212 protein-coding genes, 2 tRNA genes, 2 rRNA genes and 1 CRISPR repeat array (2 of these 217 cut by a window edge) are annotated in these 223,668 nt (G+C 64.7%); of the genes, 98 read left to right on the top strand and 118 right to left on the bottom strand.

All coding sequences use genetic code 11. The features are described 5' to 3' along the window. The 5 genes from K0P03_RS03500 to K0P03_RS03480 form a co-directional block, all read right to left on the bottom strand. Nucleotides 1-672, bottom strand: partial view of an Mrp/NBP35 family ATP-binding protein gene (locus K0P03_RS03500; protein ID WP_130518659.1) — the 5' portion only. Its footprint begins 504 nt before the window's first position; only the first 672 of its 1,176 coding nucleotides appear in the window; the start codon lies at nucleotides 670-672; its stop codon lies off the left edge, out of view. Nucleotides 673-787: 115 nt separating this feature from the next. Beyond that, nucleotides 788-1,531, bottom strand: coding sequence for a helix-turn-helix transcriptional regulator (locus K0P03_RS03495; protein ID WP_023512466.1), 744 nt, complete (start codon nucleotides 1,529-1,531; stop codon nucleotides 788-790). A 260-nt stretch (nucleotides 1,532-1,791) separates the two neighbouring features. Continuing rightward, a complete protein-coding gene (locus K0P03_RS03490; protein ID WP_272788901.1) occupies nucleotides 1,792-2,814 on the bottom strand; it encodes an IS110 family transposase in 1,023 nt (340 codons plus the stop codon). Between the two features lie 152 nt (nucleotides 2,815-2,966). Then, nucleotides 2,967-3,704, bottom strand: coding sequence for a helix-turn-helix transcriptional regulator (locus tag K0P03_RS03485; protein ID WP_023512467.1), 738 nt, complete (start codon nucleotides 3,702-3,704; stop codon nucleotides 2,967-2,969). 263 nt (nucleotides 3,705-3,967) lie between these two features. Beyond that, on the bottom strand, nucleotides 3,968-4,756 hold the full coding sequence (locus tag K0P03_RS03480) for an IclR family transcriptional regulator (RefSeq protein ID WP_023513470.1): 789 nt from the start codon (nucleotides 4,754-4,756) through the stop codon (nucleotides 3,968-3,970). 102 nt (nucleotides 4,757-4,858) lie between these two features. Between K0P03_RS03480 and K0P03_RS03475 the strand changes: the two genes are divergently transcribed. From K0P03_RS03475 to K0P03_RS03455, 5 genes are all read left to right on the top strand, one after another. Further along, a complete protein-coding gene (locus K0P03_RS03475; RefSeq protein WP_272788900.1) occupies nucleotides 4,859-5,620 on the top strand; it encodes an SDR family NAD(P)-dependent oxidoreductase in 762 nt (253 codons plus the stop codon). Then, the gene (locus tag K0P03_RS03470; protein WP_272788899.1) at nucleotides 5,620-6,555 is read left to right on the top strand and encodes a 2-dehydro-3-deoxygalactonokinase; all 936 of its coding nucleotides are present in this window, start codon (nucleotides 5,620-5,622) and stop codon (nucleotides 6,553-6,555) included. The genes K0P03_RS03475 and K0P03_RS03470 overlap by 1 nt, the downstream gene beginning before the upstream one ends. Nucleotides 6,556-6,614: 59 nt before the next feature. Then, on the top strand, nucleotides 6,615-7,253 hold the full coding sequence (locus K0P03_RS03465) for a 2-dehydro-3-deoxy-6-phosphogalactonate aldolase (protein ID WP_272788898.1): 639 nt from the start codon (nucleotides 6,615-6,617) through the stop codon (nucleotides 7,251-7,253). Next, nucleotides 7,250-8,134 (top strand): SMP-30/gluconolactonase/LRE family protein, encoded by an 885-nt coding sequence (locus K0P03_RS03460; RefSeq protein WP_272788897.1) that lies wholly within the window; start codon nucleotides 7,250-7,252, stop codon nucleotides 8,132-8,134. Before K0P03_RS03465 ends, K0P03_RS03460 begins: the two co-directional genes overlap by 4 nt. A 198-nt stretch (nucleotides 8,135-8,332) precedes the next feature. Continuing rightward, the gene (locus K0P03_RS03455) at nucleotides 8,333-9,010 is read left to right on the top strand and encodes a PRC-barrel domain-containing protein (protein ID WP_023514078.1); all 678 of its coding nucleotides are present in this window, start codon (nucleotides 8,333-8,335) and stop codon (nucleotides 9,008-9,010) included. 78 nt (nucleotides 9,011-9,088) lie between these two features. On the opposite strand, the gene K0P03_RS03450 is transcribed toward K0P03_RS03455, so the two are convergent. Beyond that, nucleotides 9,089-10,636: a trimethylamine methyltransferase family protein gene (locus K0P03_RS03450; RefSeq protein WP_245290243.1), complete on the bottom strand. Its 1,548-nt coding sequence runs from the start codon at nucleotides 10,634-10,636 to the stop codon at nucleotides 9,089-9,091. Nucleotides 10,637-10,724: 88 nt separating this feature from the next. Here K0P03_RS03450 and K0P03_RS03445 point away from each other — a divergent pair, with 88 nt between their 5' ends. Next, nucleotides 10,725-11,651, top strand: coding sequence for a LysR substrate-binding domain-containing protein (locus tag K0P03_RS03445; RefSeq protein WP_023514080.1), 927 nt, complete (start codon nucleotides 10,725-10,727; stop codon nucleotides 11,649-11,651). Between the two features lie 3 nt (nucleotides 11,652-11,654). Here the strand turns inward: K0P03_RS03445 and K0P03_RS03440 are convergent, their stop codons facing one another. Next, nucleotides 11,655-11,990 (bottom strand): PilZ domain-containing protein, encoded by a 336-nt coding sequence (locus K0P03_RS03440; protein WP_272788896.1) that lies wholly within the window; start codon nucleotides 11,988-11,990, stop codon nucleotides 11,655-11,657. Nucleotides 11,991-12,105: 115 nt separating this feature from the next. Next, nucleotides 12,106-13,461: a putative bifunctional diguanylate cyclase/phosphodiesterase gene (locus tag K0P03_RS03435; RefSeq protein ID WP_023515451.1), complete on the bottom strand. Its 1,356-nt coding sequence runs from the start codon at nucleotides 13,459-13,461 to the stop codon at nucleotides 12,106-12,108. 290 nt (nucleotides 13,462-13,751) lie between these two features. Between K0P03_RS03435 and K0P03_RS03430 the strand changes: the two genes are divergently transcribed. Beyond that, a complete protein-coding gene (locus K0P03_RS03430; RefSeq protein WP_272788895.1) occupies nucleotides 13,752-14,759 on the top strand; it encodes a calcium-binding protein in 1,008 nt (335 codons plus the stop codon). Between the two features lie 21 nt (nucleotides 14,760-14,780). Here the strand turns inward: K0P03_RS03430 and K0P03_RS03425 are convergent, their stop codons facing one another. After that, nucleotides 14,781-16,520 carry a response regulator gene (locus K0P03_RS03425; RefSeq protein ID WP_082342365.1) on the bottom strand — a complete coding sequence of 580 codons (1,740 nt, stop codon included), beginning with the start codon at nucleotides 16,518-16,520 and terminating at the stop codon, nucleotides 14,781-14,783. Nucleotides 16,521-16,785: 265 nt separating this feature from the next. On the opposite strand from K0P03_RS03425, the gene mutL reads away from it, so the two are divergent. Together mutL and K0P03_RS03415 are read left to right on the top strand one after the other, a co-directional pair. Further along, nucleotides 16,786-18,594, top strand: a complete 1,809-nt coding sequence (gene mutL / locus K0P03_RS03420; protein WP_130518673.1) for a DNA mismatch repair endonuclease MutL — start codon at nucleotides 16,786-16,788, stop codon at nucleotides 18,592-18,594. A gap of 248 nt (nucleotides 18,595-18,842) precedes the next feature. Then, nucleotides 18,843-19,079: a DUF2093 domain-containing protein gene (locus K0P03_RS03415; RefSeq protein ID WP_023515455.1), complete on the top strand. Its 237-nt coding sequence runs from the start codon at nucleotides 18,843-18,845 to the stop codon at nucleotides 19,077-19,079. Nucleotides 19,080-19,143: 64 nt separating this feature from the next. On the opposite strand, the gene lpxK is transcribed toward K0P03_RS03415, so the two are convergent. The 6 genes from lpxK to K0P03_RS03385 form a co-directional block, all read right to left on the bottom strand. After that, a complete protein-coding gene (lpxK, locus tag K0P03_RS03410) occupies nucleotides 19,144-20,184 on the bottom strand; it encodes a tetraacyldisaccharide 4'-kinase (RefSeq protein ID WP_023515456.1) in 1,041 nt (346 codons plus the stop codon). 239 nt (nucleotides 20,185-20,423) lie between these two features. Then, nucleotides 20,424-21,158, bottom strand: coding sequence for an HAD family hydrolase (locus K0P03_RS03405; protein ID WP_023516989.1), 735 nt, complete (start codon nucleotides 21,156-21,158; stop codon nucleotides 20,424-20,426). 13 nt (nucleotides 21,159-21,171) lie between these two features. Continuing rightward, complete coding sequence (gene waaA / locus K0P03_RS03400; protein WP_023516990.1) at nucleotides 21,172-22,485, bottom strand: lipid IV(A) 3-deoxy-D-manno-octulosonic acid transferase; 1,314 nt, start codon at nucleotides 22,483-22,485, stop codon at nucleotides 21,172-21,174. Between the two features lie 108 nt (nucleotides 22,486-22,593). Next, nucleotides 22,594-22,830 (bottom strand): DUF4170 domain-containing protein, encoded by a 237-nt coding sequence (locus K0P03_RS03395; RefSeq protein WP_024271172.1) that lies wholly within the window; start codon nucleotides 22,828-22,830, stop codon nucleotides 22,594-22,596. A 61-nt stretch (nucleotides 22,831-22,891) separates the two neighbouring features. Further along, nucleotides 22,892-23,698: a 3'(2'),5'-bisphosphate nucleotidase CysQ gene (locus tag K0P03_RS03390; RefSeq protein WP_272788894.1), complete on the bottom strand. Its 807-nt coding sequence runs from the start codon at nucleotides 23,696-23,698 to the stop codon at nucleotides 22,892-22,894. Between the two features lie 4 nt (nucleotides 23,699-23,702). After that, the gene (locus tag K0P03_RS03385) at nucleotides 23,703-25,049 is read right to left on the bottom strand and encodes a TldD/PmbA family protein (RefSeq protein ID WP_023513624.1); all 1,347 of its coding nucleotides are present in this window, start codon (nucleotides 25,047-25,049) and stop codon (nucleotides 23,703-23,705) included. Nucleotides 25,050-25,159: 110 nt separating this feature from the next. Here K0P03_RS03385 and K0P03_RS03380 point away from each other — a divergent pair, with 110 nt between their 5' ends. Next, the gene (locus K0P03_RS03380) at nucleotides 25,160-26,953 is read left to right on the top strand and encodes a monovalent cation:proton antiporter-2 (CPA2) family protein (RefSeq protein WP_023513625.1); all 1,794 of its coding nucleotides are present in this window, start codon (nucleotides 25,160-25,162) and stop codon (nucleotides 26,951-26,953) included. Nucleotides 26,954-27,029: 76 nt separating this feature from the next. On the opposite strand, the gene K0P03_RS03375 is transcribed toward K0P03_RS03380, so the two are convergent. From K0P03_RS03375 to K0P03_RS03365, 3 genes are read right to left on the bottom strand one after another with little or no spacing between them, the layout of a single operon-like run. Beyond that, a complete protein-coding gene (locus K0P03_RS03375; protein ID WP_272788893.1) occupies nucleotides 27,030-27,896 on the bottom strand; it encodes a patatin-like phospholipase family protein in 867 nt (288 codons plus the stop codon). A 42-nt stretch (nucleotides 27,897-27,938) separates the two neighbouring features. Further along, the gene (gene rsmD / locus K0P03_RS03370; RefSeq protein ID WP_272788892.1) at nucleotides 27,939-28,499 is read right to left on the bottom strand and encodes a 16S rRNA (guanine(966)-N(2))-methyltransferase RsmD; all 561 of its coding nucleotides are present in this window, start codon (nucleotides 28,497-28,499) and stop codon (nucleotides 27,939-27,941) included. Nucleotides 28,500-28,505: 6 nt separating this feature from the next. Continuing rightward, a complete protein-coding gene (locus tag K0P03_RS03365; RefSeq protein WP_272788891.1) occupies nucleotides 28,506-30,467 on the bottom strand; it encodes a pseudouridine synthase in 1,962 nt (653 codons plus the stop codon). A gap of 70 nt (nucleotides 30,468-30,537) precedes the next feature. Between K0P03_RS03365 and K0P03_RS03360 the strand changes: the two genes are divergently transcribed. Continuing rightward, nucleotides 30,538-30,981: a nucleoside deaminase gene (locus tag K0P03_RS03360; protein WP_156032061.1), complete on the top strand. Its 444-nt coding sequence runs from the start codon at nucleotides 30,538-30,540 to the stop codon at nucleotides 30,979-30,981. On the opposite strand, the gene K0P03_RS03355 is transcribed toward K0P03_RS03360, so the two are convergent. From K0P03_RS03355 to K0P03_RS03330, 6 genes are all read right to left on the bottom strand, one after another. Further along, a complete protein-coding gene (locus tag K0P03_RS03355) occupies nucleotides 30,982-31,467 on the bottom strand; it encodes a GNAT family N-acetyltransferase (protein ID WP_272788890.1) in 486 nt (161 codons plus the stop codon). A gap of 3 nt (nucleotides 31,468-31,470) precedes the next feature. Next, the gene (locus K0P03_RS03350) at nucleotides 31,471-32,085 is read right to left on the bottom strand and encodes a hypothetical protein (RefSeq protein WP_023513631.1); all 615 of its coding nucleotides are present in this window, start codon (nucleotides 32,083-32,085) and stop codon (nucleotides 31,471-31,473) included. A gap of 169 nt (nucleotides 32,086-32,254) precedes the next feature. Further along, the gene (gene ileS, locus K0P03_RS03345; protein WP_272788889.1) at nucleotides 32,255-35,146 is read right to left on the bottom strand and encodes an isoleucine--tRNA ligase; all 2,892 of its coding nucleotides are present in this window, start codon (nucleotides 35,144-35,146) and stop codon (nucleotides 32,255-32,257) included. A 112-nt stretch (nucleotides 35,147-35,258) separates the two neighbouring features. After that, nucleotides 35,259-35,501: a hypothetical protein gene (locus K0P03_RS03340; RefSeq protein ID WP_272788888.1), complete on the bottom strand. Its 243-nt coding sequence runs from the start codon at nucleotides 35,499-35,501 to the stop codon at nucleotides 35,259-35,261. A gap of 54 nt (nucleotides 35,502-35,555) precedes the next feature. Next, entirely contained in the window at nucleotides 35,556-36,536 is a 981-nt protein-coding gene (locus tag K0P03_RS03335) for a bifunctional riboflavin kinase/FAD synthetase (RefSeq protein ID WP_272788887.1), read from the bottom strand. A gap of 14 nt (nucleotides 36,537-36,550) precedes the next feature. Next, the gene (locus tag K0P03_RS03330; RefSeq protein ID WP_023517185.1) at nucleotides 36,551-37,399 is read right to left on the bottom strand and encodes a TIGR01459 family HAD-type hydrolase; all 849 of its coding nucleotides are present in this window, start codon (nucleotides 37,397-37,399) and stop codon (nucleotides 36,551-36,553) included. Between the two features lie 319 nt (nucleotides 37,400-37,718). Here K0P03_RS03330 and groES point away from each other — a divergent pair, with 319 nt between their 5' ends. From groES to K0P03_RS03315, 3 genes are all read left to right on the top strand, one after another. Further along, on the top strand, nucleotides 37,719-38,015 hold the full coding sequence (gene groES / locus K0P03_RS03325) for a co-chaperone GroES (protein ID WP_024271046.1): 297 nt from the start codon (nucleotides 37,719-37,721) through the stop codon (nucleotides 38,013-38,015). Between the two features lie 53 nt (nucleotides 38,016-38,068). Then, complete coding sequence (groL, locus tag K0P03_RS03320; protein ID WP_023517468.1) at nucleotides 38,069-39,709, top strand: chaperonin GroEL; 1,641 nt, start codon at nucleotides 38,069-38,071, stop codon at nucleotides 39,707-39,709. A 592-nt stretch (nucleotides 39,710-40,301) separates the two neighbouring features. Next, on the top strand, nucleotides 40,302-40,748 hold the full coding sequence (locus K0P03_RS03315; protein WP_050743398.1) for a hypothetical protein: 447 nt from the start codon (nucleotides 40,302-40,304) through the stop codon (nucleotides 40,746-40,748). A 6-nt stretch (nucleotides 40,749-40,754) separates the two neighbouring features. Here the strand turns inward: K0P03_RS03315 and K0P03_RS03310 are convergent, their stop codons facing one another. From K0P03_RS03310 to K0P03_RS03280, 7 genes are all read right to left on the bottom strand, one after another. Next, entirely contained in the window at nucleotides 40,755-43,553 is a 2,799-nt protein-coding gene (locus K0P03_RS03310) for a bifunctional diguanylate cyclase/phosphodiesterase (RefSeq protein WP_272788886.1), read from the bottom strand. Nucleotides 43,554-43,737: 184 nt separating this feature from the next. Next, nucleotides 43,738-44,955: an NAD(P)/FAD-dependent oxidoreductase gene (locus tag K0P03_RS03305; RefSeq protein WP_272788885.1), complete on the bottom strand. Its 1,218-nt coding sequence runs from the start codon at nucleotides 44,953-44,955 to the stop codon at nucleotides 43,738-43,740. A 105-nt stretch (nucleotides 44,956-45,060) separates the two neighbouring features. Next, the gene (locus K0P03_RS03300) at nucleotides 45,061-45,768 is read right to left on the bottom strand and encodes a glutathione S-transferase C-terminal domain-containing protein (protein ID WP_023516045.1); all 708 of its coding nucleotides are present in this window, start codon (nucleotides 45,766-45,768) and stop codon (nucleotides 45,061-45,063) included. A 130-nt stretch (nucleotides 45,769-45,898) separates the two neighbouring features. After that, nucleotides 45,899-46,594: an ATP phosphoribosyltransferase gene (hisG, locus tag K0P03_RS03295; protein WP_023516046.1), complete on the bottom strand. Its 696-nt coding sequence runs from the start codon at nucleotides 46,592-46,594 to the stop codon at nucleotides 45,899-45,901. Continuing rightward, nucleotides 46,591-47,724 (bottom strand): ATP phosphoribosyltransferase regulatory subunit, encoded by a 1,134-nt coding sequence (locus K0P03_RS03290; RefSeq protein WP_023516047.1) that lies wholly within the window; start codon nucleotides 47,722-47,724, stop codon nucleotides 46,591-46,593. The genes hisG and K0P03_RS03290 overlap by 4 nt, the downstream gene beginning before the upstream one ends. A 1-nt stretch (nucleotide 47,725) precedes the next feature. Continuing rightward, nucleotides 47,726-49,249 (bottom strand): histidine--tRNA ligase, encoded by a 1,524-nt coding sequence (gene hisS / locus K0P03_RS03285; RefSeq protein WP_050743397.1) that lies wholly within the window; start codon nucleotides 49,247-49,249, stop codon nucleotides 47,726-47,728. Nucleotides 49,250-49,335: 86 nt separating this feature from the next. Beyond that, nucleotides 49,336-49,971: a helix-turn-helix domain-containing protein gene (locus K0P03_RS03280; RefSeq protein WP_037408328.1), complete on the bottom strand. Its 636-nt coding sequence runs from the start codon at nucleotides 49,969-49,971 to the stop codon at nucleotides 49,336-49,338. Nucleotides 49,972-50,219: 248 nt separating this feature from the next. Here K0P03_RS03280 and K0P03_RS03275 point away from each other — a divergent pair, with 248 nt between their 5' ends. Beyond that, nucleotides 50,220-50,651 (top strand): hypothetical protein, encoded by a 432-nt coding sequence (locus K0P03_RS03275; protein ID WP_023517095.1) that lies wholly within the window; start codon nucleotides 50,220-50,222, stop codon nucleotides 50,649-50,651. Nucleotides 50,652-50,808: 157 nt separating this feature from the next. Here the strand turns inward: K0P03_RS03275 and K0P03_RS03270 are convergent, their stop codons facing one another. Next, nucleotides 50,809-51,027: a hypothetical protein gene (locus tag K0P03_RS03270; RefSeq protein WP_023517094.1), complete on the bottom strand. Its 219-nt coding sequence runs from the start codon at nucleotides 51,025-51,027 to the stop codon at nucleotides 50,809-50,811. A gap of 159 nt (nucleotides 51,028-51,186) precedes the next feature. Next, on the bottom strand, nucleotides 51,187-51,813 hold the full coding sequence (locus K0P03_RS03265) for a DNA-3-methyladenine glycosylase I (protein WP_024271043.1): 627 nt from the start codon (nucleotides 51,811-51,813) through the stop codon (nucleotides 51,187-51,189). 218 nt (nucleotides 51,814-52,031) lie between these two features. Between K0P03_RS03265 and K0P03_RS03260 the strand changes: the two genes are divergently transcribed. Together K0P03_RS03260 and K0P03_RS03255 are read left to right on the top strand one after the other, a co-directional pair. Continuing rightward, entirely contained in the window at nucleotides 52,032-52,772 is a 741-nt protein-coding gene (locus K0P03_RS03260) for a L,D-transpeptidase (protein WP_023515777.1), read from the top strand. A 131-nt stretch (nucleotides 52,773-52,903) separates the two neighbouring features. Then, a complete protein-coding gene (locus tag K0P03_RS03255; protein ID WP_023515776.1) occupies nucleotides 52,904-53,611 on the top strand; it encodes a L,D-transpeptidase in 708 nt (235 codons plus the stop codon). A 54-nt stretch (nucleotides 53,612-53,665) separates the two neighbouring features. Here K0P03_RS03255 and K0P03_RS03250 read toward each other — a convergent pair whose 3' ends face one another. The 5 genes from K0P03_RS03250 to K0P03_RS03230 form a co-directional block, all read right to left on the bottom strand. Then, nucleotides 53,666-54,109, bottom strand: coding sequence for a hypothetical protein (locus K0P03_RS03250; protein ID WP_272788884.1), 444 nt, complete (start codon nucleotides 54,107-54,109; stop codon nucleotides 53,666-53,668). Between the two features lie 74 nt (nucleotides 54,110-54,183). Then, nucleotides 54,184-55,482 (bottom strand): glycolate oxidase subunit GlcF, encoded by a 1,299-nt coding sequence (glcF, locus tag K0P03_RS03245; RefSeq protein WP_272788883.1) that lies wholly within the window; start codon nucleotides 55,480-55,482, stop codon nucleotides 54,184-54,186. A gap of 11 nt (nucleotides 55,483-55,493) precedes the next feature. After that, the gene (locus K0P03_RS03240) at nucleotides 55,494-55,913 is read right to left on the bottom strand and encodes a hypothetical protein (RefSeq protein WP_023515773.1); all 420 of its coding nucleotides are present in this window, start codon (nucleotides 55,911-55,913) and stop codon (nucleotides 55,494-55,496) included. A 2-nt stretch (nucleotides 55,914-55,915) separates the two neighbouring features. Continuing rightward, nucleotides 55,916-57,130: an FAD-binding protein gene (locus tag K0P03_RS03235; RefSeq protein WP_050747061.1), complete on the bottom strand. Its 1,215-nt coding sequence runs from the start codon at nucleotides 57,128-57,130 to the stop codon at nucleotides 55,916-55,918. After that, nucleotides 57,127-58,563, bottom strand: a complete 1,437-nt coding sequence (locus tag K0P03_RS03230; protein WP_272788882.1) for an FAD-linked oxidase C-terminal domain-containing protein — start codon at nucleotides 58,561-58,563, stop codon at nucleotides 57,127-57,129. The genes K0P03_RS03235 and K0P03_RS03230 overlap by 4 nt, the downstream gene beginning before the upstream one ends. Nucleotides 58,564-58,877: 314 nt before the next feature. Here K0P03_RS03230 and K0P03_RS03225 point away from each other — a divergent pair, with 314 nt between their 5' ends. The 4 genes from K0P03_RS03225 to K0P03_RS03210 all read left to right on the top strand — a co-directional run bounded on the left by K0P03_RS03225 (nucleotide 58,878) and on the right by K0P03_RS03210 (nucleotide 62,265). Beyond that, nucleotides 58,878-59,774, top strand: a complete 897-nt coding sequence (locus tag K0P03_RS03225; RefSeq protein ID WP_023515770.1) for a LysR family transcriptional regulator — start codon at nucleotides 58,878-58,880, stop codon at nucleotides 59,772-59,774. Nucleotides 59,775-59,854: 80 nt separating this feature from the next. After that, nucleotides 59,855-60,367, top strand: a complete 513-nt coding sequence (locus K0P03_RS03220) for a hypothetical protein (RefSeq protein ID WP_272788881.1) — start codon at nucleotides 59,855-59,857, stop codon at nucleotides 60,365-60,367. A gap of 175 nt (nucleotides 60,368-60,542) precedes the next feature. Continuing rightward, the gene (locus tag K0P03_RS03215) at nucleotides 60,543-61,040 is read left to right on the top strand and encodes a hypothetical protein (RefSeq protein ID WP_272788880.1); all 498 of its coding nucleotides are present in this window, start codon (nucleotides 60,543-60,545) and stop codon (nucleotides 61,038-61,040) included. Beyond that, nucleotides 61,033-62,265, top strand: coding sequence for an HlyD family secretion protein (locus K0P03_RS03210; protein ID WP_272788879.1), 1,233 nt, complete (start codon nucleotides 61,033-61,035; stop codon nucleotides 62,263-62,265). The genes K0P03_RS03215 and K0P03_RS03210 overlap by 8 nt, the downstream gene beginning before the upstream one ends. Before the next feature lie 48 nt (nucleotides 62,266-62,313). On the opposite strand, the gene K0P03_RS03205 is transcribed toward K0P03_RS03210, so the two are convergent. Then, nucleotides 62,314-63,591: a DUF3422 family protein gene (locus tag K0P03_RS03205; protein WP_272788878.1), complete on the bottom strand. Its 1,278-nt coding sequence runs from the start codon at nucleotides 63,589-63,591 to the stop codon at nucleotides 62,314-62,316. 143 nt (nucleotides 63,592-63,734) lie between these two features. On the opposite strand from K0P03_RS03205, the gene K0P03_RS03200 reads away from it, so the two are divergent. The 6 genes from K0P03_RS03200 (at nucleotide 63,735) to K0P03_RS03175 (ending at nucleotide 70,087) form a co-directional block, all read left to right on the top strand. After that, the gene (locus K0P03_RS03200; RefSeq protein WP_023512637.1) at nucleotides 63,735-64,529 is read left to right on the top strand and encodes a FadR/GntR family transcriptional regulator; all 795 of its coding nucleotides are present in this window, start codon (nucleotides 63,735-63,737) and stop codon (nucleotides 64,527-64,529) included. An 81-nt stretch (nucleotides 64,530-64,610) separates the two neighbouring features. Next, the gene (locus tag K0P03_RS03195; protein ID WP_037408342.1) at nucleotides 64,611-65,114 is read left to right on the top strand and encodes an NUDIX hydrolase; all 504 of its coding nucleotides are present in this window, start codon (nucleotides 64,611-64,613) and stop codon (nucleotides 65,112-65,114) included. Between the two features lie 240 nt (nucleotides 65,115-65,354). Then, the gene (locus K0P03_RS03190) at nucleotides 65,355-66,860 is read left to right on the top strand and encodes an inorganic phosphate transporter (protein WP_272788877.1); all 1,506 of its coding nucleotides are present in this window, start codon (nucleotides 65,355-65,357) and stop codon (nucleotides 66,858-66,860) included. Nucleotides 66,861-66,870: 10 nt separating this feature from the next. Continuing rightward, nucleotides 66,871-67,608, top strand: a complete 738-nt coding sequence (locus K0P03_RS03185) for a 16S rRNA (uracil(1498)-N(3))-methyltransferase (protein WP_272788876.1) — start codon at nucleotides 66,871-66,873, stop codon at nucleotides 67,606-67,608. A 176-nt stretch (nucleotides 67,609-67,784) separates the two neighbouring features. Further along, complete coding sequence (locus K0P03_RS03180) at nucleotides 67,785-69,158, top strand: glutamate--cysteine ligase (protein WP_050745831.1); 1,374 nt, start codon at nucleotides 67,785-67,787, stop codon at nucleotides 69,156-69,158. A gap of 83 nt (nucleotides 69,159-69,241) precedes the next feature. Next, complete coding sequence (locus K0P03_RS03175) at nucleotides 69,242-70,087, top strand: DUF937 domain-containing protein (RefSeq protein ID WP_272788875.1); 846 nt, start codon at nucleotides 69,242-69,244, stop codon at nucleotides 70,085-70,087. Between the two features lie 54 nt (nucleotides 70,088-70,141). On the opposite strand, the gene K0P03_RS03170 is transcribed toward K0P03_RS03175, so the two are convergent. Continuing rightward, nucleotides 70,142-70,627 carry a GNAT family N-acetyltransferase gene (locus tag K0P03_RS03170; protein WP_272788874.1) on the bottom strand — a complete coding sequence of 162 codons (486 nt, stop codon included), beginning with the start codon at nucleotides 70,625-70,627 and terminating at the stop codon, nucleotides 70,142-70,144. 176 nt (nucleotides 70,628-70,803) lie between these two features. Beyond that, entirely contained in the window at nucleotides 70,804-71,100 is a 297-nt protein-coding gene (locus tag K0P03_RS03165; protein WP_023512630.1) for a DUF1127 domain-containing protein, read from the bottom strand. Between the two features lie 276 nt (nucleotides 71,101-71,376). On the opposite strand from K0P03_RS03165, the gene K0P03_RS03160 reads away from it, so the two are divergent. Both K0P03_RS03160 and K0P03_RS03155 read left to right on the top strand, forming a co-directional pair. After that, nucleotides 71,377-72,330 carry a LysR substrate-binding domain-containing protein gene (locus tag K0P03_RS03160; protein WP_023516870.1) on the top strand — a complete coding sequence of 318 codons (954 nt, stop codon included), beginning with the start codon at nucleotides 71,377-71,379 and terminating at the stop codon, nucleotides 72,328-72,330. After that, nucleotides 72,324-72,899, top strand: coding sequence for a GNAT family N-acetyltransferase (locus K0P03_RS03155; protein WP_023516871.1), 576 nt, complete (start codon nucleotides 72,324-72,326; stop codon nucleotides 72,897-72,899). The genes K0P03_RS03160 and K0P03_RS03155 overlap by 7 nt, the downstream gene beginning before the upstream one ends. Before the next feature lie 80 nt (nucleotides 72,900-72,979). On the opposite strand, the gene K0P03_RS03150 is transcribed toward K0P03_RS03155, so the two are convergent. The 5 genes from K0P03_RS03150 to guaB form a co-directional block, all read right to left on the bottom strand. Further along, the gene (locus K0P03_RS03150; RefSeq protein WP_023516872.1) at nucleotides 72,980-73,336 is read right to left on the bottom strand and encodes a hypothetical protein; all 357 of its coding nucleotides are present in this window, start codon (nucleotides 73,334-73,336) and stop codon (nucleotides 72,980-72,982) included. 189 nt (nucleotides 73,337-73,525) lie between these two features. Beyond that, nucleotides 73,526-74,401, bottom strand: coding sequence for a dienelactone hydrolase family protein (locus K0P03_RS03145; protein WP_272788873.1), 876 nt, complete (start codon nucleotides 74,399-74,401; stop codon nucleotides 73,526-73,528). Between the two features lie 113 nt (nucleotides 74,402-74,514). Beyond that, nucleotides 74,515-74,934 carry an MAPEG family protein gene (locus K0P03_RS03140; RefSeq protein WP_023517118.1) on the bottom strand — a complete coding sequence of 140 codons (420 nt, stop codon included), beginning with the start codon at nucleotides 74,932-74,934 and terminating at the stop codon, nucleotides 74,515-74,517. A 97-nt stretch (nucleotides 74,935-75,031) separates the two neighbouring features. After that, the gene (locus tag K0P03_RS03135; RefSeq protein WP_023517117.1) at nucleotides 75,032-75,391 is read right to left on the bottom strand and encodes a hypothetical protein; all 360 of its coding nucleotides are present in this window, start codon (nucleotides 75,389-75,391) and stop codon (nucleotides 75,032-75,034) included. Between the two features lie 146 nt (nucleotides 75,392-75,537). Beyond that, nucleotides 75,538-77,034: an IMP dehydrogenase gene (gene guaB / locus K0P03_RS03130; RefSeq protein ID WP_023517116.1), complete on the bottom strand. Its 1,497-nt coding sequence runs from the start codon at nucleotides 77,032-77,034 to the stop codon at nucleotides 75,538-75,540. A gap of 280 nt (nucleotides 77,035-77,314) precedes the next feature. On the opposite strand from guaB, the gene K0P03_RS03125 reads away from it, so the two are divergent. Further along, entirely contained in the window at nucleotides 77,315-77,623 is a 309-nt protein-coding gene (locus tag K0P03_RS03125; protein ID WP_272788872.1) for a DUF1476 domain-containing protein, read from the top strand. 70 nt (nucleotides 77,624-77,693) lie between these two features. Here the strand turns inward: K0P03_RS03125 and K0P03_RS03120 are convergent, their stop codons facing one another. Next, a complete protein-coding gene (locus tag K0P03_RS03120; RefSeq protein WP_272788871.1) occupies nucleotides 77,694-78,689 on the bottom strand; it encodes an MBL fold metallo-hydrolase in 996 nt (331 codons plus the stop codon). Between the two features lie 310 nt (nucleotides 78,690-78,999). On the opposite strand from K0P03_RS03120, the gene K0P03_RS03115 reads away from it, so the two are divergent. Beyond that, nucleotides 79,000-80,409 carry a DHA2 family efflux MFS transporter permease subunit gene (locus tag K0P03_RS03115; protein WP_272788870.1) on the top strand — a complete coding sequence of 470 codons (1,410 nt, stop codon included), beginning with the start codon at nucleotides 79,000-79,002 and terminating at the stop codon, nucleotides 80,407-80,409. A gap of 200 nt (nucleotides 80,410-80,609) precedes the next feature. Beyond that, nucleotides 80,610-81,172: direct repeats of the CRISPR family, unit length 32 nt; unit sequence GTCGCCTCCCTCGCGGAGGCGTGGATTGAAAC. Between the two features lie 117 nt (nucleotides 81,173-81,289). Here K0P03_RS03115 and K0P03_RS03110 read toward each other — a convergent pair. Genes K0P03_RS03110 through K0P03_RS03100 form a run of 3 tightly spaced genes read right to left on the bottom strand, consistent with a single transcriptional unit; the run spans nucleotide 81,290 to nucleotide 83,924 of the window. Continuing rightward, complete coding sequence (locus tag K0P03_RS03110; RefSeq protein ID WP_023515293.1) at nucleotides 81,290-81,673, bottom strand: VOC family protein; 384 nt, start codon at nucleotides 81,671-81,673, stop codon at nucleotides 81,290-81,292. Next, entirely contained in the window at nucleotides 81,673-82,389 is a 717-nt protein-coding gene (locus K0P03_RS03105) for an RlmE family RNA methyltransferase (protein WP_023515294.1), read from the bottom strand. The genes K0P03_RS03110 and K0P03_RS03105 overlap by 1 nt, the downstream gene beginning before the upstream one ends. Next, nucleotides 82,386-83,924 (bottom strand): Ppx/GppA phosphatase family protein, encoded by a 1,539-nt coding sequence (locus K0P03_RS03100; RefSeq protein WP_443020528.1) that lies wholly within the window; start codon nucleotides 83,922-83,924, stop codon nucleotides 82,386-82,388. Before K0P03_RS03100 ends, K0P03_RS03105 begins: the two co-directional genes overlap by 4 nt. Before the next feature lie 237 nt (nucleotides 83,925-84,161). On the opposite strand from K0P03_RS03100, the gene K0P03_RS03095 reads away from it, so the two are divergent. Continuing rightward, a tRNA-Gln gene (locus tag K0P03_RS03095) sits at nucleotides 84,162-84,235 on the top strand. Nucleotides 84,236-84,616: 381 nt separating this feature from the next. Here K0P03_RS03095 and K0P03_RS03090 read toward each other — a convergent pair. From K0P03_RS03090 to K0P03_RS03075, 4 genes are all read right to left on the bottom strand, one after another. Beyond that, nucleotides 84,617-86,281, bottom strand: coding sequence for a hypothetical protein (locus K0P03_RS03090; protein ID WP_272788869.1), 1,665 nt, complete (start codon nucleotides 86,279-86,281; stop codon nucleotides 84,617-84,619). A 702-nt stretch (nucleotides 86,282-86,983) separates the two neighbouring features. Next, entirely contained in the window at nucleotides 86,984-88,222 is a 1,239-nt protein-coding gene (locus K0P03_RS03085) for a type II toxin-antitoxin system HipA family toxin (protein WP_272788868.1), read from the bottom strand. Next, entirely contained in the window at nucleotides 88,219-88,491 is a 273-nt protein-coding gene (locus K0P03_RS03080; protein WP_024270282.1) for a helix-turn-helix domain-containing protein, read from the bottom strand. Before K0P03_RS03080 ends, K0P03_RS03085 begins: the two co-directional genes overlap by 4 nt. Before the next feature lie 683 nt (nucleotides 88,492-89,174). Beyond that, nucleotides 89,175-89,942, bottom strand: coding sequence for a 3'-5' exonuclease (locus K0P03_RS03075; protein WP_272788867.1), 768 nt, complete (start codon nucleotides 89,940-89,942; stop codon nucleotides 89,175-89,177). Nucleotides 89,943-90,138: 196 nt separating this feature from the next. Between K0P03_RS03075 and istA the strand changes: the two genes are divergently transcribed. Further along, a complete protein-coding gene (gene istA / locus K0P03_RS03070; RefSeq protein ID WP_081870543.1) occupies nucleotides 90,139-91,668 on the top strand; it encodes an IS21 family transposase in 1,530 nt (509 codons plus the stop codon). Nucleotides 91,669-91,680: 12 nt separating this feature from the next. Further along, a complete protein-coding gene (istB, locus tag K0P03_RS03065; RefSeq protein ID WP_023517565.1) occupies nucleotides 91,681-92,418 on the top strand; it encodes an IS21-like element helper ATPase IstB in 738 nt (245 codons plus the stop codon). On the opposite strand, the gene K0P03_RS03060 is transcribed toward istB, so the two are convergent. Further along, a complete protein-coding gene (locus tag K0P03_RS03060) occupies nucleotides 92,322-93,344 on the bottom strand; it encodes a DEAD/DEAH box helicase (protein ID WP_272788866.1) in 1,023 nt (340 codons plus the stop codon). The genes istB and K0P03_RS03060 overlap by 97 nt on opposite strands. A 698-nt stretch (nucleotides 93,345-94,042) precedes the next feature. Continuing rightward, entirely contained in the window at nucleotides 94,043-94,192 is a 150-nt protein-coding gene (locus K0P03_RS03055; RefSeq protein ID WP_156032001.1) for a hypothetical protein, read from the bottom strand. Nucleotides 94,193-94,662: 470 nt separating this feature from the next. Here K0P03_RS03055 and K0P03_RS03050 point away from each other — a divergent pair, with 470 nt between their 5' ends. Next, nucleotides 94,663-94,851 (top strand): YegP family protein, encoded by a 189-nt coding sequence (locus K0P03_RS03050; protein ID WP_024270606.1) that lies wholly within the window; start codon nucleotides 94,663-94,665, stop codon nucleotides 94,849-94,851. Nucleotides 94,852-95,520: 669 nt separating this feature from the next. On the opposite strand, the gene K0P03_RS03045 is transcribed toward K0P03_RS03050, so the two are convergent. Continuing rightward, nucleotides 95,521-95,667 (bottom strand): DUF1127 domain-containing protein, encoded by a 147-nt coding sequence (locus K0P03_RS03045; protein ID WP_024270607.1) that lies wholly within the window; start codon nucleotides 95,665-95,667, stop codon nucleotides 95,521-95,523. Nucleotides 95,668-96,066: 399 nt separating this feature from the next. Between K0P03_RS03045 and K0P03_RS03040 the strand changes: the two genes are divergently transcribed. After that, the gene (locus K0P03_RS03040; protein WP_272788865.1) at nucleotides 96,067-96,636 is read left to right on the top strand and encodes an XRE family transcriptional regulator; all 570 of its coding nucleotides are present in this window, start codon (nucleotides 96,067-96,069) and stop codon (nucleotides 96,634-96,636) included. Between the two features lie 3 nt (nucleotides 96,637-96,639). Here the strand turns inward: K0P03_RS03040 and chrA are convergent, their stop codons facing one another. Continuing rightward, nucleotides 96,640-98,040, bottom strand: a complete 1,401-nt coding sequence (gene chrA, locus K0P03_RS03035; RefSeq protein ID WP_272788864.1) for a chromate efflux transporter — start codon at nucleotides 98,038-98,040, stop codon at nucleotides 96,640-96,642. Between the two features lie 151 nt (nucleotides 98,041-98,191). Here chrA and K0P03_RS03030 point away from each other — a divergent pair, with 151 nt between their 5' ends. From K0P03_RS03030 to K0P03_RS03020, 3 genes are read left to right on the top strand one after another with little or no spacing between them, the layout of a single operon-like run. Further along, complete coding sequence (locus tag K0P03_RS03030) at nucleotides 98,192-98,515, top strand: ArsR/SmtB family transcription factor (RefSeq protein ID WP_272790440.1); 324 nt, start codon at nucleotides 98,192-98,194, stop codon at nucleotides 98,513-98,515. Between the two features lie 14 nt (nucleotides 98,516-98,529). Next, nucleotides 98,530-99,003: an SRPBCC family protein gene (locus K0P03_RS03025; protein WP_023513960.1), complete on the top strand. Its 474-nt coding sequence runs from the start codon at nucleotides 98,530-98,532 to the stop codon at nucleotides 99,001-99,003. Next, nucleotides 99,000-99,419: a GFA family protein gene (locus tag K0P03_RS03020; RefSeq protein WP_272788863.1), complete on the top strand. Its 420-nt coding sequence runs from the start codon at nucleotides 99,000-99,002 to the stop codon at nucleotides 99,417-99,419. The genes K0P03_RS03025 and K0P03_RS03020 overlap by 4 nt, the downstream gene beginning before the upstream one ends. 2 nt (nucleotides 99,420-99,421) lie before the next feature. On the opposite strand, the gene K0P03_RS03015 is transcribed toward K0P03_RS03020, so the two are convergent. Then, the gene (locus K0P03_RS03015; protein WP_272788862.1) at nucleotides 99,422-99,886 is read right to left on the bottom strand and encodes an SRPBCC domain-containing protein; all 465 of its coding nucleotides are present in this window, start codon (nucleotides 99,884-99,886) and stop codon (nucleotides 99,422-99,424) included. 106 nt (nucleotides 99,887-99,992) lie between these two features. Between K0P03_RS03015 and K0P03_RS03010 the strand changes: the two genes are divergently transcribed. The 3 genes from K0P03_RS03010 (at nucleotide 99,993) to K0P03_RS03000 (ending at nucleotide 104,444) form a co-directional block, all read left to right on the top strand. Further along, nucleotides 99,993-100,997, top strand: a complete 1,005-nt coding sequence (locus K0P03_RS03010) for a GlxA family transcriptional regulator (protein ID WP_272788861.1) — start codon at nucleotides 99,993-99,995, stop codon at nucleotides 100,995-100,997. Between the two features lie 96 nt (nucleotides 100,998-101,093). Further along, entirely contained in the window at nucleotides 101,094-101,696 is a 603-nt protein-coding gene (locus K0P03_RS03005) for a glutathione S-transferase N-terminal domain-containing protein (protein ID WP_272788860.1), read from the top strand. Between the two features lie 186 nt (nucleotides 101,697-101,882). Beyond that, nucleotides 101,883-104,444: a GcvT family protein gene (locus tag K0P03_RS03000; RefSeq protein ID WP_130518744.1), complete on the top strand. Its 2,562-nt coding sequence runs from the start codon at nucleotides 101,883-101,885 to the stop codon at nucleotides 104,442-104,444. Nucleotides 104,445-104,559: 115 nt separating this feature from the next. Here K0P03_RS03000 and K0P03_RS02995 read toward each other — a convergent pair whose 3' ends face one another. From K0P03_RS02995 to K0P03_RS02985, 3 genes are all read right to left on the bottom strand, one after another. Then, entirely contained in the window at nucleotides 104,560-105,759 is a 1,200-nt protein-coding gene (locus K0P03_RS02995; protein WP_272788859.1) for an amidohydrolase family protein, read from the bottom strand. Between the two features lie 91 nt (nucleotides 105,760-105,850). Further along, nucleotides 105,851-106,555: a L,D-transpeptidase family protein gene (locus tag K0P03_RS02990; RefSeq protein ID WP_023513967.1), complete on the bottom strand. Its 705-nt coding sequence runs from the start codon at nucleotides 106,553-106,555 to the stop codon at nucleotides 105,851-105,853. A gap of 14 nt (nucleotides 106,556-106,569) precedes the next feature. Next, nucleotides 106,570-107,613: a L,D-transpeptidase family protein gene (locus K0P03_RS02985; RefSeq protein WP_023513968.1), complete on the bottom strand. Its 1,044-nt coding sequence runs from the start codon at nucleotides 107,611-107,613 to the stop codon at nucleotides 106,570-106,572. A gap of 369 nt (nucleotides 107,614-107,982) precedes the next feature. Here K0P03_RS02985 and K0P03_RS02980 point away from each other — a divergent pair, with 369 nt between their 5' ends. Further along, entirely contained in the window at nucleotides 107,983-108,399 is a 417-nt protein-coding gene (locus tag K0P03_RS02980; protein ID WP_023513969.1) for a MerR family transcriptional regulator, read from the top strand. Nucleotides 108,400-108,405: 6 nt separating this feature from the next. On the opposite strand, the gene K0P03_RS02975 is transcribed toward K0P03_RS02980, so the two are convergent. After that, complete coding sequence (locus tag K0P03_RS02975) at nucleotides 108,406-108,975, bottom strand: SCO family protein (RefSeq protein WP_023513970.1); 570 nt, start codon at nucleotides 108,973-108,975, stop codon at nucleotides 108,406-108,408. Next, on the bottom strand, nucleotides 108,972-111,260 hold the full coding sequence (locus tag K0P03_RS02970) for a heavy metal translocating P-type ATPase (RefSeq protein WP_050745803.1): 2,289 nt from the start codon (nucleotides 111,258-111,260) through the stop codon (nucleotides 108,972-108,974). The genes K0P03_RS02975 and K0P03_RS02970 overlap by 4 nt, the downstream gene beginning before the upstream one ends. Nucleotides 111,261-111,427: 167 nt before the next feature. Between K0P03_RS02970 and K0P03_RS02965 the strand changes: the two genes are divergently transcribed. The 5 genes from K0P03_RS02965 to K0P03_RS02945 all read left to right on the top strand — a co-directional run bounded on the left by K0P03_RS02965 (nucleotide 111,428) and on the right by K0P03_RS02945 (nucleotide 117,186). Next, on the top strand, nucleotides 111,428-111,745 hold the full coding sequence (locus tag K0P03_RS02965) for a hypothetical protein (protein WP_053190861.1): 318 nt from the start codon (nucleotides 111,428-111,430) through the stop codon (nucleotides 111,743-111,745). Between the two features lie 473 nt (nucleotides 111,746-112,218). Next, nucleotides 112,219-113,319 (top strand): carboxynorspermidine decarboxylase, encoded by a 1,101-nt coding sequence (gene nspC / locus K0P03_RS02960; RefSeq protein ID WP_272788858.1) that lies wholly within the window; start codon nucleotides 112,219-112,221, stop codon nucleotides 113,317-113,319. A 35-nt stretch (nucleotides 113,320-113,354) separates the two neighbouring features. Next, entirely contained in the window at nucleotides 113,355-114,593 is a 1,239-nt protein-coding gene (locus tag K0P03_RS02955; protein WP_050745800.1) for a saccharopine dehydrogenase family protein, read from the top strand. A gap of 127 nt (nucleotides 114,594-114,720) precedes the next feature. Beyond that, nucleotides 114,721-115,578, top strand: coding sequence for a LysR family transcriptional regulator (locus K0P03_RS02950; RefSeq protein ID WP_272788857.1), 858 nt, complete (start codon nucleotides 114,721-114,723; stop codon nucleotides 115,576-115,578). A gap of 204 nt (nucleotides 115,579-115,782) precedes the next feature. Further along, nucleotides 115,783-117,186, top strand: coding sequence for an amidohydrolase family protein (locus K0P03_RS02945; protein WP_272788856.1), 1,404 nt, complete (start codon nucleotides 115,783-115,785; stop codon nucleotides 117,184-117,186). A gap of 57 nt (nucleotides 117,187-117,243) precedes the next feature. Here the strand turns inward: K0P03_RS02945 and K0P03_RS02940 are convergent, their stop codons facing one another. The 11 genes from K0P03_RS02940 to K0P03_RS02890 form a co-directional block, all read right to left on the bottom strand. Continuing rightward, a complete protein-coding gene (locus K0P03_RS02940) occupies nucleotides 117,244-118,296 on the bottom strand; it encodes a sulfate/molybdate ABC transporter ATP-binding protein (protein ID WP_272788855.1) in 1,053 nt (350 codons plus the stop codon). A gap of 18 nt (nucleotides 118,297-118,314) precedes the next feature. Beyond that, a complete protein-coding gene (gene cysW / locus K0P03_RS02935; RefSeq protein ID WP_023515838.1) occupies nucleotides 118,315-119,178 on the bottom strand; it encodes a sulfate ABC transporter permease subunit CysW in 864 nt (287 codons plus the stop codon). Beyond that, nucleotides 119,168-120,031 carry a sulfate ABC transporter permease subunit CysT gene (gene cysT / locus K0P03_RS02930; RefSeq protein WP_050745796.1) on the bottom strand — a complete coding sequence of 288 codons (864 nt, stop codon included), beginning with the start codon at nucleotides 120,029-120,031 and terminating at the stop codon, nucleotides 119,168-119,170. Before cysT ends, cysW begins: the two co-directional genes overlap by 11 nt. A gap of 5 nt (nucleotides 120,032-120,036) precedes the next feature. Then, nucleotides 120,037-121,062, bottom strand: coding sequence for a sulfate ABC transporter substrate-binding protein (locus tag K0P03_RS02925; protein WP_023515840.1), 1,026 nt, complete (start codon nucleotides 121,060-121,062; stop codon nucleotides 120,037-120,039). A gap of 244 nt (nucleotides 121,063-121,306) precedes the next feature. Next, nucleotides 121,307-122,620, bottom strand: coding sequence for an FAD/NAD(P)-binding protein (locus tag K0P03_RS02920; protein WP_272788854.1), 1,314 nt, complete (start codon nucleotides 122,618-122,620; stop codon nucleotides 121,307-121,309). Between the two features lie 69 nt (nucleotides 122,621-122,689). Further along, nucleotides 122,690-123,154: an RrF2 family transcriptional regulator gene (locus K0P03_RS02915; RefSeq protein WP_272788853.1), complete on the bottom strand. Its 465-nt coding sequence runs from the start codon at nucleotides 123,152-123,154 to the stop codon at nucleotides 122,690-122,692. Between the two features lie 63 nt (nucleotides 123,155-123,217). Next, the gene (locus K0P03_RS02910; RefSeq protein ID WP_272788852.1) at nucleotides 123,218-124,573 is read right to left on the bottom strand and encodes an FAD/NAD(P)-binding protein; all 1,356 of its coding nucleotides are present in this window, start codon (nucleotides 124,571-124,573) and stop codon (nucleotides 123,218-123,220) included. 153 nt (nucleotides 124,574-124,726) lie between these two features. Then, nucleotides 124,727-126,226 carry an amidohydrolase family protein gene (locus K0P03_RS02905; protein ID WP_272788851.1) on the bottom strand — a complete coding sequence of 500 codons (1,500 nt, stop codon included), beginning with the start codon at nucleotides 126,224-126,226 and terminating at the stop codon, nucleotides 124,727-124,729. Nucleotides 126,227-126,298: 72 nt separating this feature from the next. Further along, nucleotides 126,299-127,138, bottom strand: coding sequence for a transporter substrate-binding domain-containing protein (locus K0P03_RS02900; RefSeq protein WP_023516657.1), 840 nt, complete (start codon nucleotides 127,136-127,138; stop codon nucleotides 126,299-126,301). A 46-nt stretch (nucleotides 127,139-127,184) separates the two neighbouring features. Further along, nucleotides 127,185-128,381, bottom strand: a complete 1,197-nt coding sequence (locus K0P03_RS02895; protein WP_272788850.1) for an amidohydrolase family protein — start codon at nucleotides 128,379-128,381, stop codon at nucleotides 127,185-127,187. A 24-nt stretch (nucleotides 128,382-128,405) separates the two neighbouring features. Next, nucleotides 128,406-129,665 (bottom strand): NAD(P)/FAD-dependent oxidoreductase, encoded by a 1,260-nt coding sequence (locus K0P03_RS02890; RefSeq protein ID WP_023516655.1) that lies wholly within the window; start codon nucleotides 129,663-129,665, stop codon nucleotides 128,406-128,408. Nucleotides 129,666-129,842: 177 nt separating this feature from the next. Between K0P03_RS02890 and K0P03_RS02885 the strand changes: the two genes are divergently transcribed. Further along, a complete protein-coding gene (locus tag K0P03_RS02885; protein WP_272788849.1) occupies nucleotides 129,843-130,727 on the top strand; it encodes a MurR/RpiR family transcriptional regulator in 885 nt (294 codons plus the stop codon). 22 nt (nucleotides 130,728-130,749) lie between these two features. Here the strand turns inward: K0P03_RS02885 and K0P03_RS02880 are convergent, their stop codons facing one another. The 4 genes from K0P03_RS02880 to K0P03_RS02865 all read right to left on the bottom strand — a co-directional run bounded on the left by K0P03_RS02880 (nucleotide 130,750) and on the right by K0P03_RS02865 (nucleotide 133,899). Next, nucleotides 130,750-131,541 carry an ABC transporter ATP-binding protein gene (locus tag K0P03_RS02880; protein WP_023514860.1) on the bottom strand — a complete coding sequence of 264 codons (792 nt, stop codon included), beginning with the start codon at nucleotides 131,539-131,541 and terminating at the stop codon, nucleotides 130,750-130,752. Further along, a complete protein-coding gene (locus K0P03_RS02875) occupies nucleotides 131,534-132,259 on the bottom strand; it encodes an ABC transporter permease (RefSeq protein ID WP_272788848.1) in 726 nt (241 codons plus the stop codon). The genes K0P03_RS02880 and K0P03_RS02875 overlap by 8 nt, the downstream gene beginning before the upstream one ends. Then, complete coding sequence (locus tag K0P03_RS02870) at nucleotides 132,259-132,978, bottom strand: ABC transporter permease (protein WP_023514858.1); 720 nt, start codon at nucleotides 132,976-132,978, stop codon at nucleotides 132,259-132,261. Before K0P03_RS02870 ends, K0P03_RS02875 begins: the two co-directional genes overlap by 1 nt. Before the next feature lie 276 nt (nucleotides 132,979-133,254). Next, the gene (locus K0P03_RS02865; RefSeq protein ID WP_050745789.1) at nucleotides 133,255-133,899 is read right to left on the bottom strand and encodes a flavin reductase family protein; all 645 of its coding nucleotides are present in this window, start codon (nucleotides 133,897-133,899) and stop codon (nucleotides 133,255-133,257) included. A 284-nt stretch (nucleotides 133,900-134,183) separates the two neighbouring features. On the opposite strand from K0P03_RS02865, the gene K0P03_RS02860 reads away from it, so the two are divergent. The 9 genes from K0P03_RS02860 (at nucleotide 134,184) to K0P03_RS02820 (ending at nucleotide 145,614) form a co-directional block, all read left to right on the top strand. Then, on the top strand, nucleotides 134,184-134,888 hold the full coding sequence (locus tag K0P03_RS02860; RefSeq protein WP_272788847.1) for a GntR family transcriptional regulator: 705 nt from the start codon (nucleotides 134,184-134,186) through the stop codon (nucleotides 134,886-134,888). 182 nt (nucleotides 134,889-135,070) lie between these two features. Continuing rightward, complete coding sequence (locus K0P03_RS02855; protein ID WP_050745788.1) at nucleotides 135,071-136,207, top strand: transporter substrate-binding protein; 1,137 nt, start codon at nucleotides 135,071-135,073, stop codon at nucleotides 136,205-136,207. Further along, the gene (locus K0P03_RS02850; RefSeq protein ID WP_023514939.1) at nucleotides 136,204-136,788 is read left to right on the top strand and encodes an ANTAR domain-containing response regulator; all 585 of its coding nucleotides are present in this window, start codon (nucleotides 136,204-136,206) and stop codon (nucleotides 136,786-136,788) included. Before K0P03_RS02855 ends, K0P03_RS02850 begins: the two co-directional genes overlap by 4 nt. Further along, nucleotides 136,788-137,636 carry an ABC transporter permease gene (locus K0P03_RS02845; protein ID WP_023514940.1) on the top strand — a complete coding sequence of 283 codons (849 nt, stop codon included), beginning with the start codon at nucleotides 136,788-136,790 and terminating at the stop codon, nucleotides 137,634-137,636. The genes K0P03_RS02850 and K0P03_RS02845 overlap by 1 nt, the downstream gene beginning before the upstream one ends. Continuing rightward, nucleotides 137,636-138,556 (top strand): ABC transporter permease, encoded by a 921-nt coding sequence (locus K0P03_RS02840; protein WP_272788846.1) that lies wholly within the window; start codon nucleotides 137,636-137,638, stop codon nucleotides 138,554-138,556. Before K0P03_RS02845 ends, K0P03_RS02840 begins: the two co-directional genes overlap by 1 nt. A gap of 21 nt (nucleotides 138,557-138,577) precedes the next feature. After that, the gene (locus K0P03_RS02835) at nucleotides 138,578-140,194 is read left to right on the top strand and encodes an ABC transporter substrate-binding protein (protein ID WP_272788845.1); all 1,617 of its coding nucleotides are present in this window, start codon (nucleotides 138,578-138,580) and stop codon (nucleotides 140,192-140,194) included. A 72-nt stretch (nucleotides 140,195-140,266) separates the two neighbouring features. Continuing rightward, on the top strand, nucleotides 140,267-141,211 hold the full coding sequence (locus tag K0P03_RS02830; protein WP_050745784.1) for an acetamidase/formamidase family protein: 945 nt from the start codon (nucleotides 140,267-140,269) through the stop codon (nucleotides 141,209-141,211). After that, on the top strand, nucleotides 141,208-142,884 hold the full coding sequence (locus tag K0P03_RS02825; protein ID WP_272788844.1) for an ABC transporter ATP-binding protein: 1,677 nt from the start codon (nucleotides 141,208-141,210) through the stop codon (nucleotides 142,882-142,884). Before K0P03_RS02830 ends, K0P03_RS02825 begins: the two co-directional genes overlap by 4 nt. Before the next feature lie 705 nt (nucleotides 142,885-143,589). After that, nucleotides 143,590-145,614, top strand: a complete 2,025-nt coding sequence (locus tag K0P03_RS02820; RefSeq protein ID WP_245290225.1) for a methyl-accepting chemotaxis protein — start codon at nucleotides 143,590-143,592, stop codon at nucleotides 145,612-145,614. A 68-nt stretch (nucleotides 145,615-145,682) separates the two neighbouring features. Here K0P03_RS02820 and K0P03_RS02815 read toward each other — a convergent pair whose 3' ends face one another. Beyond that, nucleotides 145,683-146,060 (bottom strand): VOC family protein, encoded by a 378-nt coding sequence (locus K0P03_RS02815; RefSeq protein ID WP_272788843.1) that lies wholly within the window; start codon nucleotides 146,058-146,060, stop codon nucleotides 145,683-145,685. A 154-nt stretch (nucleotides 146,061-146,214) separates the two neighbouring features. Here K0P03_RS02815 and K0P03_RS02810 point away from each other — a divergent pair, with 154 nt between their 5' ends. After that, on the top strand, nucleotides 146,215-147,138 hold the full coding sequence (locus K0P03_RS02810; protein ID WP_272788842.1) for a hypothetical protein: 924 nt from the start codon (nucleotides 146,215-146,217) through the stop codon (nucleotides 147,136-147,138). Between the two features lie 435 nt (nucleotides 147,139-147,573). Here the strand turns inward: K0P03_RS02810 and K0P03_RS02805 are convergent, their stop codons facing one another. The 8 genes from K0P03_RS02805 to K0P03_RS02770 all read right to left on the bottom strand — a co-directional run bounded on the left by K0P03_RS02805 (nucleotide 147,574) and on the right by K0P03_RS02770 (nucleotide 156,387). After that, nucleotides 147,574-147,978 carry a hypothetical protein gene (locus tag K0P03_RS02805; protein WP_272788841.1) on the bottom strand — a complete coding sequence of 135 codons (405 nt, stop codon included), beginning with the start codon at nucleotides 147,976-147,978 and terminating at the stop codon, nucleotides 147,574-147,576. Between the two features lie 98 nt (nucleotides 147,979-148,076). Beyond that, nucleotides 148,077-149,168, bottom strand: a complete 1,092-nt coding sequence (locus K0P03_RS02800; RefSeq protein WP_272788840.1) for a C45 family autoproteolytic acyltransferase/hydolase — start codon at nucleotides 149,166-149,168, stop codon at nucleotides 148,077-148,079. Nucleotides 149,169-149,317: 149 nt separating this feature from the next. Then, complete coding sequence (locus K0P03_RS02795; protein ID WP_023511994.1) at nucleotides 149,318-150,862, bottom strand: ABC transporter substrate-binding protein; 1,545 nt, start codon at nucleotides 150,860-150,862, stop codon at nucleotides 149,318-149,320. A gap of 33 nt (nucleotides 150,863-150,895) precedes the next feature. Next, entirely contained in the window at nucleotides 150,896-151,747 is an 852-nt protein-coding gene (locus tag K0P03_RS02790; protein ID WP_023511993.1) for a hypothetical protein, read from the bottom strand. A 27-nt stretch (nucleotides 151,748-151,774) separates the two neighbouring features. Beyond that, on the bottom strand, nucleotides 151,775-153,445 hold the full coding sequence (locus tag K0P03_RS02785; RefSeq protein WP_272788839.1) for an ABC transporter ATP-binding protein: 1,671 nt from the start codon (nucleotides 153,443-153,445) through the stop codon (nucleotides 151,775-151,777). 4 nt (nucleotides 153,446-153,449) lie between these two features. Continuing rightward, the gene (locus K0P03_RS02780) at nucleotides 153,450-154,283 is read right to left on the bottom strand and encodes an ABC transporter permease (RefSeq protein ID WP_023516680.1); all 834 of its coding nucleotides are present in this window, start codon (nucleotides 154,281-154,283) and stop codon (nucleotides 153,450-153,452) included. Then, nucleotides 154,280-155,221, bottom strand: a complete 942-nt coding sequence (locus K0P03_RS02775) for an ABC transporter permease (RefSeq protein ID WP_130520609.1) — start codon at nucleotides 155,219-155,221, stop codon at nucleotides 154,280-154,282. Before K0P03_RS02775 ends, K0P03_RS02780 begins: the two co-directional genes overlap by 4 nt. Then, nucleotides 155,203-156,387, bottom strand: a complete 1,185-nt coding sequence (locus K0P03_RS02770; RefSeq protein ID WP_272788838.1) for a C45 family autoproteolytic acyltransferase/hydolase — start codon at nucleotides 156,385-156,387, stop codon at nucleotides 155,203-155,205. Before K0P03_RS02770 ends, K0P03_RS02775 begins: the two co-directional genes overlap by 19 nt. Before the next feature lie 133 nt (nucleotides 156,388-156,520). Between K0P03_RS02770 and K0P03_RS02765 the strand changes: the two genes are divergently transcribed. Beyond that, a complete protein-coding gene (locus K0P03_RS02765; RefSeq protein WP_023513555.1) occupies nucleotides 156,521-157,441 on the top strand; it encodes a GntR family transcriptional regulator in 921 nt (306 codons plus the stop codon). 24 nt (nucleotides 157,442-157,465) lie between these two features. On the opposite strand, the gene K0P03_RS02760 is transcribed toward K0P03_RS02765, so the two are convergent. Genes K0P03_RS02760 through K0P03_RS02750 form a run of 3 tightly spaced genes read right to left on the bottom strand, consistent with a single transcriptional unit; the run spans nucleotide 157,466 to nucleotide 160,598 of the window. After that, nucleotides 157,466-158,545 carry an ABC transporter substrate-binding protein gene (locus K0P03_RS02760; RefSeq protein ID WP_272788837.1) on the bottom strand — a complete coding sequence of 360 codons (1,080 nt, stop codon included), beginning with the start codon at nucleotides 158,543-158,545 and terminating at the stop codon, nucleotides 157,466-157,468. Then, nucleotides 158,542-159,930 carry a sensor histidine kinase gene (locus K0P03_RS02755; RefSeq protein WP_272788836.1) on the bottom strand — a complete coding sequence of 463 codons (1,389 nt, stop codon included), beginning with the start codon at nucleotides 159,928-159,930 and terminating at the stop codon, nucleotides 158,542-158,544. The genes K0P03_RS02760 and K0P03_RS02755 overlap by 4 nt, the downstream gene beginning before the upstream one ends. Then, nucleotides 159,927-160,598 (bottom strand): response regulator transcription factor, encoded by a 672-nt coding sequence (locus tag K0P03_RS02750; RefSeq protein WP_023513558.1) that lies wholly within the window; start codon nucleotides 160,596-160,598, stop codon nucleotides 159,927-159,929. Before K0P03_RS02750 ends, K0P03_RS02755 begins: the two co-directional genes overlap by 4 nt. A 227-nt stretch (nucleotides 160,599-160,825) precedes the next feature. On the opposite strand from K0P03_RS02750, the gene K0P03_RS02745 reads away from it, so the two are divergent. The 3 genes from K0P03_RS02745 (at nucleotide 160,826) to K0P03_RS02735 (ending at nucleotide 163,891) form a co-directional block, all read left to right on the top strand. Beyond that, entirely contained in the window at nucleotides 160,826-161,800 is a 975-nt protein-coding gene (locus K0P03_RS02745; protein ID WP_023513559.1) for a Bug family tripartite tricarboxylate transporter substrate binding protein, read from the top strand. Nucleotides 161,801-161,889: 89 nt separating this feature from the next. Continuing rightward, nucleotides 161,890-162,345, top strand: coding sequence for a tripartite tricarboxylate transporter TctB family protein (locus K0P03_RS02740; RefSeq protein ID WP_023513560.1), 456 nt, complete (start codon nucleotides 161,890-161,892; stop codon nucleotides 162,343-162,345). A gap of 31 nt (nucleotides 162,346-162,376) precedes the next feature. After that, nucleotides 162,377-163,891 (top strand): tripartite tricarboxylate transporter permease, encoded by a 1,515-nt coding sequence (locus tag K0P03_RS02735; protein ID WP_272788835.1) that lies wholly within the window; start codon nucleotides 162,377-162,379, stop codon nucleotides 163,889-163,891. Nucleotides 163,892-163,937: 46 nt separating this feature from the next. Here K0P03_RS02735 and K0P03_RS02730 read toward each other — a convergent pair whose 3' ends face one another. Beyond that, the gene (locus K0P03_RS02730) at nucleotides 163,938-164,429 is read right to left on the bottom strand and encodes an Lrp/AsnC family transcriptional regulator (RefSeq protein ID WP_050745770.1); all 492 of its coding nucleotides are present in this window, start codon (nucleotides 164,427-164,429) and stop codon (nucleotides 163,938-163,940) included. A gap of 130 nt (nucleotides 164,430-164,559) precedes the next feature. Here K0P03_RS02730 and K0P03_RS02725 point away from each other — a divergent pair, with 130 nt between their 5' ends. After that, nucleotides 164,560-164,976 carry a DUF2000 domain-containing protein gene (locus K0P03_RS02725; RefSeq protein ID WP_272788834.1) on the top strand — a complete coding sequence of 139 codons (417 nt, stop codon included), beginning with the start codon at nucleotides 164,560-164,562 and terminating at the stop codon, nucleotides 164,974-164,976. Here the strand turns inward: K0P03_RS02725 and K0P03_RS02720 are convergent. Beyond that, on the bottom strand, nucleotides 164,939-165,592 hold the full coding sequence (locus tag K0P03_RS02720) for a TetR/AcrR family transcriptional regulator (protein WP_272788833.1): 654 nt from the start codon (nucleotides 165,590-165,592) through the stop codon (nucleotides 164,939-164,941). The two genes, K0P03_RS02725 and K0P03_RS02720, sit on opposite strands and share 38 nt — an antisense overlap. A 99-nt stretch (nucleotides 165,593-165,691) precedes the next feature. On the opposite strand from K0P03_RS02720, the gene K0P03_RS02715 reads away from it, so the two are divergent. The 3 genes from K0P03_RS02715 to K0P03_RS02705 all read left to right on the top strand — a co-directional run bounded on the left by K0P03_RS02715 (nucleotide 165,692) and on the right by K0P03_RS02705 (nucleotide 169,697). Further along, nucleotides 165,692-166,432 carry an SDR family NAD(P)-dependent oxidoreductase gene (locus K0P03_RS02715; protein ID WP_272788832.1) on the top strand — a complete coding sequence of 247 codons (741 nt, stop codon included), beginning with the start codon at nucleotides 165,692-165,694 and terminating at the stop codon, nucleotides 166,430-166,432. A gap of 186 nt (nucleotides 166,433-166,618) precedes the next feature. After that, on the top strand, nucleotides 166,619-167,584 hold the full coding sequence (locus K0P03_RS02710; RefSeq protein WP_023513566.1) for a sugar-binding transcriptional regulator: 966 nt from the start codon (nucleotides 166,619-166,621) through the stop codon (nucleotides 167,582-167,584). A gap of 58 nt (nucleotides 167,585-167,642) precedes the next feature. Next, nucleotides 167,643-169,697, top strand: a complete 2,055-nt coding sequence (locus K0P03_RS02705) for a bifunctional aldolase/short-chain dehydrogenase (protein WP_272788831.1) — start codon at nucleotides 167,643-167,645, stop codon at nucleotides 169,695-169,697. Nucleotides 169,698-169,795: 98 nt separating this feature from the next. On the opposite strand, the gene K0P03_RS02700 is transcribed toward K0P03_RS02705, so the two are convergent. The 3 genes from K0P03_RS02700 to K0P03_RS02690 are packed head-to-tail and all read right to left on the bottom strand — an operon-like array spanning nucleotide 169,796 to nucleotide 173,449. Next, nucleotides 169,796-170,839, bottom strand: a complete 1,044-nt coding sequence (locus K0P03_RS02700; RefSeq protein ID WP_023513568.1) for a substrate-binding domain-containing protein — start codon at nucleotides 170,837-170,839, stop codon at nucleotides 169,796-169,798. Between the two features lie 46 nt (nucleotides 170,840-170,885). Continuing rightward, nucleotides 170,886-171,935 (bottom strand): ABC transporter permease, encoded by a 1,050-nt coding sequence (locus K0P03_RS02695; protein WP_272790439.1) that lies wholly within the window; start codon nucleotides 171,933-171,935, stop codon nucleotides 170,886-170,888. Beyond that, nucleotides 171,935-173,449: a sugar ABC transporter ATP-binding protein gene (locus K0P03_RS02690; RefSeq protein WP_272788830.1), complete on the bottom strand. Its 1,515-nt coding sequence runs from the start codon at nucleotides 173,447-173,449 to the stop codon at nucleotides 171,935-171,937. The genes K0P03_RS02695 and K0P03_RS02690 overlap by 1 nt, the downstream gene beginning before the upstream one ends. Before the next feature lie 146 nt (nucleotides 173,450-173,595). On the opposite strand from K0P03_RS02690, the gene mtnK reads away from it, so the two are divergent. Genes mtnK through K0P03_RS02665 form a run of 5 tightly spaced genes read left to right on the top strand, consistent with a single transcriptional unit; the run spans nucleotide 173,596 to nucleotide 179,020 of the window. Next, entirely contained in the window at nucleotides 173,596-174,867 is a 1,272-nt protein-coding gene (gene mtnK / locus K0P03_RS02685; protein WP_272788829.1) for an S-methyl-5-thioribose kinase, read from the top strand. Then, complete coding sequence (mtnA, locus tag K0P03_RS02680) at nucleotides 174,864-175,958, top strand: S-methyl-5-thioribose-1-phosphate isomerase (protein ID WP_130520581.1); 1,095 nt, start codon at nucleotides 174,864-174,866, stop codon at nucleotides 175,956-175,958. The genes mtnK and mtnA overlap by 4 nt, the downstream gene beginning before the upstream one ends. 4 nt (nucleotides 175,959-175,962) lie before the next feature. After that, complete coding sequence (locus K0P03_RS02675; protein ID WP_272788828.1) at nucleotides 175,963-176,898, top strand: transketolase; 936 nt, start codon at nucleotides 175,963-175,965, stop codon at nucleotides 176,896-176,898. Between the two features lie 2 nt (nucleotides 176,899-176,900). Next, the gene (locus K0P03_RS02670) at nucleotides 176,901-177,902 is read left to right on the top strand and encodes a transketolase family protein (protein WP_272788827.1); all 1,002 of its coding nucleotides are present in this window, start codon (nucleotides 176,901-176,903) and stop codon (nucleotides 177,900-177,902) included. Further along, nucleotides 177,902-179,020, top strand: a complete 1,119-nt coding sequence (locus K0P03_RS02665) for a RuBisCO large subunit C-terminal-like domain-containing protein (RefSeq protein WP_272788826.1) — start codon at nucleotides 177,902-177,904, stop codon at nucleotides 179,018-179,020. The genes K0P03_RS02670 and K0P03_RS02665 overlap by 1 nt, the downstream gene beginning before the upstream one ends. A 9-nt stretch (nucleotides 179,021-179,029) precedes the next feature. Here the strand turns inward: K0P03_RS02665 and K0P03_RS02660 are convergent, their stop codons facing one another. Continuing rightward, nucleotides 179,030-179,287, bottom strand: a complete 258-nt coding sequence (locus K0P03_RS02660; protein ID WP_156334128.1) for a hypothetical protein — start codon at nucleotides 179,285-179,287, stop codon at nucleotides 179,030-179,032. Between the two features lie 228 nt (nucleotides 179,288-179,515). Here K0P03_RS02660 and K0P03_RS02655 point away from each other — a divergent pair, with 228 nt between their 5' ends. The 15 genes from K0P03_RS02655 to K0P03_RS02585 all read left to right on the top strand — a co-directional run bounded on the left by K0P03_RS02655 (nucleotide 179,516) and on the right by K0P03_RS02585 (nucleotide 190,355). Next, complete coding sequence (locus tag K0P03_RS02655; protein WP_023514680.1) at nucleotides 179,516-180,112, top strand: DUF4360 domain-containing protein; 597 nt, start codon at nucleotides 179,516-179,518, stop codon at nucleotides 180,110-180,112. Between the two features lie 102 nt (nucleotides 180,113-180,214). Then, a complete protein-coding gene (locus K0P03_RS02650; protein WP_272788825.1) occupies nucleotides 180,215-181,609 on the top strand; it encodes a DUF4360 domain-containing protein in 1,395 nt (464 codons plus the stop codon). 148 nt (nucleotides 181,610-181,757) lie between these two features. After that, nucleotides 181,758-182,411, top strand: a complete 654-nt coding sequence (locus K0P03_RS02645; RefSeq protein ID WP_272788824.1) for a MarR family winged helix-turn-helix transcriptional regulator — start codon at nucleotides 181,758-181,760, stop codon at nucleotides 182,409-182,411. 35 nt (nucleotides 182,412-182,446) lie between these two features. Then, nucleotides 182,447-183,163: a hypothetical protein gene (locus tag K0P03_RS02640; protein ID WP_050745757.1), complete on the top strand. Its 717-nt coding sequence runs from the start codon at nucleotides 182,447-182,449 to the stop codon at nucleotides 183,161-183,163. A 155-nt stretch (nucleotides 183,164-183,318) separates the two neighbouring features. After that, entirely contained in the window at nucleotides 183,319-183,876 is a 558-nt protein-coding gene (locus K0P03_RS02635; protein WP_272788823.1) for a redoxin family protein, read from the top strand. Beyond that, on the top strand, nucleotides 183,873-184,562 hold the full coding sequence (locus K0P03_RS02630) for an MOSC domain-containing protein (protein ID WP_023514675.1): 690 nt from the start codon (nucleotides 183,873-183,875) through the stop codon (nucleotides 184,560-184,562). The genes K0P03_RS02635 and K0P03_RS02630 overlap by 4 nt, the downstream gene beginning before the upstream one ends. 112 nt (nucleotides 184,563-184,674) lie before the next feature. Then, nucleotides 184,675-185,118, top strand: coding sequence for an Rrf2 family transcriptional regulator (locus tag K0P03_RS02625; RefSeq protein WP_272788822.1), 444 nt, complete (start codon nucleotides 184,675-184,677; stop codon nucleotides 185,116-185,118). A gap of 20 nt (nucleotides 185,119-185,138) precedes the next feature. Continuing rightward, nucleotides 185,139-186,797 (top strand): cytochrome-c oxidase, cbb3-type subunit I, encoded by a 1,659-nt coding sequence (gene ccoN / locus K0P03_RS02620; protein ID WP_272788821.1) that lies wholly within the window; start codon nucleotides 185,139-185,141, stop codon nucleotides 186,795-186,797. 2 nt (nucleotides 186,798-186,799) lie between these two features. Then, a complete protein-coding gene (gene ccoO, locus K0P03_RS02615) occupies nucleotides 186,800-187,531 on the top strand; it encodes a cytochrome-c oxidase, cbb3-type subunit II (protein ID WP_023515680.1) in 732 nt (243 codons plus the stop codon). Nucleotides 187,532-187,535: 4 nt separating this feature from the next. Then, entirely contained in the window at nucleotides 187,536-187,706 is a 171-nt protein-coding gene (locus tag K0P03_RS02610; protein WP_272788820.1) for a cbb3-type cytochrome c oxidase subunit 3, read from the top strand. A gap of 3 nt (nucleotides 187,707-187,709) precedes the next feature. Then, complete coding sequence (gene ccoP, locus K0P03_RS02605; RefSeq protein WP_272788819.1) at nucleotides 187,710-188,588, top strand: cytochrome-c oxidase, cbb3-type subunit III; 879 nt, start codon at nucleotides 187,710-187,712, stop codon at nucleotides 188,586-188,588. Beyond that, the gene (locus tag K0P03_RS02600) at nucleotides 188,585-188,794 is read left to right on the top strand and encodes a hypothetical protein (RefSeq protein WP_023515683.1); all 210 of its coding nucleotides are present in this window, start codon (nucleotides 188,585-188,587) and stop codon (nucleotides 188,792-188,794) included. Before ccoP ends, K0P03_RS02600 begins: the two co-directional genes overlap by 4 nt. Before the next feature lie 15 nt (nucleotides 188,795-188,809). Continuing rightward, the gene (locus tag K0P03_RS02595) at nucleotides 188,810-189,595 is read left to right on the top strand and encodes a DUF2189 domain-containing protein (protein ID WP_023515684.1); all 786 of its coding nucleotides are present in this window, start codon (nucleotides 188,810-188,812) and stop codon (nucleotides 189,593-189,595) included. Next, on the top strand, nucleotides 189,592-190,059 hold the full coding sequence (locus tag K0P03_RS02590; RefSeq protein ID WP_272788818.1) for a group III truncated hemoglobin: 468 nt from the start codon (nucleotides 189,592-189,594) through the stop codon (nucleotides 190,057-190,059). The genes K0P03_RS02595 and K0P03_RS02590 overlap by 4 nt, the downstream gene beginning before the upstream one ends. Then, complete coding sequence (locus K0P03_RS02585; RefSeq protein ID WP_024270619.1) at nucleotides 190,056-190,355, top strand: DUF6522 family protein; 300 nt, start codon at nucleotides 190,056-190,058, stop codon at nucleotides 190,353-190,355. Before K0P03_RS02590 ends, K0P03_RS02585 begins: the two co-directional genes overlap by 4 nt. Nucleotides 190,356-190,372: 17 nt before the next feature. Here the strand turns inward: K0P03_RS02585 and K0P03_RS02580 are convergent, their stop codons facing one another. Then, nucleotides 190,373-191,236, bottom strand: coding sequence for a MurR/RpiR family transcriptional regulator (locus K0P03_RS02580; RefSeq protein WP_050745749.1), 864 nt, complete (start codon nucleotides 191,234-191,236; stop codon nucleotides 190,373-190,375). 394 nt (nucleotides 191,237-191,630) lie between these two features. On the opposite strand from K0P03_RS02580, the gene K0P03_RS02575 reads away from it, so the two are divergent. From K0P03_RS02575 to minE, 9 genes are all read left to right on the top strand, one after another. Continuing rightward, nucleotides 191,631-191,891, top strand: a complete 261-nt coding sequence (locus K0P03_RS02575; protein ID WP_130520556.1) for a hypothetical protein — start codon at nucleotides 191,631-191,633, stop codon at nucleotides 191,889-191,891. 127 nt (nucleotides 191,892-192,018) lie between these two features. Next, nucleotides 192,019-193,500, top strand: a complete 1,482-nt coding sequence (locus K0P03_RS02570) for a M81 family metallopeptidase (protein WP_272788817.1) — start codon at nucleotides 192,019-192,021, stop codon at nucleotides 193,498-193,500. 60 nt (nucleotides 193,501-193,560) lie between these two features. Next, nucleotides 193,561-195,078, top strand: a complete 1,518-nt coding sequence (locus tag K0P03_RS02565) for an ABC transporter substrate-binding protein (RefSeq protein ID WP_023516251.1) — start codon at nucleotides 193,561-193,563, stop codon at nucleotides 195,076-195,078. A gap of 19 nt (nucleotides 195,079-195,097) precedes the next feature. Beyond that, nucleotides 195,098-196,039, top strand: coding sequence for an ABC transporter permease (locus tag K0P03_RS02560; RefSeq protein ID WP_037404935.1), 942 nt, complete (start codon nucleotides 195,098-195,100; stop codon nucleotides 196,037-196,039). Beyond that, nucleotides 196,036-196,896, top strand: coding sequence for an ABC transporter permease (locus tag K0P03_RS02555; protein ID WP_023516253.1), 861 nt, complete (start codon nucleotides 196,036-196,038; stop codon nucleotides 196,894-196,896). The genes K0P03_RS02560 and K0P03_RS02555 overlap by 4 nt, the downstream gene beginning before the upstream one ends. A gap of 2 nt (nucleotides 196,897-196,898) precedes the next feature. Then, a complete protein-coding gene (locus K0P03_RS02550; RefSeq protein ID WP_272788816.1) occupies nucleotides 196,899-198,704 on the top strand; it encodes an ABC transporter ATP-binding protein in 1,806 nt (601 codons plus the stop codon). Nucleotides 198,705-198,929: 225 nt separating this feature from the next. Beyond that, nucleotides 198,930-199,700: a septum site-determining protein MinC gene (minC, locus tag K0P03_RS02545; RefSeq protein ID WP_023516255.1), complete on the top strand. Its 771-nt coding sequence runs from the start codon at nucleotides 198,930-198,932 to the stop codon at nucleotides 199,698-199,700. Nucleotides 199,701-199,731: 31 nt separating this feature from the next. Further along, nucleotides 199,732-200,547: a septum site-determining protein MinD gene (gene minD / locus K0P03_RS02540; RefSeq protein WP_023516256.1), complete on the top strand. Its 816-nt coding sequence runs from the start codon at nucleotides 199,732-199,734 to the stop codon at nucleotides 200,545-200,547. Next, complete coding sequence (gene minE, locus K0P03_RS02535) at nucleotides 200,544-200,807, top strand: cell division topological specificity factor MinE (RefSeq protein ID WP_023516257.1); 264 nt, start codon at nucleotides 200,544-200,546, stop codon at nucleotides 200,805-200,807. The genes minD and minE overlap by 4 nt, the downstream gene beginning before the upstream one ends. Nucleotides 200,808-200,866: 59 nt before the next feature. On the opposite strand, the gene K0P03_RS02530 is transcribed toward minE, so the two are convergent. Then, the gene (locus K0P03_RS02530; RefSeq protein WP_272788815.1) at nucleotides 200,867-201,358 is read right to left on the bottom strand and encodes a GAF domain-containing protein; all 492 of its coding nucleotides are present in this window, start codon (nucleotides 201,356-201,358) and stop codon (nucleotides 200,867-200,869) included. 104 nt (nucleotides 201,359-201,462) lie between these two features. Continuing rightward, nucleotides 201,463-201,867 (bottom strand): hypothetical protein, encoded by a 405-nt coding sequence (locus K0P03_RS02525; RefSeq protein WP_272788814.1) that lies wholly within the window; start codon nucleotides 201,865-201,867, stop codon nucleotides 201,463-201,465. Between the two features lie 56 nt (nucleotides 201,868-201,923). Between K0P03_RS02525 and K0P03_RS02520 the strand changes: the two genes are divergently transcribed. Next, nucleotides 201,924-202,343 (top strand): helix-turn-helix domain-containing protein, encoded by a 420-nt coding sequence (locus tag K0P03_RS02520; protein ID WP_272788813.1) that lies wholly within the window; start codon nucleotides 201,924-201,926, stop codon nucleotides 202,341-202,343. Between the two features lie 88 nt (nucleotides 202,344-202,431). On the opposite strand, the gene iolD is transcribed toward K0P03_RS02520, so the two are convergent. Continuing rightward, complete coding sequence (iolD, locus tag K0P03_RS02515) at nucleotides 202,432-204,273, bottom strand: 3D-(3,5/4)-trihydroxycyclohexane-1,2-dione acylhydrolase (decyclizing) (RefSeq protein ID WP_053190926.1); 1,842 nt, start codon at nucleotides 204,271-204,273, stop codon at nucleotides 202,432-202,434. 90 nt (nucleotides 204,274-204,363) lie between these two features. Next, entirely contained in the window at nucleotides 204,364-205,539 is a 1,176-nt protein-coding gene (locus tag K0P03_RS02510; RefSeq protein WP_272788812.1) for a Gfo/Idh/MocA family protein, read from the bottom strand. Between the two features lie 127 nt (nucleotides 205,540-205,666). Between K0P03_RS02510 and iolG the strand changes: the two genes are divergently transcribed. Then, nucleotides 205,667-206,668, top strand: coding sequence for an inositol 2-dehydrogenase (gene iolG / locus K0P03_RS02505; RefSeq protein ID WP_272788811.1), 1,002 nt, complete (start codon nucleotides 205,667-205,669; stop codon nucleotides 206,666-206,668). 60 nt (nucleotides 206,669-206,728) lie between these two features. Here the strand turns inward: iolG and K0P03_RS02500 are convergent, their stop codons facing one another. The 16 genes from K0P03_RS02500 to K0P03_RS02425 all read right to left on the bottom strand — a co-directional run. Next, nucleotides 206,729-207,640, bottom strand: a complete 912-nt coding sequence (locus K0P03_RS02500; RefSeq protein ID WP_023516486.1) for a MurR/RpiR family transcriptional regulator — start codon at nucleotides 207,638-207,640, stop codon at nucleotides 206,729-206,731. A 168-nt stretch (nucleotides 207,641-207,808) separates the two neighbouring features. Beyond that, nucleotides 207,809-208,756 carry a substrate-binding domain-containing protein gene (locus K0P03_RS02495; protein WP_272788810.1) on the bottom strand — a complete coding sequence of 316 codons (948 nt, stop codon included), beginning with the start codon at nucleotides 208,754-208,756 and terminating at the stop codon, nucleotides 207,809-207,811. 33 nt (nucleotides 208,757-208,789) lie between these two features. Then, nucleotides 208,790-209,797 (bottom strand): ABC transporter permease, encoded by a 1,008-nt coding sequence (locus tag K0P03_RS02490; protein WP_443020569.1) that lies wholly within the window; start codon nucleotides 209,795-209,797, stop codon nucleotides 208,790-208,792. 5 nt (nucleotides 209,798-209,802) lie between these two features. Next, the gene (locus tag K0P03_RS02485; RefSeq protein WP_272788808.1) at nucleotides 209,803-211,311 is read right to left on the bottom strand and encodes a sugar ABC transporter ATP-binding protein; all 1,509 of its coding nucleotides are present in this window, start codon (nucleotides 211,309-211,311) and stop codon (nucleotides 209,803-209,805) included. Between the two features lie 2 nt (nucleotides 211,312-211,313). Then, nucleotides 211,314-212,303: a hydroxyacid dehydrogenase gene (locus K0P03_RS02480; protein WP_272788807.1), complete on the bottom strand. Its 990-nt coding sequence runs from the start codon at nucleotides 212,301-212,303 to the stop codon at nucleotides 211,314-211,316. After that, nucleotides 212,304-213,119, bottom strand: a complete 816-nt coding sequence (locus K0P03_RS02475) for an HpcH/HpaI aldolase family protein (protein WP_272788806.1) — start codon at nucleotides 213,117-213,119, stop codon at nucleotides 212,304-212,306. It abuts the gene before it with no gap. Nucleotides 213,120-213,130: 11 nt separating this feature from the next. Continuing rightward, a complete protein-coding gene (locus tag K0P03_RS02470; protein ID WP_272788805.1) occupies nucleotides 213,131-214,567 on the bottom strand; it encodes an NAD-dependent succinate-semialdehyde dehydrogenase in 1,437 nt (478 codons plus the stop codon). Between the two features lie 139 nt (nucleotides 214,568-214,706). Continuing rightward, complete coding sequence (locus K0P03_RS02465) at nucleotides 214,707-215,696, bottom strand: Gfo/Idh/MocA family protein (protein ID WP_272788804.1); 990 nt, start codon at nucleotides 215,694-215,696, stop codon at nucleotides 214,707-214,709. A 19-nt stretch (nucleotides 215,697-215,715) separates the two neighbouring features. Further along, nucleotides 215,716-216,837, bottom strand: coding sequence for a Gfo/Idh/MocA family protein (locus K0P03_RS02460; protein WP_272788803.1), 1,122 nt, complete (start codon nucleotides 216,835-216,837; stop codon nucleotides 215,716-215,718). A 138-nt stretch (nucleotides 216,838-216,975) separates the two neighbouring features. Beyond that, nucleotides 216,976-217,752 (bottom strand): ATP-binding cassette domain-containing protein, encoded by a 777-nt coding sequence (locus K0P03_RS02455; protein WP_023515026.1) that lies wholly within the window; start codon nucleotides 217,750-217,752, stop codon nucleotides 216,976-216,978. Further along, nucleotides 217,752-218,873, bottom strand: a complete 1,122-nt coding sequence (locus K0P03_RS02450) for an ABC transporter permease (protein ID WP_023515027.1) — start codon at nucleotides 218,871-218,873, stop codon at nucleotides 217,752-217,754. Before K0P03_RS02450 ends, K0P03_RS02455 begins: the two co-directional genes overlap by 1 nt. An 85-nt stretch (nucleotides 218,874-218,958) precedes the next feature. Then, nucleotides 218,959-219,903, bottom strand: a complete 945-nt coding sequence (locus tag K0P03_RS02445) for a sugar ABC transporter substrate-binding protein (RefSeq protein ID WP_050745730.1) — start codon at nucleotides 219,901-219,903, stop codon at nucleotides 218,959-218,961. A gap of 70 nt (nucleotides 219,904-219,973) precedes the next feature. Then, nucleotides 219,974-221,083, bottom strand: a complete 1,110-nt coding sequence (locus K0P03_RS02440) for a phytanoyl-CoA dioxygenase family protein (RefSeq protein ID WP_272788802.1) — start codon at nucleotides 221,081-221,083, stop codon at nucleotides 219,974-219,976. 372 nt (nucleotides 221,084-221,455) lie between these two features. Beyond that, a tRNA-Met gene (locus K0P03_RS02435) sits at nucleotides 221,456-221,532 on the bottom strand. A gap of 269 nt (nucleotides 221,533-221,801) precedes the next feature. Then, nucleotides 221,802-221,916, bottom strand: a 5S ribosomal RNA gene (gene rrf / locus K0P03_RS02430). Nucleotides 221,917-222,154: 238 nt separating this feature from the next. Further along, nucleotides 222,155-223,668 (bottom strand): 23S ribosomal RNA (locus K0P03_RS02425) (it continues 1,285 nt past the right edge of the window).

Raw genomic sequence — 223,668 nt, 5'->3', positions numbered from 1 at the left:
CGCCGACTGGATCATCGGGCCGCGCCAGATCATCGCCACCTCCTCGTCGACGAGGAAGCCCATGGACATGACCTTGATGCCGTAATTCTCCATCGGCTTGATGGTGCGGCCTTCGAGCTGCTGCGGTCGGCCGGAGATCTTCAGGAGCCGCGGCATGGAGGGGCCGTAGATATCGGCATCGAGGATGCCGACGCGAAGGCCGTTCGCCTTCAGCGCCAAAGCGAGGTTGACGGAGGTGGTGGACTTGCCGACACCGCCCTTGCCCGAGGCGACCGCGATGATGGTGCCGACGCCGGGAATGCCCGATTTCGCGCGCTGCTGCGGCTGGCCGGATGCGGCATGGGCATGGCCGGCATGGCTGTGGGCATCGCCGCGGCCCGGCGGCGTGGGCGCGCGCGCGGCGGCGGGGCCGGAAGCGGCGCGCTTGTCCGCCGTCAGCGCCACCATGGCGGCCTTTATGCCGGGGATTTCTTTCACGACGCGCTCGGCGGCGGCACGCATCGGGTCGAGCTCGCGGGCGCGTTCGGCCGGCACGGTGATGGAGAAATAGGCCTTGCCATCGGAGATGAAAACATCGGAGACGAGGCCGAGGTCGACGATGTTGCCGTCCATGTCGGGGCCGCGCACCGTGCGCAGCCGTTCCAGCACCTGTTCCTTGCTTACGTCAGTCATGAAACCCTCGATCGACCCGTCGCGGCATCAGGCCGCGGCCCTCTTCCCCGTAGATAGTGCACGGGAAGGCGCGCGCCAAACGTTTTCGCCCGCGACCGAAAGCCTCGGCGCCCCTTCAGGCGATCAGCCCGCGGCGGATGGCCTTGACCACAGCCTGGGTGCGGTTGACCGCTTCCAGCTTGCGGGTGACCTGGTTGAGGTAATGGTTCACCGTGTGCTCGGAAAGGCCGAGGATTTCGGCAATCTCCAGGCTGGTCTTGCCCGCCGCCGTCCAGCTGAGGCACTGGATCTCGCGTTCGGTGAGGACGACCTGACCGGATTTCCAGGCTGCGCCGATCTCTGCCAGACGGTTGAAGAGGTGGATGGAGATCATCTGCAGCATCAGCCGCTCGTCGCGGCCGAGCGCCGGGTTCTCGCCGCCCCAGACGATGGCGCCGCGATTGCCGAGCGCATCGTGCACCGGGAAAAAATGGCCGACCAGCATGCCGTGGCCGGTCATGACGTCGAGCAGTTCGGTAAAGTCCAGCGACTCGGAGGCGTCGCCGATCCATTCCCGCATGTCATAGGAAAACGGCACCGTGGTGAGCCGCAGCTTGCGGATGCCGGCGCTGTGGCGAACCATGCGCAGGGCATCGTATTTCGCCAGGATTTCCTGCGGCCAGTTGCTGACGATGGAGTAAGCCGACAGCTTTTCCGCTTCGAAACCCGGCAGGTTGAAGACAATGAAAAATTTGAGCCCGTATTCTTCGCACTTGCGCCGCATATAGCGCACGATGTCGAACTGCGTTTCGAGAGCGGCGATCTCGCTGCCTTCGTCCCGTAGCTGGTTGTCGGTGCTGCTCGTTTCGTCAGCCGTCATGGTTCCCCGCATGTGTGGACGGCCCGTGGAATGCAAGACTTTTGTATCGATGGATCGGTCAGGTTCAGTCATGTGTCCGGCCTTCTATCGTGGCATTGTAGCCACTGGCCCTGATGAAGTCCGCGGATGGAGAGCCAATCAATTTGTCGAGCTCAAGGCTCTGGGGGAACCTAGGCTTTGCTCCATCCCCGGTCCAACCGGTTCGCCATCATTACTCAGTCCTTCATTCCTCCGGTCGACGATTGCCGAGCCGGATTCCTTCAAACGGCTGCGTGCCGGTAAGTCTCCTCTCTTCTCAGAAGAGCCCACGCGACGCGGGCGGTCTTGTTTGCGATCGCTACCGACACCATGCGTGCCGGTTTGCGCTGCAAGAGCTTCGCGATCCACGGGAATGATGGAGCATCAATGCGCGCTCGTCGTATGACGGCAGTGGCGCCGACTACCAGCAATCGTCGGATTGTCCGATCGCCCTGCTTGCTGATCCGCCCTAGCCTCTGCTTTCCGCCACTACTATTTTGTCGCGGCGTTAAGCCAAGCCAAGCCGCGAACTGTCGCGCTGATTTGAATTCCTCGGCATTTCCAACCGAAGCCGCGATTGCTGCCGCGGTGAGAAAGCCGACGCCTGGGATGGTCATCAGCCTCCGAGCGGCAGCTTGGTCCCGGCACCACTGCATTATGGTGCGATCAAGCTCGGCGATCTTATTGCTCAGCTCTTCTAGCTGCATCTGAATGTGCTTGAAGGGTTGCCACGACGGTTCAGGAAGATGGTCTTTCGCGACGTGTAAGGCTTCGAGGGCAGCTTTCAGCCCGAACTTTCCTTGGGGCGTGATAATGCCGAATTCGGCCAAATGGCCTCGGAGTGCGTTGATCAGAGCTGTTCTCTGCCGCACGAAAAGATCTCGAGTTTTGTGCTGCATAAGAAGAGCCTGACGCTCGCAATTTTTCACCGGTACGAAACGCATGGTTGGACGGGTGACTGCCTCGCAAATCGCTTCGGCATCTGCTGCATCGTTTTTCCCGCGCTTCACATACGGCTTTACATATACCGGAGGCATAAGCTTCACATCGAAGCCCAAGGCACCGAGTTCCCTCGCCCAGTAATGTGAAGTCGAACAAGCTTCCATGCCGACGAGGCAGGGTGGCAACTGCTCGAAGAAATGCAGGAGCTGATTTCGGCGGAGCTGCCGCCGGACAATAACATTGCCGACGTCATCGATAGCATGAACTTGAAACACGTTCTTGGCCAGATCCAGGCCGACGACAGTGATCTTCTCGAAAGTCATGACACGGTTCCTTCTCTGAGTTGCGCAGAATGATCTTAGCATCTCGCGCGACGGGTTCGGAGGGCCGTCCACATCATCAATTTTATTCTTAGCCTTGGGCATTTGGAGCGGAACCGCGCGCATTCCAGAAAGTCGCAAGGTTTTTTTATACATCAGTTCAAAAGCCCAGCGCGAATCGCCTTGGCGACCGCCTGGACACGGTTGACGGCATCAAGCTTGCGCGTCGCCCGGTTGAGATAATGATTGACCGTATATTCCGAAAGGCCGAGGATTTCAGACATTTCCACGCTCGTCTTGCCGGCGGAGGCCCAGGACAGGCACTCGATCTCGCGGCGTGAGAGCGAGACGTTCTGCCGGCGGCCGGCCCGCAGTTCGACAACCTCGGTGAAAATGAGGTTCGCGACGGCGTTGAGCTCCGCCATTTCCCGCGGATTGAGCGCTTCGCGCGTGCCGCCGAAGGCAAGCGCTCCGCGCAGACCGGCCGAATTGTGGGCCGGGAAGTAAGCCCCGCGCGACAGGCCGTGCCGTTCGAAAAGGCCGGCCGCGATCGCCGCCTTGCCGTCGGGCCGGCGATGGTTCGTGCGGTCGGCGTCGTAGGTGAAGGGATTGGTGCTCTGGCGCAGGCGCTCGATGACGGGGCTGCCGAAGATCAGACCGGCATGGTCGTATGTCTTGAGCATTTCGTCCGGCCAGGACGTCAGCAGCACATTCGAAGAGAAGTCGGTCGAGGTTTCCGACGGCACGTTGATCAGGAGATAGCCGCGAAGGCCGTAGTGCTTGGCAAGGCCATCCAGTGTTTCGGCCACGTCCGCCTGCGAGCCCAACGCCGCAGGCCCCGGGTCCCAGCGGTGCCGGAACTGTGCAGATGCCGTATGAAATCGATCGGCCATATCCATCTTCCTTCAGCACGCACGCGCCCGTGCGGCAAGAAACTGCCGTCACAATGCACTGCTTGCCTCAGGAACCCCCGTATCCCAATGCAAGTATGTTCGATGAACCGCGCCTCAAGTTCGCGGTGAGCGACGCAACTCGTGAGCTGGTCGTGACGGAAGCTAATGATGCCCCTACTCCGCGTCCAGCGCGATTTTCTAATTTACCGTAAAATGGTGCCAGAAGACAACCATGCCATCATCCGCGGACTTTCTTTCTCGACTTACCGTTGCGGACCGAGACGAGCGGTCAATTCCGCCATGATGGCGCCGGCCGCATGACGCACGCGCGGCGCCCAGTCGTCAAGCTGCGCCTCGCCGACGCGGTAGGCCGGCCCCGTTACGGAAACACCGGCGACGAGCGCACGGCCGGCATCGAAAACCGGGGCAGCGACGCAGCGAATGCCGGGCTCGTGCTCTTCCCGGTCGAAAGCGATTCCGCTTGAACGAATCGTTGCCAGTTCGTCGACAAGCGCCGTCCGGCTGGTAATCGTCTGCGGCGTGAAGCGACGGAATTCCAGCTGCGACAGGAGGGCGTCGAGCGCTTGGGCATCGAGTGCGGCGAGCGCCGCCTTGCCGACACCGGTACAATAGACCGGCGAGGCGTTGCCGATCTGCGAGTTCATGCGCACGGCCTGCCGGCTCTCGACCTTGTCGAGATAGATGATTTCCCGGCCGCGCAGGACGCCGAGATGCACGGTCTCGCCGGTCTCCCGGTGCAGCGCCTCGAGGAAGGGCGCGGCGACGGCGCGGAACTCGTTGCGTGCCCAGCTGGCGGATGCGAGCTTGAGGAGCCGCAGGCCCGGCACATAGGCATGATCGGGGCGCAACTCCAGCAACCCCTCCTGCACGAGATGGGTGAGCTGGCGATGCAGCGTGCCGCGCGGCTGACCGCTGACCGCGAGCACATCGGTGAAACGCATGGGGCGCTCGGCGAGCGCCACCGTCTCCAGCACCGCCATCGCCTTGCCGAGCGTGCCGGTGCTTCCCTCCTCGTCCCGTTCGTTCGTCATTGTCGCAGCCCCCGGCCATCCCTTGACAGGCCGGCATCGTAGCGGAATAATTCCGAATAATCAAACTCAGTTCCAAATAATGGAATTTATGGGAGAGTGCCGATGACAGGCCGCTATCCGGATCTTGCAGGACAGGGCGTTCTCGTCACCGGCGGCGGCTCGGGTATCGGCGCGGCGCTGGTGAAGGGCTTTGCCGCCGCTGGCGCCCGTGTCGCCTTTCTCGACATCGCCGAGGTGGAAAGCCGCAACCTCGTCTCGGAACTCGACGGAACGGTCGAGCATCTCCCCCTCTATATTAGCGCAGATCTGCGCGACATCGATGCACTGCGTGGAGCGGTCGAACGGGCCGCCACCGTGTTCGGCGGCCTTCGCGTGCTCGTCAACAATGCAGCGCGCGACGACCGGCACGACCTCGATACCGTCGAACCCGACTATTGGGACGAGAACCAGGCGGTGAACCTGCGCCATCATTTCTTCGCCGCCCAGGCCGTGGCGCCGCATATGCGCGCGGCCGGTGGCGGAGCGATCGTCAACTTCTCCTCGATCGCCTACCTGCTCAACATGGGCGAATTTCCCGGCTATGCCACCGCCAAGGCCGGCATTGTCGGCCTCACCAAGTCGCTTGCCGGCCGGCTCGGGCCGGACAATATCCGCGTCAACGCCATACTGCCCGGCATGGTGCTGACCGAGCGGCAGAAGCGCCTGTGGATCGACGAGAACGCGGTGGCCGGCGGCATCGCCCGCCAGTGCCTGAAGCGCTCGCTGATCGCCGACGACATGGTCGGCCCCTGCCTCTTCCTGGCGTCGGACGCCTCGGCCGCCATAACCGCACAAACGCTCATCGTCGACGGAGGCATGCTCTGATGACCACACCCGATACCGCCCCCGACGCCGCCTATGCCGCGGTCGACTGGGGAACTTCCAGCTTCCGCCTCTGGCTCGTCGGCAGGGACGGCGGCGTGATCGCCGAGCGCCGCAGCGGCGAAGGCATGACAACCGCCGCCCGCACCGGCTTTGCCGAGGTGCTGCAAGGCCATCTCGACGCCGTCTCGGCCCCCGCGGACCTGCCGGTCCTCATCTGCGGCATGGCCGGCGCCAAGCAGGGCTGGGTCGAGGCCGGTTATCTCGATACGCCCGCCGCGCTTGCCGACATTCCCGCCGCGGTCGTGCGCATTCCAGGCGTTACCGCCGACATCCGCATCCTGCCCGGCCTTGCCCAGCGCGATACGGCCGCACCCGATGTCATGCGCGGCGAGGAGACCCAGCTGCTCGGCGCGGCCGACGCACTCGGCGACGGCGACCACCTCGTCTGCATGCCCGGCACGCACAGCAAATGGGTGCGCCTTTCCGGCGGCAAGGTGGCGGGCTTCTCCACCTTCATGACCGGCGAACTCTTCGAGGCGATTGCCAAGAACACCATCCTCAGCCACGCCATCGCCGAGGCGGGACCGGTTGCCGGCGACAACGCGGCCTTCCGCGCCGCCGTCACGCGCATGGTCGCCAATCCGGCGCTGGCGACGAGCCAGATCTTCTCCGTGCGCGCCGGCTCGCTGATCGCGGGGCTTTCGCCCGTGGACGCCAAGGCGCGCCTTTCCGGCACGCTGATCGGCCTGGAGATCGCCGGCGCCCTCTCGCTCGTCGCCGAGGGTACGCCCGTCGCGCTGGTCGTGTCCGGCGGGCTCGGCGCACTCTACAAGGACGCCCTTGCCGCCGCCGGCATCTCCCCGTCCGTCATCGACGCCGACGCCGCCGTGCGCACCGGCCTTGCCGCGGGCGCAAGGGCGCTCTGGTCCCTCTGAACATGAACTGCAACGCGCATCCGCCCATCCCGGACGCGCTCTCCGAGAAAGCTGAACCGATGAACCGCATCCCCTTCCCCCCGATGAAGTACCCGCTGATCGCCATCCTGCGCGGCTTGAAGCCGAGCGAGACCGAAGCCGTCGTCGGCGCCCTGATCGAGACGGGCTTCACCGCGATCGAAATCCCGTTGAATTCGCCCGATCCCTTCACCTCGATCGAGACGGCCGTGAATATGGCGCCGGAGGGCTGCCTGATCGGCGCCGGCACCGTGCTCACCGTCGCCGATGTCAACCGGCTCGCCGACGTGGGCGGGCAGCTGATGGTGAGCCCGAATGTCGAGCCCGACGTCATCTCCACCGCCGCCGCCAAGGGCATGGTGACGATGCCCGGCGTCTTCACCCCGACGGAAGCGCTCACCGCCGCACGCGCCGGGGCAACGGGCCTCAAGTTCTTTCCCGCCAGCGTGCTCGGTCCGGCCGGCATCCAGGCGATCAGCGCCGTGCTGCCGGCCGAACTGGAGATCGCGGCCGTCGGCGGCGTCTCTGAAAAGAACTTTGCCGACTATGCCGCCATCGGCATCCGCAGCTTCGGCCTCGGCTCCAGCCTTTACAAGGTCGGCATGGGCGCCGACGAGGTGCGTAGCCGCGCCCGCGCGACGGTCGAAGCCTATGACGCCGTCTATGGAGGCAAGAAATGACCGAGATCCATTCCTTTACCGGCCGCACCCTCTGCGAGACGGCCTCGCAGCTCGGCGAAGGCCCGACCTACGATCCGGCGACGGGCAAGGCCTACTGGTTCGACATTACGGGCCAGATGCTGCATGAACTGCATCTTGCGACCATGACCAAGGCGACCCATGCGCTGCCCTTCCTCGGCAGCGTGCTGGCCGTCGTCGATCCGGAGCGCCAGCTCATCGTCTCCGACCGGGGGCTTTTCCTGCGCAAGGTCGCCGATGGAGCGCTCAGCCCCTATATCACGCTGGAAGACAAGCCGCAGAACCGCTCCAATGACGGGCGCGTCCACCCGTCCGGCGCGCTCTGGGCGAGCACGATGGGCCGCACCGCGGAAAAACATTCGGGTGCGATCTACCACATCGCCGGCACGACGGTGACGAAGCTGTTCTCCAACGTCACGATCCCGAACGGCATCTGCTTCTCGCCGGACGGCAGCACCGGCTACTTCACCGATTCGCATGTCAACCACCTCATGCGCGTCGCGCTCGACCCGAAAACCGGCTTGCCCACCGGCACGCCCGAAGTGCTCAGCGACGAGACCGGCACGCCGGGCGACATCGACGGCGCGGTCTGCGATGCGGACGGGCTCATCTGGAACGCCCGCTGGGGTGCGAACGCCGTCGACGTCTACACGCCCGACGGCACGAAGATCGCCCGCCATCTGGTGCCGGCATCGCAGGCCAGCTGCCCGGCCTTCATCGGCGACAAAGCCGATCGGCTCATGGTGACATCGGCCTGGCAGGGCCTGGATGCGGCCGGTCGCCTTGCCGATCCGCATGCCGGCCGGACCTTCGAACTGGGCTTTGCGGTGAAGGGGCGTTTCGAGCCGGCATTCACGCTCTAAGGGCTCATCAAGCCGGGAGCGGCCTGCGATCCCGCGGCCGCTTCCTGCATCAAAAATGCATGGCAGCCATCAAAAAGAAGGCAATTTTTATCGGAACCAAAGCCCGGGGTCGTCGTTCCTTGTCCATCAACCGGTGTGGACGGCCCCTTTTCAAGACCGCCCCGCCTTGATGCCAACGAGACGAAAGGCAGGTTCAAAATGACCAAGAAATTTCTCACTTCCGTTGCCGCTGGTGCCCTTTTCCTCGGCGCGGCCATTGCCCCGGCAGCCTATGCCCAGGACACCAACCAGCCCGCCGCCGGCCAGACCCAGACGATGGAGCAGCAGCCGGGCATGACCGGCGATGACGCAACGGGCACCACGCCCGGCGACACCGCTGCAAATCCGACCACGCCGGCAACCGAGGATACGGCCCAGACGCCGGCAACGACCCCGACCGAGGACACGGCCCAGGCTCCGGCTGCCGGCGGTGACTATCTGACGGCCCAGTCGCCGGAACAGATCAGCGCCAACACCTATCTCGGCCAGGCCGTCTACAACAGCGCCGACGAAAGCATCGGCAAGATCTCCGACCTGATCATGGAGAAGGACGGCGGCATTACCGCAGCCGTCGTCGGTGTCGGCGGCTTCCTGGGCATCGGTGAAAAATGGGTCGCGGTTCCGTTCGAGAAGATCTCGATCACGCAGGTCCCCGACACGGACGACGTCAAGCTGACGACGACCGAAACCGCCGAAAGCCTGCAGGCCGCGCCGGAATTCAAGACCACGGCGCAGCAGGTTGCCGAACGCCAGGCCACTACCCCGGTCGACACATCGACGACCTCGTCGACAACCGATACGGGCACGGCTCCGGCCACCACCCAGCCGGTCGAATAATCCGGCAGGCTCCGTCTGATCTCCAGCCCGGTGGCACATCCCTGCGCCACCGGGTTTTTCGTGCGCGGCCCAGAGGCCTCAATACCAGGCGTCGGCCATGGCGGCCTTCTTGCGGTCCATGTAGTCGCGGAGCGCCTCGTCGATCGCAGCATCCAGCGGCGGCGCTTCGTATTCGGCGAGCATCTTCTTCCATTGGCGGTTGGCACGGGTCGCCATGTCGGTCGAGCCGCCCTCCTCGCTCCATTTCTCGAAGGGCTCGTTGTCGGACAGCGCCGAATCCCAGAAGGCGGTCTGGTAGTTGCGCATCGTGTGGTCGCAGCCGAGGAAGTGGCTGCCGGGGCCGACCTGAAGGAAGGCGTCCATGGCGAGCGTGTTGTCGTCGACGGTGACGCCGGCGAGATAGGAATGCAGCGCGCCGCACAGATCCGCATCCATCACGAACTTCTCGTAGGACATGGAAAGCAGACCGTCGAGGAAGCCGGCGGAATGCAGGATGAAGTTCGCGCCGCAATGCACCGCCGACAGCATGGACATCAGCCCTTCCTGCATGGCCTGGCCGTCCGGCAGCTTGGAGTTGGAAAAATTGCCGGCACAGCGCAATGGCAGTTTCAGGCGCCGGGCGAGCTGGCCGACGACCATCGAGCCGATGGCGGGCTCCGGCGTGCCGAAGGTGGGCGAGCCTGACCGCAGCGACATGGAGGAGAGGAAGTTGCCGAAGATGACCGGCGAACCCTTGCGCTCCAGCTGGGTGAGCGCGCAGCCGGCAAGTGTTTCGGCAAAGGACTGGGCGATGGCGCCGGCATTGGTGACAGGCCCCATGGCACCGCCGAGAATGAAGGGCACGATGACGGCGGCCTGGTTGGCGCGGGCGTAGGCGCGCAGGGACTTCGTCATGGTGCCGTCCCAGACGAGCGGCGAATTGACGTTGACATTGCCGAGGATGACACAGTTCCGGTCGACGAAATCGGCACCGAACAGGATGCGCGCCATATCGATGGAATCCTCCGCGCGCTCCTCCGCGGTGATCGAGCCCATGAAGGCGCGGTCGGAATACTTGATATGGCTATAGACCATGTCGAGATGGCGCTTGTTGACGGGGATGTCGACCGGCTCGCAGATCGTGCCGCCGGAATGGTGCAGCCAGGGGCTCGACTGGGCGAGCTTGATGAAATTGCGGAAGTCCTCCAGTGTGCCGTAGCGCCGCCCCTTGTCGAGGTCCATGACGAAGGGCGAGCCATAGGCCGGCGAGAAGACCACCTTGTTGCCGCCGATCTGGACATTGTTGGCCGGGTTGCGGGCATGCTGGGTGAATTCGGCGGGCGCCGAGGAAACGATCTCACGCAGCATGCCGGGCTCGAAGCGCACGAGCAGACCCTCGACCTTCGCACCGGCCCGCTTCCAATGGTCGATAGCGGCAGGATCGTCGCGGAACTCGATGCCGACTTCGGCGAGGATGCGGTCCGCTGCCCGCTCGATCTTCTGCAGGTTCTCCTCGGACAGCACATCATAGGTCGGGATGCCCCGCACGATATAGGGCACGCCGAGCGCCTTGGCGGCGCCATCCCGCCGGGCAGGTCGCGCCCTCCCCCTGCGTGCCGGTGCTTCGATCGTCGCTGCGTCTGCCATTGTCGCCTCCATAATCCTGGACGAGGCTAGGCGTGAAACGACGCCTTGTGACGCTGGAAAAAACTTACGAAGACTATAAGCTTCATTTATGGAAACCTTGCGCCGCCTGCTTCCCTCCGCCTCCAGTCTCATCATCTTCGAGGCTGCCGGACGGCACCAGAACTTCACCCGCGCCGCCGCCGAACTCGGCATGACGCAGGCGGCCGTCTCCTATGCGGTGCGCAATCTCGAGGAGCAGCTGGGTGTCGCGCTCTTCCACCGCGTCCACCGCGCCGTGGAGCTGACCGATGCCGGCGAGCGCTTCCATGCGGACGTGACGCTCGGCCTGTCGCGCATCCAGAAATCGGCGGAGGACATCCGCGCCAAGGGGCGGGAGGCGAATGTGACGCTTGCCGCCTCCACCGCCTTCGCCTCGATGTGGATGCTGCCGCGGCTCGCCAAGCTGCGCGCCGATCTTCCCGACATCGACCTGCGCATCCAGACCAGCGTGCGCGATCTCGACCTCGACGAGGAGCCGATCCCGCTCGGCATTCGTGGCGGCGATCCGGCGAAGTGGCCACGCTATCATGCCGCGCTGCTGGCGCCGGAGGTGATCACGGCCGTCGCAAGCCCGGCCTTCGTGGAGAGCCGCGGGCACGCGACGACGCCGGAAGAACTCTTGAAGCTGCCGCTCATCCACCTGGAGGAGCCGGTGCGGGCGGCCTGCGACTGGCCGGAATGGTTCGCCAGCGCGGGTGTGCGCTATCCCGCGCAGGCGCGGCGGCTTGCCATCAACGACTATGTGCTGGTGATCCAGGCCGTGCTGGCGGGAGAAGGCGTCGCCCTCGGCTGGCGACACCTCATCGACGGGCAGGTGCGCTCGGGCGCGCTCGTCACCGTCGGCGGCCATGTGCTGAGGACGAACGATGCCTTCCACGTCGTCTGGCCGCGCTCGCGCGAACTCAACGGGCCAGCCCGGCGGGTGCGGGACTGGCTTCTCGAGGAAGGCCGGCTGGGCCGCAGCGGCGAAGCCTGAAGATCAGCGGCGCAGGACCGGCTGTACCTCTTCATGGAAGAAGCGGAAATAGGAGGTGATCTGCGCAAGCGCATTGGTCGACAGCTTGTACTCAATGCCGAGGCGGCCGTTGGTGTACCAGCGTACCGTGCCGCTGAGGCGACCCAGCTCCTCGCTCTCGACCGTTACCAGCTGGCCGGCCATTGCCTGGATGGGTTTTTCCACATCGAAGGCCATGCCCGTCGGGGAAAGGTCGATGACCCGCGCCCGCGTCGATTGATGCATCACCCGCACCGTCGCGAAAATACGGACCTTGGAACGGCTGTTCGCCCTGATGGGCATATCCTTGATGGTCGTCATCCGTGGCTCCACTCACGAACATTCACTCTGGAACCAACCATACCGCAGGTTGTTTGCCATCCGGCTAAACAAATGCCTGCAATTTTATCGAAGCGACCTGTTTCGGGACGACGCCTCAGGAGGCGGCACGGCCCTCGACGCTGACATAGCGATCGGAGAGGAAACGCATGGTTGCGACGGCATCCTGCGGCTTGCCGTAGAAATAGCCCTGCCCCATGCCGCAACCGAGCGCCTTCAGCTTCAGCGCCTCGGAAAAGTCCTCGATGCCCTCGGCGACGACGGCAAGATCGAGACCCTCGCACATGGCGACGATCGCCTTGATGATGTGTTCGGAGGCCTTGTCGTTGGAAATGCGCGAGACGAAGGCGCGGTCGATCTTCACCTTGTCGAAGGCGAAGTCACGCAGGCGCCCGAGGCTCGACTGACCCGTGCCGAAATCGTCGAGCGAGATGCGCACGCCCGCCGCACGCAGTTCCCCGACGATCTTCTGTGCGGTGTCGGCATCCGTCATCACCGCGGTCTCGGTGATCTCCAGCTCCAGCCGGCGCGGATCGAGCCCGGCACGGTTGAGGATCGCCAGCGTGTTGAAGGCCGTCTTCGGGTCCATCAGCTGGGCGGAGGAGAGGTTGAACGAGAGGAACAGCTCCTTCGGCCAGGACAGCGCCGTCTCGGCGGCCTTGCGCAGGAGCGTGTCGGACAGCGCATCGATGAAGCCGCGCTCTTCGGCGAGCGGCACGAAGGTGGCGGGAGAAACGTAGCCGAGGTCGGCATCGCACCAGCGCGCCAGGGCCTCGAAGCCGACGACCGTGTCGTCACGCAGGCTGACGATCGGCTGGAAATGCACGTCCACCTCATTGGCGATGATGGCATTGCGCAGCGCCTGCTCGAGCTGCGTGGCGCGCTTCATCTCCTGGGCGATTTCCTGCGAATAGACGGTGATCTGGCCGCGGCCGCGGCGCTTGGAACGGTAGAGGGCCGTGTCCGCGCTCTTCAGCAGCTCCGTGAAGTCCTCGCCGGCAAAGGGAAAGATCGCAAAGCCGAACGAGGCCGAAAGGCGCACGTTGCGGTCGCCGAGGTCGAAGGGGGCCGAAAGCACCTCGCGCAGCATCTGGCCGATCTTCTCCGCGCCCTTGCGCTCGAAGACCAGCGGCAGCACGAAGGCGAACTCGTCGCCGCCATGGCGCGTGACGGTGGCGCCGTCGGGAATGCAGGCTTTCAGGCGATGGGCGACCTGGCAGAGGATCTCGTCCCCCGCACGCGGGCCGAAAAGGTCGTTGATCGGCTTGAAACCATCGAGATTGGCGATGCCGATGGCAAACGGTGCCGGGTCCTCTTCACGCTCCTTGGCGATCTGGCGCACCTTGTCGCGCAGCCGGTAAAGGTTGCCGAGCCCGGTCAACGGGTCCGTATAGGCCATGGCGTGGAGGTCAGTCTGGGAAACATCCAGCGCTGCAGGATCAGCAGACTTCATCAATGATTTCCCGTACTTGCACGCGACCTCCGAGGATGGTTCCACGATGAGGCATGACCGTTAACAAAAACATAGCAAACAATCGTCACTCCTGCCCACCGGCCTCCCCAAATATGGGGAGTTGACGCGCCTGCGTTGTATTTTTGCGGGCGCAGGACACCCATATTGACAGGCAAGCAGAGGTAACGCAATTTCTGGTTTCAGACGGCACGGACTTGAAGTCGCGAAAAATTTGCGACCCGGGCCGTCGGCATCGTCCGGATGCGGCTGTTTTGCGAGGAGAACAGGCAATGTCGACCATCAGCACCTATTCCACCATCGGCAATTTCTCCACGAGCACGCTCGCGGAAACGGTCGCCCTGCTTGCCAAACGCATTTCTCCAAGCACGGTCAGCTTCAACACGGACGGCACCGCAAGCGTGTCCGTCACCGTCAACGGCCAGACGGTGAAGGCCATCTTCTCCAACCCCTCGGGCACGGTCGACGGATTGGATGCCGACTTCAGCCTCATCCAGTTCCGCAATGCCGGCAACGCATTGACGCTGGAGATCAGCCTCGCCGATCTGAGCCTCAACGACTTCAAGCAGCACACCACGACCGCGACGGCCCTCGACCTGCTTTTCCTCGAAGACGACTATATCAGCGGTGACGACGGCGACGACGTCATCCGCGGATATGACGGCGACGACAACATCTGGGGCTATGGCGGCGACGATTTCCTCGGCGGCGGCAACGACGCGGACATGCTCTCGGGCGGCGGGGGCAACGATTCGCTCGCCGGCGGCGCGGGTCTGGACACGCTGTACGGCGAGGATGGCAAGGATGTCCTCAACGGAGAAAGCGGCGATGACGAGCTTTACGGCGGCTCCGGCAACGACCTTCTCAAGGGCGGCACCGGCAACGACTGGATGAACGGCGACAGCGGACGGGATACGATCGAAGGGGGCAAGGGCGCCGACATGATGCGTGGCGGCTCCGGCCGGGATGTCTTCGTGTTCAAGTCCGTCACGGATTCCACCGTCAAGGAAGCCGGCCGTGACATGATCTCCGACTTCTCGGAGGGGTCGGGCGACAAGATCGACCTCTCGGCGATCGACGCCAGCACGAAATCCGGCGGCAACCAGACGTTCAAGTTCGTCGGCGACGGCGGTTTTCACAAGAAGGCCGGCGAACTGCGCTTCAAGCAGTATGAGAGCGAAACCTACGTCTACGGAGATACGAACGGCGACGGCAAGGCTGATTTCGCGATCGGCTTCTCCGGCCTCATCGACTTCACCAAGGCCGACTTCATTCTCTGAGCGCCCTCGCGGGCGGTCGCCTCACGCGACCGCCTTCTCCCTGCCGGAGGAGACATAGCGGCGGTAGATCGCCTCGATCATGTCGGGGCTGACCGGCTTGGTGATATAGTCGTCCATGCCGGCATCCATGCAGTTCTGCATGTCGACATTGAGCGCCTGGGCGGTCACGGCGACGATGGGCGTGTGGGTGCCCGTCAGCTTCTCCGCCTCGCGGATCTCCATCGCGGCATCTATGCCGTTCATCACGGGCATGGAAATGTCCATCAGCACGAGGCGAGGCTGGTGCTTGCGCCAGAGCATCACCGCCTCCTCGCCATTCTCGGCGATGCGGTGCGAAATGCCCATGCCCTCGAGGATCTGCGAGAAGACGAACTGGTTGATCTGGTTGTCCTCGGCGACGAGCACCTCGATGTCGCCGACGGCACCCGGCAGCATGACGGAAATGTCCGTTGCGATGTACCAGTCGTCCGATAGCGACACCGGTGTGAGGATGTCGCCGAGCGGCGATGCGTTCTCCGAGAGAAGTTCGTGCTCTTCGACGAGCGTGCGCATGAAATCCGGGCCGATGCCGTCCGGTACGATAACCCGCGTTGCGATGCCCCGGTCGTTGGAAAGGATGCGCTCGTGGTCCGGCAGGTTGTTGTCGATCACCACGAGATCGACCGACAGGCCCTCGCGGGCCGCAAGGGCGAGGAACGCATCGTGTTCGTAGACGCTGTGCACCGCGCAGCAATCCGCCCCGCGCGCCCGGAACTCGCCGACCAGGATCTCCTCGATGCGGGGATTGGGCGTGGCGACCAGGGCACGTTTGCCGGAAAGCGCCCGCAGTTCGTCGCCGTTCAACTGTTCGAGGAGCAAGCGCCGCTCGGCGTCGCGCACCGGATCGAAGCAGTTCTGCGCCTCGACGAAGCCGCCGGGCACGCTGAGCAGCACGTCGCCGTCATCCGACACGGCCCTGTTGCCGGCAGCGAGCGCCGTCACGTCTTCCATCACCGTGACGATGGCATGGTGCCCCGGGGCGCCGATGCGGTACTTCCGGGTGATGGCGTAGAGATCGGTACCGTCGGCGCGGATGACGTGCTCCGGCACGCTGTAGGGCTCGCCCGTTTCCAGCACCATGCGGTCGGAGCGCTCGATGCGCTCGGCATTCTCCGCATCCGCCAGATCCCAGACAGAGCGGCCGAGAATGCCGTCGGCATTGGCATTGTAGATCGCGCAGAAGGCTTTGTTGGCCGCGATATAGGTGAAATTGCGATCCTTGATGACGACCGGCGACGGCAGGGTCTCGAGGATCTCCTCGGTGAGCGCGATGCGCTCGAGATCCGAGCGCCACTGCTCCTCCTGCTTCTTCTGCTCGGAGACGTCGACCAGGGTGGTGACATTGTAGCCGCTCGGCAGGCGGCGCTTGCGGAAATGGATCCAGCGGTCGCGGCCGAGCCGTTCCACGGCGTCGTACTGCTCGCGCCAGTGGGCCGAGATGCGGTTGGAAATCCACTCCTCGCGGTTGACGGCCTTGTGGCGCTGCTCGGGCGGAATGCCGTAGCGCACGCCGCTGTCGAAAATGGCGCTCAGCACGTCGCGCAGCCGCGTGCCCGGCTTCAGCGTATCGGCGGGAATGGGGAAGTAGCGCAGGACCTGGCGGCTGGCGAAGACGAGGCAATCGTTCTTGTCGTAGACGATCACGGCGGCGGCGAGGATATCGCACGCGGCTTCAAACATACCCAGCCGGATGTTCGCGTCTGGCGACGCTACATCATTCATAGTGGCAGACCTCGCCTGTCTGGCATTCCCGGACGCATGCTGATCGGTGCATCCTGCACCTTCGGACAGAGGGGAATGACAGCGGCCAGCGACGCTGAAATTGTCCACCGGGAAACCGGCCGGCTTGTGTTCATACAAACCTGCGCGCACGTTGGCAGCTTTTTATTAAAGCCTGATTAAACGATTTCAGGTCGCCGGGCGCCGCAGGGCGGGATAAGCCAACTTGCCCCTTCCAAGGCCTCGCCGAATCCGCGAAAATGGCGGCATGACGATCAGGCAGCTTTCCGAAACTCTCATCAACCAGATTGCCGCAGGCGAGGTGATCGAACGGCCGGCAAGCGCCGCCAAGGAGCTGATCGAGAACGCGCTGGATGCGGGGGCGACGCGCATCGAGATCGCAACGGCCGGCGGCGGAAAGACGCTGCTGCGTGTCACCGACAATGGCGGCGGCATGGCGCCTGCGGATCTGGAACTGGCCATCCGCCGGCATTGTACCTCGAAACTCGACAAGGACCTTACCGACATCCGCACGCTCGGCTTCCGCGGCGAGGCGCTGCCCTCCATCGGCTCGGTGGCCAAGCTCTCGCTGCTCAGCCGCACGGCCGAGGCCGGCGAAGGCGCCGAGATCAGCGTGACCGGCGGCAAGGTGGCGCCCGTGCGGCCAGCCGCGGCCAATCGCGGCACGGTTGTCGAGGTGCGTGACCTCTTTTTCGCCACGCCCGCCCGGCTGAAATTCCTGAAGAGCGAGAAGGCGGAAGCCTCCGCCATTTCTGACGTCGTGCGGCGCATGGCGATCGCCTTTCCGCACGTGCGCTTCGTGTTGTCGGGCTCCGACCGCACGACGCTGGAATTTCCAGCGACGGGCACCGACAGGCTCGCCCGCATCGCGCAGGTGCTCGGCCGCGATTTCCGCGACAACGCCATCGAGATCGACGCGGCGCGCGAGGGTGTCCGATTGACCGGCTTTGCCGGCGTGCCGACCTTCAACCGTGGCAACAGCCTCAACCAGTTCGCCTTCGTCAACGGCCGGCCGGTGCAGGACAAGCTGATCTGGTCGGCGCTGCGCGCGGCCTATGCCGAGACCATTCCGCACGGGCGCTATCCGGTGGCGGTCCTGGCGATCGACATCGACCCGGCACTCGTCGACGTCAATGTGCATCCGGCGAAATCCGACGTGCGCTTCCGTGACCCGGGCCTGGTGCGCGGCCTCATCATCGGCGCGATCCGCGAGGCGCTCGCCCGCGAGGGCGACCGGGCCTCCACCACGGGCGCAAGCGGCCTCATGCGCGCCTTCCGGCCGGAGGCGCAGCGCCCGCAGACGCCCTGGAGCCCGGCCGCCTCGCCCTACCGCCCCTTCGAGGCGACAAGCGCTCCCGCGCCGCATTTCAGCGAGAGGCAGACCGGTTTTGCCGATTTCGCCGCGCCGTCGGCACGCAGCGAACCGGTCTTCGCCCCTTCCCCGGCAACGCCGCGGGAAGAGGAACCGCCGCAGCGCCACCCGCTCGGCGCAGCACGCGCGCAATTGCACGAGAACTACATCGTCGCCCAGACCGAGGATGGGCTCGTCATCGTCGACCAGCATGCCGCGCATGAGCGGCTGGTCTTCGAGGCGATGCGCAACGCCCTCCATGCCCGGGCGGTACCGGCGCAGGCCCTGCTCATCCCCGAGATCGTCGATCTTTCCGAGGACGACTGCGACCGGCTGGTGTCCCATGCGGAGGAATTCTCCCGCCTCGGCCTCGGCATCGAGCGCTTCGGACCGGGCGCCGTCGCCATCCGCGAGACGCCGGCCATGCTCGGCGAGATGGACGCCGTCGGGCTCGTGCGCCAGCTTGCCGACGAACTTGCCGAATGGGACACGGCGAGCGGGCTGAAGAACAAGCTGGAATACCTTGCCGCCACCATGGCCTGCCACGGCTCCGTGCGCTCGGGCCGGCGCATGCGGCCGGAGGAGATGAACGCGCTCCTGCGCCAGATGGAGGCGACGCCCGGCTCCGGCCAGTGCAACCATGGCCGGCCGACCTATATCGAGCTCAAGCTTTCCGATATCGAGCGCCTGTTCGGGCGGAGCTAGAGCATTTCCAGCCGAAGCGAAATCGCTTCGGCGTCGGATAACGCGGTAAAACAAGAATCCAGAGTATTTCCGGTGAACCGGAGTTCACCGGAAATACTCTGGGCGGAAGGCGTGGCCCGTTCTTCCAACGCCTGCCCCTTCACGGGTGCGACAGCGAAAAGGCTGGAAATTTCGCCGCGGCCGGGATATGGCACGGTATCGACCGCGCAGCCGGCGCGTGCCCCTTGATGAGACGGATATTGAAATCGATGATGAACCGTTTTGAAGGACGCGGCAGCCGCGAAGCGAAGATTCGCTATCTCGACGGCGATTTCCAGATCCTGATGCCCGGCTCGCACGTCATCTGCGCGATGACCGGTGAGATGGTGCCCGTCGACGAGCTGCGCTACTGGAGCGTTGCGCGGCAGGAACCCTATGCCACCGCCGAGGCCTCGCTCGAGGCCGAAAAGCGCGCCGGCGCCCTGCCCACGCAGAAGAAGCAATAGACCGTAGAGACTGTCTGAAGGGGCGGATCCCCTGTCGGTCTCTGCCTGTCCCTGCCCTCTTCCGCTACTTCGCGGCCAGCCGGTGCAGCTTGCGCCGCCTTGCGCCGACAATCGCCGCGTCGATGATCGCGTCCGGCCCCTTGGGGTCGTCGAAACGGATCTCCACCTCGATCACGCGGCTCTTCTCCTTCAGTTCCTCCGCACGGCCATGCTCGCCGGCGAGGCGAACGCTGTCCTTGGCGGTGGTGACGAGCTGGTATCCGACGCCCTCGGCATGGTCGAGAATCTCCGATACCTCGTCCTCGGAAAGATGATGGTGATCGGGGAAACTGCGCGTCACGTAGAGATGCGCGCCCGTCTCGGTTACAGTGCGAAAGAATTTCTCGTTGTCGGCGATGCCCGACCAGGCCATGACGACCTTTTCGGCGAGGTCTTCGGCACCGACGGTGACGAGGGTGGCGGAATGGATCGCCTTGCCGGCACGTGCCGCCTGACGGATCAGCGCATCGGCGGCGTTGCCGTTGCCGATCGCCAGAAGCGCATTCGCCTGGCGCATCTGCTCGTCGAGCGGCGCGCGCACCGGCCCGCCCGGCACCAGATGGCCGTTGCCGATGCCGCGGCGGCTGTCGATGACGAGCAGCGCATAGTCGAAGGTCAGCTGCGCGCTCTGGAAGCCATCGTCCATGATGATGAGGTCTGCGCCCTCCTCCACCAGCTTGCGCGCACCCTTGACGCGCCGGCGGGCAATCACGGTCAGCGCCTCGCGGGCGAGCAGCAGCGGCTCGTCGCCGACCGCACGCGCACGGTGGTGGTGAGGATCGACGACGGTGGTGACGTCGAGCGAGCCGCCATAACCGCGTGACAGGAAGCCGGGCTTGAGGCCGCGCGCCTTGGCGGCGCGGGCGAGCGCGATCGCCGTCGGCGTCTTGCCGGCCCCGCCCACGGTGAAATTGCCGACGCAGATGACGGGCACGGCCACTTCGGCGCGCCGGCCCTTGCGCATGCGGCGGCCGGCGATCAGGCCGTAGAGGCGGGAGACCGGCCAGAGCGCATAGGCCCGCCAGTCCGGCTTCGTCCACCAGAAAGGCGGCGCTTCACTTACCATTCCGTCCCCCGCGGGCGTCCCGGCCCGGTCTCTTGCAGCAAACGCGAGAAGTTGCGGAAAATCAACCGGGGGGATTTGCATCGGCGTTGCGGGAGCGTGGCCTGCCCCTCATCCGCCTGCCGGCACCTTCTCCCCGCAAGCGGGGAGAAGGACGGCTTTGCACGGCCTTGCCACAAGTCCCTTCTCCCCGCCTGCGGGGAGAAGGTCGCGGCAGCGGGATGAGGGGCTGCCCTCACCGCTCACGCCACCGGTCGCGCGACGGCCGCCTCCGGGAGGAGCGGGACGAGTTCGGTGATGTCGGCGAGGCAATAGTCGGAGGCATCCGCCAGCGATTCCCGCGAGCCGGTGCCCGTCAGCACCGCGACGTTGAGGCCCGCACCGGCATTGCGGCCCATATGCATGTCGTGATTGTTGTCGCCGACGACGGCGACCTGGTGCGGCGCAAGACCCGTCGCCGCACAGAAGCCGAGCACCATGCCCGGCTGCGGCTTGGTGCCGAAGCCGCTGTCGTAACCCGCGACATAGTGCAGGTAGTCCTCGAAGCCGAAGCGTTTTGCCGTCGCGCGGATCGAGGCCTCGTTGTCGCTGGAGGCAACCCCGAGCCAGTAGCCGCGGGCATGCATGGTGGCGAAGAACTGGGCAAGGTCGGTGACGGCGACGGCAAGCTGCGCCGAATTGGCGAAGAGGCTGTCGAAATGGGTGGCCAGCGCCTCCACCGTGAAGGGCGCACCGGCCGCGACCATGCCCTCGGCGATCTCCACCGTGTTGCCGGCGGCCAGCAGGCTGTCGGGCGTGACGTAGCCGGTGTCGGGATCCATGCCGCCCGCCACGAGCAGCTTGCGGGCTAGCGCCTCGTCGCCGGCGGCAGCGATGCGGGCGAGTTCGTAGTTCACCGGCACCCAACTCTTGGCATAGTCGAGCAGCGTCCCGTCCTTGTCGAAGAGGATGCCGGAAATGGTCTCGGTCTTGGACATGACACGCCTTTCGTCAGGACGTCTGGCGCGGATGCAACCGTGCCTTCACAGTGAGCGGGTTGATGTAGGGCTCCAGCCCCTTGATGGTGGCGCGCAGCGCACCGCGCATCTCCTGCACGGTTTCCTGCCCCGCCTCGATCATCTGCTTGCGCATCTCGTCGTTGACGAGCAGGTAGTGCACGCCCTTGGCCAGCATCTCCGTGTCGCGCACCATCTTGGCGCTGCCGTTGCGGGCGAGCTGCTGATAGGCCTCGCGGAAATTCTGCACATTGCCGCCCGACAGGATCGCGCAGCCGAGCATGGCCGGCTCCAGCGGGTTCTGCCCGCCTTCGGCAAACAGCGAGCGGCCGACGAAGGCGATCTCCGTCATGCGCAGATAGAGCCCCATCTCGCCGATCGTGTCGCCGAGGAAGATGTCGGTCTCCGGCGTCAGAACGTCGCCGCGCGTGCGCCGGGCAACCTTCAGGCCCCGCGCCTCCAGCATGTCGGCGATGGCGTCGCTGCGCTCGGGATGGCGCGGCACGATGATGGTGAGCAGGCCCGTGCGTTCCTTCAGCACGCGGTGCACGTCGCCGGCGGCCGCCTCCTCTCCCTCGAAGGTGGAGATCGCCGCCCAGGTGCGACGGCCCTGAATCTGGTCGAGATAGCCGCGCAGCACGGCGGAATCGACCGGCGGCGCATCCGTATCCACCTTGAGATTGCCGGAAACGAGCACCGGCAGGGCGCCGAGCGTGCTGAAACGGTCGGCGTCGAGATCCGACTGGGCGATGACGAGCGCGAAATTCTCGAAGATGGCGTCGGCGACGGCATGGCGCCGCTTCCAGCGCGGGAAGGAGCGATCCGAGATGCGGCCGTTGACCAGAACCTGCGGGATGTGACGCTTGCCGAGTTCCAGGATGGTCATCGGCCAGATCTCCGACTCCGCCATGATGGCGAGATCGGGATGCCAGTATTCCAGGAAGCGGCTGATCGCCGGCTTCAGGTCGAGCGGCACATATTGGTGGATAACGTCCGTGCCCAGGCGGTCGCGCACGACCTTCGCCGAGGTGATCGTGCCCGTCGTCAGGAGCACCGCGATGCCGCGACGGCGCACTTCCTTGATGAGCGGGATGACCGCATTGGTCTCACCGACGCTGGCCGCATGGAACCAGACAAGCGGCCCCGCCGGGCGCGGCACGCCGGCATAGCCGTAGCGCTCGCGGCGGCGGGAACGGTCTTCCTTGCCCTTGGCGGCGCGGAAGGTGAGATAGGGGCCAACGATCGGGTAGAGCGCGACGCCGCCCCAGCGATAAAGCGAAAGCGCGAAACGGGCGAGGCGCCGGCTCATGCGCGAGCGCCCTTGGTTGCGGCTTTCGTCTTGTTCGGGATCATGGAAGGTCCGGTCTCTGGTTCGGCGCGGCCTTCTGCCGCGCGGAACGGTGTCGGGAAACGCGCCTCAGTTCTGCTGCGGATCCAGAAGCCGGTGCATGTGCACGATGAAATAGCGCATATGCGCATTGTCCACGGTCTGCTGTGCCTTCGACTTCCAGGCGGCAAGTGCGGAGGCATAATCAGGGAAGATTCCGACGATATCGAGAGCGTTGAGATCACGGAACTGCATATCTGCCAGCGTCGTCAGTTCGCCGCCGAAGACCAGATGCAGGAGCTGTTTCGGTTCTTTGCTGTCGGTCATGTTTTCTCTCTTTTTATGATGCCGATTTCGGCAATGGGTTTGCGGTATTCCGCATCAAAGGTCAATGGCCGGCAAGATGCCTGGAGGCCTCGACAAGCCCGGAAAGCCGGGACAATCCGGCCGCAGCCAGCGTCTCGTGGCTGACGGCCGGCCGGTTGTAGGACAGCGCCGCGCCGTCGAGCGTGACAAGCGCTCCGCCGGCCTGTTCAAGGATGAGGTCGGCGGCCGCCAGATCCCAGTCGTGCGCATTGCGCTTCACCAATGTCGCATCGATGCGCCCGTCCGCCACCATGGCGAGGCGGTAGGCGAGCGAGGGCACATGCGAGATGCGCTGCACGCCGCCGATCATGTGGCGGTCGATGCCGTGCGCCATGTCCTCCGGCGCGGCGATGCGTGTCGGGCGGGCCGCATCCGGATCGGTCGCGTGGATCGGCGCGCCGTTCTTCAGCGCAGCGCCGCCGGCGGCCGCGGTAAAAAGCTCATCGAGCGCCGGCGCAAAGAGCACGCCGGCGACGGGGCGGCCCCGATGCACGACGGCGGCGCTGACACACCAGACGTCCTTGCCGGCAATGAAGGCGCGCGTGCCGTCGATCGGGTCGATGACGAAGACGGTCTCGCGGTTGAGCCTGCCGGCATCGTCATCGGTCTCCTCCGAGAGCCAGCCGTAGTTCGGCCGGGCGGAGAGCAATTCCGTCTTGAGGATATCGTTGGCCGCAAAGTCGGCCGCGCTGACCGGCGAACGGCCACCGTTCTTCCACCAGACCTCCGGTCCCTTGCGGAAAAAATCGAGCGCCCTGGCCCCTGCAAGCCGCGCGGCACCGACCAGGAGATCAAGGTCGGCGGTCCAGGCGGTGGCGGGGCTCAGCATGGTCTCACGTCCCGGCAAGCGTCATGCCTTCGATGGCAAGCGTCGGCGCGGCGACGCCGAAGGAGCGGTCGATGTCGCTTGCCGGCGTGATGCGCAGGAACATGTCGACGAGGTTGGAGGCGATCGTCACCTCCGACACCGCGAAGGTGAGTTCGCCATTCTCGATCCAGTAGCCGGAGGCCCCGCGCGAGTATTCGCCCGTCACCATGTTGACGCCCTGGCCGATCAGCTCGGTGACGTAAAAGCCGGTGCCGACGGAGCGGATCAGGTCCTCCGGCGAGATGTCGCCCGGTTCGAGCGCAAGGTTCGTCGAGGCGGGGTTGACCGCCGTGCCGCCGCGCACGCCGCGACCGTTGGTCTTAAGGCCGAGCTCGTTGGCGGTGGAGGTGGACAGGAACCAGTGCCGGAGCACGCCGTCCTCGATCATCGCGAGCCGCTCGCCACGCACGCCCTCGCCGTCGAAGGGGCGCGAGGACGAACCGCGCACGATCAGCGGATCATCGGTGACGGAAAGGCCCGCCTTCAGCACCTGCTGGCCCATGCGGTCGCGCAGGAAACTCGTCTTGCGGGCGACCGACGCGCCGTTGATCGCGCCGGCAATGTGGCCGGTTATGCCGCGCGACACGCGCGGATCGTAAACGACGGTGACGTTCTTGGCCGTCGGCACCTGACGCGGATTGAGCCGGCGCACCGCGCGGGCGGCCGCCTCGCGGCCGATCTCCCCGGCGTCGCGCAAGTCGGCGAAATAGAGGCTCGAATCGAAGTCGTAGTCACGCTCCATCTTCGTGCCCTCGCCCGCGATGACGCTGACGGAGCGGCCGAAGCGGCTGGCGCTGTAGGCGCCGGAAAAGCCGTGCGAGGTGGCGAGCACCAGGCCGCCCATGCCGGCGGAGGCCCCGCCGCCACCGGAATTGGTGATGCCGGGGACCGCGAGCGCGGCGGCCTCCGCGGCAAGCGCGGCCTCGGTCAGCTGCCCGGCAGAAACCTCGGTCGGATCGAAGAGCTCGAGATCCGGCCAGTCCTTCGCAAGATCGGCCTTGTCGGCGAGCGTCGCATAGGGGTCTTCCGGCGAGGCCTTGGCCATGGCGACGGCCCGCTCGGCGAGCACCTTCAGGTCGAAGCCGGGATTGGCCGAGACGCTGGCGACGCGCCGGCCGACGAAGACGCGCAGCGAGAAATCATCGCTCTCGGAGGCTTCGGTGCCCTCGACCTTGCCGAGCCGTACACTGACAGAGGAGGAGCGGCCCCGGACGACGACGGCATCGGCCGCATCCGCCCCCGCTTGAATGGCGCGGTCGATGAGTTCACCGGCACGCGCGAGAAGGCTTGCGGAATCGATCGTCTCTGACATGACTTGGCCTTTCTTTGCTGCCCCATTTATTGTGCAGTCGCACGGGCATCAAGGGAGGCCGCTCCTTTTTTGCCGCGTTGCCGGCGCTCCTTCAGAAGAAAGCCCTCCGCATGCCCTATACCCACAGCCCGTACAACGAGGTTCTGCTGATGCTCGGAGGGGCGCTGCTGGCCGCGCCGATCTTCAAGCGGCTCGGTCTCGGCACCATTCTCGGCTATCTCGCCGCCGGCGTGGTGATCGGCCCGATCCTGCACCAGATACGCGACGGCGGGGAATTGCTGGGGGTCGCCGAACTCGGCGTCGTCTTCCTGCTCTTTCTGATCGGGCTGGAACTGAAACCCTCGCGGCTCTGGGCGATGCGGCACGACATCTTCGGACTCGGCATGGCGCAGGTCGTCCTCACGGGCCTGGCGCTCGCCGGCCTGACCCTCGCCTTCGGCCTCGAGCGATGGGACGGGGCGCTGATCATCGGCTTCGGCCTCGCGCTCTCCTCCACCGCCTTTGCCATGCAGATCCTCGACGAGCGGGGCGACACCAACACGCGCTACGGCCAGCGGGCCTTTTCCATGCTGCTCCTGCAGGATCTCGCCATCGTGCCATTGCTGGCGCTGATCCCGCTGCTGGCCGAACAGGCGCCGGAAGACACGACGACGGCCTTCCAGGACTTCCTCATCGCCATCGGCGCCATCGCGGCGCTGTTTGCGGCCGGCCGCTATCTGCTCAACCCGCTGTTCCAGGTGATCGCCCGTACCGGCGCGCGCGAGGCGATGATCGCCGCCGCGCTCTTCGTCGTGCTGGCCGCCGCCATGCTCCTTCAGATGGCCGGGCTCTCCATGGCCATGGGCGCCTTCCTCGCTGGCGTTCTGCTTGCCGATTCCTCCTATCGCCATGAACTGCAGGCGGATGTGGAGCCGTTCCGCGGTATCCTGCTCGGCCTGTTCTTCATGGCGGTCGGCCTGTCGCTGCAACTGGACGTGATCTTTTCCAGCTGGCTGACGGTCCTTGTCGCCACGCCCATCGTGATGCTGGTGAAGAGCCTCGTCATCTACGGCCTCTGCCGCCTCACCGGCTCCCCGCACAATGACGCGGTGCGCATCGCGCTCGTGCTGCCGCAGGGCGGCGAATTCGGCTTCGTGCTGTTCACCGCGGCTGCCGCCGCCGGCATCTTTTCCGGCGGCCTCGCCTCGCTGCTCATCGCCATCGTCACCATCTCGATGGCGCTGACGCCGATCGCCGCGGCGCTTTCGCGCTTCCTGCTCGTCGAGGACATCGAGGAAGAGATGGAGGAGGATTTCGAGGGGGCGGGCGCAGACGTCTTGATGATCGGCTTTTCGCGTTTCGGCCAGATCGCCGCGCAGATCCTTCTTGCCGGCGGACGCGAGGTCACCGTCATCGACCATTCGACCGACCGCGTGCGCCAGGCGGCAAGCTTCGGCTTCCGCATCTATTTCGGCGACGGCACGCGCAAGGACGTGCTGCGCGCCGCCGGCATCGAGCGCGCCAAGATCGTCGCCATCTGCACCCAGGGCAAGGCGACGACGGACCGCATCGTCGATCTCGTGCAATCGGAATATCCCAACGCCACGCTCTTCGTGCGCTCCTACGACCGCGTGCACACGCTGTCGCTGCGCGGGCGCGGCGTGCAGCACGACGTGCGCGAAACCTTCGAATCCGCCCTCGTCTTCGGCCGGGAAACGCTGGAGGAGCTTGGCGTGGAGCCGGATGACGCCCAGGCGATCGGCGACGACATCCGCCGCCGCGACATCGCCCGGCTGGAACTGCAAGCCGCCGAAGGCCTCACCGCCGGCCGGCACATGCTGCACACGAAGCCGGTGAAGCCGGAGCCGCTGGTCAAGCCGAAGAAACTGGCACTGAGCGATGTGGACGAAGAGGAAAGCGCGTGAGGGCGGGCCATTCACCCGGAAACCCTCCCTCCGCCCGGCAGGACAACGAGAGGCATGCCCACCGCAGACGACGATCTCAAACCGCCGACAACTTCTCGTCCAACGCCCGCTTCAGCTCGTCACGGATGCCGGCGGAGACGGCCAGCACTTCCTCGGCCTTGACGAAATCGAGCACGCGGAAGCGGCCGACATCGGGGCAGAGAAAGATGTCCGGTGCGCCCTTTTCCAGTTTCAGCGTCACGATGGAGCGCATGGTGAGCTGGGTGGCGCCGTAGAGGCTGTCGATGCTGTTGGGCACGTCCGCCGTGCCGGCAGGCGGGTGGCCGATGACGTCGACGCCGATGGTGATGTCGGCCTTGCCGAGCAGGTGATCGAAGGGCACGGGGTTCCACAGGCCACCGTCGATCATCACCCGGCCGCTTATCACCACCGGGCGGAAGACAGCGGGCAGCGCGGCGGAGGCGGCGATGGCCGGAAAGAGCGGACCGCTGTCGCAGACGCATTCGCACTGGGCGTAATAATCCGCCGTGACGACCTTCAGCGGGATCGACAGGTCCTCGAAGGTCTCCGGCAGGGTCTCCGGCAGGAAGGCCTTGAGGATGCGCTCCAGATTGAACTGGCCGACGCGGAAGCCGCCGGCGACCACATCGGAAAACCGGGTTGGCCGGAGGCTCCAGAGGCGGTTCATGATGCGGCTCGGATGACCGATGGCGGCGAGCGTGTGCTCGCGGATCTCCCGGCCCGTCATGCCGGCCGCCATGGCCGCCCCCATGACGGCACCGATCGAGGCGCCCGATATCAGCACCGGTCGGATGCCGAGCTCGTCCAGCACCTCGATGACATGGATATGGGCGAGCCCGCGCGCGCCGCCCCCGCCCAGCGCGATGGCGACGGTCGGGCCGTGCGCTTGCGGCTGGCTTGCGGAAACGAGGGCATCGGTCATGGCTCAGGTCTCCGGTTCGTTGCGGCAGCGCCGGCGAAAGGATCAGCCGGGGCTATAGCGGTAGAAATGCATGCGCGTCTCGCCGAAGGTGCGGACCTCCAGGAGTTCGTAACCATCGACGACGGCAGGCTGAATATCGGCGCGCTCCTCGAGGATCGCAAGGGCGCCCTCCACCAGCCAGCCGCCACGGGCGGCCGCATCCAGCGCCCGCTCGCCAAGGCCTTTTGCATAGGGCGGATCGGCGAAGAGCAGGTGGAACGGTTCCATCGTGCCGACGCCGCCGAGCGACGTCGCATCGCGCCGGAAGATCTTCGCACGGCCGATCACGCCGAGCGCCTCGATGTTGGAATGCAGAAGCCCCCTGCCCTCGACGCCCTGCTCGACGAAAAGCGCCGCACGCGCACCGCGTGACAGCGCCTCGAGGCCGACAGCGCCGGTGCCTGCGAAGAGGTCGAGCACACGCGTGCCGTCGAGCGCCTCGGGATAGGCGTGCGAGAGGATATTGAACAGGCTTTCGCGCGTGCGGTCCGTCGTCGGGCGGATGTCGTCCGATTTCGGCGTCGCAAGCGAACGGCCGCGGAATTCACCGCCGACGATGCGCACGGTCGCTTACTTCCCCTTGCCGCGCGGACGGCTGCCGCCTGCCGGACGGCCACCACCGGGCTTGCCACCGGCGGGGCGCCCGCCCGGTTTACCGCCGAAGGACTTGCCGCCGGGCTTTCCGCCGAACGGCTTGCCGCCATCGCGGCGCGGCGGGCGATCCGAGAAGGACCGGTCACCCTCTGCACGGGGCTTGCGGTCGCCGAACGAACGTTCCCCCTCCGCACGGGGTTTGCGATCACCACGGGCCGGGCGATCCCCAAAAGAGCGCTCACCCTCAGCGCGGGGCTTGCGATCGCCGCGAGCCGGACGGTCCCCGAAGGAGCGTTCGCCTTCCGCGCGCGGACGACGATCGCCACGCGGCGGGCGGTCACCGAAATCGCGGCCAGGACGGGCATCGCCGGCACCGGAGCGCGGGCGGCCGAAACCACCACGGCCACCGTCACCACGATCGCCTGCTTCCGGCTCGCTGGCGCGGATCCATTCGCCGTCCTCGTCGCGCGTCTTCAGGATGCGCGGCTTTTCCGCCCGGTCGTCGCCGGGACGGCCACGGGCCGGCCCCTTGCGATCGGGATCGAACTTCTTTGCCGAGCGCGTCAGCGCACCCTCGGCGGTGCGGCCATAGCGCTTGGTCTTCGGCGCGCCTTCGGGACGTTCGCGCGGCTCGCGCTTCACGCTCTCGGCGGCTTCCGTCTTCTTTTCGGCAACGGGACGGGCACCGGGCGCCATCCAGACATTCGACTTGCGCGCACGAACCGCCGGTTCGCGCTTCGGCTTGCTGTCGAAACGGTCCTCGTCTCGGTCGCGGTCTCTGCCACGGCCACCGTCACGCGGCTTGTCGCCGAAACGGTCGTCACGGCGGGTATCGAGACGGGCACGGGCCTGCTCGCGACGGTCTTCCGGCTTCTCGCGCCGGCCGGTCGGCTTGTCGCCCCAGGCCGGAGCCTCGCTCCGGCTCTTCGGTGCCGGCTTCTCCTCGGCATCGACAGAGGCATGATCGAACAGCGGCGCGTCGAAATTCGCCTTGGATTCCTCGATAAGGCGCGGGCCGAGCTGGTCGCGCAGCGTGCGGCCACGGATTTCCTGGGCATGGCCTTCCGGCAGTTCGCCGAGCTGGAACGGGCCGTAGGAGATGCGGATCAGGCGGTTCACGTCGAGGCCGAGCGCACCGAGCACGTTCTTGACTTCGCGGTTCTTGCCCTCGCGAAGGCCCAGCGTCAGCCAGACATTGGTGCCCTGCGTCTTGTCCAGCGTCGCATCGATCGCGCCATAGAGCACGCCGTCGACGGCGATGCCTTCCTTCAGCTTGTCGAGATCGGCCTGCTCGATCTTGCCATGGGCGCGCACGCGGTAACGGCGCAGCCAGCCGGTGGTCGGCAGCTCCAGCATACGGGCGAGGCCGCCGTCATTGGTCAGCAGCAGAAGGCCTTCGGTGTTGATGTCGAGACGGCCGACGGACATGACACGCGGCAGGTCCTCGGGAAGGTTCTCGAAGACCGTGGGACGGCCCTCGGGATCGGCATTCGTCGTCACCAGGCCGGCGGGCTTATGGTAGAGCCAGAGGCGTGTGCGCTCGATGCCGCGGATCGGCACGCCGTCCACCTCGATATGGTCGGCAAGCGTGGCGTTGAGCACGGGCGTATCCAGCACCGTGCCGTTCACGCGGACACGGCCCTCCATGATCATGCGCTCGACATCGCGGCGCGAGGCGACGCCTGCACGCGCCAGCAGCTTGGAGATGCGCTCCGGCGCCAGCTCGGCACTGGCGGATGCGGCCGGCGCGGGTTTGGCGGCCCGGGCGGGCTTGCCATCGCGCGGTGCGGGCTTGCCCGCGAACGGCTTCTTGGCGCCCGACGGCTTTCCGGCGGAAAACGGTTTCTTGTCCGCAGCGGCCGATGCGGCGCCACGCGGCTTGTGATCGCGGCCCGCGGGCTTGGTGCCCGGCCGTTTTGACTTGTCTTTGGATGTCATTTGTGTTGCCTGCGTTTTGCCGTGTCCTATCAGGTCAGGCGTCCGGGGTTAAGAGGAATTCGTGCCGTCGATGACAAATCGCTTCATGGGGATCGCGCTCGAGGAAGCCCGGGCAGCCGGCGCGCGCGGTGAAGTGCCTGTCGGGGCGGTGCTGGTCATGGACGGCACGGTCATTGCCAGCGCCGGCAACCGCACCCGGGCGGAGAATGACGTGACCGCGCATGCCGAGGTCGCCGTCATCCGCGAGGCCGCCGGAAAACTCGGGCAGGAACGCCTCACCGGCGCCGATCTCTACGTGACGCTGGAGCCCTGCACGCTCTGCGCCGCCGCCATCTCGTTTGCCCGCATCCGCCGTCTCTACTACGGCGCGGAGGACCCGAAGGGCGGCGCGGTGGACAACGGCGTGCGTTTCTTCGCCCAGCCGACCTGCCACCACGCGCCGGATGTCTATTCCGGCATCGGCGGTGTGGAAGCGGCGGAGATCCTCAAGGAGTTTTTTGCCGAGCGGCGCTGATCAGCCCGCGGCGAACGTCTTCAGCTTGTCGCCGTCGAGGCGATAGCGGATCCATTCCGTTTGCGGCTCGGCGCCGAGCGCATCATAGACGTGGATGGCCGGCGTATTCCAGTCGAGCACGCTCCATTCGAAGCGCCCGCAGCCCTCTTCCACCGCGATGCGTGCGAGATGACGCAGCAGCATCTTGCCGACGCCCGTGCCGCGATGGGCGGGCGTGACATAGAGATCCTCGAGATAGAGGCCGTTCTTCGCCTGCCAGGTGGAATAGGTCTTGAAGAAGATGGCGGAACCGGCGGGCTCGCCCGCTGCCGTCTCGCAGATCACTGCGCGCGTGACGGACCCTTCGCCGAACAGCGATGACCTGATGGTCTCTTCCGTCGCCTCGACAGCGTCGAGGGCCTTTTCGTAATCGGCGAGTTCGCGGATGAACCGCAGGATGGTCGCGGCGTCGCTGGCCGACGCCGGACGAATGCCATAGCCCGTCATGGCTTAGAACGGCCACCAGGAAGAACCGCTCTGCTTGGCGGCCTTGGCTTCCTTCTTGCGGCGACGCTCCTTCGTCTTCTCCGGCTCGCCGAGATCGGCCTGAGCCTCTTCGGGAAGGCGGCGATAATCCAGCGGCGGATCGCTCAGGTAACGGCGCTTGTCGCCATAGGCGCCCATCTGCAGGCGACGCGCGTCGCGATAGGCCGCCGTCTGTTCCGATGCGGACAGCTTGCGGTTCGTCGCGTTCTGTCCGGCAAGCGGCGAGCGGAAGGTCGTGCTGTTGCTGTTTTCATCCGCCTCGGCGCGCAGGCGCGCGCGCATATCCTCAGGGCTTTCCAGCCACTCGGGATTGTCCTTGCTGGCAACGGACTGCTGCGGCGTCGTCAGCGCGACCTCATCCTTCGGCACGACGAGGCCACCACGCGGCTGGTAGCGGATTTTTTTCGCTTCCTCGTTGTTGGGACGAATCATGATGGCGTTGCCCACGTCGTCCACCAACTGCTCACCGGCAGTCTTGCCGGTGCCGTAGGTCGGTCCCATGCAGCCGGTCAGAACGAAGCTTGCGCCCAAGAGACCGATCAGGCCGGTACGCACCCGAATATTTCGCGTCATTCCCATGAATACCCTTCCAGCAGGGCCGGCGCCCCAAGGCCCGGGCACGGCCGCCGTCCCATGGCGGAAAAATCCGGCCAATTTCAGGCAGCTTTACCGGATGAAAACCGTAAGTGCAATTCATCCGGGGATATCGACGGCCGGAAAGCGCCGGCCGTCAACAGAGCTTCATTCTTTACGCAGCGCGGCGAAAGCCGATTTCACGCAGCGCGGCCGCATCGCGGGCCGAGACGTCCGGGTACTCGCCATCGGACCCGACATCCGTCGTGATGCGCCAGGAGCGGGCGCATTTCTGACCATCCGCGAGCTTCGGCTCGACCGCGACCTTGGCGACATCCGCCAGGCGGAACGCGTCGGCCGGGCCCTCGCCGGCAACCACGGTGATCGCCGAGGTGATGCAGATCTCCGCGAAATCCTGGCCTTCCAGCGCGGCAAGCAGCTCCGGATCGGCGATGGAGACGACCGGGGCGGCCTCCAGCGAGGCGCCGATGCGCTTTTCGCGACGTTCGATTTCCAGCGCGCCGGTGACGACCGAACGCACGGCGCGGATCTTCTCCCACTTGGCTTCGAGCGCGTCGTCGCGCCATTCGGCCGGAACGACCGGGAACTGTTCGAGATGCACCGAGACGGCATCGGGCTTGCGCGACAGCCAGGCCTCTTCCATCGTGAAGGGCAGCATGGGGGCGAGCCAGGTGACGAGGCATTCGAACAGCTTGCGGATGACGCAGAGGCTGGCCCGACGCTTCAGCGAGGACGGCGCGTCGCAGTAGAGCGCGTCCTTGCGCACGTCGAAGTAGAAGGCCGAGAGCTCGACATTCGAGAAATCGATGAGCGCGCGGGCGATCTTCTTGAAGTCGAAGGCATCGTAGCCTTCGCGCACCAGCGCATCGAGTTCCGACAGCCGGTGCAACATCAGCTTTTCCAGCTCCGGCATATCGGCATAGGCGATCTCCTCGCCCGTATCGTGCGCCAGCGTGCCGAGCATCCAGCGCACCGTGTTGCGCAGCTTGCGGTAGGCGTCGATGTTGGTCTGGATGATCGTCTTGCCGAGGCGCTGGTCTTCCCAATAGTCCGTCGTCATGACCCAGAGGCGCAGGATGTCGGCGCCCGATTCCTTCATCACGTCCTGCGGCGAGACGACGTTGCCCTTCGACTTCGACATCTTCTCGCCCTTCTCGTCCATGGTGAAGCCATGGGTGACGACGGCGTTGTAGGGCGCGCGGCCGCGCGTCGCGCAGCTTTCGAGCAGCGAGGAATGGAACCAGCCGCGATGCTGGTCGGAGCCTTCCAGATAGACGTCGGCCGGCCATTTCAGGTCCGGGCGGTCTTCAAGCGTGAAGGTATGCGTCGAGCCCGAGTCGAACCAGACATCAAGGATGTCCATGACCTGCGTCCACTTGGCCGGGTCGTGGTCGTTGCCGAGGAACCGCTCCTTGGCGCCTTCGGCAAACCAGGCGTCGGCGCCCTCCCCTTCGAAGGCGTCGAGGATGCGGGCATTGACGGCGTCATCGACCAGCACCTCGCCGTTCTCGTCGGCGAAGATGGCGATCGGCACGCCCCAGGCACGCTGGCGCGACAGAACCCAGTCCGGGCGGCCCTCGATCATGGCGCGCAGGCGGTTCTGGCCGCTGGCGGGCACGAAGCGGGTGTCGTCGATCGCCGAAAGCGAGCGCGAGCGCAGCGTGGTGCCGTCGCCGAGCTCCTTGTCCATGTAGACGAACCACTGCGGCGTGTTGCGGAAGATGACCGGCTTCTTGGAGCGCCAGGAATGCGGATAGGAGTGCTTGATACGGCCGCGGGCGAACAGGCAGTTCGCGGCGATCAGCGCCTTGATGACGCGCTCGTTGGCATCGCCCTTCTTGCCGTTGTCGTCCATGACGCGCGCGCCGTCGAAACCGGGAGCGTCGGCGGTGTAGAAGCCGGCGTCGTCGACCGGGAACGGGATTTTGGACGAGATACCGCGCGCTTCCAGCTGGCGGGCATTGGCCGTCCAGGCGTCAAAGTCCTCGCGGCCGTGGCTCGGCGCGGTGTGCACGAAGCCGGTGCCGGCGTCGTCGGTGACGTGGTCACCGTCGAGCAGCGGGACTTTGAAGTCGTAGCCGAGAGCAGCCAGCGGATGGGCGCAGACGACCGCCGCCAGTTCTTCCGGCGCGATATCGCGGAGGAACCTGAAGGTGAGCTTTGCCTTGGCGGCCGATTCATCGGCAAGACGGGTGGCGAAAACCAGCTTCTCGCCGGGCTGCGGGCCGAAATCGTTCTGCGCGCTCTCGACCTCGTAGAGGCCATAGGGATAGCGCGACGAGAAGGCGATGCCGCGGTTGCCGGGGATCGTCCAAGGCGTGGTCGTCCAGATGACGATGGAATTGCCAAGCAGATCGGCCGGACCTTCGGTCACCGGGAACTTCACCCAGATCGCATCGCTCTCGACATCGGCATATTCGACTTCGGCCTCGGCCAGCGCGGTGCGCTCGACCACCGACCACATGACGGGCTTTGAGCCGCGGTAGAGCTGGCCGGACTTGGCGATCTTCAGGAGTTCGCCAGCGATGCGCGATTCCGCGTGGAAGGCCATCGTCGTATAGGGATTGTCGAAGTCGCCCTCGATGCCGAGGCGCTTGAACTCGTCGGCCTGGATCTTGATCCAGCCGCTGGCGAAGTCGCGGCATTCGCGGCGGAATTCGTTGACCGGAACCTCGTCCTTGTTCTTGCCCTTCTCGCGGTACTTCTCCTCGATCTTCCACTCGATCGGAAGGCCGTGGCAGTCCCAGCCGGGCACGTAGTTGGCATCGTAGCCGCGCATCTGGAACGAGCGGTTGATGACGTCCTTGAGGATCTTGTTCAGCGCGTGGCCGATGTGGATGTTGCCGTTGGCATAGGGCGGGCCGTCGTGCAGCACGAATTTTTCGCGGCCGGCGGCCGAAGCGCGCAGCTTCTTGTAGAGGCCCATCGTCTGCCAGCGGGCCACCGTTTCCGGCTCCTTCTGCGGCAGGCCGGCGCGCATCGGAAAGTCCGTCTGCGGCAGGTAGAGGGTGGACGAATAATCGACTTTTTCGGGCGTATCGGTCATGGATATGGCTATCGTCTTTTTTCGCGCGCGTTTGCGCATGCGGGGATATTGTCAGGGTCTGACGGCGGGGGCGTTCAGGAAACGCCCGAAATCCCGGACCTTCCGGCCTCGCTCAGAGCGCGCGGAAGGCCGGGCCACTAATTCGCAGATCGATGGTCAGCCGGTTGAGCATCATGCGCGCGGTCTTACGGCGTTTTCGGTCGTTTGAAAAGACGGGGGGCTTATATTTGGGTCCCCCGCCGCCCCGCCGGAGGAACGCCCCCTCATCCGGCCTGCCGGCCACCTTCTCCCCGCAAGCGGGGCGAAGGAGATATGCCGTACCGTTTTCCCCAACCAATACCAGTTCGTTGGGCAAGTCCCCTCTCCCCGCTTGCGGGGAGAGGGTTAGGGTGAGGGGCAATGTTTGTGCTCAGAAACAGAGCCGCTGGTCGACGACCCCGAGCGGCGTGACGCCTGACAGCAGCGCCCGCGCCTCCTCCTCGTCGCGCTTCATCTGCACGACCAGCGCATCGAGGCCATCGAACTTCAGTTCGTCGCGCAGATGACCGAAAAAGGAGACGCCAGAGACTTCGCCGTATAGATCGCCGGAGAAATCGAAGAGGAAGGTTTCGAGCAGCGGAACGCCGTTCGAGGTGACCGTCGGGCGGCGACCGTAGCTGGCGACGCCGTCGTGGAGGCTGCCGTCGGGGCGGCGGAAGCGCACGGCGTAGATGCCGTTGCGCAGCTCCACTTCCGGCGGAAGCTGCATGTTGGCGGTCGGATAGCCGAGCGTGCGGCCGAGCTTCTTGCCGTCGATGACCTCGGCCTCCACCGTATAGCGATAGCCGAGCTGGCCGGCGGCCTCGGTGACGGCGCCTTCGCCAAGCAGGGCGCGGATGAAACTGGAGGAGATGACCGAGGCGTTTTCGTCGCGAAAAGCATCGACCAGTGTGACGCCGAACCCGTTGCCCTCGCCGGCGGTCATCAGGAAGGCCGGACCACCCTCCCTGCCCTTGCCGAAGTGGAAGTCGAAGCCGGTGACGACTTCGGAGGCGTGCAGCCAGTCCAGCAGCACGGCGTTGATGAAGTCGTTCGCCGACATTTCGGAGAAGCTGCGATCGAACGGATATTCGATGACGGCGGAAAAGCCCATGCCTTCAAGGATGCGGGCCTTCAACGGCGCCGGCGTCAGCCGGAAGACCGGGCGCTCCGGGCGGAAGACCGTGCGCGGATGCGGCTCGAAGGTCAGCACCAGCGCGGGGATGCCGCGGTCTTTCGCAATGTCGAGCGCGCGTTGCAGCACGGCCTGGTGGCCGCGGTGCACGCCGTCGAAATTGCCGATGGCGATGACGCCGCCGCGCAGGTGCTCCGGCAGCGGCTCCTTCGTCTCGTTCCTGTGAAAAACCGTCATGACGACCGTCTCCGTCACTGCAGCCGGGGCATCCACCATTTCGGGTGAGTGCCCTCCTCCTTCAGGAAGGCCGAAAGCTTCGCCTCGTCGGTGCGGCCGGCCTCGACATAATGCTGCGCGTGGATGCCGCCCGAAATATAGAGCACATCGAGCCCGAAGGCTTCCGCGCCGCGCACGTCCGTCGGCATGCCGTCGCCGATGGCGATCACCCGTGAGAGATCGAAATCGCCATGCACGTCGCGCGCCTCGGCAATCGATTTCTCGTAGATCGGCCGATGCGGCTTGCCGGCGATCTGGCTCGTGCCGCCCAGCTCCTCGAAGAGCTTGGCGATCGCACCGGCGCAGGGGATGAGCCGGTGGCCGCGCTCGACGACGAGATCGGGATTGGCGCAGATGAAGGGCAGCTTCCGCGCCGCAAGCGCCGTCAGCTCGGCGCGGTAATCCTCGACAGTTTCCGTCTCGTCGCTGCGCAAGCCTGCGCAAACCACGATGCCCGCTTCGTCCAGCCCGACCGGTTCGACATCGAGGCCGTCGAGCAGAGGCAGGTCCTTTTCGGCACCGATGAAATAGATCTTCTTCGGCCCTTCCGCGATCAGCGCACGGGTGACGTCGCCCGAGGTGACGATGCGGTCATAGGCGTCGTCGGTGACGCCGAGGCCGCGGATTTGCACCTTTACACCGGGATGCGGGCGCGGCGAATTGGTGATCAGCACGACGGCAAGGCCAGCGGCGCGGGCCGCAGCAAGGGCTTCCGATGCATAGGAAAAGGCTTCGACGCCATTGTGCAGGACACCCCAGACGTCGCAGAGGGCCACGTCGTAATGCTGCGTGATGTCGCTGAAGGATTGGATGCGTTGAGCCATCAGGGGATTCCCGTATCAAGGTCGAGCCCGGCTGACATCGCAAAGCGGGGGCAAGAAAACAAGCCTCTCCACACAATTTTGCCCCATCCACCGGCAAACTGCCGAAAATTCATCGCGGCGTCTTGATGGCGTGCGATGGCGCTCCCATCTGGCGGCTGCGTAACCATTCCGGGCGAAATATTTTGGAGGCGCCGTTCTTGACTCCAACCGCCCCGCCGCCTATCTCGGCATCGCTAGCACTCATGAAAGACGAGTGCTAACATCAATCCACCGGATCCATCTCGCGATCCGCAATGTCATTTGATCGAGGGATAAGACAATGGCAAGCACCACCTTCCGCCCGCTTCACGACCGCGTCGTCGTTCGTCGCGTCGAATCCGAAGCCAAGACCAAGGGCGGCATCATCATTCCGGACACCGCCAAGGAAAAGCCGCAGGAAGGCGAAGTCGTCGCCGTCGGCTCCGGCGCCCGTGATGACTCCGGCAAGGTCGTCGCACTCGACGTCAAGGCTGGCGACCGCGTTCTGTTCGGCAAGTGGTCGGGCACCGAAGTCAAGCTCGACGGCGAAGACCTTCTGATCATGAAGGAAGCCGACATCATGGGCATCATCGGCTGATCTGCCGGTAATCCCTTTCCAATTCAGCTGACACCTCTTCAGGAGTTCTCACAATGGCAGCCAAAGAAGTCAAATTCGGCCGCACCGCGCGCGAAAAGATGCTGCGTGGCGTCGACGTCCTCGCAGACGCAGTGAAGGTAACGCTCGGCCCGAAGGGTCGCAACGTCGTTATCGACAAGTCCTTCGGCGCACCGCGCATCACCAAGGACGGCGTTTCCGTCGCCAAGGAAATCGAACTGGAAGACAAGTTCGAGAACATGGGCGCCCAGCTCGTCCGTGAAGTTGCTTCCAAGACCAACGACATCGCCGGCGACGGCACGACGACGGCAACCGTTCTTGCCCAGGCTATCGTTCGCGAAGGCCACAAGGCCGTTGCCGCCGGCATGAACCCGATGGACCTGAAGCGCGGCATCGATCTCGCCGTCGCCGAAGTCGTCAAGGATCTCCAGGCCAAGGCCAAGAAGATCAACACCTCGGAAGAAGTCGCCCAGGTCGGCACGATCTCCGCAAACGGCGACAAGCAGGTCGGTCTCGACATTGCCGAAGCCATGCAGAAGGTCGGCAACGAAGGCGTCATCACGGTTGAAGAAGCCAAGACCGCCGAAACCGAACTCGAAGTCGTCGAAGGCATGCAGTTCGACCGCGGCTACCTGTCGCCCTACTTCGTGACCAACCCGGAAAAGATGGTCGCCGACCTCGAAGACGCTTTCATTCTCCTGCACGAGAAGAAGCTCTCGAACCTCCAGGCGATGCTCCCGGTTCTCGAAGCCGTCGTCCAGACCGGCAAGCCGCTGGTTATCATCGCTGAAGACGTCGAAGGCGAAGCCCTTGCTACGCTCGTCGTCAACAAGCTGCGTGGCGGCCTCAAGATCGCTGCCGTCAAGGCTCCGGGCTTCGGCGACCGCCGCAAGGCCATGCTGGAAGACATCGCCATCCTGACGGGCGGCACGGTCATCTCCGAAGACCTCGGCATCAAGCTCGAAAACGTAACGCTCGACATGCTCGGCCGTTCGAAGAAGGTTTCGATCTCCAAGGAAAACACGACGATCGTCGACGGTGCCGGCCAGAAGGCTGAAATCGAAGGCCGCGTCGCGCAGATCAAGGCCCAGATCGAAGAAACCACCTCCGACTACGACCGCGAGAAGCTGCAGGAACGTCTTGCCAAGCTCGCTGGCGGCGTTGCCGTCATCCGCGTCGGCGGCTCGACGGAAGTCGAAGTGAAGGAAAAGAAGGACCGCATCGACGACGCCCTCAACGCGACGCGCGCTGCCGTTCAGGAAGGCATCGTACCGGGCGGCGGCGTTGCCCTGCTCCGTTCTTCCACGAAGATCTCCGCCAAGGGCGAAAACGATGACCAGGAAGCTGGCATCAACATCGTTCGCAAGGCGCTCCAGGCCCTGGTTCGCCAGATCGCCGAGAACGCTGGTGACGAAGCTTCGATCGTCGTCGGCAAGATCCTCGACAAGAACGAAGACAACTACGGCTACAACGCCCAGACCGGCGAATACGGCGACCTGATCTCGCTCGGCATCGTCGATCCGGTCAAGGTTGTCCGCACGGCTCTGCAGAACGCCGCTTCGGTTGCCTCGCTGCTGATCACGACGGAAGCCATGATCGCCGAACTGCCGAAGAAGGATGCACCGGGCGGCATGCCTGGCGGCATGGGCGGCATGGGCGGTATGGACATGATGTGATAGGCGAAAGCCTATTGCAGCGTGACCATCAAGCTTCGCCCATGCATTAAAGTTGGTTCAGCGCGTCAAGCGCGCTGAACTGGCGGCATGGACATGATGTAAGACCTTCGGGTCCTGCATCTGAGCCATCAGGTTCAGTTCGGAAAGGGCGGTCTTCGGGCCGCCCTTTTTGCTTTTGGGGTGGCAGAGGACCTGCATCGTTACCGTGAAAAGAATTTTTCCATTTGTACAATAATTATCAAAAAGTCGTTGATGGTATCAAAAAACCAACTATAAAGACGCACCAAGTGAACTTTAAAGATTCACCGGGGTTCAGGCGCTGAAAATCGACGGTATTGCAGTCGATTTGTCGTGCAGCCGGATGTCCCCAAGCATTGGAAAGAAACCGCCGGGGGACCTGCATGAAGGTCAGCGGCGGTCTTCACGCGTACGTCCGATCCGATAGCAAAGACGGAGCCGGGCGCAGTTCTGTACATGAGAAAGTGGTTCGGCGGGCTTCGATGGTTGTCAGCCGGCACTGCTTTTTAGCGTGTTTTGCGCCATCAAGGGCGAGACATGTCGGCCAAATTCGAGCAACTGCCTGAGGTCGTAGGTGTTCAAAATAATCAAGACTGATCTCTCGTCGCCCTTTCTGCCGGGCTCGATGGAGTTCGACGAGACGGACAATGAACTGCTCACGCAATATTGCGTGACGGAGCGCTGGACCGGTGATCTTTCCAACGGCCTCTTCACGCTGGGTGACAAGGCGGCGATGGCGCATGGCCTGCCGCAGCGCGCCTGCGGCCTTCTGAACCTCATCCGCTGCTACGAGCCGCTGGATCGCACGCGCGTGCTGGAGCTCTTCGAGCAGGCAGCGGCGTCCTCCTCGTCCTTCTGCTTCTCCACGACCATTCATCTCGACGGCGCGCCGCGCCAGCCGGTGTTCTGCGTCGGGGAATCGACAGGCCTCGAGGAAAAGTACGCCGGCTCCATCATCGGCGTCTTCATCTTCCCCCGCTTCCAGATCGACCTCGCCGGCCGCCGCTTCAAGCGACAGTAAGGCGGCTCAGGCCGCCTCGCTCGCGTCGAGATCCGGGCGGATGCGCTCCACCGGAACCGGCCGGCCGAGGAAGTAGCCCTGCGCCTCGTCGCAGCCCTCGTCGAGCAGGATGTCGAGCTGGCTGCGCGTTTCCACGCCTTCCGCCAGAACCGGCACGCGCAGCGTCTGGCCGAGCGCCAGGATGGCGCGGATGATGGCCTTCGCTTCGGGGCTCGCCTCCACCTCGCTCATGAAGCTGCGGTCGAGCTTGATCTTGTCGAAGGGGAAGGCGCGCAGGGTTTCCAGCGAGGAATAGCCCGTGCCAAAATCGTCGATGGCGATGGTGACGCCGAAGGCCTTGATGCGGCGGAGGGTCTGGAGGGCGCGCTCCTTGTCGCCGATAATGGTCGATTCCGTGATTTCCAGCTCCAGCCGGTGCGGGCTGAGGCCGGTGTCCAGCAGCACCCGGTGCACGAGGTCGGCGACGTCGGCATTGCCGAGCTGTACCGGCGACAGGTTGACGGCGATCTTGTGCCCGTTGTTCCAGGTCGCCGCCTCGCGGCAGGCTTCGCGCAGCACCCATTCGCCGATCGGCAGGATGGCCCCGCATTCTTCCGCGATCGGGATGAAGTCGCTCGGCGGTATGGTGCCGCGCACGGGATGGTGCCAGCGCAGCAGCACCTCGTAGCCGATCGTATCGCCGGAATTGACCGCCTTCTGCACCTGGTAGTGCAGTTGCAGCTCATTGCGCTCGACCGCCTGCCAGAGATCGTTGGCGATGAGGCGACGGCTGCGGGCGGCCTCGTCCATCGAGACCTCGTAGAAGCAGACTCGTTCGGTCAGCGCGTCCTTGGCACGGTACATGGCAAGGTCGGCATTGTTGAGGAGAGCTTCGAGATTGTCGGCATCCTGCGGATAGATCGCGACGCCGAGGCTCGCACCCGGCTTGATGTCGTAGCCGTCGATGCGGATTTCCTCATGCAGGCAGGCTTCCAGCCGCTGGATGAAGTCGTGGAGTTCGGCGATATCCTCGAAACGCTTGGCGGCGGCAAATTCGTCGCCGCCGAAACGGGCGACGGTTTCATCTGCCTCGAGGCAGGCCTGCATGCGCTTCGACAGCGTCATCAGCACCTCGTCGCCGGCCGCATGGCCACGCGTGTCGTTGATTTCCTTGAACTTGTCGAGGTCGATACCGATCACCGCCACCTTGCTGCCGGACCGGCGCGCCGAATCCAGATCGGCCTCGAGGCGGTTGTTGAAGTTCGCGCGGTTCGGCAGGCCCGTAAGGCTGTCGTGGCGGGCGAGGAAGGAGATCTGCTCCTCCGAGCGCAGCCGTTCGGAAATGTCCTCATAGGTGGCTACCCAGGCTCCATCCGGCAGCGTGCGGTAGCGCAGCTGCACGGAAACGCCATTCGACAGCTTCTCGACGAGAACGCCGCCATCATTGGCCAGAATGGCCGCCCGGCGTCGGGCGTACATGTCGCGCGCCCGCGGCTTCCAGATTGCCGGATCGACGAAGACGTCGGCGACGCCCTGGTCGACGATCTCGCGCAGCGTCATGCCGGGGCGGATACGGCCTTCCGGGAAGCCGAAGAGTTCGCTGTAGCGCTTGTTGGCAAGCAGCAGGCGCTCGTCCTTGTCGAACAGGCAAAGGCCCTGCGACATGTTCTCCAGTGCGAGGTCAAGGTTCTTCGTCACCTCGGCGAGACGGTCGGCATCGGCCTTTTCCTTCGTCACGTCCTTGGTGATCTTGGCATAGCCGACGAGTGCGCCGCCCGTGTCGTAGATCGCGTCCAGCACCACATTTGCCCAGAAGCGCGAGCCGTCCTTGCGATAGCGCCAACCTTCGCTCTCGTACTTGCCCTCTTCCCGTGCGGTGGTCAAAGCCCGCTCCGGCACACCGGCCGCGCGGTCTTCCTCGCCGTAGAAGCGGGAGAAATGCTGGCCGACGACCTCATGCGCCTTGTAGCCCTTGTTGCGCTCCGCCCCCTCGTTCCAGTTGGCGACGCGGCCTTCCGGGTCGAGCATGTAGATGGCGTAGTCCTTGACGCCCTGCACGAGCATCGCGAACTGGCGCGTGCTCTCGTTGGCGGCAAGCTCGGCCTGCCGGGCGAAAACGGCGGCCGTCAGGCCGGTGAAGAGCAACGACAGGGCCACGGCGGCGATCAGCGGCACCATCAGGCTGGTCGACAGCATCGTGTCGTCGGGCGCCGGCATCAGGCCGGGCTCGATGGTCACGGCCGCCATGGCGGTGAAATGCAGCGAAACGACGCCGAGGGCCATCAGCACGGTGGCAAGCGCGCGGTCGCGCAAGCGCGCCTGCGGGCGCATGCAGAAGACAAGTGCAAGCGCGCCGAAGAGACCCGCACATATGATGGACGCCACGACATAGGCCGTATCCCAATGAATGGTCCCCGGCACCTCCATTGCAGCCATGCCGATATAGTGCATGGAGGTGATGCCTGCACCGAGCACGAGCCCACCGGCGACAGCCGCGACCGTACCGGCAAAGTAGGCGGCGACGGCAAGGCCGATCGTCGTGACGACGATCGCGATAGCCAGCGAAGCCATCGTGAGCTCCATATCGAAGCCCATGAGCACGCCGGGATCATAAGCCAGCATCGCGATGAAATGGGTCGCCCAGATGCCGAAGCCGCTTGACGCACCGGCAACGCCCAGCCACAGGGTACGCGCGGTCCCCTTGGCCACCCCCGCCCTTTGCATCAGCGTCACGGCAACATAGCAGGACAGGAAGCAGATCAGAGCAGCGAGCAGGACAAGTCTCAAGTCGTGCTCGACGGTAATGCAGGTCAAGATGCGGAGCATAAAGGTCACCGAGGGGAGGCAAGATCGCTCCAATCAGCCGGACAACCCTAAAAAATCAATGAATTGTGGGAGCCGGGCAAAATCCGGCCTCCCTTACGTTAGTTCATACTTAATAAAAATCAAACCGGCACAACTGTTCCAACAGGGAACAAACATTTCGCTCAACCTGCGCGTACACCGGCCTTCAGAGCGTCAGGGCCTTGAGATCCGTCGCGGGATCCTCCAGGACTGCACGCTCGGGCGTGCGCTCCATCTCGATCAGCTTCTTGCCGACCACATAGGCCTTGGCATCGTTGACCGCATCGACGGCGATCAACCTGCCTGCACGGAAGTACCAGACGGAGACGCTGCCCTCGCGCGCACCAGGGCGCACAAAGGTGTCGTCGAACCCCATGCAGAAGCCGGCGATCTGCAGCTTGACGTCATACTGGTCGGACCAGAACCACGGTTTCGGCTCGTAAGGCGCCTCGCCACCGGCAATGACCGCGGCAGCGGCCTCGGCCTGGTCAACCGCGTTCTGCACGGATTCGAGCCGAACCCGGCTGCCCTTGAAGGGCAGCACCGCGCAGTCGCCCATGGCGAAGATCGCCGGATCCGAGGTGCGGGCCTGGGCATCGACGACGATGCCGTTCGCGACCTCCAGCCCGGCATCGCGCGCCAGCTGGTCATTCGCGGCAACGCCGATGCCGGCGATCACCACGTCGACGGGCAGGACGAAGCCATCGGAAAGCTCCGCACCGGTGACCCGGCCGTTTTCGCCGAGCAGCCGGACGAGGCCGGTCTTTTCCCGCACATCGACGCCGCGCGCCGTATGGATCGCCTTGAGGATCGTGGCGGTTGCCGGCGAGGCGACACGGGCGAGGATGCGGTCGGCCATCTCGATGACGGTGACGTGCAGCCCCCTGCCCCGTGCGACCGCCGCCGCTTCAAGGCCGATATAGCCGCCGCCGACGACGAGCGCCCGGCGACCCTCCTGCATTTCGAGGCCGAGGCGGTCGGCATCACGGTAGTCGCGCACGGTGAAGACGCCGTCGAGGTCGCCGCCGATCTCGGCCGGCAGGCGGCGCGGCGTCGCGCCGGTGGCGAGCGCCAGCACGCCGTAGTGCAGCGTCGAGCCGTCGCTGAGCGTCACCGTCTTTGCGGCGCGGTCGATGGCGGTGATTTCGGTCGAAAGGCGGATCTCGACATTGTTGTCCGGGTACCAGCTCTCCGGCCGGAACATCAGCCGGCCGAGGTCCGCCTCGCCGAGCAGGTATTTCTTGGAGAGCGGCGGGCGCTGATAGGGATGGCTCGCCTCGGCGGCGATGATGGTGATCGGCCGCTCGTCCTTCAGCGCACGCAGTTTGGCAACCAGGGCAAAGGCGGCCTGACCGCCACCCGCAACAACCAGTCTTCCCGTCACGATGTCTTCCGTCCCGTTTTCATTCTGTTTTTGCCTCCGGCAGAGGTAGCCCGGCGCGGCGGATGGCGTCAACGCACCGCCGCGCCGCCCGATTTTTCGTTTGCGTCAGGCTTTTGCCGGAATCTCCAGGCCCTTGATGGCCGCCGGGCGGGCCAGGCAGCGCTCCAGCCAGGCCATCACGGCCGGGAAGCCTGCATAGTCCAGCGCCGCGCGACCGCCATAGAAGACATCAGCGCCGCGGATCCACGGGAAGGTCGTGATGTCGGCGATGGTGTATTCGTCGCCCATGATCCACTGGCGATCCTTCAGGCGGTCTTCGAGGATAGAAAGCAGGCGCTTGGCTTCGTCGCGGTAACGCTCGGCAGGATAAGAATTGTTGGCCACCTTGTCGGCGGCGAACTTGTAGAAATGACCGAACTGGCCGAACATCGGCCCGACGCCACTCATCTGGAACATGACCCAGGCAAGCGTCTCGTAGCGTCCGGCGGCATCGGCCGGAATGAGCTTGCCGGTCTTCTCGGCGAGGTAGACGAGGATCGCGCCCGATTCGAAGAGGCCGATCGGCTTGCCGTCCGGGCCGTTCGGATCGATGATCGCGGGGATGCGGCCGTTCGGGTTCAGCGAGATGAAGTCCGCCGACTTGACGCCCTCCGGCCCGAACTCGATGCGGTGCGCCTCATAGGGCAGACCAAGCTCCTCCAGCGCGATCGATACCTTCACGCCGTTCGGCGTCGGCAGGGAATAGAGCTGGATGATGTCGGGGTTCTTTGCGGGCCACGTCTTGGTGATGGGGAAGGACGACAGGTCTGCCATGGAGGACTCCTTGCGATGGGACCTCATAGATAGGACAGATCGCCGAACGATGTCAGGGTGGTGCGGGAATTTTCCGGTCGAGGAAAGAGGGCCAGCAGCAGCCGGCCGCCTCTCGCCGCATGCCGAGCCTTCAGAGTGCGCCGCGCACCCGCGTGATGATTTCGGCGATCACCGCATCGCCCTCGTGCTCTGCCTTGCGGGCGCGCACGAGGCAGGCTTCCGACTTGAGGATCACGCCGTCGGAGAGGATCTTCAGATGGTTGGCCGTCAGCGTCGAGCCGGTCGAGGTGATATCGACGATGATATCGGCCGAGCCCGAGGCCGGCGCCCCCTCTGTCGCTCCCAGGCTCTCGACGATGCGGTAGAGCTGGATGCCGTGATTGCCGGAAAAGAACTGCTGCGTGAGGCGCCAGTATTTCGTTGCGATGGTGAGACGCCGGCCATGGCGGGCGCGAAAATCCTGCGCGACGTCGCCGAGATCGGCCATCGTATCGACGTCGAGCCAGATTTCCGGCACGGCGACGACGACATCCGCATGGCCGAAGCCGAGGCGGGCGCAGAATTCGACGCGGGCATCCGCCTCCGCCAGCCCCTCGCGCACCAGATCCTCACCGGTCACGCCGAAATCGACGGTGCCGTTGGCGATCTCGCGGGAGATTTCGGAGGCCGAGAGAAAGGCAATCTCGATATCGTCGCGTCCCTCGATGCGGCCGCGATAGGAGCGGTCGTTGCCGACGGCGACAACGGAGAAACCGGCGCGCGCGAGCACGGCGGAGCTGTCTTCCTTCATGCGTCCCTTGGAGGGAAGGCCGATGGTAATGGTCATGCGGCAGCCCCCTTCACGCCCGCGATACGGTCGAGCCAGAGCGAGAAGCCGACGGCCGGAATGCGCTCCTTCGCCCCGAGCAGGGTCAGCAGCCGATCGAAGCGACCGCCGCCGGCAAGCACCAGGGCTTCTCCGGCCGGCGCGATCTCGAAGACGAGACCGGTATAATAGTCGAGCGGGCGGCCGAAGGCGGCGCGATAGGTGATCGTCGCGGGATCGACACCGGTGGCGCGGAGCGCCGCGACGCGGCTTTCGAACGGCTCGAGCGCCGCGCCGAGCGAAAGGCCGGCCTTTTCCGCGAAGGCGGCGAGTGCGCCCGGGGCCTCGGAAAGGTTCAGTTCCAGCGCCAGGAACTCCTTGAGAAGCGCCAGCGTGCGGGCGTCGAGCCGTGTGTTGGCCAGTTCCATCTTCTCACGCAGGCGCCGGGCGATATCGGCGGGGCTGCGGCTGGCATTGGTGGAATAGCCGGTCGCCTCCATCGTCGCGTCGATATGGGCGATCAACGTCGCCTCGTCGTCGAGCTTGCCGAGAATGGCGAGGCGGTCGACCTCCGGGCCGAAGACGCCGTCGCGTGCCGGATTGGAAAGGTCGGCCATCAACCGCTGCAGCTGTGCCTGGTTGCCAAAGGCATGAACGAGCCGCTTCTGCCACCCGCCCGGCAGGCCGCAGGCCGCCACGACAGCCTCGAAGACCGCCTGGTCGCCGAGCACCACGGAGAATGCAACGCCCGGCAGGCGGTTCATGAGAACGGCCAGGGCGTCATGCACCGCGCGCGCATCGGCCTTCGCGACGTCAGGCTCGCCGAGATCCTCGATGCCGGCCTGGTAGAACTCGTTCGAGCCCTCGCGGCGCTGGCGGAACACCTCGCCGAGATAGGCATAGCGCTTGGGCGTGCCGGTCGCCGTCTCGATATGGCGAAGGCAGACCGGGATGGTGAATTCGGGCCGGAGGCACAGACTCCTGCCGGTCTCGCTCTCCGTCAGGAAGATGCGCCGCCTGAGGTCCTCGCCCGCCATGTCGAGAAAGGGCTCCGCCGGCTGGATGACCGGCGTGTCCACACGCTCCGTGCCAAGCCCTTCGAGATCGGCGATGAGATCGGGCGCGAAAGCAGGGAGGTTGACGAGGGGCATATCAGCCGACCCGCGCCCGGTCTTCGGCCTGTGCATCGAGGATTTCACGAACCCTGGCGACGAGCTCGGCCTCCGGGACGGAGACCTGCGCCACGCGGGCCTCGCGCCAGGCGATGTTGTCCTCGATCTCGCCGGAAAGGCGCTTGCCCTCGATCAGGTCCTTGATCTGCACGAGGCCTTCGGCGCGTTCGTCGCCGCCCTGGATAATCGCAACGGGGGCGCCGCGGCGGTCGGCATATTTCAGCTGGTTGCCGAACTTCTTCCAGTTGCCCTGGTACATTTCGGCGCGGATGCCGGCAGCGCGCAGTTCCTGTGTGAAGCGCTGGTAGCGGCCCATGCTCTCGATGTCGCCGTCCATGACCGTGACGAGCACGGGGGCGACGACCTCGTCCTGGCCGAGCTTGCCGAGGTTCTTCAAGGCCGTCATCAGGCGGGAAACGCCGATGGAGAAGCCGGTGGCCGGCACCGGCTGCCCCATGAAGCGCGACACGAGGCCGTCATACCGGCCACCGCCGCCGACGGAGCCGAAGACGACCTTCTCGCCCTTCTCGTTGGTGACAGCGAACTGCAGCTCGGCCTCGAAGACGGGACCGGTGTAATATTCGAGGCCGCGCACGCAGGAGGGATCGACCTTGATGCGGCCGGCATCGTAGCCGGCGCTCGCGACGAGCTTTGCGATCTGCTCGAGTTCCTCCACGCCCTCGCGGGCGCGCTCGTTCTGCCCGAAACGGCTATCGAGCGAGGCGACGGTCTCGAGGTTGTCGCCGAAGGACGCGGTGTCGAGCACGCCGACCAGCAGCTCGATCCCGGCAGGGTCGAGGCCGACGCCCTTGGTGAAGTCTCCGCTTTCGTCCTTGCGCCCCGCGCCGAGAAGCTCGCGGACGCCGGGAATGCCGAACTTGTCGAACTTGTCGAGCGCGCGCAGGGCGTTGAGACGGCGCGCCGTATTTTCCTCGCCGCCAAGGCCCACGACCTCCAGCATGCCGTCGAGAACCTTGCGGTTGTTCACGCGGATGACGTAGTCGCCGCGGGCGATGCCGAGGGCTTCCATCGTGTCGGCGAACATCATGCACATTTCGGCATCCGCCTGCACGCCGGCAGCGCCGACCGTATCGGCATCGAACTGCATGAACTGGCGGAAGCGGCCCGGGCCCGGCTTCTCGTTGCGGAAGACGTAGCCGGCGCGATAGGTGCGGTAGGGCAGCTGGATCTCGTTGAAGTTCTCCGCGACATGGCGGGCGAGCGGCGCCGTCAGGTCGTAGCGCAAGCTCATCCACTGGTCGTCGTCGTCCTGCAGCGAGAAGACGCCCTCGTTCGGGCGGTCGCTGTCCGGAAGGAACTTGCCGAGCGCGTCGGTATATTCGAAAAGCGGGGTTTCGACCGGATCGAAGCCGTAGTGCTCGTAGACCGCGCGGATCTTCGCGGTCATTTCGGTGAGGGCGCGGATGTCCGCGGCGTCACGGTCGACGAAGCCGCGCGGCAAGCGGGCTTTCAGCTTCTGCGGTTTTTTCTGCTTTTCGCTCATCGGGATACCCGAAATTCCTGTATTTCCGTTGCGGTTTCCCTAGCGGATTGGGCGGGCAGCGGCAAGGGCGGAAGCGCCTCGGGGCGTCACGGTCGGCGCGACAGCGCGTCCCAACTGTGCACGATGACGGCAGAAGCCGTCGGCGCTTCGGCGGCGGGGATGAGGATGGAATGGGTGTCGCCGCGAATGATGCCGCGCATTTCCGACTGAAAGGAAAGCCGCTTCATCTGCACATGGCCCTCCGGGATGGAGGTGACGGACAGTGCCGTGCCGCCGTAGATCTCGATGCTGGCGATCTCGCGGGCGTAAAGGCCCGCCACCAATGCCCGGTCCTCCAGACAGTCGCGGTAGGAGCCGGTGATGTAGCGGCGGATGCTGGTTCCGACGACGGCACGCATCTCCGGGCTTTCGCGATACTCCTGCTGCGAGCCGCCGAGATAACGGATGTCGCGGCCCTCCCAGAGATTGCGGCTGTCGTGCGCGTTGAGGATCGCCTTCAGCAGGCGACGCTCGGTCTGCGCGTCGGCACGGCGCAGGAAATCGACGATGGCGCCGGTGGCGCGCAGATCCGGCACCGCGACGCCGCGCTCCCAGCGCGAGACGGTCGTCGGCGAGAAGCCGAGCTTCCAGGCAATGTCGTCCTGCGTCAACGCAACCTTGAGGCGATAGGCGCGCAGCTGGTCGATAAGGTCATGGCCCGTGGAGAGGACGAAATCGGACATACTCAACCCATGGAAGCAAGCATAGATTTCCGCATCCCTCAGTCGAGCAAACGACCAGCGAGCCTGCTTTCTGATGAGCCCGATGTCGATTACCCTTGAGCCTAGGTAAACGATCATCACGACCGTTTGGCAAGCGGCCAGCGGCGATCGCTTGAATGTTTTCCAACCGGCAACGACCGAGCCGCACCGGTGCCTTCCCGTCGGCACCTGGTGCCCGCCGGCGGCAACACCCTCTCGGACCGGACCGCATGAGCTTGAAATCGCCTCTGACCGCCTCTCGCCTCGCCCAGGTGGCGGAGCTTGCCGGCATGGACTGCCGGGAGATCGAAACCGCCTTCGTCTGCGAGGAGTGGAGCGCGGAATTGTCGACCGGCCTGCTCCGTCTCGGGACCGAGACGGCGCTCCTGCACGGCATAGCCGGCCCGCCCTGCGGCGTCATGGATCTCATCCGCCTCTATGATCCCGCCGACTGGGCGAAGGTGCTGCAGGCGCTGGAGGACGCGGCGACGCCACCGGTCACGTTCAGCTTCGCCACGACGATCCGCCCCGGTCCCGGCCTCTACCGGCCCGTTTTCTGCTTCGGCCAGTCGGAAGAAGCGGGCGGCACGATCAACGGCACGTTCGCGGTGGCGCGGCTGTGCGTCGAGATGAACGCGGAGCGCCCGAACCTGCTGAACTGATCCTGGTTTCGGCGTCCGTCTCAACGCCGCGCGTCTGACGAGGCGGGTTCTCGCACCAACGGCCGGCCGGCGACAAGCCCCCGGCAAGCACGTCGAAAAACGGCAGAGGCCCGCCGATTTCCTGGCGGGCCTCTCTACGGTTCCATGGATTGATGCGTCACTCGGCCGCCGGATTGCGATGCGCCGCCGAGGCCTCGACCAGCGAGGCAGCGATGGCCCGGGCCATCAGCAGCGTTGTTTCGCGAATTTCGGTGTTGGTGCCGCTTCTTGCCGACCGGATCAGGCGAAAGCCCTCCCGGAGCATGATCTCCTGCGCCTTGTCACAGGCCCAGCCCTCGAGTCGAGAATCGTCCATTACGGGTGTGCTCGCCGCCATTTGTCCCCTCATGCCAAATCATTCAGCACAAAGCGGCACGTCGCTACTACGCACGCGTACGCCGACCCCAGAACTTGCGATGTATGATTTTGCCGCTCAACCTCAAGCTACATGATTCGCTGTAGAATCAAAGAGGTATTTGTGGCGGCAAGTCCTGAATTATGGCCGTTGCAGCTGATTTCTCTTCTCTTCGACTTCCGCGCGGCAAAAACAACCTTCCACGTGATCGTTGACGAGGCCCATGGCCTGCATGAAGGCATAGACGGTGGTGGGGCCGACGAAGGTCCAGCCGCGCTTCTTCAGGTCCTTTGAAAGCCGGACGGAGGTGGGTGTCGTCGGATTGGCGACGATCGTCTCCCAGTCTACCCGTGCCGGCCGTTCGCCCGGGCCCGGCTCGAAGCTCCAGAAATAGCGGGCGAGCGTGCCGAACTCATCGCGCAGCGCCTGCGCCCGGCGGGCATTGTTGATCGTCGAGACGATCTTGCCGCGGTGGCGCACGATGCCGGCATCGGCAAGGCAGCGGGCGATGTCGTCATCGCCGAAATTGGCAACCTTGTCGAAATCGAAGCCGGCAAAGGCGGCGCGGAACCCCTCGCGCTTGCGCAGGATGGTGAGCCAGGAGAGGCCCGACTGGAAGCCTTCGAGGCAGATCTTCTCGAAGAGACGCTGGTCGCTGACGACGGGATAGCCCCACTCCGTATCATGGTAACGGCGGTAGTCATCCAGATTGCCGGGCCATGCGCACCGCACCCGCCCGTCATCGCCGTCCAGAAGTCCCTTTGTCATACGCGCTCTCCGTTGCCTTTTTGTTCCGCTTTACCACTCATCAACCACATTTGGAAAGCGGGTAATAACCCTACTCAAAGCTTTATCGCCGACGTCGATATCGAATGAACGCCCGTTTACCATTCCCTTCATCGCAGGGTGCAAGCATCCCCGTCGAACCGGCGCTGCATTCCAGTTCCCGCGGCGCATCCCGGCACGATCAGTAGCGAGTACGTCCGATGTTGATACGAATCCTCCTTGCAACGACCCTTCTGTGCACGACCACGGTGGCCCAGGCGAACGAGCGCTACATGAGCCAGCCGCCGATCATCGTCAGCCCCGACCTCACCGCACCCTGGCTGATGCAGCTTACCGGCGGGGGCGTGCAGCCCGCCGTCAACACGCGCCGCATCATCCAGCGCCAGAAGGTGCAGCAGCGCCGCGTCCTGCGCCGCGAAGGGGCGGCCCGTGTCCAGCAGGTCTCGGCGACCGGCACGGCGCGCAATCCGATCAAGTCGAAATTCGACCCGACATATCTGCCGCAGCTCGTCGACTATGGCAGCGAGCACAAGCCGGGCACCATCGTCATCGATACCAACAACCGATTCCTCTACCTCGTCCTCGACGGCGGCAAGGCGCGGCGCTACGGCGTCGGCGTCGGCAAGCCGGGCTTCGAATGGGCCGGCGCCCACAAGATCACCCGCAAGGCCGAGTGGCCGAGCTGGACGCCGCCGAAGGAAATGGTCGCCCGCGAAGCCGCCAAGGGCCACTACCTGCCGGCCTTCATGGAAGGCGGACCGGAAAACCCGCTCGGCTCGCGTGCCATGTATCTCGGCTCGACGCTCTACCGCATCCATGGCACCAACGCGCCCTGGACGATCGGCTATGCCGTTTCCTCGGGCTGCATCCGCATGCGCAACGAAGATGTCGTCGATCTCTACGAGCGCGTGAAGGTGGGCACCAAGGTCATCGTGATCTGATTCTGTGGTATCGGGGCCACAAGGCCCCGAAGAAATCCGCCCTCACAAGCGTCTTACTGCCCGGGAGCCGGCTTGAAATCAGTCGAGAGTCGGTTAGCCTCGCAGAATTGAGGATTGAGAGGGACTATACCATGCGGAAATACGCATCGATCTTGCTGGCCGCGACCGTCGCGGCCACGGCGATCATGCCGGTCTCGTCGGCGAATGCCTTCCCCGCGGCCCGCACGGGCGACCGGGTCGAGACGGCCTCCGATGTAACGCTCGTCGCCCAGCCAAGCAAGAAGCAGGTCGCGTCGAAGTACAAGCGCACCAAGGTGCGCTTCGTCACCGACCAGGCACCGGGCACCGTCATCGTCGATACCAACAACAAGTATCTCTACTATGTCGAGGGCAACAACAAGGCGACGCGCTACGGCATCGGCGTCGGCCGCGACGGCTTCGGCTGGTCGGGCGTGGTGAAGGTCGGCCGCAAGGCCGAATGGCCCAGCTGGACGCCGCCGGCCGAAATGCGCCGCCGCGAGGCCAAGAAGGGTCGCATCCTGCCCGTCACCCAGGCCGGCGGCGAGGACAACCCGCTCGGCGCGCGTGCGCTCTACCTCTTCAAGGGCGGCCGCGACACGATCTTCCGCATTCACGGCACGAACCAGCCCTGGACGATCGGCCAGAACATGTCGTCGGGCTGCATCCGCATGATGAACAAGGATGTGGAGCATCTCTACGCCCGCGCCGATATCGGCACCAAGGTCATCGTCGTCGGCCCCGGCAACCGTCAAGGCAGCGTGAGCTACAACGACAAGGGCGTCGATTTCTTCGGCAACCTCTTCGGTTTCGGCGGCTGATCCGCCGCTTGCCGCAGACCGTTTGGACGCCGGCCTTGCGCCGGCGTCTTGCGTTCAGCCGAGGGAGCAGCCGATCGTTCCCGCGCGCCGGATCGGCTCATCGAGGTCCGCGCCTTCGATCTTCAGCGTATAGGTGCCCTCGTAACCGGTTTCGTCCTCGCCGGCCTTCGTCATCATGACGAAATCGAGCGCTGCAAAGGGCTGGTTGTCGCCGGATTCGGCGTGGACGAGCAGGCGCAGTTCACCATCATGCAGCCAATGGTGCGTAAGGAAAGACTGATCGAGCGTGACCTTCCTGTCGAGCCCCTTCTGGGCGAGATCCTTCGGCAGCTCGATCGAGCCGCGGAAATTCAGGATGCCGCCGAGGCTGTAGCTGAAGCCCGCCTCCCCTTCGAACGTGACGTTCCTGTCCTTTACCGCACAGCTGAACCCGCCGGTGGCGAAGGCGGGCGTAGAGAGGGCAGCAAGGGCGGCGAGCGAATGCATGAGGCGGCGCATGGGCATCTCCGATGGCTGGAATGCCGCCTGTCTAGCAATCCGCGGACGAAGCGGCTGTTCCGCGCGTGACAGGCTCAGGAAAGCACGGCGGGCTTCATTCCGCCATAGGCCCAGTCGATGAGTTCCACCGTGTGCAGGATCGGAATGGCCGTGCCGGTCGCGATCTGGGTGATGCAGCCGATATTGCCGGTGGCGATGATGTCCGGCTTGGTCGCCTCGATGTTCTTGACCTTGCGCGCCTTCAGCTTGCCGGAAATCTCCGGCTGGAGGATGTTGTAGGTGCCGGCAGAGCCGCAGCACAGGTGCCCTTCCGCCGGATCGCGCACCGCAAAACCCGCTTTCTTCAGCAGTGTCTTCGGCGCCATGGTGATCTTCTGGCCATGCTGCATGGAACAGGCGGAGTGATAGGCGACCGTCACCCCCCGCGCCTCCTGCTGGGGCAGGTCGAGCGTTGCGAGGTATTCCGTGATGTCCTTGGCGAGGGCGGAGACCCGCGCAGCCTTGCCCGCATAGGCCGGATCGAGGCGCAGCATGAAGCCATAGTCCTTGATCGTCGTGCCGCAACCCGACGCCGTGATGATGATCGCATCGAGCCCGCCCTTCTCGACCTCGCCGAGCCAGACATCGACATTGCGCCGCGCCGCCTCCAGCGCCTGCTCCTCGCGGCCCATGTGGTGGACGAGCGAGCCGCAGCAGACTTCGCCCGCCGGCGCCACGACCTCGACGCCGAGGCGGGTGAGGAGACGGATCGTCGCGGCGTTGATCTCGGGCTTCAGCACCGGCTGGGCGCAACCGGAGAGGATCGCGACCCGCCCGCGGCGCGGGCCGGCGGCCGGATGCGTGCCCGGCCGCGCGCTGGCCGAGGCCTTCGGCAGGGTGCGGGGTGCAAGGTCCAGCATGGCACCGAAGGGTTCGAGCGGCTTGAAGCGCTTGAGGAGGCCGGCAAAGGGCCGGCCGAACGCCGCCGCCTTCAGCGCCAGGCGGAACCGGCCCGGATAAGGCAGCACGACGGCAAGGATGTTGCGCGTCAGCCGGTTCCAGAACGGGCGCTTGTAGGTCGCCTCGATATGCATGCGGGCATGGTCGACGAGATGCATGTAGTCGACGCCGGAGGGACAGGTCGTCGTGCAGGAGAGGCAGGAAAGGCAGCGGTCAATATGCGTCACGACCTCGGCATCCGCCGGCCGGCCGTTCTCCAGCATGTCCTTGATGAGGTAGATGCGGCCGCGCGGGCTGTCGAGCTCGTTGCCCAGCGTCACATAAGTGGGACAGGTGGCGGTGCAGAAGCCGCAATGCACGCATTTGCGCAGGATCTTCTCCGATGTCGCGACATGCGGATCGGCAAGCTGCTCGGCGGTGAAATTGGTCTGCACGTCGATACTCCCTAGCGCAGCATGCGGTTCATGCGGGCTGCGATGATGTAGGCCTTCTCGGCCTGGGTGACATGAGCCGCGGCCAGCGCCTCCTGCCCGGCCGGTGTGATCGTCAGCACATTGTCGCGCCGCGAGGGATTGAGGGGCATGTAGCTGCTGTGGCGGGCGAGCGTGAGATAGCCCTTCTTGATGAGGGCGCGCATATCCGGCGTCAGGGGCGGAAGCCCTCGCGCGCCAACGGTCGCCGACGGGCCGACGTCACCGCACAGCCACCAGAGGAGCGCCATCTGTCGGCGTGCCGCGCCCAGCACCGCCAGCGGCGCAGCGGGCAAGGTTCCCCAGCGGGCCTTGTCCTCGCGCGCCTGATCGACACGCTTCTTCCACGTCCGTGCCTGCTGCCTCGCAATCGAATCGCCCGCCAGCCGTCCCATCTTCATGCTCCCTGTTTTCGGTCCATCAAGGGAGAGACGTACAGGCCGGCCGGATCGAAGCTCGCCTTGACGCGCGCCGAGAGCGCGGCGACGGCGTCCGGCTGCGGCTCGAACGTGTCCGTCGCCGCCAGCACCTCCGGCCGGGCCCGCAGCAGCGTGGCATGGCCGCCACCGACGGCCTTGACGTAGCGGCGCAAGAGCGCGGCTTCGGGGTCGGCCTCCATGCGCAGCCAGACGAGACCGCCCTGCCAGTCGTAGAAGGCATCGACACCCGTTTCGAGACGGAGCGCGGCGACGAGCTGGTGGCCCGCTGTGGGCGCGACCGAAACGCGCCAGAGCGGACGCGGCGTTCCGTCTGCATAGGGCGCGGCATCGCGGATTTCCCGCCAGAGACGGGCCGTCACCTCCGCATCGAGATGCGTCACTGCGCCGAAGCGGGCCATGCTGGCAGTGAGCTTCTCGCTGCGCACGGCCACCGAGGCGGCAAGACCCTCGAGGCGCAGCACCGTGGCCGCTCCGTCCGGCAGCAGGCCACCGACGAACCGGCCGCGCACGCTTTCCGGCAGGTGCGCGGCACCGGAAACCTCGACGGACATCGCCATCGCCGTCGCCATCGCCGCGGCCGCCTCTGCATCGTTGAGGCCGGAGACGACGATGGTCGCCGCCGTTTCCGGAACCGGAAGAAGGCGGAAGGTGACCTCCGTCAAGAGCGCCAGTGAACCGTGTGAGCCGGCAAGCAGCTTGACGAGGTCGAGGCCGGTGACGTTCTTCATCACCCGGCCGCCGGCCGTCACCACCTCGCCCCTGCCGTTGACGAAGCGCACGCCGAGCAGGCTGTCGCGCGCAGCGCCCGCAACGAAGCGGCGCGGGCCGGAGGCATTGGTGGCGAAGACGCCGCCGATGGTGGGAATGCCGGAGGAGCCGAGTGCGCCGCGCAGGTCACAGGGCTCGAAGGAGAGCATCTGGCGCTTTTCGGCAAGCGCCGCCTCCACGACCTCGAGCGGCGTGCCGGCACGGACGGTCATGGTCATTTCGGCCGGATTGTAGGCGACGATGCCGGCAAGGCCCCGCGTCGAGAGCGTTTCGGCCCCGTCCGGCGCAGCGGCAAGGCTGCGCGTGCCACCGCCGCGGATGGCAAACGGCGTGCGGGACAGCGCTGCGACCTGGACGAGGCGCGCGGCGGCCTCTTCGGAGAGCGGTTCATGGATGGGGGTCATGCGGTGGGGCGTCCTTCGAGCGGGAAGACCTTGGACGGATTGAGCAGCCATTGCGCATCGAAGGCTGCACGCACGGCCATCTGCTGGTCGAGGTCGACCGCGGCATATTGATGGCGCATCAGGTCGCGCTTCTCGATGCCGACGCCGTGTTCGCCCGTCAGGCAGCCGCCAGCATCGACGCAGAGCTTCAGGATGTCATTGCCCGCCGCTTCCGCGCGCGCGGCATCTTCCGGATCGTTGGCGTTGAAGAGGATCAGCGGATGCATGTTGCCATCGCCGGCATGAAAGACGTTGGCGACGCGCAGGCCGTATTTCTCGACGATCTCCGCCGTGCCGCGCAGCACATGCGAGAGCTGGCCGAGCGGTACCGTGCCGTCCATGCAGATGTAGTCGGCGATGCGGCCCGTGGCGCCGAAGGCGGACTTGCGGCCTTTCCAGATCAGCGCCGCCTCGGTCGCCGATTGGCTTTCCTTGACGACCTTGACGCCATGGCGCCGCGCGATCTCGATGATGCTGGCAAGCATCGCCTCCATCTCGGCTTCGGAGCCCTCGACTTCGACGATCAGCAACGCCTCGACGTCCATCGGATAGCCAGCGCCGGCAAAGGCCTCGCAGATTTCGATCGCCGGCTTGTCCATGAACTCGATGGCGACGGGGATGATGCCCGACCCGATGACATCGGCGACGCAGGCGCCTGCCTCCTCCGAACTGTCGAAGCCGAAGAGCACCGGACGCGCGCCCTCGGGCTTGGCGATGAGCCGCACCGTCGCCTCCGTCACGATGCCGAGCTGCCCCTCGCCGCCGCAGATGACGCCGAGAAGGTCGAGGCCGCCGGCATCGAGCGCCTTGCCGCCGAGTTCGACGATGGTGCCGTCGATGAGCACGAGCTTGACGCCCAGGAGGTTGTTCGTGGTCACGCCGTATTTCAGGCAGTGCGCCCCGCCGGAATTCATGCCGATATTGCCGCCGATCGTGCACGCGAGCTGGGAACTCGGATCGGGCGCATAGAAATAGCCGTCGGCCGAGACGGCATCGGAAATGGAAAGGTTCGTGACGCCGGCCTGCACCGTGGCGGTCCGGTTGGCGAAATCCACCTCCAGGATGCGCGCCATCTTGGAGAGGCCGACGACGACGGCATCCTCCTGCGGGATCGCGCCGCCCGAAAGCGACGTGCCCGCCCCGCGCGGCACGACGGGTACGCCGTAGCGATGGCAGTATTTCAGGACGGCGGCGACCTGTGCGGTGGTTTCCGGCAAGGCGACGGCAAGCGGCAGACGGCGATAGGACACGAAGGCGTCCGTCTCGAAGGGCACAAGCGCGCGCGGCTCGTGCACGAGACAGCCTTCCGGCAGGAGATCGAGCAGGTCCGCGACGATGTCCCTACGACGGGCGAGCACCGCCGGCCGCGGCTCCAGGAACCCGATCTGATCCATCTCTTGGCCTCCTGCATCAAGTGGTCTTTTTTCTTTACCACTTCATTTCTGGCGATGCAAACCCTTAGCAGAGGCGGACGCGGGAAGCAGCCCGGCGCGCATCCCGCAGGGATTGCATTGACCGCCCCACCCCCTGATGCGACAGTCGCGTGATCGGCAAGCGGGAACGATCAGGAACCGCTCCCCGGGCATTCGCATGGGGAGGAGCATCTTGCTCAAGTCGTGTTCGGCTGTCATATCCGCACAGAGCGGCACGTTCGGCGCGAAAGTGATCGTCACTCCACCATTCGAGAGGACGATAGCGGAGACAGCATGTGACAAACCTCGGCGACCTTGAAATCTTCTCCCGCGTCATCGCCATGGGCAGCATGTCGGCGGCCGGCCGCGCACTGGGCCTGTCGCCCGCCGTCGTCTCCAAGCGGGTGAAGCGGCTGGAGGAGCGCCTCGGCACCCGCCTCTTCCAGCGCACGACACGGCAGATCTCGCTGACCGAGGCCGGCCAGGGCTTCTACGACCGGATCGTCGGCATTCTCGCCGGCATCGAGGAAGCGGAGGCCTTCGTCTCCGGCCGCTCCGGCGCCGTGCGCGGCACGCTCCGGATTTCCGCGCCCACCTCCTTCGGCCGCATGCATATCGCGCCCAATCTCAAGGGCTTTATGGACGCCTATCCGGAACTCGTCGTCAACCTGATGCTGACCGACGATTTCTCCGACATCGTCGGCGGCGGCTTCGACATTGCCATCCGCATCGGCGAACTCTCCGACTCCTCGCTGGTCGCCCGCAGGCTCGCCTCCGTGCGACGCGTGCTGTGCGCCTCGCCGGACTATGTCGCCCGCCACGGCATGCCGGCCTCGCTCGAAGAGCTTCCCGCTCATGCCTGCCTGCCGCCGCACACCCAGGATGTCTGGAGGCTGGAGGGGCCGGAGGGCAATGTCACCTACCGCCCGCAGGGGCAGCTCTACACCAATTCCAGCGAGGTGGTTCGGGAGGCCGTGTTTTCGGGCCTGGGTATCGCATTGCGCTCGACCTGGGATGTCGGACCGGCACTGAAGAGCGGCGAACTCGTGCAGGTGCTGCCGCAATACGAAGGCTCGCGCAACGTGGTGCTCTCGGCGGTCTATCCGAGCCGGCAGTTCCTGCCCGTCAAGGTTCGGCTCTTCATCGACTATCTCGCCGACCTCTACGGCCCGCTGCCCTATTGGGAGCGTTGAGCACTGTCCACCGTATCTTGCCGGATTGGCGGCAGCCGCGCGTTGCGCTAGGCTGCCGACCTCACGGCGGGAGGGCAGCGATGATCGGCAGGGTGACATTGGCGGCAGCGCTGATCGGGCTGGCGCTTCCGGCGGCAGCCGGCGCGCGGCCGCTCGACGACCTGCTCCAGGGATTCGACGATGCCTGTGACTACAGCGACGCGCTGGCGGACCTCCTGCAATCGAGCTATGCCTTTGCCCGCAAGGAGGGCGCGATCGCCATTCCGGCCGGTTACGAAGCCGTCTTCGGCCCGCCCTCCGTCCGGCCGCAGGACGAGTATCTGCACATCGTCCTGCCCGTGACGGGTGGCACCTGGCGCGGCGTGCCGGTGAAGGAGATCGAGGTCTATATCACGGAGCTGGCCAGCGGCTTCAGCTACCAGGCGGTCGTCTTTTCGACCGACGCGCTGAAGGCTGCCGAAGCCGCCTTCCGGGAACGCGGCCTTGCCGCAAAGAAGAAGCTCGAGAAACAGGACGAGACCGGCTTCGGCTGGGACACCGGCTTTGCCGTGACCGACGGCGTGCCGCGTTATCAATGCGACCTGTCGACCTGAGACGTCAGGAAGGGACTTTGCGCCCTCCTCTTCCAAATAAACCTCAACATACACAATTCGCAGATGTAGAAAGCCGCAATTCACCACCTTGAAGCCAGAGTTTCATTTTCCTTGAGCCTGAAAAGTTTTTAGGCTTATCTACATTAAGTCCCTCTATTGTAGATATGATCGCGTAATGACTTCCTCCATCAACCCGCTGGCGCCCCATCAACTGCCCGCCTTCATCGTCGGCGCGGACGGAAGCGATACGCTTCTCTTCGCCGTCGGACTGTTCGTGCTTGCCGCCGTTTTCGCGACAGGCCTTGTCTTCCTCTGGCTGCATAGCCTGCCGGAACGCATGGCGCACAAGGGGCAGAAGCTTCAGTTCGAGGCGGTCGCGGTCCTCTGCCTGCTTGCCCTCTTCACCCATAACAACGTGTTCTGGGTGATCGCGCTGCTTCTCGCCATCGTCGACCTGCCCGATCTCACCACGCCGCTCAACCGCATCGCCTCGGCCGCAGAGGCTTTCACCGCGACCAGACAGGAAAGCGAGGCCGCAGCGCCGGAGGAAGAGGCCAAGGCCGCAAGCGAAACGACGACACCCGTCGCAACACCCCCGGCGGAGGCGGAAGGCACGCCGGATACCACGCCCGCGGAAACGGAAAAACGTTCGGAGGCGCAGGACAATGCTTGAACTGATCGCCTGCTCGCTGATCACCGTCTTTCCGGACTATCTCTATCGCCGCTACGTGCAGGGCATGCGCATCGGCAAGGAAATCACGATCTTCTCGGTGTGGTATGTCCTGCGCTGGGGGATCACCGCCTGCGTGATGCTGACCGTCGCCATCATCGCGACCGTCTTCTTCTTCCACCCTTCGTCGACCAACGTGATGTCGTTCTTCCGCACGGTCCCGATCATTTCCGAAGCGACCGGACGGGTCGCGGAGGTCTATCTCGGCCATCGCGACAAGGTGGCCGCGGGCAATCCCATCTTCCGGCTCGACAGTTCGAGCCAGGAAGCGGCGGTCGCGGTGGCGCAGCGGAAGATCGCCGAAGTCGATGCCGCCATGGTCGTCGCACGCACGGACCTTCTGACCGCGGAGGGCAAGATCGCCGAGGCGCAGGCCGCCCTCCAGCAGGTCGAGGACGACCTGCGCACGAAGCGCGCGCTCAACCGCGGTGGATCGAATGTCGTCGCGACACGCGAGATCGAAAAGCTGGAGGTCGACCTCGGGCGCACCAACGGCGCACTGAAGGCGGCCAATGCCGCCAGGGAGGCGGCCGAGGCACGGCTCGATGCCCTCTTGCCGTCACAGAAGGCGAGTGCCCAGGCCGCGCTCGAACAGGCGGAAACGGACCTGCGCAAGACGGTGGTTCGCGCCGGCTTCGCCGGGCGGGTCGAGCAATTCACCCTGCGCGTCGGCGATATCGTCAGCCCGATCATGCGCCCCGGCGGGATTCTCATTCCCGAAGAGGCAGGGCGCCAGGCCCTGCAGGCGGGTTTCGACCAGGTGTCTGCCTCGGTCATCAAGGTCGGCATGATCGGCGAGGTGGCCTGCAACACGCTGCCATGGCGGGTCATACCCGTGGTGGTGGCTGCCAAGCAGGATTACATCGCGGCGGGCCAGTTCCGCGGCGGGGAACAGCTGACCGATTTCACGAACGCCGGTGGCCAGGGCAGCGTGCTCGTGCATCTCGAGCCCCTCTATGAAGGCGGGATCGACGAGGTGACGCCGGGCAGCAACTGCATGGCCAACCTCTATTCGAACCATCACGACGAAATCGCCGCCGAGGGCACTTCCACCGCCCGGCGCATCGGCCTGCACGTCGTCGATGCGCTCGGCCTCGTCCACGCGATGCTGCTGCGCGTGCAGGTCGTCGTCATGCCCGTGAAGACGCTCGTCCTGTCCGGCCACTAGGCGGCCATCGACGAGAGAGGTTCCCGCGGCTCATGCGGCCGCGGGCGTTCAGTGCCTGTCTTCTTCCGCGTGGCGCTGGCGGATGGCGCGCACGAGCAGCCACATGCCGACAATGACGAAGGGCACCGCGATCCCGGTCAGCGTTTCCGGCTTGACCGGCAGGCCGAGCCCGTGCGCCGCCTTGGCGACATAGCCGAAGAGGCCGACCACGTAGTAGGAGATAGCGGCGACCGACAGGCCTTCGACGGTCTGCTGCAGGCGCAGCTGCAGCTTCGCGCGGCGGTCCATGGAGTTGAGCAGGCCGGTGTTGAGCTGCTCCAGCTCGACATCGATCCAGCTTCGCAAGAGTGCCGTGGCCCGGGCGAGCTTGCGCGAAAGGTTCGCCTGACGCTCTTCCACCGACTGACAGGTGCGCATGGCCGGCGCGAGACGCCGTTCCAGGAAGAAGCCGAGCGTCTCGTAGCCGGACACCGCCGTTTCGGCGAGCGTGCGGATACGCTCCTGCACGATGCCGTAATAGGCGCGACTGGCGCCGAAGCGGTAGAGGCTGAGGGCTGCATTGGCCTCCAGCTCGGCAGCGAGCCGGGTGATTTCCGTCAGCAGCGTATCGGCCTTGTCACGGGCATGCTGCTTCATGGAATTGGTAATGCCGGTCAGCCCGTCCTCGATACGGCGGATATCCGGCGAGAGCGACTGGGCGAGCGGCAGCCCCATCATGGCAAGCGTGCGGTAGGTCTCGATATCGAGCAAACGCTGGACGAGCGCGCCGCGCCCGGCCTCCGTCATGCCGCGGTCGATGACGAGGATCTGCGTCAGCCCGTCGCCGTTCTGGCGGAAGTCGGTGAGCACCGCGCCCTGGCCGTTCTTGATCTCGCTGTAACAGAGGCTGGTCGGATCGAAGGTGGAGATCGCCTCGCGCGTCTCCGGCGTATCCGGCCGGATTTCAAGGCGTACGCCCGATATCAGCGTGCCGGGCGGCGAGAAGCTGTCGCCGAACGGATGGACGGGAACCTCGCCGCCAAATTTGTCCGGCGCCGGCGCATCCCAGAAATAGGTCGAGAACTCGGTGTGCCGCTCCCAGCGCAGCGTGCCCTGCCCCCAGCTCAGAGCATGGTGGCTGGAATCGCGCCCCGGCGGAGAAATGCCGCGCGAGCGCGACAATTCCCCCATCACGGCGTGATCGACCGCCGAGCCGCCCTCGGTCAGGAAGGCGAGCTGGAAGATGACGCGCGGTGACGGCACCAGCGCGTATGGTCTAGCGTGAATTTCCCCCAGCGCCTGCGCACGCGCGGTCGCCTGCGGAAAGGCGAAGCTGCCTTTTGCCATGTCTGCACTGTCCCCTCATGTGCAACAGCATAGTCTTAACAAATGTCAGGCCGCAGGAGATAGGGCGCATTGACGCAGGTCCACAGATGCCGACTGGACAAGATTGTTGACCAGTTTCAGCCCTCGTTGCTAGTGTTCACGGCGTGACCGACACCGCCTTCGACCTTTTCGCCCGTATCAGCCACAGCCGCACCGCCGACGAGGTCGTGCGGCAGATCGAGCTCCTGTTGCTCGAAGGCGTGCTGCGCGACGGCGACCGGCTGCCCGGCGAGCGCGAGCTCTCCAAGCGGCTCGACGTCTCTCGCCCCATCCTGCGCGAGGCACTGAAGGAACTGGAAACACGCGGCCTGCTGATCAGCCAGCACGGCGGCGGCACCTATGTCGCCGACATTATCGGCCAGGTGTTCTCCCGGCCCGTCGTCGACCTCATCGCCCGCCACCAGCGCGCGACGGAAGACTATGTCGAATATCGCCGCGAGCTTGAGGGCATCACCGCCGAGCTCGCCGCCCGCCGCGCCACGGAATACGACCGGCAGATGCTGACGCGCATCATGGAGGCGATGCGCGCGGCCCATGCCGGAGGCTCCTTCGATGCGGAACTGGAAACCGACGTGGAGCTGCACAACGCGATCGGCGAGGCCGCGCACAATATCGTGCTGCTGCATACGCTGCGCGCCTGCTACCGGCTGCTCGCCCAGGGGATCTTTTTCCACCGCCACCTCGTTTTCTCCTCCGAAGAAGCCCGCGGGCATCTGCTTGCGCAGCACGAGGCGATCTATACCGCGATCATGGCCGGCGACGGAACCACAGCGCGAAAAGCCGCCCAGGCGCACATGGACTACATCGCCACCGCCATCCGCGATGCCGAGCGCAGCGGCGAATGGCAGCGGATTTCGCAGTTGCGCATGCAAAAGCGCGGCCTGCCCCCGCAAGCCTGACTTGCGCCGCAAATCTCGCGCAAGCAAGATAGGCTATACCGACTCAAACGGCACATCCCGATACGAGGAATGAAAAAGACCTTGAACATTCTCAACCGCATCGCCAGCGACGTCCAACTCATGTTCCGCAGGCCCGTCCGGGAACAATACGGAGCGCTGTGCTATCGGGTGAAGAAGAAGCAGCCCGCGGTCGAGATCCTGCTCATCACCAGCCGCGACACCGGTCGCTGGGTCATTCCCAAGGGTTGGCCGATGGACGGCAAGAGCGCGGCGGCCGCGGCCGCACGCGAGGCCTGGGAAGAGGCTGGCGTGAAGGGAACCATCCGCACCACGCCGATCGGCAGCTACAACTATCTGAAGGGCCTGCCGCACGGGCTGAAGGTCGATTGCCGGGTGCGCGTCTTCCCGCTCGCCGTCGATGACCTCAGCAAGAATTTCCCCGAGAAGGACGAGCGGCGCGCCGAATGGGTGAGCTGCCCGGAAGCCGCCAACCGCGTGCAGGAGCCGGGCCTCAAGGACCTCATTCTGGCCTTCGAGCGCACCATGCTCGCCGAAATCGCTGCGAACGGTGCACCTGACGCCTGATTACGCGCCTGAACGGCCCTCGTCATATTGCCGCCGGTGCGCTGAGGCGATAGTGCCTGTCGGCTGAGCTCCCGACACGACCTCCGCGCAGAGGTCTGCCGCGGGATTTTCGACCGCTCGCGAGAAACCGGCTGCGGCCGATGCCGAGGCATCGGTGACGACCGGCGACCAAGGGGCGGCGAAAGCACCGGCAGACGACCGCGGCGGTCGTGCCAGGAGCTCCAAAACGGAGCAGCAGGAATGGCCAATTCACAGGTTCAGCTACGCAAGCCGACGCTGGACAAGGACCTGGAAAAATTCACCTTCACCGAACAGGCGACGCATTTCGTACTGCGTCGCTGGACGGGTGTCGGCATCGCCCTCGTCTTCCTTCTCGTCGCCATGGCCGTGGCCAGCAGTTTCGCCACCGGCACGCCCGGCGTGCTCGTCGTCGCCATCACCGCGGCGCTTGCCGCCTACATGGCCATGAACATCGGCGCCAACGACGTGACGAACAATGTCGGCGCGGCGGTCGGCGCGCGCGCCATGAGCATGGGCGTCGCTCTCGTCATCGCCGCGATCTTCGAGATCGCCGGGGCCTTGCTCGCCGGCCAGGGCGTCGCCGCGACGGTCGCCTCCGGCATCGTCGACCGATCGATCTTCCCGAGCCCCGATGCCTATGCCTGGGCGATGATGGCGGCGCTCATCTCCGCCGCGCTCTGGATCAACATCGCCACGATCGCCAATGCGCCGATCTCCACCACCCATGCCATCATCGGCGGCGTGATCGGTGCGGGCGCGGCGGCCAGCGGCTTCCACAGCGTGCAATGGGACGCGATCGCCGTCATCGTCGTGAGCTGGACCGTCTCGCCGATCCTCGGCGGCGTGATCGCCGCGCTGTTCCTCTACTTCATCAAGGAATTCATCATCTACCGCGAGGACAAGATCGGCGCGGCAAAGACCTGGGTGCCGGTGCTCGTCGCGATCATGGCCGGCGCCTTCGCGGCCTTCATCGCCAATGGCGGCACCAACGGAACGCTCGACCTTCCCTTCCGCACCGCACTTCTCATCGGCCTCGGCTTCGGCTTCGCCACCTATGTCGTCACGCGGCCGATCGTCCGGCGCCATGCGGAAGGCCTCGACAACCGCAACCAGTCGCTGCGCACGCTGTTCCGCATCCCGCTGATCTGTTCGGCGGCGCTGCTCTCCTTCGCCCATGGCGCCAACGATGTGTCGAATGCCGTCGGCCCGCTCTATGGCGTGGTCTCGGCGCTGCGCTCGGGCGCCGAGGGCGGAACCATGATCCCGCTCTGGGTCATGGTCATCGGCGCCTTCGGCATCTCGCTCGGCCTTCTGCTGTTCGGCCCGCGCCTCATCCGCATCGTCGGCACCGAGATCACCAAGCTCAACCCGATGCGCGCCTTCTGCGTGGCGCTCTCCTCCGCCGTCGCGGTGCTGACCGCCTCGGCCTTCGCCATTCCCGTCTCCTCGACGCATATCGCCGTCGGCGCGGTGTTCGGCGTCGGCCTGTTCCGCGAATGGTACACCCGCAATTCGCGGCGGCGCATCGACTATATCCGCGGCCGCGGCAACCGTATTGCGCCGGAGGAGGAAGACGATCCGGTGAATGTCGACGAGACACGTCGGCGCTACCTCGTGCGGCGCTCCCATTTCATGACGATCGTTTCCGCCTGGATCGTCACCCTGCCCGTGTCGGCGCTCCTGTCTGCCGCCATCTTCCTCACGCTCAACGCGCTTTTCACCTGAGATATCGACCATGCGTGCCAATTACCGGATGCAGCGCCTCTTCGTCGGCGACACCCTAGCAGAGGGCGTCGCCTTCGAGGCGTCGAAGGACCATTTCCACTATCTCGCCAATGTGCTGCGCATGGCGGAGGGCGACGCCGTCCTGCTCTTCAACGGGCGCGACGGGGAATGGCATACCACCCTCTCCTTCCCGACCCGCAAGCGGCTCATCCTGACGCCCGCCGAGCAGACCCGGCCCCAGCCGGCGCCGTCAGACCTCCACTATCTCTTCGCGCCGTTGAAGGTCGGCCGGCTCGACTATATCGTGCAGAAGGCCGTGGAGATGGGTGCCGGCGTGCTGCAGCCCGTGCTGACCCAGCATGTGCAGGGCAAGATCACCAGCATCGAACGGCTGCAGGCCAATGCCGTCGAGGCGGCGGAACAGTGCGGTATCCTGGCGATCCCGGAGGTTACGGCACCGAAAAAGCTCGAGGATCTGCTTTCCGCCTGGCCGCGCGAACGGCGCATCGTCTTCTGCGACGAGGGCCATGGCAGCCAGAACCCGCTTCCGGCGCTGGGGGCCATCGAGGAGCGGCAGCTCGCCCTGCTCGTCGGCCCGGAAGGCGGTTTTTCCGACGAGGAGCGCACGCTCCTGCGCAGTCTCGACTTCGTGACGCCCATCCCGCTCGGCCCCCGCATCCTGCGTGCGGACACGGCGGCGGTGGCCGCGATGGCCGTCATTCAGGCGGCGATCGGCGATTGGCGCTGAACGGCACCGGCACCGATTTGCGGGAACGCAAGAAAGTGCTTTTATAAAAAAGTCGAATGGGTTTTTTTGAATCTGCCTTGAAAGGAATTCGCTTGCACCGCATCTAATTCCGGTCCAAGCACCCTCCCAAGGCCCGGCGTTCCGTCCGGGCGCCATCCGTTCAGAAGAAGACGCCCATGGCCCGTGACACCACCGACCAGACGCCGATCCGCACCGTCGCGGACATGGCGGATTACCTCGCCGCCGGCAACAAGCCGAAGGAGAAGTTCCGTATCGGCACCGAGCACGAGAAATTCGTCTTCTTTACGGCCGACAACAGTCCCGTGCCCTATTTCGGCGAGGCGAGCATTTCGGCGCTGCTGAACGGCATGCAGCAAAAGACCGGCTGGGATCCGATCATGGATGCCGGCAACATCATCGGCCTTGCCGAACCATCAGGCATGGGTGCCATCTCGCTGGAGCCCGGCGGCCAGTTCGAACTGTCGGGCGCGCCGCTGGAAAACCTGCACCAGACCTGCAAGGAATCCAACCAGCATCTCGCGACGCTGCGCGAGATCGCCGAACCGCTCGGCATCCGCTTCCTCGGCATGGGCGGCAGCCCGAAATGGACCTTTGCCGAAACCCCGCGCATGCCGAAAAGCCGCTACGACATCATGACCCGCTATATGCCGAAGGTCGGCACGAAGGGTCTCGACATGATGTACCGCACCTGCACGATCCAGGTGAACCTCGACTTCTCCTCGGAAGTCGACATGCGCCGCAAGATGCAGGTCTCGCTGAAGCTGCAGTCCATGGCGACCGCGCTCTTCGCCTCCTCCCCCTTCACCGAGGGCAAGCCGAACGGTCTCCTCTCCTGGCGCGGCGACATCTGGCGCGACACGGACAACAACCGCGCCGGCCTCATCCCCTTCGCCTTCAAGCCGGATTTCGGCTTCATCGACTATGTCGAATGGGCGCTCGACGTGCCGATGTACTTCGTCGTGCGCGACGGCAAGTACCACGACTGCACGCACATCACCTTCCGCCAGTTCATGGCCGGTGCCCTGAAGGGCGAGATCGCCGACTGGGAACCCAATCTCGGCGACTGGACGAACCACCTTTCCACGCTGTTCCCCGACGTGCGGCTGAAGCGCTTCCTGGAAATGCGCGGCGCCGACGGCGGCCCGTGGCGGCGCATCTGTGCGCTGCCCGCATTCTGGGTGGGCCTGCTCTATGACGACGGCGCCCTCGATGCCGCCGAGGCCCTGACGCGCGACTGGACGGTGGAGGAAGTGACGGCGCTGCGCAATGCCGTGCCGGCGGAAGGCCTCAAGGCCGATTTCCGCGGCAAGCCGCTGCTCGACGTCGCCCGCGAAGTGGTCTCGATCTCCCGCCAGGGCCTTGCCGCCCGCGCGCGGCTCAACGGCGACGGTGTCGACGAAACCATCTTCCTTGCCCCGCTCGACGAGGTCCTGGCAAAGAAGGCGACGCTCGCGGAAGACATGCTGGCGCTCTACAACGGCCGTTGGAACGGCTCCGTCGAGCCGGTGTTCACCGACTACCAGTACTGAGGCAAGACACCAAAAAGCGGTTTGCGCGGCCAAAATTCCCGTTATAGTGCAGGCACATGCCTGCCAACGGGAAGGGGTTCGTTATGCTTTCGCTCTACGACATGATGATGCAGGCGCAGAACGGCAATGCCGTCGAGACCATGGCGCGGCAATACGGGCTCGCGCAGGAACAGGCGGCCAAGGCCATCGCCGCGCTGATGCCGGCCTTTTCCGAGGGCTTCAAGCGCAACGCCGCCAATCCCTATGACCTCGCCGCCTTCATGACCGCGCTGACCTCCGGCAACCACGCGAAATATTTCGAGGACATCAGCAGCGCCTTCACGCCGCAGGGGCTTGCGGAAGGCAACGGCATTCTCGGCCATCTCTTCGGCAACAAGGACGTTTCCCGCGCCATCGCCGCGCAGGCGGCGCAGATGACCGGCATCGGCCAGGACATCTACAAGCAGATGCTGCCCGTCATGGCGAGCACGCTGATGGGCGGCCTCTTCAAGCAATCCTTCGCCCCCTTCTTCCCCGGCGCACAGAGCGGTACCGCCGCGGCCAATCCCTTTGCCGACATGATGCAGCAATGGGCGGAGGCGACCGGCATGGCCAAGAAGCCGCAGCCGTCAAACCCCTTTACCGACAATCCGTTCACGCAGGCCGCCCAGGAATTCTTCGGCACGAAGAAGGAGGCAGCGGCCAACCCCTTTGCCGACAATCCCTTCGCCAAGGCCTTCCAGGACATGATGGCGGGCATGGCCGGCCAGCCGGCAGAAGGCGCGAAGCCGAGCGCGCCGGCGGGCTCCCCTGCCGATTCGCTGACGACCTTCGTCAACACGATGTTCGATACCGGCCTGGAAATGCAGAAGGACTATCAGCGCAACGTGGAATCGATCTTCGAGACCATCCGCAACGGCATGGAGACGGACGGCGGGAAGAAGGCCTGAGCATCGAGGGGTGGTCACGCACGCCTCTCCGGGCATCAGGCGCCAGCAGATCGGCTATTCGACGTGGCCAAGCGGTTTTTCCATCAGGACGGTGGTGAGACCGCTCTGCCATTCCTCGTCCGGATAGTGCGCCGTTTCGACATAGCCCAGCGCCCTGTAGAAACCCCGGGCCTGCTCGTTGAACGTATCCGTTTCAAGCCGCACCCGCGGGAAACCTTTTTCGGCGATGTCCCCCTCCGCCCGGGCGAGCAGACGACGCCCAACGCCCCGGCGCTGGAAATCGGAATGCACATGCAGGGCATCGATGAAGTCGTCCACGCAATGGACAAGGCCGGCAACACGCCCATCGGCCTCGGCCACGAGCATATCAGCACCGCTGTGCGCGACGAAACCGCCGCCGATATCGGTCTCGATGTAGCGGCGAGCGGCAGCCTCCGTGATCTCCGGCCGCCAGGTGCGCTCGAACGTATCGCGCAGTATCGCCTTCATGGCGGGGAAGTCTCGCGGGTGCGCCGGACGGATCAAAATCGCGTCGATCATCGCGCTACCCCTTTTGTTTCCGGGCAATTCCGGGTGAAATCGACTTTCGGAAAATCTTTGAAAAAGCCCGACGCGGACCTTGGGAGTCGCACGCCGGGCAAGCAGCAGGGTTATTGGCTCTCACCCTGCGGGGAAGTCAGTTGCCGACCCGGGAGATAGGTCGGCACGATCGGAAATCAATCCATACGGCCGCTGCGCAGGTGACGGCGGGCGCGCTCACGCGCCACGATCGTCAGATGCAGGCCCGCGTCGGTAAAGAAGGACGCGGAGCGTACATCCTGCACGTCGCTGCGGCACAGCCCCATATCGTAGAGCTGATGATCGTCGAGCTCGTTCAACCGATTGATCACGCGGCGATTCTGCCAGGCGCGGACAAATTTGTTGGCGACACCGCGAACGCGGGCAAAGAGGCTCGGCGCCGGACGGCGCGTTGCGAGAATATCGATTTCCAGTCTGCGGTCGATCATGCGCATGGCATTTCTCCTTTCCGGCCCGGCGATCCATCGTCCTTCGATGGGGTTTCGCGCGGCACCCGTGATCGTTCGTCGCCCGCAGGGATCGGGCGGCGGTTCAAAAGTCGGTTTTCAAGAAGAGCCGTCGCCGGGAGGTCGAGGGAGGCGGCAGATCCTGTCGAACGATGGCCTGGCGGAGAGGTCACTCGTTCGACACTTGCTTTTTCGCAGAAAGCCATTGATCAGTCCAACGAATGTTTCTAATAGTATCAATCAAACAATCTTATGGATATCGTTATGTCCGCTCCGCTAGACATAGACCAGCTCCAGACTTTCGTCGCGATCGCCGATACCGGCAGCTTCACCCGGGCCGCCGAGCGGGTTTTCAAGACCCAGTCGGCCGTTTCGATGCAGATGCGGCGCCTTGAGGAGCGCATCGGCAAACAGCTCTTCATGAAGGACGGCCGCGGCAATCGGTTGACCGCGGAGGGCGAGCGCCTGCTCAACTATGCGCGCCGGATGCTGCGCCTCAACAACGAGGCCATCGCCGCCTTCGACGACAACCGCCTCGAGGGCCTGCTGCGCATCGGCACGCCGGACGATTATGCCGACCGCTACATGCCCGAGATCATCATGCGGTTCGCCAAGACGCACCCGAATGTCGAGCTCTTCATCGTCTGCGAGCCTTCGGTGGACCTCGCGGAAAAGATGGCCAAGGGCGAGCTCGACATCGCGCTCGTCACCCACAATCCGCGCCAGCGCCAGTCCGATGTCGTGCGGACGGAGCCGCTCTGCTGGGTCATGTCGGCCAACCATCCGCTGCCGGAAAACGCGCCGGTGCCGCTCGCCGTCGGTCGGCGCGACTGTCAGTGGCGGCAGATCGCCTGTGCGGCGCTCGATTCGGTCGGGCGCGACTACCAGGTGCTGTTCACCAGCTGGTCCTCGACCGTCGTCGCAGCAGCCGTGATGGCGGGCATGGCGGTTTCGGTCCTGCCGGAATCGGCGCTGCGCCCCGGCATGAAGGTGTTGACGCAGGCGGACGGCTTTCCGCCGCTCGCGCCGGTGCAGATCGGCATCATGCGGCGACCGGGTCTCTCGCCCTCGCTTTCCAATGCCATCACCAGCCATATCACCGCCTGCCTCGACAACATCACACCGTTGACAGCCGCCGACGACCTGCCTGAGGCGGAGGTGAAGCTCTTCCCGCGTGTGTCGCGCCTGAGGCCCGGCAACATCCTGCCCGGATGGTGACGCAGCTTCCCCTCGACGGCATTCCCGCAGGCAAGGCCGGGCCGTCGATGGTTACAATCCGCCCTGCCCGCGAAGACGAGGTCGAGGCGCTGCGCCAGATCGAGCGCTCGGCCGCACAGGCCTTCCGCCTGATCGAGGCCTTCTCGTGGCTCGCCGTTGGCGACGTGCAGAGCGCGGATCGGCACTGCGACCTCATCGAAAAGGGAACGAACTGGGTGGCGGCAACCGGGGACGACCAGCCGGTCGGCTTCCTGAGCGCCGAGATTGCCGAGCGGGAACTGCACATCTGCGAGATTTCCGTCGATCACCTGCACCAGGGCTTCGGCATCGGCCGCAAGCTGATCCGGCACGCGATCGACGCGGCCGCGGCGCACCGCCTCGACGCGGTGACCCTGACGACCTTTCGTACCATCCCCTGGAACTGCCCCTACTACCAGCGGCTCGGCTTCGGCACGCTGGACGAGGCCGCGCTGTCGCCGCGTCTCAAGGCGGTGCTCGACCTTGAGGCCGAACACGGGCTGCAGCGCGACACGCGCTGCGCCATGCGCCTCGACCTGCCGGCGGCGTAGAGCGCTTCGAAGACAGGCAGCGCTGTCCATGACCCCGGCATGTCTCCATGCCGGGGCCGTCGATCTATCCAAACGTCCGATCAGTCGTAGGTGGCCTGCTTGCCGTCGAAATAGATCGTGTTCGCCTCACAGATGTTGATCGAGGTCTCCTCGCCCTTGATGCTGGAGCCGTCCTCGGCCTCCCAGCTCACATAGAACTCGATGTCGCACGGACCGTCGTAGTTGAACTCCATATTGGCCGTCTCGCCGCCATCGAGCTTGAAGTTCATCCAGTTGGCGCTCCAGTCACCGTTTTCGCCGGTGTAGAAGCCGTCGATGATGTAGCCGGAATCGTTCTTGATATCGAACTTCATGCCGGCTGCGAGGGTCATGGGCGCAGAAATGAGCAGGGCTGCCGCAGCAAGGGCGGCAACCGACTTGGTCGCGATGAATTTCACGGAAAATATCCTGTTTGACAGATGATGATGTCGCACGCTCGCGCCCCGCAATGTTTTGCTGGGTTCGCAGGTTTGCGATGTTGCTGTTGCCCCTATCGAAAGCGGGGCCGCGCCCTGATGGAACCCGGCCCCGTTTGCTTATACGGAACAGTCACTTATTTTATTCTGGCGCAATTTTCCGAAGGCCGCTCAGGCAAGGTTCTTTTTCAGGAAATCCACGGTGCGCTGCCAGGCGAGGTCCGCCGCGGCCTTGTCGTAGCGCGCGGCCGACGTGTCGTTGTTGAAGGCATGGTTGACGCCGTCATACATGTGGATCTCGAAGGTTTTGCCGTTTGCCTCCAGCGCCTTGCGATAGGCGTCGATGCCGGCATTGATGCGCTCGTCGAGGCCGGCATAGTGCAGCATCAGCGCAGCCTTGATGCCAGGCACGTCCTCGGCCGCCGCCTGCGCTCCGTAATAGGCGACACCCGCCTTCAGGTCCGGCGACCTGGCGGCGAAGCGATTGACGAGGCCGCCGCCCCAGCAAAAGCCGACGGCGCCGACCTTGCCATTCACACCGTCGAGCTTTGCCAGGAACTGCAGGCTTGCTTCCGCATTGGCCACCGTCGCCGCCGGATCGAGCTTGCCGATCATTTCGCGAGCCTGATCCTCATTGTCCGGCGTACCGCCGGACGGCGAGAGGAAATCGGGGGCGAGCGCGATGAAGCCATCCAGCGCCATCCGGCGAGCGACATCGCGGGTGTGCGGGTTGAGGCCGCGGTTCTCGTGGATGACGATCACGCTACCGAGCGGCGCCGTCGCCTCCTTCGGCCGCACGAGATAGCCCTTCATCTCGCCCGAGCGGCCGCCATAGACGACATCCTTGGCGGCAAGGCGCTGGTCATCCGACGCGATGATCTCGGCGCTCGCCGAATTGGCGGCGAGCAGCGGGGCGATGGTGGCAGCCGCCGCACCCGACCCGGCGAGCGCCGTCAGGCGCTCCATGAAACGGCGGCGATCGAGCGTCAGATGGGTGTATTCATCATAGGCGTTGATCATCGCCTGCGTGATCTGCGGCTTGTCCATGGCGGATCCTCCGGCTGGTTCTCCGCAGGATAAGATAGGCCGCGCGCGAAAAGCTGCCGAACACAACTGCGTTACCGCAAGGGTCAGCCGATGTTATGCCGGCTGGTCGCGGATCAGGTGAAGGCAAGCCATATGCCGAGCCAGAGCCAGAGGAGGCCGAGCACCGCAAAGCCGGCAATGAAGAGCGGCCGGCGATAGCGCAGGCGGTTGCTGGTGACATGCACATAGGCATGGGCATAACGCAGCGCCACGAACAGCCAGCCACCGGCAACGGTCACCGGATTGTCCGCATCGACGAGATAGAGAAGGATGCTGACGGCATAGAACAGCACCGGCAACTCGAACTGGTTGGCGATGGCGTTCTTGACGACGAGGCTTTCGGTGGGCTCCTCGCGATTTTCGCGGAACTGTTCCGGCCGGGCCTGCCCTTGCCTGACGGCCCGCATGCGGCGCATCGACAGCAGAAGGTAGAGAGAGAAGACGAGCGCGACATGCGCGATCATCGGCCAGATCGTGGCTTCCGTGGGAGACATGGTTATCCTTCGGCTTGTCGGTTTGAACCGGTTTAGGGGTTTCCGGTGAAAGCCTCAACCGGAAAGGACCATTGCGACAAGCCGAAGGAGGAAGCGATTATTGCGGCGTCAGGTTTTCGGTGCCCGAACCGTCCTTGCCGCTGATCGTCCAGGCGCCTTCCAGCGATCCGTCGCCCTTGACCTGATAGACGATGAGGCCGACCGCATCGCCAAGCACGTAGCCGGCGGCAAAGGCATCGCCATAGAGCATGCAGATGCCGTTCGACGTGGTCGAACCGGTATGCCACTCGATCGAACAGGTCGTCTCGCTCGTCAGCTCGATCGTCGCTGTGCCGCCATAGGTCGAGCCGTCGAGATTCGTGCCTTCGACATTGTAGGTGCCGGCATTGACCGTCTGCGCATGCGCAGGCACGACCAGACCCAGGCCCAGAAGGGCGCCAGCCAGTATCTTCTTCATGTTGTCCCCCAGTGAAACCGGCGAGATTGCCGGTGGCCGATCCTAGCGCATACGTGGAAAAACAAAACAGGATTCGCGCAGGCCCCGGAGACGAAAATGCCCGGCAAAGCCGGGCATTGGAAGGCATATCAGCAATCGGCGATCGATCAGACCGCGCCCGGATAATTCGGGCTTTCGCGGGTGATCGTCACGTCATGGGCATGGCTTTCGCGAAGGCCCGCGCCGGAGATGCGCACGAAGGTCGCCTTCTCCTGGTAATCCTTGAGGTCCTTGCCGCCGACATAGCCCATGGACGCCTTGAGGCCGCCGGCGAGCTGGTGCAGCACGCCCGAAACCGGGCCCTTGTAGGGCACCTGGCCCTCGATGCCTTCGGGCACCAGCTTCAGCGTGTCGCGCACTTCCGCCTGGAAGTAGCGGTCGGCCGAGCCGCGGGCCATGGCGCCCACCGAGCCCATGCCGCGATAGGCCTTGAAGGAGCGGCCCTGGTACAGGAACACCTCGCCCGGGCTTTCATCCGTGCCGGCGAGCAGCGAGCCGACCATGACGGCCGAGGCGCCGGCGGCGATCGCCTTGGCAAGGTCGCCGGAGAACTTGATGCCGCCGTCGGCGATGACCGGGATACCCTGAGCCTGCGCCGCCTCGACCGAGGCCATGATGGCGGCAAGCTGCGGCACGCCGACGCCGGCGACGATGCGGGTGGTGCAGATCGAGCCCGGGCCGATACCGACCTTGACGGCATCGGCACCCGCATCGATCAGCGCCTTGGTGCCGTCGGACGTGGCGACGTTACCGGCCATGATGCGCACGGAGTTCGACAGCTTTTTCACGCGGGCGACGGCGTCCAGCACGCGCTGCGAATGGCCGTGCGCCGTATCGACGACGATGAGGTCGACGCCCGCCTCGATCAGGCGCTCGGCACGCTCGAAGCCGTCATCGCCGACGGAGATGGCGGCGGCGGCGCGCAGGCGCCCCTGCACATCCTTCGACGCATTCGGGTTGAGCTGCGACTTCTCGATGTCCTTCACCGTGATGAGGCCGACGCAACGGCCGTCGCCATCGACCACCAGCAGCTTCTCGATGCGGTGCGTGTGAAGCAGGCGCTTGGCTTCCTGCTGATCGACACTTTCCTTCACCGTGATCAGGTTTTCACGGGTCATCAGTTCATAGATCTTCTGGCTCTGGTCGGAGGCGAAGCGCACGTCGCGGTTCGTCAGGATGCCGACGAGGCGGCCGGCCTTGCCATTGCCGCCATTCTCGACGACCGGGATGCCGGAAATGCCATGCGCCTTCATCAGCGACAGCGCGTCGGCAAGCGTCGCATCCGGGCCGATCGTCACGGGATTGACGACCATGCCGCTCTCGAATTTCTTCACCTGGCGGACTTCCTCGGCCTGTTCGGCGGGGGTCAGGTTGCGGTGGATGACGCCGAGGCCACCGGCCTGCGCCATGGCGATGGCGAGACGGCTCTCCGTCACCGTGTCCATGGCGGAGGAGAGGATCGGCAGGTTGAGTTCGAAATCGTGCGCGATGCGGGTGGCGATGTTCGTCTGGCCCGGCATGACCTCGGAGTGACCAGGTTGCAGGAGGACGTCGTCGAAGGTCAGGGCTTCGAGACCGGTTGCCGTTTCAATGATGCGCGCCATGGGCCAAGTTCCTTTTAGGATAAAGCTTACGCACCAAGGGGAACATTGGGAGTTGTCCGCCTCGGTCGCTTGCAAGAAATTCTTGGAAGTTGGCGAGGGCTGGTAACACGTTCATGACGGCTTGGGAATAGCAAAAGCGGCGGCTTCCCCGCATTGCGCGATTGACGAATTCTTAGCCGTGTCTGCTGCCGGTCTTTTAAATCTTCGTGTGTATAACCGTTTTCGTGGCCAGGACAGAAAGGGCCATACACAAAGCAACAATAGAAGAACGGGGAAATCGATGTCTGCACTGAAGAAAAGAGCACGTGCGCTCGAAGACGAATTCGCCTACCAGCAGGAATTCATGTTCAAGGCCAACGCGCGCCGCAATGCGCTGCTCGGCCTGTGGGCTGCCAATACCATGCACCGCCCCGACGGCGAGGCCTATGCCCGCGAACTCGCCATGGCCGATGTCAGCGCTGCGGACGGTGCCTTCAACCGTGTCCGCGCCGACCTTCGCTCGGCGGGCGTCAACTGTCCCGACGACGAGCTGCGCGACCGCATGGTCGTGATGCTGAAGGATGTCGCCCGGGACATGCGCGGCTACTGACAAATCCTTTCGACGAAACGGCCCGCCCTTGACGGGGCGGGCCGTTTCGATTCTGGCGAACGGAAAGCGTTCAGACGTCGAACTGGTAGCTCACCGGCACGAAGCGGTAGCCCTCGCCCGCCTTCTCCACGAAGCCGGCCGCCGGGAACGGCATGTGATAGCCGACGAAGGCCAGCCTGTCGGTGGCGATCATGTCGAAGACCTTCTTGCGCGTCGCGGCGGCCTGAGCCTTGTCCATGTCGAAGCGCACTTCCCAGTCGGGCCGCTGGAGCGAGAGCACGAAGTGGTTGGCGGTGTCCGCCGTCAGAATCAGCGCCCTGCCCTCCGATTCGACGCGGAAGATCATGTGCCCCGGCGAATGGCCGAAGGCGTTGAGCCCGCGAATACCGGGCACGACCTCGCCCTCGTCCTCGATGAAGGTGAGCTTCTCCGCCAGCGGCTGCACCTTGGCGAGCACGTTCTGGTGGCTCTGTTCGGCGGGCGTTCCCATGCGCTCCGGATTGACCCAGAAATCATATTCCGTGCGGCCCGTGACGTAGCGCGCATTCGCAAAGGCCGGCTTGCCGCCCTCCATCAGGCCGCCGATATGGTCGCCATGCATATGGGTGATGACGACGACGGAGATCTGATCCGGCGTGTAGCCCGCATAGTTCAACCCTTCCAGAAGACGGCCCATGCCCGCCTCGCGTCCGCCCTCGCCCATGCCGGTATCGAAGAGCACGACCTCCGAGCCGGTATCGACCAGCGTCGGCGTGAAGCTGTTGACGAAACGGTCGGCCGGAAGGAAATTTTCGGCCAGCAGGGTGCCGACGGCCTCGGCGGGCTGGTTGATGCCGAACGTCTCGTTCGGCGCACCGGAAGGGCGCATGCCGTCGCGCACCGTCAGCACGCGGAAACTGCCGAGCTTCAGGCTGCGGGTCTCAAGGGGGCTCACGCGCATGTCGGTGGCGTCGCTTTCCGATTGGGCAAGGGCGGTGGCGCGGTTCAGCACCAGGGGCGCGGCCAATGTGCCGAGGCCCGCGGCGAGAAACAAGGACCGGCGCGAGATTGTCGAATGGTCTCCCATGGATCTTCCTCTTTGGTGAAAGGCTGCCTTGCCGGCCGAGCGTCCGGCTCGGCATGAAGCTGACATGCGTCCATCTAGGGCGCTGTCACGATCCGGGCACGCGGTTTCACGGGCTTGTGATGCGCAGGCGCGAGACGCGTCCCCGCACCCAGGGCCCTTTACCGCCGTTTTCCACCTCCCTTGCCAGCAACACCGCTGCGCCTCCTTGCCCGCAACGCGGCCCGGGAAGGCCCTTAGGATTTGACAGATCGCAACGCGGGGCGCAGAAGTCGGGCGGGCCTGCACGAGGGCCTTGCACCCTGATTTGCCGATGAACCGTATCGTCCCGCTCATCCTTGCCGTCGCGCTCTTCATGGAGCAGATGGACTCCACCGTCATCTCCACCTCGCTGCCGGCCATCGCGGCCGATCTCGGCGTGGGGCCGATCACGCTGAAACTGGCGCTCACCTCCTACATGGTGTCGCTCGCGACCTTCATTCCGCTCAGCGGGTGGATGGCCGACCGCTTCGGCGCCAAACGCGTCTTCCGCCTCGCCATCCTCGTCTTCGTCATCGGCTCCATCCTCTGTGCGGTTTCCGGCAGCCTTCTTGCCTTCGTCGTCGCACGCTTCCTGCAGGGCATGGGCGGAGCGATGATGACGCCTGTCGCACGCCTCGTCCTGGTGCGCAGCACCTCGCGCGCCGAACTCGTCTCGGCCATGGCGCTGCTGACGATCCCCGCGCTTGTCGGCCCGCTCGCCGGTCCGCCGCTGGGCGGCTTCATCACCACCTACTTCTCCTGGCACTGGATTTTCCTGATCAACGTGCCGGTCGGCATTGCCGGTTATGTGCTGTCCGGCCTCTACCTCCCGGATATCCGCGCCGCCGCGCCGCCGCCGCTCGACTGGCGCGGCTTCTTCCTGAGCGCGGTGGCCGCGTCCGGCACGATGTTCGGCCTCTCGGTCGTCAGCCTGCCTGCCCTGCCACCCGTCATCGGCATCGCCGCAACGGCCATCGGCCTTCTCTGCGGCGTGCTCTATGTGCGCCACGCCCGCCGGCACCCAGCGCCGCTGCTCGATCTCAGGCTTTTCCGCGACAGCGCCTTCCGTGCAGCAGCCATCGGCGGCACGCTGTTTCGCATCTCCGTCGGCGCAGTGCCCTTCCTGATGCCGCTGATGCTGCAGGTCGGCTTCGGCCTCTCGCCCTTCCAGTCGGGCCTCGTCACCTTCACGGGTGCGATCGGCGCCATCACCACCAAGTTCCTCGCCAAGCGCGTGCTGACCTTCGCCGGCTTCCGCACGACGCTGATCGTCGCCAGCATCTGCGGGGCGATCCTCACCTTCGTGAACGGCCTTTTCACGCCCGCGACACCCTTCTGGTTCATGGCCGGCTTGCTCTTGATCGCGGGCTTCGCGCGCTCCTTCTTCTTCACCAGCGTCAACGCGCTGTCCTTCGCCGATATCCCCGACGCGGATGCCAGCAAGGCGACCTCGATGAGCGCCGTGCTTCAGCAGATCAGCCTGGCGCTGGGGGTCGCCGTTGCCGGCGCAATCCTCGAAATCGAGACCGCGCTGACGGGCTCCCCGCTGGAACTGCGCGATTTCCAGATCGCCTTCATGATCATCTCCGCCCTGACCCTCGCCGCCGTCCTGCCCTTCATCACCATGGCCAAGAATGCCGGCGCCACCGTCTCGGGCCATCGTCTGCCGGGGCCGGACGAGGAAGCGGCAACGGCGAAGTAACCCGCCCCCACCCGCAAACCGGCGCGAACCCCAAGCGTGCTGCAAATCCCCGGCAGGTTCGCACCTGCCCTATCTTCTTGACGTTTTTGGTTCCGCTGCCTCAGCCGCTCTCACCCCGACGCAAAAAGGCGCGCCGCACCCGCCCATCCGCACCAGCCCCCATCTTTTGTCCGTGCGAACAATGCACTAAACCTACCCCAGTCGCCTCCCTCGCGGAGGCGTGGATTGAAACCGGTCTTCGAGCCTTCCGGCTTCGGCGGCGCGACATGTCGCCTCCCTCGCGGAGGCGTGGATTGAAACCCCTCTCCCGCTCTCATGAGCACGGCACAAGGCCAGGTCGCCTCCCTCGCGGAGGCGTGGATTGAAACGGAAACGGAACTACACTTCCGACTAATAACACAACGTCGCCTCCCTCGCGGAGGCGTGGATTGAAACATGCCGCGCTTGAAATCGAGCGGCTTCTGTTCGGTCGCCTCCCTCGCGGAGGCGTGGATTGAAACGCTTCCTCGGCGACCGTGATGTTCGACGAGGTCGTCGCCTCCCTCGCGGAGGCGTGGATTGAAACCGGCCGAAGCGGCGAAAGCCGTAGGGCAAAAGGGGTCGCCTCCCTCGCGGAGGCGTGGATTGAAACACTGTGAAGACGTACGACAGGCTGATGGCGTTTAGTCGCCTCCCTCGCGGAGGCGTGGATTGAAACCATGCCCGCGCGGTACGCTTTTCTTGACGAGGTGGTCGCCTCCCTCGCGGAGGCGTGGATTGAAACTCCACCATGAGGACAGGGGCGTTGGTCTTGAATTGGTCGCCCCCCTCGCGGAGGCGTGGGAAAACGGCGGGTTGCTGGAATATATCGAGTGGTCGGAGACTTCCGGCCCGGCGCGGGCTATTCGGCCTGCTCGCAGACGGCAGCGAGTTTGTTGCCGTCGGGGTCGCGGATGAAGGCGGCGTAGAAGGTGGCGTGGAACGGGCGCAGGCCGGGAGCGCCTTCATCGCTGCCGCCGGCAGCTAGGGCCGCGGCGTGGAAGGCATCGACGGCCGCGCGGGTCGGGGCGACAAGCGCGATGGTCACGCCGTTGCCGAAGGTGGCGGGTTCGCGGTTGAACGGCTCGACCACCCAGAAGCGGCAGCGCACGTCGCCCTCCGCCGCATAGCCGATCTCACCCGGCGCCTGCTTCTGCCTGGCATAGCCGAGCAGCGGCAGGACCGCGTCATAGAAGCGGCCGGCATGGTCCAGATCGTTCGTGCCGACGGTGGTGTAGAGCAGCATCAGGCGTCCGTATCCTCTTCAGCCGCCTCATCCTTCGCCTTGCGCCCCTTGAAGCCCTTGGCGAGCAGGAACATTTCCACCGATTCGGCACGCGAGGCGCCGGGCTTCACATGGATGACCTGCTTGAAATTCTGCTTGAGCATGTTGAGCAGCTCGCGTTCGGTGCCGCCCTGGAAGGTCTTTGCCAGGAAGTGGCCGCCTTCCGCCAGCACCTCCACGGCGAAGTGCGCGGCAACCTCGCACAGATGCATGGTGCGCAGGTGATCCGTCTGGCGATGGCCGGTCGTCGGCGCGGCCATGTCCGAGACGACGAGGTTCGGCGTGCCGCCGACCGCCGCGATCAGCTTTTCCGGCGCATCGGGCTCGAGAAAGTCCATCTGGAGGATGCTGACGCCCGGCAAGGGGTCCATTTCCAGGAAATCGATGGCCGCGACGCGCGGATCGGCATCGGTCGAGCCGGTCACCTTGGCGGCGATCTGCGACCAGCTGCCGGGTGCCGCACCAAGGTCGATGATGCGCTTCGCGCCGGCGAGGATGTTGTGCTTCTCGTCGATCTCCAGCAGCTTGAAGGCCGCCCGGGCGCGATAGCCCTCCAGCTTGGCGCGCTGCACATAGGGATCGTTGATATGGCGCTCGAGCCAGCGGCGCGAGGAGGCCTTGAGCTTGCCCTTCTTGACCTTCTGGCCGAGCTTACGGCCGATGGGGGGCTTGGTCATGACGCCTGTCCTTCGGGCTTTGCCGGGTTGCGGGGGCCGCCGCGCTGGTTGCGGCGGTGGCGGCCGCGGCGCCAGACGCCGTCATCGGCCATCATGTCGGTGAGCAGGCCTTCGCGCAGGCCCCGGTCGGCAACGCGCATGCGGCGCGATGGCCAGCGCTTGCGGATCGCCTCCAGGATGGCGCAGCCGGCGAGCACGAGATCCGCCCTGTCCGGCCCGATGCAGGGATTGGCCGCGCGGGCGGAAAAATCCCAGGAGAGAAGGCGCGCCTGCATGGCCGTCACCTCGTCGTCCGAAAGCCAGACGCCGTCCACCCGGCGCCGGTCGTAGCGCGGCAGGTCGAGATGCACGCCCGCCAGCGTCGTCACCGTGCCGGATGTGCCGATGAGGTGGAAATCCTCCGGCGCCGCGCGCACGACATCGCCAGGGCAATCGAAGCCCGCCAGCATGGTCTCGACCTCCGACACCATGCCCGCAAAGCTCTCCGGCGTCACGTCGCGCCCGCCGTGGCGTTCGGACAGCGTGACGACGCCGACCGGCAGCGAGGTCCAGTGCGTGATGTGGTTGGCAAGCCGGCTGGAGCGATTGTCGCCGATGCGGATGACCGCGATTTCCGAGGAGCCGCCGCCGATATCGAAGAGCACGACGGATTTCGCCTCGCGCCCGACCAGCGAGGAGCAGCCGGACACGGCAAGCCGCGCTTCGGTCTCGCGGTTGATGATCTCGAGGTCGAGCCCCGTCTCCTGCCGAACCCGCTCCAGGAACGCCTCGCCGTTGACCGCCGCGCGGCAGGCCTCTGTGGCGATCAGCCGGGCGCGGCGGATGCTGCGGTTCTTCAGCTTGGCCGCGCAGACCTTCAGAGCCTCGACGGAGCGGTCCATCGCCTCGTCGGACAGCCGGCCGCTCGCCGCAAGCCCTTCGCCGAGGCGCACGATGCGCGAAAAGGCATCGACAACCCGGAACTGGCCGGGGCGCGTCGGCTGGGCGATGAGAAGACGGCAATTGTTGGTGCCAAGGTCGAGCGCGGCATAGAGCGGCGCGTCATAGCCTTCGCGCTCGGCCGGGCGCGGGGCGGATTGCGTCTCCGGAGCATGGGGGGGGGACCGCGCCTCCAGGGCCTGTTCGGCCGCGGGATACAGGACCGTCGCCTCGGCGGCGACGAGCACGGTGCGCGCGCCGGCCTTCTTGCCGCGATGCTTGCGACGGTTCCTGCGGCCTTCCGCCTGACGCGGATCCTCGCGGGAGGCTTCCCGCTGGCCGACAGGGGCAAGCGGGCGCACGTTCTCGCCGCCGGCACCCTTGCCGCGCCGACGACGCTTGTTCCTGCGCGCGGTATCGCCACCTTCGGTGGCCTTGGGGCGCTCAGCCGATCCGGACGAACCGGCCGCCTGGCCTGCGGACAGGGAAACGGCAGAGGGACCTGTAGCGCCCTTCTGCTTGCCCTTGCGTCGGCGCGACCGCTTCGGTCGCCCCGCATCGCCCGCATCTCGCGCCCCGGAAACGGGCGGCTTCAAGCCGCTGTCGGGGTCGTTCACGTTACTGCCTATGGCGCCGCGCAAAGCTTTAAAGCTGCAAGCAGGCGCTCTCTCGATCTTCGTTGCCGCGACATTACCAGCGCCCGGCCCGTTCGCCAAATTCTTTTTATGACGAAACCGCGATGCACGGGCCTCGGACACGCCGGATGCATTTTCCCGAAAAAACCATTTGCATCTCGCCGCCGTTTGTTTATAAGCCCGCCTCACAGGCACCGGCCAAGCCGGTTTCGCCCCTGCTGGGGAATAGTTCAACGGTAGAACGACGGACTCTGACTCCGTTAATCTTGGTTCGAATCCAGGTTCCCCAGCCAATTCTCCTTAAGAGCCCTGAATTCCTTGCTTCCGGCAACAAACTCTTCCGCTTCATGCTCCAATACGGACCTATGCGCGGCACCCACGATTTAACCGCTTCATATGACAAATATTGAGATTTACACTGGTTGATCGCCACCAATGGTATCTGGATTTTGCTGCAGTTGCAGAGCTACCTGCCGTAGCCGATTTGCGCCAAGGGCGCAGGTACGCAATGACTCTGCCGTGCCACTAACGCCGTAGCGCTGCCACTCGGACACCATTCGCCTTACGACATCCGATCGATCGGTTCCGAGACTCGATGCCACATTGTCTAAGAATTCGCGTTCGTCCTCACTGATACGCGTATTCTGATTAAACGTCTTCTTAGACATGGTCCCTCACGATACTGCTGGCAGTGCTTCGCGTGCGCTGCCGCGGCTCCGCCATATCAAAAGCTGTATCGGTCGGTCTTCGCGATAGGCGTTCCAGGCTTTGATGCTGATCGCCACACGCTCTGCCTCCGCAAGGCGCACGCGATGCGATGCCCGCGTTCGGATGAGACGCTCACGCAAGTGTCTGATCGGGCTGTGCTCGGCAAGCTGTACTCCGTCGATCAGACGCGCGAAAAACTCGTTGGCACGTGGCGTGTCTTTGTCCGCAAATGTCCGGTGAAGTGCTGCAGCGATGCCGCTTCCCATAATTTCACGAATTGCGGAGACCTGCGTAATACTTGCCCTGATGTTAGGATGGCAGTTCAAGACCTCCAGTAATTCGCCGTTGGTCGGTGATGAGTTTGCCGCCAGGATCACTCCGTTTTCGATCATCCATAGCCAGCGCAAGGCCGACGCCAGGATCATCGTGTGGCTTTCCCCATAATCGCGCAAGACATCACTAATGGATCGACGTCGTCCAATATCCAGAGATGCGAATATCTCGGGTCTTAATCCTTCGACAATGATTGCGGGGAAGGAGCACTTAGCTTTCTTGGCCGCCTCGAGACGATGTTGGCCATCAAGCAGTCGTCCATCTCTACCAATTTTGATAGTCTGCCCATTTAGCCGCCATCGCCCCGCAAGCATATCACGTGCGTATTTGTTAATGACGGGAAGTGAAACGTTGCGATTAGGCCCACGATCAGCGAGCATGAGCTCAGCCATTTTCGGTGTGATGAGTGCAACTCGAACTTTTAAGCCTCCGGTGGATTGCTGGAGTTTTTCCCCATGCCGCGTTTCGCGAATGTCGCCCAGCGGTCCCCATCGGCTTTCAGGTTCGAGACGAGGAAAGCTTTCCCGCTCTGCGCCGAATCTCAAGTGCTTGATTGACTTGCCTTGGCTAAACGCGTTCCATGCCTTAATGGCGATCGCGAGCATGTAAGTCTGTTTTCGTGCGCCTCCTTGACCACGAAGAGCTGTTAACGCATTTCGCAATTGAACAACTGGATTGTCGGCTGCTGTCGAAACGGGCTCTCCAATTTGCGCCATAAACTGGTCCGCCTTTTCCGGACTTATGCGGCTGGCGAGATAATGCATCGCGATCCCACACCCCTGTGGCAAAAGCGGCATCGCTCGCAGAGCAGGTAGGACGCTGTCACGGATTTCTGGCGCCTGCTCAAGAACCGAAAGAAGGGCCGTCGTTCCCGGCCCTTTTCCGCCACCCGGGGCGGCTCCGGCCTGATAACTCCAGATAATGCGCAGCGCGGCCCCTAGAGATCGGCCATGGAGTTCACTTCGCATGGAAAGGATATCTGCTAGAGTGCGTTTTCTGACGGAATCGATTGTTTCGAAGGCTGAACTGCTGACGCCTTTAACAACCAATGTCTGGAACGGCGCTCCAGATTTGACGCAGGCGTGCAGTCTAGCTCTGCCATCCAGCAGCGATCCGTCGCTTGACAGAACGATTGGAGCGCCATTAAGCACCCATTGTCCAGCGGACATGTCTTTTCCGAAAGCGGCCAGCGCCAACTGATCGACGTGGCCGCTTGCATGGACATTACCCAGCATCTCAGCGGCTGCGGATGGTGTAATTTCCGCTATTTCCCAAGCAATCTCATCTAAGCTGTCCATGTTGTCCTCCTTCCGACATCCTATCAAGCAACATCGGAAAACGGCAGATGGGATCGTGTTTGACGCAAAGCTGGCAACTTTGGCGTCAGCCAGACTGACGGTAGCGAAACTGCGCAAGAAACCTCGTCATAAGTGGTAGAGTATCACGGTCTTTCTTCGAGGTCGTCGATGCTATTGTTCTTTGTGGTTTGATGGCAAGAAACACAGTTGTAAAACACGACCTCATTTGCGTTTCACTCAAAACGCAAGAAATAAAGCAAACCCGGCAATCGCGTGCGGGTCGAAGGACGGTCGATTGATTCTACTTCAACGTCCTCAGCGCCAGGCCGACGCTTGAAGGCGCAGGCACGGCATGGTGGGACGGGATGCAAAATGCCGATTGGGAGCGTAATTTCTCCACAAGTGACATTATAAACATCTATAGGCGGTCAGCCCCCGTCAAAAACAGGCTGATAACGAATGGTGGCGACCGTCTTTTGCTGATGCCGAAGAAGACCGGTCGCTTCGACGCCCTGGTGCCCGCTATCGGTTACCGGCTGCTTCCGATTTAAGTTTCACATAACAGGTCGCAAGCGATGAGTTCGCAAAGTGGCTGCGCAAGCGATGAAATTAGCCATAGGAAATATGCTGCCTTTGCTCACTCGCTGCGGCCCAAGCGGAAATCATTTCCGCTGTCGAAGTGGGCTGTGCCTGATCCCCTCTTCAACCGCGGGCGTGCACCTGAATTCGTCTGCATCTCTTCCGAACATTATGAGTGATGCGCTCAATGACCCTCGTCGGATCGCCAGCCATAGCAGCGATTTGCGGGGCTATATCCTCAGAAGCGCGGCTTACGAGTTCCGCAAGCTCCTCAACCCTCTTAACGGTTGATGCGCCGCTCAATCCGAGCTCCTCGGCCAATGCCTTCCAGTCAGAATTCCTCAAATCAGCCGCGATGAAACGTCCGGCAATGCCTTGAGGCAGGCTCTGGTCAACCTGACGATACACTGCGGCACACATCAAATCGTAAAGGGGTGCCATCTTCGCGGATCCACCGGCGCCAATCAGAATCGAGTAGTTCTTTGCGTGCGAATCCGAGTTGCAGATCAGTACGTTAAAGATCACTGCATCTAGGAGCCTTAAACGTTCGGCAGGTGAAACGAGATCGCTGACGGCACCGAACATCAATCTCAGGGTCACACCACGAGCTGTCGAGGGTCGCTCGTATTTCTGCGATGGGAAATGACCCGTTAGCTGGCAGAGGTCTTCCTGATGCAGCCTCCGGATTTCACCTTCCGCATCAATGAACCGGTCATAGCGCTTTACCAGCAGATAGCGTCGCGCTCCGGCTACCCCTATGGTTGCGTCGGCAGCATCCAAACCACATGCCCGCGCGAGGGCGAGACAGAAGGCTTCGTTTTCGACGCTTCCCGCAAGCCGCTTTGTGTCCGGCTTGATGATGTGTGTCGATGGTGTTCCATCGACGGGGATCGAGATAGCGCCGCCCTGATCAACAAAAACGGGCAGCTTCTCTTGAACCCCTGCAAGCGACATTGAGACACCTCGCTCCCCCACCAGGAAGGGCTTGGCCGGAAGTTCATTGAGAATACGCTCAAGTGTCTTCCCGTCCGGAATGGGTTGCAGATTTACGCCCGCCTTCCGCGGTTTGCCGATCGATAACGCTCCTGCGGTGTCACGGCCGATATGACCGAGCAGGCCAACGATGTCTTGAGGAGAGACCTTCAGTCGTTGACCGATCTCGGCGAGATGCGTTTCCGGGAGAAGGTTGGCAAGCCACGGCAGCAGCACATCAGCGCCGACCGCTCCTAAGCGCATTGGCATCGTCAGCGAAACCGGAAAAGCGGAGCGGCGCGCTTCCCAGGATGAATCGTAGCTAAGCCTCCACTCGCCTTCAAAAGTCATTTGCGCGACGGGGAAGGTTTCGTAGAAGATGGTTATCATCGACCATCACCGAAGGTCGGCAGGAAGTCGAGGTCGTCGTCCGATGCGGTTGAAGTCACCGTGGCTGTATTTAGATCGCCGATCTTTATGCCGACGGCGCGTGCAACGATCAACGCCTTTTCGAGCTGGCAGCTCGGCTTTCCGGATTCGAGTTCGACGATGAAGCGCTCGCCCGTGCCGGAACGAACGGCCAGCTCAACCTGGGTCCAGCCAAGGACTTTGCGTTTCTCTCGGACGGCAGCGCCGAAATCGCGTGCAGACTTAAACATTGAACACCCTTACTAATAGCTTACCGTACAGGAAGTTTATTCAGAGATCAATGCGACTCTTCCCGCTCGGGAAGTATGGGCTTTCGTTCTGTAAAATCATCCCGATCGGGAGGTTTTATTCATCGCGCTTCAGCAGGAAATCAATTTGTGCCCTTTCCTCACGCGACGGGGCACGTCCATAACGAATAGCGGAGCCAGTTGAAGGCGCAAGCGACTTTGTGTCATCGGTCGCTAGATGCCAGATCGTCTTCCAGAAGCGGAAATTATTACCGCAAGCGCCTGCCGTTGACTGATGCCCAAAGCCAGGGCACGAAGGTGGCATCCACAGTCGCTCGCGGCGGGAAAATATAGGGAATTTCAAAGATTTTCCTTTAAGCAATTGAAATCATTGAAATTTACCAAAAGCGAGTCATTCTTGGTCGATTTTTCGATCCAAATTGGCGACTATCTCCCGCACGGAAAAGTGGCGTCTTCTCAATAAGTTAGGCGATCTCAGCCGCAGTCCCTTGGGCCATCCATCGTGTTCGAGGATGGCTGGTAATGTTGGCTGGGGACCTTTTTCTGCTGCATTCAAAAAGGGCGGCGACCAACGACAATGTTACGGCCGACCTAGCTTGACAGCTCCAGTGTAACCGAGCGGGAAGCAGACGTTTAGTCTGTAATCGCAAAGGTCTCAAACGGGCTCAAGCCTGATCTCTTGTCCGAAGACGAGCTCCGGCACGATCGCCTCCCAAACATCTCGGTGAAGGTGCACCCGGAACTCTTCCTGGTTGTCGGCCCTGCGCCAGCGCACGATGGCACCGACCTCGCCGCGAAGGAAGCTGAGACCCTCTGGAGGCGACCAGCTTTTGGCCATGCGTCCAAGCGCTTGCCCCCGGAGAATCCCGCATCATCCAATTGGAGCCATCGCGCACGACCTTAAGTGGGTCTCGTGCCTTTGCCGCCGAGATTGCGGTAAGCGAGGGATGACCGGGGCCGAGGCGTCCGGCCCACGACAGATCCACGGTCTTGAGGTTCGGCACTTGATATAGCGCAGCGGGAAAATCGGCGGCGTCAGAAATGTCTGGCGCTGCGCGGCGCAGCACATGCTCTTCGCCGTCCGGGACGAACGGATGATGTCCTTCGCCGATGATGGCTAGGCTACGTCGCGCTCTGGTCATGGCGACAGAAAAGAGTCGGCGCGGCGCATCAGGATCCTCGTCCTTGGAGGGCCTGTCCCAACCGCCATTCAGGATGACGACATCGTCGAACTCCAGGCCTTTCGCCCGATGTGCCGTCAACAGCAACAGGCCACGCTGATCGCCGCGGGCATCGTTGGTCCATTCGGCGAACCACTCGACAAGATCAGGCACGGGCATGGTTTTGTTCGCAAGCTCTTTTGCCAAAGCGGCGATGCCTTCGCCAATCAGATCAGTCCAGCGATTGGACGGCATCGCGTTCAGCACGTCCACCAGTGCAAATTCCGAGGCAATCCGCGCCCTGATTCCGAAATGATCTCGCCCCTCCATTCCGAGAAATAGTCGCCCCCTTGTTCCGAGATGATGCCGCCCCCTTTGGAAGGGATGTGGCGTGGGGGTTCTGCCGGTGTGAAGTTCCTTCCGTCGATGTTGACGAGGAAGGAACGGGATGCCTGCGGAGAGACTGGAGATGCGGCGTGTCCGCGAGATACTGAGATATCGTTTCGAACAAGGACTGGGCCACAAATCGATTGCGGTTCGGGTCGGGGCAGCACCGTCGACGGTGCGCGAGACGCTGCGGCGGGCAACGGTTGCGGGTCTTTCGTGGCCGTTGGGTGATGACGTGAGCGATGCCGTCCTGGAGGCGGCGCTCTACAAATCGGCAGGGACGAAGACGGGTCATCGCCGGGCCCCCGAGCCGGACTGGGCCGAGGTCCATCGCGAACTCAAGCGCAAGCACGTGACGCTGCAAATTCTCTGGGACGAATACATGAGCCGTTATCCCGACGGCTACCGCTACAGCCGGTATTGTGACCTCTATCGCGGCTGGGCGCTGAAGCTGCCGGTGACGATGCGGCAGGAGCATGCTGCCGGCGACAAGCTGTTCGTCGATTATGCCGGTGACACGGTCACGGTCGTCGTTGATCGGCTGTCGGGCAAGACGCGACAAGCACACCTGTTCGTGGCGGTTCTGGGAGCGTCCAGCCTGTCTTATGCGCAAGCGCGCTGGACAGAGACGCTACCCGACTGGGTCGAATGCCATGTTCAGGCGCTGGAATTCTTCGGCGGCTCGCCGGCGCTTCTGGTTCCTGATAATGCCAAGGTGGCGATCATCAAGGCCTGCCACTTCGACCCCCAGGTCAACAGGACCTATTGCGCCATGGCGGCGCACTATGGGAGCGCCGTTCTTCCGACACGGCCGCGGCGGCCGCGCGACAAGGCGAAAGTGGAGGCCGCGGTTCGTATTGCCGAGCGCTGGCTGTTGGGCCGGCTGCGTCATCGGGTCTTCTACAGCCTGGCCGACGTGAATGCGGCGATCGCCGAACTGCTTTGCGACCTCAACGATAAACGCGTTCTGCGCCGGGTCGGCGCTACCCGTCGCCAGCTATTCGAGGAACTCGATCGTCCGGCTCTGCGGCCATTGCCTGTCGAGCGCTATGTCTTCGCCGAGTGGCGTATCCGGCGTGCCGGACTGGATTACCACGTCGAGATCGAACGGCATTACTACTCCGTTCCCTATCGCTTTGCCCGCGAGCAGGTCGAGGCGCGCATCACCGCCAACACGATCGAGATATTCCACAAGGGCGAGCGGATTGCCGCGCACCGCCGCTCGAGCGGCAATGGCAAACACACGACCATCCCCGATCATATGCCTTCGGCGCATCGTCGGTTTGCCGACTGGACGATCGAACGCATTCGGCGCGAAGCCTCTGCCATGGGACGGGATGTCGAGCTTTTGTGCGAGCGCATTCTTGCCGACCGGCCGCATCCTGAGCAGGGCTTTCGCGCCTGCCTCGGAATTATCCGCCTTAACAAGAGCTTCGGCCGCGACAGGGTCAATGCCGCTTGCGCCCGAGCGCTGGAGATCGGGGCTCGGACCTATGGCTCAGTGCGCTCCATCCTCGACAATCACCTCGACCGGACGGCGAGCTCGAATGGTGCCGCCTCGCACGAACCGATCCACCACGAGAACATCCGCGGACCTCGCTATTACCACTAAGGAGAACGAAGAATGCTTGCTCATCCAACACTTGATAGACTGAACGCCATGGGCCTGGCGGGCATGGCCAAGGCCTTCGGCGAACTCGTTGCCAACGGCGAAGCCGAACATCTCTCGCATGCCGAATGGCTCGGACTGCTGCTCGAGCGGGAATGGAGTTCCCGCTACGACCGCAAGCTTGCCACGCGCCTCAGGTTCGCCAAGCTTCGCCATCAGGCGACGCCCGAAGATGTCGACTATCGCGCCGAACGCGGCCTCGATCGTGCGCTCTTCATGAAGTTGCTCGGTGGTGACTGGATCGGCGCTCACGACAATCTCGCTATCTGCGGCCCCTCAGGCGTCGGAAAGAGCTGGTTGGCATGTGCCCTCGGCCATAAGGCTTGCCGCGACGACCGTTCCGTTCTCTATCAGCGCGTTCCTCGGCTCTTTGCCCAGCTCGCGCTCGCCCGCGGTGACGGCAGATACGCCAGGCTGCAACGCACCCTGGGCCATGTTCAGGTCCTGATCCTGGACGACTGGGGTCTTGAGCCGCTCAACGAACAGGCCCGTCACGATCTTTTGGAAATCCTCGAGGACCGCTACGGCCGTCGATCGACGATCATCACCAGCCAGCTCCCCGTATCTGCCTGGCACGGCGTCATCGGCGATCCCACCTATGCCGACGCCATCCTGGATCGCCTCGTCCACAATGCCCATCGCATCGAACTCAGCGGAGAGAGCCTACGCCGAAATCTGCCGCGCAAAGCTTGACACATCACTCGAACGAACTGACAACAATCACTGCCTGCAGACCCCTTGAAACAGGGGGCGAGATCGTCCCGGAATCCGGGGGCGCAATCATCTCGGAACAAGGGGGCGGCTTCATCGGAATCGGCATCCACCAGATCACGGACGCCCAGAAAACGTGTATTATCGCGGCGTAGGACGTCGATGAACTGCTGCATTTCGCGCAGACGCCAGATGCTGGGCAGGCTCTCATTTGCCATCTCCACCGGAATGCCAAGCGTTTCGGCATAAGCGCGCACCGGAGCCACCTGTGGTAGCTTGGTCTCGATCACATCGAGGATGTCCGCCAGCTTGGTGCCGCGCTGCGTCGCCCGGACCTCGAAGCTGAGATTGGTGCGCACTGCGCCACCGTCCAGCAGCAAAAGTTCGCGTCCAAGCCGTGACTTGAAATGATCTCGAATGTCCCGCACCACTTCTGGCTTGGCGGTGGCGGTAAGGCAGAGCACCTGGGCAGGCGCTTCATCGCCCGAAGATTCCTTGATGAAGCGGCTGACAAATCGGTAATCAGGCCGGAAATCGTGGCCCCACTTCGACACGCAATGCGCTTCATCCAGCACCCAGAGCCCGATCTCGCGCTGTGCCAGGACCGATCGCACCGAGTTGCTGCGCAACTGCTCGGGTGAGATCAGCAGCATTGCGACCTCTCCCATGCGGACACGGTCCAGTGCATCCTGCCGCTCGGGCATCGAAAGCATGCCATTGACGGTTACGGCAGAGGAGATCCCTGCCCGCGCCATACCCTGCACTTGGTCAGCCATCAACGCGACCAGCGGCGAGATCACCACTGTCAGCGCTCCGGTCTTGTCGAACTTCGAGAGGGCGGGGATCTGATAGCAGACCGATTTGCCGGTGCTGGTCGGCAGAATGCCGAGAACACTTGACCCGCGCATCGTCTCATCGACGATCCGCTCCTGCAGGGGGCGCCCATGTCATCTACTGGCTCGGCGCGGAAGGCATCGAACCCGAACCAGCGCGAGAGCGCGCGCAACGGATCATTCTTCTCGCTGCACCAGGCGCAATCCGGGCTTTTGCAATTAGCGTCGCGCAGGTGCCGCACGATCAGTGAAGCCTCGCGGAACTGCGCCCGTACCCAGGGCGGCATGACGGAATCCCCGCCCGCGACCATGATCCAGGACAAAGCATAGGCCATCGGCCAACCGAGCTGAGGATTAGAAAGGCGGTTCAGCGTCTGATCGAGCCGCCGCTCGCAGGCGCGCCGCGCCAGAAGCCGGGAAATCGCTTCTTGTGCCGCGAGAGGATCGGGCGCGGGAGCTCCGCGAACCTCCCGAAACACCGCGTCAAAGCCGCCAGTTGATTGCGCAGCACCTGAAACACCAGTCGCGCATCCAGTTCAGGATCGTTGACGTGGCCTGCTTGCAGGCGTCCGTCATGGTGGTGCTTGACCAGGTGATGGTAGGGATTACGCGGAAATGCGAGGGGATTCAGCCATAGAGTGTCTATCGGTGATCGCAGAACATTCGCCAGCCAGGCCGCATCGCGAACAGATGAGGCAAGTCATGCCGAAGTATGTTGTGGCCAAGCAGATGCACACCCTCTGTTGCTTCTGCCTCCAGGCGGTCGAGGGCTATCACGAGATCGCGTTTTTTGCCAAGATCGGGGGACGAGCATCATCGCGCACGGCCGCAAAAGCGAAGATGCTTGCGGCTGCAGGATCAACTTCCAGGTCGATCGAAACGCAACGCTGCAGAAAGAGTTGGAAAGGCTCGGCCAGATGCATCAATTTTTCATTCACGTGATGAAACGATGAGCGATCATCGGTCGTGCGTTTAGGGAAAGGTCAACGTTCAACTTGTGCCACACAATAACTTTGCCGGATGGCCACGTGTGCAGCTCAGTTCCGTAATGTGACCCCACAAAGTCTGTGTCGAAGGCCCGAAGCCGCCGGGCGTGTTATGGCCTCCTGACCACAATCATCAGACCCGCACGCGGAAATTATTGCCGCTCGCCCGTCCTGTTGACTGATGCCCAAAGCCAGGGCACAAAGGTGGCATCCACGGTCGCTCGCAGTGGGAAAACATAGGGAACTTCAGGGCTCTTCAGTTAAGCCATTGAAATAATGTGAGAATACAGGTTCCCTAGCCAAACTCCTTTAAAAACAAGTGACCGACTTCACCTCATCCCTTGCCAGCGGTTTTCTCGGCTGGCACGTTGCTTGTGTCTGATTCCCATCTGCGTGGAGGAAAACCCATGGCGCACAAGTTCGAGATCTACAAGGACAAGGCTGGCGAGTTTCGTGTTCGCTTCAAGTACAACAGCGAAGTGATGTTCTCCACGGAAGGCTATTCCAGCAAGGCCAGCGCGCAGAACGCCATCGATTCGATCAAGAAGAACGGTCCTGGCGCGCCTGTCGAAGACAACACGACGCCGCAGGCCTGATCGATCCACATTCGCCAAAAAGGCCCGCCGGTTTTCGCCGGCGGGCCTTTTTGCGTTTCCGCGCCGGAGGATTGCCAGAGAAACTGCACGGTGACGCCCCGGCGGCGGCAGCCCTACGGGCCTTAACGTCTCGCCATGAAAGCCCGGGCTCCTTGCGAGTTGCAGGCTTCCTTGCTGGGCTGGAGACAGGTGGCGCGCACCACCGAACCGGGAAGGCACGCTGGCAGCACTATCGGCAGGCGATCTGACACCCGCGATGCGCCGATGCCGCGCGTAGCCGGTCGCGATTGCTGTTTTCGGAAGAAGGAAGTAAAGGTCCATAAATGGAAAAGCCTGCCGCGGGAGGAGGTGCGGCAGGCTTTCCGATAGAACCGAATGGCGACTGGGAGGAGGAGTGCCGCCATTCCCGCAGTCGGCCCTGGGAGGAGGAGTGGGCCTTCTGCAATCATCGAAGCTTCGTGGGAGGAGGTACGTTGCTTCGATGAATATGACTATAGCCGATTCCTGATTATTTGATAGGCATCGTTTTGCAGGGCAGCTATGCGCTATGCGCGGAGCGTATGCCTCAACACCATCAAACTGCCCCGCCGCACCGCCATTTCTTCGCACATGCAAAAACACCCGCCGGAGGCGGGTGTCTTCGAATTCTGCCAGATGGCGGCGGGTCGGTCAGAAGCCGACGGCAGCGCGCGCGACGGCCTTGATTTCCGAACGCTCGATGCCGAGATCGCGCAGTTCGCGGGTGGTCATGCGGTCGAGTTCGTTGACGGTCTGACGGTACTTGCGCCAATTGCTGAAGGAACGTGCCATGTTCATGATGATCCCCTTTCCGGAGGCTCTCTGTTCGGCACCGGTCCGTGGCGCCGCGTCTTTCGATGGCCGTCTTATAGGCTTATGCTGCAATGCAGAACAGCGCCAAGCGAGCACGTCACCCATGCGTATGGCGCATGGGTATGGTCATCTTCTGTTAAGGTTCCATTTCACGCATAATTCGGATTCGGAGGCTGTTTTCGGCAAAAAGTACGACTTTTTCGCCGGCGCCGTGGGAGAATCGCGCAAAAGTACGCCTCTTTCTCTTTGCAGCGTCCGGAATGCCGCCCTTCGCCGTCCCTAGCGTTTTGCCGATATCCACGGCAAAAGCCCTTCGCACTTTCGCCGGACTTGCTCTAAGAAGGCGTCCCGCGGCCGCGCCGCCCTTCTCGATGACGGAACGACATGAGCGACATTCTGCAGGGTCAAGAACGCGGCGACGTGCTCGCCCATGTCTCCGGCAACCTGCGCCGCCTTCGCCAGGCGACCGGGCTCAGCCAGGCCGCGCTGGCGCAGGCCTCCGGCATCAGCCGGCGCATGATCGTGGCGGTTGAGGGGGGCGATGCCAATATCAGCCTGTCGAGCCTCGACAAGCTGGCCGCCGCCATGGGCGTGCGCTTCGTCGATCTCGTGCGCGATCCGGCCCGCGCGCCTTCAGCGGAAATCAACGAGGTGACCTGGCGGGGAACCGATGCGGACAGCACGGCCGTGCTGCTCGGCACGGCACCGGCAACGGCGGAGGCGCAGATGTGGTTCTGGTCGCTCGGCCCCGGCGAGCGCTACGCCGCCGAGCCGGACCCAACCGGCTGGCACGAAATGCTGTTCGTGACCGAAGGCACGCTGCGGCTCGAGCTTTCGGGCGTCGCCCGGGATTTTGCGGCGGGCAGCTTCACCGTCTACGCCACCGACCAGGCTTACACCTATGCCAATCCCGGCACCGTAGCCGTGCGTTTCGTGCGCAACGTGGTCTCCTGATCCTCAGCCCGTTGCCAGTATCCAGGCCATGCCGGCAAGCGCGGACAGCGCCAGCGTCAGCAGCACCGAGGCCTTGAGGCGGAACAGCGCATAGGCCGCCGCCGCGGCGAGCAAGGCCGATGGCAGGATGAGTGTCGATGGAACGGGCACTTCCAGACGCAGCGGGCCTGCGGCAAGAACCGTCACCTCCCCGAACAGCGTGTGCAGGGCGAACCAGACCGCCAGGTTGAGGATGACCCCGACGACGGCGGCAGTGATTGCCGACAGGGCGCCGGAAAGCGCCGCATTGCCGCGCAGTTTCTCGATGAAGGGCGCCCCGAGGAAGATCCAGAGGAAGCAGGGCACGAAGGTGACCCAGGTGGTGAGGATCGCCGCAAGTGTTGCCGCCACGAGCGGATCGAGGCCGCCGGGATCGCGGTAGGCGGCAAGGAAACCGACGAACTGCAGCACCATGATCAACGGCCCCGGCGTCGTCTCGGCCATGCCGAGCCCGTCGAGCATTTCGCCGGGCCGCAGCCAGCCATAGTGCTGCACGGCCTCTTGCGCGACATAGGCGAGCGCCGCATAGGCGCCACCGAAGGTGACGACCGCCATCTTGCTGAAGAAGGCGCCGACCTGCGTGAAGACGTCGTTGCCGCCGGCGAAAAACCAGATCGTTGCAACAGGCCCGAGCCACAAACAGAGCAGCGCCGCGGAGATCTTCAGCGACCAGACGAGATGCGGACGGGCATGGGCGGGTGTCGCCTCGCCGAGCAGCGACTCCTCGTCCTTCAGGGCATTTGCGCCCGCCCCCGCATGGCCGCCCGCCGTGCGGAAAAGACGGGAGCCGGATCTGGAACCGAGGTAACCGACGATCGCCGCAACGACGATGATGAGCGGAAACGGCACTTTGAAGGCGAAAATGGCGACGAAGGCGGCGGCGGCAAGAAGGATCATCGCCGGATTGACGAGCGCGCGGCTGCCGATGCGGAACACGGCCTGCACGACGACGGCGAGCACCGCCGCCTTGAGACCGAAAAACAGGCCCTCGACCACGCCGGCATCGCCGAAGAGCACATAGACATAGCTCAGCGCGAGGATCGACAGGAAGCCGGGCAGGATGAAGAGAAGGCCGGCAAGAAGGCCGCCCGCCGTGCGGTGCATCAGCCAGCCGATATAGACGGCGAGTTGCTGGGCCTCGGGTCCGGGCAGGAGCATGCAATAGTTCAGGGCGTGGAGGAAGCGCTTCTCGCCGATCCAGCGTTTCTCGTCGACGACGATGCGGTGCATCACGGCGATCTGCCCGGCGGGGCCGCCGAAGCTGAGCGCCGCCACGCGCGCCCAGACGCGGAGCGCCTCGCCGAAGGAGACGCCGTGCCCTTCGGCAGTGGCCGGATCGGGCAGTGTCGCCGCGCCGTCGTTCATCGGATGTCCTTTCCCCGTGTCGCTGCGATCGATTGCAGCGTCCCCCTGCCCTGTCAAGGCGGCGGAGGACTTGACGGGCGTGGGTACCGGTATTATTAAACTCATCAGTTAATTAACCTAATGGATAAATGACGTGAGCGACCCGCTGAGCATGACGTTTGCCGCCCTTGCGGACCCGACTCGCCGGGCGATCCTCGCACGGCTTTCCGAAGGGGATGCGACAGTGAACGAAATCGCCGCCCCGTTCGAGATGAGCCTGCCTGCGGTCTCGAAACACCTGAAGGTACTGGAAACGGCAGGGCTCATCACCCGCAGCCGCACCGCCCAGTGGCGCCCCTGCCACCTGGAGGCGGGGCCGCTGAAAGAGGCCAACGGGTGGATCGGCCACTACCGGCGCTTCTGGGACAAGAGCTTCGACCGGCTCGACGACTACATCAGGCAATTGCAGGCCGGCGAGCCGGACAAGAAAAGCTGAGGAGGACGACCATCATGCAACAGACCGCTGGAGCCGCCGAGCCTATCGGCCTTGCCATCGAACGCCTGATCGACGCGCCCGTCGCCCTCGTCTTCAAGCTCTGGACGGCGCCGGAGCACCTTGCCCGCTGGCTGGGGCCGAAGGATTTCACCGCCCATGCGGTGCGCATGGACGTCCGCCCGGGCGGCGCCTGGTCGGCGGTGATCCGCTCGCCCGATGGCGAAGATTATCCGATGGGCGGCATCTACCGGGAGATCGCGGAAAACCGCCGCCTCGTCTTCACCTTCCGCTGGACCGCGGAGGACGAGCCGGAAACGCTGGTGACCGTGACCTTCGAGGATGTTGCCGGCAAAACCCGGCTGACCTTCACCCAGACGCCGTTCGAGACGGTCCAGTCCCGCGACAGTCATACCGAAGGCTGGGGCGAATGCCTCGACCGGCTGGTCGCCTATGCCCTGCAACAGCACCCCGGAGGAGAAGAGCGATGAAGAAGGCCTATCACGGCAGCTGCCATTGCGGCGGCGTCCGCTACGAATGCGTGCTCGATCTCGACGAGGGCCTGAAGCGCTGCAACTGCTCCTTCTGCCGGCGCACGCGCATGCTGAAGACATTCTCGAAGCGCGAGGACTTCAAGCTGCTGTCCGGCGAGGACCAGCTCCTCACCTACCGCGCCGCCGATTCGAACTGGCCGGAAGGCGATGTCGACCACTACTTCTGCAGGAATTGCGGCGTCCGCTCGTTCTCGCGCGGCTACCATGAAACCTTCATGGGGCATTTCTACTGCATCAATGCCGGCACGCTGGACGACGTGTCGGAAGAAGACCTCAGCGCCGCACCCGTCATCTACGAGAACGGCATGGTGGACGACTACGAAAATCCGCCGCCGCACCACGCCCATCTCTGATCTCACGCCGCGCGGGCCTGTTGCTGGAGGTAGCGGTCCATCGCTCCCAGCATGGCCTGCCAGCCGGCCTGATGGTCCTCCGCCCTGTCGCGACCATCGAAATAGGTGCCCTGTTCGACAAGCCGCATGCGCGTGCCGTCGGGAGCCGGCTCGAAGGTCACGACGACCGTGCCGGAAAAGGAGAGCGTGCCGTCCTCCCGCAGCAGGGTGGCATAAACGATGCGCGCCTCCGGGAGGATCTGCAGGTAGCGGTTCTCGTTGAGATAGACAGGCCCGTCCGCGGGACCGAAGCGGCAGAGATCGCTTTCTCCGACCGCAAAGCCGAAACGCTCGAAGCGCATCTGCCAGTCGGGTCCGGGATCGCCCCAGGCTTCCTGCGCCGCCTGTTGCGACCAAGCCGCAAAGACCGACGCTGCCGGCGCAGCGAAGGTTCTGGTGATATCGACGGTGCCGAGTTCGATGGACATGGCCTTTTCCTTCCTGTTGGGGGAACGGGGAGAGCATGCGCGTACCCGGCTACGGCCGGTAGAGACGTTCTCGACACTTTCGGGGCAGATGTGCCAATCTTGCGCCATGCCGACACGCCCGAAGCCGACCACTCCCCTCACCGTCGCCATCCTCGCCCTGCCGGAAAGCGGCACCATGGCGCCCTATGGGCTGCACGAGATCCTCGGCGAGGCCGGTCGCGGCCCGAAGGCGCAGCGCCCTCTCAAGCCGGTGCTCGTCGCCGCGCAGAGCGGCCCCCAGGAGACGGGCAGCGGCCTCAGCGTGACCCCGCAGCAGGGGCTTTCCGGCCATCTTGCCGATATCGTCGTCGTCTGCGACATCCATCTCGACCCGGGCCTTTCGCCGGCTGGGCGCTGGCCGCGGGAAATCGCCTGGGTGCGCCGGCATATCGAGGCGCAGGCGCTGGTCTGCTCGGCCTGCAGCGGCGCGGTGCTTTTGGCCGAGGCCGGGCTGCTCGACGGCACAGAAGCCGCCTCGCACTGGATCATGGCGGATCTTTTCCGCGACCATTATCCAAAGGTCGCCTTCCGGCCGGAGCGCATTCTCTGCAACAGCGGCAGCGACGGGCGGCTGATCACCACCGGCGGCGCCACGTCCTGGCAGGATCTGGCGCTCTACCTCATCGGCCGCTTCTGCGGGGCGGAGGAAGCGACGCGCATCGCCCGGCTCTTCCTCATCGGCGACCGGGGTCACGGGCAGCTCCCCTTCGCCTCCATGGCCCGACCCCGCCAGCACGGCAATGCCGCGATCGCCGACGTGCAGACCTGGCTTGCCGACAACTATGCCGCCCCCAACCCGGTGGCCGCCATGGTGGCGCGCTCCGGTTTGGCCGAGCGCACCTTCAAGCGCCAGTTCAAGGCCGCCACCGGCTATGCGCCCGTAGACTATGTGCAGGCCATGCGCATCGAGGAGGCCAAGCAGATGCTGGAGACCGGGCCGGACGCCATCGAGGACATTGCCGCCGCAGTCGGCTATGGCGATCCGACCTTTTTCCGAAAGCTCTTTCGCCGCCGCGTCGGCATCACGCCGGCACAGTATCGCCAGCGCAACCGCCAGCGCGGTCTCGGCTGACAATGGCCGATTTGCCCCGAAACCAGCCCGTTTGCCTCTGACCTTCAGGCCCCGGCGCCGGCACACTCGTCTCACCGAAACACGAGGAGACGCAACATGGACTTCTACTATGCCCCCACCGCCTGCAGCCAGGCCGCCCATATCCTGCTGCATGAAGCCGGCCTTTCCTTCCGGTCGCACACGGTCGATATCTTCCAGCACAGGCTTGAGGACGGCAGCAGCTACGAGGCGGTCAATCCGAACGGCTACGTGCCGGCCCTTCGCCTCGATGAAGGCCTGCTCCTGACGGAAAACGTCGCGCTGCTCGACTGGATCGCCCTTGCCGGCGACGGCCTTGTGCCGGACGGGCCGCTCGGCCGCACACGCCACCTCCAGATGCTCGCCTTCCTCTCGACCGAGCTGCAAAAACCCTTCGTGCGGCTGTTCTTCACCGAGAACGAGGAGGAGAAGGCCTGGCTGACCGAAACGCTCGCCCGCCGCTTCGGCTGGATCGCCACGCGCACCGAGGGCGACTATCTCTTCGGCGCGCGCTTTTCCGCTTCGGATGCCTTCTTCTATGTAATGGCGCGCTGGGCCGCGATGTGCGGCATCGCCCTGCCGGAGAGCCTGCAGGCGCTGGCGGGCAGGATAGACGCGCGGCCGTCGGTGAGGGCCGTGCTGGTGAAGGAGGGCGTCGCTCCCCTCGGCGAGGCCGCCTGAATCCCCCAAGGAAAAGCGTTGCGCCCACCCGGTGATCCGCTAGGGTCTTGCCGCCGGCGTGAGGAGCCTGCAACAGGTCCGGTTCCGGCGACTGTCGGAACTGGTCGCTGGCGAGTCGCAGACAGGCTGCACTGGCAGGCGAGCAGGCCCTAAAATCGGCAGCAATATTTCATCGGGGTCCAGCACATGGCAGAATTTCCGCAAAAGGCGAAGGTCGTCATCATCGGTTTGGGTGGTATCGTGGGCGCATCGATCGCCCACCATCTCATCGAGCGGGGATGGGACGACATCGTGGGCATCGACAAGTCGGGCATCCCGACCGACATTGGTTCGACGGCGCATGCCTCGGATTTCTGCTACACGACCAGCCACGACTATCTTTCGGTCTGGACCACCCAGTATTCGATCGATTTCTACGAGAAGATGGGCCACTACGCGCGCATCGGCGGCCTCGAGGTCGCGCGCACCGGCGACGACACCTGGATGGAAGAGATCAAGCGTAAGCTCTCCTCCGCCCGGGCCTTCGGCACCCGCGCGCATTATGTTTCACCGGCCGAAATCAAGGACATGTTCCCGCTGATCGAGCAGGATCAGGTGATGGGCGGCCTGTTCGATCCCGATGCCGGCCTCGTCGTCCCGCGCTCGCAGACGGTTGCCGGCAAGCTGGTCGATGCCGCCGAAAAATCCGGCAAGCTGCAGGTCTACGGCAACACGCCGGCCCAGTCGCTGATCGTCGAGGGCGGTCGCATCAAGGGCGTTGTCACCCATCGCGGCACGATCATGGCGGATCACGTCATCGTCTGTGCCGGCATCTGGGGCCGCCTGATCGCCGAAATGGTCGGCGAAGACCTGCCGGTCATGCCGGTCGACCATCCCCTCACCTTCTTCGGCCCGTACAACGAGTTCGAAGGCACCGGCAAGGAAATCGGCTATCCGCTTCTGCGCGACCAGGGCAACTCCGCCTATATGCGCGACACCGGCGACCCGAAGACCACCGAGGGCGGCCAGATCGAGTGGGGTTACTACGAGCAAACCAGTCCGCGCCTTTGCCACCCGCGCGACATTCTCGAAAAGCACGAGGCGCGCCTCTCGCCCTCGCAGCGCGACCTCGACATGGAGCAGATCCTCGAGCCCCTCGAAAAGGCCATGGAACTGACACCGATCCTCGGCGAACTCGGCTATAACGAAGGCCATTCCTTCAACGGCCTGTTGCAGGTCTCCGCCGCCGGCGGCCCGTCCTGCGGCGAAAGCCAGAAGGTGCGGGGCCTCTGGTACTGCGTCGCCATCTGGGTGAAGGACGGCCCCGGCTACGGCAAGCTGATCGCCGACTGGATGACGGACGGTCGCACCGAGATCGACCACAACTCGATCGACTATTCCCGCTTCTACCCGCATCAGCTCACCGAGGAGTTCATCGAAGGCCGCAGCTATGAGGCCGCGCAAAAGATCTACTTCCCGGCGGTGCACAACCGCGAACCCTATGCCTCCGGCCGCGGCGCCAAGCGCTCACCCTTCCATGAGCGCGAAAAGGAACTCGGCGGTTACTTCATGGAACTCGGCGGCTGGGAGCGTGCCCATGGCTACGCCGCCAACGAGCATCTGCTCGAAAAATACGGCAACCGCGTTCCGGTGCGCGAGAACGAGTGGGACAGCCGCCATTTCTGGCGCGTCTCGAATGCCGAGCATCTCGCGATGAGCGAGGATTGCGGCATCGTCAACCTCTCGCATTTCCACATGGTCGACATCGAAGGTCCCGACCATGTCGAGCTGCTCGAATGGCTCTGCGCGGCCAAGATCGGCGGCGACGGCAACATCGGCAAGGGCATCTACACCCACTTCCTCGACGACGAGGGCATGGTGCGCGCCGACTTCACCGTCTTCCGCATGGCCGACCGCTGCCGCCTGGTGAACGGCGCCGATGCCGGCCCGCGCGACTTCCACTACATGAAGCGCGTCGCCGAGGATCGTGGCCTTGACGTCACCATCACCGACACGTCGGAAAAGTTCATCACCATCGGCATCTGGGGCCCGAACGCCCGCGAAAACCTGAAGAAGGTGGTGGCGGACCCGGCCGGCCTCGATATCGAGAATTTCCCGTTTGCCGCGATCAAGCAGATCGAGATTGCGGGCAAGTCCGTCACCGCCTTCCGTATCTCCTATGTCGGCGAGCAGGGCTGGGAACTGCACATGAAGTACGAGGACGGCCTCGCCGTCTGGGATGCGCTGCGCGCCGCCGGCGTCATGGCCTTCGGCGTCGAGACCTATGCCAATTCGCGTCGCATGGAAAAGAGCCTGCGTCTGCAGAACGCCGACCTTCTCACCCAGTACAACCTCATCGAGGCCGACCTTGCCCGCCCGAAGGTCAAGGAAGCGGATTTCCGCGGCAAGGCGAAGCATCTGGAATACAAGGCGCGCGACCACCAGCCCGCCATGCTCTGCACACTGGTCATGACCGAGAACACCGACAGGAACGGCGTCAAACGCTACCCGCTCGGTAACCTGCCGGTCATCGACCCCGCGACCGGCGACGTCCTCATCGACGACCTCGGCCGCCGTTCCTACACGACGTCCATCGCCTTCGGCCCGACCATCGGCAAGAACATCGCGCTCGCCTACCTGCCGCACGCCTATTGCCAGGAAGGTCGCAAGCTCAACATCGAGTATTTTGCCGAGACCTACCCGGTCGAGGTGGTCGGCATCGGCTACAAGCCGCTGTACGACCCTGAAAACCTGAAGCCGCGCACGTAATCGGTTTTGGAGACGTCAAAAAGGAAAGGGCGCGCCGGCGAAAGCGGCGCGCCCTTTTGCTTGGTCGGTTTGCCGACGTCCGCTCCGCCACCCGCCAGCGCGAGAACCTGCTGCTCTACCGCACCAACGCCCCATTCTCCGCGACAAGCCGCCCGGCCTTGAACACCCGCCGTCCCTTCGGCACCGCCACGACGGCCTCCGGTACATGTTCGGCGGCGAGCGTCACGAAATCGGCCCTGGCGCCGATAGCGATGCCGTAGCCTTCGAGACCGAGGGCCTTCGCACCGGCTGATGTCACCACGTCGAAGGCGGCCGTCAGTTCCTCGTCCGTGTAGAAGCCGGAGCGGTAGCCGATCATCATGGCCCGGGCCAGCATGTCCCCGTCACCGTAGGGCCACCATGAATCGCGGATATTGTCATTGCCGGCGAAGACGTTGACGCCTTCCACGCGCAGCAGCGCGACCGGCGGGAAGACATGATCGCCCGGGGCGTTGGTCATGATCGACACGCCTGCGGCAGCGATTTTCGCCCCGATGCGGCGGGCGGCATCGGCATCGAGATCACCGAGGCCATAGGCATGACTGATCGCCACCTTGCCCTGCAAACCGAGCGCCACGGTGCGCGCGCAGATTTCCTCCACCGTGAAGGCGCCGAGCGAGCCGAAATCGTGCAGATGGATATCGACCCCGACGCCGCGTTTTTCCGCAACACCGAAGACGACATCGAGATGGCCGTCGATATCGCGGTCGAAACTTGCCGGATCGAGGCCGCCGACGAGGTCTGCACCAAGCGCGACCGCCTCGTCCAGCAGCTCAGGCGTGCCGGGGCTCCTCAGGATACCGCTCTGCGGGAAGGCGACGAGCTGGATGTCGATGATATCGCGGTACTCCTCGCGGATACCAAGGACCGTCTCCAGCGATTTCAGCCCGACCGAGCCGTCCACCATGACATGGCTGCGCATCTGGAGGGAGCCGTTCGAAACGCAGAGTTCCAGCTGCTTGCGGGCACGCTCGTCCATCGGCGCGGCGCTTGCCATGTTCTCCGCCTGGAAGGCGACGCGCTCGTGAACGTCAAAACCGTTGGTGCAGGGTTTGTGCGGGATCCATTTGTCGCCGTAGAAGCTGGTATCGAGGTGGATGTGACCCTCGACAAAGGCCGGCACCAGCAGCGCGCCGGCAATGTCCACCTGCAAGGCCGCGTCCGCAAGCGCGCCCGTTGGCACGATGGCGACGATGCGGCCGCCCGCAACGCCGATATCGCTCAGCGAACCGTCCGCCAGTTTCGCGCGGGTAAAAAGGGTCTCGATCTCGGCCATGGCCTCGCGTCTCCATCTGCATACACCCCGACCTGCCCCATTCCGGGCAGATCAAGCATTGTACGCAATAAGTCGCGAAAATCGTATGCAGTCAATAGGCCGCAGCGACGGCGGCTGTGCCGAGCACCAGGATGGGCGTGCCGTTCTGCACGCGGTTGTAGAGATCGATGACATCCTGATTCAGCATGCGCACGCAACCGGAGGAAACGGACTTGCCGATCGTCCACCATTCCGGAGACCCGTGGATGCGGTAGAGCGTGTCTTCCTTGTTCTGGAAGATGTAGAGCGCGCGGGCACCGAGCGGGTTCTTCAGGCCCGGCTCCATGCCGCCGTTCGCGATGCTGTAGGGCTGCAGTTCCGGCTGGCGGGCGACCATCTCATCCGGCGGGGTCCAGCGCGGCCATTGCCGCTTGTACTGGATGACGCCGCGGCCCGCCCATTCGAAGCCGGCGCGACCGAGGCCGACGCCATAGCGCATGGCCTGGCCGTCCTCGTAGGTGAGGTAGAGAAAGTGGCTGGACGTATCGACGACGATGACGCCAGGCCGCTCGCCGGTCGGGTTCGGCACCATCTGGCGATAGAAGCGCCGGTCGATCTTCTGGTAGGGAATGGCCGGAAGCGGGAACTGCTCGTCGGGCTTCGGCCCGTACATGGCGGCGTAGATGCTGGTATCGACCGGTTCGGGTTCGATGGCGACCCGCTCGCGCACCGGCGTCGTGCAGCCGGCCAGAACGGTGGTTGCCAATCCTGCCCCGCCAAGCAGGAAGGACCGGCGGCTTACGCTTTCACCAGTCAATACATGTCCTCACGTCAATCGTCATAGGGATCGGCCAGCGCGGCATCGGGCCGGCTGACCGGATATTTCGTGCGCGAGATGCGGGCGGCCATGCCCTTCGCGCCTTCTTGCTTCAGGAGCGTGCGGAAGCTTGGATGCATGCCACCGTCCATGTAGGCAAAGCTCGACACCGTCGTCGTGCTGGCAAGCGCCGCATCCAGCTTCTTCTGTTCCGCGCCGAGCTTGGCAACGAGATCGGTCGTCGCGTCGCCCAGCGTCGCCGGGCACTGCGCCAGCGGATCGCTCGGCTCGCCGTCCGCGAACTCCTTGTTGAAGACATAACGGCCGCCGCAGACGGAGACCTTCGGCTGCTTGCGCGTGAAGGCGAAGGCGTCATAGCCTTCCTTCAGCGTGCGCCAGAAGGGCATGTTCGGGTCGCCACGATGTTTGGCCATGTTCTGCGTCGTCATGCGGAAGGGATAGGCCTGCACCTGGAAGCGTTGCTGCCCGCCCTCCAGCGCCCGCTGCACGATGGCGTAGATCTCGCCGACACCCTGGTCGGTCATTGCGTAGCAGCCCGAGGACGAACAGGCGCCATGCACCATCAGCGCCTCGCCGGTGTAGCCGAGCGCCGATTCCAGCCTGTTCGGATAACCGAGGTTGAAGGAGACGTAATATTGCGAGTTCGGGTTCAGCATGCCGGCCGAGACATGGTAGAAGCCCTCAGGCGCCTGGCGGTCGCCACTCTTGGTCTTCGGGCCGAGCTTGCCGGACCAGCGGCACATCGGATAGGTCTTGAACAGCGCATACTGGCCGCTCGTATCGACCTTCCAGACCTCCAGTTCGCTTTCCTGCTTGAAGATGCGCACCAGCACGGGGCTTTCCGGCCGCATCTTCTTCTTCGACATCTCCGCTTTCACCTTGTTGGAAAGCTCCGGCGCCTCGGCGAGCGAGGCGACATCCATGGCCATGCAGCCGGCAAGCAGGCTGCCGGCGACGGTGGCGGCGGCAAGCCGTGCAAGAAGCGGCAGGCGCAGGCGGGCGGTTTCACGGAAGAGACGGTGGCGAAGCGCAAACATGGTTCGTTTTCGGTTGTTAGAGGTCCGGGCACGCCGGCTCGAAAGCGGCGCATCTCGGGGTTCAGATTCCAAGCGATTGCTTAGAACTTCGTTAATCTTGTGACCGTGACCGGCCTCAGTGCGGCGTCATGCCCCGGCAAACGCCCCGAATCCGAAGCACCAGCCGCCGCGGAGAGCATAAAACCTCAAGCAACTTGAGCATCAAGGCCCGTTTTGCCGAATTTCGCCGCCCGGCGATCACACGGCGAACAACAAATCGTTAGCAGATACTTTCCAGGGGCACCGGGCGGGGCGAAAGGCAAAGAAGACTTGATTTGCCGGCGCTTCCGGCACATCTCTCACCCAGGTATATTTGATGAGGCAGAGACGATGCTGACGATCGGCGATCTTTCCAAGGCCACTGGCGTCAAGGTTCCGACCATCCGCTACTACGAACAGATGGGCCTGCTCTCCCATGCCGAACGCTCGGAGGGCAACCAGCGGCGTTATTCCAGCGAGGAGCGCGAGCGCCTGGCCTTTATCCGCCACGCCCGCGATCTCGGCCTCACCATCGACGCCATCCGTGAGCTGATCGACCTCAGCCAGCACCCTGAGCGACCCTGCCATGATGCCGACCGCATCGCCGCCGAGCAGCTTTCCACCGTGCGGCGCAAGATCGCCCGGCTGCGCAAGCTGGAGGCCGAGCTGGAGCGCATCACCAGCCACTGCCATTCCGACCAGATCCGCGACTGCTACGTCATCCGGGCACTGGCCAACCACGACCTTTGCCACGACGAACACGATTGAGCGTGCTCAGGAGCCCGCAAGCAGCCTCAGCTTCTGGAGCTGCGTTTCGCGCGGCTCGTGCATATCCAGCATGCCCTGCAGCCGCCCGTCCGCACGGATGAGGAAGAGGCCGGCGGTGTGGTCCATCGTGTAGCTGTCCGAGGCGGTCGGCACCTTCCTGTAGAAGGCCGAAAAGGCGTCCGCCGCCGCTTTCGTCTGCGCAGCATCGCCCCGGAGCGCGATGATGCGCGGATCGAAGGAGGTCATGTAGAGCTTCAAGAGGTCCGCCGTGTCCCGCTCGGGATCGATGGAAATGAAGAGCGGCGTGATGCGATCCGCCGCCGGGCCGATGTCCTTGAGCAGACCCGACAGTTCGAAGAGCGCGGTCGGGCAGACATCCGGGCAATGGGTGAACCCGAAGAAGACGAGATAGGGCTTTCCGGCCAGAGCGGCGGAGCGGAACGGCTTGCCGTCGACGGTCTCAAGCTCGAAGGCACGCCGTTTTGCCGTCTCGCCGGAAGGCGCCTTTGCCGCGACCGTCACGGTGACGATCGCGGCAAGACCTGCGGCAAGGGCAAGAAGCGTCCGGCGCCTCATCCCTTGATCGGCCGCAGGAGGCGCAGCGCATTCAGCGTGACGAGCACGGTGGCGCCGGTATCGGCAAGGATCGCCGGCCAGAGGCCCGTGATGCCGATGACGGTCGTCACGAGGAAGACACCCTTGAGGCCGAGCGACATGACGATGTTCTGGACGATATTGCGCATCGTGCGCTGCGACAGGTCCGTCATCAGAGCGACGTCGCCGACGCGGCCGTGCAGGATGGCGGCATCGGCCGTCTCCAGCGCCACGTCGGTGCCGCCGCCCATGGCGATGCCGATATTGGCGGCGGCGAGTGCCGGGGCGTCGTTGATGCCGTCGCCGATCTTGCCGACGACATACCCTTCGCGCTGCAGCTCGCCGACGATGCGCTGCTTGTCCTCGGGCATCAGCTCGGCGCGGACCTCGATGCCGAGCTTCGCGCCGACGGCCCTCGCCGTGCGGGCATTGTCGCCTGTCAGCATGACCGTCTTGATGCCGGCATCCTTCAGCGCCTTGAGGCCGGCAGCCGCATCCGGACGTGGCTCGTCGCGCATGGCGATGGCGCCGGCGAGCACGCCGTCGATCACTAGCATGGAGACGGTCTTGCCGTCGTCGTTGAGCGCGGCGGTGGCGGCCTTCACCTCGTCGGAGAGCGCGACCGTCTCGGCGACAGCCTTGGGCGAGCCGAGGAAGACCTCCCTGCCCTCGACGGTGGCGGCGACACCCTTGCCGCCGAGTGCCCGCGAGCCGTTCGCGACCGGCGGCACGACGCCGCCCTCGGCCGCCTTGCCGAGAATGGCGAGCGCCAGCGGATGGCTGGAACCGGCCTCCAGTGCGGCGGCAAGCCGCAGCACCTCGTCGGCCGGGGCCGCGAAGGCGACGATGTCGGTGACAACAGGCTTGCCCTCGGTCAGCGTGCCGGTCTTGTCAAAGGCGATGGCGGTGAGCTTGCCGAGGCCTTCCAGCACCGCGCCGCCCTTCATCAGGAGGCCGCGGCGGGCACCGGCGGAAAGCGCGGCGGCGATGGCCGCCGGCGTCGAGATGACCAGTGCGCAGGGGCAACCGATGAGCAGAACGGCAAGACCCTTGTAAACCCACTCGCTCCAGACGCCGCCGAAGAAGAGCGGCGGGATGATCGCGACGAGCGCGGCGACGACGACGACTCCGGGCGTGTAGTATTTGGAGAAGCGGTCGATGAAGCGCTCGGTCGGAGCCTTGGATTCCTGGGCCTCCTCGACCAGCTTGACGACGCGGGCGATGGTATTGTCCGCCGCTGCCGCGGTGACGCGCACGCGCAGGGCCGCATCGCCGTTCACCGTGCCGGCAAAGACGGTGTCGCCGACCTCCTTGCGCACCGGCGTGCTTTCCCCGGTCACGGGCGCCTCGTCGATGGAACTCTCGCCGTCGATGATCGTGCCGTCGGCGGAAATGCGGTCGCCGGGACGCACGAGAATGACCGCGCCGACGGCAAGCGCCTCGGCCGGCACTTCCGTCGTCCGGCCACCTTCCTCGAGAAGCGCGGTCTTCGGAACAAGAGCGGAGAGCGAGCGGATGCTGTCGCGCGCCTTGCCGGCGGCGACCCCCTCCAGCAGTTCACCTACGAGGAAGAGGAAGACCACGGCCGCCGCTTCCTCGGTCGCATTGATGACGACCGCGCCGACGGCAGCGATGGTCATCAGCATTTCGATGGAAAACGGTGTGCCGGCCAGCGCGGCCATGATGGCCCGGCGGGCGATCGGCACGAGGCCGACGAACATGGCGATGACGAAGGCATAGGTCTCGATGGCCGGAAAGAGATGGCCGATGCCGTAGGCAACGACGAGCGCCGCGCCGGCAAAGATCGTCAACCGTCCCTTCTTGCCCTTCCACCAGGGCCCTTCGGAGGGACTGTGGTCGTGGCCATGCAGCCCCTCGACAACCGCCGCCTTCGGCTTGTGATCATGGCCGGCATGGTCGTGATCCTCATGATCATGATCGTGGCCATGCGCATGGTCATGGGGATGATCGTGGTCATGTCCGTGCCCGTGATCGTGGTTGCAGCCGGGACCATGAACATGTTTTGCGACCGGCTTTTCCGCGACGGCCGCAGCCGGCGTCACCGAATAGCCGAGACCGGAGACCTTGCGGCGGATCGCCTCAAGGTCGCTGGTCGCATCGTGCTGCACGCGCATGGTGCCGGCGGTAACGGATACGGAAACCTCCGAAACCCCCGGCATACGGCGCACGGCGGTATCGATCTTGCTCGCGCAGGACGCGCAATCCATGCCGCCCACCCGGAACCGGGTCTCTTTCACATCGGACATCGTACATTCCTCTTCAGTCTCGTGAGGAGGTTCTACGACCTCTAGCGACTAGAGGTGCAAGAGAGGAGTACGAAGTTTTCTCAACCTTCTGAAAATAAGGTGCACTTGCTCCACCTTTCCATGTAATGCCGGCTTAACGCAGGAGTTCTCCACGGGAGGCGTTCGCAGTGAAAAAGTTCGAAATCTATGCCGGCGGCATCCTTATCGGTAGCACGTCTTTTGAACATGGAGACCCGCCGATGGGTGTTGCCTATGGCAATATGGCTCTGGCTCCGAACTGCCGCTTTAATCACGCCATGGCCAAAAGCACCCTCAGCGTTCGGCTGGATGGGAAGCCGATCCCGTCCAATGGCGGGCTTTTCGTCGAGGACCTCCTAGAGGAATTAGGGGAGATCCAGGTCACGATTCTTGGCATCGATCACGAGCTGTATGAGGAACTCTTTCCGGAGCATGTAGCAGCCTATCAAGAACAGTTTGGTTCCTAGAGATCGCCCTTCAAAAAAAACCGGCGAACGAGTGCATTGAAATCCACGAGCGCGCTGTGCTAGAGAGCGCCCACTTATTGCAGGTTTCATCTGCTGGTTGGGGAGGACGCCATGTCTTGCGACGCCCTCTTCCAATCGGGGATGGGCTCGGTCGACGCCCCCCGAACGGAAGAACGCTTTTCGATGTGTGCCCCGGTGGCATGCTCTGCCCTTGACGCCGTTGCGCCGACCCGCCCCGTGCGGCCGGTCAAGGCCCCGCGTCTGCCTGCTCTTTTCCCGACGAGACACCACGAGCGTGGCAACAGCGCGAAAGCGCTGTCATATCGCCGTGTCCGGACGACGATACCGTAATTTCCGGTTTTCCTTTCTGAAATCCACGCGAGAGCGGAGGCCTGCGCCTCCCTCGCCTCGCGTTTCTATCGCGTTGCCGGCTTTTGCCGGCAACCGGCACACCCCGAGAAGACAGGTCCAGCATGTCCCTGACGACACCCTATTATCTGATCGACAAGTCGAAGCTGCTCGCCAACATGGAAAAGATCGCGCTTCTTCGCGAACGCTCCGGTGCCAAGGCGCTCCTGGCGCTGAAATGCTTCGCCACCTGGTCGGTCTTCGATTTCATGCGCGACTACATGGACGGCACGACCTCCTCCTCGCTGAACGAGGTGCGCCTGGGCCACGAACGCTTCGGCAAGGAGACGCATGCCTATTCCGTCGCCTATGCGGACTATGAGATCGACGAGGTCGTCAGCCATGCCGACAAGATCATCTTCAACTCGATCGCCCAGCTCGACCGCTTTGCCGACAAGGCTGCCGGCATCGTCCGGGGTCTGCGCCTCAATCCCGGCATCTCCTCCTCGAGCTTCGATCTCGCCGACCCCGCCCGCCCCTTCTCGCGCCTCGGCGAATGGGATGTGCACAAGGTCGAGCCGGTCATGGACCGCGTTTCCGGCTTCATGATCCACAACAACTGCGAAAACGGCGATTTCGACCTGTTCGACCGCATGCTCGGCACGATCGAGGAGAAGTTCGCGCCGCTGCTGAAGAAGGCCGAATGGGTGAGTCTGGGCGGCGGCATCCACTTTACCGGCGAAAACTATCCGCTGGAAAAATTCGCCGAGCGGCTGAAGCGCTTTTCCGGCGAATACGGTGTTCAGGTCTATCTGGAGCCGGGCGAGGCCTCCATCACCAAGTCGACCACGCTTGAAACGACAGTGCTCGACCTTCTGAACAACGGCAAGGACCTCGCCATCGTCGACAGTTCCATCGAGGCCCATATGCTGGACCTTCTGATCTACCGGGAGAAGGCCAAGCTTTCCCCGAATACGGGGCCGCACCGCTACATGATCTGCGGTAAGTCGTGCCTGGCCGGCGACATCTTCGGCGAATTCGATTTCGAGAAGGAACTGAAGGTGGGCGACCGCATCTCCATTCAAGATGCGGCCGGCTACACGATGGTCAAAAAGAACTGGTTCAATGGCGTGAAAATGCCAGCGATCGCCATCCGCGAACTGGATGGCGAGATCAAAACCGTCCGTGAATTCACCTACGCGGACTACGAAGAAAGCCTCTCCTGAGGCGTCCTGACGGGTAGAAGGAGATATCCCCCGAAATGAAGAAGAACGTGCTCATCATCGGCGCCGGCGGCGTCGCACAGGTCGTGGCGCACAAATGCGCCCAGAACAACGACGTGCTCGGCGACATCCATATCGCGTCGCGCACCAAGGCGAAGTGCGACAAGATCATCGCGTCGGTCCATGAGAAGAAGGCGATGAAGCAGGCCGGCGTGCTCGAAGGCCATGCCCTCGACGCCCTCGATATCGAAGCGACCAAGGCGCTGATCGCCGCCACCAAGTCCGAGATCGTCATCAATGTCGGCACCGCTTTCCTCAACATGTCGGTGCTGCGCGCCTGCATGGATACGGGCGTCGCCTATATCGACACCGCGATCCACGAAGAGCCGGGCAAGATCTGCGAGACCCCGCCGTGGTACGGGAACTACGAGTGGAAGCGCGCCGCCGAATGCGCGGAGAAGGGCGTCACCGCCATCCTCGGCGCCGGTTTCGATCCGGGCGTCGTCAACGCCTATGCCAAACTCGCCAAGGACGAATATCTCGACACGGTGACCGACGTCGACATCGTCGACATCAACGCCGGCAGCCACGGCAAGTACTTCGCCACGAACTTCGACCCGGAAATCAACTTCCGCGAATTCACCGGCGTCGTCTATTCTTGGCAGAACGGCCAGTGGCAGACCAACAAGATGTTCGAGATCGGCAAGGACTACGACCTGCCGGTCGTCGGCACGCGCCGCGCCTATCTCTGCGGCCATGACGAGGTGCATTCGCTGGCCAAGAACATGGACGGCGCCAACGTGCGCTTCTGGATGGGCTTTGGCGACCACTACATCAACGTCTTCACCGTGCTGAAGAACCTCGGCCTTCTTTCCGAGCAGCCGGTCAAGACCGCCGAGGGCCTCGAAGTCGTGCCGCTGAAGGTCGTCAAGGCCGTGCTGCCGGATCCGTCCTCGCTCGCCCCGAACTACGAAGGCAAGACCTGCATCGGCGACTACGTGAAGGGCCTGAAGGACGGCAAGGAAAAGACCGTCTTCATCTACAACGTGGCCGACCACAAGGAGGCCTATGAGGAAGTCGGCTCGCAGGGCATCTCCTACACCGCCGGCGTTCCGCCGGTCGCCGCCGCGATGCTCGTCGCGACCGGCGAATGGGACGTGAAGAAGATGGCAAACGTGGAAGAACTGCCGCCGAAGCCCTTCATCAACCTCTTGAACCGCATCGGCCTGCCGACCCGCATTCAGGATGAGGATGGCGATCGCGCCGTCAGCTTCTAAGACCGACAAACACCGGCCGCGTTCTTAGACGTGGCCGGTTCCCGCCTGCCCACGCCCATCCAATCGTTGTGGAAACCGTCCCGACCGACTAGGAGGGAAACATGGCCCAACCAGCGGCAGCGGAAGAATGAATCGTTACCCCATGTTCAGCCCGCAGCTTTTGATCAGCTTCGTGGCGGTCTGCGAAACCGCGAGCTTCACGCGCGCGGCCGACCGGGTGTCGCTGTCGCAATCGACCGTCAGCCAGCAGGTGCGCCGGCTGGAGGAACTGCTCGGCAAGGCGCTGTTCGAGCGCACCTCGCACGAAGTGCATCTCACCGAGGAAGGCATCAAGCTGCTCAGCTATGCCCGCCGCATCATCGCACTCAACGAGGAGGCGCATGATGCGCTGGCGGGCCCGTGGCGCGACGGAGCGCTGCGGCTCGGCATGCCCGAGGATTTCACCGTGCCGACGGTGGACCTGCTCGCCGCCTTCAAGCGCGAACATCCGCATCTGCGGCTCGACGTCACCAGCGGGCTCAGCCCCGACCTGCACCGCGCCTACCAGCAGGAAGAGCTCGACCTCGTGCTCGTCAAGCAGCGCCGGGTGCACCTGCCGCGCGCCGCGCGACCGGAGCCGCTGCTCTGGCTCGACAGCAAGGCGCATCCCGCCATCGAGCAGTCGCCGGTGCCGATCGCGGTCTTCCCGGTGAACGGCCTTTACCGCGAGGAACTGTGCGGTGCACTCGACGGGCTCGGCATCCGCTGGCGCGTCAGCTACAGCGGCGGCGGCCTTGCGGCGCTGGCGGCAGCCTCTGCCGCGGGGCTCGGCATCAGCCTGCTGCCGGCAAGCTGCCGCCTGCCCGCGCACCGCGTCCTCGGCGCTGCCGAGCGCCTGCCGCCGGTCGAGGATTTCGAGCTCGCGCTGTTCTATCGCGACACCGCCACACCCGTGGCGCTGGATCTTGCCGAACGACTCATCGCCTTCTGCCGGCTGGTGCGTTAGAGCATTTCCAGCCGAAACGGGATCGCTTCGGCGTCGGACAATGCGGAAAAAACAAATAGACAGAGCTTTTCCGGTGAACACGGGTTCACCGGAAAAGCTCTAACCCCGTCATTGGGAAATCGAATAGCCAGCATTTTCAAATGTCGCTGCCAACAGACGCCTGCGTTTCCTAGAATGGCGCCATCCATTCCAGACGAGGAGACGATGTTGCAGCACGCCGTATCGCAGAGCCGCAGGGCTTTTCTGAGCCGCACCGGCCAACTCACCACCGCGGCCGCCGTCGCCGGCCTGGCCGGCGGCATGAGCCGTGAAGCCGCAGCCGAGGCGACCGATTGTGGTCAGGAGAATGCCGTGACGTCCGTAGGAGACAACCACTACCTGCTCGCCGACGTCCGGCTGGAAGAGGGTTTCGAGAAGGACGGCGACGTTATCGTCGCCACACGCACGGCGCTCTACACGCTGGAAATCAAAGGCGGCAGGATCGCCGCGCTGCACGGTGCCGGCGCAACCCAGCCTGTGGGCCTGCCAACCTACCAGGCGAACGGCCAGCTCGCGCTGCCCACCATGCGCGACATGCATATCCATCTCGACAAGACCTTTTACGGAGGCCCCTGGCAGGCGCCCCGCCCGCGCCAGGGCAAGACGATCATGGACATGATCGCGCTGGAAGAGAAGCTGCTGCCGCAGCTGCTCCCGACCTCCGTCGAGCGCGCCGAAGGCCTCATCGCCCTCGTGCAATCCAAGGGCAGCACGGTCGCCCGCAGCCATTGCAACATCGACCCGGTCAGCGGCCTGAAGAGCCTGGAACACCTCAAGATCGCGCTGGAAAAACACAAGGACGACTTCGTCTGCGAGATCGTCGCCTTCCCGCAGCACGGCCTGTTGCATTCCAAGGTCGACAAGCTGATGCGCGAGGCCATGCAGCTGGGTGTCGAGTATGTTGGCGGCCTCGATCCAACCAATGTCGACAGCGCCATGGAAAAGTCGCTCGACGCCATGTTCCAGATCGCGCTCGACACGGGCAAGGGCGTCGATATCCACCTGCACGAGACGAGCCCGGCGGGTGTCGCGGCGATCGACTACATGATCGACACGGTGGAGAAAAACCCGGCCCTGAAGGACAAGGTGACGATCAGCCACGCCTTCGCGCTGACGACGCTGTCTCCGGAAAAGCTGGAGGAGACGGCCGCCCGGCTCGCGGCGAACGGCATGACCATCGCCTCGACCGTGCCGATCGGCGGCCTGATGATGCCGCTGCCGCAGCTTGCCAAGGCGGGTGTCTTCGTCATGACCGGCACCGACAGCGTGATCGACCACTGGTCGCCCTTCGGCAGCGGCGACATGCTGGAAAAGGCCTATCTCTACGCCCAGCTCTATCGCGGTTCGGACGAGTACCACCTGTCGCGTTCGCTCGCCATCTCGACCGGCGGCGTGTTGCCGCTCGACAAGGACGGCAATCGCGCCTGGCCGAAGGCCGGCGACGAGGCCGGCTTCTCGCTGACGACGGCAAGCTGCTCGGCCGAAGCCGTCGCCCGCCTGCCGGCCCGGACCGCAACGTTCCACAAGGGACGCCTGGTTTCCGGCGGTGTTGGCAAGGCGTCGAGCTGACACCCACCCACCGCCGTCATCCTGACAAAGAGGCCGGCGCCCTGCGCCGGCCTTTTCTTATTCCGCAAACATCTTCCAGCGTGTCGGGCGGAAGCGGATGGTAGCGCCGGTCGCGGCGGTCGCTTCCAGCGGCACCTCGATCTCGACATGGTGCGGCGCGCCGGGCTTGCCGATGTCGAGATCGGCGATGCGGGTGCCGGCAAGGCGGCGCGAGGTGGCGACACGGCCTTCGAGCGCAGACGCAGCGGCATCCTCGACGAGGACGACATCCTGCGGGCGGAAGAAGAGCGTGCCGGTGCCGGAGGTGATGTCGCTCCCGCGCGGGGCGATGCCGATCGGCGTCTCCTGGAAGCGGACCGCGCCATCGGCCACCTGGACCGGCAGGCTGGCGCTGTCACCGATGAAGGAAAAGACGAAGGGCGAGTTGGGACGGTCGTAGACATCGTCCGAGGACCCGACCTGCTCGATTGCGCCCTGGCTCATCACCACCACGCGGTCGGCGAGTTCGAGCGCCTCTTCCTGGTCGTGGGTGACGAAGACGGTGGTATGTCCGGTGCGGTCGTGGAACTCGCGCAGCCAGCGGCGCAGCTCCTTGCGCACCTTGGCATCGAGCGCGCCGAAAGGCTCGTCGAGCAGCAGCACCTTCGGCTCGATCGCCATGGCGCGGGCGAGCGCCACGCGCTGCCGCTGGCCGCCGGAAAGCTGGTTCGGATAGCGCTTTTCGAGGCCCGAGAGCTGCACCATCTCCAGAAGCTCGCCGACGCGGCGGCGGATTTCCGCCTTGTCCGGCCGCTCGCCACGCGGTCGCACCGTGAGGCCGAAGGCGATGTTGTCGGCGACCGTCATGTGGCGGAAAAGCGCATAGTGCTGGAAGACGAAGCCGACATGACGCTCCTGCACCGTCTTGTGGGAAGCGTCCTCGGCTCCGAAATAGATTTTTCCGAGCGTCGGCTGCTCGAGGCCGGCAATGAGGCGCAGCAGCGTCGTCTTGCCGGAGCCGGAGGGGCCGAGAAGCGCGATCAGCTCACCGGAGCGGATGTCGAGCGAGACATCGTTCAGCGCCGGGTATCGATCGAATTCCTTGCGGATGTTTTTTACACTGACGTCCATACGGGCGTGCCTTTCAGGTCAATGCTTGCGGCCGGCGGCGATTTCCGCGCCGTAGTGAAGTTCGAGCGCCGTCTTGACGACGAGCGTGACGAGGGCGAGCGCGGCGAGGAGCGAGGCCACCGCGAAGGCGGCCACGAAGTTGTACTCGTTGTACAGGATCTCCACATGCAGCGGCATCGTGTTGGTGAGGCCGCGGATATGGCCAGAGACCACCGAGACCGCCCCGAACTCGCCCATGGCGCGCGCATTACAGAGCAACACGCCGTAGAGCAGGCCCCATTTGATGTTGGGCAGCGTCACGTACCAGAAGGTCTGCCAGCCGGAGGCGCCGAGCGACAGGGCGGCCTCCTCGTCGCCGGTGCCCTGCTCCTGCATCAGCGGGATGAGTTCGCGCGCGACGAAGGGAAAGGTGACGAAGACGGTGGCCAGCACAATGCCCGGCACGGCGAACAGGATCTCGATGCCGTAGCTCTTGAGCCAGGGGCCGAGCGCGCTGCCGGCGCCGAAGAGCAGCACATAGACGAGGCCGGAAATGACCGGCGAGACCGAGAACGGCAGGTCGATCAGCGTCGTGAGGAACGCCTTGCCCTTGAATTCGAACTTGGCGATGGCCCAGGCCGCCGCCACGCCGAAGACGAGGTTGAGCGGCACGGCGATGCCGGCGACGAGCAGCGTCAGGCGGATGGCGGCCATCGTGTCGGCATCGCCGAGCGAGGTAAAGAACTCGCCCGCCCCCTTGCGGAAGGCCTCGATGAAGACGGCGACGAGCGGCAGGATGAGGAAGAGCGCCAGGAACAGGAAGGCGAGCGCCATCAGACTGTAACGGGCGAACGGCGCTTCCGTCGTCGGGGAGCGCAGGCGGCGGGAGGTCTCATGCGCCATGGCCATACCTCCGGCGGTTCCAGGCCTGGATGAGGTTGATGACGAGCAGCATGGCGAAGGAGATCCCCAGCATGATGGTGGCGATCGCCGTCGCGGCGCCGTAGTTGAACTCTTCCAGGCGGATGACGATGAGCAGCGGCGCGATTTCCGAAACATAGGGAATGTTGCCGGCGATGAAGATGACCGAGCCATATTCGCCGACGCCGCGGGCGAAGGCCAGCGCAAAGCCCGTGAGGATCGCTGGCGCAAGGCCGGGCAGCAGGACCCGGAAGACGGTCTGGAAGCGATTGGCGCCGAGGGTCGCGGCCGCCTCCTCCACCTCGCTGTCGATCTCCTCCATGATCGGCTGCACCGTGCGCACCACGAAGGGCAGGCCGATGAAGACGAGCGCGATGACGATGCCGGTCGGATTGAAGGCCGCCTTGATGCCGACGAGGTTGAGGATCTGGCCGATCCAGCCGTTCGGTGCATAGAGCGCGGCGAGCGCGATGCCGGCGACGGCCGTCGGCAGCGCAAAAGGCAGATCGACGATGGCATCGACGATGCGCCGGCCGGGGAACTCGTAGCGCACGATGACCCAGGCGACGATGACGCCGAAGACGACATTGACGAGTGCCGCGATGAAGGCCGTGCCGAAGGAGACCTTCAGGGCGTTGAGCGTGCGTTCATCGGCGAGGATTGCGAGAAATTCCGCACCGGACAGCGAGGCCGACCGCCAGACGAGGCCGGCGAGCGGGATGAGGATGATGAGGGTCAGGTAAGCGAGCGAAAAGCCGAGCGTCAGTCCGAAACCCGGAATGACACTCGGCTGTCTCAGTCGCCACCGCCCGGAAGCAGCAGCAGATGTCGTCAAAGGTTTCAGTTCCCCGGCTTGTAGATCTGGTCGAAGACGCCGCCATCACCGAAATGCTCGGGCTGTGCCTTCACCCAGCCGCCGAAGATCGGGTCGTCGATCGTCACCAGCTTAATGTCGGGAAGCTGTTGCAGCAACTCCGGCTTGACCACCTCGCGCTTCGAGGGCCGGTAGAAGTGTTTCGCCGCGATGTTCTGGCCTTCCTCGGAATAGAGGTACTCCAGATAGGCCTCGGCCTGCTTGCGCGTGCCCTTGGCATCGACATTGCCGTCGACCACCGTGACGGGCGGCTCGGCGAGGATCGAGATCGGCGGAGCGACGATATCAAAGGAGTCCGCCCCGAATTCCGCGCCGGCGAGATAGGCTTCGTTTTCCCAGGCGAGCAGCACGTCGCCGATCTGGCGCTGGGCAAAGGTGGTCAGCGAACCGCGGGCACCCGTATCGAGGACCGGCGCACGCTTGAAGAGCTCGGCGATATAAGCCTTGATCTTGTCCTGGTCGCCGCCGAACTCCTGGTTTGCCCAGGCCCAGGCTGCGAGATAGTTCCAGCGGGCGCCGCCCGAGGTTTTCGGGTTCGGAGTGACGATCTGCACGTCGCCCTTCACAAGGTCGCCCCAGTTCTGGATGCCCTTCGGGTTGCCCTTGCGCACCAGGAAGACGATGGTCGAGGTGTAGGGCGCCGAATTGTTCGGCAGGCGGGTGCGCCAGTCCTTGTTGATCTTGCCGGTCTTTTCGACGATGGCGTTGATATCGCTTTCGAGCGCCAGCGTCACCACGTCCGCTTCCAGCCCGTCGATCACCGCGCGGGCCTGCTTGCCGGAGCCGCCATGCGACTGCTGCACGGTGACGTCTTCGCCGGTCTCTGCCTTCCAATGCTTGGCAAAGGCCTCGTTGTAATCCTTGTAGAGCTCGCGCGTCGGGTCATAGGAGACGTTGAGCAGCGTCGTCTCGGCGAACGCCCCCGTCACCCCGCCGAGCGCAAGCCCGACACCCACGATCAAAGCCCCGAACCGTTTGGCCAATATCGACATCTCCAACCTCCTTGGATTTCTATCCCACATAAACCCTAGTGAATTAGTAGAGTTAGTCAACAATGCCTCTGCAACTCGCAAAACGGGTTTCAAACCGGCCGGAAGCACGCAACGGACGACCTGTGGATTCCGGCAGGCAGCGAACATTTCATCCGGCCAATCCGTCCTCGCGCGCAAAAAGCATCCGCGAAAAACCGCCGGCTTCGCCGCCTCGCCCAAACTTTTTTTCGCGGCGGATGCGCCGTCAGCGCTGCGAGACGTGGGCAAGGCCCTGCGTCTGGATATCGAGAACCGCCCGGTAGGCCTGCCGCACCGTTTCAGCAAAGGTGAACGGGCCCGGCCGCAGGCTGGAGGCGACGGCGCCCACGACGGACAGGCCGCACAGCACCTCGTCGTGACTGACGAGGCGGCCGCAATCGTCGACGGTGAGCGCCGCAACGTCGCGGCCGAGCAGGCCGGCAAGTGCCCGGGCGGAAGGGGTCTCGCGACAGTCGATGGTGTTTTCGCCGGCGGATTTCGGATCGCAGGGCGGCACAAAGCGGGTGCGACCCGTTTCGAACTCGCCGGCGAGGCGTCGATGGATATCCCGGGCGATGCGGACGGAAAAGTGCCGGTGCAGGCGCAGGAGATGGCGCCGGTAGTGGTTGCGTTCCGCCCGGGGCAGATGGCGCCAGACGACGGACAGGCGGGCGGAAGCGGCATCGACGACGGTCTGCCAGCCGCCGCCCTGCGCTTCCGCGGCGCTACATTCCCTGCGGATGTAGCGGAAGGCGTCCTTCAGGGAACGGGTGGCCGGCGGCACGCCCAGTGTCACACCGCCTTCGCCATGGCCATGCGGCTGCGGCAGCCGGCCAGCCGCGGCGGCGACATGGATTTCGCCGGCATACCCCCCTGCCCTCAGATCGAGCAGGATGGCGGCAAGGCGCGGCCCGTTGCCAACCAGCGTCAGCGGTGATGGAGCCTTTGCCTGCGACAGCCGTTCGGCCGCCGCCCGCGCATCGCGCCAGGACGCGGCCTCGCGCTGGGCAATACCGAAACCGGTGGCGACCACGACATGGGCGAAATCCGCATGCTCCCCGTCGCGAAACGCGACACGCAATCCTTCCCCGCAAGCGCCGATATGGCGCACGGCGCCGCGGAACGTGCGGATGCGCACGTCCCGGCGCAGGCTCAATGCCTCGGCGAAGCGGGCCATGACATAGTCACGGAACAGGCTGCGCGGCACATGCAGGTCCTGCGCCCCACGCAACGCCGAGACGACACCGCCGGAGAGCAGACCCGTTTTCAGCCAGTCGCAGAAATCCTCCGGGCGATCCGGCACGACGGAGAGATCGCGCGCCGGCTCCGTCGTCAACGCCCTGCCGGCCGCGCCGTCGGCGAAAGCACCCGGTGCGTCCTCGGCGTCGATCAGCCAGGCCTCGAAAGGGCGGTGGAACCGCCGCATCAGCGCGATGGTCGTGGCAAGGCCGGACGGACCGGCGCCGATCACCGCGATGCGCATCACCGACAGACCTGCCGGCCGCGTGCCTTCTTCCCTGACGGCCCTTTCGAAGAACATGCGCTGTCCTTTCCCTCGCGAAGATCCGAGACGCCTGACCGCCATGATAGCGCAGCGTCCGATAATTTTCTACCTTTTTACTAGAATAATTGACGAACGTTCACCGTCCAGCCTGTCGGCAGGATCGGACAGGACGTCCGCGAGCGTCGTGCCGTCGAGGATTTCGCCGGATGCGACGGCGACCTTTGCAAAGACCCGGCGCACGGCGCAAAGGCGCTCGTCGCGGCAATCATCGCAGCGACGATGCCCGCCATTGCCAAGGCAGGCGAGCGGAACGAAGGGGCCTTCCAGAATGCGCAGGACCTCGCCAAAGGCGATCTCCTGCGGCGCCCGCAGCAGATGATAGCCGCCGTGCTGGCCCCTGCGGCTGGCAACGAGACCGGCATGCTTGAGGTCGAGCAGGATCTGCTCGAGAAACTTTTTCGGGATCGTCTCGCGTGTGGCGATGGTGCCGATCTGCAGGGTCTCGCCCGGGCCGGCACGCGCCAGCGCGATGAGCGCACGCAGGGCATATTTGGATTTCAGCGCGATCATCGCGTCAGGCCACGCGCGGCGGGCGTGGAGCCGGCACGCCGCTCGGGGCGCCGGAGCCCGTCGTCATCCGGCGACGACCTCGGCATTGATGCTCGCCGCGACGGCGCGCGCCTGGACGCGGATATCGGGAACGGCCGTGATCTCCCAGCTGTGGCCGGCAGTGAGCGGGCCAAGGGCGTAGAGGCGCGCCCTGCCGGTACCCTCGTCGGCACGAACCGCAGCCCTGTCATCGACAAGGATGCCGAGGCCGTGCGGATCAGGCTGGAGGATACCGTGGGCGGCAAGGCTCGCCAGCAGCGGCGAGGCGGCAACCGTACATCGATCGAGGCCGGTGCAGTTGACGGCGAGATGGGCTGCCAGCGGCGTACCGTCGCGGAGAACGGCGGCAAGCCGGCCGTCCTTGAGATGCAGCGCCTCCAGCCGACCACGGTGGATGACGAGCTGCCCGGACCGGCGCAGCGCCGCAATCTCCTCGGCGACGGCCGGAGCCATGCGGTGGCGGTGGACATTCCAGAAGGAGGCAGCATGGCGCAGGAAGCGGTTGCGCTGGCCGGCGCTCCAGCCCTTCCAGAGGTCCTGCGTGGCCGGCCGAAGACCGTCCATGACGGTGCGCCAGTCCGGCGCCGCCTCGGCCTGCCGGCGCAGGGCCGCAAGCATCGTGCTGACCTCACCCCCGCCTGGAACAAGCGCCGTCTCCACCGGATCGGCCCGGCGGGCAAGATGCGGCTGGGGCAACAGGCCATGCCGCGACAGGGCGTGCATGGTGCCGCGGAAGCCGCGGCGCTTGAGCAGAAGCAACTGGTCGATGGTCGTAAGGCCCGTGCCGATGAATAGCACGTCCGCATCCGCCGGCAGGCGCTCCCACCAGGCGTCCGCCCAGGGATCCTCGACGACGAAGGAGCGCGCTGCGGACGGGACCATATCCTCCGGCAGCGGCAGGCGGCGCGTGCCGGCTCCCGTGCAAAGCGCCGAGACGCGCGCGGACAGTCGCCCGCCGTCGGAAAGCGTGAAGACGAGACCGCCGTCCTGCCCGGCTTCCGCCGCCAGCGCCTCGGCATCGACGAGAGTGATCGCGGCACGGTTGCCGGTGCGCTTCATCGCCTGGTCGAGGCAATCGCGCACATAGGTGCCGTAAATGCGGCGCGGTACGAAGTCGTCGGCCGACCAGGGGTATCCCTGCCCGGCAAGCCAGGCGAGGAAGTGGTTCGGCCGGTCGGCGAAAAGGCTCATGCGGCCAGCCGGCACGTTGAGGAGATGGCATTCCGCCTTGGTGGAATAGGCGATGCCCCGCCCCTGCCCGGCGGCCCTGCCAACAAGGCTGACCTTCGCCCTGGGCGGCAGGAGATCGACGAGGTTCAGCGCCAGAGCGACCGCCGAATAGCCCGAGCCGATGATGGCCACATCCGTTTCAAGCGTCATGCATTCCCTCCTGCGAAGACCGTGCCGACACTCTAGCGAGATTTATACAGTAAATCTATAGACTATTATCAATCCCGATCTTCGATGAGCAAACGCCTGGAATGCGGCACAGGTTCCGGCTGTTCTCTTGCCGCCGGAACCTGTGCCCGCGCCTTAGCTTTTCCGGCCAAGGCGCGGATAGGCCGCGGAGAAAATCTCCTCGACGGGAGGATGGCCGTAGGTGCGTTCGGGATAGCGGGCCAAGAGGCCGTCGAACTGGCGCTGTGCCCGCGCCTGCTCCGCCTTGGCGTCGAAACCGGGGATCTGGCCACCGACCATCACGAAGCGACCGTCGATGATCACATCGGTGACATCGCGGCCGGAGCTCGACATCATCAGGGTCTGAATCGGATCGATGACATGGCCGATACGATCGTGTCCCATGTCGATGACGATGATGTCAGCCTTCGAGCCGGGCTGCAGACGTCCGAGATCGGGCCGCCGCAGGGCATCCGCGCCACCGAGCGTTCCGGCGTCGAAATAGTGTTCGGAGCGTACCGTCTCGATCGAACCGTCCGTGACCCGCGAAAGCAGCATGCCGACCTGCATGTTCTGGATGAAATCCGGCGGCCAGGTGTCCGTGCCGAGGCCGATGCGCACGCCCATGTCGCGGAACTTCGAAAAGCTGTCCATGAACCCGCCATGGCGACCCGAGACGATAGGGCAATGCACCAGCGTCGCGCCGGAATTCTTCAGGATATCGAGGTCGCGGCCCGGGCGATCGACATTGCGTGTGCCCGCGACATATTCGCCGTGCGGCAGCAGCATGCGCTCGTTCAGCACGCCGAGGGCATCCATCCATTCCAGCGGTGTCATGCCGTAGGTGCTGGTGATGCGGTCGAATTCGAGCCCGGACTGGCAGCTATGCTGGCGGATCGGGATATCGAGGTCGCGGCCGGCATCCGCCGTGCGGCGCAGCATATCCGGCGTGTTGGTTTCGAGGCGGTCGGGCGCCAGCATGGCGCGCACCAGCGGCGAGGCCAACCCTTCGATGCGTTCGGCAAAGGCGAGCGATTCGGCAAGGCTGCGGAAGCCGCGCTCCTCGTCGTAGAAGAAGGCGATCTTGCCGTTCTCGTCGACATAACTGTTGCCGGAGCGGTAGGCCGGGCCAAGATAGACGCGCAGGCCAAGCGCATGCGCCGCATCGGCGGCGGCGGAGAATTCCGCATCCGTCTCGCCCCATTCACGGTAGAACAGCGACGCGATGGGCAGTGCGGTGGTGATGCCGTTGCGGATGAGCTGGGCGAAGGCATAGCGCTTCTGGAACGCCAGCTCTTCCTGCGTGTACATCTCGTAGGCACGGTCCATGTAGCTTTTCGGCCAGACCCGGCCCTTCTTCCAGGACGGCTGGTTGTCAAAGGCGAGCACGGTCGTGTCGAGGTCGGAAAGCGCATCGAGATCGATGAAGCCGGGCGAGAGGATGGCATTGCCGTAGTCGATGCGCTCGGCGACCTCCCCCGGATAGTCATGCCCGACGAAGACGACCTTGTCCCCCTCGAAGACAACGACGCCGTCGTCATAGATCACATGGCGCCCATCGCGATGGCCGACGACCCAGCGGGCGGTGAGAAGGACCGGACCGTCGATGCGGCCGGAAGCGGGAAGTGTCGTCATGATGCTCGTCCTGTCGTCCTGTCAATCATGCACGGGCCGCGCGTTCACGCGGCCCGGCCTTTCCATGCCAAATTACTTCTTCGGCGCGATATCGCGCTTGAACCATTTGACGGCGAGGCGCGACAGCGTTCCGTCGGCGATCGCCGCGTTGATCGCCTCGTCGAACTTCGCCTTCAGCTCGGTATCCGCCTTGCGCAGGCCGACCGACTGGCCGCCCCCGAGCGGGCCGCCGGTGAACTCGGTGCCGGCGAAGACCACCTGGTCGGCACCGATCTTCTCCAGCGTCCGGTCGAGCGCGACGGGGGACGCCATCACGCCGTCGATGCGGCCGGCCTCAAGGTCGAGGTCGTGCTGTTCCGTCGACTTGTATTCGCGGAACTCGATCCCCGGAAACAGTTCTGCCATGATCTGGCCGGCGGTCGTCGCACCCTGGCCGCCCATGACGGTGCCTTCCATGAAGGGCAGCATTTCCGCAGCGGCGGCCTTCGCCGCCTCCTTGTCCTTGCCCATGTCGACCTGCTTGCCGACAGGCATGTTGGCGAGCGGCGAATCCTTGCGAACGAGGAAGGCGGCCGAGCCGGTGCCGTAGTTGCGCGAGAAGGTAATGACCTTTTCCCGCTCCTCGGTCTGAAGCATGCCGGCGACGATGGCGTCAAACTTGCCGGCGTTCAACGCCGGGATCAGCCCGTCCCAGTCCTGCACGACGATCTCGCACTTGACCTTCATGCGCGGGCAGAGATCCTCCAGCATGTCGATCTCGTAGCCCGCCAGCTTGCCGCCGGCTTCCGTGAAGTTCCACGGCGCATAGGCGCCTTCCGTCGCGATCGTGATCGTGCGCTCCTCGGCCTGTGCCGCGGATGCTCCGAGGATCACCCCGAGGGCGATGACTGTCTTACCAAGCGACTTCAACATAATGGCAACTCCTCCTAGCCAATGTTTGAAAACCTTCACCCTTGCCTCAGGCCGCGACGAGCGCGCCGTCCCGGGCAACCGGAACCCCTTTCCGGTAAACCGCCCGGCGAACCGGGCGGGATGCCACGGCATCGGCCGGCGTCTCGGCATCCACGAGCACGAAGCTCGCATCGCAACCGGCCGAAAGGCCGTAACCCTCGATGGCCATCATCGCCGCGCCGCCATAGGTGCACAGGCGGAGCGCCAGCTCGATGTGGACATCGTTGATGAAATCGTTGCGCTGGGAGACGATCGCTGCCCGGTCGAGCATGTCGGCATTGCCGAAGGGCTGCCAGGTATCGCGCACGCCGTCGCAGCCCGAGGCGATGTTGACGCCCATTTCCGCAAGATCGAGCACCGGGGGGCGCGGGCTTGCCGCACCGCCCTTGGTCATCAGGTGCACGCCGGCCTCGGCCATCATGCCGCCGAGCCGTGCCAGCGGCTTATCGGCGAGCATGCCGAGGCAGAAGCCGTGGCTGACGGTCACCCGGTTCGCCATGCCGAGCGCTTTGGTGCGCTCCACGATCAGCTCGATCGCGAAGACGCCGAGCGAATCGGGCTCGTGCAAGTGGATGTCCACCGGCTTGCCGTAACGTTCCGCGAGAGCGAAGACCGTGTCGAGATGGCCCTTCGGATCGCGGTCGACGCCGGACGGGTCGAGCCCGCCGACCACGTCCGCCCCCTCGCGCATCGCCCGGTCCATGAGCTCCGCCGTACCGGGGCGGATCAGCATGCCGCTCTGCGGGAAGGCGACGATCTCGATGTCGACGATATCGCGGTAACGCTCACGCGAAGCCAGCACGCCCTCGAGGCCGGCAAGGCCGTACTCCGTGTCGATATCGACATGGGTGCGGATATGGGTGGTGCCGTTTGCGACGGAACGCTCGATCTGGGCGGCGGACTGGCGCTGCGGATCGATGCCGAGCTCGCGCTTCATGCGGCGCTCGTTCTCGATGAGGTCGATCAGTTCGAGGCCGACATCGTTGCGATACCAGGGCATGCCGAGGAGAGTCTTGTCGAGATGGGTGTGGGCGTCGACGAGGCCCGGCAACAGCAGGAGCCCTTCGCCGTCCACCACGCGCATCCCGCCAAAGGCGCGGGAACCGTGCGGGACGATTTCGGCAAAACGCCCGTCCCTGACGACGACATCCTTCGCCGCCTCGCCATTCGGCCGCACATTGATGAGAACGAACTCTTCCCGCATTGCTGTCTCCAAATCTCCAGAACGTCAGCCGAACCGGCTCATTGCGTAGGGTGCCGGGTCGGCAAAGGGCTTTTCGCCCGTCATCATTTCCGCCAGAAGCCGCCCGGTGGCCGGGCCGAGCGTCAGGCCGTGATGATTGTGGCCGAAGGCGAACCACAGGCCCTTGTGGCGCGGCGCAGGGCCGATGATCGGGCGCATGTCGGGCAGACAGGGCCGCGCACCCATCCACGGCGCCGGCTCGACGCGGCGGCCGAGCGGAAAGATCGCACGGGCATGGGGCTCCGTCTGATCGACCTGAACGGGCGTCGGAGCCTCGTCCCGCTCGGCGAACTCGATGCCGGTGGTGAGGCGAATGCCCTTCGTCATCGGCGCCAGCAGGTAGCCGCGCTCGACATCGACGACGGGGTGATTGAGCACGGCATCGCCCGCCGGCTCGATATGCACATGGTAACCGCGCTTGACAGCGAGCGGCACCCGATAGCCGAGCCGGCGGTAGACCGCATCCGACCAGGGGCCGAGCGCCACCACGGCCTCGCGGGCCCGCACCGTGCCGCCATTGGTGCGGATGCTCCAGCCGCCCTCTTCCTCGGCAAGGGTCGACGCATCGGCCTCGACGATCTCGCCGCCCTTGCGGACGAAAAGGTCGGCATAGTCCTTCACCAGCCCGCCGGGATCGGCGACCGTCGCGGGATCGAGCCAGTGCACGGCACCGGCGAAGCTGCCGGCAAGATGCGGCTCGCGTGCCTGCAGGTCCTTCGGCCCGAGAAAATCATAGCGGATGCCGAATTCATCCAGCGCGCGGGCGGCGACCTTGGCGGCGGAAAAAGCCCTTTCCGTACGGTAGGCCTCCATCCAGCCGGTGCGGCGGGCGCGGTGCAGGATGCCCGCCTCGGCCATCAGGTCCGTATGCTCGGTGACGGAGCGCTCGATCAGCGGCAGCATGTCCATGGCCGCCCGGCGCAGGCGCCGGCTGGACGATTCGAACCAGAAGCGGGCGATCCAGGGCAGGAGCTTCGGCAGGAAGGTCCAGCGGAACCGCACGTCGGCGGAGCGGTTCGTCGCATATTTCAGGAGGGTCGGGATCTCGCGCGGGAAACCATAGGGAATGACGCTCGCCCGCTCGATGAGACCGGCATTGCCGTAGCTCGTCTCCTCGCCCGGCGCGCGGCGATCGACAAGCAGCACGGACTTTCCGCGCTTCTGCAAATGCAGGGCCACGCAAACACCAATGATGCCGGCACCAAGCACGAGCACATCTTTGTCGGGGCGATCTATCGGGGTCATGGCAGAAATCCGTTCTGGAGGAGAGAGGATGTTAGTTTTCTGACTTCATTTCACTAAAAGTCAACTATATAACATTCCCGACACCGACCTCCTCCGACGGCCGCAGACCATGCTGGCGCCTGCCACGCGTCGTGCTATTCGGGGAACAGGCAGGCACGAAGGGCGGACAGGCGCGACATGCGGAACGAGAACTGGATGGACAACAGCTCGGTGCGGCAGCGGCTCACGGCCGCACTGACGGAGGCGTCGGCCTCCGGCAAGGCGCTGGCGAACTTCATGCTGGCCAATATCAGCAACCTGCCCTTCGAGACCTCGCGCAGCGTCGCCGACAAGGTGGGCGTCAGCGAACTGACCGTCGGCCGCTTCTGCCGCTCGATCGGCTATGACGGGTTCAAGGACCTCAAGGAGCGGCTGAAGGACGACATCAGCGACAGCCCCTGGCTCATCGGCGACCGGTTGCGCGACCTGCAACAGAAGAGCGCCACCGACGACGCGCTCGCCCGCAGCCTCGAGCTTGCGGTCGCTTCGGTCGTTCGCGTCTATGAACATGCCCATACGGAGGCCTGGAACCGGGCGGCCAAGCGCATCGCGGAGGCCGACCGGGTGTTCGTCGCCGGCTTCCAGACCGAACGGGGCCTTGCCGAATCTTTCGTGCACATGCTGCGCTACCTGCGCGACGAGGTGCAACTGGTCGACATTGCCGGCGGCAACTTCGCCGAGGTGCTGCTGACGGACCCCGCCGGCTGCACGCTGGTGCTGATCGATGTGCGACGCTACTCCCGACAGTCGCAATTGCTGGCCGCCAAGGCGGCCGAACGCGGCATGCCGATCACCATCGTCACTGACCTTTATTGCGACTGGGCGGCAAGCTACGGCGACGAGGTCTTTGCCGTTCCGACGGACCTCAATCTCTTCTGGGATGCGACCTCCGGTATGTGGACGCTGATGCAGCTCCTGCTCAACAGCGTCTTCGCGCACCGGGGCCCCGCGGTCGAGGAGCGGCTGAACAGCGTCGCCAGCCTCTACGAGAGCTTCGTCGGCTACAGCCGGGGCCCGAAATAGCGGCACCGCCGCCCTCGCTGCTCTAGCCATGGGACGAGATGAACTTGCGGAAGCGATCCGAGCGCGGCGCCGTGAAGACGTCTGCCGGATCGCCGTCCTCCTCGACCAGGCCCTGGTGCAGGAAGATGACGCGGTTGGAAACGTCGCGGGCAAAGGCCATTTCATGGGTGACGACGAGCATGGTGCGCCCCTCGTCCGCCAGCGCCCGCATGACGCGCAGCACCTCGCCGACCAATTCCGGATCGAGCGCCGAGGTCGGCTCGTCGAACAGCATGACCTTCGGTTTCATGGCGAGCGCCCGGGCGATCGCCGCGCGCTGCTGCTGACCGCCGGAAAGATGGCTCGGATAGAAGTCGCGCTTGTCGGCGATACCGACCTTGGCCAGCAGCTCCAGCGCCTCCTCGCGGCATTCCGCCTTCGGCCGCTTCTGCACATGGACCGGGGCTTCCATGACGTTTTCGAGGATCGTCATGTGGGACCAGAGATTGAAGCTCTGGAACACCATGGCGACATTCGTGCACAGGCGGCTCAGCTGCCTGAGATCGGCGGGCTGGCGGCCATGGCGACCGTCCTTCAGGCGGATCGCCTCCCCTGCGATGCGGATCTCGCCCTCGCTCGGCACTTCCAGCATGTTGATGCAGCGCAGCATGGTCGACTTGCCGGAACCGGACGAGCCGAGAACGGAGATGACTTCGCCTTCCCGCGCATCGAAGGAAATGCCCTTCAGCACTTCGAGCGCGCCAAAACTCTTGCGCAGGTTGCGGACGGAGACGGCCGGCGTGGTGGCGGCAGTGAGGGGCGCAGGTTCAAGCATGGTGCAACGCAGCTCCGGTAGACACGGTGGGGGCGGGGCGCAGATGGGGCGACAGCCACCATTCGATGAGCGCGACGAGACGCGTGATGACGAAGTTCAGCGCGAGATAGATGAGGCCCGCGACGACGAAGACTTCCACGGCCCGGTAGGACTGCGAGATGAGCTTTGCGGCAAGGCCGGTCACTTCCAGCATGGTGATGACGGAGGCGAGCGAGGTCGCCTTGACCATGAGGATGATCTCGCTGCCATAGGCCGGCAGCGCCTGGCGGATGGCGATGGGGAAGATGATGCGGCGATAGAGCAGGAAACCCCACATGCCGCTTGCCCGCGCCGCCTCAACCTCCCGGTGCGGAACGGCCTGCAGGCCGCCACGCAGGATTTCCGAACCATAGGCCGCGGTGTTGAGGCTCAGCGCGAAAATGGCGCACCAATAGGGCTCACGGAAGAACACCCAGAGACCCCAGGTCTGCAGCGTCGGACGGAACTGGCCGAGGCCGTAGTAGATGACGAACATCTGCACCAGCAGCGGCGTGCCGCGGAAGACGAAGACGTAGAACTGCGCGACCCAACCGACCGGGCGCCAGGATGACAGCCGCATCAACGTCAGGAGCACCGCAAGCAGCGCACCGAAGGCCGTGGAGACGAGCGCCAGATTGAGTGTCAGCGGCACCCCGGAGAGAAGGTTGAGAAACGTTTCCGAGAGGAAAATGAAATCCATCACGCCCTCCTGACGCCGCGCAGGGCGCGGGCTTCCGCCTGGCGGAAGAGGTAGGAGGACACGGCGGTGATCACGAGATAGAGCACGGCGGCGGTGATGTAGAAGTCGAAGGGCCGGCGGGTGGAGCCGGCGGCGATCTGCGACTGGCGCAGAAGCTCGACGAGACCGGTGACGGAAATCAGCGCCGATTCCTTCAGCACCAACTGCCAGGTGTTGCCGAGGCCCGGAATGGCATAGCGCAGCACCTGGGGTACGATGATGCGGCGCAGCCGCAGCCCCGTTCGCATGCCGACCGACCGGGCGGCCTCCAGTTCGCCGCGGCTGATCGCATTGAACGCCCCGCGAAAGACCTCCGCCTGGTAGGCGCCGGAAACGACGCCGATGGCGAGGACGCCGGTCAGGAAGGCCGGCATGCCGATGAAGCCATCCGCGCCGAAGAGCTGCCCCACCACGCCGAGCGCGGCACTGCCACCGAAATAGAAGAGATAGATGACGAGGAGGTCGGGAATGCCACGCAACACGGTCGTATAGCCGTCGCCGAAGGCACGCAGCGCCCGGCTGCGGGACAGCTTTGCGCCGGCAACGCCCGCACCGATGACGGAACCCGCAGCGAAGCCACCGGTGGCGACGGCCAGGGTCATGCCGGTCGCCATCAGCAAGGCAGCACCCCAGCCCTCCGGGCCGAAGCCGACAAGGTCAAGGAAGGACGGCCCCTGCATCAGACACCTCCCCGAAGAGCGGACAAGCCGTCTCCGCCGGAGGCAATCAGCCACCGCTTTTCAATCATCGCTGTTCCTCCTCCAGCCCGCACTCCTCGCGGACCGGCCCGTTTGACAGGCCATGTCAGCTTTATAACGTATACAATTTTTCTGTCAATTAGCTGACAATGAGAGAATTGTATTTTCGTGTGCGCTCCTCGGTGGAAAAACAAAGCCCCGCGGGCCGGTGGGCTGGCGCGGGGCATAAAACACGGCTTCGAGGATCCGTCGGGCAGATCAGCCGAGCTTGGGCGTCAGCATCTCGAACCGGTCGCGAATGGTGGAGCAGGTGTCGCCGCCAAGGCGTGCAATGGCGTCGATGACGTTCGGATCGACATGCATGGCGCTGTCGACGGCGCCCTCCTGGTAATGCGCGAAAAGGATCTCCCCCATGATGATCTGGCGCGACTTTCCAAGCTCCAGCGTGACGTGACGGCGGCATTCGAAAGCCGCTGGCGCCTCCTTGATCCAGGGCGCGGCGATGCGTTCGCCGGGCATGGCGGTCAGACCCGCTTCCTTCAATTCATCTATGCCGCGCGGATACTTAGTGCCGCAGACATGCATCGCCTCGGCAATGGCATGGGAGACGATGTTGACGGTGAAGACCTCCGTCATGCGGATGTTGTGGCCCGTGTCCTTGAACGACATGTCCGGGTTGTTCTCGACACCGATGGCAAGGATCGGCGGGTCGGCCGAAAGGCAATTGAAGAAGCTGAAGGGAGCGGCGTTGTAGCGGCCGTATTCGTCGACGGTCGTCACCAGTGCGATGGGGCGCGGAATGATCGTACCGATCATCAGCTTGTAGCGCTCGCGCGCGCTGAGCGTGGTGAAGTCGAAGGCGGTCCTCTCGCCCTTCTCGATTTCGTTGCTGCGGGTATCCATCGGCGCTCCTCTCCGGCTTTCCTTCGCCCGGCGCCGAAGACGGCCAATTGCCCGCCTCAGTCACGCATGCGATAATTCCATTTAAAGGATGCAATTATTGTATGCAATATATCCGACCTTGCATCTGCAAAAATCTCCTGCCGGAGACAATGACGGACCACACGCCACCACCTGCCAGCCCACTCAAGCGGGCAGGAGAGCCCGCGCCAAATGCAGCCCCGGTGGACAGGCCTGCCGTTTGTGTGCAATTTGCGCGCTACTTTTGCGATTCTGGAGACTGCCGCATGGCAAAGACAGTTGGCGATTCCGGCCGCGGTCGTTCGCAGGCCGTTCACCGGGCATTGAAGCGCGCCATTCTCGATCAGGCCCTTTCGCCCGGCGCCAAGCTGCCGGAGGACTCGATCGGCGAGCGGCTCGGCGTCAGCCGCACGCTCGTGCGCGAGGCACTGGTTCGCCTCAGCGAGGAAGGCCTCGTCGATCTCAGGCCGAACAAGGGCGCGACCGTGGCGCGGCCGACACTCGAGGAAGGCCGCAACCTGTTCCTGACGCGCGCCGCGCTGGAACGCCTCGTGGTCGAGACCCTTGCCGGCAAATTGACGCCGGACCAGATCGAGACGCTGTCTGCCCACATCCAGGCCGAGGACGCCGCCAAGAAGGAACACGCGACCTCGATCCGCCTGGCGGGCGAGTTCCACACCCTCCTGGCGCAGATGACGAACAATGCCAGCCTGATCCGCTACGTGAACGAACTCGTCGCCCGCAGCTCGCTGATCCTGGCGCTCTACGGTCGCCCGCATTCCTCCGACTGCGCCGTCTCCGAGCACCAGGAGCTGCTCGACAGCCTGATCGCCGGCAAGGCGGACGTCGCCTCCAAGCTGATGACGCACCATCTCGATTCCATCACCACGCGCGCCCTGCTGCCACGCGAGGACGACCGCAACATCAAGGACGTGCTCAGCGCCTACGCAGCCGCCGAAGGCCTCGCCTGACCCGCCCCCGCCGCGCACGGCGGGGTGCTTGACAAAGCCGGTTTCAGCGTATTTCAATCGTTTTCAATGCGCGGGCAGCTTTGTCCGCCTCTCTCACATGACCTCGTTCGTCGAAGGGCAACAGCGCCCACAGCGACCCGGCTTCCGGGATCATCGCTGTGGGCTTTTTGTATTGGTGGCCAATGGTAGACCGCGTGAAGATCGGCATCCTCTATTCGACCACCGGCCCCTATGGCTCGATGGGACGGGATGCCCGCGACGGCGCGGAATTCGCCTTCCATGACTACCGCCAGCGCGGCGGGAACCGTATCGAGCCCGCCTATTTCGATCCACGGGCAGACCTTGCCGCCTATCTGGAGGGCGCGCGCAGCCTGATCCGCGACGAAGGCTGCCGGCACATCATCGGCACCATCACCTCGACGGCGCGCAAGGAAGTCATCCCGCTCGTCGAGAAGCACGACGGCCTGCTCTGGTACATGTGTCCCTACGAGGGCTTCGAGGCCAACGAGAACGTCATCTATATCGGCGGCTGCCCGAACCAGCACCTCATCCCGCTCTTCGACTATCTGCTGCCCCGCCATGGCACGCGGCCCTATCTCGTCGGCGCCAACTATGTCTGGGGCTGGGAGATGAACCGGCTGGCGCGCGAGCTCATCCACAATGCCGGCGGCACGGTGCTCGGCGAACGCTACCTGCCGCTGGAGGAGACCGCCGTCGAACGCATCGTCGCCGACATCGCGGAAAAGCGGCCGAGCTTCGTGCTCAACAATCTCGTCGGCCCGTCCAGTTACGCGTTTCTTGCCGCCATGCGGGCGCTCGGCGCGCGCGACCCCGCCTTCCTGCCGGAGAACTGCCCCGTCGCGAGCTGCGACCTGCAGGAATGCGAACTGTCGGACATCGGCGCGGGCGTCGCCACCGGCCAGCTCTGCGCAGCCTCCTATTTCCACACGCTCGACACGGTCGACAACCATGCCTTCAAGGCGCGGCTGCGGGACTGGGGCGGCGGGGAGCGTATCGTCTCCAGCCTGTTCGCCAGCGCCTACACCGCCGTCAGCCTGTGCATCGCCGCGATCGAGGCGGCCGGCTCCGATGCCCCGGAGCGCGTGCGCGCCGAGGTGCTGGCCCGCGACTGGCCCTCGCTCTTCGGCGACATGCGGGTGGATGCGGCGACCAACCATGCGGCCCTGCCCTTCCTGCTCGGCCGCATCAACGACGGACACGGCTTCGACGTCATCGCCGCCGCCCCGGCACTCGCCGCCGATCCCTATCTGACGGGCGCCACGACACGGCCCGCCCCACGCCTGAGGATCGTGTCATGACGCTGAAGACCCCGAACTTTACCGGCTGGCGCGCCGTCATCCTCAGCGAGGCGGACGGCAACACGGATCGTCTGCGTCGCCAGCTCGGCCTGCTCGGCGTTTCGGTGACCGTGCAATGGACGCCGCTTTCCACGGCCGATCTGCCGGATCTCGTGCTGATCGATGCCGACCGGGGCTGGGACGAGCTCTTGCCCTTCTCAGACGCCGCGCCGGCCCGCCCGGTCGTCGCGCTGCTCGGATCGGAAGCGCCGGGCCGCATTGCCTGGGCGCTGCGCCACGGCGCCGGCGCGATCATCCCGAAACCGGTTTCCGCCTCGACCGTCTATCCCGCCATGGTGCTCGCCGTCTCTCTCCATGAAGAGCGTCTGGAGACGCGCCGCCGCATCGCCCATCTGGAGGAGCGGCTGAAACTGCGGCCTCTCGTCTTTGCCGCCGTCACCCGCCTTGCCGCCGAACGTCATATCGACGAGGAGCGTGCCTATGCGATCCTGCGCGACTGCGCCATGCGCCGCCGCCTGCCGATCGAACAGCTCGCCGCCTTCTTCCTCGGCGGCTCCGAATCCCTGCGCGAGGTCGGTTGATGCGGGTGCTGAAGGAACTGTGCCGCCAGCCCGCGGCGGTGTTCGGTCTTGTCATCGTTCTTGCCGTGGTCATCGCCGCCATCGCCGCGCCATGGCTGGCGCCCTATGCGCCTGACAACCAGATGTTCGAAGGCCTGACGATCGAGGGCGCGCCGATGCCGCCCGGCGGGGAATTCCTGCTCGGCACGGACACGCTTGGCCGCGACCTGCTCTCGCGCCTGCTCTACGGCGCCCGCACCTCGCTGATCATCGGCCTCGTCGCCAATGGCGTCGCCGTCACCATCGGCCTCTTCGTCGGCATCACGGCGGGTTACATGCGCGGCTGGGTCGGCGGCATCATGATGCGCTTCACCGACCTGATGATGGCCTTTCCCGCACTGCTGCTTGCCATCGTGCTTGCCGCCATCCTGAAACCGAGCCTGTGGATCGTCGCCATGGTCATCGCGCTCGTCAACTGGGTGCAGGTGGCACGCATCGTCTATACGGAGACGCGCGGGCTGGTGGAGCGCGACTTCATCATGGCCGAACGGGCGCTCGGCGCCGGCAATGCGCGCATCGTGCTCCGGCATGTGCTGCCACATCTCGTGCCGACCGCCATCGTCTGGGGCACGCTCGGCATCGCGACGACCGTGCTCCTGGAAGCCACCCTCTCCTTCCTCGGCATCGGCGTGCAGCCGCCGGACCCCTCCTGGGGCAACATCATCTTCGAGAGCCAGAGCTATTTCCAGGCGGCGCCCTGGCTGGTCTTCTTCCCCGGCGCGGTCATCCTTCTGACGGCGCTCGCCTTCAACCTGGTGGGCGACGCGCTGCGCGACATCCTCGACCCGACCCAGCGAGGCCGCGGCTGATGGCAAAGCTTCTGGCAAAACGCCTCGTCCAGTCCTGCCTGATCCTGCTCGGCGTTGCCGCCATCACCTTCGTGCTGCTCTATGCGCTGCCGGCCGACCCTGCCCGCATGCTCGCCGGGCGCAGCGCGACGGCGCAGACCGTGGAAAACATCCGCCGTGAACTCGGCCTCGACCAGCCGCTGCTGACCCAGTTCCTCAGCTATCTCGGCAATCTCGTCCAGGGCGATCTCGGCCGGTCCTATGCGCAAAAGACCGAGGTTGCCACGCTGATCGCCGCCCGTCTGCCGGCGACGCTGACGCTGATGGCGGCCGGCATCTTCGTCGAAGTGCTGCTCGGCCTCACCTTCGGCATCGTCGCTGCGCTGAACCGCGGCGGGGCGATCGACCGCTTCGTCATGGCCTCCGCCTTCGTCGGCGTTTCCGCCCCGCAATTCGTCGTCGCGCTGCTGCTGCTCTACGTCTTTGCCGCAACGCTCGGCTGGTTCCCGATGAGCGGCTACGGCACGGCCGCCCATGTCGTGCTGCCGGCCATGACGCTCGGCATTCTCGGCGCCGGCTGGTATGCGCGCATGGCGCGCTCGGCGATGATCGACGTTCTCAGCCAGGACTTCATCCGCACCGCCCGCGCCAAGGGGCTGTCCGGCCGGCGCGTGGTGCTGCGCCACGCCCTGCCCAACGCCATCCTGCCCGTCGTCGCGATGATCGGCATCGATATCGGCCAGTTCATGGGCGGGGTCGTGGTCGTGGAGGCGGTCTATGGCTGGCCCGGCATCGGCCAACTTGCCTGGCAGGCGATCCAGCAGGTCGACATTCCCATCATCATGGGCGTCACGCTCACCTCCGCCTTCGCCATCATCGTCGGCAATCTCGTCGCAGACCTCATCGCGCCGATGATCGATCCGCGTATCCGTTCGCATTGAAACCAAAAAGGGGAACGAAAAATGTTCAATCGCTGGTTACTGACAACGACAACGGCGACCGTGCTCGCCTTCTCCGCACTCTCGGCCAAGGCCGAAACGCCCGCGCAGGGCGGCGAGATCGTCGTCACCTACAAGGACGACATCACCACGCTCGACCCGCATATCGGCTATGACTGGGTCAACTGGTCGATGATCAAGAGCCTGTTCTCGCGCCTGATGGACTACGAGCCCGGCACCGCCAACCTCGTGCCCTCGCTTGCCGAGAGCTTCGAGGTCGCGCCCGACGGGCTCACCTATACGTTCAAGCTGCGCAAGGGCGTGAAATTCACCAACGGCCGCGAAATCGTCGCCTCGGACGTGAAATATTCCATCGAGCGCGCCGTCAACCCGAAGACGCAGGGCCCCGGCGCCGGTTTCTTCGGCGCGATCAAGGGTTTCGACGACCTGACGGGCGGCAAGGCCGAGGTGCTTTCGGGCGTGGAGACGCCTGACGATGCGACCGTCGTCTTCCGCCTCTCGCGGCCCGATGCGACCTTCCTGCACGTCATGGCGATCAACTTCGCCTCCGTCGTGCCGAAGGAAGCGGTGGACGCGGCGGCCGGCGACTTCGGCAAGAAGCCGGTCGGCTCCGGTGCGCTGGTGCTGAAGGACTGGACGATCGGCCAGAAGCTCGTCTTCGAACGCAACCCCGACTATTTCGTCAAGGACGTGCCGCATGTCGACAAGGTGACGATCGAAGTCGGCCAGGAGCCTCTCGTCGCGCTCCTGCGCCTGCAGAAGGGCGAGGTAGACATTGCCGGCGACGGCATTCCGCCGGCAAAGTTCCTGGAGATCAAGAACTCGCCCGATGGCGCGGCGATGATCGTCGACGGCGAACAACTGCACACCGGCTACATCACGCTCAACACCAAGGTAAAACCCTTCGACGACGTGAAGGTGCGCCAGGCCGTCAACATGGCGATCAACAAGGAGCGCATCACGCGCATTCTGAACGGCCGCGCAACGCCGGCCAATCAAATCCTGCCGCCGTTGATGCCGGGCTACGACAAGGCCTTCACCGGCTATGCCTTTGACGTGGAAAAGGCCAAGGCCCTGCTTGTCGAGGCCGGCCATCCCGATGGTTTCGAGACGGTGCTCTATTCCACCAACACCGACCCGCAACCGCGCATCGCCCAGGCGATCCAGCAGGATCTCGCTGCCATCGGCATCAAGGCCGAGGTGCGGGCACTGGCGCAGGGCAACGTGATCGCCGCCGGCGGCACCGAGGGGGAAGCGCCGATGATCTGGTCCGGCGGCATGGGCTGGATCGCCGACTTCCCGGATCCGTCCAACTTCTACGGCCCGATCCTCGGCTGCTCGGGCGCCGTCTCCGGCGGCTGGAACTGGCCGTGGTACTGCAACGAGGCGATCGACAAGCGCGCCGCGGAGGCCGATGCCATGTCCGACCCGGCCAAGGCGGCGGAGCGCCAGGCAGCCTGGGGCAAGATCTTCACCGACATCATGGCGGATGCGCCCTGGGTGCCCGTCATCAACGAGCGTCGCGTCGTCGCCAAGTCGCTGCGCATGGGCGGGCCGGACAACATCTACATCGATCCGACGCGCGTCATCAATTACGACGCGATCTTCGTGAAGCCCTGAGCCTTCACCACCGGCTCTCCTCGCACCCGCGGGGAGAGCTTTCAAGAACAACAAACGACCGGGAGGCCTTCCATGTGCGTCGCCTGCACCCACACCATCCACCGCGCGCAGCATAATTTCGGCTGGGACCGCGCCTTTCCGCCGGCGCTGACGGCCAGGCCCGGCGAGACCATCCTCTTCGAATGCCTCGATTCCTCGGGCGGCCAGCTCGGCCGTGATTCGACGCTGGAGACGCTTGCCGCGCTCGATTTCGGCAAGGTGAACCCCGTCTCCGGCCCGGTCTATGTGGAAGGCGCGGAGCCCGGCGATGCGCTGAAGGTGACGATCCGCAAGTTCCATCCCTCCGGCCACGGCTGGACGGCGAACATTCCCGGCTTCGGCCTGCTCGCCGACCAGTTCAAGGACCCGGCGCTGCACATCTGGTCCTACGATACGGCAAGCATGGCGCCCTCCGCCTTCGGACCCGGCGGGCGCGTGCCGTTGAAGCCGTTCACCGGCACGATCGGCGTTGCGCCGGCCGAACCTGGCCTCCACTCCGTCGTGCCGCCGCGCCGTGTCGGCGGCAACATGGATATCCGCGACCTCACGGCGGGCGTGACGCTCTACCTGCCCGTCGAGGTCGAAGGCGCGCTGTTCTCCGTCGGCGATACCCATGCGGCGCAGGGCGATGGCGAGGTCTGCGGAACGGCGATCGAGAGCCAGATGAATGTCGAACTCACCCTCGACCTCGTGAAGGGCGCCAACCTCAAGACACCACGTTTCACGACGACCGAGCCCGTGACGCGCCATCTCGACGGCGCCGGCTACGAGGTCACGACCGGCATCGGCCCCGACCTGATGACGGGCGCCCGCGAGGCGCTGATGCGCATGATCGACCTTCTCGTCGCCGAGCACGGCTACAGTCCCGTCGATGCCTATTTGCTCTGCTCGGTCTGCGGCGATCTCAGGATCAGCGAGATTGTCGACATGCCGAACTGGGTCGTTTCCTTCTACTTCCCGAGGATCGTCTTCGCGTGACGTCGCATCAGGCCGCCCCGGTTCTCTCCGTCCGCAACCTCTCCGTCGATGCGCGCACGCCTGAAGGGCTGAAGCGCATCCTCGACGGCGTGAGCTTCGATCTTGCCGCCGGCGAGACGCTCTGCCTTGCGGGGGAATCGGGGTCCGGCAAGTCCGTCACCTCGCTGGCCATCATGGGCCTTTTGCCGAAGGCTTCGCTGAAGGTATCGACCGGCGAAATCCGGCTGGAAGACCGCAACATCCTTGGCATTCCGCACCGGGCGCTGCGCAAGATCCGCGGTGGCGACATCGCGATGATCTTCCAGGAGCCGATGACCTCGCTGAACCCGGTGATGACCATCGGCGCCCAGATGGTGGAGGCGATCCGCGAGCATCGCGAGGATCTCTCCGAGGGAGCCGAAGCCATTGCCCGCGCAATGCTCGACGCCGTGCACATGAGCGAGGCGCCGCGCCGGCTGACGCAGTACCCGCACGAACTTTCCGGCGGCATGCGCCAGCGCGTGATGATCGCCATGGCGCTCTCCTGCCGGCCCAAGGTGCTGATCGCCGACGAGCCGACGACCGCACTCGACGTGACCGTGCAGGCGCAGATCCTCACGCTGATGCGCGAACTCCGGCGTGAATTCTCCACCTCCATCCTGATGATCACCCACGACATGGGTGTGGTCGCGGAAATGGCGGACCGGGTGGCGATCATGCAGCAGGGCAGGATCGTCGAGGCCGGCGATGCGCTCGACATCTTCGCGCGGCCGGCCGAACCCTATACGCGCCAACTGCTTGCCGCCGTTCCCCGCCTCGGCGCCCATGCCGGCACGGACGGACCGCCCCGCCTGACGGAAGCTGCGCCACCACCGGCGGAAAACCCAATCCTCGTCGTCAAGGATCTCAGCGTCACCTATGGCGCGCGCGCCGGATGGTTCAACCGGTCGCGCATCGCCCCCGCCACCGTCAGCGACATTTCCTTCGTCCTCAAGGCGGGCGAGACGCTCGGCCTTGTCGGCGAAAGCGGTTCGGGCAAGTCGACCACCGGCAAGGCCGTGCTCAACCTCATTCCCTTCGCGGGCAGCGTTTCGATCGATGGACACGAGACGCACGGCCTGAAGCCCGCCGCGATGCGCCCCGTGCGCCGCATCGCGCAGATGATCTTTCAAGACCCCTACGCCTCACTCGACCCGCGCATGACGGTCGGTGCGGCCATCGCCGAGCCACTGGTCATCCACGGCGTCGGCAATGCCTCCGAACGGCAGGACCGGGTGGCCGCCCTCCTGAAGCGCGTCGGCATGCCGCCGGATGCCGGCGGCCGCTATCCGCACGAGTTTTCCGGCGGCCAGCGCCAGCGCATCTGCATCGCCCGGGCGCTGGCGCTGGAGCCGAAGCTCATCGTCGCCGACGAGAGCGTCGCGGCGCTCGACGTTTCGGTCCGCGCCCGGGTGCTCGACCTGATGCTGGAACTGCAGGAGCAGATGGGCCTCGCCTATCTCTTCATCTCGCACGACATGGCGGTCATCGAGAAGATGTCGCACCATGTCGCGGTGATGCGCGGCGGGCGGATCGTCGAGATCGGCACACGCCGGCAGGTCTTCGAAAGCCCCGGCGACGACTACACACGCAACCTGATGGCTGCCGTACCGATCCCCGATCCGGCCCTTTATCGCGCGGCCCGGCACGCCTGAGGCCGGCGAGGACGCATTGAACCTGAAAGCGCGGCAAAGAGGCCTCGCTTGAAGATTTTGCTGGATGCCCCCTTCGTTCCGGACAAGAAAAATGCGCCGAAACCCACAATTTCGCGCAGCCGGACGTTGTAAAATCTCCCATCACCCGCACCGTCGCCCGACCCTTCCTGATTTCGCGCGCCTTTGCATGCTCTAGGCACAGCGCCGACTGCTCACACCCTTCGACAATAGCTGTTGCAGCGTCGTGTCGACGGGGATTCTGGATGAGTAAAACACTCTAAATCGAACACATTGACTGGCGAAGGGCCGAACAAAGGCGGGACTTCATACATACGGCGAATTTAAAGTACATATTTCTTATATTTCAACATTAAACCTATTACGCCGATTCAAAAATACAACTTCAATTTTGACTAGAAATACAAAAAATAAATGGCAAGAAATTTGGAAAAAATAAATAACAATCGTCAAAACCCGCCATCGATCGAAAACCTTGAAATACACGCAGCGGATGCATACTGTCAAAATACTGAAATCCGGGGCAAATTCGGGCGAATTATCGATTCCCTAACCATTATAAAGCACATCCTTTACACATACCGACGATGGCGTCGGGTATAGCACTCATGTGCGGCATGACTTCATGACGTCAGAAATGAGTTCGACGCGGCAGAAGAGGCATGTCCACGCCAGGAACTGTCCATCATGAGAATCAAGACGCAATTCCTCATCCTCGCCTCGGCCACCGGCATTGCCATTGCCGGCCTCGCGGGCAGTCTGTGGGAATATACCGGCGCAGCCGGCGATGTGACGAATGCCTATGACCAGAAGTACCGGTCCTACCTTCTCGCCGACGGCTTCCGCCAGTCGTCCGACGATCTGACGCGCCTGGTGCGCACCTATGCCGAAACGGGGGATGCATCCTACAAGGACCAGTACAACGCCGTCATCGAAATCCGCAACGGGACCCGGCCACGACCGGAAGACTACCACCGCATCTACTGGGACTTCGTCGCCGGTGGCGAGGCAAAACCCCGCCCGGACGGTCCCGCCATCTCCATTCTCGACCTGATGAAGCAGGCCGGTTTCACCGACGACGAATTCGCCCTGCTCGATGAGGCAGGCAAGCGCTCCGATGCGCTCGTCAAGCTTGAGACCGAGGCGATGACCCTTGTCGACAATGCCGCCACGACAGGACCGGAGGCCCGGGACAAGGCGGCGCACATGCTGGATTCGCCCGAGTACCACAAGTTCAAGGCCGAGATCATGAAGCCGGTCGACGCCTTCTTCGTGAAGCTCGAGCACCGCACCCAGGGCGCCGTCGACGCCGCCAACGCCCGCGCCGCCTTCTTCTGGTCGCTGACCCTGGCCGCCATGGGCGCGCTGATGCTGATGCTCGCCATCATCGGCTACGTGACCTTCAAGCGCATCATCGGCGGCATGTACAAGCTTGGCAATTCCATGGGCCTCGTGGCCAATGGTCAGCTGGACACGCAGATCGACCTTGCCAGGAACAACGACGAGATCGGCGACATGGGCAAGGCGCTGGAGGTCTTCCGCCAGGGCGCCATCGCCAACCGGCGGCTGGAGCAGGAAGCGACGGAAAACCGCAAGAAGGCCGAGGCCGAACGCATCACCATGCAGGAGAAGGCCGAAGCCGACGCCGCCGAGCGGCTGCGTGTTGCGACATCCGGCCTTGCCGCCGGCCTGAAGCGCCTCGCCTCCGGCGACCTCGCCTTCCAGCTCAACGAGACCTTCGCACCGGATTTCGAGGCCCTGCGCCACGACTTCAACCGCTCCGTCGCGCAGCTCGGCACGACGCTTTCGGAAATCTCCGGCTCCATCTCGACGCTCGACACCGGCACCCGAGAAATCGCCGCCGGCACGGACGACCTTTCGAAGCGCACGGAGCAGCAGGCCGCCTCGCTGGAGGAAACGGCAGCGGCGCTCGACGAGATCACCGTCAATGTCGCCAACTCCTCCAAACGCACGGAAGAGGCCAAGGACGTCGCCGGCCGCGCCAACCATTCGGCGGCCGAATCCGCAGAAGTCGTCTCCCATGCGGAAGAGGCGATGCGCAAGATCGAGGAAAGCTCGCAGCAGATTTCCAACATCATCGGCGTCATCGACGAGATCGCCTTCCAGACCAACCTGCTCGCCCTCAATGCAGGCGTCGAAGCAGCCCGTGCGGGCGAGGCCGGCAAGGGTTTTGCGGTCGTGGCACAGGAGGTGCGCGAGCTTGCCCAGCGCTCCGCCCAGGCGGCCAAGGAGATCAAGGGTCTGATCCAGAACTCGTCCGCCGAAGTCGGCACTGGCGTGAAGCTGGTGCGCGATACGGGCTCGGCGCTGAAAACCATCAGCGGCTTCATCGTCGAGATCAACACGCATATGGAATCGATTGCGACATCGGCCAAGGAACAGTCCGTCGGGCTGGCCGAGGTCAATACTGCGGTCAACGCCATGGACCAGACGACCCAGCAGAATGCGGCAATGGTGGAACAGTCCAACGCCGCCTCCAACACGCTGGCCAACGAGGCTGTGCGCCTGCGCGAGCTGGTCAGCCAGTTCCGGCTGGAGGGCGCCTCTGCCGCCCGTGCAGGCGGCCTGCGCACCGCGCGGAGTGCCGATTCCGCCGTTGCCTCCCCTGCCCGCACGCTCGGCCGCAAGGTTGCAGCCGCCTTCAGCGGCAATGCGGCCCTCGACACCAAAGGCGAGTGGGAGGAATTCTGAGACCACGCCGGGCCACCCGCGAGTCTGCGGGTGGCCCGGCATTCAAGGAACGCAGGCGCTTACCGCCGTCACGTCCTGTCGATCCGCCACGGCGGATCGATCCGGTTCGCCCCGGCATGGTAGAGGACGATGCGGTTGCCGCCGGGATCGAACAGGTCAGCCTCACGCCAGAGCCAGCTCATATCCTCCGGCCCGCGTTCAAACCGGAGGCCGGCTTCGACAAGAGCCCTGACCGTCCCGTCCAGATCCTCGCACTCGAAATAGACGGTGGTTCCACCCCCACCCGCCTCTCCCTGGCGCAGCGAGAAGGTGCTGTCGCCCTCCGGGCAGAGGAAGCGGGCATAGCGAGGCCGCGCGTCGACGACGGGCCTGAGGCCGAGCAGGCAATAAAACCGCCAGCCTGAATCGAGATCCGGCATCGTTACGGTCACCTGGTTGAGGCGCATGATCCCTCCCGCCGCCCTGCGGCCCTTCACCTGTCAACAAGGCCACGGCCGATGGCGAAATAGCAACAGTTTAAAGAAAGAAATTCGCGACCGTTGACAATTTTTGCGAATTTCTTCTTCTATCTCCGTCTCTTTCAACAAGGAGACAGTAAAAATGAAGCATTTTCCCTATACAGGCTCCGGCCCTTATTGTTATTCAAACGCCTTCGCCATGATGTTAGGTGAAATTTCACCACCGACAAACGTCATTGAATTTGCAACGAGCAGTGCTTTCGGCATGCATTTGCTGCGGGGCACGCTGCCGTTTTTCGATCCATTCTGCTGGACACCGGAAGCAAGCTTTGACGATACGCTGGCGGCGCTGGGCTGGACCTCCGATCTCGTACACGGCGACGACCCGCAATCGGCGCTCGCCACGCTCAAGGCTGCGCTGGTCGATGGGCCGGTCTGGATCGGCCCCGTGGAGATGGGTCATCTCCGGCACCAGCCGGGACGGATGGGGCCGATCGGCGCGGATCACTATGTCGTCGTCATCGAGATGGACGAGACGTCGGTGCTGATGCACGATCCGGAGGGCTTCCCCTATGCGCGGCTGCCGGTCGACCTGTTCCTCAAGGCCTGGCAGACGGAAACACTCGACTACGGCACCCCCTTCACCCTGCGCTCGGGCTTCCGCCGGATCGCCGTCAGGTCCAACACGGAGATCATCCGCGCCGCCTTGCCCGCTGCACGCAGATGGTTGGCCGGCGCGGGTGTCAGCGAGGTGCCGCCGGGAACGATCGGCAACGGCGAGGCGGCCGAAGCGCTCGCGGCAATGATCGAACGGGGCGTCGAGGAGGGGTTGCGCGACCACCTGGTCCACTTCGCCGTCCGGGTCGGCGCCCGCCGCGCCGCGGACGCAGCCACCTGCCTCACGCAGATCGGCGAGGTGCAGGCCGCAGCCATCCTCGACCGTCAGGCCCGGCTCATCGGCTCCCTGCAATATCCGCTGGTCGCCCGGGACGATGCAACCGCCGCTGCCCAGCTGCGGGCACTCGCCCCGACCTACGAAGCCCTTCTGGCAACCCTGCCGGCCTGACGGGTGCAGGGCGGCATCTCGCTGGAAGATGATGCCGCCCGAAAGGGAAACTCCAGACGGCCTTGATTGGCATACCTTTCCAGCCTCCTCACAGCATGAAGCCCGCAGCCGAAGGGGTGGAGCATCCGGCAGAAAAGCCCGCGGCGCGTACATGCATTTCGCGTAAAAATTTTAACAATTTTACGTTGTGTATTATTTACAATCAACCGCAAGGTGTTAATCATATCCCACCCTGATCATAGGGTTTGAGGAGGGATTGAAATGTGTGGAACTGGAGGATGCTGCGGCACATCGCAGTCTAGCATCAGAAGACTGAATCCGGAATCGGTCGACATCATCCGTCAAAAGGCATTGGCCAACAGAGCGGACCTTCTGAACAACAGAAACCTGAAAGCTTCCATTCTCAGCGCGGAAAACGTTACTGCGATCGAATTCTTAAGTCACGACAAATCGGACATGAGAAGCGTCATCATATGCCAAAAGATGGGCAGCTTCGGTGCGTTTGACATAAAAATACGCAAGCTCGAGATAAAATACCCGAAAGTTGAGATGGTCGCCGATATCAAATTTGATCCCTTCGACGGAGGGCTTTTCAAATTCGAGGCGACGCTCACCATAAAATGCAACGACATAACACAACCCATGGGTTGTGAAGTTCACCTGGACTACGGCAAGACGGATTCGCAAATCCAGCCGCTGATAAACTGGGACTGCATCAAGAGATGCGCCCCGCAATGCATCTATTGCGGCTCTGATTATCAGTGCTGGCTGGCCTGCGCCGGCATCTGCATCATTCAGTGCCTCTGATGCCCCTTCGGCGCATGCCGTGCCATCGCGCATGACGCCTCGACGCCCCCGCTCCACCCTCCGCCATCAGATCAACCGCTGAAAGGCGGGGTGGAGCGTTTGCGCATCTCGTGCCGGCACGGCCGAGATACTCAGCCGCGCACCGCCAGCCGCCGCCAGCTTTCGGCGCTCGGCGGCCCCGCGGCGACGGAGAGCGACACCGTTTTGCCGATCTCGTAAACGACTGCACCGACCGTCATCTGGCGCATGAGGCCGAGCTTGGTGTCGGTACGTGCCGGGCCTTTCGGCACGATGGAGACGGCGCCGCCCTTGCGCTGCGCCGAAAGGGCGCGTCTTACGGTTTCGGCATTCACCGGCCCGCCGCGGGAAAAATCGGTATGGAGGCTGCGAAGGCGGGTGCGCGAGTCGCTGCCGCCCTCCAGCCTGGCATTCGGCGCGACGCGCGTATTGGCGAGCGGATGGTTCGTGTGAAGCGACAGGCCATCGGCAATGGCGATCTCGGCAACGCCACCCGCCGCGCATTCGAGCGTGCGGATGCCGTTCCGGTCGCCGACCTGGAAATTCTGACCCGAGGCATGCGGGACGCGGGAGAGGAAGTCCGCCGCCGCTGCCGCGTCTTTCCGCGCCAGCGCGCCGCGCATGGCGAAGGAGACGGGAAGCCCGTGCGGGCTGTAGGCAAGCTGGGCAAGCGTGTTGACGCAGATGCCGAGGCCGCGGCCGGAAACGCCCATCAGGCCGATCAGGCCGGCGGAGGTGTAGACCAGCGTTTCGCTGTCGCCGTCATCGAGCCGCAGCACGGCCTGTGCGCCATCGTGCCAGCGTGGCAGGTCCATGGTCTGGCCGACAATCGTGTCGCGCCCTTCTGCCGGTGCAACGGCAAGACTGCTGCAATGGCCCTCGCCGTCGAAACCGCCGAACCACCATTCCTCGTCCATCAGTTGGAGGGCATAGGCCGTCTCCTCGGATATGCCGGCACCTTCGGCAATGCCGCGCACCTCCTCGAGAAGATCGGGCGTATGGACGGCGATTGCCGTGCGGAAGTCCGTCACCGTCAGGAAGACGGGCAGGAAGGCCGCCGCCGGCCGGCCATAGGCCTTGCCGATCGCCGCCTGCCAGCGCTCCACCTTGTCGGCGATCGTGCCACGCAGCGCCTCGCCATGCGCCCGCCCGCGGGCAAGCGGCGCCTTCGGGCAGTCGATGACGGGAAGATCTTCGGTACGCATGATTTTCTCCTGACGGGATGCGGTCGTCGGGGCGCGATGGGCGTCCCGACGACGAGATGAAGACAGGCTAGGACGGCCCACAGCCTTTTGGCCATTGCTCCGGTTGCGGGAATCGCTCCTGGATTGCCGCCCTCGCCCGACGGGTGGGATCAGTTCTTCTTCACGCCCCAGGCCCGCTCCTTGTCGGCCGCCCAGACGTCGAAGCCTTCGATCTTGGCCCCGACTGCCGCGACGACAGGTTCATAATAGAGGCCGAGGATCGGCAGGTCCTTGGCCATCAGCGCGTGGATTTCCTTGAAGACCGCCTTGCGCGCCTCGAAATCCGTCGTCTTGGTCGACTTCAGATAGAGCTGCCAGGCCTCGGGATTGTCCCACTGCGCCGTCGGCTCGACCTTCTTGTCGCCCATGATGACGCCGTAGAACTGCGAGGGATCGAGGCGTGCGGAATAGCCGAAGGACTGCAGCTGGAACTTGCCCGCGAGGTAGTTGTCGAGCTGTGCGGCCCAGTCCAACACCTCCAGCTCGGCATTGATGCCTGCGCCTGCCAGCATGGCCTGCACCAGGATGCTGTTTTCATACATGCCCTGGTAGCGGGTGTTGGTCTGGATCTTGATCACCTCGCCCTTGTAACCGGCCTCGGCGAGCAGCGCCTTGGCGGCCTCCGGATCGTAGGCCGGCCATTTCAGGAAGTCCTCGTCGAAGAAGGCGCTCGCCTGCGGTACGCCGGAGGGATTGAAATCGGCAAGGTTCGCCGTGCGCGCGGCAGCGATCTGCTTGAAATCGATGGCATGGGCGATCGCCTGGCGCAGCTTGACGTTCGACATCAGCGGATCGGTGGTCTGGATCAGGAGTGGCGTCAGCGAGAGGCCTGAAGTCGTCATGACCTGCAGGCCGCGTGCCTTGGCATCCTCGATGCGCTGGGATTCGAAGTTCGGCAGCACGTCAATCTCGCCGGCGAAGAGTGCGGTCTCGGCGGCCGACGTGTCGGGGATGATCATGAACTTCGCTTCATCGACCAGTGCCGTGCGGTCGCCGGCATAGCCGCTCGCCTTTTCCTTCGGCGGCTTGTAACCGTCGTACTTCTCCAGGGTGATGTACTGGCTCTTCACCCATTCCTTCAGCTTGAAGGAACCGCTGCCGATCGCGCTGCCCTCGATCCACTTGCCATCCGGCCCTGCATTTTTCGGGCTGGCGACCCAGCCGTTGCACTGGATGTTGGCGAGCTGGGCGAGGAAGAGCGCATTCGGCTCGTTGATGCGGAAGACGACGGTGCGCGGGTCGGGCGTTTCCAGCGCCTCCACCTTCAGGCCCTGCGAACCGTCGTAGAAGGCGTTGCAGAACCATTCGGCGCCGGCCGCGACGCGGTGGTCCCAGTTCCACTTGACGTCGGCCGATGTGACGGGATCGCCGTTGTGGAAGGTCGCGCCCTCGCGGATCGTGAACGTATAGGTCTTGCCGTCCTGCGAAACGGCCCAGCTTTCGGCGAGCGCAGGGCCGATGCTGAGATCGGCGCGGAAGCCGACCAGCGTCTCGAAAACATGGTGCAGCACGGTGTCGGTGTTGGCATCACGGTCGATGCCTTCCGTGCTGCGGATATCGGCATTGATGCGGATGTTCAGCGTTGCCGCCTCGGCCGAGACGCCAAGCAGCAGGCCAGCCGCCAGCGCCGTCGAAATCAGAAATGTCCGTTTCATGATGATCTCCTGGTGTTCCCCGCTTTGTTATCGTCAGGAGCGCTCGCGGATTGCGCCCAGCGTTTCTGCAAAGAAATCCTTGACCTTGCCGATGAGCTGATGGTCGTCATGGGCAATGCCCGGCACGATGTCGTGCCGCACGCCGATGCCGTGCTGCTCGAAGCTCTTCTTCAGCGCGCGCATGCGGTCGTTGCGGTTGGCGCCGGCCAGATCGGCGCCCGGCATGTACCAGTCGTCGTCGGGCGAGATGGTGATTTCCCAGGTCTCCAGGTCGTCACCGCCGATCACCATCTGCACGGCGACCTTGCGGATCGCGTCGAGATCGATCGGCTTGCCGAAGACCGTCTCGAAATTGCGCACGCCGACCCAGAAATCATGGTCGAAATCGAGCAGCGTCACGACGCCGGGCGCGCCGATCGAGGCGGCGAGCAGGCGCTCGGGATGGAGGTAGAGGAACCGGTGGGTGAAGTGGCCGCCACCGGAAAAGCCGTACATCATCACCCGGTCGCCCTCGATGCGGTACTTTTCCTGCATCTCGGCGATCATATCGAGCATGATGGCGTCATAGTGCAGGTCGCCGTCGCGCAGCATCTTGTAGGACGACAGATCGCCCGGGAAGCAGATGTTGGCGGGGAAGAGCGGGCACAGCACGATGACGCCGTTGGCTTCGGCAAAATCGGCGAAGGCATCGCGATAGGCCTGCATGCCACGCTCCGTGCCATGCACGATGACGGCAAGCGGATAGGTCTTCTCGCCATCCTCCTCGTAGTCGTCGGGTACATAGGCGCAATAGGGGAAACGCTGGTCGAGCCGCGAGGCATAGACGGTCGTATGGCCGAAATCGTAATAGGACAGCTTCTGGCCGTGACCGCTGACATTGCGCATGGATGGTCTCCTCTCCGTATCGAAAATCTAAAGGCCTGCCGCCCCTGACAGGAGGCGGTGGCTGCCTGCGCCATCCGTGCCTGCGAAGGTGCGGTCGAGCAGCATGGCGGCGTCGAGCAGGCGGCGGGTATAGGCGTGCTGCGGCCGGTCGAAGACGTCGTCGCGCGTGCCGATCTCGACGATGCGGCCGTTCTCCATCACGGCGACCCGGTCGGCCACCTGCTCCACCGCGCCGAGATCGTGCGAGACGAACAGGCAGGCAAAGCCGTAGCGCGCCTGAAGATCGCGGAAGAGTTTCAGGATCTGCTTCTGCACGGTCATGTCGAGCGCCGAAACCGGTTCGTCGGCCACGACGAAGGCGGGGCGGCTGACGATGGCACGAGCAATCGCCACGCGCTGGCGCTGGCCGCCCGAGAGCTGGTGCGGAAAGCGGCCGGCAAGCTCCGGCGCAAGGCCGACCTCGGCAAACACCTCCTCCACCCGCGCCTGCCGCTTTCCGCGATCCATCGCCGGGTCGAGCTTCAAGGGCTCGCCGACGATCTCCGCGATGCGCTGGCGCGGGTCGAGCGAGGAATAGGGGTCCTGGAAGACGATCTGGATCGATTGGCGCAGCGCACGGCCGCCGGCATCGTTCCGGTAGGCAAGCGGCGCACCGCGGAAGGCCATCGTGCCGCCGGAAGGCGTCACCAGTCCGACGATCGCCCGGCCGAGCGTCGTCTTGCCGGAGCCGGAAGCGCCGACCAGCGCCAGCGTCTCGCCGCGGTTGATGGCGAGATCGACGCCATGCACGGCGCGTTTTCCCGCCGCCCGGCCGAAGAGCTTTGCACGGCCGGGATAATCGATGACCACGTCCTTGAGCTCGATCAGCGCCTCGGCCGGCGCGCTTGCCGACCGGCTGCCGCCGGCGCTGCGGCGCGGCAGGGCGTCGACGAGACGCCGCGTGTAGTCGTGTTTCGGGGCATGCAGCACATCCTTGCTGTCGCCCTGCTCCACCGCCCTGCCCTTGTGCATGACCACGACGTTGCGCACGTAGTGCGAAACCATGCCAAGATCGTGACTGATGAGGAGGACCGCGGTGTTGTTTTCCTGTGTCAGCTCCACCATCAGGTCGAGCACGTCGCGCTGGATCAGCGTGTCGAGCGCCGTGGTCGGCTCGTCGGCGATGAGAAGCGCCGGCTTCAGCAGCATGACGGAGGCGAGCATGATACGCTGGCGCATGCCGCCGGAAAATTCATGCGGGAAGGCGGCAAGGCAGCGCGCCGGATCCTGGATGCGGATGCGCTCCAGCATGGCAAGGCTCCTGTCGCGGATCTCGGCCTTGCCGAGCTTCCTGTGCAGCGCCAGACCTTCGGCCATCTGCCGGCCGATCGTCATGGCGGGGTTGAGCGAGACCATCGGCTCCTGGAACACCATGCCGATGCCCGCGCCGCGGACTTCCCGCATCTTTGCCGGCAGCGCGCTGACGAGATCCGTGCCCCTGAAGCGGATGCGGCTTTCGGGCGTCGCCATGAAGGGCGGCGGCAGAAGACCCAGCACGGAGCGGGCGGCCATGGTCTTGCCGGAACCGGATTCGCCAACCAGCGCCAGCATCTCGCCGGCCGGCAGGGAAAAGGAGAGGCCATCGACCACGGTAAGGCCGGCCTGCCCCATGCGGACAGAGAGATTTTCGACGGAAAGCACGGTCTCGATACCAGCCATGGGGTCAATCCTGCATCTTGGGGTCGAGCCAGTCGCGCACCGCATCGCCGAGCAGGTTCACGCCGAGCAGCGTGATGGAGATGCAGAGGCCGGGCAGGATGATGATATGCGGCGCCTGGTTGATGTAGGGGCGGCCTGTTGAGAGCATGTTGCCCCAGCTCGGCGCCGGTGGCGGCACACCGAGGCCGAGGAAGGAGAGCGCGCTTTCCGACAGGACCACCCAGCCGAACATCGTCGTCGCCAGCACCATGATCGGCGCCAGACAGTTGGGCAGCACATGGCGCAGCATGGTGACGATGCCGCTGTTGCCGATCACCTTCGAAGCCTCGACGAATTCCCGCTCGCGGATCGACAGCACCGTGCCGCGCACCACACGCACGGCGACGGGCATGTAGGCCATGCCGAGGGCCACGATGATGCCGTTGCGGCTGGCGCCGAACACCGCCATGAAGCCGAGCGCGAGCAGAAGGCCGGGAAAGGCGAGCAGCGCATCGTTGACCATCATCAGGATGCGATCCGTCCAGCCACGCAGGAAGCCGGCAAGCACACCGAGGATCGTGCCGAAGACGATGGCGAAGACGACGGTGGCGAAGGCGATCCAGGCGCTGGTGCGCGCGCCGTAGACCAGCCGGCTGAGGAGATCGCGGCCGAACTCGTCGGCACCGAGCAGGTGCGCCTCGGACGGGCCTTTGAGGCGCGCCATGAGGTCCAGCTTCAGGGGATCATAGGGCGCAAACAACGGGCCGAAGACCGCGACGAGGAGCAGGAGACCGACGACGAGAATGCCGATCAGGCCGTTGAAACGCAGTGCCGGAAGGCCGAATGCCCGTGCGATCATGCCGTCACCCTTGGATCGAGAAGCGGATAGAGGAGATCGACCAGGAGGTTGACCACCACGTAGAGGAAGGCGGTGAACAGCATGCAGCCCTGCACGACGGGATAGTCGCGGGCATAGATGCCATCCACCAGCAGGCGCCCGAGGCCGGGAATGGTGAAGACGGTCTCGATGACGGCGATGTTGGCAAGCAGGCTGCCGAGCACGAGGCCGATCAGCGTCAGGGTGGGCGCGAAGGCGTTCTTGAAGGCGTGGCGCCACATGACGGTCGCCTCGGAAAGCCCCTTGGCCCGTGCGTGGGTGATGTATTCCAGCCGCGCCACCTCGATGGTGCTCGCCCGGGCCATGCGGGTGATCGAGCCGGATTCCACCAGAACCAGCGTCACCACCGGCAGAATGATGTAGAGCAGCGCGCTGCCGAAATCGCGGCTGAAGGGCACGTAGCCGACAACAGGCAGCCAGCCGAGCTGCAGGCCGAAGATCAGGAGCAGCATCAGCCCCAGCCAGAAACTGGGGATGGAGAGCAGCAGCGTCGAAGTGGCGATGACGGCGATGTCTCCGGCCCGGTTCTGCCGCCAGGCCGCGAACATGCCCGCCGGCACCGCGATCAAGGTCGCGAAGAAGACGGCCACGAGGACGATGGTGGCCGAGACGGAGAACCGGTCCAGCATCAGCGGCAGCACAGGTTGGCGCGTCGAGATCGACTGGCCGAAATCGCCGGTCAGCACGTCGCCGAGCCAGTAGAGATATTGCACGGCGATGGGCCGATCGAGGCCCATTTCGGCGCGCAGCGCCTCTAGCTGGCCAGGCTGGGCGAGGTCGCCCAGCATCAGCGCCGCAGGGTCGCCGGGGATCGCCCGCATCAGCGCAAAGACGGTGATGGAGACGAGAAACAGCGTGGGGATCGCCGTGGCGATGCGGGTCAGGAGGAAGCGGACCATCGTTTCCCCCTGCCGAGTGTTTCATCCTTGGAGCCGGCCGCGCGGGCGAAAGCATCGTCGTCCATTGCCAGCTCATAGCGCGTGAAGGTGCGGTTGATCGCCGGCAGTGGCGCGATCTCCATGACGCCCTTCGCCGGCTCGCAGAGGATCATCGCGACCGTCGCCGAGAGATTGCCGCCATCCTTGGCGAGCGGCGCGCGGCAGACGCAGAAGGGCGCGGCGAAATCGTCGAAGAAGGCGCGCTTCAGGTCGTCGACGCCGAGCTTGCCGCCGCCTTCCCGCAGGACCTTCAGGACGCGGTGATCGCGGTAGAGACTGTCCGGCACGTTGGGCAGACCGGTCTCCTTGAGCTTGGAGAGAGCGACAGCGCTCTGCCAGTGGTTGGCATGCACGATCACGCCGTCCTGCGGATAGATCGGGAACGCCTCGTCCGGTGCGCATTCGAGATCGACCGCATAACCTTCGGCCGTGCTCAGCATCATGTTGTTCGAACCGGATTTCGGCGTGATGGCGACGACGCGCAGCGCCATCGCGAAATGCCGCGCCTCCAGCGCCCGACGACGGATGAAGGGCAGCGGAATGCCCATCTCGCGGTAGTCACGGTCGCTTTCGAGATAGTTGGCGGTGATCGTGATGCCGGCGGAATTGAAGCCGCTGCGGGCGAGACCGCCCGCCTCGGTGAAGGTCAGGATATCAGGTCCGTCATCGCGTAGGATGCGCAGCACTACGGACGTGTCGGCGCATTCGGCGCGCCAGTCCCAGTTCTGGCCGTGGATGACCGTGCCGTCGCGCGTCACTTCCGGCAGCAGCACGGCACCGGTGCAACCGTCCGGCTCCTCGTCGGAAACGCCTGCCTCCAACCGTGCGAGCTGCAGCACCTCGGTGCGCGCGTTGACCAGCACGACGGCAGACAGGCTGACTCCCGCCCCCTCGGCAATGCCCTCCATCTCCGTCACCAAGTCCGGCGCCCAGTCGCGGATGCGCGGCAGGAAGAGAGTGACGAGACGTTCGATGTTGGCATCGTCGAAGCCCAGCTTGTGGAGCTGACCGGTGTAGAGGCCGGCCGAGAGATGAATACGATCCCGCGCCTTCTCGCCATACATGCGACCGCGCTCCCGCGGCGGACCGCTGATCTCGATGAGGGGGAAAGGGGTGATGTCTGCCATATGCCGCTGCCTCGTTTCCGTCTTTGATTGCAGCTTAATGCATTTTATGGATATGAAAAGCATTAAATTTGAAAAATTATCAATTCGCATTGCGTTGTGTTCACGCTATAATGCAAATGATAGTGAGGGACCCATGGACGATACGGACCTTTCGGACGCCGAACACACGGACGGCCCCAGCATCTTGCAGCTCGATCTGGCCCGCCGGATCATCGACCGGATCCGCGATGCGGACCTGACGGTCGGCACCCGCATTTCCGCGCCGGAACTGGCGCGGCTCTTCGGCGTGTCGCGCTCGCCAATAGCGGGCGCGCTCGACCTGCTCGTGGAAAAGGGTGTGCTGCAGCCGATGGAAAAGCGGGGCCTGCGCGTGGCACGCGACGTCTCGACGCTCGACCTTGCCGAAATCCTGCCGGTCTCGCCGATCGAGGACCTCTATCGGCGCATGCTGCGCGAGCGGGCGCAGGATACCCTGCCGCAAGACGTGTCGGAGGCCGAGCTCATGCCGCGTTACGGCGTGTCGCGCGGCACCGTGCGCAAGCTGCTGATGCGCTTCGCCGCCGAGGGGCTGGCGCAGCGCCTGCCCGGCCATGGCTGGCGCTTCGTCGATTCGCTGGTCGGTGACGACGCCTATCGGGAAAGCTACGAGTTTCGCGCCATCGTCGAATGCTCGGCACTGCGCACGCCGCATTTCAAGGTGGACAAAGAGATCGCCGCGCAGATCCGCCGCTCGCACGAGCGCATCATCGACGATCCTGCCAGCCGCTCGGGCAGCGACGAGTGGTTCCGCGTCAATGCCTTCTTCCATGAGAACCTTGCCGGCTTTTCCGGCAACCGGTTCCTCACCGATTCGATCCGCCACCAGAACAACCTGCGCCGCATGCAGGAATCGGCCGCTTTCTTCGAGCTGCCGGCCGAACGCATCGAGCAGTCCTGTCGCGAGCACCTTGCCATTCTCGATGCGGTGGAAAACGGCGACCTCGACTGGGCCGAGGCCCTGCTGCGCCAGCACCTGAAACAGGCGCTGGAATTCGGCACGAGCGAACGCGTCTGATCGTCTACGGGGAAGCGGCCCCGCTCAGGGCTGCTTGCCCTCCATGACGGTGATCCACTCCTCGGTGAAGCGCTTGTGCTGGGCCTGGTCCTGCGCAGCAAGCAGCGCCGGGCCGATGCGGATCGGCCGGCCGATGCCGGTATCGATGAGCGAGGTCGGACCGTCCACTCCGTAGGGCAGCAGCCCGTTGGCGCTGAAATAGAACGAGGCCTGGCGCGCCTTCTTCTGTCCGCGCTCGGACAGGAGATAATCGAGGAAGGCGCCGGCAAGGCTCTTCTGCCGGGAGGTCGCCGGGATCAGAGCGCCGCGGGAGAGGATGAGCGTGTAGTCCCGCGGCAGGACAAGGCGCAGGTGCGGATCGCGCAGATGCGCGGCATAGGCATAGGAACCGAGCACGTTGTAGGCGATCGCGATGTTGCCGCGGCGCAACTCGTCCAGCACCTCGTTGTTGCAGCAGCGCGTGACCGTCTCCGCCCGGCCGAAGCTCTCCAGCAGGCGGCCATAGGTGGTGGGCGCGACGCGAGAGTCATTATAGGCGAGCAGGTAGCCGATGCCGGAGGCGCGCACATCGTAGGTGCCAACCCGGCCGCGATAGGTTTCGAACTTCTGCCGCAGCAGTTCGGCGAGCTCGTGGTGGCTGCGCGGCACGTCCTCCGGCGGCACCTGCCGCTCGTCGTAGACCATCACGGCCGGTTCGAAGCTGAAGCCGTAGACCTCCTCGCGCCAGTTAGCCCAGGACGGCACCGTTTCCCCGGTGCGATGCGCCACCGCGCAGCCGTCATTGGCAAGCCGCACGAGCTGATCCACCGAAGAGGACAGGAGAAGATCGGCGGCATGCTCGCCGCTCGCGCAGGACGCCTTCGCCTCGCGGAAGAGCTCGTTGGTGAGATAGTCGACATATTCCAGCGTCACCTCCGGACGAAGCGCCCGGAAATCCTCGAGCAACGGCCGCATCGCCTCGATGTCGGTCGCGCCGTGGATGACGAGGCGCGCCTTTTCCGCTGCGGCGGGAAAGACCTGCCGGTCGCCCTCCACCGCGACGGCGGCCCGAGGCAGGAGGAACGGCAGCACCAGAAGCGTGCAGGCAAGCGCCTTGCGGATCATGTCCTGTCCTCCTGATGAAGCGGCAATTCGATGATGGTCGTGAAGCCGCGCCCGTCGGCGGCGGCAAGGAAGCGCAGATGGCCGCCGAGCAGGTTCGCCACCTCCGCGGCGATGGCGAAGCCAAGGCCGGAGACATGGCGTTCCGAACGGGAAGAGGCAAAGCGCGTGATGACCTCCGGCCATCGTTCCGGCGGGATGCCGGGCCCGTCGTCTTCGACGGCGAAAAGCGCCGTCTCCCCCGTCACCGAGACGCGCACGTCGAGCTTGGCGACGGCGCCGTGGCGCAGCGCATTGTCGATGACGTTGACCATGGCCTCGCGCAGGCTGAGCGCATCGCCCAGCACGATGACCGGTGCGTCCGGCGCCTCGAAAGCGGCGACGATATCGGGATCGAGGCTGAGCGGCACGGCACGCTTGAAGGCACGACGCGCGACGTCCCTGATATCGATCGGCACGAGCTTTTCCGAATCGAAACGATGGATGACCATGGCGTGGCCGAGCAGCTGGTTTGTCAGGTGCGACAGCTCCTCCACCCGTGCCCGCACCCGCGCCAGATGGTGGCGCCCTTCGTTCGAAAGCCCCTTTTCATCGACGAGGCTGAGCTGGGCAAGCAGGGCCGTCAGCGGCGTGCGGATCTGGTGCGCGCTATCGCCGATGAAGCGATGGAGCAGGCGCATGCGCTCGTCCAGCCGCCGCATGAAATAGTTGATCGAGCCGACGAAGGGCGACAGTTCGCGCGGCACCTCGACAGCCAGCGGCGTCAGGTCCTGCGGCTCCCGGTCGTGCAGCACCCGCGACAGGTCGACGACCGGCCGGAGCGAGAGCCGAAGGGCCAGCGCCGTTGCGAAAAGCGTGGCGCAGGCCATGACCGCGACGAGGATGACCGCCCGCGCCGTCAGCTCCGAGGCGAGCGCCGTGCGCGCCTCGGTCGTCTGCGCGAGGATGATGTAGACCCAGCCGCTCAGCGCGGGGTCGGAGACGGCGCGGGCGCCGATCGTCATGCGCACGTCCGTATTGCCGTAGCGTGTCGAGACGAAGACAGGTGCCCGCCGGCTTTCGGCAAGATCTATCGGCGGTTGCAGATCCTCGTAACCGGTCAATGTCTTTCCGTCCGTTCCGACGACGCGGTAGAAGATGCGGTCGCGGGTGGCGAGCCCCAGCAGTTCGAAGGCGGAAGACGGCATGTTGATCTCCAGCGCGCCGTCTTCCACCACCATGTTTTCGGCGATCTGGAAGGCGGCGCCCTGCAGCAGGCGGTCGAACGCCTCGTCCGCCGCGGCAGCCGCGTAGAACCAGGCCGCCGTGACGATGCCGGCGGCACCGAGGAAGAGCACCAGCGCCACGCGCAGCAGCAGGCGTGAGAAGAGCGAGGTTTCCGTCTTCATGGGCCGGCCACCAGCTTGTAACCGAGGCCCCGGACGGTGACGATGACGCTCTCCGCCCCTTCCAGTTTCTTGCGCAGCCTTGCAACGTAGAGTTCTATCGCGTTCTGGTCCGGTGCCTCGTCGAAACCGAACAGGTGGTCGAGCAGTTCCTGCTTGCTGAAGATGCGGCCCGGGCGTGAGGCGAGGATCTCCAGAAGGCTCATCTCGCGGCGCTTCAGCTGGATCTCGCGGTTGCCGATGCGCACGTTGCGGTTCGTCCGGTCGAGCGCCACGTCGCCGCAGGTGATGATGTTGGTCGGCTCGCCGCCGGAGCGCCGACGCATCAGCACGCGGGCCCGCGCCTCCAGTTCGCGGAAATCGAAGGGTTTCACGAGATAGTCGTCCGCGCCGAGATCGAGCGCGCTCACCCGGTCGTCGATTTCCGAACGGGCGGTGAGCACGAGCACCGGCACCGGATTTTTCTGCAGGCGCAGGCGGCGCAGAATCTCGAACCCGTCGAGGCCCGGCAGCATCACATCCAGGATCACCAGATCGTAGGGCGTGAAATCGAGAATCTCCGAGGCTGCCAGCCCGTCGACCTGCCAGTCGACGCTGTGCCCGATCTGTTCGAAGCGACGGCTGATCGCTTCGCCGACATCGTCGGTGTCTTCCACGAGGAGGATACGCATACGCGTGAGCGTGGCACGCTGAAGGGGGCGCAATCAAGCCGGGCGAGACATGACAGCGTTGTGACAGGAAAGCGGCGTAGGAAGGATCTCCAGCCGACGGGAGAGACTGTGTCGGCTGCCCGGAGGAGAGTTCCCGTATCGACCGACGCCGCGCCGCGACCACCGCGAGCGCGCACCCGTTCGTGCGCCCATCGCCTCCCCGGAAACCACAACGGGAGAAGCAGACCATGATCCGATCCATCTCGAAACTCCTCGCCGGCGCCGCGCTTGCAAGCCTTGCCGCCATGGCGCCGGCCCTCGCCGAGCCCGCCAAGCCGGAATGCCTTGCCGGCGCCAAGCCGGGCGGCGGTTTCGACCTCACCTGCCGGCTGGCCGCCAATGCCCTGCTGGAATCCAAGCAGATCTCGACCCCGATGACGGTGACCTACATGGAGGGCGGCGTCGGTGCCGTCGCCTACAACCACGTCGTCGGCAAGCGCGGCAAGGACGGCAACCTCATCTCTGCCGCCTCTTCCGGCTCGGCGCTCCTGATCGCCCAGGGCAAGTTCGGCCAGCCGGACGAAACCGCGGTGCGCTGGCTCGGTGCGCTCGGTGCGGACTACGGCGTGATCGTCGTTGCCGCCGATTCGCCGCACAAGACGCTGAAGGAACTCGTCGCCGCCTACAAGGCGGACCCGGCCGGCTTTGCCGTGGCCGGTGGCGGCGCCGTCGGTTCGCAGGACTGGATGAAGGGTTCGCTCATCGCCAAGGCGGCCGAGCAGGATCCGAAGACCATGCGCTACGTGGCGCTGGAAGGCGGCGGCGCCGTGCTGACGGCGCTGGAAGGCGGCCATGTGAAGGTCGGCTCTGGCGATGCGGCCGAGATGGTCAAGCACCACGTCGCCGGCAAGGTGCGCATCCTCGCCGTCATGGCGCCGGAACGCCTGCCGGGCGAACTTGCCGGCGTGCCGACCGCCCGCGAACAGGGCTTCGAGATCGATTGGCCGGTCTGGCGCGGCTACTATGTCGGCAAGGATGTTTCCGATGCCGACTACGACTGGTGGGTAAAATCCTTCGAGGCGATGGCCAAGACGCCGGAATTCGCCAAGGAGCGCGATGCCCGCGGCCTCTTCGAGTTCACCCTGATCGGCAGCGCCTTCGATGCCCGCGTCAAGCAGGATGTGGAGCGCTTCAAGGTGCTCGCCAAGGAAGCCGGCATGTAAGGCGGCGCGGCCGTCCCCGTCCGCATCCTCGCGGCGGGGGCGGCCTGCCCCGGACCCGGGCACCCCTTCAGAAAACACGGGAGACCACCATGTCCAACACGGTCGAAAACCGGCGCGTGAGCCGCATCGCGGCGCTCATCCTTCTCGGCATCGCCATCGCCTATGGCGCCGGAGGCGCAACCATCGAATACGCCTTCTCGTCGGATCCGCTGGGGCCGCGTGCGGTTCCGGTCATGCTGGCGGCGCTGCTGGCGGGGCTGAGCCTTCTCTATCTCGTCTGGCCGGGCACCGTGGAGGCGATCCCGGCGGGGCCGGCGCTGCTGCGCGTGCTTGCCATCCCGGCCATCCTCGCGCTCTCGGTCGCGCTGTTCGAACCGCTCGGCTTTGCCGGCTCGACCTTCGTCCTGACCTTCGGCGCGGCGCTCGTCTTCGGCGCACCGCTCAAGCACGCCCTTATCGGCGGTGTCCTCCAGACGCTGCTGTGGTGGACGGTCTTCGCCTATGTGCTCCAGGTCTATCTGCCGACCGGCTCCCTCTTCGGCTGATCGACCGGCCGCGAACTGAAAGGTCATTTTCATGAACCTCGACTATCTCTGGCAGGGTTTCGGCGTCGCCTTGACGTACCAGAACCTCTTGATCGGCTTCATCGGCTGCTTCATCGGCACGCTGGTCGGTGCACTTCCCGCCATCGGCCCGATCAACGGGATCGCCCTTCTCATGCCCATCGCCTACACGATGGGGCTGCCCGCCGAGAGCACGATGATCCTGCTCGCCGCCGTCTATTGCGGGGCGGAATATGGCGGGCGCATCTCCTCGATCCTGCTCAACGTGCCGGGTGATGCCGGCGCCGTCATGACCGCGATGGACGGCTATCCGATGGCCAAGCAGGGCCGCGCCGGTGAGGCGCTTGCCCTTTCCGGCATCGCCTCCTTCGTCGGCGGCATCCTCGGCGTCATCGGCCTTGCCTTCTTCGCGCCGCTGCTGTCCGGCCTTGCCATCGGCTTCGGCCCGGCGGAGTACTTCGTGCTGATGATCTTCGCCTTCGCCACCCTCGGCTCCATGGTCGGCAGCCAACCCGTGAAGACGCTGATCGGCTGCACGCTGGGCCTGATGCTGGCGACCGTCGGCCTCGACGCCACCTCGGGCGCCTACCGCTTCACCTTCAACGAGCCGGAACTCGGCGACGGCATCGAGTTCGTCGTGCTCGTCATCGGCCTGTTCTCCGTGTCCGAGGCGATGCTGATCCTCGAGCATCAGGGCCGTGGCGTCACGGTGGTGCGCGAACTCGGCCGCATGACGGCCCGCATGAGCGACGTGGTGAAGAGCATGGGCGCGACCCTGCGCGGCTCGCTTATCGGCTTCATCGTCGGCGTGCTTCCGGGCACCGGGGCCTCGGTCTCCAGCGCCGTCTCCTACACGACGGAAAAGCGCATCTCCGACCGCGAGGGTACCTTCGGCAAGGGCGACGTGCGGGGCCTCGCCTCGCCGGAGGCCGCCAACAACGCGACCGCGGCGGGCGCCTTCGTGCCCATGCTGACGCTCGGCGTGCCCGGCTCGGGAACGACCGCCGTCATGCTCGGCGCACTGATGCTCTACAACATCCAGCCGGGCCCGATGCTGCTCGTCGAGCGGCCGGAAGTGGTCGGTGGCCTCATCGCCTCGCTCTTCGTCGGCAACTTCATCCTGCTCGCGCTCAACCTGCCGCTGGTCAACATCTTCGCCCGCGTTCTGACCGTGCCGAACTGGCTGCTGGTGCCCGGCATCCTCGTGCTGTCCGTCATCGGCGTCTATTCCACCCATGCCTCGGTCTTCTCGATCTTCCTGATGCTGGGCATCGGTTTTGCCGGCTGGATGCTGCGCAAGGCAGGCTTCGACATGGCGCCGATCATCCTCGGCTTCGTGCTCGGCAATGTGATGGAGGTGAACCTGCGCAATGCGCTGGCGATCAGCGGCGGTGATCCTTCGATCCTGTTCCAGAGCACGATCTCGATCACGCTCTGGATCATGGCCGCCGCCGTCGCGATCCTTCCGCTCCTCCTCTCGCGCCACCAGAAGGCCCTGCTCTACAAGCAGGCCGAAGGCGAAGGCTGACGCATGCCCGGACCGGGGCGCGGGACCACTCGCGCCCCGGCAACGCCTACCGGCCGCGGCGCCCGCCCTCGGCAGGTAGCGGCAGGCCACTGAACGGCTTGATTTCCTTGAGGACGAACGTGGTCTGCATTTCCTTGATACCCGGCAGCCGCCGAACGACACTCATGGCGAAGTCCGAATAGGTGTCGAGATCCTGCGAGACGACCTGCAGCAGGAAATCCGCATCACCCGCAATGCTGTAGCAGGCGACGACGCAATCGAGCTTCATCACCTCGCTGGCGAAGGCCTCCGCCTCCGCCTCGGTATGGCTGTCGATCTTGACGCGGATGAAGGCGAGGACCCCGAGGCCGATCTCCCGCCGCCCCAGCACCGCCATATAGCGCTGGATCACCCCTTCGTCCTCCAGTTGCCGGACACGCCGCCAGCACGGCGAGGCGGACATGCCCACCGCACCCGAAAGCGCCTGGTTGCTCAAGCGCCCGTCCTCCTGAAGCGCTTTGAGGATCTTCACATCCGATGCGGCGAGCGTTTCTGGCATATTCTGCCTCCTTATTTGCTTTATAAGGCAGATCCTACCGCAATTTCGATTTCCTCAGCAATATCAGAAAGAACCTGCCCGCCCGCCCCCTGTAGTCTCGCCGGCACTGCAACAGAGGAGAAAAGCCGCCATGCTCGAAGACGTCCGTCTCGCCATCATCGTCAATCCCGACCTGCCGCCGGGCCATCTCGCCAACACGATCGCGGCCGTCTCGATCGGCATGGGGGCGGCGATGCCGGCGCTCGGGGGCCGCCGGCTCACGGACCGGCAAGAGGCGACGATCGACATCAGCTCCAACATGCCCGTACCGGTGCTTCAGGCGGACAGCCGGACGATCGGCGCGCTTTTGGCCAAGACGCTGCCACGGCAGGCAGGCCGCGTCATCGTCGCTTTCCCGTCCTTTGCGCGCGCGCTGCACAGCTATGCCGACTACGAGGCGACCTTCCCCGAGCGCGACCTTGGCGAGGAGACCATCGACGGGCTGGGGCTCGTCGGCGAAAGCCGATGGATCAAGTCCCTGACGGGTTCCCTGAAGCTGCTTCGCTGACGGCTGTGCCACCGGCGGAGACGAGATTCTCCCAGCCCGCCATGGCGCAGTCGGCAATGGCCAGCAGCGTCTCGCGGGATACGCCATCCCGCGCCTGGATGGAGAGGCCGTGCTGCACGGTGACCATGTAGGCTGTGATGGCCTCGACATCGGCGGTTGCGGGAAGATCGCCCTCTGCGACCGCCCGTCTCAAGCGCTCCCGCAGCACGGCCGTGGTTGCTGCACGGCGGTGTTTCAGCGTGTCGCATATGGAGGGGCTGGCTCCGTCCATCTGAGGCGCGGACAATACGACCATGCAGCCGCGGCGCTTCTCATCGCTCGCAAAGGCCTCCGCCGTGGCGCGCAGCAGATGCGCACAGGCCGCACGCGCGGTCGGTGCGACGGGCACGCCTTCCCAGATCTCGCTGCCCTCCGTTGTGGAGTAGAGCGCCAGCGCCTCCTGGAACAGCGCTTCCTTGCTGGTGAACGCCGCATAGAGGCTGGGCGAATTGATGCCCATCGCCTCGGTCAGGTCGGCCAGCGAGGTGCGCTCGTAGCCCTTCGCCCAGAACACCTCCATGGCCCTGCGCAGGGCCGCATCCCTGTCGAAAGCCCGGGGTCGACCGCGCAACGCCATTCTCATCTCCTTTTTGTGTCGATCGATAAATAAATCACTTGACGGGCTTCGGCAAGATGATCCAGTAATTATGTATCGATCAACACAGAAAGGTAGGACATGGCAAACCTCGACGGAAAAATCGCTCTCGTTACCGGCGGCAGCAGAGGAATGGGGGCATCGATCGCCCGGCAGCTGGCGCGGGAGGGCGCACGCGTCACCTTCACCTATGCCAGCGCGGAGGCGGCAGCCGCGGCCACCGTCGCGGCCATCGAGGCCGCGGGCGGCAAGGCCGTCGCCATCAGGGCGGACAACAGGGACGCTGCAGCCGTCGCGGCAGCCGTCGATGCAACGGCGAAGGCCGAGGGGCGCATCGACATCCTCGTCAACAATGCCGGCATCTTCCAGGCCGCCGCCCTCTCCGATCTGACGCTGGAGGATTTCGACCGCACGATCGACATCAACGTGCGCGCCGTCTTTGTCGCCACCCGGCAGGCCATCGCCCACATGCCCGATGGCGGCCGGATCATCACCATCGGCAGCAACCTGGCACAGCGCGTGCCGTGGCCGGGCATCAGCCTCTATGCGCTGAGCAAAGCCGCGCTGTCAGGCTTCACCCGCGGCATCGCGCGCGATCTCGGGCCGCGAGGGATCACCGCCAACATCATTCATCCGGGCTCCACCGACACGGACATGAACCCCGCAACGGGCGAGACCGCAGATATCCAGCGCGCGGCGATGGCAATCCCGCGCTATGGCAGCCCGGACGACATTGCGGCATTCGTCGCCTGGCTGGCAGGCCCTCAGGCCCGTTCCGTGACGGGCGCCGAACACATCATCGACGGCGGCACCAACGCATAAGGGGGCCCGCCCCTTTCGCATACGACCGGAACAGCGGAAGCGCCCTGCGCCCTTCCGCTGTTTCTGTGTGACGGAGGCCGACCCGCTGCCAAGCCTCCACGCATCACGCAGGCAGCATCGCTCCAGCGCATTGACTTTTGTCAGCGACAATGAATAATGTCAAAAGCCCTTCGCGAGAGACCCGCAATGCCCATCCGCGCCAACGACCAGATCATCCACAAGGCCGCCTGGCTCTATTATACGCATGGGCTGCGGCAGGATGAAGTGGCACAGAAGCTGGAAATCTCCCGTGCCTCCATCGCCATGTATCTGCGCAAGGCGCGCGAGATGGGCATCGTCACCATCGCCACATCGACGGAGCTGTTTTCCGACGACGTCCTCGCCCGCGAGCTGGAGGATGCGACGGGGCTGACGACGGCGTGGCTGGTGCCGGAAGACCGGCAGGCCATGGATCCGGCCGCCGAAATGCCCGTCGTCGCCGCCTCGGTCTTCCTCGAGCTCATCAACAAGGGCGACCGGATCGGCGTCGCCTGGGGCCGTACCGTCTATCACATCGCCGATGTCATGCCCTTCGCCGATCTCAGCGGCGTCACCGTGGTGCAGCTCTGCGGCAATCTCGGCGCGCCCTATTCCTATCGCCCGGACCAGTGCACCACGGAAATCGCCCGCCGCCTCAATGCGGAAGGCATTAATTTCTATGCGCCGCTCGTGCTGTCCTCCGAGCGGCTGGCCGAGGAGCTGCGCGGCGAACCCGTCATCCGGGAGCAGCTCGCGACGATTTCCGACTGCCAGCTCGCGCTCTACTCCGTCGGCGGCATCGAGGATGACAGCCATCTCGTCAAATGCGGCGCGCTCTCGGCCGCCGACATGCATGCGATGGGCGAGCGGGGTGCCGTCGGCGTCATCGCCGGACAACTCATCGACGGCGACGGCCAGTGGATGGACTGCGAACACAACCGGCGCTGCATCTCCGCCGACCTCGCTTCCATCCGCGCGATCCGCAAGCGCATGCTCGTCGTGCAGGAGGACAGTAAATTCGAACCGCTGATGGCGGCGCTGAAGGGCGGCTTCGCTTCGCATCTCATCGTCACCGCATCGATGGCGCGGCGGGTGCTGGATCGCTGGAACCGCGAAGGGCTCGGCAAGGCTTGAGCCAAAAGTTTTGGTCCGCCGATGCCGGCCGGGCCGGTTTATCGGGAGGCTGAACACGATGGAAAATCTCTGGCGCGACGACGAGGCGGAACGGACCGTCGCCGGCTATGCAGCCAAAGGCATCAACCGGGACCTGGCACTGCGCACCTACACGACGCGGCTGCTCGGCGGCGAGCCGCGGCTCGTGCTGCATGGCGGCGGCAACACCTCCGTAAAGACGGAGATGACGGACCTCGTCGGCGACATCCATGCCGTGCTCTGCGTCAAGGGCAGCGGCTGGGACATGGGCACGATCGAGCCGCCCGGCCTGCCCGCCGTGAAGATCACTCCGCTCCTGAAAAGCCGCAAGCTCGCCAAACTCTCGGACGAGGACATGGTGACGCTGCTGCGCGCCAACCTCATCGATCCCGCCGCGCCGAACCCCTCGGTGGAGGCGCTGCTGCATGCCTTCCTGCCGCACAAATTCGTCGACCACACCCATTCGACCGCTATTCTCGCCATCGCCGACCAGGCGGAAAGCGCGAAAATGTGCGCCGCGCTTTTCGGGAAGAAGATGGGCTTTGTGCCCTATATCATGCCCGGTTTCGCGCTCGCCAAGGCGGCCGCCGACGTATTCGACCGCGACCCGACGGTCGAGGGCCTGATCCTCGACAAGCACGGCATTTTCACTTTCGGCGAGACGGCGAAGGAAGCCTATGACCGGATGATCCACTACGTCACGCTGGCGGAGGACCATGTGAAGCGGAACGGCCGCAATCCGTTCACACCAGCCGTCCTACCCGCTGCCCTCGCCGACGCCAATGACATCGCGCCGATGCTGCGCGGCGCCGTCGCCGTCGACAGGGGCGAAGGCCGCTACGACCGCATGGTCAGTGTCTTCCGCGCCTCCCCCGCCATCCTCGATTTCGTCAACGCGACGCAAGTTGCGGACATGGCCGCCCGCGGCGTGTCGACGCCCGACCTTTCGATCCGCATCAAGACGGGCCCGATGGTGCTGCCGGCCCCGGCGAAGGACGATCTTGCCGGCTATCGCGCCGTGATCGACGAACGGGTCGTCGCCTTTGCAGCCGACTATACCGAGTATTTCCGCAGCAACGACGCCCGCGACGACGTCAAGCGCATCATGCTCGATCCAATGCCGCGCCTGACGCTGGTGCCGGGCCTTGGCCTGTTCGGCCATGGCCGCACCTACAAGGATGCGACGATCGCCGTCGATGTCGGCGAGATGTGGATCGAGGCCGCGCGCGACGCGGAAGCCGTTGGCCGCTTCGAGCCGGTGAGCCGGCCGGACCTCTTCGATCTCGAATACTGGTCGCTGGAACAGGCAAAACTTGCCGGCGCCAAACCAAAACCCTTCACCGGCCAGGTCGTGCTCGTTACCGGCGGTGCGGGCGCCATCGGTGCTGCGATCGTCAAGGCCTTCGTGGCGGAGGGCGCGCATGCCGTCGTGCTCGACCTCGACGGCGAGAAGGCCGCTGCGGTGGCGAAGGCCGCGGGCAACGGTTCGATCGGCGTTTCTGCCGACATCACCAACCCTGTCTCCGTGCGCGCCGCCTTCGATCAGGCCGTCGCCACCTTCGGCGGCGTCGACATCGTCGTCTCCAATGCCGGCGCCGCCTGGGAGAGCCCGATCGCCACGATGGACGACGCGCTGCTGCGCAAGAGCTTCGAACTCAACTTCTTCGCCCACCAGAGCGTGGCGCAGAACGCCGTGCGCATCATGAAGGCACAGAAGACCGGCGGCGTGCTGCTGTTCAACGCCTCCAAACAGGCGGTCAATCCGGGCGCGAAGTTCGGCGCCTACGGCCTGCCGAAGGCGGCAACGCTGTTCCTCTCGCGGCAATACGCACTGGAACACGGAGCCGACCACATCCGCGTCAACGCCGTCAACGCCGACCGCATCCGATCGGGCCTGCTCAACGACGAGATGATCGAGAACCGTGCCGCCGCCCGCGGCCTGTCCGTCAAGGATTACATGGGCGGCAACCTGCTCGGCCTCGAGGTGACCGCGGACGACGTCGCCCGGGCCTTCGTGCACCACGCCCTCGCCGAGCGCACGACCGCCGACGTCACCACCGTCGACGGCGGCAATATCGCGGCGGCGATGCGCTGAGTTTCGAGCGGCGCACACAGTCTGCTCCGCCCTTCCTCAATATATATGCAAAAGGGGCGGCCTATGGACCGCCCCTTTTGCATTCTCCTGTTCAGCATTCAGGGCTTCGGCATCCACGCCGGCATGGCCACATCCGCGTGGGCGAACTGCGGCAGCTTCACGCCCAGCTCTTCCATGTTCTTGATGTCCTGATCGTTGAGGTCCTTCTGGGTGATCAGCGTCGGCGGGACGATGACCTGCTTGCCCGGGTCTTCGCCGGCGAGCAGCATGGCCAGCGAGCGGACGGAGACCTGGCCGACCACCGCCGGGTTCGTCGCGGCCGTCGCGACCCAGGCAGAGCCGGATTCGCGCATGGCGGCGATGTCGGAGGTCGAGATGTCGGCGGAGTAGATCTTCACGCTGGAGGAGAGGCCCGCCTCGTCGACGGCGATCTTCACGCCCTTGGCGAATTCGTCATAGGGGGCGAACATCACGGTTATGTCGGGGTTGGCGGAGATGACAGAACGGGCCTGGTTGGCGACGGAATTGGCGATCGGGTTGTCCATCGTGCCGAACTGGGCGGCCTCGTTGATACCCGAATACTTCGCCTTGAATTCCTTCCAGGTCTCGTCGCGACGGTCGAGCGGCGCGATGCCGGCAACATAGACATAGCCGGCCTTGAAGCTCTCGCCGTTGTCCTTGATCGCCTGCTCGAGGGCAAGGCGGGCGAGGTCGCGGTCGGACTGTTCGATCTGCGGGATCTTCTCGTTCTCGACGTTGACGTCGAAGGCGACGACCTTGATGCCGGCATCGACCGCGCGCTGGGCGGCTTCTTTCATGGATTCGGTCAGGCCGTGCTGGATGATGATGCCCTGCACGCCGAGCGCGATCGCCTGGTCGACCATGTCGGCCTGGAGGGCGGCGTCCTGGCGGCTGTCGAAGACCTGCAGGTTGACGCCCAGCGCCTTGGCCTGCGCCTCCACGCCGGCAAGATAGGACTGGAAGAAGTCGCCGGTCGAAAGATAGCGCACCAGCGCGATCTTCACGTCGCCGGGCTTGTCGAAGGGCGCCGGCATATCGGCGGCAAAGGACGGCACGGCGAAAGCCGCCGCGCCCATCAGCCCGAGCGTTATCTTGCCCAGGGTTCTGCGAGTAAGGTTCATGTCAGTCTCCTCCACTGGTGAACTTTTGATTGTCTGTCAGGCGGTTTCAGCGTTTGCCTCTTTTCGAGAGCGCAAAGGTGAAGATCAGGGCGATGACGAGCACCGCGCCCTTGATGAAATCCTGCGTGTAATAGGGCGCGTTCATCATCGTCAGGCCCTGCAGCAGAATGCCGACAAAAAGCGCGCCGACGGCGGTACCGAAGGCGTTCGGCTTGGCGGCACCGAGCACGGCGAAGCCGATCAGGGCGGCGGCGACGGCGTCGAGCAAAAGGTTGTTGCCGGAGGCGATGTCGCCGCGCCCGAGCCGGGCGGCAAGCAAGATGCCACCGGTCGAGGCGAAGACGCCCGAGATGATATAGGCCGAGATCTTGTAGGCATTGACCGGCGCGCCGGCGAGGCTCGCCGCCCGCTCGTTGGAGCCGACGGCGTACATCATGCGGCCGAAGCGGGTGTATTCGAGGAAAAACCAGATGACGATGGCAAGCACGATCAGCACGACGACGGACACCGGCACGAGATTGGGCAGGATGAAATCGAACCGGTGGCGGCCGAGCGCCAAGAAGGCCGGGCTGAAGGCGCCTGTCGCCGTCGAACCGTCCGGCAGCGTCATGCCGGTCGCGATGGAGCGGCCCTCGGTCGGGATGCGCTGGAGACCGAGCAGGAGGAACATCATGCCGAGCGTGGCGAGCAGATCCGGCACGCGCATGTAGACGATGATGATGCCGTTGACGAGGCCGACGAGAACGCCGACGGCAAGGCAGGCGAGCGTCGCCGTCAGCGCGTCGCCGCCCATCACCACCATGACATAGGAGGAGGCCATCATCGCCGTTGTCGCGACGGAGCCGATGGAAAGGTCGAAGCCGCCGACGACCAGCGTCGCGGTGACGCCGAGCGCGAGGATGCCTGTTATCGACACGGACTGCAGGATGAAGACGGCGCTCTGCGGCGAGGCGAAACCGCCCGTCACCAGCGAGAAATAGAGCACCATGCCGGCGAGCAGCACGAGGAAGCCGTATTTGATGGCGGCTTCCCTGAAATTCAGGGTCGCCGATGGAACGGCGCCGGTGGCGGCGGATTTGCTCTCTTCACTCATCATCATGCATTGACCTGTTGATAGAATTGCCCGGCGATCTCGGAGAGCAGCCGCTCGACGTCGATGTCGGCGTTGCGGTGCTCGCCGACGATGGTCTGCTCCGACATCACGAGGATGCGGTCGGCGACCTCGAAGGCTTCGTCGAGTTCGGTCAGGAAGAGGATGGTGGAGCGGCCGGCGGCCGAGGCGCGCAGCTTCTCGCCGATATCGCGGCGGGCGGCGATGTCGACGCCCTGGAACGGTTCGTCGAGGATGAGGAGGCGCGACGGCTCGGAGAGCCAGCGGCCGACCATGACCTTCTGCTGGTTGCCGCCCGACAGCGTCTGCATCTCGTCGCGCTCGCTGCGGCAGACGACGCCGAGCGCATCGATCTGCCGGCGCGCCTTCGCCTTTTCCGCTCGTCGGCTCGCGACGCCGAAGGCCGAGAGCCGGCGCAGGAACGGCAGGCTGATATTCTCGTAGATGTTGAAATCGGGCACGATGCCGCTGATCGCGCGGTCCTTGGCGACAAGGAAGACGCCGCGGGCAATCGCCTGACCCGTGCTTGTCGGCGCGTAGGACCGGCCATCGAGCGTCATTTCGCCCGCTGCCGGTGCGCGGGCGCCAAACAGCGTTTCGGCGAGTGCCGTCTTGCCGACACCGACAAGGCCAGTGACAGCGACGATCTCGCCGTCACCGAGGTCGAAATCGAACGGCCGCGCCTGCTCGGAAAGTTTCAGGCCCCGCACGCCGAAGACCGGAGCGCCCGCCTCGCGCACGGCGATCGCGCCGGCCGAGACCTTGCGCCCGAGCATGGCGTCGACCGCGCCCTCGTAATCGAGCTCCGGCCCTTCGAACCGGCCGGTGATACGGCCGTCGCGCAGTGAGAGGATGCTGTCGGCAAGGCGCCGGATATCCGACATGCGGTGCGAGATGTAGAGAATGGCGACGCCGCGTGCCTTCAGCCGGTCGACGAGATCGAACAGGCGATCGGCCTCGGCACTGGAAAGTGAGGAGGTCGGTTCGTCGAGGATCAGCACCTTCGGCTCATGCGCCATGGCGCGCGCGATCGCCACCATCTGGCGGTCGGCGAGCGTCAGATCGTTGATATTGGCCGCAAGATCGATGGCAAGACCCATGCGGGCAGCGACAGCCGCGGCCTCGCGGCGCACCCGGCGCGGATTGAAGAACAGTTTTGCGCCGCGCCCGTTCAACCGGTCGAGCGTGAGGTTCGTCGCGACGTCAAGATCGGCGACGACGCCATCGTTGATGTTCTGGTGCACCGTGACGACGCCGGCGCGGATCGCCTCGGCGGGCGTCGCCGGTTCGAAGGGCTTGCCGGCAAGCGTGATCACTCCGTCGTCGCGCGTGTAGACGCCGGAAAGGATGCGCACGAGCGTGGATTTGCCGGCGCCGTTCGCGCCCATCAAAACCGTCACCGCGCCGGCCTTGAGGTCGAGGTCCACCCCCTGGAGCACCGTTACCGGCCCAAAGGATTTGCGCACGCCCCCAATGCGAAACACCGCCTGTTCGCTCATTCTCTCCTCCCGATGAAGGCAGGTTAGGATAGGCTCTCATCAAATGTCAAGGCCATTGACATTTGACAGAATGCCGCCTTAGCTGTGCGCAAGAACGGGGGGATGACCGGCAGTGGAGGCCGTGTCCTGCCGAGGAGGAGAAGCACATGGAAAGCCAGGTCTTCGCAGCGCTGAGCGCCGAGACATTGCCGGATCGGCTGAGCGGCAACGCTGCCCTGAAGGAAAAGATCGGCGCAGATTTTTCTCGCTGGACCGTCAAGGAGGTCGGCGACGGCAACCTCAATCTCGTCTTCATCGTGACGGGCGATACGGGTGCGGCGATCGTCAAGCAGGCGCTGCCCTATGTGCGGCTGGTCGGCGAAAGCTGGCCGCTGCCGCTGAAGCGCTCTTTCTTCGAGTATCACGCGCTGACACGGCAGGCCGCGCGCGATCCGGGCATGGTGCCGGAAATCCTCTTCTTCGATGAGGCGCAGGCGCTCATCGTCATGGAATACCTGGCACCGCACGTTATCCTGAGGCGTGCGTTGATCGACGGGCGCCAACTGCCGAAAATCGGCCGCGACCTTGGGCTTTTTGCCGCCCGCACGCTGTTCCGCGGCTCGGATCTTTCCATGCCGACGCGGGAGAAGAAGGCGGATCTCGCGCTGTTCTCCGACAATGTCGAACTCTGCGACATTACGGAAAACCTCGTCTTTTCCGATCCCTATTTCGAGGCCGCTCTCAACCGCCACACGACACCGCAGCTCGACCCCATCGTCGCGGAGCTGCGCGCCGACCGCGACCTCAAGGTGGAGGCGCAACGGCTGAAACACCTCTTCTCCGCCAAGGCCGAAACGCTCTGCCATGGCGACCTGCACACCGGCTCCGTCATGGTGACGGATGACGAAACACGGGTCATCGACCCGGAATTCGCCTTCTACGGCCCGATCAGCTTCGACGTCGGAATGCTGATCGCCAATTTCTGGATGAGCTATTTTTCGCAGGCAGGCCACGAGACGGCGCCCGGCGCGCGCGACGATGTGCGCGCCTACCTGCTCGACACGATCGAGACGCTCTGGGAAACATTCCGGGCCGAATTCGCCCATCTCTGGCGCACGGAGCGCCGCGGCATCCTCTATCAGGCAAGCCTCTTCGAGGATCGCGGCGACCCGCTCGCCGCTGAGCAGGCTCTCAATATCGTCATCGACGAGATCTGGTGCGAGATGCTGGGCTTCGCCGGTGTCGAGATCCACCGCCGCATCCTCGGCCTTGCCCACAACGCCGATTTCGAAACCATCGCCGACCCCGATCGCCGCGCGCCCTGCGAAACCAAGGCGCTGAAACTCGGGCGTCACCTCGCCGTCAACCGGCAGCGCATCCACAGCCTTCGCGACATCCGCGAGACCGTGGAGCGGCTTGAAAAGGAGATTCTCGCGTGAAAGTCGGAGAACGCCACTACCATACGATCTGGCTGAACGAGGACGGGCGCGCCGTCGACATCATCGACCAGCGTTGGCTGCCGCATGAATTCCGCGTCGTGACGCTGAAGACCGTCGCCGACATTGCCACGGCGATCCGCGACATGTGGGTGCGCGGCGCGCCGCTGATCGGCGTCACCGCCGCCTACGGCGTCGCCATCGCCATGGCGAAGGACCCGTCGGATGCGCATCTCGACGCCGTCTGGGAGGAACTCAACGAAACGCGCCCGACCGCCATCAACCTGCGCTGGGCGCTGAACGCGATGCGCGATCATCTGCGTCCGCTGCCGGAAGGCGAACGCGCGGCCGCCGCCTACAAGCGCGCGGCGGAGATCGCGGAGGAGGATGTCGAGCTCAACCGCGCCATCGGCGCCAACGGCCTCGACGTGATCCGTAAGATCGCGGCCAAGAAAAAGCCGGGCGAGCCGGTGCGTATCCTCACCCATTGCAACGCCGGCTGGCTGGCCACCGTCGACTACGGCACCGCGACCGCGCCGATCTACATGGCTGTCGAGGAAGGCATCCCCGTCCACGTCTATGTCGACGAGACGCGGCCGCGCAACCAGGGCGCCTATCTCACCGCCTGGGAGATGAACGGTCACGGCGTGCCGCACACGCTGATCGTTGACAATGCCGGCGGCCATCTCATGCAGCACGGCGATGTCGACATGGTGATCGTGGGCACCGACCGCACCACGGCGAACGGCGACGTCTGCAACAAGATCGGCACCTATCTGAAGGCGCTCGCCGCGCGCGACAACAATGTGCCCTTCTATGTAGCGCTCCCCTCGCCCACCATCGACTGGACGGTGCGTGATGGCATCAAGGAAATCCCGATCGAGGAGCGGGCCGGCGACGAGGTGAACTTCGTGCAGGGCCGCGCAGCCGACGGCTCGATCGCCAGCGTGCGCATCTCGCCCGAAGGCAGCCCGGCGGCGAACCCCGCCTTCGACGTCACGCCGGCGCGCCTCATCACCGGCCTCATCACCGAGCGCGGCATCGCCACGCCTTCGCCCGAGGGCCTGAAGGCGCTCTTCCCCGAACGGAGCTGAGACGATGAGCCTTACGAACGAGAAATCCACCGAGGACATCGCGCTCGGCATCCGCCGGCGCGTCTTCTTCCACACGATGAAGAACAATGGCGGCTATCTCAGCCAGGCCTGCTCGGCCGCCGAGAGCCTGGCCCTGCTCTACAACGAGTTTTTGAAGCTCGGCGAACCGACGCTGCCGAAGGTGCCGTTGCCCTTCCGCGGCGTGCCCTCGGCGCACAATCCGGATGCCTTCACCGGCGCCGGCTACCATGGCCCGATCGGGCCTGAATTCGACCGCCTCTTCATCTCGCCCGCCCATTATGCGCTCGTCATCTATTCCGCGCTGATCGAGACCGGCCGCATGGACGAGCATGCACTCGACCATTTCAACAAGGATGGCGGTTCGGTCGAGATGATCGGCGCCGAGCACAGCCCCGGCATGGAAGTGACGACAGGCTCGCTGGCACAGGGCCTTTCCATGGCCTCGGGCGTCGCCTTCGCGCGGCTTCGGAAAAAGGAGCCCGGCAAGGTCTGGGTCTACATGTCCGATGGCGAATTCCAGGAGGGCCAGACCTGGGAATGCCTTGCAGCGACGAGCTACCACAGAATCGACAATATCCGTGTCATCGTCGATGTGAACCGCCAGCAATGCGACGGAGCGATGTCCTCCGTGCTCGATCTCGGCGATCTTGCCGCCCGGGTCACCGCCTTCGGCGTCACCTGCCGCTCGGTGGATGGCCATGATCTCGGGGCGCTGCGCGCAGCAGCGGACAGCGCCGAGGCCGGCAAGCCGCTCGTCATCCTCGCCAACACCTCGCCCTATCAGGGCATGGATTTTCTGAAGAAGCGTTTTCCGCGCCTGCACTATGTCCGCTTCAAGAGCGCGGAGGAGCGGCTGGAAATGCAGGCGGCGCTCGCTACCGAACTCGGCGTCGATGTGAACGCGATGGAAGGGGCCTGACCATGGTCGAAATCGTCAACCGCCCCTATGCCAGGGCATTCGAGGCCTTCGCCAGCGCAAGGCCGGAGGTCCTCTGCCTTTCCGCCGATCTCACCTCTTCCTGCGAGGTCGATGGTTTTCGCGACCGGCATCCGGACCAGTTCCTCTCGCTCGGCATGGCGGAGCAGAACATGCTGTCCTTCGCCGGCGGCCTTGCCATGCAGGGGTTCCGGCCGTTCCTGCACACTTTCTCGGTCTTTCTCTACCGCCGGCCCTATGACCAGCTGATCAATTCCATCGCCTACTCCAACCGCAAGGTACGGCTGATGGGCTTTCTGCCCGGCATCACCACGCCCGGCGGCATCACGCACCAGGCGATCGAGGACATCGCCGTGCTGCGGGCCGTGCCGAACATGACGATCCTCGAAACAGGGGACGCGACCGAAGTCGAGACCGTGCTCGACGTCGCCGACAGCATCGACGGGCCGGTCTATGTGCGCGTCCTGCGCGGCGAGGTGCCCCGCCTCTTCTCGACGCCCTTCGAATTCAACAGGCTGCGCACGCTTTCGGAAGGCGACGACATTCTCGTCGTCTCCTCCGGCGTCTGCACGGAGGAAGTTTTGCGTGCGATCCAGCCGCTGGAAACGCGCGGCCTCGGCGTGCACCACCTGCACGCCTCGACGCTGAAACCCTTCGACCGGGACGGCCTCCTGAAGGCTGCCCGCGGCAAGAAGGGCATCGTCACGCTGGAAAACCATACGATCGTCGGCGGCCTCGGCTCGCTGGTGGCGGAAATCCTTGCCGAGGAAGGGCTGGGCATCCGCCTGAAGCGCCTCGGCCTCAATGATACTTTCGCCCATGGCGCGTCAAAACCCTATCTCATGCAGAAATACGGGCTCGATGCCGGCGCGCTCGTCGCGGCCATCGAGGCGCTGCTCGGCAAGACGCTCGATATCGGCGAGGAGGAACTGGCAGAGGTGCGCCTCGACCATGTACATTCGGCCCAGAAGGCCGAGGCGCTCTGATGGCGCCGCGCTTCACCGTCCGCTATTTCGTCCGCGCTGCCGATGCGGCGGAGGCGAGGATGCGGGCGCTCGACATCGCGCTGGAGCAGACGGTCGAGATCCCGCGCGACGTGGTGCCGAAGGGCTATGTGGAGGACGAAATCCTCGGCAGGCTGGAGACGCTGGAAAAGGCTCCGGACGGGCGCGCGGGCTTCCTCGCGACGATCTCCTATTCCGAGGACGATGTCGGGGGTGATTTCCTGCAGTTCCTCAACATCGTCTTCGGCAACAGCTCGATCAAACCAGGCCTCAAGGTCGAGGATATCGGCCTCTCACCAGGTCTGCTTTCGCTTTGCGGGGGGCCGCGCCATGGCATTGAGGGCTTGCGCGCACGCGCCGAGGTTGACGATGTGCCGCTCCTCATGTCGGCGATCAAGCCCGTCGGCCTTTCCACTGCTGAACTCGCCCGGCTCGCCCATGATTTCGCGCTCGGCGGCATGCACTACGTGAAGGACGATCATGGGCTCGTTGATCAGAAGACCGCGCCCTTCTCCGAGCGGCTGAAGGCCTGCATCGAGGCGGTCGGCGAGGCGAATGCCAAGAGCGGCGGGCGCACGAGCTTCGTGCCCAACATTACCGGCCCTGCGGGCGTGATCCTCGAACGGGCGAAGGAGGCGGAGGCCGCCGGCGCGGGCGCCGTCATGATCGCCCCGGCGCTTGCCGGCTACGACGTGGCGCGCACGCTCGCCGCGGATCCGGATTTTTCCCTGCCCATCGTCGCGCACCCCGCCTTTTCCGGCGCGAATGTCGTTTCGCCGGATTGCGGCTTCTCGCACCGTGCCTTCTACGGCACATTACACCGGCTGATGGGCGCTGACGCGGTGGTCTTTCCGAATTTCGGCGGCCGTTTCGGCTTCACCCGGGAAGAATGCCGGTCGATTGCCGAGGCCTGCAGCACCGGGACGGGTGGGCCGAAAGCGAGTGCGCCGACACCCGGCGGCGGCGTGAACTTCGCCCGCGTGCCTGATATGCGCGCGGTCTACGGCAAGGACGTCATGTATCTCGTCGGCGGCGCTTTGCTGCAGGAACCGAACCTCGTCGATGGCTGCCGGCGACTTGCCGAAGCGGTCTATGCCTGACCTTGCGGCTCAGGACGGGTTGAACGTCGCATAGCCACCACAGGGGCGCGCGCCGTAGCGGCAATCCCGCGGGCGGTAGAGCCGCCGGTAGCCGCCCTCCTCGGCGCGAATCGCCTGTCGGCGCTGATGCGCCCGCATCGCCGGCGAGACCGAGCCGGAATAGCCGGGGCGCACATCCGGCGCGCGTTCCGTGGTGCAACCGGTAAGCACGGCACCGGCTGCCAGCACGATCAGCAACATCCTTGGAACGCCAGGGACAATGCGCATTTCGCTTCTCCTTGCATTCGAACAGGCCCAAGCAGACGGCCTGCCACGGTTTTGCCCTTTAAAGGCTCGTTTACGGACATTTTTCTTTAAAACGCTGTTAACTGCGTAGCGTACAGATTGCCACAAGCCGGATGACTCCAGAATGAACGCAGTGCTCAGAGACGGTTCAGGTCGCCGCTGTCATATCTTGAACGAACGTCAGGTTCGGTTCGAAATCGAGGAAATTCCATGAAAACCGCTGGTATCCTGCTTGCATCTCTCTTTCTTGCCACGGCTGCCCATGCCCAGGCGGATGACATCTCGCTCGGCACGCCCGGCTACGGCGGCAGCGGCTGCCCGGCCAACAGCGTCGCCGCAACCCTGAGCCCGGACGGCAAGGCTCTCAGCCTGCTGTTCGACGAGTACGTCGTGGAAGCCGGTGGCGAGACCGGAAAGTCCTTCGACCGCAAGACCTGCAACGTCGCGATCCCGGTTCATGTGCCGCAGGGCCGCAGCGTCTCGGTGCTCGCCATCGACTATCGCGGCTTCAACCAGCTGCCGCGCGGCGCCCGCTCGCAGTTCAACGTCGAATACTTCTTCGCCGGCACGCGCGGCCCGGCTTTCCGCCAGACCTTTACCGGCCCGCAGGAGAAAGACTATCTGATCTCCAACAAGCTGACGGCGGAATCGCTGGTCTGGTCGGCCTGCGGCGAGGACGTCAACCTGCGCACCAACTCCAGCATCCGCGTCAACACGACGCGTGGCCAGGAAGCGATGGCGACAGTCGATACGCAGGACGTGAAGGCCGCGATCATCTATCAGCTGCAGTGGCGCAAGTGCCGCTAAATCCAGTCTGGTGCGTTTCCTGAAAGGGAAAACGCCCTATCCTGCGCCTTCATGAACCGGGCGGCGCCCTCGCCGCCCGGCCTGCATCCAGGGAATTTTCGTATGCGTCTTCCGATCCGCCTCGCCCTCCTCGCCGCCGCCTCGATCCCGCTTCCGGGGCTCGCCCACGCGGCAAACGGCTGTGCCGACGGAACGTTTTCCGCAACGCATTCCCCCGATGGCAATGCGACGAGCATTCTCTTCGACGATTTTTCCGCGACGGCCGGCGGTGCATCGGGCAAGAAGCGCACGACCACGACCTGCAAGCTGTCCGTGCCCGTGACCCAGCCGGGCGGGCATACCGTCTACGCCGTAGACTATCGCGGCTTCACGACGACCGAGGACGGCCAGACCGCCTCGCTGCGCACCACGCAGGACGGCAAGAAGATCCTGCAATACGAGATCAAGGGTCCCCTGCAGGACGATGTCGCCATTTCCGACAAAGTGGGCGTTTCTGGCTCGGAAACGCTCGATCTTGCCGTGATCCTCGGCGCGAGCGGGCCGCTCGACGAAAACGGCTTCGAATCCACGCTGGCGATCGATTCCATCGATTTCGCCCGCATCGGCTACACGACCACGGCCTCGGTCGTCGCCTCGCTCGACCAGATCGCCCGCCAGCGGCAGTCCATCGCGCTCGACCTGATGGACACCGCGCAGAACCTGCTCGGCCAGCAGAGCCGTTTCGACGAGGGCAGCTATGTCGCCGCCTTCGCAAGCTCGGATGCGGCTGCCGGCTTCAACGGGCGCTGGGAGGCAGGCAGCGGCGTCAGCGTTCTCGGCGGTGCCGCCATGGTTCATGCGAACCGCACCGATGTCGCGCTCGACACGCTCGGCCTCTTTGCCGGTGCGGTGCGCTATACGAGCCCGCAGGCCACCTGGCGCGCCTTCGGCGAAGTCGGCGCCTGGGGATCGCCCGACATCTCGGCCTCGTTCTCGCGCAGCTACCAGAATCTCGATTCGATCGTCTTCGCCAGCGGTAGCGCCTCCGGTTCGCTGTTCAGCGCCTATGGGCGGGCCGGCGTGATCTATGCACCGGATGCCGCGAACGAATTCGCACTCTCAACGCGCTTCACCCGCTCCTGGCTCGACCTTGACAGTTATGACGAGGATGCCTCCGGCAAGAACCTCTTCGCGGGCCATATCAAGGGTGGTCGCTCCGCCTCGGACACGGTGAGCGCGGAGTTCGCCTGGAGCCGCAGGCTGGACGAAAGGCTCGACTACACGATCCTCGGCGCGGTCGGCCGCACCTTCGCCGGAAAGAACGGCGCAAAAGCCTCAGTCGATTGGGTCGGCGACGCCAGGGGCAATGCAGACGACCAGAATTTCGCGACGCTCGGCGGACGCGTCGGCTGGAAGTTCGACGAACGCTGGCAGCTCGACACAGCAGTTTCCGCGACGTTCCGCGAAAACGACAAACCGGACTGGAACATCGGCGGCCAGCTGAAAGCGTCGTTCTGACGCCGATCATGCGTCGCGTGTGACCAGGGATCGGCTCAGCCCGGGCCTCACCTGCCCCACTTTTACATACACCGTCAGGCCGCCACCCGCATGGCGGCCTGAACAATTTTCATGGCGCCCTTGAAGATATATAGGAGTCCTATATATTATGCGCATGGAAACGCCCAAGGACCCCCATTCGATTACCGAGCGCCTTCGCGAAGGCCTTTCCCGCGTCGGCATGGCCATGCGCATCGACGACTGGAACCGGTCGAAGGCAAGCGGGCTCAACCCGACGCAGCTCGCCATCCTGACGCTGCTGGAAGGACGCGGGGTGGACGGTCTCGGCGTGCGCGAGATTGCCGCCCATCTCGGCGTCTCGCAGCCGACGGCGACGGATTCGATCAACGCCCTGGAGCGCAAGGCCTATCTGGAGAAGCGGCCGGAGGCGGGCGACCGGCGCGCGGTGCGCGTGGTGCCGACGGCGGCGGGCCTAGCAGCCCTTGCAGCCTCGGACACCGGCGATGGCCTTGCCGCCGAGGCCCTCGGCGCGCTCGATGAACACGAACAGGAAGCGCTGCTTCTCGCCCTCGTCAAGATGATCCGGCAGCTACAGGTGGCGGAGGCGATCCCCGTCCAGCGCATGTGCGTGACCTGTCGCCACTTCGTGCCCTTCGCGCATGCGGATCCCGCGCGCCCCCATCACTGTCATTTCATCGATGCCGCCTTCGGCCAGCGCGAGCTGCGCGTCGATTGCCGCGATCACGATGAAGCCGATCCCGCATCCCGGGCTGCCACCTGGGATGCCTTTCAGACGGGATAATCCCAACCCTCCAGGCAAACGAAAGGAAGACCATCATGTTCGGCAGATTTGCAACCGGGGCACTCGCCGCCGGAACGGCTTTGCTATGGCTGACGACAGCCTCCGCCCATTCCATCAAGGCAGAGCCCGCCGAGGCGGTACAGGCCGCATTCGACATTATCGAAACGACGATCGTCACCAAGGGCGACAGCGCGATCTTCACCACCCGCGTGCGCGGCGAAGCAGGCAAGGACAAGCCCGATGCGACGGGCAAGTTCGAAGGCTCCAGCGTCTACGCCTATGTCTGGCCGACGAGCCTCGACAGCGGTGAAATCGGCTTCGACAAGGGCCAGGGCATCGTCGCGCTCGCCGTCACCTTCCATCCGGATTTCGACGATGCGGCCAAGGGCGGCAAGAACCGCCATGTCTGGCATCCGCACTGGGTGGTGCTGGCCGAGGACAAGGCCTGCGGCGGCGGCCTCAAGGTCATCGACATTCCGGAAGGCACCAAGCCGAAAGTGCCTGAGACCTGGCCTGGCGTTCCGCTCCTCATCGACAGCCCGGAATATCCGACCAGCTTCAAGGGCGATACGGTGGATGTGGCCATTCCCCTCTCGCTGATTGGCGGCATCAAGGGGGCTTCGTTCGACGGCGTGACGGCAGGTCTGAAGGTCAACGGCAACCTGCATGCGCCGCTGCTATGCGTCAGCAACGTGTTCAAGGTGGCCTCGGGCGATCTCAGCCTGCCCGGCAAGGTCGTGCCGGCAGAATGACCCGGTGCCGGTCCGGCAACTGCCATTGCCGGACCGGCCATTCCTCCCCTCCAGGCAAATGAAAGGAAAGAACATGCCGAGATTTACCCTCACAGGCCCCTGCGATGCAACGGGCACGCACGGCCCGGCCAGAGCCACCATACCGGGAGGCGCCAATGACCGCGCCTGAGACAGCGTTTGCTCCGGAACTTGCGATCAGCGAATGGTTCAACATGCCGGTCCCGCTGACACTGGCCGGCCTGCGCGGGCGGCCGGTCTTCCTGCACAGTTTCCAGCTCCTCTGCCCCGGCTGCGTCGCGCAGGCCATTCCGCAGGTCCAGCGCATCGAGCGCGTCTTTGCCCATACGGATCTGCAGGTCATCGGCATCCACACGGTCTTCGAGCACCATGCAGCCATGTCGCCGGTCACCCTCGAAGCATTCCTCCACGAGTACCGGCTGAAATCCCCTGTTGGCATCGACAAGGCCGCAGAGGGATCAGATATTCCGGTGACGATGCAGCGCTTCAGGCTGCGCGGAACACCCTCCTCCGTGCTGATCGGACGCGACGGCACAATCCTGCACCAGGCGTTCGGCGTGGAGGACGACATCGCCGTCGGAGCACGGATCGCCATGGCGTTTTCCGCGGCCCCGGTACAGTCCGCCGCGGCCGAGGACGGCACCTGCGCCGACGGCCGCTGCGCCGTATCGACACCGTCGGTTGTCACGCCATGACGGAACTTGCATTGCTCAGCCTGCGCATCGGCAAGGTCGCGCCATTGGGTGCACGCGGCGTGCCAAGCGGCATCGTGAAATCGCCGGTCGGCCATGCGCTTGCGCTGACCGAGACCGGTTTTGCCGGCGACGCGCAGGGCGATACGGTACGGCACGGCGGACTGGAAAAGGCGGTGCATCACTATCCCTTCGAGCACTATGCCGACTGGGCGAGCGATCTCGGGCCGCATCCGCTTCTCGCCGGCCCCGGCGCCTTTGGCGAGAACCTTTCGACGACCGGGCTGACGGAGAGCATGGTGGCGATCGGCGACGTCTTCGAGCTCGGCTCCGCGGTCCTCGAGGTCAGCCAGGGGCGGCAGCCCTGCTGGAAGCTGAACGAGCGTTTCGGCCGGACGGAGATGGCGCGCCTGGTGCAGTCGACCGGGCGGACCGGCTGGTACTATCGGGTGCTCACGCCCGGCACCGTCTCGCCCGCCGACCGCCTCGTCCTGCGCGAGCGTCGCGCGCCGGAATGGACGCTGACGCGCATCTGGCGCGCCTTCTATATCGATCCGCTCAACCGCTCGGAACTTGCCGGCATCGCCGCGCTCGAACGCCTTGCCGAGAGCTGGCGCAGCCACGCCGCGCGCCGGTTGGAAAGCAACCGGGTCGAGGACTGGACGAAGCGCCTCACCGGCTCCGCCTGACCCAATGCAGGGCTTCCCGGCCCTGCGACGCTATTGCACTTTCGGCCGGTCAGGGCTTGCGTTAAAAGTGGTACTCAAGATACCTTTTTATGCCCGAGCGGGAGACGAAGACATGCGGATGACGCTTCACACGGACTATGCCCTGCGCATGCTGATCTACGTGGCGACGCGGCCGGATGGCGTGTGCACGGTGAACGACGTCGCCGAGGCCTACGGGCTTTCGCGCAACCACCTCCTGAAAGTGGCGCAGACCCTGCGCGATCTCGGCCTCATCGAGACGACGCGCGGGCGGGCGGGCGGCATCCGGCTGGCGAAGGCGCCGGCCGACATCCCGGTCGGCGCGCTGGTCCGGGCGACGGAAGAGGAATTCTCGCTGGCCGAATGCATGCAGGCAGGCGGGCGGGCCTGCGCCATATCGCCGGCCTGTCGGCTGAAGGGCATGCTGCACGAGGCGCTTACCGCATTCCTTGCAGTCCTCGACAAATACACGCTTGAGGATATTGTCCGCAACAGGGCCGCGCTCGGTCCGCTGCTCGGCATTGCCGAAGCGGCATGAAACGCGAAGAGGAGATATCGATGATATCGGGATTGACGGTTTCGGAGCGCCATCTGGCCCTCTTCGTGCTCGGCGCGCTCGCCCTGACGGGGCTCGCCATGGCAGTGGCCGGGCGGGGTGATCCGCTGGCCGTGCACGGCTATATCGTGCTGGTCTTCAGCGTCGGCCTCGGCTTCGTCGTGCTCTCCGCACTCTTTTCCCCGGAGCCGCCGGAAAGCCGGCTTTCCGAATATTATGACGACCCGACGCGAGTCGGCATCATCCTGTCGCTCGCCTGGGCGGTGGTCGGCATGTTCGTCGGCGTCTGGGTGGCCGCGCTGCTCGCCTGGCCGGAACTGACCTTCGTCGACAGTGCCTGGGCAAGCTTCGGACGCCTCCGGCCGGTGCACACGTCGGGTGTCATCTTCGGCTTTGGCGGCAATGCGCTGATCGCCACCTCCTTCCACGTGCTCCAGCGCACCTGTCGCGCGCGGCTGCCCGACCAGTTCAGCCCGTGGTTCGTGCTGATCGGCTACAATCTCTTCTGTCTCGTCGCCGCCACCGGCTACCTGATGGGCATGACGCAGTCGAAGGAATATGCCGAGCCGGAATGGTATGCCGATATCTGGCTGGTCGTCGTCTGGGTCGTCTATTTCTTCATCTACATCCGTACGCTGCAGCGCCGCAAGGAACCGCATATCTATGTCGCCAACTGGTACTACATGGCCTTCATCCTGGTCGTGGCGGTGCTGCATATCGTCAACAACCTCGCCGTGCCCGTCTCCTTCGGCCATGCCAAGAGCTATTCGCTCTTCGCGGGCGTGCAGGACGCCATGACGCAATGGTGGTACGGCCACAACGCCGTCGCCTTCTTCCTGACGGCCGGCTTCCTCGGCATGATGTACTACTACCTGCCGAAGCGCGCCGAGCGGCCGATCTTCTCCTATCGCCTCTCGATCATCAGCTTCTGGGGCATCACCTTCATGTATATGTGGGCGGGCGCGCACCACCTGCACTACACGGCCCTGCCGCAATGGGTGCAGACCCTCGGCATGACCTTCTCCATCGTGCTGCTGGTGCCGTCCTGGGCGTCCGCCGGCAACGCACTCGCAACGCTCAACGGCGCCTGGCACCGGGTGCGTGACGACGCGACCCTGCGCTTCATGATGGTCGCGGCCGTGTTCTACGGGCTCTCCACCTTCGAAGGCTCCTTCATGGCGATCCGCGCCGTCAACTCGCTCTCGCACTATACCGACTGGACCGTCGGCCACGTGCATGCCGGCGCACTCGGCTGGGTGGCGATGATCACCTTCGGCTCGCTCTACGCCCTCGTGCCTTGGATGTGGAAGACGGAGCGCATGTATTCGCCCAGGCTGATCGAGGTGCACTTCTGGCTCGCGCTTGCCGGCACCGTCGTCTACGTCTTCGCCATGTGGAATTCAGGCATCATCCAGGGCCTGATGTGGCGCACCTACAACGACAGCGGCACGCTCGCCTATTCCTTCATCGACAGCCTCGTCGCCATGCATCCCTATTACATCGCCCGCGCCTTCGGGGGCTTGCTGTTCCTCTCCGGCGCCGTCGTCTGCTCGTTCAATGTCTGGATGACGATCCGCATGGCGCGACAGGCGCGCGCCACAGAGCCGGCCGGCGACGTTCCCCTCTACGGCAAGGCCGGCGCAGCCCAGGCAGGAGAATGACGATGAAGGAATTCTTCCACCGCAAGCTCGAGCGCAATGCCATCGGCTTCGTTCTGGCCATCGTCGGCGTCGCCTCCATCGGCGGCCTCGTCGAGATCGCCCCGCTCTTCACCATCGGCGAAACGGTGGAGGAGGCGCCCGATATGCGGCTCTACACGCCGCTGGAGCTTGCCGGCCGCAATCTCTACATCCGCGAGGGCTGTTATGCCTGCCACTCGCAGATGATCCGCACGCTGCGCGACGAGGTGGAGCGCTACGGCCCCTATTCGCTGGCCGTTGAATCGAAGTACGATCACCCGATGCTCTGGGGCTCCAAGCGCACCGGGCCGGACCTCGCCCGCCTCGGCGGTAAGTATTCCGACGCCTGGCATGTCGCCCATCTCGTCAATCCGCGCGATGTGGTGCCCGAATCTGTCATGCCACGCTACGGCTGGCTGAAGCGCAATGCGCTGAGGATCGACGATCTCGGCGAACATCTTGCCGCCCAGCGCGCCGTCGGCGTGCCCTATACGGATGCGATGATCGAAAGCGCCACCGCCGACGCCCGTGCACAGGCCAACCCCGATGATGCCGGCGCTTCCGGCGTCAGCGAGCGCTACGGCGAGGCGACCAATGTGCGCGCCTTCGACGGCAATCCCGGCCTTCTGACCGAGATGGACGCGCTGGTCGCCTATCTCCAGATCGTCGGCCAGCTGACGAAGGCGGCGCAGCAGCAGACGGCAACGGCGGAGTGAGGCGATGGACATCGATCACAACAGCGTCGTCGCCTTCGCCAAGAGCTGGGGCCTGTTTTACCTGATCCTGCTTGCCGCGGGCGTCGTGATCTATGCGCTCTGGCCGGGCAACCGGCAGCGCTTCGATCGCGCCAAGATGAGCATTCTCGACAAAGACGACCGGCCGGGGGACTAGGACATGGCAACCGAAAGACACGATCCCACAACCGGACGGGTCACCACCGGGCACGAGTGGAACGGCATCGAAGAGCTGGACACGCCGATCCCGCGCGTCGTCCTGTTCTTCCTCACCGTCACCACGCTGTTTGCCATCGTCTACTGGATCCTGATGCCGGCCTGGCCGCTCGGCGTCTCCTATACGAAGGGCCTGCTCGGCATCGACCAGCGCACCGTCGTGACGCAGCAGGTTGAGGATGCCGCCGCGGCCCGTGCGGCCTGGACCGGCCGCATCGCCGAGGCGAGCCTTGCGGAGATCGCCGCGGACGGCACGCTGATGCAGCATGTGCGCGAGACCGGCCGCACGCTGTTCATCGACAACTGTGCCGCCTGCCACGGCACGCGCGGCACCGGCGGGCCGGGCTTCCCCAACCTAGCGGCGAAGGCCTGGCTTTGGGGCGGTGAGCCGGAGACCATCGCCGAGACGATCCGCATCGGTATCAACTCCACCAACGAGGAGACGCGCGTCTCGCAGATGATGGCCTTCGGCCGCGACGGCATTCTCGACGACAAGCAGGTGCGAGCCGTCGCCGCCTATGTGCGTTCGCTCTCGGCCCTGCCGATGAGCGAGGCCGATGCGGCTGCAGCCGAGGCCGGCAAGGAAGTGTTCACCGCCAACTGCGTCGCCTGCCACGGTGAAGACGGTCGCGGCAGCACGGAAGCCGGCGCGCCCGACCTTACCGATGCAACGTGGATCTACGGCAGCAGCGCGCAGACCGTCTATTCCTCTGTCTATTCCGGCCGGCAGGGCCATATGCCCCATTGGGAAGGCCGCCTTTCGCCGGTCGATATCAAGCTGCTGGCGCTCTATGTCGGCACGCTGACGGAAGGCGCACGATGAGCGGCGCGGCAAGCGAAACGCGCCGGCCCGGGCGCATCACCGGGCGGCTCGCCGCGTTCATCGTCGTCGCAGCCGGCCTTGCCGTCTTCGCGGGCGCCAATGCGCATCTCGTCTATGTCGCGCTGACATCCCAGCCCGATTGCGTGCAACACCTGAAGACGGAGGGCCGGGACGGCGCGTACCGCGCCGCGCGGCCGTCCTGCTAAGAGAGGAAGGATACCATGGGAACGACCGACAAGACCGGTAGTGCGCCCGTGCCGCTCGCCGAACAGCGCCGCCGCCACCTGCCGGCCGGCGCCGCGCTCGGCTGGCTCACCGCCGGCTGGCGCGACCTCTGGCGCAACCCGCTGCCGAGCCTCGCCTACGGCTTCGCCGTCTTCCTCCTGTCGCTGGCGGTGGTCTGGGGCCTCTTCCGCCTGGAGCTCGACTATATCCTCTTCCCCGCGCTTGCCGGCTTCATGGTGGTCGGCCCGCTGGTGGCGATCGGCCTCTATCGCAAGAGCCGGGACCTCGAAGAGGGCATCCCGCCAAGCCTGTCGCGCATGATCTTCGTGAAAACGGAATCCGGCGCGCAGGTCTGGTACACGGGCGCGATTCTCTGCCTGCTGATGCTGGTCTGGATGCGTGCCGCCGTCATCATCTACGCGCTCTTCGTCGGGCTCCGGCCCTTTCCCGGCCTCGACCATATCGTCGCCATGCTGCTTTCCACCCCGGAAGGGCTCGGCATGCTCGTCGTCGGCACGGCGGTCGGCGGGCTTTTTGCCGCCTTCTCCTTTGCCATCAGCACCTTTGCCATTCCCATGCTGCTGGCGGAGAAGACGGATGCCTTCACCGCGATGGGCACGAGCATTTCGCTGACCTTCCGCAACCTGCCGGTCATGCTGGCCTGGGGCGCCATCGTGCTGGCACTCACCGTTGTCGCCATCGCGACGGGGTTCCTCGGCCTCATCGTCATCTTCCCGCTGCTCGGCCATGGCACCTGGCACAGCTACAGGGCGATCCGATGAGAGGCCGCCCCGCCCCTGCCCGCACCATCGTCATCGACGGCAAGCCGTTGCCGGAAGTGCTCGACGAAGCGATGATCCATGCCGTGGTACACGGTTTCTATGACGAGATCCGTGCGGATGCGCTGCTCGGCCCGGTCTTCAACGGCGCGATCCCGCCGGAGGACTGGCCGGTGCATCTTGCCAAGATGTGCGACTTCTGGTCTGCGACGCTGCTGCGCACCGGCCGCTACGAGGGCCGCCCCCTGCCGCCGCACCTTGCCATTCCCGAACTCCGGGAGCAGCACTTCCACCGTTGGCTCACGCTGTTCCGCATCACCGTCGAACGGCTCTGCCCGCCTGAAGTCGCCGACCTCTTCCTTGACCGGGCACTGCGCATCGCGCATTCCTTCCGCCTTGCCATCGCGTTCAGCCGCGGCGAGGATTCCATGGCGATCGCGCCGATTTCGCGAGAAGCAATTTCATGAGTGCAGCCGATGCCACCCCCCTCGTCCTCAGCCGGGACGAAGCAGGAGAGTTCCTCCTGCCGGCCGACATGCTCGCCGCGCGCTTCGGCTGGCCGACGCAGACGCTGCGCGATTACATGCGCCGCGGCCTCGTCGCCTCGCGCGTCGAGCGCGGCGAAGGCGCGGATGCCGGGCGCTGGCGGCTTTCGGTGCGCTGTGGCAACCGCCGCTGGCAGGCCGTCGTCGAGGCCGATGGTACGGTCGGCACGCAGCGCGTCGAGGTGCTTTCCACCGGAGCGCCGAAACCCGCGCGCTGAAAGAGGGTTTGTCCCGATCAGTCGCCGAGGAGCTGGCGGTCGTCGCCGTCGCGCCGGCTGACCAGTTCTTCCTTGATGCTGCGCAGCGTCTTCATCGCCTTGGTCCTGTCAGTGTAGGCCACGAGGTTGGCCAGCATGTCGATGACCGCGAGATAGGCATAGCGTGTGGAGGTGGGCCGGAAGATATTCTTACCCTCCGGCATTTCGACGGCAATCACCACATCCGCCGCCGCCGCGACGGGCGAGCCGCTCTGCGTGACAACGATGGTGGGAATGCCGCGCCGGCGCAGCAGTTCGAGGCAGTGGACGAGCGCCGAATCGCGGCCGGTGAAGGAGGAGCCGAACACCACCGTGCCCGGCAGGGCCGCCGCGGAGATCATCGCGTTCATGTTGTGGTCGTTCGAAGCGTTGATGCGGCAGCCCAGCCGGAAGAGCCGATTGTGCAGCTCGTTGACGATCATCGCCGAATTGCCGCTCGCCCCGAAAGCCTGGATGAAATCGGCGCCGCGCAGCAGGCGGGCGGCGGTGTCGAGCGCCGCAAAATCCAGTTGGCGATGCAGCTGGAAGAGGGCGTTCTGCGCCTTGGCGATGATGTCCTCGGCCACTTCCTCCGGCGTTTCGGTCGGCACCTCCGGCTTGACGTAGCGCAGGCCCACATAGGTCAATCTGGCGAGCTGCACCTTGAAATCCGGATAGCCCTTGCAGCCGAGCCGACGGCAGAAACGCGTGACGGTCGGCGGCGACACCCCGGCCCGGTCGGCCAGCTCGCCGATCGACGAGTTGACGACGAAATCGACATCGTCGAGCGCGAGCTGCGCCAGCTTCCGGTCGAGCCCGGACAACCGGCCATCCTCATCCGACAAGGCGTGAAAAAGGTCCATAGGCTGCGGCCTCCCCCTGCACGGCGCGTCGGTTCGGCGCGCAAATGAAAACAAATTTCTTGTTCGCCCAGTCATAACACAGTGTCGGCCTGCATCAATGGGCTTGGTGGCCGCCGCATGAAATTCACCGGATCATTCCGGGGTGCTTTCCTATCCGCCGTGCAGAGATGCCCAAACTGCTCGGATATCCAGGCATTCTGGGAGATGATTACCGGAAGTGCCGCGAATTTTCATGACGGTGCCAGTTCGACCGAATGTCAGGACATGAATTTTCAGGAGAACAGGGCCCGTTTTTCAGAAAAATTTTTACGCACTGCCTTCAAATCGGCGTGAGGTGCGGAATGAAGGCCCACCATCGATGAAAATCAGACCCACCAGATGCCACCACATTTTCATGATGCCGCTGATTTTCCTGCGCTTCCAGCCATTCCGGAATATACGTCTCAAGGCGGAACAAGTTGAAATCGATACGGGATTCAACCCGATCGCCACTGTCGTCGCAGCTCCCGCCGATACAGGTATCATGAAAATTTCTCACTTTGCTGCATTGCGAGAAAACAGATTACACGAAGATGCGCAAATTGCGCCCCATCCATTGACTTCCGAAGAAATTGCCGCATTATCGAGAAAACAAATTACATCGCCTCTGCGATGATCACTGACGGGAACTTTGCGATCCAGAACACGGCTTCCTGCCGTTCGGCCAGGCACACCGGCGCGGCACGCGCCGGGCGATGACGGCCGGGCATCGGCCGGCCTGGACGCCTGCGGAACGGACGCCCATGCGCATCTTCACGGCCTCGCTTGCCACCGAGACCAACACCTTCTCCCCCGTCCCCACGGACATGAACGCCTTCAAGGCCGCCTTCTATGCCGGTCCGGGCGAGCATCCCGACACGCCCACGCTCTGCTCCTCCGTCGTGCCGATCCTGCGCCGGCGCGGCCGGGCCGAAGGCTTTACCGTCATCGAGGGCACCGCCTGCTGGGCCGAGCCCGCCGGCCTCATCCAGCGCCGCACCTTCGAGACCCTGCGCGACCGGATCCTCGGCGAGTTGCAGGCCGCCCTGCCGGTCGATGCCGTCGTGCTCGGCCTGCATGGCGCCATGGTCGCCCAGGGCTACGACGACCCGGAGGGCGACCTGCTCGAGCGGGTCCGCGCGATCGTCGGGCCCGACGTGCTGGTTGCCGCCGAGTTCGACCCGCACAGCCATCTCACCGCCCGGCGCGTCGCTCATCTCGACCTGATGGCGACCTTCCTCGAATTCCCGCACACCGACTTCGAGGAGCGCGGCGAACATGTCGTCGAGCTCGCCCTGCGCACGCTGCGCGGCGAGATCCGCCCCGTCATCTCCACCTTCGACTGCCGCATGATCACCATCTATCCGACGAGCCGCGAGCCGATGCGCTCCTTCGTCGACCGCTTGAAGGCGATGGAGGGCAAGGACGGCATCCTCTCCATCTCCGTCATCCATGGCTTCATGGCCGGCGACGTGCCGGACATGGGCACGCGCATCGTCGTCGTCACCGACGGCGACAGGGCGAAGGGCGCGGCGCTGGCGCAAAGCCTCGGCCACGAACTCTACGGCCTGCGCCACAAGACGGCGATGCCGATGTTCGACACGGAGGCCGGGCTCGACCGGGCGCTTGCCGTGCGCGCCGAACGGCCGGACGTGCCCGTCGTCATCGCCGACGTCTGGGACAATCCGGGCGGCGGGGTGGCGGGCGATGCCACCTATATCCTGCGCCGCATGATGGCGCGGGGCTTGGACAATGTCGCCGTGGCGACGATCTGGGATCCCATCGCCGTCTCCTTCTGCCATGCGGCGGGGGAAGGCGCCGAGCTTGCGCTGCGCCTCGGCGGCAAGTCGGGGCCGGAGGGCGGCGAGCCGCTCGACCTCACCGTCACCGTCCAGGCCGTGTTCGACGCCGGCTGGCAGAGCTTTCGCAACAGCCGGGTGACGCTCGGCCCTGCCGCCGTCGTGCGCCCGCGCGGCTCGACGATCGACATCGTGCTGATCACCAGCCGCACCCAGACCTACGAGCCCGACATCTTCGCCAACCAGGGCATCGACTTCACCCAGAAAGCCTTCCTCCTGGTCAAGTCCACCAACCATTTCCACGCAGGCTTCCAGCCGGTCTCCTCCCAGATCGTCTATGTCGCCGCACCCACCTCCTACCCGACCGATCCCGCAACGACACCCTACAAAAAAGCCAGCCTAAATATCTGGCCACGCGTCAACGATCCGCTCGGGCTTGAAAACTGAACCACCCGCCGGACGGGAGCCGGCGCGGACACGAACCTTGTAAAATCAGAGGGATATAAGATGAAAAATGCATTTGTCATGATAACCTTGGCCGCGGCACTCGCCAGCACGAGCAGCCTGGCCATCGCCCAGACGACGGATGGCGTCCTCACCGTCGCGACCATCGGCGAGCCGCCGACGCTCGACGTCATGCAGACCGCGACCGACATCGTGCTGACCATCGACCAGCACATTTTCGAGACGCTCTACACCTATGACAACGAGTGGCGTTCCGTGCCGCTGCTGGCGCTCGCCATGCCCGAGATTTCCGAGGATGGCCTGACCTATCGCATTCCTCTGCGCCAGGGCGTCAAGTTCCACGACGGCAGCGATCTCGATGCCAAGGACGTCACCGCCTCGCTGACGCGCTGGATGGCCGTCAACTCCAAGGGCAAGCAGGTCGCCGAAGTGGTGGAAAGCCTGTCCGAAGACGGCCCGAACACCGTCGTCGTCAAGCTGAAGTCGCGCTACGCGCCGCTGCTCGCCACCTTCTCGCAGGCTTCCGTCATCATGCCCTCCGAGAAGATCGCCGACACGCTGACCGAATTCGTCGGCACCGGCCCCTATGCCCTGAAGGAGCGCAAGCCCGACCAGTATACCCAGCTCGTCCGCTTCGACGGCTACACCTCGCCCGAGGGCGAGCCGAGCAACTATGCCGGCAGGCGCGTGGCGATCGCCAAGGAGATCCGCTTCGTGCCGGTTCCCGACGCAAACACCCGCGTCGAGGGCCTGATTTCCGGACAGTTCGACTTTGCCGATTCCTTGCCGGTCAGCGCCTATGAGCGCGTCGAGGCGAGCGGCAAGGCGAAGGCCGTGATCTACGAGAACACCGGCTGGGCCTCGCTCAACATGAACATGAAGGAAGGCCTGCTCATCAAGAAGGAACTGCGCCAGGCCGTGCAGGCCGCGCTCAACCCGAACGACATGATGCTCGCCGCCTTCTCCGACGAGCGCTTCTTCAGCGTCGATGCCTCGATCTTCCCGAAGGGTTCGCTCTGGTACACCGAGGCGGGCGTTGCGCGCTACGGCGAGGGCGATCCGGAAGAGGCCGGCAAGCTGCTTGCGGATGCCGGCTATGACGGCACGCCGCTGCGCCTGATGACCAGCCGCCAGTACGAGTTCCACTACAAGATCGGCGAGGTCGCCAAGGCCTATCTCGAAGCCGCCGGCTTCAAGGTCGACCTGCAGGTGGTGGACTGGGCGACCCTGACGACCCGCCGCGCCGACCCGAAAGAATGGGACATCTTCATCACCCATTCCAACTTCCCGGGTGACCCGACGACGATCAACACGATCACCGACACCTATCCGGGCTGGTATGTTTCCGAGCAGAAGGCGTCGGCCGTCGCCACCTACATGAACGCCGTGTCCGACACGGACAAGCAGACGGCCTGGGAAGGCATCCAGACCGTGATCTACGACGATGCGCCGCTCTTCAAGGTGGGCAACTTCAACGCGGTCACGGGCGTCGGCGCCGGCATTTCCGACTACAAACCGACCTACTGGCCGCATTTCTGGAACGTAACGCCCAAGAAGTAAGGGGGAAATCATGGCAAGGATCGTCCGGGCACTGTTGAACCGGCTGGGGGGCATGGCCATCGTGCTCGCCCTCGTCGTGACGGTGGTTTTCGTCATCGTCCGCGTGACACCGGGCGATCCCGCCGCCGTGATGCTGGGGTCGGATGCGACCCCGCAGGACATCGCCGAACTGCGCACGAAAATGGGGCTCGATGCGCCGCTGATCACCCAGTATGGCCAGTTCGTGCTCGGCATATTGAAGGGCGATCTCGGCCAGTCGATCTTCCTCAACCAGCCGGTGACCTCGGCGCTTGCCGCACGGGCGGAGCCGACCTTCTTCCTCACGCTGTTCTCGATCCTGATCGCGGTTGCGATCGCGTTGCCGGTCGGCATCCTCTCGGCCGTCAAGCGGGGCACGCTGTTCGACCAGGTCGTCGTGACGCTGACCATGGTGGCGGCAAGCGTGCCGAGCTTCTGGCTCGGCCTCATGCTCATCCAGGTCTTCGCCGTCGGCCAGGGCTGGTTCCCGGCCTCCGGCTACGGCGGGCCGGACACGGCCTTCCTCGAGCGGCTGCACCATCTCGTGCTGCCTGCCGTGGCGCTCGGCATCGTCAATTCGGCACTGATCACCCGCTTCACCCGTGCCGCCATGCTGGACGTTCTGGGTGACGACTATGTGCGCACCGCCCGCGCCAAGGGGGCGAGCGAGCGGCGCGTCATCCTGAAACATGCGCTGAAGAACGCCCTGATCCCGATCATCACCGTGATCGGCCTCTCCATCGCCATGCTGGTCGCCGGCGCGGTGGTGACGGAAACGGTCTTCGGCCTGCCGGGCGTCGGCAATCTCGTGGTCTCGGCCGTGCTGCGCCGCGACTATCCCGTCATTCAGGGTACGCTGCTCGTCGTCGCGGCGATCTATGTGCTCATCAACTTCATCGTCGACATGCTCTACATCCTCGTCGATCCGCGGGTGCGCCTATGATGACCGCCTCCCTTTCCATGCCGCTCGTCTCCAGCCTGCGGCGGCTCTTCCGCAACAAGGCCATCCTCATCGGCGCGATCATCCTTGCCATCGTACTCGTGGCGGCGATCCTCGCCCCGTGGGTCGCGCCCTATGCGCCGAACAAGCTGTCGATCGTCAACAAGCTGAAGCCGCCGTCCCTCGCCCATGTCTTCGGCACCGACGAATTCGGCCGCGACATCTTTTCCCGCGCCATCTATGCGGGACGCATCTCGCTGCTCGTCAGCCTCGGCGTCGTCTGCATCTCCACGGTGCTCGGCGTCATCATGGGGGTCGCAGCCGGTTTCTTCCGCAAGCTCGACGCGCCGATCTCCCGGCTGCTCGATGCCATGATGTCCTTCCCGGACATCCTGCTCGCCATCGCGCTGGTCGCTGCGCTCGGGCCGTCGCTCACCACGGTCATCCTGGCGCTCGGCATCACCTATGCGCCGCGCCTTGCCCGTATCGTGCGCGGCTCGACACTGGTGCTGCGCGAGCTGCCCTACATCGAGGCCGCCGTCGCCATGGGCCTGCCGACCTGGCAGATCCTGACGCGCCATGTGCTGCTCAACCTCGCCTCGCCCATCCTCGTGCAGGCGACCTTCGTCTTCGCCTCGGCGATGCTCGCGGAAGCAAGCCTGTCCTTCCTCGGCGTCGGGGTTTCCACCGATATGCCGACCTGGGGCACCATGCTCGCCTCCGGCCGCGAATACATGAACAACGCCCCCTGGCTGATGGTGTTTCCGGGCCTTGCCATCGTCTTCTCGGTCCTCGCCCTGCAACTGCTCGGCGACGGGCTGCGCGATCTCGTCGATCCGCGCCTTGCGAAGGAAAGCTGACCATGACCGCTCCCACGAACCGGCCGGTGCTCTCGGTCGAGAACCTGACGACCTCCTTCAAGACTGCCGAGGGGTGGCGCGCCGTCATCCGCGACATCAACGTCGAGGTGAATGCCGGCGAAACCGTCGCCATCGTCGGCGAATCGGGCTCGGGCAAAAGCGTCACCGCACTGTCCACCATGCGCCTCCTGCCGGCAGGCCGGGCGCGCTGCGAAGGCCGCATCCTGCTCGAAGGACGCGACCTCCTGAAGGTGAGCGAAGCGGAGATGCGCTCGGTGCGCGGCGGCACGATCGGTATGATCTTCCAGGAGCCGATGACCTCGCTCAATCCGGTCTTCACCATCGGCAACCAGGTTGCCGAGGCCCTGGTGCTGCACCGGGACCTGTCATGGAGCGCCGCGGAGGCCGAAGCGCTGCGGCTGATGGAGCGCGTGCGCATCCCCGCCGCGAAAAGCCGTCTCAACGAATATCCGCACAAGTTCTCCGGCGGCATGCGCCAGCGCGTGATGATCGCCATGGCACTCGCCTGCCGCCCGAAACTGCTTATCGCCGACGAGCCGACGACCGCACTCGACGTGACCGTGCAGGCCGAAATCCTCCATCTGCTGCGCGAATTGCAGCGCGAGGAGAACATGGGCGTGCTCTTCATCACCCATGACATGGGCGTGGTCGCCGAGGTGGCGGACCGCACCCTCGTGATGTTCCGCGGTGACATGGTCGAGACCGGCCCGACGCCGCAAATCTTCGCGGCGCCCAAGGCGATCTATACCAGGGCGCTGCTCGCCTCCATCCCGCGCCTCGGTACGATGGGCGACGCTGCTGCACCCCGCCGCTTCCCGAATGTCGATCCCGCCACCGGCGAGGCCAGCGACGGCGGCGTGACGTCGCCCGTTCCCGATGGCGTGCAGCCGATCCTGAAGGTGGAAAAACTCGCGGTCCGCTTCGCGCTGCCGCAGGGGCAGATCCATGCGGTCGAAGGCGTCTCCTTCGACCTGAAGCCCGGCGAGACGCTGGCGCTGGTCGGCGAATCGGGCTGCGGCAAATCCACCACCGGCCGGGCCATCATGCGCCTCGTCGATCCGAGCGCCGGTTCGATCACGGTCGACGGGCAGGATGTGACGAAGGCGAGCGCCGGTTCGCTGCGCGCCATGCGCCGCACCTCGCAGATGATCTTCCAGGATCCGTTCGCCTCGCTCAACCCGCGCATCACCATCGGCTCGGCGATTGCCGAACCCATGCTGGCGCATGGCCTGATGGGGCGGCGCGAGGCGAGGGACAGGGTGGCCGAACTCCTGCAGCAGGTCGGCCTCTCCGCGGCGATGGCCGACCGGCATCCACACGAATTTTCCGGCGGCCAGCGCCAGCGCATCTCGATCGCCCGGGCGATCGCGCTGCAGCCGAAGCTCATCGTCGCCGACGAAGCGGTCTCGGCGCTCGACGTGTCGGTGAAGGCGCAGGTTTCGAACCTCCTGCTGGATCTGCAGGAACAGCACCGCCTCGCCTATCTCTTCATCTCGCACGACATGGCGGTGGTGGAGCGTGTCAGCCATCGCGTCGCCGTGATGTTCCTCGGCGAGATCGTCGAGATCGGCCCACGGGCGGCAATCTTCGACAATCCGCAGCACGCCTATACACGCCGCCTCATCTCCGCCGTGCCGATCCCCGACCCTGCCCGGCGCGGCCAGTTGAACCCTCCGCTCAACGAGGAGATCAAGAGCCCACTGCGCCCGCACGGCTATGTGCCGCCCAAGCGCACCTACCGCGAGGTCTCACCGGGGCATTTCGTTCAGGACAGCATGGCTGCCTGACGCCCGATCAACGCTCCCCCAAGCCTGCCCGCCGGTCGCATCGTGCGCCGGCGGGCTTTTTTGTGTTTGCCGCGACAGCCGCACGCGAAAACCCTAACTTTTCCCGCTTCACGCGAACCGTTGCACGGGCGCCTCAGGGCGCATGCCTCGCGCCAGCCAGACCTGTAAATTAACCTTTTGTTAACCATTCCATCGGTACACCGAAGCAACCGAAAATTAACGAAGATGACTGACGTGTTAACCCAACCACGGCCGATCCGCCTCAAGGGGCGCTCTTTCCTTGCGCTTGCGCTGACCCCGGAGCTGCCCTTCGAGGACTGGCTGGTGCGGCTTGACGATCTGGCAGCGCGGTCCGCCGGCTTCTTCCTGCGGCGTCCGGTGGTGCTGGATGTCGATGGGCTGGATATCGAGAAGGCGGAGCTTCGCGAACTCGTCAGCCAGCTGAACGCCCGCAACGTGCGCGTCATGGGCATCGAGGGCGCGCGGTCCTCGCTGCTCGGCGCAGACATGCCGCCGGCCATGACCGACGGCCGCCCGGCCGGCGACATCGAGGCGCCGGTTGCGGAGGAACGCACGGAAAAGGTCGGCAAGGCAAAGAAGACGGAAAAGGCGGAACAGCCCGCCGAATCGGTCGTGGTGCCCGCAAGCCCGTCGCCGATGCAGGCGGTGCCGTCGATGGTCGTCGCCCGCCCTATCCGCTCGGGCCAGTCCATTTTCTTTCCCGAAGGCGATGTCACCATCATCGGCTCGGTCGCATCAGGCGCGGAAATCGTCGCCGGCGGCTCGATCCACGTCTATGGCCCGCTGCGCGGCCGGGCCATGGCCGGCACAATGGGCAATGCTTCTGCGCGCATCTTCTGCCGCAAGCTCGAAGCAGAACTGATCGCCATCGACGGCTTCTACAAGACCGCCGACGACATGGAACCGGACCTGCGCGGCAAACCCGTGCAGATCTGGCTGGAAGGCGAAGCAATCAAGGCAGCAACACTCGGCTGAACCGAGGACGGTTCAAACAACGGAGAGGTCAATGGGCAAGGTAATCGTGGTCACATCGGGCAAGGGCGGCGTCGGCAAGACGACGTCGTCTGCCGCGCTCGGCGCCGCGCTGGCGCAAAACGGCGAGAAGGTCGTGGTCGTGGATTTTGACGTCGGCCTGCGCAATCTCGACCTCGTCATGGGTGCGGAACGCCGCGTCGTGTATGACCTCGTCAACGTCATCCAGGGCGAAGCCAAGCTGACGCAGGCGCTGATCCGCGACAAGCGCGTCGAGACGCTCTACCTGCTGCCGGCGTCCCAGACCCGCGACAAGGACAATCTCACGCCCGAGGGTGTCGAGCAGGTCATCGCCGCCCTGAAGAACGCCTTCGACTGGGTGATCTGCGACAGCCCGGCCGGCATCGAACGCGGCGCGACCCTTGCCATGCGCCACGCCGACGTGGCGATCGTCGTCACCAATCCGGAAGTCTCGTCCGTACGCGATTCGGACCGCATCATCGGTCTGCTCGATTCCAAGACGCTGAGGGCGGAGAACGGCGAGCGCGTCGAAAAGCACCTGCTTTTGACGCGCTACGACGCCGTGCGCGCCGAGCGCGGCGACATGCTGAAGGTCGACGACGTCCTGGAAATCCTCTCCATCCCGCTGCTCGGCATCATCCCCGAGAGCATGGACGTGCTGCGCGCCTCGAACGTCGGGGCTCCGGTGACGCTCGCCGACGGACGCTCGGCTCCGGCACTCGCCTATTTCGAAGCTGTCCGTCGCCTCAAGGGCGAGACCCTGCCGGTCACGATCCCCGGCGACAAGCGCAGCTTCCTCGGCAAGATTTTCGGAAGGAAGGCGGCATGAATCTGTTCCGTTTCTTCTCCCGCGCCCAGTCGGCGCCGGCAGCGCGCGAGCGACTGCAGGTGCTGCTCGCCCACGAGCGGGCCGCCACCGGTGACGTGGACCTCGTCAACAAGCTGCGCGACGAGATCCTGAAGGCAATTTCCAAGCACATGCAGGTTGATGACGAGAAGGTCTCGATCAAGATGGAGCGCGGCGCGCAGGTTTCGACGCTTGCCGTCGACATCGAGATCCCGTTCGACGCCGGCAAGAAGGCGGCTTAAGGCCTCCCCTCTGCTGCCACAAACAAAAAACGCCCGGTGAAAGCCGGGCGCCTGCCGTTTCAGAGATCGCTCGCCAAGACGTAGAGTGCGGCGAGCGCTTCGAAGCCGGCCTGGTCCTCCGCCGTAAACCGGCCGGGCAGCGGGCTGTCGAGATCGAGAACACCAAACACGACGCCGTCGCGGACGAGCGGCGTGACGAGTTCCGAGCGCGAGGCGGCATCGCAGGCAATATGCCCCGGAAAGGCGTGCACATCCGGCACGAGCTGGCTTTTGCACTCGGCCACCGCGCTGCCGCAGACGCCCTTGCCGACAGGGATGCGCACACAGGCGACCTTGCCCTGGAACGGCCCGAGCACCAGTTCCTGCGGCGTTTTCAGGAAGTAGAAGCCCGCCCAGTTGAGATCGGCGACCGCGCCGAAGATCAGTGCGGAGAGGTTCGCCGCGTTGGCGATGGCATCGCGCTCGCCATGCAGCAAGCCTTCGGCCTGGGCGAGCAGCTCGCGGTAGAAGCCGATTTTGTCGGCCGCCTCGATTTTCCGGATCTCATGCATGGCAGTCCTCATGGACGACGGTTTTCATCGGATCGTCGATAGACCCGGGCGGCTGACCTTGCAAGGGTGGAGACCGGCGCGGAATCAGCCGGCTGCTTACGGCCTCATTCCATAATGTAGCGTTTTGCAAGCCGCGCTTCGGCACGCAGGGCATCGGCGCGATCCGGCCTTTGATGACGGTCCATTTCGGCAGCCGCGCGCTCGCGCTCGGCGATGTCGGCCAGCAGGATCGCCCGCACCTGCGCAGCGCTCAGGGAAAGCCGTTCGACCTCCGCAGACCCGTCGCGGAAACTGTGGTGATCTGCGGCACGGTGCCCCGGCTGAAACGGCGGCGCTTCGGCGTTGTCGATCGCCGCGACGAGCGTCCGGATCAGTTTTGCCTCGTCTGGGCGGCCCTCCTTTATGGCGGCGCGCAGATCGCCGCGCATGCGGGCTTTCATTTCACCGGCGGCATCGCTTGTCTTGTCGACATTCCCTTGCGGTTGAATTACCATCTCAACGTCCTTCAATGTTCCATAAAAATCTATCTATATAGAGCAATAGGGAATAAATCAGAGCACATCACATGACGCAACAGCTTTTGACCGTCGAACAGGCAGCGCAGCAGCTGAACCTGCACCCGAAAACCGTGCTGCGGTACATTCACGACGGGCGGCTGCCTGCAACGCGGGTCGGAAAATCCTACCGCATCCTCCGGGTCGACCTAGACGCGCTTGCCGGCGTCGCAAGCGGGGGAAGCGAAGCGGACGGGAGCGCGCGCACGACCTGCATAACGGACATCCCCGACATCACGCTCGAGGCCGCGGAACGCATGGCGACATTTCTCCAGGCCGTCGCACTTACCGGGGACGCCGGCACCCCGCCACTGCATCTCCAGACGGCATTCGATCCACAGGCGGGAACACTGAAGATCATCGCGATCGGCAGCCCTTCGGATGTCGGCAAGCTTCTGGAAATGATGCACCTTCAGATGCGGGCGCGGTGAGAGGCGGTCCTGTCGCCGCACCACCAAGAAACAGACCCGGCACGCTTTCGCATGCCGGGCCCGGCCAGTTCTGCCGAAGGCCAAGCGGTTAAACGCCGACGCGCTGCTTCCTGCGGCCGGCCTGCTGGTCGGCCGCCGCGGCATTGACCTCTGCCCGCGCACTCACCTGCGGCACGCCGACATCCCACCAGGCATCGCCCGGCGTCCAGGTGAAGGCGTCGGAGACGATGGTGATGACGGTGGTGCGGTCGGTCGTCTGTGCCCATTCAACGGCGTCGCCGAGATCGGCAAGGCTTTCGACCCGGCGGGTGAGAGCCCCCATCGCCTCGGCGTGCTTGGCGAAATCGACCGCGAACGGTTCCTTGACGCGGCAATCCTTCAGGAGATTGTTGAAGCCCGGCGTGCCCTTGGCGTTCTGCAGGCGGTTGATGACGGCATAACCGCCGTTGTCGCAGACGACGAGGATCATCTTGTGGCCGGACAGCACGCTCGAATAAATGTCCGAGTTCATCATCATGTAGGTGCCGTCGCCGATCATGACGATCGGCGTGCGTGTGGGATCGGCCATCGCGGCACCCCAGCCGGCGGCGATCTCGTAGCCCATGCAGGAGAAGCCGAACTCGCAGTCGAAGGTGTTCGGCGCCTTGACGCGCCAGTTCTTCATCACCTCGCCCGGCAGGCCGCCGGCGGCGGTGATCAGGAGGTCACGCTCCCCGGCCTTGGCATTGACGATGCCGACGACCTGGGCATAGGTCGGCACCGGTGCATTGGTCGGCTTCTGGTAGCCGTCGAGCGCCGCGTTCCATTTTGCGAATTCGCGCCGGCCCTTCTCCGTCCAGCCGGCATCCGCCTTGTAGTCGCCGATCACGGCATCCAGTTCGGAGACCGTCTCCAGCGCATCGCCGACGACGGCGACAGCGCGGTGCTTGTTGGCATCCCAGCGGGCCGCATTGATCGAGACGAAGCGGGCATCGGGCGAGAAGGCGGTCCAGGAACCGGTGGTGAAATCCATGAGGCGCGTGCCGACGGCGAGCACCACGTCTGCCTCACCCGCCAGTGCATTGGCCGAGGTGGAGCCGACGATGCCGATTGGGCCGACATGGGCCGGATGGTCATGGGTGACCGTGCCCTTGCCGGCAATGGTCTCGCAGAGCGGGATGCCGTGCTTTTCGGCAAAGGCAGCGAGCGCCGTTTCCGCGCCGGAATAGCGCACGCCGCCGCCGGAGATGATCAGCGGACGTTTTGCCGCCTTCAGCACGCGCACGGCCTCCGCAAGGCTGTCACGATCCGGCCGCGGGCGCGGCGCCTTGTGGATCGTCGGCGCAAAGAAGCTTTCGGGATAGTCCCAGGCGATCTCCTGCACATCCTGCGGCAGGGCCAGGAAGGCCGGGCCGCAATCGGCTGGATCCAGCATGACGGCGACGGCCTGCGGCAGCGAGGAGAGGATCTGCTCGGGATGGACGATGCGGTCCCAGTAGCGCGTCACGGCCTTGAAGGCATCGTTGACGGTGATGGTCGGATTGCCGAAATGCTCGACCTGCTGCATGACCGGATCGGGCCGGCGGTTGACGAAGCTGTCGCCGGCGAGAAGCAGGATGGGCAGGCGGTTGGTATGCGCCACGCCGGCCGCCGTCACCATGTTCAGCGCTCCCGGGCCGATGGAGCTGGTCGCCACCATGATCTGGCGGCGCCGCGTCGCCTTGGCAAAGCCGATCGCGGCAAGCGCCATCGACTGCTCGTTCTGGCCGCGCCAGGTGGGCAGCGTGTCCTTGACCGCCTCCAGCGCCTCGGAAAGGCATGTTACATTGCCATGGCCGAAAATGGCGAAGACGCCGGGAAACAGCGGTACGCGCTCCCCGTCGATCTCGGTGAACTGGTTGCACAGGTAACGCACCAGAGCTTGCGCCATGGTCAGGCGGATGATGGACATGGTAAACCTCCCTCAGCCGGCCTTTTCGCGGCGGCCACTGTCCGGAAACTTTTATTTCATGATCAAAATTATTGCAATACTTATTGCATATCACAATGACAAAGAGCAGCCCACCCAGGCGCCGCCCGACTGGTTGGAGGCCAGCGCCGCCTCGATGAACTTCACGCCGAGCGCGCCGTCCACCGCCGTCGGATAGGCGAGCAGCCCCTCGGGCAGGGTCCGGCCGAGACGGCGCGCCTCGATGGCGATGGCGAATTCCTCGTAGAGATTGCCCCAAGCGTCGCTCAGCGCTTCCGGATGGCCGCGCGGCATGTGCACGAAACGCGCCGCATGCGTGCCGATGCCCGCCCCCTCGCCGCGCGTCAGCACGCAAGCCGGCTCGCCGAAACGGCGGACATGCAGCAGCTCCGGCTCCTCCTGGTTCCATTCCAGGCTCGCCTTGTCGCCGAAGACGCGGATGCGCAGGCCGCAATGGGCGCCGGGTGCGACCTGCGAGATCATGATGGTGCCGGGAATGCCGCCCTCGTAGCGCACATGCATGAAGGCCGTGTCCTCCAGCGCCTTCGGCGGGCCGAGCGTGTGGAACTCCGCCCGGACGGCGGTGACGGGGCGACCGCAAACAAAGGCGCCGAGATGATGGCAATGGGTGCCGATATCGCCGGTCGTGAAAGTGGGACCGACGATGGCGGGATCGACGCGCCACTGGGCGCCGGCTCCGGCCTCGCTCGGCGGCGTCAGCGCCCATTCCTGGAAATACTCGACGTGCACCTGCTGCAATTTGCCGAGCGCGCCCTCCGCGATCATCTGGCGAGCCTGGCGCACCATGGCGGAGGCGGCATAGGCATAGGTGACGCCGAAGACGAGGCCCGTCTCCTTCTGACGGCGCACCAGGTCGAGCGCATCGTCGAGCGTCGTCGTCAGCGGCTTGTCGCTGATGACGTCAATGCCCTTCTCCATGAAGACGACGGCGATGGCGTGGTGGGAATTGTTCGGCGTGGTGATTGCCACGGCATCGATGCCGTCCGGCCGCGCCGCCTCACGCTCGGCCATCACGCGGTAGTCCGTATAGATGCGATCGTCCGCAAGGAGCCAGGCGCGGCCGGATTCCTGCGCCACCTGCGGGCGCGACGACAGCGCGCCGGCCACCACATCCCAGCGGCCCGAAAGCCGCGCGCCGCGCGCATGCACCTTGCCGATGAAACTGCCCTGCCCGCCGCCGATGACGCCGAGCCGCAAACGGCGCCCGGCCAAGGGAAACTCCGCCATGCTCTCCTCCTCCACATTCTGGCCGCCCGGAACGGGCTTGCAAAAACCCTCTTCAGAATTAATATTGACGAAATTTAATACACGCAACTTTTTTTGCAATCCATCCATCACCTCAGGAGGAGGAACCATGACGAGGATCGCACTGCTCGGCTGCGGGCGCATCGGCAAGATGCACGCGGCCACCATCGCCCGCGCCGAGGGCGCCACGCTTGCCGCCGTCTACGACCCGTTGACCGCCGCCGCCGAGGGGATCGGCCGGCTTTACGGCTGCCCGGTCGCCGCCAGCGCCGACGAAGCGATCGCCCTTGCCGACGCCGTGCTGATCGCCACCTCCACGGCCACCCATGCCGACCTCATCGAGGCCTCCGCGCGCGCCGGAAAGGCGATCTTCTGCGAGAAGCCGATCGACCTTTCGCTTGCCCGTGTCGTCGCCTGCCGCAAGGCCATCGTCGGCTTCGACAGGCCGGTCCAGATCGGCTTCAACCGCCGCTACGATCCGGGCCACCGGGCCGCGCGCGACGCGGTGCACGCCGGCAAGATCGGCGATCTCCAGCAGGTGATCATCACCTCTCGCGATCCTGGCCTCGCCTCGCGTGACTATCTCAAGGTTTCCGGCGGCATCTTCCGCGACATGACCATCCACGATTTCGACCTTGCCCGCTTCATGCTGGGCGAGGAGCCCGTCGAGGTCTTCGCCACCGGCAGTACGCTCATCGACCCGACGCTTACGGAATTCGACGACGTCGATTCCACGATGATCGTCTTGCGCACCGCGAGCGGCAAGCTCTGCCACATCAACAATTCCCGCGCTGCCGCCTATGGCTACGACCAGCGCGTCGAGCTGTTCGGCGCAAAGGGCATGCTGATCTCCGGCAACCGGCGCGCCCACCAGGTCGAGCGCTTCACCGCGACCGCCACCGGCGCAGGCGAACCCTATCTCGACTTCTTCATCGAGCGCTACGTCGAAGCCTTCGAGATCGGCCTGAAATCCTTCCTGCACTGCGTCGCCGCCAACGCTGCGCCGGACGTGACCTTCGACGACGGCGAGAAGGCGCTGGTGCTGGCCGAGGCCGCCATCCGCTCCAAGGCGGAAGGCCGCTTCATCAGGGTCGAGGAGATCACCGGCTGAAGGGCCGTGGCTGGAGCATTTCCGGACGCAAAACCGCTACGCACTTTTGCTGGAATTGCTCTAGCTCTTGCGCCGCTGCCTGCCCGTGACCGTCGGGATCTCGGGCGAGCCCTTCTTGTCCTCCTGCAGGAGGGCCGCAAGTGCCACCGCGATGGTCTGCGTCAGGCACATCGGCGCGGCAAGCGAACGCGAGAAGGAATATTCGTCTTCCGGGATGGTGAAGAGCACCGCCGCGTTCTTGGCGAGCGGCGAGAGCTGGCTGTCGGTAATCGCGACGATGGGCGTGCCGTTCTCGGCCGCGACATCGGCAATCGTCACCACCTCCTTGGCATAGTGGCGGAAGGCGATGGCGACCAGCACGTCCTTCTTGCCCATGACCTTGGCCATTTCGGGCGCAAGGCCGCCGGCGGGATCGAGCAGGATGACCCGGCACTGCAGCATGGAGAGCACGTAGCGCAGGAACTTGGCGATCGGCTCGGAGCGCAGCTGGCCGGCGATGAAGATGGTGTTGGCATTCTTCAGCGCGCGCGCCGCCTGCGACAGGCTCTCCTCCGTCGTGGTGTTCAGGAGCTCCTGCAAGGTGGCGATGTCACGCACGACGAGGTCGTGCAGGAAGCCGAGATTGCCTTTGCGCTTGGTCTTTTCCAGGTCGACGTCGAGCGCGCTGATGCGCTCGCGATAGCCAGGCGCGGCCGTCGACAGGCGGCTCTGGAACACCGACTGGAGCTGCTTGAAGCCGGAAAAGCCGAAATGCTGGGCGAAGCGCACGAGGATGGAAGGGTGCGCGCCGCACTGTTCGGCAATGGCGTTGATCGACTGCATCGCCACGATGTTCGGGTTCTGCGTGATGAAGCGGGCAACCTGCTGGAAGCGGTCGGACAGGTTCGGATAGGCCTCGGTGACGATGTTGACGAAGGTCTCGTAGTTCGCCGTCTTCGGCGGCGGCTGATCGGACTGCTTTACCCTCGGCATACGGCCTACTCCCCGGATGGTACTGTTTCGGATCCGGGATGAGCCGGTGCCGGTCCATATTTGCAGTATTGCATAAAACCGAAGTCTGCAACGCTCGCCCGGAAACGGCACATCCCGCCATGCCCGGGAGCATGGCGGGAGGCCGGGAGGCGTGCTCCGGGCCTGCTATCAATAGGGCGCGTCGGGGAAATAGTATTCCGCGGCATTGTCCTTGGTGATCAGCGGGCTGCCGAGCACGTAGCGGCCATTGATCGGGGCCTGCGTGGCGTATTTCATCGTGACGAGCTCGATCGCCGGGATGATCAGCGTCGGCGGGTAGAAAATGTCGGCATCGACCATATCGTGGCCGTCCATGACAAGCTTGATGACCTTGTTCATGCCCGAACCGCCGAGCACCGTAACATTCTTGCGGTCGGCCTGCTTGATCGCCTCGATGGCGCCAAGCGCCGCATCGTCGTCACCGGCCCACACGCCGTCGATCTGAGGGAAGCGCTGCAGGTAGTCCTGCATCACCTCGAAGCCCTTGTCCGGGTTCCAGTTGGCATATTGCATGTCGAGCACTTCGATCTTCGTATCCTTCAGAGCAGCATTGAAGGCGTCGATGCGGATGTTGTCGATCGCCGTCGGGATGCCGCGCATCACGACGATCTTGCCGCCGTCCGGGAACTTCTTCTTGAAGTACTCGGCGGCCGCCGTGCCGTATTGCGGGTTGTCGCCACCGACATAGAGATCCTCGATACCCTCTTCCGCAAGGCCGCGGTCGACGGTGGCGATGAACACGCCCTTGGCCTTGGCGGCCTTGACCGGCTCGGTCAGCGGGTCGGATTCAAAGGGCAGCACGACAAGCGCGTTGATGTTGCGCGCCATCAGGTCCTCGATGTCGTTGACCTGCTGCGTCGCGCTGGAGGAGGTCGCCAGCACGAAATCGATGTTCGGGAAGGCTTCCTTCATCCGGTCGATCGTGCGTTTGGTGTGGTAGTTGAGGCCGCCCGTCCAGCCGTGCGTCGCCGCCGGGATCGAGACGCCGATGACGGCGTCGGCGGCAAGGGCGGGCGCCGTGAAAGCGGCAATGGCCACCGCACCTGCGGCGAGCATGGATTTCAGTCGATGGAACATTCACTTGTCTCCCTGTTGAAGTGAAATGAAGCGTCAGCCCTGCGCCCGGTCACGCTGCAAAAGCACGGCGATGATGATGATCGCCCCCTGGAAGGCGCCGTTGAGATAGGGGCTGACGAAACCGGTAAGATTGAGGATGTTGCTGATAAAGCCGAGGATCAGCACACCGACGATGGTGCCCCAGATGCGGCCGAAACCGCCGCTGAGCGCCGTGCCACCGATGATGACGGCGGCGATCGCCTCCAGCTCCCACATGAGACCGGTGGAGGGCGTGGCGGCGCCAAGGCGCGGCACGTAGATGACGGTGGCGACGGCGACGCAGAGCCCCTGGATGACATAGGTGAGGATGCGCACGCGGCTGACGGGGATCGCCGAATAGAAGGCGACGTGCCGGTTCGAGCCAATGGCGGCGACATGGCGACCGAAGCGCATGCGGCGCAGCGTCAGCTCACCGAGGATGGCGATGACGACAAGCACGATGATCGGCACGGCGATACCGAGGACCTGACCGTAGTAGATCGGCCGCACCGCATCCCGCAGCGAAAAATCGAGCGAGATGGAGCCGCCATCGGCAAGCCAGGTAATGACCGAGCGGAAGATGCCCATGGCGCCGAGCGTGACGATAAAGGCCTCGACACGCCCACGCACGATCATGAAGCCGTTGATGAAGCCCGCGGCCGCACCGATGACCAGCGAGAAGAGGATGCCGGCGGCGGCGAGCTGCCAACCGTCGCCGAGCGTGGCGGCCGCCGAATTCATGAACATGATCGTCATGCCGGCGACGAGCGCCGAGAGAGAACCGACCGACAGGTCCAGCCCGCCCGCCGTAATGACGAAGGTAGCGCCGACCGCGATGATGCCGATGATGGCGCTGCGGGTGAAGACGTTCGAAAGGTTCTCCGCACCGAGGAAGCTGTCGCTCATCAGCGTGCCGACCAGCATCAGGAGGATGAGCGCGATGAGCGGGCCGGCGGCTCCGAACAGGCCGACGAGGGTGCGGCCCGGCGACGCGGCTGCGTTGCCGGCGGACGTGGCGGTGATGTCAGTCAAAGGCTTGCCTCCTCCTGCGGACCCTTTTCTTCGAGGCCCATGGCAAATCGGATAATGTCGGTCTCGCTGATGACATCGCCGGAAAGCTCGCCGGCGATGCGGCCGCGCCGCATGACGAGCACCCGGTCGGACAGGCCGACGATCTCCTGCATCTCCGAGGAGATGACGACGATCGCCTTGCCCGCGGCGGCGAGCCCCGCGATGATTTCGTAGATCTGCTGCTTGGCGCCGATATCGACGCCGCGCGTCGGCTCGTCGAAGACGACGAGATCCGGTTCCGCCCCCAACGTCTTGGCGATCAGCACCTTCTGCTGGTTACCGCCGCTGAGCGCGCTCGCCGTGACATCGAGCCGGCCGGTGCGGATGTCGTAGCGCCCGACGGCCGCCTTGAGATCGCGCCGCTCGGCAGACCGGTCGATCCAGGCCGTGCCGGCGATCGCGCCGCTGGTCAGGGCGACGTTTTCCGCCAGCGGCTTGCCGAGCAGCAGGCCCTTGCCCTTTCGGTCCTCCGTCAGGTAGGCGAGCTTCACCCCCCAGGCCTCGCGCGCCGTCGGCAGCCGGCGCTTTTCGCCGCGCAGCACGAAAGACGTGCATTTCGCCGGGCGCAGGCCAAGCAGTGCCTCAAAAAGCTCGGTGCGGCCGGACCCGACAAGGCCGGAAATGCCGAGCACCTCGCCTTCTCGAATCTCCAGCGTCGCCTCTTCCACCGCGCCTGGCGCCGTGAGGCCGATCACGCTGAGAAGCGGCTTTCGCAGCGCCGCGCCACGACGCGGCGGGTAGATCTCGGCCAGCGGCCGGCCAACCATCGCCTCGGCCATAGCATCCTCGGAAATGTCGCACGCCTGTTCGACACGCACGATCTGACCATCGCGCAGCACCGCGACCCGGTCGGCGATCGCCTTCACCTCGTCGAGGCGATGCGAGGTAAAGATCACCGAGCCGCCCGCCGCACGGAAGGCCCGCATGCGCGCAAAGAGGTTGCCGGCCTCGGTCGCCGAAAGCACGGCGGTCGGCTCGTCCATCAGGATGAGCTTCGGCTGGCGGGCGAAGGCCTTGGCTAGCTCGATCATCTGCCAGTCGGAGACGGGAAGGTCGCTGAGCCGTGCCCGCACCTGCGCCGCAGAACCCAGCTCCGCGAGAAGGTCGCGCGCCCGCTTCTCCATCGCCCTGCGATCGGTGAAAAGGCCGCGTGTGATCTCGCGGCCGAGGAAGACATTCTCCGCCACCGTCAGGTGCGGGGCGAGGCAGAACTCCTGGTGCACCATGACGATGCCCGCCCGCTCGGCGGCATGGAGATTTGCCGGAGCCGGGGCACCATCCAGCAGCATCGTGCCCGAGGAGGGCGGCGCAAGGCCGGCGGCGATGCGCATGAGGGTCGATTTGCCGGCGCCGTTCTCCCCGACAAGGGCCAGAACCTCGCCTGGTTCGACGACGAGGTCGATGCCCTTCAGCACCGGTACGGTGCCGTAGGATTTGGCAATATCGCGAAAAGCCAGAAGCGTCATGATCAGACCCCGATCGTCGCGGGGCGGTATGTCGCGATCTCGGTGTGGTTGACGACGAGCGCCGGATCGAGCGTCCCCTTGAAGAAATCGAGAATGTTTGCTGCCGCGGCGATCGCCATGCGCCGCGCACAAGCCTCTGTAAGTCCGGCGTTGTGCGGGGAGAGCACCACCCGCTCGCAGACAAGCATCGGGTCATCGCCGGCCGGCGGCTCGCAATCGAGCACGTCGAGCCCCGCCGCGGAAAGCCGTCCCTCCTCCAGCGCCGCCAGCAGCGCCTTTTCGTCGATCAGCCCACCCCGTGCCGTGTTGATGAGAATGGCCGAGCGCTTCATTGCGGCCAGTTCTGCCGCGCCGATCAGCGGCTCGGGTCCGGACTTCGGCACATGCAGCGACACGACATCGGCACGATGCAGACCGTCCATGAGGTCATCGACCGGCATCACGCCCGCGGCCGCAATCCCGGCGGCGTCCTGGTACTTGTCATAGGCGAGCACCGTCATGCCGAGCGCCGCGCCGATCTGCGCAAGCCGCCGGCCGATGCGGCCGAAGCCGACGATCAGCAGCGTGCGCCCGTCGAGCTCGTCGGCATCGAGGCTGTTGCGGTAGTTCCAGTCGCCCTGCCGCATCCTGCGGTCGAAGAGCACGGTGCGCCGCGCGGCCGAGAGCATCAGCATGACGGCGTGCTCGGCCACCGCGCGGGAATTCACGTCGCCAACCACGGCGAGCGGGATGCCGCGGCCGTTCAGCGCCGCGACATCGACGGAATCGTAACCGACGCCGTGGCGGGAAACGATCTTCAGCTGCGGCGCTCCCGCGATGAAGGCCGCAGGAAGCGGCTGGGTGCGGATGAGCAGCGCATCGGCCATCGGCAGGAGCGGCTCGTAGCTCGCCGCGGAGACCTCCTCGACATAGTCGATCACCATACCGGGCGCGGAGTTCAGCACGGCAAGGCCGTCCGCATGGATCTTGCCGGCCACCAGGATCCTCGGCATTCAATATCCTCCCGTGTCGATCGTGTCGGCGGGAGCGACCTGCTGCACGCGCTCGCGGAAGGCCCTGACGCTCGCCTCGGCGGCGCCGGCGAGCAGGCGGACGTCGTTGGAGACGGTCACGAGATCGAAACCCCAGCCGACGGCTTCCGCGGCATAATCCGCCGTGCCGTTGTGCAGCGCCGCCCGCTTGCCGGCCCGGTGGGCGGCGTGGAGGATCGTCTTGATCGCCTCGATCATCTCGGGCTCGCGGCGGTCGAAGCCCGGCGCGTAGCGCTTGCCCTGCAGGCCGAGCGTCAGGTCGGCCGGGCCGATATAGACGCCGTCGAGGCCGGGCGTGGCGAGGATATCCTCGAGGTTCTCATAGGCCTGCGCGGTCTCGATCATGGCAAGGCAGATGATCTCGCCGTCGGCCTCGGCGGCATAACCGGGGCCGGCGGAAAACAAAGCGCGGCTCGGGCCGAAGCTGCGCACGCCGGCCGGCGGATAGCGCACATAGGACACGAGACACTCGGCCTCGGCGCGGGTGTTGATCATCGGGCAGATGACACCGTAGGCGCCGGCATCCAGCGCCTTCATGATGTCGGCCGGATCGAGCCAGGGCACGCGCACCAGCGGCGTCACGCCGCTTGCCCGCATGGCCTGCAGCATCGGCACAGCGCCGTCATAACCGACGATGCCGTGCTGCAGGTCGATGGTGAGGGAATCGTAGCCCTGCGCGGCCATGATCTCTGCGCTGAAGGAACTGGCTATGGAAAGCCAGCCGTTGAGCACCGGCTTGCCTTCCGCCCAGCGCTGCTTGACACCGTTCCGGATCATGGATGCCTCCCTCAGACCGTCATCTGCGCGAGCTTGACGTTGGAATAGTCGAGGATGCCCTCGGTGCCGCCTTCGCGGCCCATGCCGCTCGCCTTGATGCCGCCGAAGGGCGCCTCGGCCGCGGCCAGGGCAAAGCTGTTGACGCCGACCATGCCGGCCTCCAGCCGTGCTGCCGCCTCGCGGGCGCGGCCGGCATCGCGGGTGAAGACATAGGCGGACAGGCCCATTTCGGAGGCGTTGGCGCGGTCGAAGACCTCGTCGGCCGTGGCAAAGGGTGTGATGGCGGCGATGGGGCCGAAATTCTCCTCGGCGATCGCCTTCGCATCGTCCGGCAGGCCGGTGATGACCGTGGGCTCGAAGAAGAAGCCGGCATTCATCTCCGCCGGGCGCCGCCCGCCGGCAAGGATCCTGCCGCCGCGATCGCGCGCATCGGCGACGATCTCCTCGATGGCGGCAATGCGGCGCTCGTTGATCAGCGGCCCCATCTGTGTCGCCTCGTCGAGGCCGTGGCCGAGCTTCAGCGCCCGGGCGCGGACGGCAAAGCCCTCGACGAAACGGTCGTGCAGCGCCTCGTGCACATAGAAGCGGTCCGGCGTGACGCAGACTTGGCCGGCATTGGCATATTTCGTCGGCACGGCGAGATCGAGCGCGCGGTCGAGATCCGCATCGTCGAAGACGATCATCGGCGCATTGCCGCCAAGTTCCATGCTGACGCGCTTCACCGTCTCGGCGCTGTCGCGGATCATCTGCTGGCCGACGCGGGTGGAGCCGGTCAGCGATACCTTGCGCACGGCCGCCGCGGCCATGATGGGCTTGTAGGTGGTGGCTATGGGGCCGACCAGGAGATTGGCGACCCCGGCGGGGATGCCGGCCTCGCGCAGGCAATCGAAAAGGATCATCGCGACGCCGGGCACCTCGACGGAGGGCCGGACGATGACGGCGCAGCCGGCGGCGAGCGCCGGGGCGACCTTGCGGGCGATCAGCGCCGCCGGGAAGTTCCAGGCGGTGAAGGCGGCGACGACGCCGACGGGCTCATGCGACACTTCCAACCGGCCGCCCGGCGCGCGGCTTTCGACGATGCGGCCATAGATGCGGCGTGCCTCCTCGGCGTACCAGCGGAACTGGTCGACGGCGAGGCTCCATTCGCGGCCGGACTGGGCGAGCGGTTTTCCGGTCTCCAGCGTGATCTGGCGGGCAGCCTCAGCAGAGCGCGCGGCCATGGCATCGGCGGCCTTGTGCAAAAGGTCGGCGCGTGTCCATGCCGGCGTCGCCTTCCAGCTGCGGAAGGCCCGCTCCGCAACAAAAACTGCGCGCTCCGTATCTTCGACGCCCGCCGCGGGCACGCTGCCGAGAACTGCACCGTTGCCGGGATCGGTGATCTCCACCGAAGCGCCCTGCACCGGCCCCGACCAGGCACCGTCAATGAACAATCCGTATGCGCCGTACATGCTGCCTCCTCCATGCGGGGGCGCCGCCCGAAGGGGCCGCGTCCGCAAGCGTAATTCCAAAATCAGAAAGAAAGCAATTTTTATTGCAAGTCAAGAACAATCCGCAACGTTTGGTGCGAATACCCGCATATCGCACGGTTCAGTGCGGCCGTTCCGGCAGCACGAGCGGCGTGCGCCGGCGCGTCGCCATTGCCTCGACGATCTGGTCGGCAAGACACGTGGCGACGAGGCCATCCCAGGCCGTCGAGCCATCGGCGGGCGGCGTTCCATTGCGGATGCCGTCGATCCAGGCCTGATTCTGCAGGCGATAGGCATCGCGGAAGCGAGGAACCCAGTTTGCCGGAAAGCCCCCCTCCTCCGCGCCGTTGCGCCGCGTGCGGGTGAGCGCCGGATGCGCCATGCCGATCGTGCCGCCTGCGCAGACGGCCTCGGCATGGACATGATAGCCATAGGCGGCGTTCATGAAGACCTCGACGGAAACGAGGCTGCCGGCCTCCGTCTCGAAAACGAACATCGCAGGGTCGCCGCTCCCCTCGGCTTCCGACGGGCAGGGAATGACGGTGACGGCACTGTATTCCGTCGAGAGCAGCCAGCGGCAGACATCGATCTCGTGCACCAGCGAATTGGTGATCGCCATCGCACCGGTGAACCAGGCAGGCGCCGCAGCGTTGCGGTGCTGGCAATGCAGGATGCGCAGGGCGCCGAGCGCCCTGCTGTCGAGCGTCGCCTTCAGCTCCCGGTAGGCCGGATCGAAGCGGCGCATGAAACCGGTCTGCACCAGCGGCCGGCCCGCGTGTTGTTCGGCCGCGACGATCTCCAGACATTCGGCCGTGCTCGTGGCAAGCGGCTTTTCGCACAGAACCGGCTTGCCCGCCGCGATCGCCGCCAGCACCAGCCGGTGATGCGTGGCGTCGGGTGAGGCCACAAGGACAGCCTCGACCGCGGGATCGGCGATCAGCGCCAGTGCATCGCTCGTCGGCCGCGCACCCTGCCCGACCGCCTCGGCCCGTGACAGATCGGCGTCCGCCACGGCAACGAGATGTGCGCCCGCGACATCGCTGGCAAGGATGCGCGCATGTTCCGCCCCCATCACGCCCGCGCCGATGACGCCCACTCCAACCGTCTTCATGGTTCCTCTCCTCCCTCGTTCAGCCGGCCTCCACGACACGCCAGGTGCCGGCACGCGCGGAGGCATGGATCGTCTCCACCAGCGTCTGGATGCGCAGACCGGCGCGAAAATTGAATGGCTCGGGCCGAAGGCCGGCAATCGCTTCCAGATACCCGGCGACCTCGATCGCCTTCAGGTCGTTGAAGCCGAGCTGGTGGCCCGGCGCGACACAGAATCGGCCATAGGGCACGTGGTCCGGCCCCGCCTCGATGCGGCGGAAACCCTGCCGGCCCTTCCGGTCGGCCGTGGAGTAGAAATGCAGCTCGTTGAAATGTTCCTGCGAGAAGGCGAGCGCACCCTTGGTGCCGTAGACCTCGAAATCGTGCTGCATCTTGCGGCCGGTGGCGACCCAGTTGCCTTCGATGGAACCGGTGGCACCGTTTGCAAAGCGCAGGAAGGCGCGGCCGATATCGTCCGTCTCCACCGTGCGCATGCCGCCTCTGCCATCCGGGCGGCTGGCGATGACAGTCACGCAATCGCCCATCACCCTCTCGATGGGGCCGAGCAGGAATTCGGCGGTCGCCAGTGCGTGACTGCCGAGGTCGGCCAGCGCCCCGCCGCCAGCAGGATCGTGGCGAAAGGTGAAGGGCGCGGCGGCATCGGCCATGTAATCCTCGGCATGAAGGCCGCGATAGCCGCGGACTTCGCCGAGCTCCCCGACTGCGATCATCTCCCGCGCCAGGTTCAGCATCGGATTGCAAAGATAGTTGAAGCCGACCTGCGTGCAGATGCCCGCTTTTTCTGCGGCCTCCGCCATTTCCCGGGCATCGCCCGTCAGCGGAGCGAGCGGCTTTTCGCAATAGACATGCTTGCCGGCGGCGATGGCGGCAAGCGCCATGTCCTTGTGCAGGGCATTGGGAGCCGTGATGTCGACGATGTCGATTTCCGGATCCGCCACCAGGCTGCGCCAGTCGTCCGTGGCGCGCCCGAAACCGAGCGCTGCGCGGGCGGCTTCTGCCTGTGCCGGGGTCGCGTCCGCGATAGCTGCCAGTTCCACCTCATAGGGCAAGTCGAAGACCCTTGCGGCGGCCGCAAAGCCGAAGACATGCGTCTTGCCCATGAAACCCGACCCGATGAGGCCAAGACGGAGCTTCTTCTTCATTCTCTCTGTTCCCCGGATGATGGCCCACGGGTTTTCCGTGAGCAGCATTTTTGCAACATTTATTGCGAAATCATTGCACTATGAACGCTCGGTGTGCGGCCGGGGCGCAAGCAACGCCACGGCGCCTGATTGGTCTTGTCAGATCGTGCCGCCGAGCGAGGCTTCCAGCAGCGCCAGTTCCTGCCCGCCCGCCATCATGTCCTGCAGGGCTGCCGCATCCACCGTGCCGCGCTCGGCCGTGCCCAAGGTCTGCCCGCGGTTGAGCACCGTGAACCGGTCGCCGACGGCAAGCGCATGGCGGACATTGTGGGTGATGAAGACGACACCGATACCCTGCTTGCGCACCCGGTCGATGGTGCTGAGCACGTTCGCCGTCTGGCGTACGCCGAGTGCGGAGGTCGGCTCGTCGAGGATCAGCACCTTGGCGCCGAAATAGACCGCGCGCGCGATGGCGACCGTCTGGCGCTCGCCGCCCGAAAGCGTGCCCACCGCCTGATCGGGACCGCGCAGGTTGATGCCCATCTTGCGCATCTCGGTGACGGTGATCTCGTCGGCCTTGCCGGTGTCGAAGGTCTTGAACGGCCAGACGCCGCGCTCCGGCTCGCGGCCCATCCAGAAATTGCGGCTGACGCTCATCAGCGGGATCATCGCGAGATCCTGGTAGACGGTGGCGATACCGGCGGTCATCGCATCGCGCGGGCTCTGGAAGAGCGTCTGCGTGCCCTCCACCAGCACCTCGCCGCCACTCGGCCTGTAGACGCCGGACATGATCTTGATGAAGGTGGACTTGCCCGCACCGTTGTCGCCGAGCAGGCAGTGGCATTCGCCCGGCCTTATGTCGAAGGAGACGCCGGCCAGCGCGATGACATGGCCGAAGTGCTTGGTGATGTTTCTCATCTCCACGATGGCGGACATCAGCGTTCTCCCGTGATGATGCGGCGGATGTAGGTGTTCATGATCACCGCAGTCAGGAGGATGACGCCGAGGAAAACCCGGAAGAGCGAGCTTTCCGCATTGGCGAAGAACAGGCCCTGCTGCACGACGCCGAAGATGATCGCCCCGAGCGCCGCGCCGATGACCGAGCCGTAACCGCCGGTAAGCAGCGCCCCGCCGATGACGACGCAGATGATCGCCTCGAACTCCTTGAGCAGGCCCCGGTCTGCCGCCGCCGAGCCGAATTCCATCACCTGGCAGGTGGCGAAGACACAGGCACAGAAGGCCGAGAACATGAACATCAGGATCTTCACCCGGTTGACCGGCACACCGACATACCGCGCCGCAAGCGCATCGCCGCCAGCCGCGAAGATCCAGTTGCCGAACTTGGTGCGGGTGAGCAACCAGTGGCCGAAGATGACGAGCACGATCGCCCACACGACCAGCATGGGAATGCCGTCGATGACCGGCTGGCCGGCGCGGTTGCCGCGGGTGAAGGTGGCGATCCAGCCCATCTCGCCCATCCAGGTGAAGAGGCTTCCGAGGATCTTGCCGCCGAAGAGCGGCGCCAGCCAGTCGCCGGCCGCCTTTTCCGCAACGCCGCCGATGATCGTCTGGCGCGTGAAGTAGATCGAGCCCCAGATCGTCAGGCCGCGCAGGATGTAGAGGAAGGCGAGCGTGACGATGAAGGACGGCAGACCGGTGCGGATGACCAGCCAGCCGTTGACGCCGCCCAGAAGAATGCAGAAGACGAAGGTGATGACGATGGCAAGCCACAGCGGCACACCGATATGGACCGACAGGATCGCCATCATGACGCCGGAAAAGCCGATCATCGAGCCGGTGGAGAGGTCGAACTCGCCGGCGATCATCAGGAGACAGGCGCCGACCGCGATGATCATGAACTGGGCCGACACCACCGTCCAGTTCATCACGCCCTCGGCGGCGAACATGCCGCTGTCGCCAGCGACCGCTGCAAAGAGCAGGAAGACCAGGATGGTACCGCAGATGCCGCCAAGCTCCGGGCGGATCAGCGCGCGCCGGAGCGGCGAGACGGGCTTGATGCGCTCGTCCTTCAGCGCGTCTGGAATGACGTCCGTCATGAATGCACTCTCCTCCCTCGAAAGATCGGGCCTCGAAAGACCGGGGCGCGGGCGGCTGTCCGCCCGCGCCCGCGAAAACGTCAGATCAACGGTACTGGCCCGCCAGGGACTCGACCAGCGCGATGTTGTCCTTCGTCACGAAGCCCGGGCCGGTGAAGATGGAATTGGCCGGGGCGACGCCGTAGCGCACATAGCTCGTCAGCACCTGGATCGGGATCGAGCCCTGCAGGAACGGCTGCTGGTCGATCGCGAAGTTGATCGTGCCGTCCTTGATGGCGGCGGAGATTTCCGCAGAAAGGTCGAAGGTGCCGAAATAGATGTCACCGTCGAGGCCCATATCCTTGACCGCGCGGATCGACGGTTCGGCCGAGTTGGGGCCGAGCGTCAGGATGGCGCCGGTATCGGGATTGGCAGTGAGATAGGCCTTCACCTTGTTCTGCACTTCCGACGGGTCGATGCCGGAATCGACCATCTGGTTGCCGAGCTCGACGCCGATGCCCTCGGCAAAGCCGCGGCAACGCTCCACCGAGGCTGGATTGGTGATGTAGTGGTTGACGCACAGGAAGCTCTTGATACCGGCCTCCTTCGCGCGCTTGCCGGCGCCGAGGCCCGCTTCATATTCCGGCTGGCCGACATGCATCAGCGCCCCGAGCTTCTGGCTTTCCTCCACCGTGCCAGAGTTGACGGTGACGACCGGAATGCCCTTGGCGACGGCATCCTTGATCGGCCCTTCCAGCACGTTGAAATCGGCGATGGTGACGATGATACCGTCGACGCCGGCGGCCGAACTCTGCTGGACGATGCGTGCCATGTCGGCAAGGTCGCCCGTCGGTGGATTGCGATACTCGGTCGTCACGCCCATCTGCTCGTTCGTCACCTTGATCGCGTTCTTGATGACGTTGAACCAGCTGTCGCTGTCCGGGCCGTGGCTGATCCAGACGAATTTCTCGCCATCCGCTTGGGCAGCACCGGCGAGCGCCGTCGTCGCCAGCAGCACGCCGAGGGCAAGGGATTGCAGGATTTTCTTCATGCTTAACGTCCTCCCGAAGTCGGCTTCCTGTTCGCTCCCCGCCCGAAGCCTTTGCGGGTAACTCAAGATGTCAGGCCGCCCGTTTCGCGCCTTGCGCCGAAAGAGCGGCATCGAGGCGCGCCTGATCCCAGCGCTCCTCAACGGCCCGGGCAACGAGGTCCTGTTGGCTTTCGGGCGCAAGACCGCCGAGCGGCGGATCGGTGTCGAGATTGGTCGGGAACGGATAACCATCCGCCGTCGCGGCAATCACCGCCCGCCGCCCGGCCGGCGACAGGGCTGCCAGATGCGGGTACACCGAGCGGACCATCGCGGTGCGGTCGAGGTTTTCCATATGGCGGGCGAAGGCGGAAGCCGTCTGGATAAGGTTGACCATGCGCACGACGTCCGCCGTGCGGTTCTCGCCGGCCGCATGGAACAGCGCGGGGGAAAAGAAGATCGCGTCGCCTTTCTCCAGCGGAAGTTGGACGCAATTCTCCTCGAAGTAATCGCGGAATTCCGGACGCGTGGCGGCGACATAGCCCGGCAGATAGCGCTGAGAATGCGGCAGGAGCTTCGTCGTGCCGCTTTCCACCGGCATGTCGCAGTGAGCGACCCCGCCCTGCAGGATCAGCGTCGGGCCGGTGGCGTGGATATGGCTCGGATATTCCGCCATCTGCTCGGGCTTCATGAAGCCGAGATGATAGTCGCGGTGCGGCGCCTGCGCCTTGCCGCCGGGACGGACCTGGTTGACCTGCGTGGCGATCTGGTAGCCCGGGCCAAGCCAGGCGCGGCAGGCAATATCGATGACAGGATTGGCCATGTAGCGGGCATAGACGGCGGGATCGCGCAGGCAGAGTTTCTGCAGCGAGTTCCAGATGCGATCGTTGGCGCCCGCCTTGGCAAAATGGTCGCCGGCTGCCGTGCCCGCCGCCCGCTCGTCGGCGATGATGCTGCGAAAGACATCGCTTGCCGCATCGATGGCGCCCGGGTCGATGAAGGCGCGCTTGACGACGAAGACACCCGGCCCCTCGCCGATGACCGAGGCCCATTCCGGGCCGATGCCGTCATCGAGCGAGGCCCCGTCATAGACGGGGATGTTCTTCTCGATGGCGATCGCCGTCGGGCACATCGCCATGGTCGTCACGGTCTCCACCTGGCGGCGGAATTGCGCAAGGTCGATCACCGTTGCAATATCGTTCATCGAAATCCTCCTGTCCGATGCCTGAAAACCGGCTTGACGGCAGCCATCGCTCTCACCCCGCCCCTCCCCGGGCATGGCGAGCTGCAAACGCAGATCAAAAATTGCGACCATCAATTGACTGCAATATTAATTGTGAAATTTTATCGGTGTCAATACGGGCTGCGCTGCTTCACTGGCAAAGACGTTACCAATCGCAGGCAATCCTGATGATGCCCAACACATCTGCCACGTCCAAGACGACACATCCATGGTTTCCGTCTCCGTTGCCGATTTCGTTGGCATTATAGGGCTGCGGCTAGCGGGGTGGAAAAGGGGGGTTGTTTTGGGGCTTCAAACGCAAAAAGCCCTCCGCGAAGGGAGGGCTTTTAGATTTGGTTGCGGGGGCAGGATTTGAACCTGCGGCCTTCAGGTTATGAGCCTGACGAGCTACCGGGCTGCTCCACCCCGCGTTACCCGGTTTTGCCGGAGGCAAAATACCGCGACGATTGTCTCGTCCTGAACGCTTTTTCCCGGTCCGGTTTTTGCCGGAGGCAAAACACCGTTGTATTTCTGTGGCCTCGCACCGAGGTCTGGAAAGCACAAAGGCCGCTTGAAGCGGCCCTTTGGTTTCGGCAGGGCCGAATGCGTGTCGAGAAGATCGTTGTCGGTATTTTACCTTGCGGTAAAAACCTGTCGGTATTTGTCTTTCGACAAAACCTGCTCACATTGCCTTTAGCAGACCTGGCAGCGACCTACTCTCCCGCGTCTTAAGACGAAGTACCATTGGCGCTGGGGCGTTTCACGGCCGTGTTCGGAATGGGAACGGGTGCGGCCACCCCGCCATGACCACCAGGTCGGCTAAGGGCAATGTGATGAGAAGCTGGTAGAAGGGGATGCCTTCATTTGTCTTATTTTATGAACACGTCTTTTTCTTCTGTGGGCAACGGAGCGTAGCTCCGCAAGACCAGAGGCCGTCGCGCCCCGGTTTTTGCAAAGCAAAATACCGTATGGCGCGGCCCGTCCGGAGCACTGCGTGCGTCAGGACAGAAGAGATGGCTCATCGAATTTATTCGATGAGCATGAACAATGAGAACGATCAAGCCAATCGAGCTATTAGTACCGGTAAGCTTCACACATTGCTGCGCTTCCACACCCGGCCTATCAACGTGGTCGTCTTCCACGGCTCTCAAGGGAATACTCGTTTTCAGGTTGGTTTCCCGCTTAGATGCCTTCAGCGGTTATCCATTCCATATATAGCTACCCTGCTATGCCCTTGGCAGGACAACAGGTCCACCAGAGATATGTCCATCCCGGTCCTCTCGTACTAGGGACAGATCCTGTCAATATTCCTACACCCACGGCAGATAGGGACCGAACTGTCTCACGACGTTCTGAACCCAGCTCACGTACCGCTTTAATTGGCGAACAGCCAAACCCTTGGGACCTGCTCCAGCCCCAGGATGCGATGAGCCGACATCGAGGTGCCAAACAACCCCGTCGATATGGACTCTTGGGGGTCATCAGCCTGTTATCCCCGGCGTACCTTTTATCCGTTGAGCGATGGCCCTTCCACGCGGGACCACCGGATCACTATGACCGACTTTCGTCTCTGCTCGACTTGTCAGTCTCGCAGTCAGGCGGGCTTATGCCATTGCACTCGACGACCGATTTCCGACCGGTCTGAGCCCACCATCGCGCGCCTCCGTTACTCTTTCGGAGGCGACCGCCCCAGTCAAACTACCCACCATACACTGTCCCGGACCCGGATGACGGGCCGCGGTTAGACATCCATGACGATAAGGGTGGTATTTCAAGGATGGCTCCACGCAAACTGGCGTCCGCGCTTCAAAGCCTACCACCTATCCTACACATGCCGACACGAATGCCAGTGTAAAGCTATAGTAAAGGTGCACGGGGTCTTTCCGTCTAACCGCAGGAACCCCGCATCTTCACGGGGAATTCAATTTCACTGAGTCTCTGCTGGAGACAGCGGGGAAGTCGTTACGCCATTCGTGCAGGTCGGAACTTACCCGACAAGGAATTTCGCTACCTTAGGACCGTTATAGTTACGGCCGCCGTTTACTGGGGCTTCGATTCAAAGCTTGCACCTCTCCTCTTAACCTTCCAGCACCGGGCAGGCGTCAGACCCTATACGTCGTCTTGCGACTTCGCAGAGCCCTGTGTTTTTGATAAACAGTCGCTACCCCCTGGTCTGTGCCACCCCAAAATACTTGCGTACCTTGGGGTCACGCTTCTTCCGAAGTTACGCGTGCAATTTGCCGAGTTCCTTCAGCAGAGTTCTCTCAAGCGCCTTGGTATGCTCTACCTGACCACCTGTGTCGGTTTCGGGTACGGTCTATACGGTGGAGCTATTTCCTGGAACCGCTTCCCCGCCCAGACAATCCAATAAGTCTGAACAAGTTACGCAATCCGTCACTACCACCAGGCCCACGAATATTAACGTGGTTCCCATCGACTACGCGTGTCCGCCTCGTCTTAGGGGCCGGCTAACCCTGCTCAGATTAACTTTAAGCAGGAACCCTTGGTCTTTCGGCGAGAGGGTCTCTCACCCTCTTTATCGTTACTCATGTCAACATTCGCACTTC

The organism is Shinella sp. HY16 (assembly GCF_028534175.1).
In the GTDB taxonomy this organism is placed as follows: Bacteria; Pseudomonadota; Alphaproteobacteria; order Rhizobiales; family Rhizobiaceae; genus Shinella.
This window is presented reverse-complemented; position numbering and strand designations above follow the sequence as displayed.

Excerpts from the sequence above, each read along its gene's own strand:
- K0P03_RS03495 (WP_023512466.1), bottom strand. The coding sequence starts at position 1,531 with ATGACGGCTGACGAAACGAGCAGCACCGACAACCAGCTACGGGACGAA.
- K0P03_RS03490 (WP_272788901.1), bottom strand. The coding sequence starts at position 2,814 with ATGACTTTCGAGAAGATCACTGTCGTCGGCCTGGATCTGGCCAAGAAC.
- K0P03_RS03485 (WP_023512467.1), bottom strand. The coding sequence starts at position 3,704 with ATGGCCGATCGATTTCATACGGCATCTGCACAGTTCCGGCACCGCTGG.
- K0P03_RS03480 (WP_023513470.1), bottom strand. The coding sequence starts at position 4,756 with ATGACGAACGAACGGGACGAGGAGGGAAGCACCGGCACGCTCGGCAAG.
- K0P03_RS03475 (WP_272788900.1), top strand. The coding sequence starts at position 4,859 with ATGACAGGCCGCTATCCGGATCTTGCAGGACAGGGCGTTCTCGTCACC.
- K0P03_RS03470 (WP_272788899.1), top strand. The coding sequence starts at position 5,620 with ATGACCACACCCGATACCGCCCCCGACGCCGCCTATGCCGCGGTCGAC.
- K0P03_RS03465 (WP_272788898.1), top strand. The coding sequence starts at position 6,615 with ATGAACCGCATCCCCTTCCCCCCGATGAAGTACCCGCTGATCGCCATC.
- K0P03_RS03460 (WP_272788897.1), top strand. The coding sequence starts at position 7,250 with ATGACCGAGATCCATTCCTTTACCGGCCGCACCCTCTGCGAGACGGCC.
- K0P03_RS03455 (WP_023514078.1), top strand. The coding sequence starts at position 8,333 with ATGACCAAGAAATTTCTCACTTCCGTTGCCGCTGGTGCCCTTTTCCTC.
- K0P03_RS03450 (WP_245290243.1), bottom strand. The coding sequence starts at position 10,636 with ATGGCAGACGCAGCGACGATCGAAGCACCGGCACGCAGGGGGAGGGCG.
- K0P03_RS03445 (WP_023514080.1), top strand. The coding sequence starts at position 10,725 with ATGGAAACCTTGCGCCGCCTGCTTCCCTCCGCCTCCAGTCTCATCATC.
- K0P03_RS03440 (WP_272788896.1), bottom strand. The coding sequence starts at position 11,990 with ATGACGACCATCAAGGATATGCCCATCAGGGCGAACAGCCGTTCCAAG.
- K0P03_RS03435 (WP_023515451.1), bottom strand. The coding sequence starts at position 13,461 with ATGAAGTCTGCTGATCCTGCAGCGCTGGATGTTTCCCAGACTGACCTC.
- K0P03_RS03430 (WP_272788895.1), top strand. The coding sequence starts at position 13,752 with ATGTCGACCATCAGCACCTATTCCACCATCGGCAATTTCTCCACGAGC.
- K0P03_RS03425 (WP_082342365.1), bottom strand. The coding sequence starts at position 16,520 with ATGAATGATGTAGCGTCGCCAGACGCGAACATCCGGCTGGGTATGTTT.
- mutL (WP_130518673.1), top strand. The coding sequence starts at position 16,786 with ATGACGATCAGGCAGCTTTCCGAAACTCTCATCAACCAGATTGCCGCA.
- K0P03_RS03415 (WP_023515455.1), top strand. The coding sequence starts at position 18,843 with ATGATGAACCGTTTTGAAGGACGCGGCAGCCGCGAAGCGAAGATTCGC.
- lpxK (WP_023515456.1), bottom strand. The coding sequence starts at position 20,184 with ATGGTAAGTGAAGCGCCGCCTTTCTGGTGGACGAAGCCGGACTGGCGG.
- K0P03_RS03405 (WP_023516989.1), bottom strand. The coding sequence starts at position 21,158 with ATGTCCAAGACCGAGACCATTTCCGGCATCCTCTTCGACAAGGACGGG.
- waaA (WP_023516990.1), bottom strand. The coding sequence starts at position 22,485 with ATGAGCCGGCGCCTCGCCCGTTTCGCGCTTTCGCTTTATCGCTGGGGC.
- K0P03_RS03395 (WP_024271172.1), bottom strand. The coding sequence starts at position 22,830 with ATGACCGACAGCAAAGAACCGAAACAGCTCCTGCATCTGGTCTTCGGC.
- K0P03_RS03390 (WP_272788894.1), bottom strand. The coding sequence starts at position 23,698 with ATGCTGAGCCCCGCCACCGCCTGGACCGCCGACCTTGATCTCCTGGTC.
- K0P03_RS03385 (WP_023513624.1), bottom strand. The coding sequence starts at position 25,049 with ATGTCAGAGACGATCGATTCCGCAAGCCTTCTCGCGCGTGCCGGTGAA.
- K0P03_RS03380 (WP_023513625.1), top strand. The coding sequence starts at position 25,160 with ATGCCCTATACCCACAGCCCGTACAACGAGGTTCTGCTGATGCTCGGA.
- K0P03_RS03375 (WP_272788893.1), bottom strand. The coding sequence starts at position 27,896 with ATGACCGATGCCCTCGTTTCCGCAAGCCAGCCGCAAGCGCACGGCCCG.
- K0P03_RS03365 (WP_272788891.1), bottom strand. The coding sequence starts at position 30,467 with ATGACATCCAAAGACAAGTCAAAACGGCCGGGCACCAAGCCCGCGGGC.
- K0P03_RS03360 (WP_156032061.1), top strand. The coding sequence starts at position 30,538 with ATGACAAATCGCTTCATGGGGATCGCGCTCGAGGAAGCCCGGGCAGCC.
- K0P03_RS03355 (WP_272788890.1), bottom strand. The coding sequence starts at position 31,467 with ATGACGGGCTATGGCATTCGTCCGGCGTCGGCCAGCGACGCCGCGACC.
- K0P03_RS03350 (WP_023513631.1), bottom strand. The coding sequence starts at position 32,085 with ATGGGAATGACGCGAAATATTCGGGTGCGTACCGGCCTGATCGGTCTC.
- ileS (WP_272788889.1), bottom strand. The coding sequence starts at position 35,146 with ATGACCGATACGCCCGAAAAAGTCGATTATTCGTCCACCCTCTACCTG.
- K0P03_RS03335 (WP_272788887.1), bottom strand. The coding sequence starts at position 36,536 with ATGACGGTTTTTCACAGGAACGAGACGAAGGAGCCGCTGCCGGAGCAC.
- K0P03_RS03330 (WP_023517185.1), bottom strand. The coding sequence starts at position 37,399 with ATGGCTCAACGCATCCAATCCTTCAGCGACATCACGCAGCATTACGAC.
- groES (WP_024271046.1), top strand. The coding sequence starts at position 37,719 with ATGGCAAGCACCACCTTCCGCCCGCTTCACGACCGCGTCGTCGTTCGT.
- groL (WP_023517468.1), top strand. The coding sequence starts at position 38,069 with ATGGCAGCCAAAGAAGTCAAATTCGGCCGCACCGCGCGCGAAAAGATG.
- K0P03_RS03310 (WP_272788886.1), bottom strand. The coding sequence starts at position 43,553 with ATGCTCCGCATCTTGACCTGCATTACCGTCGAGCACGACTTGAGACTT.
- K0P03_RS03300 (WP_023516045.1), bottom strand. The coding sequence starts at position 45,768 with ATGGCAGACCTGTCGTCCTTCCCCATCACCAAGACGTGGCCCGCAAAG.
- hisG (WP_023516046.1), bottom strand. The coding sequence starts at position 46,594 with ATGACCATTACCATCGGCCTTCCCTCCAAGGGACGCATGAAGGAAGAC.
- K0P03_RS03290 (WP_023516047.1), bottom strand. The coding sequence starts at position 47,724 with ATGCCCCTCGTCAACCTCCCTGCTTTCGCGCCCGATCTCATCGCCGAT.
- hisS (WP_050743397.1), bottom strand. The coding sequence starts at position 49,249 with ATGAGCGAAAAGCAGAAAAAACCGCAGAAGCTGAAAGCCCGCTTGCCG.
- K0P03_RS03280 (WP_037408328.1), bottom strand. The coding sequence starts at position 49,971 with ATGTCCGATTTCGTCCTCTCCACGGGCCATGACCTTATCGACCAGCTG.
- K0P03_RS03275 (WP_023517095.1), top strand. The coding sequence starts at position 50,220 with ATGAGCTTGAAATCGCCTCTGACCGCCTCTCGCCTCGCCCAGGTGGCG.
- K0P03_RS03270 (WP_023517094.1), bottom strand. The coding sequence starts at position 51,027 with ATGGCGGCGAGCACACCCGTAATGGACGATTCTCGACTCGAGGGCTGG.
- K0P03_RS03265 (WP_024271043.1), bottom strand. The coding sequence starts at position 51,813 with ATGACAAAGGGACTTCTGGACGGCGATGACGGGCGGGTGCGGTGCGCA.
- K0P03_RS03260 (WP_023515777.1), top strand. The coding sequence starts at position 52,032 with ATGTTGATACGAATCCTCCTTGCAACGACCCTTCTGTGCACGACCACG.
- K0P03_RS03255 (WP_023515776.1), top strand. The coding sequence starts at position 52,904 with ATGCGGAAATACGCATCGATCTTGCTGGCCGCGACCGTCGCGGCCACG.
- K0P03_RS03250 (WP_272788884.1), bottom strand. The coding sequence starts at position 54,109 with ATGCGCCGCCTCATGCATTCGCTCGCCGCCCTTGCTGCCCTCTCTACG.
- K0P03_RS03240 (WP_023515773.1), bottom strand. The coding sequence starts at position 55,913 with ATGGGACGGCTGGCGGGCGATTCGATTGCGAGGCAGCAGGCACGGACG.
- K0P03_RS03235 (WP_050747061.1), bottom strand. The coding sequence starts at position 57,130 with ATGACCCCCATCCATGAACCGCTCTCCGAAGAGGCCGCCGCGCGCCTC.
- K0P03_RS03230 (WP_272788882.1), bottom strand. The coding sequence starts at position 58,563 with ATGGATCAGATCGGGTTCCTGGAGCCGCGGCCGGCGGTGCTCGCCCGT.
- K0P03_RS03220 (WP_272788881.1), top strand. The coding sequence starts at position 59,855 with ATGATCGGCAGGGTGACATTGGCGGCAGCGCTGATCGGGCTGGCGCTT.
- K0P03_RS03215 (WP_272788880.1), top strand. The coding sequence starts at position 60,543 with ATGACTTCCTCCATCAACCCGCTGGCGCCCCATCAACTGCCCGCCTTC.
- K0P03_RS03210 (WP_272788879.1), top strand. The coding sequence starts at position 61,033 with ATGCTTGAACTGATCGCCTGCTCGCTGATCACCGTCTTTCCGGACTAT.
- K0P03_RS03205 (WP_272788878.1), bottom strand. The coding sequence starts at position 63,591 with ATGGCAAAAGGCAGCTTCGCCTTTCCGCAGGCGACCGCGCGTGCGCAG.
- K0P03_RS03190 (WP_272788877.1), top strand. The coding sequence starts at position 65,355 with ATGGCCAATTCACAGGTTCAGCTACGCAAGCCGACGCTGGACAAGGAC.
- K0P03_RS03185 (WP_272788876.1), top strand. The coding sequence starts at position 66,871 with ATGCGTGCCAATTACCGGATGCAGCGCCTCTTCGTCGGCGACACCCTA.
- K0P03_RS03180 (WP_050745831.1), top strand. The coding sequence starts at position 67,785 with ATGGCCCGTGACACCACCGACCAGACGCCGATCCGCACCGTCGCGGAC.
- K0P03_RS03175 (WP_272788875.1), top strand. The coding sequence starts at position 69,242 with ATGCTTTCGCTCTACGACATGATGATGCAGGCGCAGAACGGCAATGCC.
- K0P03_RS03170 (WP_272788874.1), bottom strand. The coding sequence starts at position 70,627 with ATGATCGACGCGATTTTGATCCGTCCGGCGCACCCGCGAGACTTCCCC.
- K0P03_RS03165 (WP_023512630.1), bottom strand. The coding sequence starts at position 71,100 with ATGCGCATGATCGACCGCAGACTGGAAATCGATATTCTCGCAACGCGC.
- K0P03_RS03160 (WP_023516870.1), top strand. The coding sequence starts at position 71,377 with ATGTCCGCTCCGCTAGACATAGACCAGCTCCAGACTTTCGTCGCGATC.
- K0P03_RS03155 (WP_023516871.1), top strand. The coding sequence starts at position 72,324 with ATGGTGACGCAGCTTCCCCTCGACGGCATTCCCGCAGGCAAGGCCGGG.
- K0P03_RS03145 (WP_272788873.1), bottom strand. The coding sequence starts at position 74,401 with ATGGACAAGCCGCAGATCACGCAGGCGATGATCAACGCCTATGATGAA.
- K0P03_RS03140 (WP_023517118.1), bottom strand. The coding sequence starts at position 74,934 with ATGTCTCCCACGGAAGCCACGATCTGGCCGATGATCGCGCATGTCGCG.
- K0P03_RS03135 (WP_023517117.1), bottom strand. The coding sequence starts at position 75,391 with ATGAAGAAGATACTGGCTGGCGCCCTTCTGGGCCTGGGTCTGGTCGTG.
- guaB (WP_023517116.1), bottom strand. The coding sequence starts at position 77,034 with ATGGCGCGCATCATTGAAACGGCAACCGGTCTCGAAGCCCTGACCTTC.
- K0P03_RS03125 (WP_272788872.1), top strand. The coding sequence starts at position 77,315 with ATGTCTGCACTGAAGAAAAGAGCACGTGCGCTCGAAGACGAATTCGCC.
- K0P03_RS03120 (WP_272788871.1), bottom strand. The coding sequence starts at position 78,689 with ATGGGAGACCATTCGACAATCTCGCGCCGGTCCTTGTTTCTCGCCGCG.
- K0P03_RS03115 (WP_272788870.1), top strand. The coding sequence starts at position 79,000 with ATGAACCGTATCGTCCCGCTCATCCTTGCCGTCGCGCTCTTCATGGAG.
- K0P03_RS03110 (WP_023515293.1), bottom strand. The coding sequence starts at position 81,673 with ATGCTGCTCTACACCACCGTCGGCACGAACGATCTGGACCATGCCGGC.
- K0P03_RS03105 (WP_023515294.1), bottom strand. The coding sequence starts at position 82,389 with ATGACCAAGCCCCCCATCGGCCGTAAGCTCGGCCAGAAGGTCAAGAAG.
- K0P03_RS03090 (WP_272788869.1), bottom strand. The coding sequence starts at position 86,281 with ATGGACAGCTTAGATGAGATTGCTTGGGAAATAGCGGAAATTACACCA.
- K0P03_RS03085 (WP_272788868.1), bottom strand. The coding sequence starts at position 88,222 with ATGATAACCATCTTCTACGAAACCTTCCCCGTCGCGCAAATGACTTTT.
- K0P03_RS03080 (WP_024270282.1), bottom strand. The coding sequence starts at position 88,491 with ATGTTTAAGTCTGCACGCGATTTCGGCGCTGCCGTCCGAGAGAAACGC.
- istA (WP_081870543.1), top strand. The coding sequence starts at position 90,139 with ATGCGGCGTGTCCGCGAGATACTGAGATATCGTTTCGAACAAGGACTG.
- istB (WP_023517565.1), top strand. The coding sequence starts at position 91,681 with ATGCTTGCTCATCCAACACTTGATAGACTGAACGCCATGGGCCTGGCG.
- K0P03_RS03060 (WP_272788866.1), bottom strand. The coding sequence starts at position 93,344 with ATGCGCGGGTCAAGTGTTCTCGGCATTCTGCCGACCAGCACCGGCAAA.
- K0P03_RS03055 (WP_156032001.1), bottom strand. The coding sequence starts at position 94,192 with ATGCATCTGGCCGAGCCTTTCCAACTCTTTCTGCAGCGTTGCGTTTCG.
- K0P03_RS03050 (WP_024270606.1), top strand. The coding sequence starts at position 94,663 with ATGGCGCACAAGTTCGAGATCTACAAGGACAAGGCTGGCGAGTTTCGT.
- K0P03_RS03045 (WP_024270607.1), bottom strand. The coding sequence starts at position 95,667 with ATGAACATGGCACGTTCCTTCAGCAATTGGCGCAAGTACCGTCAGACC.
- K0P03_RS03040 (WP_272788865.1), top strand. The coding sequence starts at position 96,067 with ATGAGCGACATTCTGCAGGGTCAAGAACGCGGCGACGTGCTCGCCCAT.
- chrA (WP_272788864.1), bottom strand. The coding sequence starts at position 98,040 with ATGAACGACGGCGCGGCGACACTGCCCGATCCGGCCACTGCCGAAGGG.
- K0P03_RS03030 (WP_272790440.1), top strand. The coding sequence starts at position 98,192 with ATGACGTTTGCCGCCCTTGCGGACCCGACTCGCCGGGCGATCCTCGCA.
- K0P03_RS03025 (WP_023513960.1), top strand. The coding sequence starts at position 98,530 with ATGCAACAGACCGCTGGAGCCGCCGAGCCTATCGGCCTTGCCATCGAA.
- K0P03_RS03020 (WP_272788863.1), top strand. The coding sequence starts at position 99,000 with ATGAAGAAGGCCTATCACGGCAGCTGCCATTGCGGCGGCGTCCGCTAC.
- K0P03_RS03015 (WP_272788862.1), bottom strand. The coding sequence starts at position 99,886 with ATGTCCATCGAACTCGGCACCGTCGATATCACCAGAACCTTCGCTGCG.
- K0P03_RS03010 (WP_272788861.1), top strand. The coding sequence starts at position 99,993 with ATGCCGACACGCCCGAAGCCGACCACTCCCCTCACCGTCGCCATCCTC.
- K0P03_RS03005 (WP_272788860.1), top strand. The coding sequence starts at position 101,094 with ATGGACTTCTACTATGCCCCCACCGCCTGCAGCCAGGCCGCCCATATC.
- K0P03_RS03000 (WP_130518744.1), top strand. The coding sequence starts at position 101,883 with ATGGCAGAATTTCCGCAAAAGGCGAAGGTCGTCATCATCGGTTTGGGT.
- K0P03_RS02995 (WP_272788859.1), bottom strand. The coding sequence starts at position 105,759 with ATGGCCGAGATCGAGACCCTTTTTACCCGCGCGAAACTGGCGGACGGT.
- K0P03_RS02985 (WP_023513968.1), bottom strand. The coding sequence starts at position 107,613 with ATGTTTGCGCTTCGCCACCGTCTCTTCCGTGAAACCGCCCGCCTGCGC.
- K0P03_RS02980 (WP_023513969.1), top strand. The coding sequence starts at position 107,983 with ATGCTGACGATCGGCGATCTTTCCAAGGCCACTGGCGTCAAGGTTCCG.
- K0P03_RS02975 (WP_023513970.1), bottom strand. The coding sequence starts at position 108,975 with ATGAGGCGCCGGACGCTTCTTGCCCTTGCCGCAGGTCTTGCCGCGATC.
- K0P03_RS02970 (WP_050745803.1), bottom strand. The coding sequence starts at position 111,260 with ATGTCCGATGTGAAAGAGACCCGGTTCCGGGTGGGCGGCATGGATTGC.
- nspC (WP_272788858.1), top strand. The coding sequence starts at position 112,219 with ATGTCCCTGACGACACCCTATTATCTGATCGACAAGTCGAAGCTGCTC.
- K0P03_RS02955 (WP_050745800.1), top strand. The coding sequence starts at position 113,355 with ATGAAGAAGAACGTGCTCATCATCGGCGCCGGCGGCGTCGCACAGGTC.
- K0P03_RS02950 (WP_272788857.1), top strand. The coding sequence starts at position 114,721 with ATGAATCGTTACCCCATGTTCAGCCCGCAGCTTTTGATCAGCTTCGTG.
- K0P03_RS02945 (WP_272788856.1), top strand. The coding sequence starts at position 115,783 with ATGTTGCAGCACGCCGTATCGCAGAGCCGCAGGGCTTTTCTGAGCCGC.
- K0P03_RS02940 (WP_272788855.1), bottom strand. The coding sequence starts at position 118,296 with ATGGACGTCAGTGTAAAAAACATCCGCAAGGAATTCGATCGATACCCG.
- cysW (WP_023515838.1), bottom strand. The coding sequence starts at position 119,178 with ATGGCGCATGAGACCTCCCGCCGCCTGCGCTCCCCGACGACGGAAGCG.
- K0P03_RS02925 (WP_023515840.1), bottom strand. The coding sequence starts at position 121,062 with ATGTCGATATTGGCCAAACGGTTCGGGGCTTTGATCGTGGGTGTCGGG.
- K0P03_RS02920 (WP_272788854.1), bottom strand. The coding sequence starts at position 122,620 with ATGTTCTTCGAAAGGGCCGTCAGGGAAGAAGGCACGCGGCCGGCAGGT.
- K0P03_RS02915 (WP_272788853.1), bottom strand. The coding sequence starts at position 123,154 with ATGATCGCGCTGAAATCCAAATATGCCCTGCGTGCGCTCATCGCGCTG.
- K0P03_RS02910 (WP_272788852.1), bottom strand. The coding sequence starts at position 124,573 with ATGACGCTTGAAACGGATGTGGCCATCATCGGCTCGGGCTATTCGGCG.
- K0P03_RS02905 (WP_272788851.1), bottom strand. The coding sequence starts at position 126,226 with ATGACGACACTTCCCGCTTCCGGCCGCATCGACGGTCCGGTCCTTCTC.
- K0P03_RS02900 (WP_023516657.1), bottom strand. The coding sequence starts at position 127,138 with ATGTTGAAGTCGCTTGGTAAGACAGTCATCGCCCTCGGGGTGATCCTC.
- K0P03_RS02895 (WP_272788850.1), bottom strand. The coding sequence starts at position 128,381 with ATGCGGGAAGAGTTCGTTCTCATCAATGTGCGGCCGAATGGCGAGGCG.
- K0P03_RS02890 (WP_023516655.1), bottom strand. The coding sequence starts at position 129,665 with ATGACCCCGATAGATCGCCCCGACAAAGATGTGCTCGTGCTTGGTGCC.
- K0P03_RS02885 (WP_272788849.1), top strand. The coding sequence starts at position 129,843 with ATGCGGAACGAGAACTGGATGGACAACAGCTCGGTGCGGCAGCGGCTC.
- K0P03_RS02880 (WP_023514860.1), bottom strand. The coding sequence starts at position 131,541 with ATGCTTGAACCTGCGCCCCTCACTGCCGCCACCACGCCGGCCGTCTCC.
- K0P03_RS02875 (WP_272788848.1), bottom strand. The coding sequence starts at position 132,259 with ATGGATTTCATTTTCCTCTCGGAAACGTTTCTCAACCTTCTCTCCGGG.
- K0P03_RS02870 (WP_023514858.1), bottom strand. The coding sequence starts at position 132,978 with ATGCAGGGGCCGTCCTTCCTTGACCTTGTCGGCTTCGGCCCGGAGGGC.
- K0P03_RS02865 (WP_050745789.1), bottom strand. The coding sequence starts at position 133,899 with ATGGATACCCGCAGCAACGAAATCGAGAAGGGCGAGAGGACCGCCTTC.
- K0P03_RS02860 (WP_272788847.1), top strand. The coding sequence starts at position 134,184 with ATGGCAAAGACAGTTGGCGATTCCGGCCGCGGTCGTTCGCAGGCCGTT.
- K0P03_RS02855 (WP_050745788.1), top strand. The coding sequence starts at position 135,071 with ATGGTAGACCGCGTGAAGATCGGCATCCTCTATTCGACCACCGGCCCC.
- K0P03_RS02850 (WP_023514939.1), top strand. The coding sequence starts at position 136,204 with ATGACGCTGAAGACCCCGAACTTTACCGGCTGGCGCGCCGTCATCCTC.
- K0P03_RS02845 (WP_023514940.1), top strand. The coding sequence starts at position 136,788 with ATGCGGGTGCTGAAGGAACTGTGCCGCCAGCCCGCGGCGGTGTTCGGT.
- K0P03_RS02840 (WP_272788846.1), top strand. The coding sequence starts at position 137,636 with ATGGCAAAGCTTCTGGCAAAACGCCTCGTCCAGTCCTGCCTGATCCTG.
- K0P03_RS02835 (WP_272788845.1), top strand. The coding sequence starts at position 138,578 with ATGTTCAATCGCTGGTTACTGACAACGACAACGGCGACCGTGCTCGCC.
- K0P03_RS02830 (WP_050745784.1), top strand. The coding sequence starts at position 140,267 with ATGTGCGTCGCCTGCACCCACACCATCCACCGCGCGCAGCATAATTTC.
- K0P03_RS02820 (WP_245290225.1), top strand. The coding sequence starts at position 143,590 with ATGAGAATCAAGACGCAATTCCTCATCCTCGCCTCGGCCACCGGCATT.
- K0P03_RS02815 (WP_272788843.1), bottom strand. The coding sequence starts at position 146,060 with ATGCGCCTCAACCAGGTGACCGTAACGATGCCGGATCTCGATTCAGGC.
- K0P03_RS02810 (WP_272788842.1), top strand. The coding sequence starts at position 146,215 with ATGAAGCATTTTCCCTATACAGGCTCCGGCCCTTATTGTTATTCAAAC.
- K0P03_RS02805 (WP_272788841.1), bottom strand. The coding sequence starts at position 147,978 with ATGCGCGATGGCACGGCATGCGCCGAAGGGGCATCAGAGGCACTGAAT.
- K0P03_RS02800 (WP_272788840.1), bottom strand. The coding sequence starts at position 149,168 with ATGCGTACCGAAGATCTTCCCGTCATCGACTGCCCGAAGGCGCCGCTT.
- K0P03_RS02795 (WP_023511994.1), bottom strand. The coding sequence starts at position 150,862 with ATGAAACGGACATTTCTGATTTCGACGGCGCTGGCGGCTGGCCTGCTG.
- K0P03_RS02790 (WP_023511993.1), bottom strand. The coding sequence starts at position 151,747 with ATGCGCAATGTCAGCGGTCACGGCCAGAAGCTGTCCTATTACGATTTC.
- K0P03_RS02785 (WP_272788839.1), bottom strand. The coding sequence starts at position 153,445 with ATGGCTGGTATCGAGACCGTGCTTTCCGTCGAAAATCTCTCTGTCCGC.
- K0P03_RS02780 (WP_023516680.1), bottom strand. The coding sequence starts at position 154,283 with ATGATCGCACGGGCATTCGGCCTTCCGGCACTGCGTTTCAACGGCCTG.
- K0P03_RS02775 (WP_130520609.1), bottom strand. The coding sequence starts at position 155,221 with ATGGTCCGCTTCCTCCTGACCCGCATCGCCACGGCGATCCCCACGCTG.
- K0P03_RS02770 (WP_272788838.1), bottom strand. The coding sequence starts at position 156,387 with ATGGCAGACATCACCCCTTTCCCCCTCATCGAGATCAGCGGTCCGCCG.
- K0P03_RS02765 (WP_023513555.1), top strand. The coding sequence starts at position 156,521 with ATGGACGATACGGACCTTTCGGACGCCGAACACACGGACGGCCCCAGC.
- K0P03_RS02760 (WP_272788837.1), bottom strand. The coding sequence starts at position 158,545 with ATGATCCGCAAGGCGCTTGCCTGCACGCTTCTGGTGCTGCCGTTCCTC.
- K0P03_RS02755 (WP_272788836.1), bottom strand. The coding sequence starts at position 159,930 with ATGAAGACGGAAACCTCGCTCTTCTCACGCCTGCTGCTGCGCGTGGCG.
- K0P03_RS02750 (WP_023513558.1), bottom strand. The coding sequence starts at position 160,598 with ATGCGTATCCTCCTCGTGGAAGACACCGACGATGTCGGCGAAGCGATC.
- K0P03_RS02745 (WP_023513559.1), top strand. The coding sequence starts at position 160,826 with ATGATCCGATCCATCTCGAAACTCCTCGCCGGCGCCGCGCTTGCAAGC.
- K0P03_RS02740 (WP_023513560.1), top strand. The coding sequence starts at position 161,890 with ATGTCCAACACGGTCGAAAACCGGCGCGTGAGCCGCATCGCGGCGCTC.
- K0P03_RS02735 (WP_272788835.1), top strand. The coding sequence starts at position 162,377 with ATGAACCTCGACTATCTCTGGCAGGGTTTCGGCGTCGCCTTGACGTAC.
- K0P03_RS02730 (WP_050745770.1), bottom strand. The coding sequence starts at position 164,429 with ATGCCAGAAACGCTCGCCGCATCGGATGTGAAGATCCTCAAAGCGCTT.
- K0P03_RS02725 (WP_272788834.1), top strand. The coding sequence starts at position 164,560 with ATGCTCGAAGACGTCCGTCTCGCCATCATCGTCAATCCCGACCTGCCG.
- K0P03_RS02720 (WP_272788833.1), bottom strand. The coding sequence starts at position 165,592 with ATGGCGTTGCGCGGTCGACCCCGGGCTTTCGACAGGGATGCGGCCCTG.
- K0P03_RS02715 (WP_272788832.1), top strand. The coding sequence starts at position 165,692 with ATGGCAAACCTCGACGGAAAAATCGCTCTCGTTACCGGCGGCAGCAGA.
- K0P03_RS02710 (WP_023513566.1), top strand. The coding sequence starts at position 166,619 with ATGCCCATCCGCGCCAACGACCAGATCATCCACAAGGCCGCCTGGCTC.
- K0P03_RS02705 (WP_272788831.1), top strand. The coding sequence starts at position 167,643 with ATGGAAAATCTCTGGCGCGACGACGAGGCGGAACGGACCGTCGCCGGC.
- K0P03_RS02700 (WP_023513568.1), bottom strand. The coding sequence starts at position 170,839 with ATGAACCTTACTCGCAGAACCCTGGGCAAGATAACGCTCGGGCTGATG.
- K0P03_RS02695 (WP_272790439.1), bottom strand. The coding sequence starts at position 171,935 with ATGATGAGTGAAGAGAGCAAATCCGCCGCCACCGGCGCCGTTCCATCG.
- K0P03_RS02690 (WP_272788830.1), bottom strand. The coding sequence starts at position 173,449 with ATGAGCGAACAGGCGGTGTTTCGCATTGGGGGCGTGCGCAAATCCTTT.
- mtnK (WP_272788829.1), top strand. The coding sequence starts at position 173,596 with ATGGAAAGCCAGGTCTTCGCAGCGCTGAGCGCCGAGACATTGCCGGAT.
- K0P03_RS02675 (WP_272788828.1), top strand. The coding sequence starts at position 175,963 with ATGAGCCTTACGAACGAGAAATCCACCGAGGACATCGCGCTCGGCATC.
- K0P03_RS02670 (WP_272788827.1), top strand. The coding sequence starts at position 176,901 with ATGGTCGAAATCGTCAACCGCCCCTATGCCAGGGCATTCGAGGCCTTC.
- K0P03_RS02665 (WP_272788826.1), top strand. The coding sequence starts at position 177,902 with ATGGCGCCGCGCTTCACCGTCCGCTATTTCGTCCGCGCTGCCGATGCG.
- K0P03_RS02660 (WP_156334128.1), bottom strand. The coding sequence starts at position 179,287 with ATGCGCATTGTCCCTGGCGTTCCAAGGATGTTGCTGATCGTGCTGGCA.
- K0P03_RS02655 (WP_023514680.1), top strand. The coding sequence starts at position 179,516 with ATGAAAACCGCTGGTATCCTGCTTGCATCTCTCTTTCTTGCCACGGCT.
- K0P03_RS02650 (WP_272788825.1), top strand. The coding sequence starts at position 180,215 with ATGCGTCTTCCGATCCGCCTCGCCCTCCTCGCCGCCGCCTCGATCCCG.
- K0P03_RS02645 (WP_272788824.1), top strand. The coding sequence starts at position 181,758 with ATGCGCATGGAAACGCCCAAGGACCCCCATTCGATTACCGAGCGCCTT.
- K0P03_RS02640 (WP_050745757.1), top strand. The coding sequence starts at position 182,447 with ATGTTCGGCAGATTTGCAACCGGGGCACTCGCCGCCGGAACGGCTTTG.
- K0P03_RS02635 (WP_272788823.1), top strand. The coding sequence starts at position 183,319 with ATGACCGCGCCTGAGACAGCGTTTGCTCCGGAACTTGCGATCAGCGAA.
- K0P03_RS02630 (WP_023514675.1), top strand. The coding sequence starts at position 183,873 with ATGACGGAACTTGCATTGCTCAGCCTGCGCATCGGCAAGGTCGCGCCA.
- K0P03_RS02625 (WP_272788822.1), top strand. The coding sequence starts at position 184,675 with ATGCGGATGACGCTTCACACGGACTATGCCCTGCGCATGCTGATCTAC.
- ccoN (WP_272788821.1), top strand. The coding sequence starts at position 185,139 with ATGATATCGGGATTGACGGTTTCGGAGCGCCATCTGGCCCTCTTCGTG.
- ccoO (WP_023515680.1), top strand. The coding sequence starts at position 186,800 with ATGAAGGAATTCTTCCACCGCAAGCTCGAGCGCAATGCCATCGGCTTC.
- K0P03_RS02610 (WP_272788820.1), top strand. The coding sequence starts at position 187,536 with ATGGACATCGATCACAACAGCGTCGTCGCCTTCGCCAAGAGCTGGGGC.
- ccoP (WP_272788819.1), top strand. The coding sequence starts at position 187,710 with ATGGCAACCGAAAGACACGATCCCACAACCGGACGGGTCACCACCGGG.
- K0P03_RS02600 (WP_023515683.1), top strand. The coding sequence starts at position 188,585 with ATGAGCGGCGCGGCAAGCGAAACGCGCCGGCCCGGGCGCATCACCGGG.
- K0P03_RS02595 (WP_023515684.1), top strand. The coding sequence starts at position 188,810 with ATGGGAACGACCGACAAGACCGGTAGTGCGCCCGTGCCGCTCGCCGAA.
- K0P03_RS02590 (WP_272788818.1), top strand. The coding sequence starts at position 189,592 with ATGAGAGGCCGCCCCGCCCCTGCCCGCACCATCGTCATCGACGGCAAG.
- K0P03_RS02585 (WP_024270619.1), top strand. The coding sequence starts at position 190,056 with ATGAGTGCAGCCGATGCCACCCCCCTCGTCCTCAGCCGGGACGAAGCA.
- K0P03_RS02580 (WP_050745749.1), bottom strand. The coding sequence starts at position 191,236 with ATGGACCTTTTTCACGCCTTGTCGGATGAGGATGGCCGGTTGTCCGGG.
- K0P03_RS02575 (WP_130520556.1), top strand. The coding sequence starts at position 191,631 with ATGATGCCGCTGATTTTCCTGCGCTTCCAGCCATTCCGGAATATACGT.
- K0P03_RS02570 (WP_272788817.1), top strand. The coding sequence starts at position 192,019 with ATGCGCATCTTCACGGCCTCGCTTGCCACCGAGACCAACACCTTCTCC.
- K0P03_RS02565 (WP_023516251.1), top strand. The coding sequence starts at position 193,561 with ATGAAAAATGCATTTGTCATGATAACCTTGGCCGCGGCACTCGCCAGC.
- K0P03_RS02555 (WP_023516253.1), top strand. The coding sequence starts at position 196,036 with ATGATGACCGCCTCCCTTTCCATGCCGCTCGTCTCCAGCCTGCGGCGG.
- K0P03_RS02550 (WP_272788816.1), top strand. The coding sequence starts at position 196,899 with ATGACCGCTCCCACGAACCGGCCGGTGCTCTCGGTCGAGAACCTGACG.
- minC (WP_023516255.1), top strand. The coding sequence starts at position 198,930 with ATGACTGACGTGTTAACCCAACCACGGCCGATCCGCCTCAAGGGGCGC.
- minD (WP_023516256.1), top strand. The coding sequence starts at position 199,732 with ATGGGCAAGGTAATCGTGGTCACATCGGGCAAGGGCGGCGTCGGCAAG.
- minE (WP_023516257.1), top strand. The coding sequence starts at position 200,544 with ATGAATCTGTTCCGTTTCTTCTCCCGCGCCCAGTCGGCGCCGGCAGCG.
- K0P03_RS02530 (WP_272788815.1), bottom strand. The coding sequence starts at position 201,358 with ATGCATGAGATCCGGAAAATCGAGGCGGCCGACAAAATCGGCTTCTAC.
- K0P03_RS02520 (WP_272788813.1), top strand. The coding sequence starts at position 201,924 with ATGACGCAACAGCTTTTGACCGTCGAACAGGCAGCGCAGCAGCTGAAC.
- iolD (WP_053190926.1), bottom strand. The coding sequence starts at position 204,273 with ATGTCCATCATCCGCCTGACCATGGCGCAAGCTCTGGTGCGTTACCTG.
- K0P03_RS02510 (WP_272788812.1), bottom strand. The coding sequence starts at position 205,539 with ATGGCGGAGTTTCCCTTGGCCGGGCGCCGTTTGCGGCTCGGCGTCATC.
- iolG (WP_272788811.1), top strand. The coding sequence starts at position 205,667 with ATGACGAGGATCGCACTGCTCGGCTGCGGGCGCATCGGCAAGATGCAC.
- K0P03_RS02500 (WP_023516486.1), bottom strand. The coding sequence starts at position 207,640 with ATGCCGAGGGTAAAGCAGTCCGATCAGCCGCCGCCGAAGACGGCGAAC.
- K0P03_RS02495 (WP_272788810.1), bottom strand. The coding sequence starts at position 208,756 with ATGTTCCATCGACTGAAATCCATGCTCGCCGCAGGTGCGGTGGCCATT.
- K0P03_RS02485 (WP_272788808.1), bottom strand. The coding sequence starts at position 211,311 with ATGACGCTTCTGGCTTTTCGCGATATTGCCAAATCCTACGGCACCGTA.
- K0P03_RS02480 (WP_272788807.1), bottom strand. The coding sequence starts at position 212,303 with ATGCCGAGGATCCTGGTGGCCGGCAAGATCCATGCGGACGGCCTTGCC.
- K0P03_RS02475 (WP_272788806.1), bottom strand. The coding sequence starts at position 213,119 with ATGATCCGGAACGGTGTCAAGCAGCGCTGGGCGGAAGGCAAGCCGGTG.
- K0P03_RS02470 (WP_272788805.1), bottom strand. The coding sequence starts at position 214,567 with ATGTACGGCGCATACGGATTGTTCATTGACGGTGCCTGGTCGGGGCCG.
- K0P03_RS02465 (WP_272788804.1), bottom strand. The coding sequence starts at position 215,696 with ATGAAGACGGTTGGAGTGGGCGTCATCGGCGCGGGCGTGATGGGGGCG.
- K0P03_RS02460 (WP_272788803.1), bottom strand. The coding sequence starts at position 216,837 with ATGAAGAAGAAGCTCCGTCTTGGCCTCATCGGGTCGGGTTTCATGGGC.
- K0P03_RS02455 (WP_023515026.1), bottom strand. The coding sequence starts at position 217,752 with ATGTCCGCCATCGTGGAGATGAGAAACATCACCAAGCACTTCGGCCAT.
- K0P03_RS02450 (WP_023515027.1), bottom strand. The coding sequence starts at position 218,873 with ATGACGGACGTCATTCCAGACGCGCTGAAGGACGAGCGCATCAAGCCC.
- K0P03_RS02445 (WP_050745730.1), bottom strand. The coding sequence starts at position 219,903 with ATGAAGAAAATCCTGCAATCCCTTGCCCTCGGCGTGCTGCTGGCGACG.
- K0P03_RS02440 (WP_272788802.1), bottom strand. The coding sequence starts at position 221,083 with ATGAACGATATTGCAACGGTGATCGACCTTGCGCAATTCCGCCGCCAG.